Annotated in this window: 214 protein-coding genes, 4 tRNA genes, 1 other RNA gene, 2 pseudogenes and 1 other annotated feature (2 of these 222 cut by a window edge); of the genes and pseudogenes, 124 read left to right on the forward strand and 97 right to left on the reverse strand. The window is 59.9% G+C overall.

Features of this window, described 5'->3' with window-relative positions; genetic code table 11:
• From CYA_RS07580 to CYA_RS07630, 12 genes are all read left to right on the forward strand, one after another.
• Positions 1 to 46, forward strand: partial view of a hypothetical protein gene (locus tag CYA_RS07580; RefSeq protein WP_011430445.1) — the final stretch only. The gene continues 341 nt to the left of window position 1, outside the view; 46 of the gene's 387 nt are visible here — the last part of the coding sequence; the start codon falls outside the window, past its left edge; the stop codon is at positions 44 to 46.
• 54 nt (positions 47 to 100) lie between these two features.
• Entirely contained in the window at positions 101 to 319 is a 219-nt protein-coding gene (gene ndhO, locus CYA_RS07585; RefSeq protein ID WP_011430446.1) for an NAD(P)H-quinone oxidoreductase subunit O, read from the forward strand.
• A 42-nt stretch (positions 320 to 361) separates the two neighbouring features.
• Positions 362 to 1,201, forward strand: coding sequence for a cell division protein FtsQ/DivIB (locus CYA_RS07590; protein WP_011430447.1), 840 nt, complete (start codon positions 362 to 364; stop codon positions 1,199 to 1,201).
• A 21-nt stretch (positions 1,202 to 1,222) separates the two neighbouring features.
• The gene (locus CYA_RS07595; protein ID WP_011430448.1) at positions 1,223 to 1,948 is read left to right on the forward strand and encodes an energy-coupling factor ABC transporter ATP-binding protein; all 726 of its coding nucleotides are present in this window, start codon (positions 1,223 to 1,225) and stop codon (positions 1,946 to 1,948) included.
• Between the two features lie 531 nt (positions 1,949 to 2,479).
• Positions 2,480 to 2,788, forward strand: coding sequence for a carbon dioxide-concentrating mechanism protein CcmK (locus CYA_RS07600; RefSeq protein ID WP_011430450.1), 309 nt, complete (start codon positions 2,480 to 2,482; stop codon positions 2,786 to 2,788).
• A 91-nt stretch (positions 2,789 to 2,879) separates the two neighbouring features.
• The gene (locus CYA_RS07605; protein WP_011430451.1) at positions 2,880 to 3,221 is read left to right on the forward strand and encodes a carbon dioxide-concentrating mechanism protein CcmK; all 342 of its coding nucleotides are present in this window, start codon (positions 2,880 to 2,882) and stop codon (positions 3,219 to 3,221) included.
• Positions 3,222 to 3,521, forward strand: coding sequence for a EutN/CcmL family microcompartment protein (locus tag CYA_RS07610; RefSeq protein WP_011430452.1), 300 nt, complete (start codon positions 3,222 to 3,224; stop codon positions 3,519 to 3,521).
• 48 nt (positions 3,522 to 3,569) lie between these two features.
• Positions 3,570 to 5,534: a ribulose bisphosphate carboxylase small subunit gene (locus CYA_RS07615; protein ID WP_011430453.1), complete on the forward strand. Its 1,965-nt coding sequence runs from the start codon at positions 3,570 to 3,572 to the stop codon at positions 5,532 to 5,534.
• A 74-nt stretch (positions 5,535 to 5,608) separates the two neighbouring features.
• Entirely contained in the window at positions 5,609 to 6,304 is a 696-nt protein-coding gene (locus CYA_RS07620) for a hypothetical protein (RefSeq protein ID WP_228375217.1), read from the forward strand.
• A 31-nt stretch (positions 6,305 to 6,335) separates the two neighbouring features.
• Positions 6,336 to 7,052: a BMC domain-containing protein gene (locus CYA_RS07625; RefSeq protein WP_011430455.1), complete on the forward strand. Its 717-nt coding sequence runs from the start codon at positions 6,336 to 6,338 to the stop codon at positions 7,050 to 7,052.
• Between the two features lie 129 nt (positions 7,053 to 7,181).
• An RNA gene (gene ffs, locus CYA_RS14130) (signal recognition particle sRNA small type) lies at positions 7,182 to 7,279 on the forward strand.
• Positions 7,280 to 7,320: 41 nt separating this feature from the next.
• Positions 7,321 to 7,734 (forward strand): hypothetical protein, encoded by a 414-nt coding sequence (locus CYA_RS07630; protein WP_011430456.1) that lies wholly within the window; start codon positions 7,321 to 7,323, stop codon positions 7,732 to 7,734.
• A 261-nt stretch (positions 7,735 to 7,995) separates the two neighbouring features.
• On the opposite strand, the gene CYA_RS07635 is transcribed toward CYA_RS07630, so the two are convergent.
• Together CYA_RS07635 and rplS are read right to left on the reverse strand one after the other, a co-directional pair.
• A tRNA-Trp gene (locus CYA_RS07635) sits at positions 7,996 to 8,068 on the reverse strand.
• 62 nt (positions 8,069 to 8,130) lie between these two features.
• The gene (gene rplS / locus CYA_RS07640; protein WP_011430457.1) at positions 8,131 to 8,514 is read right to left on the reverse strand and encodes a 50S ribosomal protein L19; all 384 of its coding nucleotides are present in this window, start codon (positions 8,512 to 8,514) and stop codon (positions 8,131 to 8,133) included.
• Positions 8,515 to 8,685: 171 nt separating this feature from the next.
• Here rplS and CYA_RS07645 point away from each other — a divergent pair, with 171 nt between their 5' ends.
• From CYA_RS07645 to thrB, 3 genes are all read left to right on the forward strand, one after another.
• Positions 8,686 to 10,083 (forward strand): efflux RND transporter periplasmic adaptor subunit, encoded by a 1,398-nt coding sequence (locus tag CYA_RS07645; protein WP_011430458.1) that lies wholly within the window; start codon positions 8,686 to 8,688, stop codon positions 10,081 to 10,083.
• The gene (locus CYA_RS07650; protein ID WP_011430459.1) at positions 10,080 to 11,291 is read left to right on the forward strand and encodes an ABC transporter permease; all 1,212 of its coding nucleotides are present in this window, start codon (positions 10,080 to 10,082) and stop codon (positions 11,289 to 11,291) included. Before CYA_RS07645 ends, CYA_RS07650 begins: the two co-directional genes overlap by 4 nt.
• A gap of 72 nt (positions 11,292 to 11,363) precedes the next feature.
• A complete protein-coding gene (thrB, locus tag CYA_RS07655) occupies positions 11,364 to 12,284 on the forward strand; it encodes a homoserine kinase (RefSeq protein ID WP_011430460.1) in 921 nt (306 codons plus the stop codon).
• A 228-nt stretch (positions 12,285 to 12,512) separates the two neighbouring features.
• Here thrB and CYA_RS07660 read toward each other — a convergent pair whose 3' ends face one another.
• The 3 genes from CYA_RS07660 to CYA_RS07670 form a co-directional block, all read right to left on the reverse strand.
• Positions 12,513 to 13,055: a diacylglycerol kinase family protein gene (locus tag CYA_RS07660; RefSeq protein ID WP_099812054.1), complete on the reverse strand. Its 543-nt coding sequence runs from the start codon at positions 13,053 to 13,055 to the stop codon at positions 12,513 to 12,515.
• The gene (gene ybeY / locus CYA_RS07665; protein ID WP_041438372.1) at positions 13,039 to 13,530 is read right to left on the reverse strand and encodes an rRNA maturation RNase YbeY; all 492 of its coding nucleotides are present in this window, start codon (positions 13,528 to 13,530) and stop codon (positions 13,039 to 13,041) included. The genes CYA_RS07660 and ybeY overlap by 17 nt, the downstream gene beginning before the upstream one ends.
• Before the next feature lie 385 nt (positions 13,531 to 13,915).
• The gene (locus CYA_RS07670) at positions 13,916 to 14,656 is read right to left on the reverse strand and encodes a bifunctional 4-hydroxy-2-oxoglutarate aldolase/2-dehydro-3-deoxy-phosphogluconate aldolase (protein WP_011430463.1); all 741 of its coding nucleotides are present in this window, start codon (positions 14,654 to 14,656) and stop codon (positions 13,916 to 13,918) included.
• Between the two features lie 814 nt (positions 14,657 to 15,470).
• On the opposite strand from CYA_RS07670, the gene CYA_RS07675 reads away from it, so the two are divergent.
• Positions 15,471 to 16,604 (forward strand): murein hydrolase activator EnvC family protein, encoded by a 1,134-nt coding sequence (locus CYA_RS07675; RefSeq protein WP_071813517.1) that lies wholly within the window; start codon positions 15,471 to 15,473, stop codon positions 16,602 to 16,604.
• On the opposite strand, the gene CYA_RS07680 is transcribed toward CYA_RS07675, so the two are convergent.
• Both CYA_RS07680 and CYA_RS07685 read right to left on the reverse strand, forming a co-directional pair.
• Positions 16,595 to 17,245, reverse strand: coding sequence for an ABC transporter ATP-binding protein (locus CYA_RS07680; protein ID WP_011430465.1), 651 nt, complete (start codon positions 17,243 to 17,245; stop codon positions 16,595 to 16,597). The genes CYA_RS07675 and CYA_RS07680 overlap by 10 nt on opposite strands.
• A gap of 58 nt (positions 17,246 to 17,303) precedes the next feature.
• Positions 17,304 to 17,552: a hypothetical protein gene (locus tag CYA_RS07685; protein WP_011430466.1), complete on the reverse strand. Its 249-nt coding sequence runs from the start codon at positions 17,550 to 17,552 to the stop codon at positions 17,304 to 17,306.
• 151 nt (positions 17,553 to 17,703) lie between these two features.
• Between CYA_RS07685 and CYA_RS07690 the strand changes: the two genes are divergently transcribed.
• Entirely contained in the window at positions 17,704 to 18,204 is a 501-nt protein-coding gene (locus CYA_RS07690; protein ID WP_011430467.1) for a low molecular weight protein-tyrosine-phosphatase, read from the forward strand.
• A gap of 22 nt (positions 18,205 to 18,226) precedes the next feature.
• Here the strand turns inward: CYA_RS07690 and nuoK are convergent, their stop codons facing one another.
• From nuoK to CYA_RS07715, 5 genes are all read right to left on the reverse strand, one after another.
• Positions 18,227 to 18,532 carry an NADH-quinone oxidoreductase subunit NuoK gene (nuoK, locus tag CYA_RS07695; protein ID WP_041439067.1) on the reverse strand — a complete coding sequence of 102 codons (306 nt, stop codon included), beginning with the start codon at positions 18,530 to 18,532 and terminating at the stop codon, positions 18,227 to 18,229.
• A 79-nt stretch (positions 18,533 to 18,611) separates the two neighbouring features.
• Positions 18,612 to 19,220 (reverse strand): NADH-quinone oxidoreductase subunit J, encoded by a 609-nt coding sequence (locus CYA_RS07700; RefSeq protein ID WP_011430469.1) that lies wholly within the window; start codon positions 19,218 to 19,220, stop codon positions 18,612 to 18,614.
• A 119-nt stretch (positions 19,221 to 19,339) separates the two neighbouring features.
• Positions 19,340 to 20,689, reverse strand: coding sequence for a TPM domain-containing protein (locus CYA_RS13775; RefSeq protein ID WP_099834875.1), 1,350 nt, complete (start codon positions 20,687 to 20,689; stop codon positions 19,340 to 19,342).
• 145 nt (positions 20,690 to 20,834) lie between these two features.
• The gene (locus tag CYA_RS07710) at positions 20,835 to 21,566 is read right to left on the reverse strand and encodes a lipoyl protein ligase domain-containing protein (protein ID WP_011430471.1); all 732 of its coding nucleotides are present in this window, start codon (positions 21,564 to 21,566) and stop codon (positions 20,835 to 20,837) included.
• On the reverse strand, positions 21,566 to 22,033 hold the full coding sequence (locus CYA_RS07715; protein ID WP_011430472.1) for a YbjN domain-containing protein: 468 nt from the start codon (positions 22,031 to 22,033) through the stop codon (positions 21,566 to 21,568). Before CYA_RS07715 ends, CYA_RS07710 begins: the two co-directional genes overlap by 1 nt.
• A 292-nt stretch (positions 22,034 to 22,325) precedes the next feature.
• Here CYA_RS07715 and CYA_RS15745 point away from each other — a divergent pair, with 292 nt between their 5' ends.
• Both CYA_RS15745 and CYA_RS07725 read left to right on the forward strand, forming a co-directional pair.
• A complete protein-coding gene (locus tag CYA_RS15745; protein WP_346426259.1) occupies positions 22,326 to 22,505 on the forward strand; it encodes a hypothetical protein in 180 nt (59 codons plus the stop codon).
• A gap of 28 nt (positions 22,506 to 22,533) precedes the next feature.
• Positions 22,534 to 23,286 (forward strand): 5'-methylthioadenosine/adenosylhomocysteine nucleosidase, encoded by a 753-nt coding sequence (locus tag CYA_RS07725; RefSeq protein WP_011430473.1) that lies wholly within the window; start codon positions 22,534 to 22,536, stop codon positions 23,284 to 23,286.
• A gap of 439 nt (positions 23,287 to 23,725) precedes the next feature.
• On the opposite strand, the gene CYA_RS07730 is transcribed toward CYA_RS07725, so the two are convergent.
• Positions 23,726 to 23,799: transfer RNA gene (locus tag CYA_RS07730), tRNA-Pro, on the reverse strand.
• Positions 23,800 to 24,009: 210 nt separating this feature from the next.
• On the opposite strand from CYA_RS07730, the gene rpsB reads away from it, so the two are divergent.
• The 4 genes and pseudogenes from rpsB (at position 24,010) to queG (ending at position 28,508) form a co-directional block, all read left to right on the forward strand.
• Positions 24,010 to 24,813 (forward strand): 30S ribosomal protein S2, encoded by an 804-nt coding sequence (gene rpsB / locus CYA_RS07735; protein ID WP_011430474.1) that lies wholly within the window; start codon positions 24,010 to 24,012, stop codon positions 24,811 to 24,813.
• A gap of 175 nt (positions 24,814 to 24,988) precedes the next feature.
• Positions 24,989 to 25,633: pseudogene (gene tsf / locus CYA_RS07740) on the forward strand (translation elongation factor Ts); the annotation flags it as partial.
• Positions 25,634 to 26,043: 410 nt separating this feature from the next.
• Positions 26,044 to 27,456 (forward strand): amidohydrolase, encoded by a 1,413-nt coding sequence (locus CYA_RS07745; RefSeq protein ID WP_011430476.1) that lies wholly within the window; start codon positions 26,044 to 26,046, stop codon positions 27,454 to 27,456.
• Positions 27,457 to 27,479: 23 nt separating this feature from the next.
• Complete coding sequence (queG, locus tag CYA_RS07750) at positions 27,480 to 28,508, forward strand: tRNA epoxyqueuosine(34) reductase QueG (RefSeq protein ID WP_011430477.1); 1,029 nt, start codon at positions 27,480 to 27,482, stop codon at positions 28,506 to 28,508.
• 10 nt (positions 28,509 to 28,518) lie between these two features.
• Here the strand turns inward: queG and CYA_RS14135 are convergent, their stop codons facing one another.
• Positions 28,519 to 28,803 carry a zinc ribbon domain-containing protein gene (locus CYA_RS14135; RefSeq protein WP_206336883.1) on the reverse strand — a complete coding sequence of 95 codons (285 nt, stop codon included), beginning with the start codon at positions 28,801 to 28,803 and terminating at the stop codon, positions 28,519 to 28,521.
• Positions 28,804 to 29,206: 403 nt separating this feature from the next.
• Between CYA_RS14135 and CYA_RS15075 the strand changes: the two genes are divergently transcribed.
• From CYA_RS15075 to CYA_RS07765, 5 genes are all read left to right on the forward strand, one after another.
• Positions 29,207 to 29,350 (forward strand): hypothetical protein, encoded by a 144-nt coding sequence (locus tag CYA_RS15075; protein WP_168175288.1) that lies wholly within the window; start codon positions 29,207 to 29,209, stop codon positions 29,348 to 29,350.
• 222 nt (positions 29,351 to 29,572) lie between these two features.
• A complete protein-coding gene (locus CYA_RS13785; RefSeq protein WP_049749755.1) occupies positions 29,573 to 29,968 on the forward strand; it encodes an AAA family ATPase in 396 nt (131 codons plus the stop codon).
• Positions 29,953 to 30,570: an IS607-like element ISSoc2 family transposase gene (locus tag CYA_RS14140; RefSeq protein ID WP_011430480.1), complete on the forward strand. Its 618-nt coding sequence runs from the start codon at positions 29,953 to 29,955 to the stop codon at positions 30,568 to 30,570. The genes CYA_RS13785 and CYA_RS14140 overlap by 16 nt, the downstream gene beginning before the upstream one ends.
• Positions 30,458 to 31,705 (forward strand): RNA-guided endonuclease InsQ/TnpB family protein, encoded by a 1,248-nt coding sequence (locus CYA_RS07760; protein ID WP_148203191.1) that lies wholly within the window; start codon positions 30,458 to 30,460, stop codon positions 31,703 to 31,705. The genes CYA_RS14140 and CYA_RS07760 overlap by 113 nt, the downstream gene beginning before the upstream one ends.
• Before the next feature lie 22 nt (positions 31,706 to 31,727).
• Positions 31,728 to 31,913: a hypothetical protein gene (locus CYA_RS07765; RefSeq protein ID WP_041438376.1), complete on the forward strand. Its 186-nt coding sequence runs from the start codon at positions 31,728 to 31,730 to the stop codon at positions 31,911 to 31,913.
• Here CYA_RS07765 and dnaN read toward each other — a convergent pair.
• The 6 genes from dnaN to rnz all read right to left on the reverse strand — a co-directional run bounded on the left by dnaN (position 31,910) and on the right by rnz (position 37,584).
• Positions 31,910 to 33,274, reverse strand: coding sequence for a DNA polymerase III subunit beta (dnaN, locus tag CYA_RS07770; RefSeq protein ID WP_011430482.1), 1,365 nt, complete (start codon positions 33,272 to 33,274; stop codon positions 31,910 to 31,912). The genes CYA_RS07765 and dnaN overlap by 4 nt on opposite strands.
• 818 nt (positions 33,275 to 34,092) lie before the next feature.
• The gene (dusB, locus tag CYA_RS07780) at positions 34,093 to 35,169 is read right to left on the reverse strand and encodes a tRNA dihydrouridine synthase DusB (RefSeq protein WP_041438379.1); all 1,077 of its coding nucleotides are present in this window, start codon (positions 35,167 to 35,169) and stop codon (positions 34,093 to 34,095) included.
• Positions 35,170 to 35,196: 27 nt separating this feature from the next.
• The gene (gene rpsR, locus CYA_RS07785) at positions 35,197 to 35,412 is read right to left on the reverse strand and encodes a 30S ribosomal protein S18 (RefSeq protein ID WP_011430485.1); all 216 of its coding nucleotides are present in this window, start codon (positions 35,410 to 35,412) and stop codon (positions 35,197 to 35,199) included.
• 29 nt (positions 35,413 to 35,441) lie between these two features.
• Complete coding sequence (gene rpmG, locus CYA_RS07790) at positions 35,442 to 35,636, reverse strand: 50S ribosomal protein L33 (RefSeq protein ID WP_011430486.1); 195 nt, start codon at positions 35,634 to 35,636, stop codon at positions 35,442 to 35,444.
• A gap of 89 nt (positions 35,637 to 35,725) precedes the next feature.
• Positions 35,726 to 36,580 (reverse strand): RDD family protein, encoded by an 855-nt coding sequence (locus CYA_RS07795; protein WP_228375219.1) that lies wholly within the window; start codon positions 36,578 to 36,580, stop codon positions 35,726 to 35,728.
• Positions 36,581 to 36,627: 47 nt separating this feature from the next.
• Positions 36,628 to 37,584, reverse strand: a complete 957-nt coding sequence (gene rnz / locus CYA_RS07800) for a ribonuclease Z (RefSeq protein ID WP_041439069.1) — start codon at positions 37,582 to 37,584, stop codon at positions 36,628 to 36,630.
• Between the two features lie 140 nt (positions 37,585 to 37,724).
• Here rnz and CYA_RS07805 point away from each other — a divergent pair, with 140 nt between their 5' ends.
• Positions 37,725 to 38,081 carry a HesB/IscA family protein gene (locus CYA_RS07805; protein WP_011430489.1) on the forward strand — a complete coding sequence of 119 codons (357 nt, stop codon included), beginning with the start codon at positions 37,725 to 37,727 and terminating at the stop codon, positions 38,079 to 38,081.
• Here the strand turns inward: CYA_RS07805 and CYA_RS07810 are convergent, their stop codons facing one another.
• From CYA_RS07810 to CYA_RS07820, 3 genes are all read right to left on the reverse strand, one after another.
• Complete coding sequence (locus CYA_RS07810; RefSeq protein ID WP_011430490.1) at positions 38,082 to 39,311, reverse strand: hybrid sensor histidine kinase/response regulator; 1,230 nt, start codon at positions 39,309 to 39,311, stop codon at positions 38,082 to 38,084.
• On the reverse strand, positions 39,298 to 43,677 hold the full coding sequence (locus CYA_RS13790; RefSeq protein WP_011430491.1) for a PAS domain-containing hybrid sensor histidine kinase/response regulator: 4,380 nt from the start codon (positions 43,675 to 43,677) through the stop codon (positions 39,298 to 39,300). The genes CYA_RS07810 and CYA_RS13790 overlap by 14 nt, the downstream gene beginning before the upstream one ends.
• A 241-nt stretch (positions 43,678 to 43,918) precedes the next feature.
• Complete coding sequence (locus CYA_RS07820; RefSeq protein WP_011430492.1) at positions 43,919 to 46,675, reverse strand: cation-translocating P-type ATPase; 2,757 nt, start codon at positions 46,673 to 46,675, stop codon at positions 43,919 to 43,921.
• 124 nt (positions 46,676 to 46,799) lie between these two features.
• On the opposite strand from CYA_RS07820, the gene CYA_RS07825 reads away from it, so the two are divergent.
• The 12 genes from CYA_RS07825 (at position 46,800) to CYA_RS07885 (ending at position 58,871) form a co-directional block, all read left to right on the forward strand.
• Positions 46,800 to 48,578, forward strand: a complete 1,779-nt coding sequence (locus CYA_RS07825; protein ID WP_011430493.1) for a diflavin flavoprotein — start codon at positions 46,800 to 46,802, stop codon at positions 48,576 to 48,578.
• 34 nt (positions 48,579 to 48,612) lie between these two features.
• Complete coding sequence (locus tag CYA_RS07830; RefSeq protein ID WP_011430494.1) at positions 48,613 to 49,530, forward strand: DUF726 domain-containing protein; 918 nt, start codon at positions 48,613 to 48,615, stop codon at positions 49,528 to 49,530.
• A 38-nt stretch (positions 49,531 to 49,568) separates the two neighbouring features.
• A protein-coding gene (locus tag CYA_RS14440) for an IS630-like element ISSoc15 family transposase (protein ID WP_099834873.1) occupies positions 49,569 to 50,515 on the forward strand; the annotation gives its coding sequence in 2 pieces (ribosomal slippage) (positions 49,569 to 49,905 and positions 49,905 to 50,515; 948 coding nt in all).
• 361 nt (positions 50,516 to 50,876) lie between these two features.
• Complete coding sequence (locus CYA_RS07845) at positions 50,877 to 52,241, forward strand: histidine phosphatase family protein (RefSeq protein WP_011430495.1); 1,365 nt, start codon at positions 50,877 to 50,879, stop codon at positions 52,239 to 52,241.
• Between the two features lie 11 nt (positions 52,242 to 52,252).
• Positions 52,253 to 53,587 carry a dihydroorotase gene (locus CYA_RS07850; RefSeq protein ID WP_011430496.1) on the forward strand — a complete coding sequence of 445 codons (1,335 nt, stop codon included), beginning with the start codon at positions 52,253 to 52,255 and terminating at the stop codon, positions 53,585 to 53,587.
• An 88-nt stretch (positions 53,588 to 53,675) separates the two neighbouring features.
• Positions 53,676 to 54,695, forward strand: a complete 1,020-nt coding sequence (locus tag CYA_RS07855) for a YihY/virulence factor BrkB family protein (protein WP_049749756.1) — start codon at positions 53,676 to 53,678, stop codon at positions 54,693 to 54,695.
• Positions 54,664 to 55,764: an L-threonylcarbamoyladenylate synthase gene (locus CYA_RS07860; protein ID WP_011430498.1), complete on the forward strand. Its 1,101-nt coding sequence runs from the start codon at positions 54,664 to 54,666 to the stop codon at positions 55,762 to 55,764. Before CYA_RS07855 ends, CYA_RS07860 begins: the two co-directional genes overlap by 32 nt.
• Positions 55,734 to 56,264, forward strand: coding sequence for a 5-(carboxyamino)imidazole ribonucleotide mutase (purE, locus tag CYA_RS07865; RefSeq protein ID WP_011430499.1), 531 nt, complete (start codon positions 55,734 to 55,736; stop codon positions 56,262 to 56,264). Before CYA_RS07860 ends, purE begins: the two co-directional genes overlap by 31 nt.
• Positions 56,265 to 56,335: 71 nt before the next feature.
• The gene (locus CYA_RS07870; protein ID WP_071813555.1) at positions 56,336 to 57,115 is read left to right on the forward strand and encodes a hypothetical protein; all 780 of its coding nucleotides are present in this window, start codon (positions 56,336 to 56,338) and stop codon (positions 57,113 to 57,115) included.
• Between the two features lie 102 nt (positions 57,116 to 57,217).
• A complete protein-coding gene (locus tag CYA_RS07875; protein WP_041438383.1) occupies positions 57,218 to 58,240 on the forward strand; it encodes a CobW family GTP-binding protein in 1,023 nt (340 codons plus the stop codon).
• 80 nt (positions 58,241 to 58,320) lie between these two features.
• On the forward strand, positions 58,321 to 58,647 hold the full coding sequence (locus CYA_RS07880) for a hypothetical protein (protein ID WP_228375221.1): 327 nt from the start codon (positions 58,321 to 58,323) through the stop codon (positions 58,645 to 58,647).
• Positions 58,648 to 58,649: 2 nt separating this feature from the next.
• Complete coding sequence (locus tag CYA_RS07885; protein ID WP_011430503.1) at positions 58,650 to 58,871, forward strand: hypothetical protein; 222 nt, start codon at positions 58,650 to 58,652, stop codon at positions 58,869 to 58,871.
• A 52-nt stretch (positions 58,872 to 58,923) separates the two neighbouring features.
• Here CYA_RS07885 and guaA read toward each other — a convergent pair whose 3' ends face one another.
• Positions 58,924 to 60,474 carry a glutamine-hydrolyzing GMP synthase gene (gene guaA / locus CYA_RS07890; protein ID WP_099835001.1) on the reverse strand — a complete coding sequence of 517 codons (1,551 nt, stop codon included), beginning with the start codon at positions 60,472 to 60,474 and terminating at the stop codon, positions 58,924 to 58,926.
• Positions 60,475 to 60,848: 374 nt separating this feature from the next.
• Here guaA and CYA_RS07895 point away from each other — a divergent pair, with 374 nt between their 5' ends.
• The 3 genes from CYA_RS07895 to CYA_RS07905 all read left to right on the forward strand — a co-directional run bounded on the left by CYA_RS07895 (position 60,849) and on the right by CYA_RS07905 (position 63,117).
• The gene (locus CYA_RS07895; RefSeq protein ID WP_011430506.1) at positions 60,849 to 61,853 is read left to right on the forward strand and encodes a hypothetical protein; all 1,005 of its coding nucleotides are present in this window, start codon (positions 60,849 to 60,851) and stop codon (positions 61,851 to 61,853) included.
• Positions 61,850 to 62,632, forward strand: a complete 783-nt coding sequence (gene rsmG / locus CYA_RS07900) for a 16S rRNA (guanine(527)-N(7))-methyltransferase RsmG (RefSeq protein WP_011430507.1) — start codon at positions 61,850 to 61,852, stop codon at positions 62,630 to 62,632. Before CYA_RS07895 ends, rsmG begins: the two co-directional genes overlap by 4 nt.
• A gap of 194 nt (positions 62,633 to 62,826) precedes the next feature.
• Entirely contained in the window at positions 62,827 to 63,117 is a 291-nt protein-coding gene (locus tag CYA_RS07905) for an RNA recognition motif domain-containing protein (RefSeq protein ID WP_011430509.1), read from the forward strand.
• Between the two features lie 39 nt (positions 63,118 to 63,156).
• Here the strand turns inward: CYA_RS07905 and CYA_RS07910 are convergent, their stop codons facing one another.
• Both CYA_RS07910 and CYA_RS07915 read right to left on the reverse strand, forming a co-directional pair.
• Positions 63,157 to 63,990: a metal ABC transporter permease gene (locus tag CYA_RS07910; protein WP_011430510.1), complete on the reverse strand. Its 834-nt coding sequence runs from the start codon at positions 63,988 to 63,990 to the stop codon at positions 63,157 to 63,159.
• Between the two features lie 15 nt (positions 63,991 to 64,005).
• A complete protein-coding gene (locus CYA_RS07915) occupies positions 64,006 to 64,761 on the reverse strand; it encodes a metal ABC transporter ATP-binding protein (RefSeq protein ID WP_011430511.1) in 756 nt (251 codons plus the stop codon).
• Positions 64,762 to 64,823: 62 nt separating this feature from the next.
• Here CYA_RS07915 and CYA_RS07920 point away from each other — a divergent pair, with 62 nt between their 5' ends.
• The 4 genes from CYA_RS07920 to CYA_RS07935 all read left to right on the forward strand — a co-directional run bounded on the left by CYA_RS07920 (position 64,824) and on the right by CYA_RS07935 (position 69,631).
• Entirely contained in the window at positions 64,824 to 65,759 is a 936-nt protein-coding gene (locus CYA_RS07920; RefSeq protein WP_011430512.1) for a metal ABC transporter solute-binding protein, Zn/Mn family, read from the forward strand.
• Positions 65,760 to 65,831: 72 nt separating this feature from the next.
• On the forward strand, positions 65,832 to 67,637 hold the full coding sequence (gene aspS, locus CYA_RS07925; protein WP_011430513.1) for an aspartate--tRNA ligase: 1,806 nt from the start codon (positions 65,832 to 65,834) through the stop codon (positions 67,635 to 67,637).
• A 59-nt stretch (positions 67,638 to 67,696) separates the two neighbouring features.
• Positions 67,697 to 68,473 carry an enoyl-ACP reductase FabI gene (gene fabI / locus CYA_RS07930; RefSeq protein WP_011430514.1) on the forward strand — a complete coding sequence of 259 codons (777 nt, stop codon included), beginning with the start codon at positions 67,697 to 67,699 and terminating at the stop codon, positions 68,471 to 68,473.
• Between the two features lie 21 nt (positions 68,474 to 68,494).
• Positions 68,495 to 69,631: an AI-2E family transporter gene (locus CYA_RS07935; RefSeq protein ID WP_011430515.1), complete on the forward strand. Its 1,137-nt coding sequence runs from the start codon at positions 68,495 to 68,497 to the stop codon at positions 69,629 to 69,631.
• 80 nt (positions 69,632 to 69,711) lie between these two features.
• Here the strand turns inward: CYA_RS07935 and CYA_RS07940 are convergent, their stop codons facing one another.
• The 4 genes from CYA_RS07940 to psbV all read right to left on the reverse strand — a co-directional run bounded on the left by CYA_RS07940 (position 69,712) and on the right by psbV (position 72,227).
• Positions 69,712 to 70,608: a sulfatase-like hydrolase/transferase gene (locus CYA_RS07940; RefSeq protein ID WP_083759164.1), complete on the reverse strand. Its 897-nt coding sequence runs from the start codon at positions 70,606 to 70,608 to the stop codon at positions 69,712 to 69,714.
• Positions 70,596 to 71,096: a hypothetical protein gene (locus CYA_RS07945; RefSeq protein WP_011430517.1), complete on the reverse strand. Its 501-nt coding sequence runs from the start codon at positions 71,094 to 71,096 to the stop codon at positions 70,596 to 70,598. Before CYA_RS07945 ends, CYA_RS07940 begins: the two co-directional genes overlap by 13 nt.
• A 70-nt stretch (positions 71,097 to 71,166) precedes the next feature.
• Positions 71,167 to 71,691, reverse strand: a complete 525-nt coding sequence (gene psbV2, locus CYA_RS07950; protein ID WP_011430518.1) for a photosystem II cytochrome PsbV2 — start codon at positions 71,689 to 71,691, stop codon at positions 71,167 to 71,169.
• Complete coding sequence (psbV, locus tag CYA_RS07955; protein WP_011430519.1) at positions 71,691 to 72,227, reverse strand: photosystem II cytochrome c-550; 537 nt, start codon at positions 72,225 to 72,227, stop codon at positions 71,691 to 71,693. The genes psbV2 and psbV overlap by 1 nt, the downstream gene beginning before the upstream one ends.
• Before the next feature lie 391 nt (positions 72,228 to 72,618).
• Here psbV and CYA_RS07960 point away from each other — a divergent pair, with 391 nt between their 5' ends.
• From CYA_RS07960 to radC, 3 genes are read left to right on the forward strand one after another with little or no spacing between them, the layout of a single operon-like run.
• On the forward strand, positions 72,619 to 73,680 hold the full coding sequence (locus CYA_RS07960; RefSeq protein ID WP_011430520.1) for a CIA30 family protein: 1,062 nt from the start codon (positions 72,619 to 72,621) through the stop codon (positions 73,678 to 73,680).
• Positions 73,673 to 75,364 (forward strand): ArnT family glycosyltransferase, encoded by a 1,692-nt coding sequence (locus CYA_RS07965; protein ID WP_011430521.1) that lies wholly within the window; start codon positions 73,673 to 73,675, stop codon positions 75,362 to 75,364. The genes CYA_RS07960 and CYA_RS07965 overlap by 8 nt, the downstream gene beginning before the upstream one ends.
• Positions 75,365 to 75,371: 7 nt before the next feature.
• Positions 75,372 to 76,103 carry a RadC family protein gene (gene radC / locus CYA_RS07970; RefSeq protein ID WP_011430522.1) on the forward strand — a complete coding sequence of 244 codons (732 nt, stop codon included), beginning with the start codon at positions 75,372 to 75,374 and terminating at the stop codon, positions 76,101 to 76,103.
• Positions 76,104 to 76,187: 84 nt separating this feature from the next.
• On the opposite strand, the gene fmt is transcribed toward radC, so the two are convergent.
• The 4 genes from fmt to CYA_RS07990 all read right to left on the reverse strand — a co-directional run bounded on the left by fmt (position 76,188) and on the right by CYA_RS07990 (position 81,378).
• Positions 76,188 to 77,156 (reverse strand): methionyl-tRNA formyltransferase, encoded by a 969-nt coding sequence (gene fmt / locus CYA_RS07975; protein ID WP_011430523.1) that lies wholly within the window; start codon positions 77,154 to 77,156, stop codon positions 76,188 to 76,190.
• Positions 77,157 to 77,180: 24 nt separating this feature from the next.
• On the reverse strand, positions 77,181 to 77,888 hold the full coding sequence (locus CYA_RS13800) for a hypothetical protein (RefSeq protein ID WP_071813519.1): 708 nt from the start codon (positions 77,886 to 77,888) through the stop codon (positions 77,181 to 77,183).
• Between the two features lie 76 nt (positions 77,889 to 77,964).
• Complete coding sequence (gene mgtE, locus CYA_RS07985) at positions 77,965 to 79,365, reverse strand: magnesium transporter (RefSeq protein ID WP_011430525.1); 1,401 nt, start codon at positions 79,363 to 79,365, stop codon at positions 77,965 to 77,967.
• 288 nt (positions 79,366 to 79,653) lie between these two features.
• Entirely contained in the window at positions 79,654 to 81,378 is a 1,725-nt protein-coding gene (locus CYA_RS07990) for a 4Fe-4S dicluster domain-containing protein (RefSeq protein WP_011430526.1), read from the reverse strand.
• A gap of 369 nt (positions 81,379 to 81,747) precedes the next feature.
• Here CYA_RS07990 and CYA_RS07995 point away from each other — a divergent pair, with 369 nt between their 5' ends.
• Positions 81,748 to 83,118: a DUF2079 domain-containing protein gene (locus CYA_RS07995; protein WP_228375222.1), complete on the forward strand. Its 1,371-nt coding sequence runs from the start codon at positions 81,748 to 81,750 to the stop codon at positions 83,116 to 83,118.
• A 243-nt stretch (positions 83,119 to 83,361) separates the two neighbouring features.
• On the forward strand, positions 83,362 to 85,422 hold the full coding sequence (locus CYA_RS08000) for a PhoX family protein (protein ID WP_011430528.1): 2,061 nt from the start codon (positions 83,362 to 83,364) through the stop codon (positions 85,420 to 85,422).
• A gap of 123 nt (positions 85,423 to 85,545) precedes the next feature.
• Here CYA_RS08000 and ilvD read toward each other — a convergent pair whose 3' ends face one another.
• Complete coding sequence (ilvD, locus tag CYA_RS08005; protein WP_011430529.1) at positions 85,546 to 87,243, reverse strand: dihydroxy-acid dehydratase; 1,698 nt, start codon at positions 87,241 to 87,243, stop codon at positions 85,546 to 85,548.
• 256 nt (positions 87,244 to 87,499) lie between these two features.
• On the opposite strand from ilvD, the gene fbp reads away from it, so the two are divergent.
• The 3 genes from fbp to CYA_RS08020 all read left to right on the forward strand — a co-directional run bounded on the left by fbp (position 87,500) and on the right by CYA_RS08020 (position 91,181).
• Positions 87,500 to 88,498 carry a class 1 fructose-bisphosphatase gene (gene fbp / locus CYA_RS08010; RefSeq protein ID WP_011430530.1) on the forward strand — a complete coding sequence of 333 codons (999 nt, stop codon included), beginning with the start codon at positions 87,500 to 87,502 and terminating at the stop codon, positions 88,496 to 88,498.
• Between the two features lie 41 nt (positions 88,499 to 88,539).
• Positions 88,540 to 90,090, forward strand: a complete 1,551-nt coding sequence (gene zwf, locus CYA_RS08015; RefSeq protein WP_011430531.1) for a glucose-6-phosphate dehydrogenase — start codon at positions 88,540 to 88,542, stop codon at positions 90,088 to 90,090.
• A 176-nt stretch (positions 90,091 to 90,266) separates the two neighbouring features.
• Positions 90,267 to 91,181, forward strand: a complete 915-nt coding sequence (locus CYA_RS08020) for a tetratricopeptide repeat protein (RefSeq protein WP_228375223.1) — start codon at positions 90,267 to 90,269, stop codon at positions 91,179 to 91,181.
• 2 nt (positions 91,182 to 91,183) lie between these two features.
• On the opposite strand, the gene dxs is transcribed toward CYA_RS08020, so the two are convergent.
• Positions 91,184 to 93,133, reverse strand: coding sequence for a 1-deoxy-D-xylulose-5-phosphate synthase (dxs, locus tag CYA_RS08025; RefSeq protein ID WP_011430533.1), 1,950 nt, complete (start codon positions 93,131 to 93,133; stop codon positions 91,184 to 91,186).
• A 507-nt stretch (positions 93,134 to 93,640) separates the two neighbouring features.
• Between dxs and cysK the strand changes: the two genes are divergently transcribed.
• Entirely contained in the window at positions 93,641 to 94,621 is a 981-nt protein-coding gene (gene cysK / locus CYA_RS08035; RefSeq protein ID WP_011430534.1) for a cysteine synthase A, read from the forward strand.
• Between the two features lie 29 nt (positions 94,622 to 94,650).
• Here the strand turns inward: cysK and ileS are convergent, their stop codons facing one another.
• Entirely contained in the window at positions 94,651 to 97,416 is a 2,766-nt protein-coding gene (gene ileS / locus CYA_RS08040; protein ID WP_049749824.1) for an isoleucine--tRNA ligase, read from the reverse strand.
• Positions 97,417 to 97,980: 564 nt separating this feature from the next.
• Entirely contained in the window at positions 97,981 to 98,823 is an 843-nt protein-coding gene (locus tag CYA_RS08045) for a nuclear transport factor 2 family protein (RefSeq protein WP_099834998.1), read from the reverse strand.
• Positions 98,824 to 98,956: 133 nt separating this feature from the next.
• Here CYA_RS08045 and CYA_RS08050 point away from each other — a divergent pair, with 133 nt between their 5' ends.
• From CYA_RS08050 to CYA_RS08065, 4 genes are all read left to right on the forward strand, one after another.
• Positions 98,957 to 99,400, forward strand: coding sequence for a rhodanese-like domain-containing protein (locus CYA_RS08050; RefSeq protein WP_011430537.1), 444 nt, complete (start codon positions 98,957 to 98,959; stop codon positions 99,398 to 99,400).
• A 176-nt stretch (positions 99,401 to 99,576) separates the two neighbouring features.
• Positions 99,577 to 101,379, forward strand: a complete 1,803-nt coding sequence (locus tag CYA_RS08055) for an aminopeptidase P family protein (RefSeq protein ID WP_011430538.1) — start codon at positions 99,577 to 99,579, stop codon at positions 101,377 to 101,379.
• Positions 101,380 to 101,467: 88 nt separating this feature from the next.
• Complete coding sequence (locus CYA_RS08060) at positions 101,468 to 101,893, forward strand: TerB family tellurite resistance protein (protein ID WP_011430539.1); 426 nt, start codon at positions 101,468 to 101,470, stop codon at positions 101,891 to 101,893.
• 276 nt (positions 101,894 to 102,169) lie between these two features.
• Complete coding sequence (locus CYA_RS08065; protein WP_143597352.1) at positions 102,170 to 103,204, forward strand: TMEM43 family protein; 1,035 nt, start codon at positions 102,170 to 102,172, stop codon at positions 103,202 to 103,204.
• Positions 103,205 to 103,452: 248 nt separating this feature from the next.
• On the opposite strand, the gene CYA_RS15350 is transcribed toward CYA_RS08065, so the two are convergent.
• From CYA_RS15350 to CYA_RS08105, 9 genes are all read right to left on the reverse strand, one after another.
• On the reverse strand, positions 103,453 to 103,599 hold the full coding sequence (locus tag CYA_RS15350) for a hypothetical protein (RefSeq protein WP_206336951.1): 147 nt from the start codon (positions 103,597 to 103,599) through the stop codon (positions 103,453 to 103,455).
• Positions 103,600 to 103,626: 27 nt separating this feature from the next.
• Positions 103,627 to 104,658, reverse strand: a complete 1,032-nt coding sequence (locus CYA_RS08070) for a PLP-dependent aminotransferase family protein (protein WP_206336846.1) — start codon at positions 104,656 to 104,658, stop codon at positions 103,627 to 103,629.
• Positions 104,659 to 104,684: 26 nt separating this feature from the next.
• The gene (locus CYA_RS14745) at positions 104,685 to 105,782 is read right to left on the reverse strand and encodes a hypothetical protein (RefSeq protein WP_228375226.1); all 1,098 of its coding nucleotides are present in this window, start codon (positions 105,780 to 105,782) and stop codon (positions 104,685 to 104,687) included.
• On the reverse strand, positions 105,779 to 106,321 hold the full coding sequence (locus CYA_RS08080; protein WP_187147154.1) for a hypothetical protein: 543 nt from the start codon (positions 106,319 to 106,321) through the stop codon (positions 105,779 to 105,781). Before CYA_RS08080 ends, CYA_RS14745 begins: the two co-directional genes overlap by 4 nt.
• Positions 106,322 to 106,422: 101 nt before the next feature.
• Positions 106,423 to 107,121 carry an orotidine-5'-phosphate decarboxylase gene (gene pyrF / locus CYA_RS08085; protein ID WP_011430543.1) on the reverse strand — a complete coding sequence of 233 codons (699 nt, stop codon included), beginning with the start codon at positions 107,119 to 107,121 and terminating at the stop codon, positions 106,423 to 106,425.
• 20 nt (positions 107,122 to 107,141) lie between these two features.
• The gene (locus CYA_RS08090; protein ID WP_041438398.1) at positions 107,142 to 107,573 is read right to left on the reverse strand and encodes a DUF6464 family protein; all 432 of its coding nucleotides are present in this window, start codon (positions 107,571 to 107,573) and stop codon (positions 107,142 to 107,144) included.
• A gap of 55 nt (positions 107,574 to 107,628) precedes the next feature.
• A complete protein-coding gene (locus CYA_RS08095; RefSeq protein ID WP_011430545.1) occupies positions 107,629 to 107,970 on the reverse strand; it encodes a hypothetical protein in 342 nt (113 codons plus the stop codon).
• A 64-nt stretch (positions 107,971 to 108,034) separates the two neighbouring features.
• The gene (pgeF, locus tag CYA_RS08100; RefSeq protein ID WP_011430546.1) at positions 108,035 to 108,847 is read right to left on the reverse strand and encodes a peptidoglycan editing factor PgeF; all 813 of its coding nucleotides are present in this window, start codon (positions 108,845 to 108,847) and stop codon (positions 108,035 to 108,037) included.
• Positions 108,844 to 109,257, reverse strand: a complete 414-nt coding sequence (locus tag CYA_RS08105; RefSeq protein ID WP_011430547.1) for a DUF3119 family protein — start codon at positions 109,255 to 109,257, stop codon at positions 108,844 to 108,846. The genes pgeF and CYA_RS08105 overlap by 4 nt, the downstream gene beginning before the upstream one ends.
• A gap of 150 nt (positions 109,258 to 109,407) precedes the next feature.
• Between CYA_RS08105 and arsB the strand changes: the two genes are divergently transcribed.
• Positions 109,408 to 110,556 (forward strand): ACR3 family arsenite efflux transporter, encoded by a 1,149-nt coding sequence (gene arsB, locus CYA_RS08110; RefSeq protein ID WP_041439078.1) that lies wholly within the window; start codon positions 109,408 to 109,410, stop codon positions 110,554 to 110,556.
• A 16-nt stretch (positions 110,557 to 110,572) separates the two neighbouring features.
• Positions 110,573 to 110,989, forward strand: a complete 417-nt coding sequence (locus CYA_RS08115) for a YidH family protein (protein WP_011430549.1) — start codon at positions 110,573 to 110,575, stop codon at positions 110,987 to 110,989.
• Here CYA_RS08115 and CYA_RS08120 read toward each other — a convergent pair.
• Positions 110,956 to 111,363, reverse strand: coding sequence for an ArsR/SmtB family transcription factor (locus CYA_RS08120; protein ID WP_049749757.1), 408 nt, complete (start codon positions 111,361 to 111,363; stop codon positions 110,956 to 110,958). The two genes, CYA_RS08115 and CYA_RS08120, sit on opposite strands and share 34 nt — an antisense overlap.
• 112 nt (positions 111,364 to 111,475) lie before the next feature.
• Here CYA_RS08120 and CYA_RS08125 point away from each other — a divergent pair, with 112 nt between their 5' ends.
• From CYA_RS08125 to CYA_RS08140, 4 genes are all read left to right on the forward strand, one after another.
• A complete protein-coding gene (locus CYA_RS08125) occupies positions 111,476 to 112,192 on the forward strand; it encodes an MBL fold metallo-hydrolase (RefSeq protein WP_011430551.1) in 717 nt (238 codons plus the stop codon).
• A gap of 97 nt (positions 112,193 to 112,289) precedes the next feature.
• Positions 112,290 to 112,757 carry a DUF29 domain-containing protein gene (locus CYA_RS08130; protein ID WP_011430552.1) on the forward strand — a complete coding sequence of 156 codons (468 nt, stop codon included), beginning with the start codon at positions 112,290 to 112,292 and terminating at the stop codon, positions 112,755 to 112,757.
• 19 nt (positions 112,758 to 112,776) lie between these two features.
• The gene (locus CYA_RS08135) at positions 112,777 to 113,358 is read left to right on the forward strand and encodes a rhodanese-like domain-containing protein (RefSeq protein WP_011430553.1); all 582 of its coding nucleotides are present in this window, start codon (positions 112,777 to 112,779) and stop codon (positions 113,356 to 113,358) included.
• A gap of 59 nt (positions 113,359 to 113,417) precedes the next feature.
• The gene (locus CYA_RS08140) at positions 113,418 to 115,136 is read left to right on the forward strand and encodes a SulP family inorganic anion transporter (protein ID WP_228375228.1); all 1,719 of its coding nucleotides are present in this window, start codon (positions 113,418 to 113,420) and stop codon (positions 115,134 to 115,136) included.
• On the opposite strand, the gene CYA_RS08145 is transcribed toward CYA_RS08140, so the two are convergent.
• Complete coding sequence (locus CYA_RS08145; protein WP_228375229.1) at positions 115,111 to 116,367, reverse strand: coenzyme F420-0:L-glutamate ligase; 1,257 nt, start codon at positions 116,365 to 116,367, stop codon at positions 115,111 to 115,113. The genes CYA_RS08140 and CYA_RS08145 overlap by 26 nt on opposite strands.
• A 209-nt stretch (positions 116,368 to 116,576) precedes the next feature.
• Between CYA_RS08145 and trxA the strand changes: the two genes are divergently transcribed.
• On the forward strand, positions 116,577 to 116,909 hold the full coding sequence (gene trxA / locus CYA_RS08150) for a thioredoxin (RefSeq protein WP_011430556.1): 333 nt from the start codon (positions 116,577 to 116,579) through the stop codon (positions 116,907 to 116,909).
• Positions 116,910 to 116,922: 13 nt separating this feature from the next.
• Positions 116,923 to 117,705 carry a lipoyl(octanoyl) transferase LipB gene (lipB, locus tag CYA_RS08155; RefSeq protein ID WP_011430557.1) on the forward strand — a complete coding sequence of 261 codons (783 nt, stop codon included), beginning with the start codon at positions 116,923 to 116,925 and terminating at the stop codon, positions 117,703 to 117,705.
• On the opposite strand, the gene CYA_RS08160 is transcribed toward lipB, so the two are convergent.
• The gene (locus CYA_RS08160; protein WP_011430558.1) at positions 117,702 to 118,034 is read right to left on the reverse strand and encodes a tetratricopeptide repeat protein; all 333 of its coding nucleotides are present in this window, start codon (positions 118,032 to 118,034) and stop codon (positions 117,702 to 117,704) included. The genes lipB and CYA_RS08160 overlap by 4 nt on opposite strands.
• 96 nt (positions 118,035 to 118,130) lie before the next feature.
• A complete protein-coding gene (locus CYA_RS08165; protein WP_011430559.1) occupies positions 118,131 to 118,712 on the reverse strand; it encodes a Uma2 family endonuclease in 582 nt (193 codons plus the stop codon).
• A gap of 133 nt (positions 118,713 to 118,845) precedes the next feature.
• On the opposite strand from CYA_RS08165, the gene purB reads away from it, so the two are divergent.
• The 7 genes from purB (at position 118,846) to CYA_RS08200 (ending at position 127,122) form a co-directional block, all read left to right on the forward strand.
• Positions 118,846 to 120,141 carry an adenylosuccinate lyase gene (purB, locus tag CYA_RS08170; protein ID WP_011430560.1) on the forward strand — a complete coding sequence of 432 codons (1,296 nt, stop codon included), beginning with the start codon at positions 118,846 to 118,848 and terminating at the stop codon, positions 120,139 to 120,141.
• Positions 120,142 to 120,150: 9 nt separating this feature from the next.
• Positions 120,151 to 121,131 carry an aspartate carbamoyltransferase catalytic subunit gene (locus tag CYA_RS08175; protein WP_011430561.1) on the forward strand — a complete coding sequence of 327 codons (981 nt, stop codon included), beginning with the start codon at positions 120,151 to 120,153 and terminating at the stop codon, positions 121,129 to 121,131.
• 517 nt (positions 121,132 to 121,648) lie between these two features.
• Complete coding sequence (gene pstS, locus CYA_RS08180) at positions 121,649 to 122,710, forward strand: phosphate ABC transporter substrate-binding protein PstS (protein WP_011430563.1); 1,062 nt, start codon at positions 121,649 to 121,651, stop codon at positions 122,708 to 122,710.
• Between the two features lie 148 nt (positions 122,711 to 122,858).
• Entirely contained in the window at positions 122,859 to 123,842 is a 984-nt protein-coding gene (pstC, locus tag CYA_RS08185; protein ID WP_011430564.1) for a phosphate ABC transporter permease subunit PstC, read from the forward strand.
• Between the two features lie 38 nt (positions 123,843 to 123,880).
• On the forward strand, positions 123,881 to 124,774 hold the full coding sequence (pstA, locus tag CYA_RS08190; protein WP_011430565.1) for a phosphate ABC transporter permease PstA: 894 nt from the start codon (positions 123,881 to 123,883) through the stop codon (positions 124,772 to 124,774).
• Positions 124,775 to 124,844: 70 nt separating this feature from the next.
• Positions 124,845 to 125,642, forward strand: coding sequence for a phosphate ABC transporter ATP-binding protein PstB (gene pstB / locus CYA_RS08195; protein ID WP_011430566.1), 798 nt, complete (start codon positions 124,845 to 124,847; stop codon positions 125,640 to 125,642).
• Between the two features lie 112 nt (positions 125,643 to 125,754).
• The gene (locus tag CYA_RS08200; protein WP_011430567.1) at positions 125,755 to 127,122 is read left to right on the forward strand and encodes an FAD-binding oxidoreductase; all 1,368 of its coding nucleotides are present in this window, start codon (positions 125,755 to 125,757) and stop codon (positions 127,120 to 127,122) included.
• A 158-nt stretch (positions 127,123 to 127,280) separates the two neighbouring features.
• Here the strand turns inward: CYA_RS08200 and CYA_RS14145 are convergent, their stop codons facing one another.
• From CYA_RS14145 to CYA_RS08215, 4 genes are all read right to left on the reverse strand, one after another.
• A complete protein-coding gene (locus tag CYA_RS14145; protein ID WP_011430568.1) occupies positions 127,281 to 127,715 on the reverse strand; it encodes a DUF29 domain-containing protein in 435 nt (144 codons plus the stop codon).
• Between the two features lie 355 nt (positions 127,716 to 128,070).
• Complete coding sequence (locus tag CYA_RS08205; RefSeq protein WP_011430569.1) at positions 128,071 to 129,126, reverse strand: permease; 1,056 nt, start codon at positions 129,124 to 129,126, stop codon at positions 128,071 to 128,073.
• Positions 129,127 to 129,204: 78 nt separating this feature from the next.
• A complete protein-coding gene (locus CYA_RS08210; RefSeq protein WP_011430570.1) occupies positions 129,205 to 130,341 on the reverse strand; it encodes a citrate synthase in 1,137 nt (378 codons plus the stop codon).
• Between the two features lie 193 nt (positions 130,342 to 130,534).
• Positions 130,535 to 131,077: an NYN domain-containing protein gene (locus tag CYA_RS08215; RefSeq protein ID WP_011430571.1), complete on the reverse strand. Its 543-nt coding sequence runs from the start codon at positions 131,075 to 131,077 to the stop codon at positions 130,535 to 130,537.
• 362 nt (positions 131,078 to 131,439) lie between these two features.
• Here CYA_RS08215 and CYA_RS08220 point away from each other — a divergent pair, with 362 nt between their 5' ends.
• Entirely contained in the window at positions 131,440 to 133,332 is a 1,893-nt protein-coding gene (locus CYA_RS08220; RefSeq protein WP_206336844.1) for an ABC1 kinase family protein, read from the forward strand.
• Positions 133,333 to 133,574: 242 nt separating this feature from the next.
• Here the strand turns inward: CYA_RS08220 and CYA_RS08225 are convergent, their stop codons facing one another.
• Together CYA_RS08225 and CYA_RS08230 are read right to left on the reverse strand one after the other, a co-directional pair.
• Complete coding sequence (locus tag CYA_RS08225) at positions 133,575 to 133,958, reverse strand: hypothetical protein (protein ID WP_011430573.1); 384 nt, start codon at positions 133,956 to 133,958, stop codon at positions 133,575 to 133,577.
• Positions 133,959 to 134,329: 371 nt separating this feature from the next.
• Positions 134,330 to 134,869 carry an ATP synthase F0 subunit B gene (locus tag CYA_RS08230; RefSeq protein WP_228375231.1) on the reverse strand — a complete coding sequence of 180 codons (540 nt, stop codon included), beginning with the start codon at positions 134,867 to 134,869 and terminating at the stop codon, positions 134,330 to 134,332.
• A gap of 179 nt (positions 134,870 to 135,048) precedes the next feature.
• Between CYA_RS08230 and CYA_RS08235 the strand changes: the two genes are divergently transcribed.
• The 4 genes from CYA_RS08235 (at position 135,049) to CYA_RS08250 (ending at position 138,975) form a co-directional block, all read left to right on the forward strand.
• Positions 135,049 to 135,303 (forward strand): DUF751 family protein, encoded by a 255-nt coding sequence (locus CYA_RS08235; protein WP_041439081.1) that lies wholly within the window; start codon positions 135,049 to 135,051, stop codon positions 135,301 to 135,303.
• 11 nt (positions 135,304 to 135,314) lie between these two features.
• Entirely contained in the window at positions 135,315 to 135,485 is a 171-nt protein-coding gene (locus CYA_RS08240; protein WP_011430576.1) for a PCP reductase family protein, read from the forward strand.
• Positions 135,486 to 135,568: 83 nt separating this feature from the next.
• The gene (locus CYA_RS08245) at positions 135,569 to 137,104 is read left to right on the forward strand and encodes a site-2 protease family protein (RefSeq protein ID WP_011430577.1); all 1,536 of its coding nucleotides are present in this window, start codon (positions 135,569 to 135,571) and stop codon (positions 137,102 to 137,104) included.
• Between the two features lie 44 nt (positions 137,105 to 137,148).
• Entirely contained in the window at positions 137,149 to 138,975 is a 1,827-nt protein-coding gene (locus CYA_RS08250) for an aspartate kinase (protein WP_011430578.1), read from the forward strand.
• A 198-nt stretch (positions 138,976 to 139,173) separates the two neighbouring features.
• Here CYA_RS08250 and CYA_RS08255 read toward each other — a convergent pair whose 3' ends face one another.
• From CYA_RS08255 to CYA_RS08295, 9 genes are all read right to left on the reverse strand, one after another.
• Positions 139,174 to 140,232: a photosystem II protein D1 2 gene (locus CYA_RS08255; protein ID WP_011430579.1), complete on the reverse strand. Its 1,059-nt coding sequence runs from the start codon at positions 140,230 to 140,232 to the stop codon at positions 139,174 to 139,176.
• Between the two features lie 323 nt (positions 140,233 to 140,555).
• Positions 140,556 to 143,780 carry a carbamoyl-phosphate synthase large subunit gene (carB, locus tag CYA_RS08260; protein WP_011430580.1) on the reverse strand — a complete coding sequence of 1,075 codons (3,225 nt, stop codon included), beginning with the start codon at positions 143,778 to 143,780 and terminating at the stop codon, positions 140,556 to 140,558.
• Positions 143,781 to 144,189: 409 nt separating this feature from the next.
• The gene (locus tag CYA_RS08265; protein WP_011430581.1) at positions 144,190 to 144,849 is read right to left on the reverse strand and encodes a Na(+)/H(+) antiporter subunit B; all 660 of its coding nucleotides are present in this window, start codon (positions 144,847 to 144,849) and stop codon (positions 144,190 to 144,192) included.
• A complete protein-coding gene (locus CYA_RS08270; protein WP_011430582.1) occupies positions 144,846 to 145,367 on the reverse strand; it encodes a DUF4040 domain-containing protein in 522 nt (173 codons plus the stop codon). Before CYA_RS08270 ends, CYA_RS08265 begins: the two co-directional genes overlap by 4 nt.
• A gap of 9 nt (positions 145,368 to 145,376) precedes the next feature.
• Positions 145,377 to 145,658 (reverse strand): monovalent cation/H(+) antiporter subunit G, encoded by a 282-nt coding sequence (locus CYA_RS08275; RefSeq protein WP_011430583.1) that lies wholly within the window; start codon positions 145,656 to 145,658, stop codon positions 145,377 to 145,379.
• A gap of 11 nt (positions 145,659 to 145,669) precedes the next feature.
• Positions 145,670 to 145,921, reverse strand: a complete 252-nt coding sequence (locus tag CYA_RS08280) for a hypothetical protein (RefSeq protein ID WP_011430584.1) — start codon at positions 145,919 to 145,921, stop codon at positions 145,670 to 145,672.
• A complete protein-coding gene (locus CYA_RS08285) occupies positions 145,918 to 146,322 on the reverse strand; it encodes a Na+/H+ antiporter subunit E (protein ID WP_041438403.1) in 405 nt (134 codons plus the stop codon). The genes CYA_RS08280 and CYA_RS08285 overlap by 4 nt, the downstream gene beginning before the upstream one ends.
• The gene (locus CYA_RS08290; protein WP_011430586.1) at positions 146,306 to 147,796 is read right to left on the reverse strand and encodes a cation:proton antiporter; all 1,491 of its coding nucleotides are present in this window, start codon (positions 147,794 to 147,796) and stop codon (positions 146,306 to 146,308) included. Before CYA_RS08290 ends, CYA_RS08285 begins: the two co-directional genes overlap by 17 nt.
• Positions 147,789 to 148,127, reverse strand: a complete 339-nt coding sequence (locus tag CYA_RS08295; protein WP_011430587.1) for a cation:proton antiporter subunit C — start codon at positions 148,125 to 148,127, stop codon at positions 147,789 to 147,791. The genes CYA_RS08290 and CYA_RS08295 overlap by 8 nt, the downstream gene beginning before the upstream one ends.
• A gap of 169 nt (positions 148,128 to 148,296) precedes the next feature.
• Here CYA_RS08295 and CYA_RS08300 point away from each other — a divergent pair.
• Positions 148,297 to 149,236, forward strand: a pseudogene (locus tag CYA_RS08300) (RNA-guided endonuclease TnpB family protein); the annotation flags it as partial.
• A gap of 28 nt (positions 149,237 to 149,264) precedes the next feature.
• Here the strand turns inward: CYA_RS08300 and CYA_RS15080 are convergent.
• Entirely contained in the window at positions 149,265 to 149,498 is a 234-nt protein-coding gene (locus CYA_RS15080; protein ID WP_187147179.1) for a hypothetical protein, read from the reverse strand.
• Between the two features lie 203 nt (positions 149,499 to 149,701).
• Here CYA_RS15080 and CYA_RS08305 point away from each other — a divergent pair, with 203 nt between their 5' ends.
• Positions 149,702 to 150,223: a MarR family winged helix-turn-helix transcriptional regulator gene (locus tag CYA_RS08305; RefSeq protein ID WP_228375232.1), complete on the forward strand. Its 522-nt coding sequence runs from the start codon at positions 149,702 to 149,704 to the stop codon at positions 150,221 to 150,223.
• A 9-nt stretch (positions 150,224 to 150,232) separates the two neighbouring features.
• On the opposite strand, the gene CYA_RS08310 is transcribed toward CYA_RS08305, so the two are convergent.
• On the reverse strand, positions 150,233 to 150,508 hold the full coding sequence (locus tag CYA_RS08310) for a hypothetical protein (RefSeq protein ID WP_099813128.1): 276 nt from the start codon (positions 150,506 to 150,508) through the stop codon (positions 150,233 to 150,235).
• A 553-nt stretch (positions 150,509 to 151,061) separates the two neighbouring features.
• On the opposite strand from CYA_RS08310, the gene CYA_RS08315 reads away from it, so the two are divergent.
• Positions 151,062 to 151,547 (forward strand): NINE protein, encoded by a 486-nt coding sequence (locus CYA_RS08315; protein WP_228375234.1) that lies wholly within the window; start codon positions 151,062 to 151,064, stop codon positions 151,545 to 151,547.
• Between the two features lie 7 nt (positions 151,548 to 151,554).
• Here the strand turns inward: CYA_RS08315 and CYA_RS08320 are convergent, their stop codons facing one another.
• The 3 genes from CYA_RS08320 to mfd are packed head-to-tail and all read right to left on the reverse strand — an operon-like array spanning position 151,555 to position 156,843.
• Positions 151,555 to 152,337 (reverse strand): ABC transporter permease, encoded by a 783-nt coding sequence (locus tag CYA_RS08320; protein WP_011430591.1) that lies wholly within the window; start codon positions 152,335 to 152,337, stop codon positions 151,555 to 151,557.
• On the reverse strand, positions 152,334 to 153,326 hold the full coding sequence (locus tag CYA_RS08325) for an ABC transporter ATP-binding protein (protein ID WP_228375236.1): 993 nt from the start codon (positions 153,324 to 153,326) through the stop codon (positions 152,334 to 152,336). Before CYA_RS08325 ends, CYA_RS08320 begins: the two co-directional genes overlap by 4 nt.
• Before the next feature lie 46 nt (positions 153,327 to 153,372).
• Complete coding sequence (gene mfd / locus CYA_RS08330) at positions 153,373 to 156,843, reverse strand: transcription-repair coupling factor (protein WP_011430593.1); 3,471 nt, start codon at positions 156,841 to 156,843, stop codon at positions 153,373 to 153,375.
• A gap of 476 nt (positions 156,844 to 157,319) precedes the next feature.
• Here mfd and CYA_RS08335 point away from each other — a divergent pair, with 476 nt between their 5' ends.
• Together CYA_RS08335 and cydB are read left to right on the forward strand one after the other, a co-directional pair.
• On the forward strand, positions 157,320 to 158,753 hold the full coding sequence (locus CYA_RS08335; RefSeq protein WP_011430594.1) for a cytochrome ubiquinol oxidase subunit I: 1,434 nt from the start codon (positions 157,320 to 157,322) through the stop codon (positions 158,751 to 158,753).
• 81 nt (positions 158,754 to 158,834) lie between these two features.
• Positions 158,835 to 159,884 carry a cytochrome d ubiquinol oxidase subunit II gene (gene cydB, locus CYA_RS08340; RefSeq protein ID WP_011430595.1) on the forward strand — a complete coding sequence of 350 codons (1,050 nt, stop codon included), beginning with the start codon at positions 158,835 to 158,837 and terminating at the stop codon, positions 159,882 to 159,884.
• Between the two features lie 109 nt (positions 159,885 to 159,993).
• On the opposite strand, the gene CYA_RS08345 is transcribed toward cydB, so the two are convergent.
• From CYA_RS08345 to CYA_RS08360, 4 genes are all read right to left on the reverse strand, one after another.
• Positions 159,994 to 161,586, reverse strand: a complete 1,593-nt coding sequence (locus tag CYA_RS08345) for a mechanosensitive ion channel (protein ID WP_148203192.1) — start codon at positions 161,584 to 161,586, stop codon at positions 159,994 to 159,996.
• A 528-nt stretch (positions 161,587 to 162,114) separates the two neighbouring features.
• Positions 162,115 to 162,642, reverse strand: a complete 528-nt coding sequence (gene rimI, locus CYA_RS08350) for a ribosomal protein S18-alanine N-acetyltransferase (RefSeq protein WP_011430598.1) — start codon at positions 162,640 to 162,642, stop codon at positions 162,115 to 162,117.
• Between the two features lie 6 nt (positions 162,643 to 162,648).
• Entirely contained in the window at positions 162,649 to 163,074 is a 426-nt protein-coding gene (locus tag CYA_RS08355) for a hypothetical protein (protein WP_011430599.1), read from the reverse strand.
• Positions 163,071 to 164,243 (reverse strand): 5-(carboxyamino)imidazole ribonucleotide synthase, encoded by a 1,173-nt coding sequence (locus CYA_RS08360; RefSeq protein WP_041439083.1) that lies wholly within the window; start codon positions 164,241 to 164,243, stop codon positions 163,071 to 163,073. The genes CYA_RS08355 and CYA_RS08360 overlap by 4 nt, the downstream gene beginning before the upstream one ends.
• An 87-nt stretch (positions 164,244 to 164,330) precedes the next feature.
• Here CYA_RS08360 and CYA_RS15085 point away from each other — a divergent pair, with 87 nt between their 5' ends.
• The 16 genes from CYA_RS15085 to CYA_RS08430 all read left to right on the forward strand — a co-directional run bounded on the left by CYA_RS15085 (position 164,331) and on the right by CYA_RS08430 (position 175,461).
• The gene (locus CYA_RS15085; RefSeq protein ID WP_168173344.1) at positions 164,331 to 164,480 is read left to right on the forward strand and encodes a hypothetical protein; all 150 of its coding nucleotides are present in this window, start codon (positions 164,331 to 164,333) and stop codon (positions 164,478 to 164,480) included.
• Between the two features lie 54 nt (positions 164,481 to 164,534).
• The gene (locus tag CYA_RS14155) at positions 164,535 to 165,128 is read left to right on the forward strand and encodes an IS607 family transposase (RefSeq protein ID WP_011430602.1); all 594 of its coding nucleotides are present in this window, start codon (positions 164,535 to 164,537) and stop codon (positions 165,126 to 165,128) included.
• A complete protein-coding gene (locus CYA_RS08365; protein WP_148203193.1) occupies positions 165,016 to 166,263 on the forward strand; it encodes an RNA-guided endonuclease InsQ/TnpB family protein in 1,248 nt (415 codons plus the stop codon). Before CYA_RS14155 ends, CYA_RS08365 begins: the two co-directional genes overlap by 113 nt.
• Positions 166,264 to 166,420: 157 nt before the next feature.
• Positions 166,421 to 166,840 carry a hypothetical protein gene (locus CYA_RS08370; RefSeq protein ID WP_049749759.1) on the forward strand — a complete coding sequence of 140 codons (420 nt, stop codon included), beginning with the start codon at positions 166,421 to 166,423 and terminating at the stop codon, positions 166,838 to 166,840.
• Between the two features lie 5 nt (positions 166,841 to 166,845).
• A complete protein-coding gene (gene trmD, locus CYA_RS08375; protein ID WP_011430605.1) occupies positions 166,846 to 167,607 on the forward strand; it encodes a tRNA (guanosine(37)-N1)-methyltransferase TrmD in 762 nt (253 codons plus the stop codon).
• Positions 167,598 to 167,951 (forward strand): hypothetical protein, encoded by a 354-nt coding sequence (locus CYA_RS08380; RefSeq protein WP_011430606.1) that lies wholly within the window; start codon positions 167,598 to 167,600, stop codon positions 167,949 to 167,951. Before trmD ends, CYA_RS08380 begins: the two co-directional genes overlap by 10 nt.
• A 146-nt stretch (positions 167,952 to 168,097) precedes the next feature.
• Positions 168,098 to 168,319 (forward strand): preprotein translocase subunit SecE, encoded by a 222-nt coding sequence (secE, locus tag CYA_RS08385; protein WP_228375513.1) that lies wholly within the window; start codon positions 168,098 to 168,100, stop codon positions 168,317 to 168,319.
• A gap of 83 nt (positions 168,320 to 168,402) precedes the next feature.
• Positions 168,403 to 169,074 carry a transcription termination/antitermination protein NusG gene (gene nusG / locus CYA_RS08390; RefSeq protein WP_011430608.1) on the forward strand — a complete coding sequence of 224 codons (672 nt, stop codon included), beginning with the start codon at positions 168,403 to 168,405 and terminating at the stop codon, positions 169,072 to 169,074.
• A 9-nt stretch (positions 169,075 to 169,083) separates the two neighbouring features.
• Positions 169,084 to 169,509, forward strand: coding sequence for a 50S ribosomal protein L11 (gene rplK, locus CYA_RS08395; RefSeq protein WP_011430609.1), 426 nt, complete (start codon positions 169,084 to 169,086; stop codon positions 169,507 to 169,509).
• A 99-nt stretch (positions 169,510 to 169,608) separates the two neighbouring features.
• On the forward strand, positions 169,609 to 170,319 hold the full coding sequence (rplA, locus tag CYA_RS08400) for a 50S ribosomal protein L1 (protein WP_011430610.1): 711 nt from the start codon (positions 169,609 to 169,611) through the stop codon (positions 170,317 to 170,319).
• Positions 170,320 to 170,408: 89 nt separating this feature from the next.
• Positions 170,409 to 170,564 (forward strand) — a sequence feature (ribosomal protein L10 leader region).
• Between the two features lie 73 nt (positions 170,565 to 170,637).
• Positions 170,638 to 171,201, forward strand: a complete 564-nt coding sequence (rplJ, locus tag CYA_RS08405; protein WP_011430612.1) for a 50S ribosomal protein L10 — start codon at positions 170,638 to 170,640, stop codon at positions 171,199 to 171,201.
• A gap of 73 nt (positions 171,202 to 171,274) precedes the next feature.
• Positions 171,275 to 171,688, forward strand: coding sequence for a 50S ribosomal protein L7/L12 (gene rplL / locus CYA_RS08410; RefSeq protein WP_011430613.1), 414 nt, complete (start codon positions 171,275 to 171,277; stop codon positions 171,686 to 171,688).
• A gap of 329 nt (positions 171,689 to 172,017) precedes the next feature.
• Complete coding sequence (gene yidC / locus CYA_RS08415) at positions 172,018 to 173,196, forward strand: membrane protein insertase YidC (protein WP_011430615.1); 1,179 nt, start codon at positions 172,018 to 172,020, stop codon at positions 173,194 to 173,196.
• A 106-nt stretch (positions 173,197 to 173,302) separates the two neighbouring features.
• Positions 173,303 to 173,908 carry a protein jag gene (locus tag CYA_RS08420; RefSeq protein ID WP_228375238.1) on the forward strand — a complete coding sequence of 202 codons (606 nt, stop codon included), beginning with the start codon at positions 173,303 to 173,305 and terminating at the stop codon, positions 173,906 to 173,908.
• 85 nt (positions 173,909 to 173,993) lie between these two features.
• Positions 173,994 to 174,497 (forward strand): YceD family protein, encoded by a 504-nt coding sequence (locus tag CYA_RS08425; RefSeq protein ID WP_011430617.1) that lies wholly within the window; start codon positions 173,994 to 173,996, stop codon positions 174,495 to 174,497.
• A 52-nt stretch (positions 174,498 to 174,549) separates the two neighbouring features.
• Complete coding sequence (locus CYA_RS08430; RefSeq protein ID WP_011430618.1) at positions 174,550 to 175,461, forward strand: homogentisate phytyltransferase; 912 nt, start codon at positions 174,550 to 174,552, stop codon at positions 175,459 to 175,461.
• 58 nt (positions 175,462 to 175,519) lie between these two features.
• On the opposite strand, the gene CYA_RS08435 is transcribed toward CYA_RS08430, so the two are convergent.
• On the reverse strand, positions 175,520 to 176,308 hold the full coding sequence (locus CYA_RS08435) for a photosystem II S4 domain protein (RefSeq protein WP_011430619.1): 789 nt from the start codon (positions 176,306 to 176,308) through the stop codon (positions 175,520 to 175,522).
• Positions 176,309 to 176,377: 69 nt separating this feature from the next.
• On the opposite strand from CYA_RS08435, the gene CYA_RS08440 reads away from it, so the two are divergent.
• A tRNA-His gene (locus CYA_RS08440) sits at positions 176,378 to 176,450 on the forward strand.
• Positions 176,451 to 176,560: 110 nt separating this feature from the next.
• On the opposite strand, the gene CYA_RS08445 is transcribed toward CYA_RS08440, so the two are convergent.
• The 5 genes from CYA_RS08445 to CYA_RS08465 form a co-directional block, all read right to left on the reverse strand.
• Entirely contained in the window at positions 176,561 to 178,606 is a 2,046-nt protein-coding gene (locus tag CYA_RS08445) for a hydantoinase/oxoprolinase family protein (RefSeq protein WP_011430620.1), read from the reverse strand.
• Between the two features lie 37 nt (positions 178,607 to 178,643).
• A complete protein-coding gene (locus CYA_RS08450; protein WP_041438408.1) occupies positions 178,644 to 179,981 on the reverse strand; it encodes a hypothetical protein in 1,338 nt (445 codons plus the stop codon).
• Between the two features lie 182 nt (positions 179,982 to 180,163).
• The gene (locus tag CYA_RS08455; protein WP_228375239.1) at positions 180,164 to 180,685 is read right to left on the reverse strand and encodes a hypothetical protein; all 522 of its coding nucleotides are present in this window, start codon (positions 180,683 to 180,685) and stop codon (positions 180,164 to 180,166) included.
• Positions 180,686 to 180,697: 12 nt separating this feature from the next.
• A complete protein-coding gene (locus CYA_RS08460; protein ID WP_228375241.1) occupies positions 180,698 to 181,318 on the reverse strand; it encodes a phycobiliprotein lyase in 621 nt (206 codons plus the stop codon).
• 22 nt (positions 181,319 to 181,340) lie between these two features.
• Positions 181,341 to 182,654, reverse strand: a complete 1,314-nt coding sequence (locus tag CYA_RS08465; protein WP_011430624.1) for a S41 family peptidase — start codon at positions 182,652 to 182,654, stop codon at positions 181,341 to 181,343.
• Positions 182,655 to 182,859: 205 nt separating this feature from the next.
• Here CYA_RS08465 and petB point away from each other — a divergent pair, with 205 nt between their 5' ends.
• From petB to leuB, 3 genes are all read left to right on the forward strand, one after another.
• Entirely contained in the window at positions 182,860 to 183,507 is a 648-nt protein-coding gene (gene petB / locus CYA_RS08470; protein WP_011430625.1) for a cytochrome b6, read from the forward strand.
• Between the two features lie 77 nt (positions 183,508 to 183,584).
• Positions 183,585 to 184,097 (forward strand): cytochrome b6-f complex subunit IV, encoded by a 513-nt coding sequence (petD, locus tag CYA_RS08475; RefSeq protein ID WP_049749760.1) that lies wholly within the window; start codon positions 183,585 to 183,587, stop codon positions 184,095 to 184,097.
• A 142-nt stretch (positions 184,098 to 184,239) separates the two neighbouring features.
• Positions 184,240 to 185,385, forward strand: coding sequence for a 3-isopropylmalate dehydrogenase (gene leuB, locus CYA_RS08480; protein ID WP_011430627.1), 1,146 nt, complete (start codon positions 184,240 to 184,242; stop codon positions 185,383 to 185,385).
• Between the two features lie 115 nt (positions 185,386 to 185,500).
• Here leuB and ntcA read toward each other — a convergent pair whose 3' ends face one another.
• Entirely contained in the window at positions 185,501 to 186,175 is a 675-nt protein-coding gene (ntcA, locus tag CYA_RS08485) for a global nitrogen regulator NtcA (protein ID WP_011430628.1), read from the reverse strand.
• Between the two features lie 266 nt (positions 186,176 to 186,441).
• Between ntcA and CYA_RS08490 the strand changes: the two genes are divergently transcribed.
• Together CYA_RS08490 and CYA_RS08495 are read left to right on the forward strand one after the other, a co-directional pair.
• On the forward strand, positions 186,442 to 188,241 hold the full coding sequence (locus CYA_RS08490) for a M61 family metallopeptidase (protein WP_011430629.1): 1,800 nt from the start codon (positions 186,442 to 186,444) through the stop codon (positions 188,239 to 188,241).
• A gap of 81 nt (positions 188,242 to 188,322) precedes the next feature.
• Positions 188,323 to 189,447 carry a hypothetical protein gene (locus CYA_RS08495; RefSeq protein WP_011430630.1) on the forward strand — a complete coding sequence of 375 codons (1,125 nt, stop codon included), beginning with the start codon at positions 188,323 to 188,325 and terminating at the stop codon, positions 189,445 to 189,447.
• Positions 189,448 to 189,454: 7 nt separating this feature from the next.
• Here the strand turns inward: CYA_RS08495 and CYA_RS08500 are convergent, their stop codons facing one another.
• Entirely contained in the window at positions 189,455 to 190,342 is an 888-nt protein-coding gene (locus CYA_RS08500; RefSeq protein ID WP_011430631.1) for a hypothetical protein, read from the reverse strand.
• 329 nt (positions 190,343 to 190,671) lie between these two features.
• On the opposite strand from CYA_RS08500, the gene upp reads away from it, so the two are divergent.
• From upp to CYA_RS13805, 4 genes are all read left to right on the forward strand, one after another.
• Complete coding sequence (gene upp / locus CYA_RS08505; RefSeq protein ID WP_049749761.1) at positions 190,672 to 191,355, forward strand: uracil phosphoribosyltransferase; 684 nt, start codon at positions 190,672 to 190,674, stop codon at positions 191,353 to 191,355.
• A gap of 306 nt (positions 191,356 to 191,661) precedes the next feature.
• On the forward strand, positions 191,662 to 192,570 hold the full coding sequence (locus tag CYA_RS08510) for an HAD hydrolase family protein (RefSeq protein WP_011430633.1): 909 nt from the start codon (positions 191,662 to 191,664) through the stop codon (positions 192,568 to 192,570).
• Positions 192,563 to 193,264: a tetratricopeptide repeat protein gene (locus tag CYA_RS08515; RefSeq protein ID WP_228375243.1), complete on the forward strand. Its 702-nt coding sequence runs from the start codon at positions 192,563 to 192,565 to the stop codon at positions 193,262 to 193,264. Before CYA_RS08510 ends, CYA_RS08515 begins: the two co-directional genes overlap by 8 nt.
• 193 nt (positions 193,265 to 193,457) lie before the next feature.
• Positions 193,458 to 194,411 (forward strand): J domain-containing protein, encoded by a 954-nt coding sequence (locus CYA_RS13805; RefSeq protein ID WP_011430635.1) that lies wholly within the window; start codon positions 193,458 to 193,460, stop codon positions 194,409 to 194,411.
• A gap of 9 nt (positions 194,412 to 194,420) precedes the next feature.
• Here the strand turns inward: CYA_RS13805 and CYA_RS08525 are convergent, their stop codons facing one another.
• Positions 194,421 to 195,566 (reverse strand): hypothetical protein, encoded by a 1,146-nt coding sequence (locus tag CYA_RS08525; RefSeq protein WP_041438410.1) that lies wholly within the window; start codon positions 195,564 to 195,566, stop codon positions 194,421 to 194,423.
• A gap of 251 nt (positions 195,567 to 195,817) precedes the next feature.
• Here CYA_RS08525 and CYA_RS08530 point away from each other — a divergent pair, with 251 nt between their 5' ends.
• The 5 genes from CYA_RS08530 to ruvB all read left to right on the forward strand — a co-directional run bounded on the left by CYA_RS08530 (position 195,818) and on the right by ruvB (position 202,523).
• A complete protein-coding gene (locus CYA_RS08530; protein WP_011430637.1) occupies positions 195,818 to 196,105 on the forward strand; it encodes a DUF2103 domain-containing protein in 288 nt (95 codons plus the stop codon).
• A 42-nt stretch (positions 196,106 to 196,147) separates the two neighbouring features.
• Positions 196,148 to 197,518: a TIGR03279 family radical SAM protein gene (locus CYA_RS08535; protein ID WP_011430638.1), complete on the forward strand. Its 1,371-nt coding sequence runs from the start codon at positions 196,148 to 196,150 to the stop codon at positions 197,516 to 197,518.
• 4 nt (positions 197,519 to 197,522) lie between these two features.
• A complete protein-coding gene (locus tag CYA_RS08540) occupies positions 197,523 to 200,078 on the forward strand; it encodes a UPF0182 family membrane protein (protein ID WP_011430639.1) in 2,556 nt (851 codons plus the stop codon).
• Between the two features lie 104 nt (positions 200,079 to 200,182).
• On the forward strand, positions 200,183 to 201,247 hold the full coding sequence (psbA, locus tag CYA_RS08545; RefSeq protein ID WP_011430640.1) for a photosystem II q(b) protein: 1,065 nt from the start codon (positions 200,183 to 200,185) through the stop codon (positions 201,245 to 201,247).
• 139 nt (positions 201,248 to 201,386) lie between these two features.
• Complete coding sequence (ruvB, locus tag CYA_RS08550) at positions 201,387 to 202,523, forward strand: Holliday junction branch migration DNA helicase RuvB (protein WP_011430641.1); 1,137 nt, start codon at positions 201,387 to 201,389, stop codon at positions 202,521 to 202,523.
• A 320-nt stretch (positions 202,524 to 202,843) separates the two neighbouring features.
• On the opposite strand, the gene CYA_RS08555 is transcribed toward ruvB, so the two are convergent.
• Positions 202,844 to 205,540, reverse strand: coding sequence for a phycobilisome rod-core linker polypeptide (locus tag CYA_RS08555; protein ID WP_011430642.1), 2,697 nt, complete (start codon positions 205,538 to 205,540; stop codon positions 202,844 to 202,846).
• 193 nt (positions 205,541 to 205,733) lie between these two features.
• Here CYA_RS08555 and CYA_RS08560 point away from each other — a divergent pair, with 193 nt between their 5' ends.
• The gene (locus tag CYA_RS08560) at positions 205,734 to 207,932 is read left to right on the forward strand and encodes a glycosyltransferase 61 family protein (protein WP_228375245.1); all 2,199 of its coding nucleotides are present in this window, start codon (positions 205,734 to 205,736) and stop codon (positions 207,930 to 207,932) included.
• On the opposite strand, the gene CYA_RS08565 is transcribed toward CYA_RS08560, so the two are convergent.
• The 12 genes from CYA_RS08565 to nifB all read right to left on the reverse strand — a co-directional run bounded on the left by CYA_RS08565 (position 207,933) and on the right by nifB (position 219,866).
• Positions 207,933 to 208,016: transfer RNA gene (locus tag CYA_RS08565), tRNA-Leu, on the reverse strand.
• A gap of 156 nt (positions 208,017 to 208,172) precedes the next feature.
• Positions 208,173 to 209,375, reverse strand: a complete 1,203-nt coding sequence (locus CYA_RS08570; RefSeq protein WP_011430644.1) for an L-lactate MFS transporter — start codon at positions 209,373 to 209,375, stop codon at positions 208,173 to 208,175.
• Positions 209,376 to 209,527: 152 nt separating this feature from the next.
• On the reverse strand, positions 209,528 to 209,728 hold the full coding sequence (gene nifT, locus CYA_RS08575; protein ID WP_011430645.1) for a putative nitrogen fixation protein NifT: 201 nt from the start codon (positions 209,726 to 209,728) through the stop codon (positions 209,528 to 209,530).
• Positions 209,725 to 209,988 carry a nitrogen fixation protein NifZ gene (locus CYA_RS08580; protein WP_011430646.1) on the reverse strand — a complete coding sequence of 88 codons (264 nt, stop codon included), beginning with the start codon at positions 209,986 to 209,988 and terminating at the stop codon, positions 209,725 to 209,727. The genes nifT and CYA_RS08580 overlap by 4 nt, the downstream gene beginning before the upstream one ends.
• Positions 209,989 to 210,123: 135 nt before the next feature.
• Positions 210,124 to 211,311 carry a homocitrate synthase gene (gene nifV, locus CYA_RS08585; RefSeq protein WP_011430647.1) on the reverse strand — a complete coding sequence of 396 codons (1,188 nt, stop codon included), beginning with the start codon at positions 211,309 to 211,311 and terminating at the stop codon, positions 210,124 to 210,126.
• A 248-nt stretch (positions 211,312 to 211,559) separates the two neighbouring features.
• Positions 211,560 to 213,095, reverse strand: coding sequence for a nitrogenase molybdenum-iron protein subunit beta (nifK, locus tag CYA_RS08590; protein ID WP_011430649.1), 1,536 nt, complete (start codon positions 213,093 to 213,095; stop codon positions 211,560 to 211,562).
• A 65-nt stretch (positions 213,096 to 213,160) separates the two neighbouring features.
• Positions 213,161 to 214,624, reverse strand: a complete 1,464-nt coding sequence (nifD, locus tag CYA_RS08595) for a nitrogenase molybdenum-iron protein alpha chain (RefSeq protein WP_011430650.1) — start codon at positions 214,622 to 214,624, stop codon at positions 213,161 to 213,163.
• Positions 214,625 to 214,720: 96 nt separating this feature from the next.
• Positions 214,721 to 215,599 carry a nitrogenase iron protein gene (nifH, locus tag CYA_RS08600; RefSeq protein WP_011430651.1) on the reverse strand — a complete coding sequence of 293 codons (879 nt, stop codon included), beginning with the start codon at positions 215,597 to 215,599 and terminating at the stop codon, positions 214,721 to 214,723.
• Between the two features lie 277 nt (positions 215,600 to 215,876).
• Positions 215,877 to 216,815: a Fe-S cluster assembly protein NifU gene (nifU, locus tag CYA_RS08605; protein WP_011430652.1), complete on the reverse strand. Its 939-nt coding sequence runs from the start codon at positions 216,813 to 216,815 to the stop codon at positions 215,877 to 215,879.
• Between the two features lie 56 nt (positions 216,816 to 216,871).
• A complete protein-coding gene (gene nifS / locus CYA_RS08610; protein ID WP_041438416.1) occupies positions 216,872 to 218,071 on the reverse strand; it encodes a cysteine desulfurase NifS in 1,200 nt (399 codons plus the stop codon).
• Between the two features lie 39 nt (positions 218,072 to 218,110).
• Positions 218,111 to 218,404: a ferredoxin III, nif-specific gene (fdxB, locus tag CYA_RS08615; RefSeq protein WP_011430654.1), complete on the reverse strand. Its 294-nt coding sequence runs from the start codon at positions 218,402 to 218,404 to the stop codon at positions 218,111 to 218,113.
• Positions 218,405 to 218,429: 25 nt separating this feature from the next.
• Positions 218,430 to 219,866 (reverse strand): nitrogenase cofactor biosynthesis protein NifB, encoded by a 1,437-nt coding sequence (gene nifB, locus CYA_RS08620; RefSeq protein ID WP_011430655.1) that lies wholly within the window; start codon positions 219,864 to 219,866, stop codon positions 218,430 to 218,432.
• Positions 219,867 to 220,637: 771 nt separating this feature from the next.
• Between nifB and CYA_RS08625 the strand changes: the two genes are divergently transcribed.
• The 6 genes in view from CYA_RS08625 to nifN are tightly spaced (at most 54 nt apart) and all read left to right on the forward strand, a layout consistent with a single transcriptional unit that may run on beyond the window.
• Positions 220,638 to 220,931, forward strand: a complete 294-nt coding sequence (locus CYA_RS08625; protein ID WP_011430657.1) for an Asr1405/Asl0597 family protein — start codon at positions 220,638 to 220,640, stop codon at positions 220,929 to 220,931.
• 54 nt (positions 220,932 to 220,985) lie between these two features.
• Positions 220,986 to 221,531 carry a ferritin-like domain-containing protein gene (locus tag CYA_RS08630; protein WP_011430658.1) on the forward strand — a complete coding sequence of 182 codons (546 nt, stop codon included), beginning with the start codon at positions 220,986 to 220,988 and terminating at the stop codon, positions 221,529 to 221,531.
• Positions 221,532 to 221,573: 42 nt separating this feature from the next.
• Positions 221,574 to 221,798 (forward strand): DUF2949 domain-containing protein, encoded by a 225-nt coding sequence (locus CYA_RS08635; protein ID WP_011430659.1) that lies wholly within the window; start codon positions 221,574 to 221,576, stop codon positions 221,796 to 221,798.
• A gap of 3 nt (positions 221,799 to 221,801) precedes the next feature.
• Entirely contained in the window at positions 221,802 to 222,161 is a 360-nt protein-coding gene (locus tag CYA_RS08640) for a Mo-dependent nitrogenase C-terminal domain-containing protein (RefSeq protein ID WP_011430660.1), read from the forward strand.
• A complete protein-coding gene (gene nifE / locus CYA_RS08645; protein WP_011430661.1) occupies positions 222,152 to 223,558 on the forward strand; it encodes a nitrogenase iron-molybdenum cofactor biosynthesis protein NifE in 1,407 nt (468 codons plus the stop codon). The genes CYA_RS08640 and nifE overlap by 10 nt, the downstream gene beginning before the upstream one ends.
• Positions 223,546 to 224,098 carry the beginning of a nitrogenase iron-molybdenum cofactor biosynthesis protein NifN gene (gene nifN / locus CYA_RS08650; protein ID WP_011430662.1) on the forward strand. Its footprint extends 785 nt past the window's final position, so 553 of the gene's 1,338 nt are visible here — the first part of the coding sequence; its start codon is at positions 223,546 to 223,548; its stop codon lies beyond the right edge, outside the window. Before nifE ends, nifN begins: the two co-directional genes overlap by 13 nt.

Here is a 224,098-nt window from a genome sequence, read left to right on the forward strand (position 1 = left end):
CATGGACATGTTTCGCAACATGGCCCGCAGCCTGAAGCGCAAGTAGGCTGGACCCGGCTTATTGGCGGCACAGGATACAACGGCTATCGAAGGAGGGGCAATGGCGATTAAGCGAGGCACTTTGGTGCGGGCCATCCGCGAGAAACTGCAAGGCAGCCTGGAAGCCCAGGCCAGCGACCCTTTGATTCCCAACTACGTCTTCGAAACTCCTGGAGAAGTGGTGGATATCAAGGACGACTACCTCCAGATTAAGTTTGGGGCTGTTCCCACCCCTCCAATTTGGCTGCGGGCGGATCAGGTCGAGGAGATCGCGAGTTGAATAGGAGCATGGAATGCTCCCCTTTGGCTTGAGGGAGGGCTAATGGTACCTCTGGCTTCTCCCACGCGCGACCAACTTCTGCAACGCAGGCGACTTTTGCGTCAGCAACGGCGCAAGCGCTTTTGGCAGGGATCCTGGCGCTTGGCCAGCTCGATGGGCGTTCTGACGCTGCTGGTGTTGGGCCTGCAGCAGCCCTACTGGCAAATTCGCCGGCCGGAGCAAATTCAGGTAAAGGGCAGCTACTGGGTCGACCCCGACTGGATCCGGGAGCAACTGCCTCTGACCTATCCAATGAACCTCTGGCAGGTGCAGCCGGCTGTGTTGGAAAGAGCCTTGCTGGCATCCCCGGCCCGCCCTTCTCCCATCGAAAGCGTCCAGGTACAGCGGCGGCTGCTGCCGGTGGGGGTGATCGTCCAGGTGCGGGAACGGCAACTGGTCGCGCGCGCCCGTCGGGGCGACCAGACAGGCTGGGTGGATCGGCAAGGCCATTGGCTGCCCCCCGATCCCTTTCGACGCCACAGCGGATCCTCCCTTTCCTGGCCTGAGCTGGAGTTGCTGGGCTGGGAGAACCACGCGCCCGAGCAATGGGCCTTGTTGCTCGAAGCCCTGCAACAGGCTGAGATCCAGATCGAGACCGTAGATTGGCAGTCGGGAGAGGGAATCACGCTCCACACTGAGCTGGGCAACGTCTATCTGGGGCCGATTTCTGACCGCCTGCCTCTGCAAATTCAAACCCTCAACCAAATGCGGGATCTGCGCCGCCACTGCGAGTGTACACCCGACGAAATTCTCCAGATCGACCTGACCAGCCCCAGCGTACCCACCCTGCAGCTCACCCCTGCCGCCACCCAGAAGCGCTGGAAGCATTGGGAGCAGCGCTAGCCCTGGGATGAGCTTGCTGCCATGAACACAGCGCCGGCGGTGGAGGTCAAACAGTTGTGGGTCGCCTATCCCGGTTGTCCGCCGGTGCTGCAAGGGCTGGATCTACGGGTTGAGGCCGGGCAGCGCCTAGGAATCATTGGCCCCAATGGCGCCGGCAAAACCACCCTGTTCCTGGCCCTCGCTGGCCTGTTGCCCCCCTGTTCCGGCCAGATCACCTTGTTTGGGCAGCCGCTCCAGCCTGGCCAGTTTCGCCCTGAGGTGGGGCTGGTGTTTCAGGATCCCGACGATCAACTGTTTGCCGCCTCGGTGGCCGAGGATGTAGCCTTTGGGCCGCGCAACCTGGGACGTTCTGAGACAGAGGTCGCGGCTGTGGTCCAAGCAACCCTGGCGATGACCGGCACCCTGAATTTGGCCAACTGTCCCCCCCATCATCTCTCCGGCGGTGAAAAACGCATGGTCGCGATCGCCGGGATCCTGGCAATGCAGCCGCAGTTGGTACTCTACGATGAGCCGACTGCCAACCTGGATCTGCGCGCCCGTCGCCGGCTAATCGCCTTTTTGTTGCAAGCAACGCACACCTTTCTGCTCGCTTCCCACGATCTGGAACTGATCCTGGAAGTGTGCGATCGGGTGATCCTCTTAGATCAAGGCCGGATTTGCGCCCAGGGATCCCCGGCCCATCTGATGAGCCAACCCGACCTCATGGAAGCCCATGACTTGGAAGTGCCCCCCTCGCTGCGCCGATAACGGCAAAAGCTGAAAAGATGTCAAGAATTATTTTTGAGTTGATAACAATTTTGTCTCTCTTAATAAAAAGCTATCGTGCTAATTAAAAATATTGATTTTCGTCCAGGATTGAATGGGGATATCATTTTGTTGAGTCGGGGGATCCCTTCTCTGGGGCGTCCTCGTCGATTTTGTATGATCGATTTTGTGCAAGAAAGATGGGGACTTGGCCTGGAGTTGGCAGCTTTGCCCGCCTGAGCGACAGTTGTGGTTAACCCGGATGGCTCCCACAACCTTTTCTGGCCTCCGTCTGATTGAGTCTGAGGTCGGGGGTTGGGCACGGCCTTCTCTCCAGGGGGAGGTCTGTGGTGGCTGGAGTAGGTGTTGCCGAGAAGAGCTGTCCACTGAGGGTTGGGCAGAGGATCTCTTGGATGAGTTCGAGGGAAATTGCAGGATCGAACCCAATAGGCGAGATCAATTTGGAGATCGATTGGCCTTATTGCTGGGTTCGGCAACGTTCAGGAACTGAGTGTTCAAAAGTGGAGAGTTGATATGCCTATTGCAGTCGGAATGATCGAAACCCGCGGGTTCCCGGCAGTAGTGGAAGCTGCCGACGCCATGGTAAAGGCCGCGCGCGTCACCCTAGTGGGTTACGAAAAAATTGGCAGCGGGCGCGTCACCGTGATCGTACGGGGCGATGTCTCCGAGGTGCAGGCCTCGGTGGCCGCTGGCTTGGAGTCTGCCAAACGGGTGAGTGGGGGCGAGATCCTCTCCCACCACATCATCGCCCGTCCCCACGAAAACCTGGAGTTTGTGCTGCCCATCCGCTACACGGAGGCAGTGGAGCAGTTTCGTACCTAACTGAGTAGTTGCACTTAGCCTGGAATTGACCCGATCCAGAAAATCTGGACAGGTTCCAACCCCCTCCACAATTTCAGCGTAAGGAGTCCCTATGGCTATTGCAGTCGGAATGATCGAAACCCTGGGCTTCCCGGCAGTGGTGGAAGCTGCCGACGCCATGGTAAAGGCCGCGCGCGTCACCCTGGTGGGTTATGAAAAAATCAGCAGCGGGCGCGTCACCGTGATCGTACGGGGCGATGTCTCCGAGGTGCAGGCCTCGGTGGCCGCCGGGATCGAGTCGGTGAAGCGGGTCAATGGCGGCCAGTTGCTCTCCTGGCACATCATCGCCCGTCCCCACGAAAACCTAGAGTACGTGTTGCCCATTCGCTACACCGAGGATGTGGCTCAGTTCCGCGAAGGGGTCAACGCCATCCGTCCCTTCACCCGTCCCTAGATGCGTATCGCGATTGTGCGGGGCACTGTTACCAGCACCCAGAAGGATCCCAGCCTGACAGGCGTGAAGTTTCTGGTGGTGCAGTATGTCGATCTCGAGGGCCGACCGCAGCCCGACTACGCTGTAGCTGCCGATCCGGTGGGGGCCGGCGCCGAGGAGTGGGTGCTGGTCAGCCAGGGCAGCGCAGCTCGCCAGCCGCAGGGAAACGAAACCCGTCCGCTGGATGCAGTGGTGATGGCGATCATCGATACCGTCAGCATCGGCGGTCGCTCCCTCTACAACAAGCGCGACCAACGCTAGCTGGGATCCCTCCTTCCTCTCTCTGACGTGTTCTAGAGGCTCACGGTTATGCCTGCTCACACCTATGCTGCGCCGCCAACGCCCTGGTCTCGCCGCCTGGCGGAGCCGACCATCCATCCCTCTGCCTACGTGCATTCCTTTTCCAATCTCATCGGGGATGTGCGCGTGGGCGCCCAGGTGCTGATTGCCCCAGGAACTTCCATCCGTGCGGATGAGGGCTCTCCCTTTTACATTGGCGACGGCTCCAACGTCCAGGATGGGGTGGTAATCCACGGCCTGGAGCAAGGGCGGGTCATTGGGGAAGATGGCCAACCCTACTCCGTGTGGATTGGCAAGAACACCTCCATTGCCCACATGGCCTTGATCCACGGGCCAGCCTATGTGGGCAACAACTGCTTTATCGGCTTCCGCTCCACGGTGTTCAACGCGCGGGTGGGGGATGGCTGCATCGTCATGTTGCACTGCTTGATCCAGGATGTGGAGATCCCGCCGGGCAAGTATGTGCCCTCCGGCTCCATCATCACCACGCAAGCTGAGGCGGATCGGCTGCCCGATGTGCAGGATAGCGATGCCAAGTTTGCCCAACATGTGATCGGCATCAACCAGGCTCTGCTGGAAGGCTATCACTGCAGCGAAAACCTGGTCTGTATTGCTCCCATTCGCAACGAACTTCTGCGGTCGCGCACCTCTAACCCAACGGCTACGGAGACGGCATCCATGACTCATTCCTCCTCTCGCGCCGACGGCCGGAACGGCGGCGGATCCCTTCTCAAGCCGGAGGTGGTGGAGCAAGTTCGCGCCCTGTTGGCCCAAGGCTATCGGGTAGGGCTGGAATATGCCGATGCCCGCCGCTTCCGTACCTCTTCCTGGCAGAGCGAAAGCCCGATCACCAGCACCCGCGAGGCCGAGGTCATGCAATCGCTGGGGGCTATTTTGGCGGAGCACCGCGGCGAATACGTGCGCCTGTTGGGGATCGACCCCAAGGCGAAACGACGGGTGTTGGAGCAGATCATCCAAACCCCGGAGGGGCCGGCGACCGTTTCTGGATCCCCCAGCCACGTCTCGGTTACGGCCCCAGGTTCCGGCGCAGCCAATCCGCGCCCTGACGCCAGCTTGGAGGAGGAGATCCGGGCGCTATTGGCGCAGGGGTATCGCGTCGGCCTGGAGGTGGCCGATGTCCGCCGCTACCGCACCTCTTCCTGGCAGACTTTGGGCAATTGGAGCGGCTCGGCCCAAGAGATCCTGGCGGCTGTGCAGGCGGCCTTGGCCGAACATACGGGAGAGTATGTGCGCCTGCTGGGAATCGATCCCAAGGCCAAACGGCGGCTGCTGGAGAAGGTGATTCAAACGCCCCAGATGAGCAGCAGCGGCGGGACAGCCTCGCCCGCAGAGGGGGGCAAGCTGGGAGGGAGCGCTGCTGGCCTCGACCTGGAGTTACAGGAAGAGGTACATCGGCTGCTGGCCCAGGGCTATCGCATCGGCTACGAATATGCTGACGAGCGCCGCTTCAAAACCTCCTCTTGGCAGACCGGGCCGACCATTCGCGCCAGCCGCGGGCCGGAGGTGTTGGCCGAGCTGACGGCTGCTTTGGCGGAGCACCAAGGCCACTACGTGCGCCTGTTGGGGATCGATCCCAAGGGGAAAAAGCGGGTTTACGAGCGCGTCATTCAAACCCCCGGCGGCAAGTCGCCTGCCCCTGCAGCCCAGGGATCCCCGGCGGCTACTCCTGTTTCCACCGTTCCTGCCAGCACCCGACTCAGCAGCGAGGTGGTGGCACAGGTGCAGCAATTGCTCAGCCAGGGCTACCGCATCGGCACCGAACATGCGGACAAGCGGCGTTTTCGCACCTCCTCTTGGCAGAGCTGCAGCCCTATCGAGGCCAGCCAGCTGCCCCAGGTGGTGGCGGCTCTGGAAGCCTGCCTGGAGGAGCATCGCGGCGAGTATGTGCGCCTGCTGGGCATCGACCCCAAAGCCAAACGACGGGTGCTGGAGCAGATCATCCAAACCCCTTGAGGGATCCGCCTGTTCTCTGATCACTGTCGGTTCAAGGTTGGTTTTGATCCGACCTCCTAGCGATGAGGAGCACCTTGGCTTTGCCTCTGCCCACCTCTACAACGCTGCGCTCCTGGCCCAGCCAGAACGGCGAAACTCGCTACTATGTCAGTGGCGAGGTGCAGGTGGAGGCAGGGGCAGGCATTGCAGCGGGAGTGCTGTTGCGGGCCAACCCCGGCTGTCGCATCGAGATCGGGCGAGGCGTCTGTATTGGCATGGGATCCATCCTGCACGCCTGCGGGGGATCCCTCGTCGTGGAGGCGGGGGCCACCTTGGGAATGGGGGTGCTGGTGATCGGGCAGGGCACCATCGGCAAAAACGCCTGTATCGGCTCGGAAACCACGCTGCTCAACTGTTCAGTGCTCAGCCAGGCGGTGATCCCTCCCCGCTCGCTGGTCGGGGATCCCACCTATCCCAGCAGGCAAGAGGCGGAGGTGGGCATGGCTAGCGAGGCAGAGCCCGTGTCGGCGGCGGCCCCGCAAGAGCCGATAGAACCCCCTGAGGAAACCTTGCCTGAGCCGACCCCTCCCTCTCCCCCCGACTCGCCGCTGGCCCAGGTGGAAAAGCAAACCCGTCGTTGGCAGGAGGCGGCTGAGCAAACCCAAGAGAACTCGAGATCCCCTAAGACCCGCAAGCTAAATGGGATCCCGGGCTATTCGGAGCTGGATCGGCTGCTGGGCAAGATCTATCCTTACCGGCAGATCCTATCCTCTGGGGGTGGCCAGTCTTGAGGGCTACACTGGCATAAAGAAGTAGGGTGCTATGTCCACCTCTTTGGGCCTTATTCAGACACGCAGCTTTCCGGTCATTGTGCGCATTGCCGACGCCATGACCAAGTCGGCGGGGGTGGCGCTGATCGGCTTTGAGAAGATCTCAGGAGGCTACTGCACGGCAATCGTACGGGGAGGGATTGCCGATGTGCGCATTGCCATCGAGGAGGGGATCGAGGTGGCCCGCCAGTTTGAGCAAGAGGAGATCTCCAGTTTGGTCATTCCACGGCCTTTGCCTAACTTGGAGGCGGTGCTGCCCGTCAGCAGCAAGCTGTCTCAACTGGCACAAAACCGCGGCTACAGCCGCCTCAGCAACTTGGCCGTGGGCCTGCTGGAAACCCGCGGCTTTCCGGCTATGGTAGGGGCCGCCGACACAATGCTGAAAACGGCGGATGTGCAACTGGCCGCCTACGAGACCATTGGCGACGGCCTGTGTACGGCCATCATTCGGGGCACGGTGGCCAACGTGGCCATCGCCATCGATGCCGGCATGTACGAGGCAGAGCGCATCGGCGAGCTGAACGCGGTGGCTGTGATCCCGCGCCCTCTCGACGAACTGGAGCAGGCTCTGCCGGTGGCCAGTTGTTTCGTTGCCCAACCGGTTACCTTGCCGGTGGCTATTCCCCAAGCCCAGGGACAAGAGGTGCGGCGCAGCGATACCGTTGTGGAGCGGATCCCAGTTTATCTGGAGCCGCCGGAAACCCCTTAGGTTTACCTTGCAAGACGGGAAGGCTCGCGCTGTACTCTGCCCCCTCCCGCCGTCTACAGGGGGAGAAGATCTGAGATCACCTCCAGAAAGCCGAGCGGGGCAGAGAGGAAAAATGTTAGGCTACTGGAAGACCTGGGTCCGTGCAGCTCCGACGCCCAAACCGTGTCAGGATCGGAAGATAGCAGCACTACGGGATGCTCTGAGCAGGCGCGTCAACCCGGGTCGCCCTCTTCCAAGTTTTACCTCTGCCCTGGCAGCGCACACCTGTATGGCCGAGACAGACAACCCCCTCGCCAACTTTGCTCAGAAGGCTTTCTACTTCGGCATGGGTTTGGCCGCGGTGGTGGCAGACAATGCTGCAAAGGTGGCCGGGAGAGCCAACAGCCGTCTGCTGGAGCTGCGCAAGCAGGTCCAGGCTTTGGTGGATGAATTGGTGGAGCGGGGGGCGATGACCGCCGAAGAGGCGCGGGCCTACATGGACGCCATCGCTGCCAACGCCAACCGTAGGGGGGGGGAAAGGTCTGCTGGCGCCCCTCGCAAGATCAACATTGACGACATGGGCGACGCTGAAGACAAGACTGGCACTGCCCTTGAACTTTCGGAAGCTGCCCGTTTGCGCCAACAGATTGCTGAGCTACAGGCAGAGTTGGATCGCATCAAGAAGGAAGCGAGGAAGTCCTAGGTTTGGCCCGGGAAAAGTTGGGATCTCTATCTCTTTAATCCTCGTTCACGGGGAACTGGAAGACTCTCCGCAGCGCCCTCAGCCCGATTGCGAACGGCTGCCGCCGAAGTTCCTTGGCCGCAGCGGCGAGTCTAAACAGGCTCGTCCAATTTTTGTTGGAGCGGTTGGCTTGGATCCCTGACTTCTCTCTGAAAATTGGCAGCTCGGGGCGCTTAAGCTTGAGAATCTACCCCAAGCCACCTCAAAATGCCGAACCGCTGACGCGTCCTGGAGGACTCGAACCCCCGACATCCGGTTTTGGAGACCGACGTTCTACCAACTGAACTAAGGACGCAGGAGTAGTAAAGGGTCAGCCCCTTACCTAGTTTACCTAGTGTAGCAGGTATGCCCAAAGCCTTAGAGGGTTTCTTCTTTAGAATCCGTTTTGGCTTTGATGCGAGTGGCCTTGCCCACTCGGTTTCGCAGATAGAACAGCTTGGCCCGCCGCACCTTGCCACGCCGCAACACCTGGATTGAGTCGATGCGCGGCGAGTGAACTAGGAAGACCCGCTCCACTCCAATTCCCTGGAAAATCTTGCGCACCGTGATGGTGCGGTTGCATCCAGAGTGACGCATAGCAATGACCGTGCCTTCAAAGGCCTGCACCCGCTCTTTGCCGCCCTCTTGAATGCGCACCCCCACCCGTACCTGATCGCCAACATGGATCTCTGGCAGATCCGACTTCATGTGGGCCGCTTCGATGGAGCGGATGATCTCTTCGGCGTTGATGCGAGCGTTCATGGCTTTCCCGCGTTATCGGCAGCTAATCAGTGTAGCAATCCCCCCTTTTTTTGTACAGAGCTTGCCAGCCGTCCGAACCCAATGGCCATGCGGGAAACCGCGTTTGCACCCCCTCTCCTTTTTCAATAGGCTGGATACAGAGAAAGCCCTTGTTAAAGGCGAGAGACTTTTGTGATCCTGCGCACCAATGAGCCCCAGACGGGATCCCCAACCCCTGCCAAATCTGCTGACCAACCTCTGCCACAGACCGGATCCCACAACAGAGGACTGCCCATCGGCTGGATCCTTGTGGGGATATTGTTAGCCGGCTTGGGCGGCGGCATTCTCGTTCAGCGTCAGCTCCGGCAACAGACGGCCCAGCGCCTGGAGAGGCTAACGGTGCCCGTGCAGGTGACAGATCTCGCCCAACGCCTGCGGGTGAGCGGCCAGGTGCAGCCGATCCGGCAGGTGAATGTCAGCCCCCGCGAGTCCGGTCGTCTGGCAGAGCTGCTGGTGGATCAGGGAGATGAGGTAGTGGCAGGGCAAGTGTTGGCTCGGATGGATTACGGGGATTTAGCCAGCGGCATTCGCCAAGCCCAAGCCCGCATCCAAGAGCTACAGGCCCGCCTAGCGGAACTGCAAGCTGGCGAGCGACCCCAGGTGATCGCGGCGGCCCAGGCCAGGGTGGATGCGGCGCGGTCGCAAGTGAGGTTGGCCGAAAGGGAATTGGAGCGGATTCAGACCCTGGTGCAGCAGGGGGTGGTGGCCCGTAGCGAGCTGGATCAACGCCTGGCCCGCCTGGAACAGGCGCAGGCGGACTGGCAAGCGGCTCAACAGGAGCTGGAGCGATTGCGGTCAGGTAGCCGCCCAGAAACGCTGCAGCAGATCCAAGCTCAGATTGCCCAAGCGGAGGCAGAGCTGGCCCAGCGGCAATCTCGCCTGGCTGAGGCCGAGATCCGGGCGCCCTTTTCCGGCGTGGTTGTCCAGCGCTTTGCCGAGGTGGGATCCTTTGTAACTCCCACTACCGCAGCTTCCGATGCCACCGCCGCTTCTTCCAGCTCTATCTTGGCGCTGGCCCAGGGGATCGAGGTGCGAGCCGAGGTGCCGGAGGCGCAGATTGCCCAGGTGCGGGTGGGGCAGCCGGTGGAGATCCGCTCCCTGGCCTATCCGGATCGGGTGGTGCAGGGGCGGGTGAAGCGGATTGCCCCTGCCACGGTGGTGGTGCGGGAGGTCACCGTCTTTCGGGTCATGATCGAACCGGAGGCGGGGGCAGACTTTTTGCGCACCGGCATGAACGTCTCGGTGGATTTTATCGGGGAGCGGCAGCCTCAGGCGCTCACGGTGCCCTCGGTGGCCATCTTGCGGGAGCAGGGCCAAGAGGGAGTGATCCTGCTGGATCCGCGAACCCAGCGGCCCGTCTATCGACCGGTGGAAACAGGCCTCACCCAGGGCGGGATCACCCAAGTGCTCTCCGGCTTGCGGGCGGGGGATCGGGTCTTTACGGCGCTGCCGCCGGGGGTGAACCTGGAGACTTTGATCCGACAAGAGCAAAATCGCAGCGAAACCGCTCAAATCAAGCCACACCCATGAGCCTACCGATTGCAGCCCGAATGGCCTGGCAAATGGTGCGCCGCTACCGCCTGCGCACCGGTTTAAGCATGTTAGGGATCCTCATCGGCAACGCCGCCGTCGTGGCCATTGCCGGGTTTGGCCATGCTGCCCAGGAGCTGGCCGTGGATCAGTTCCGTTCTTTGGGCACCAACTTGCTCATTGTCTTTTCTTCCAGCTTGGGCCTGGCGGACGCCAGCAACACCCGTCCCATTACCCTCGACGATCTACGGGCAATTGCCGCGGAAGTGCCCGCTGTGTCGGCAGCCGTCCCCAGTCTTGTGGTCAATGTGCGCGCCGTGCGGGGGGGAGTGGATCGCCGCTATGAGGCCACAGGCACCTGGCCGGAGTATTTGTCGGTGCTGAATTTGGAGATCGAGGAGGGGCGCTTTCTCTTGCCAGCGGATATTGAGGAGCAGCGCCCGGTGGTGGTGCTGGGCAGCGAGGCCGCCCGCGAGCTGTTCGGCTTGGATCCCGCTGCCGCCATCGGGGAGACGGTGCTGCTGAACAACCTGCCCTTCGAGGTAATCGGCACGTTGCGTTCTAAGCCAACGGTGTTTGGCAACAGCGATGCCGGCCTGTTTTTGCCGGTGGATGTGGTGGCCAACCGGTTTGTGGGGCGGCGCTCCCCCTATGGCCTGGAACTGACGGCGATCTTCGTCTCGGCCCGCTCCGAAGCAGATCTGCCGGCTGCCGAGTTCCAGATCCGCAACTTGCTGCGGCAACGGCACCAACTGGTGGGGGAGGATGACTTCGTCGTCCGCAACCAAAAGGTGTTGCTGGACGGGGCGGCCAGGATCTTAACCTTGCTGCGGGTGCTGCTGACCGGCACGGCGGCCCTCTCGCTGCTGGTGGGCGGGGTGGGGATCATGAATGTGATGCTGATCTCGGTGTCGGAACGCACCTCCGAGATCGGGTTGCGCAAGGCGATCGGCGCCGATAGCCGGCAAATTTTGCAGCAGTTTGCCACCGAAGCTATTCTCATTGCCGTCAGCGGGGGCGTGGCCGGGATCCTCCTCAGCAGCGGCCTGCTGGTGGCGCTGCAAGTGTTCACCCCCCTGGCCACCCGCGTGGATGCAGTGGCGGTGGCGGTGTCCTTTTCCCTCTCGACGGGGATCGGGGTGGTTTTCGGCATTTTCCCGGCCCGCCAAGCGGCGCAACTAGATCCCATCGAGGCCCTGCGAGCCTGAGATCTCCCATTCGTAGGATAATGGGGGCTTACAGGTATTGAGTTGCCCGCCGTTCGCTAAGGAGCTTCCCCCTTGGTTAGAGAGCGAGTAGAGGTGATCGTCCCCGCCACCACCGCTAACTTGGGGCCGGGGTTCGATTGCATCGGTGCAGCCCTGGAGCTCTACAACCACTTCCAATTTCGCGAGATTCCCACCGGCCTCAGCATCCACTATCGCGGCAGCGATCACATCAGCCAGAGCAAGGACAACCTGGTGTACCGCGCTTTCTGCCGTGCTTTCGAGCTGCTAAGCAAGCCGGTGCCGGGGGTGGAGATTGAGATCACCCTCAACGTGCCCCTGGCGCGGGGCCTGGGCAGCTCTGCCACTGCCATTGTCGGCGGCCTGTTGGGGGCTAATGCTCTTGGATCGCTGAACCTGGCTCCTGAGACCCTCCTGCAGTTGGCCATTGCCCTTGAAGGCCATCCCGACAACGTGGTGCCCGCCCTCCAGGGCGGCTGTCAACTCTGTGTGCAGGGGCAGCAGGGGCAATGGGTATTTTGCCCGGTGGATTGGCACGAGCGCATCGGCCTAGTGGCAGCGGTGCCTAACTTTAAGCTGTCTACCCAGGCGGCCCGCGAGATCCTGCCCAAGTCCGTCAGCCTGGCGGATGCTGTCTTTTCCGTCAGTCACCTGGGGCTGCTTATCCGCAGCCTGCAGTCGGGGCGGGCGGACTGGCTGAAGGTGGCCTTGCAGGATCGACTGCACCAACCGGCGCGCATGGAGCTGATTACCGGCTTCAAAACCGTCCAGGCAGCGGCTCTGGCTGCCGGGGCCTATGGGGTGGTGATCAGCGGGGCTGGCCCCACGCTTTTAGCCTTCTGCGCCCCGGAGGAGCGAGAACGGGTGGGATGCGCCATGGTCGGCGCCTGGGAGCAACTGGATATCGAAGCAGAGGCCAAACCCCTGAATTTGGATCGACAGGGGGGACGGGTGGTGATCCATTCCCAAATATAGAGGAGGCCCTTGGGTCAAGCTGGTCACCCCGATTACAAAGGGGTCGTGCTTTTAGGCGTATAGGCCTTTCGCAGACTAGGACACCGCCCTCCCACTCAAGTTCCCGACCCTCCTTATCCCTCACCCCTTAACCCCTTTCCCTGCGGGAGAGGGGAGCCAGGAATCCACAGCACAAACCTGTTTGGGATGGGATCCCTTGAGAGGCTGGGCAAAACTTTTTCGGCGTCCCTACCCTGGCAGCAGCAGCAGCAAGGGGGGGAGAAACAGCCAAGCTGCCACAGCCAAAGCCGCCATCGCTGCCACTAACACCGCTCCAGCAGCGCAATCTTTGGCAATTTCTGCCAGCAGGTGATAGCGGCTGCCCAGGGTCAGATCCACCACTGCTTCCAGGGCAGTATTCACCAGCTCCAAGGCCATCACCATCCCGCTGGTCAAGCTGATCAGGGCCATTTCTACGGCGCTCAGCCGCAGGGCCAACCCTAAGACAAAGGCCACTACCGCCATAGCCAGGTGGATGCGAAAGTTGCGCTGGGTGCGGGCGGCGTACAGCAGGCCCTTTCCTGCATAGTAGAAGCTTTTACTTAGGCTAGTGGCCACCTGCCACGAGGGGGGGCGCTGCCAGGGATCCTGCGCCGCGAGGTCAGCCTCGGCTCCCGGGTCTGGTGCCTCGGAGGGATGGGCCGAATCGACCTGCGCTGAAGTGAAAGGGGCTCGCCGTCGCAATGCCGCCAAACGCAGCGGCTGGGGAAAACGGCTAGGGCTGCTGGCCATGGGTCACCTCCAGGTCTTCTTGGATGGCGGCAAGCAGGTGGTGCTGTTGCTGCAGCATGCGCTGTAGGGAAAGCTCATCGGGGTGATCCCATCCCAAGAGATGCAGCAGGCCGTGGCTGGCCAGCCAGGCCAATTCCCGCGACAGCCGCTGCCCCTGGGCTTTTGCCTGCGCGCAAGCGGTGGGTACCGAAATCACGATATCCCCCAGCAGGCGCACCCCTGTTATCTTCTGCAGCTCGACAGGGGTGGACGTCTCCTCGGCGGCAAAGGCCAGGACATCGGTGGGAGCGTCGATGTGGCGAAACTCGCGGTTGAGCTGGCGGATGTGCTCGTCGGAGGTGAGGCAAAGGCTGAGCTCGCAGGGATCCGTCACCCCCAGCTCCCGCAGCCACACCTCAAACCAACGGTGCCAAGTGGCTTCCTCAACTGGGCTGGGGACGTTTAGCTCCAGGTACAGATCCAGGAATCCCTCCATGCAGGCCTCACTCACACCCAAAATTGGCTCGCTGGCCCCATTGAGTACGGAGCGGAACGGCCACCCACGACTTGAGTCGCCTTTGCCAGTGGTACAAACCTTCAATGTACTGTAGCGCTAACATTGCTGGCTGTGCTAGGGTGCCGCTGCGATAGCCATAAAAGACGCCTCCCCAGGCAAATACGCTGCAAACCCTGGAAGGGGGAAGTCAAGGAACCCCATGTAAGGGGAGCGGCGGCCAAGGTGATAGGGAAATCAGACGCAACTCTCGGACTTTCTTTGTCTGAGGGATGTCGGGGGTGCGGCTGGGCAGCGCCCTCCAAAGTTTGCTGCCAGGGTGCTCGGCCATCTCCCCACTCAAGTGCGGGGAGCGTCAACGCGCCCCCTACTCTGGGGGTTCACCCGGAAGTTCGGGCCAGGCTGCGGCGACCCTCTGGCTGGCAAGCTGTTGTAGCGTTTGCCGCAGCCGATTTTCCAGCTCTTGCCGGCAACTGTCTGGATCAACCCCTTGCTGGGAAAGAAGCTCCGCCGGGAAGAGATCCCCGGCGATGCCGACAGCCCAGGCCCCTGCCTGCAGATATTCTGCTGCATTGGCCAAGGTAACCCCCCCAGTTGGGATCAAAGGCAGGGATCCCAGCACCGGTTGCAGATGGCGCAGGTAACGGGATCCGCCAAGGCTTTCTGCCGGAAACACCTTTACTGCCGTTGCCCCGGCCTGCCAGGCCCTCCAGATCTCGCCGGGGGTGAGGGCGCCGGGCACAATGGGCAGCCCTGCTTCCCGACCCCAGCGGATGATGCTCTCGTCCGCAAAGGGGCAAACATAGAATTGGGCTCCCGCCTGCCAAGCCTGCTCTGCCATCTGCCGATTTAAAACCGTGCCCACCCCTACCCAGCAATGCGGGTAGTCTTGCCGCAGTTGGGCAATCAACTCCAGATACCGGGGAACTTGGGGAGTGATCTCAATGTGGCGGATCCCGGCCCGGATGGCCAGGGTGGATCCCTCAAGGGCTTGGGCCGGGCTGGCCGAGAGGCGGATCACCGCGATCAGGGGCTGCTGCCACAAATGGAGTAGCCAGGGGTGCCGCCATCCCTCTCTGAAGCTCTGTTCAGAACCCTCAAACACCATCTGTGGAAAAGCCCTCTCTCATCGATTTCTACCTTGCTTGGGTTGATTTTAAGTTTAATTGCAATTAAAAATAACCAAACAGCCCGACGGTAAAACAATGACAAGCTATAACAAATTTCCTTTTGAGAAGAAGGCTAAAATAGAATAAAGAACAGGCAAAAGTGGTGTTTATAGGGGCAACTGTTTGCGGGTTTGTAGCACTCGTTGGAGCGCTTACTTTTCCCATCCTTTCATGGCGTCGCTGGTCTCTCATTTTAGTAGCTATCTGCAGCCTTGTTAGCTCCTTAACCAACATTGAACTCGGCAGAGGAGAGGAGGAAGCTCCCTCAGGGGAAAGGTGGCGCATGGTAGCCCATCTCTACGAGGTAACTTTCTGGTTGGCATTGATCGTTTTCATCTTACTGGCATGAGGTTTTGCCGGCAGGTGAGCGGCTAGTTTATCGCCATTGTCTGGATGTTGTGTCGAGGTTGCTCTGGCTTGCCGGTTGTTTAGGTTGGGCACCGATTAGACCTGTGGGATCTGGAGATCGATACGAACCTAGCCGCAGTGAGGATCCCTCGCCCCCAGCCCCTCTCTCAAAGGGAGGGGGAAGTCAGGAATTGAAGGAATGAACGGTTTTACTGGTATTGAAAATAACCCAGCCGTTTTGCTTGTATCTTGTAACGATTTGGAGTAACGACAGCGGGCAACAGCGCGATTGGGCTCGATCAGTCCTTGCGAATCTTTGTATTCTTAGGGTCGGTAGGTTGGTTGCCGAGGGTGTGGGGAGTGGTCAAGCTCAGTTGTGGGACACACAGCCTGAAGGCATGGGTGATGGTCGGGTTGCTCGCCCTCCTGGTGCTGGGGGGACTGTGGCGGGTTGCTCCATCTCAGGCGCAGAATCTCCACCAACTGCAACAGCGGCAGCAACAGATCCAGCAACAAATCCGGGGCACCCAGCGACGCCTGGGAGAGCTGCGCCAAGCGGAAGAAGAAGCCCGTCGCCGCATGGGATCCCTGCGGCAAAACATCCAACAGACAGAAGCTAGCCTTCGCGACAACCAATATCGTCTGGAACAGGCCCAGAGGGCGCTAGAGCAAGCGCAGAAGGAGCTCCAAGAGCTGGAAGACCGCCTGAGACGGCAGCAGCAGGGCACGGCCGCCCGCTTGCGCTACATGCAGCGGCAGGGGGCGGAACATTGGTGGGCTTTGCTGCTCACCAGCCGCGACCTCAACGAGTTTTTCGATCGCCGCCACCAGTTGCAATTGCTAATCGAAGCCGACCGGCAGTTGATCCGAGAGCTGCAGGTGATGGCCAAGGAGGTGGATCAGCAGCGGATCGCCCTGGAAGCGCAGCGCAACGAGATTTCTTTAATCTTGCAGGAGCTGGCAGCCCAGAAAAACCAACTGCAGCAGCAGGCTGCCGCCCAAGAGCAACTGGTGGGCCGCCTGGCCAACGAGCGCGCCGCCTATGAAGCAGCCCAACGGCGTTTGGAAGCCGATTCCCAACAGTTGACCATCCTCATCCAGCAACTGATCGCCCAGCAGGCTCAGCAGCGGGGGGGCAGAGATCCGGTTCAGGGGACAGGCCGGTTGATCCCACCAGTGCGCGGGCCAATCACCAGCGGCTTCGGCTGGCGGGTTCACCCCATCTACGGAAGCCGCCGCTTCCATGCGGGGATCGACTTCGGTGTGCCCACCGGCACGCCAGTTCGGGCATCAGACCGGGGCACCGTCATCTACGCCGGCTGGTATGGCGGCTACGGCTACACGGTGATTGTCAACCACGGCGGCGGCATCACCACCCTGTACGCCCACAACAGCCGCGTCGCCGTTGGGGTGGGTCAGCAGGTACAGCGGGGGCAGGCCATTGCCGCTTCCGGCTCCACCGGCCTCTCCACCGGCCCCCACGTTCACTTCGAGGTGCGGGTCAACGGCCAGCCGGTGGATCCCCGCCGCTACCTTTGAAGCAGCGCATCTGTCGGCAACGGCTGCAGGGATCCCGCCTGCAAGATCCACCGCACATCGGCAATGGAGGATAGCTCCTCTGGGTCGTGGGAAACCACCAACACCGTCCAGGTGGATTTCAGCCGGGCCAGCAGCTCGATCAACTGCCGCCGCACCGACCAGTCCAGCCCTGCCGTCGGCTCGTCCAGCAGCAGTAGCAGCGGGCCGCGAATAAGCTGTACCGCCAGGGCCAAGCGCCGTTGTTGTCCGCCACTGAGATGGTTGGGGGAGGTGCACAGAGGGATCCCTTCCAATCCCACCTGTTTGAGAACGTTTTCAATCTCCTTTTGTTGCAGCTCCGGGTGGCCGAAGCGCATTTCCTCTAGCACCGTCAAGCCACAAAAGTGACGCTCCGGGAACTGAAACACCAGCCCCGCCATGCTGCGCAACTGCTGGGGGGAGAGCTCTGTTCCTCCCCAGGCAATCCGCCCGCGCGTGGGCCGCGCCAAGCCGGCCAAAATTTCCAGCAGGGTGCTCTTGCCGGCCCCACTTTTGCCCACGATCAGCCCCAACTGATTCAGGCCCAGCTCAAAGGAGAGATCCCGGAGAATCGGCTGAGGGAGGGTTGCCGGGTGGTAGCAGAGATCCTGAACCTGCAACATGAGCGGCGCCCCTGGGAAAGTTGTCGTTATTTTGGCACTGGAAAGCTCTGCCGGACAGCTACAACCATTCTTCTAGGCGCCCCAACTGATCCCGAAAGCCATAGGTGAGTTCGCGGTACCACTCCCGCAGCTCCAGTTGATCTACAGCTCGCCGCAAAGCCTCTTGGGAGCGCTCGATGGGGCGCAGAGCCGCAGACGGGATCCCTTCTTGAGCAGCCCATTGTTCAAACAGAGCCAGCTCCGTTTGCAAGTAGAGAATGAGGTTGGCCACATCCTGCGGGTGGGGGTAGCGGGTGGCATCTGGCATAAGACATCTCACCAGGGGAACTAGCTCCATTCTGGCCAAGAATCTGTCCCGCTGCCGCCTGAGGGCCCTATCCCCTCTCGCCTGCTTCTGTACTCTGGGCCGCAAAACGCAGATAATGCGGTGGGAAATGTTCACTGCCGTCGAGGGATCCATGAGCCAAAAGCTGCTGTTTGTGTGCCTGGGCAACATCTGCCGTTCTCCCGCTGCCGAAGGGATCACCAACCACCTGCTGCAGAGCAGCGGCCATGAGGGGGACATCCTCTGCGATTCGGCAGGTACAGCCGCCTACCACCTCGGCAGTCCCCCAGATCGCCGCATGCGACAAGTTGCCCAGCGCTATGGACTGGAGCTGCACGGCCAAGCCCGGCAAATACATCCTTTGGATCTGCGGGAGTTCGACCTGATCCTGGCCATGGATCGGCAAAATTACCGCGATATCCTCAGCCTCGATCCCCAGAGAAGATATGCCGACAAGGTACGCCTAATCTGTAGCTACTGTCGTTCTCACACCGATGAAGAAGTTCCGGATCCCTACTACGGGGGCGAGGCAGGGTTTCACTACGTGATCGAGCTGCTCTGGGACGCCTGCAGCGGCCTGCTGGAATCCCTGATCCCTGGGATCCAATGCCCGCCGCTGCCCAGCCGCACCTGAAAGTCATCGATCAAGAAAACAACTACCACCTGAGCAGGTTAAAGCTCTCCATGTCGATGGTGGCGCGGTTGCGGTAGATCCCCAACACAATGGCCAAGCCCACTGCCGCCTCGGCAGCCGCCACGGTGATGACAAATACCGAAAACACTTGGCCGCGAATCAAGCCCGAGTCGACAAAGTTGGAGAAAGCCATAAAGTTCAGGTTGACGGCGTTGAGCATCAGCTCAATCGACATCAACACCCGAATGGCGTTGCGACTGACGATCAAGCCGTAGATGCCGATGCAGAAAAGAATTGCCGCGACCACCAAGAAAAACTGCAGTTGCAACATCACAAGAGGCTCCACTGGATACAGATGAGAGGGGCATCAGGAAAACGCTGGGCTGTATGGCCGAGAGCAGGCAGCTTCAACGCGTGCTCACCAGCTCTGCTGGGCGTTCCGACTCCGATTCAAGCTGTGGCCGGGCCCGCTCCAGCAAGCTGAGATCCCCTTCTTGGGCTTGGGGAACGACAAACTCTCGACGCGCCAGCACAATGGCCCCGATCAACGCCATCAGCAGCAAAACAGAAGCCAACTCGAACGGCAACAGATAGTCGCTAAAGAAATGCCCACCCATCACCAAAGCACTGCTCGTGGGCTGGATCGGCTCCAACTGCCAGGGGGTATTCAGGGCCATTGCCGTCAGGAGGGCAAACAGCCCCAAACACACCGCCGCCGTCACCCCATTGCGCAGCCAGCCCAACTTCAAAGGAGCGAAAGTATAGCGCCGGTTCACCAGCATGATGGCGAACAGGATCAGCACGTTGACGGCGCCGACGTAGATCAACACCTGAGCTGCAGCCACAAAATCGGCATTCAAGAGGAGGTACAGCCCGGCCATGCTCAAGAAAACGCCCCCCAATAGAAAGCCGGAATAGACGATGTTGGGGGCCCAAACCACTCCCAGGGCAAAGCCGATGGCCATCGCCGAGAGCACCCCAAAGGTAACCAGTTGCACGCCTTCTGCAAGGGTCATGGGATCTTCGTCCTTAACAAATCGCTATCGCTGCTCCCTTACCACTGTACTGCCCTGGCGGACTGAGGAAAAGCCCAACTCCCTTGTTCAATCCATAGAGAAATCCCTAGAGTCAGGTCTCACCAACTGCCGCCCGCTCCGCCACCTCCGCTGCTGCCGCCCCCGAAGTCTGAATCTCCACCTGAATCTCCACCGAAGTCTGAATCTGTGTCTGTGTCGCTGAGCTCGGGGATGACCACCTCTCGCTCGCTGCGGTACCCGCAGATAGGACAGCTCAGGATTTCCAGCTTCAAGCCGCTAGAGGAATAGGTGGCTTCCCTGAGAACCTGGGTGGTGAGGTCGAGGGTGAGAGCTTGACACCGGGGGCAATAGAGGTGGCGATAAAATCCATTCTCGCGAACAACCACAGCTGCCCCCTGACAGCTAGGGCAAAACCAGCCGTAGTAGCTGGCTCTGCCCCGGCTTTTGGCTAAGCGATCTCCCGGGGAGAGGCACGTATCGAGAACTTGCGCCTGGATGGGGCGCATGGGTCGACCGCAGCTTTGGCAGACCACGGGCTGAAAGGGGATCCCACGCTTCCGGCCCAAGGTGCCGTCAGTGGCCAAAGCAGCCACAACCGGCAAAGCCAACCCCAGCCAAGTGCCGCTGGACAATCCTAGGAACAGGCCAAGGCAGAGGGATCCCGAATAGAGGAAGAGACGAATGGGGTCGCTCTGAACCGAAGAGAGCACAGCACCTGTTCTTGGATCTCTGCGTGTCAGGGAGAGGACTTGTCTTCCCCCTCGCTCAGCCCTTAGAGAGACGGGCATGCGAGAGCGCTGCCACCCCAGTCCCAAAAGGATGATCCCCAGCAGCAGCAGGATCCCTTCCACCAGGGAAGAATCAATGCCCTGGGCCACTGCCCCAGAAGAAGTTGCAATCGTTGAGGTGGTAACTTCAGAAGCTGCCGCAGGAACATTGGCAACGGGCTGGCCCTGCAACACCGAGGTCAACTGCCGCACCCCCGCCAGAGTGCCGCCATCAAAATCCCCATTGCGAAACCGAGGCAGGATCTGCTGGTCGATAATCTGCTGGACTCGGCTGTCGGGGAGGATAGCGACCAGGCCCCTGCCCGTTTCGATTTCCACCCGCCGATCCCCTACCGAGATGAGAAACAAAACCCCGTTGTTTTGGCCTGCCTTGCCGATCCCCCAGTAGTTAAATAGCTGCGTGGTGAAGTCTTTTGGTGTTGCATATCCCTGAGTATTCGGCACGGTAACCACTGCCATCTCGGCACTGGTGCGCTGCTCAAGCTGAGTGATAAGACGGTTGAGCTCGTTTTCGGTGCTGCTGCTGAGGATGTTGGCGGTATCGGAAACCCACCCTCCATACTGACGGCGGGGGTTGGGCACTTGTTCAAGGGTAATGGCCCAAGCGGGCTGCGGCAGCAGGGATACAACTAGCAAAACTGCCGCCCAAACTTTCGGCATGGCTTACCTGGCTGAGCGCTGCCTAGGTTCTAGCACAGCTGTCTCGGCTAGACTGGCAGTCCTTTTCCCAGGGAGAGAGGGGAGTTGGGGAACGGTTGAGACAAGCCGCTTCTTGTTGCTAGTAATTGTTAACAGCAACCGGCCCTCAGTCCGGCCAAGGGAGCCAGGCTTCTTCTTGCCATTCCACCTCAAAGCACTCCTGGGCCATGCGGAGAAAATGCTCAATCAACTCAGGGATCCCTGGCGCCCTTGGGCAAAGGTCGTACACGCCAATCACCTGCGAGCCGGGCAGATACCGTTCCCACAGCTCTAGATTGGGCCGCAACAGGAGGGATCCCTGTTGCAGGATCCCCCAGGGTTGCCACAGTTGGGCGTTGCCCATCAGCTTTTTGCGCTGCCAGCTTAGATCGGCACGGGTACGGGCGGCAAAGCAACTGATTTTGTTGCGGTAGCCCCGATCCTGGCCACCTTGGCCGCGGACAGAAGCGGGAGCATCCACCTCAATGCCCAGCGCCGCCAGCCCCTCTACCCAAAAACGGCAGCAGAAGTCGTACACCTGGGCTCGCCGCAAATTGGGCAGCCGAGCTTGGAGGTAAGAGAGGGGCAACACCAAGCTGTAGGTCAGCTCTGCTGCATCTTCCGCCGCCTGGTGCAACACCGCCCGTCCTCCGGTGGGCCGGCGCACCATCGGGATCCCTGGCGGCAGATCTGGCCAGGCCTGGTGACGTCCCAGAGAGAGGGTAAGCCGATCCCAGCCGTAAAAGCGCAAACAGGGCCTGGGATCCTGGCGCAGCCGCTGCAAAAGCCAAAAGTCCTGCTCCATCTGCCAGCCGCCAGCGGCCACGCGATAGGGCAGCCAAGAGCCCTGGGATCCCATCAAGCTTTGGGAAACTCAGCCTGGAGCTGCTCATCGTACTCATCGGCCAAGCTGGCCACAAGGGTGATGGCGCGCGAGATCTCGCCAGCGCTGAGCCCTTCCAGAGTGCGGTGGTGGTTTAGCACCACTTGGTTGTTCCAGATGCAAAAACGGGCTTCCAGAGTTTCGCTCCAGTTTTTCTCCAGCAGCTTCTGCATGAGCTTAGCCGGCTCCGCCACCGGCAGAGAGAGCACGGGAGACCACACCAACAGGGTATCTTCGGGGGATTCGCCGCTCAGGTGGACGAACACTTCCACGCTGCCGTAGGTGAATTTCCAGGTGTGGCCCTGCTCGTGGTTCTCGTAGGCGGCATCTTCTTTGAGGCTGGAAACTACTGCTGAGACAACTTCAACGTAGCGAGGGGGCTCTTCCATCAGGCCTGGAAAACCTTCTGGAGAACGGTCGATGAGCGGCTCGCTGTAGACCATGGTCTTTCCCCTACTCCCTGTCTAACCACCTTAACTATACTGCCTAGCCCTCCCACCTACCTGCCATGCTGCCGGATCCGGCTCAGGCCAGAATAGAACTGTTCGCGGTTGGGAAGGTTACCTATGCCCCAGCCTGACGTTCAAGGACGCACCCTCGCTTATGAGGCGGGCGCCAACCTGCGCCAGGTGCTGCTGCAAGCCGGGATCCCGCTCTACAACCCGCCGGCTCCTATCCTCAACTGCCGCGGTCTGGGCACCTGTGCCGTACAAATCGTAAGGGGCTGTTTCCCCTATGGGCTGGCGAGAACGGGCCCGCCTGTCTTTGCCACCCCACCAACTCCCGTCCACGGCGGCGGCCCAGGACGGCAACGGGCTGCGCTTGGCCTGTCAGGTGCAGGTGCTGGGAGATCTCAAAGTCACCAAATGGCCAGGCCTGTGGGGACAGCGGATCCCGCCCGCCTCTCAAACCTGAGGATTCTCAAAAACCTAAGGGAAGCCCTATGGAAACTCCATCCCACCCCTCCCAAAAGGCTGTCGGCATTTTGGGGGCCCTGCCGGAAGAAGTGGCCATGCTCACCCAAGCAATGGAGATCAACTCTGTCCATACCCATCTGGGGCGGCAGTTCCATCAGGGATCCCTGGCCGGACAGCCGGTGGTGGTAGTTCAAGGGGGGGTGGGCAAGGTGCGAGCGGCAACTACGGCAGCCCTGTTGGTGGCCCACTTCCCTTTGCGGGGCATTATCTTTACCGGCGTGGCCGGCGCCTTGGCCGATCACCTGCAGATGGGGGATGTGGTGCTGGCCCATGCCGCCATCGAGCACGATTTCGGCACCGGACGGCCCGAAGGCTTTGTCTTGGGGATCGACTTTATCCCTGAGTTGCGCCATCCTCTAGCGGAGGCCGATAGTGCCCTTTACGACCTGATCGTGGCCCAAGGGGAGCGGATCCCTCTTCACCCGCTGCAGGGGCGGCAGCCGGTCATCCACCAAGGCCTGGTGGCCACGGGCGATGTATTTGTGGCCGACGCCAAGCTCCGGCATCAAATTCGCGAGCGCACCGGAGCCCTGGTCGTGGAAATGGAAGGAGCGGCGGTGGTACGGGTGGCGCAAGAAGCTGGGATCCCTTGTCTGCTGGTGCGATCGGTCAGCGATGTAGGAAGCGATACCGATTTTCTAACTTTTTTTCAGACAGCGGCTCTCAACTCGGCAGCGGTGGTTCACAGCGTTTTGCAAAGCTTGCCTCCTCCCCTCTGACTCTGGACAAAAGCGGACTTTTGCTCCAGGTTGAGGCTTTCTTCCCGCTCCTACTAGGCTTAGCTAATCCACATGAAGGCAGAAAGGTGCGTTGGCGAGGTTGCCCGGTGTGCCCCAAAGTGGCCTCCGGCCCGCTACGCGAACGGATGGAGTTCAAGTCGAGGACTAGAGGAAAGCCCTCATCAATCTAGCCGTGGGGAGGAAGCGCCGCCCGCTAACAGAAGTTACTAATCCTACTCCGGTGCAAGTGGCCAAGATAGAAGCCACCTAGTAGGCTTAAGAACCTCGCACCGCTAGCGCAAATGCTACTTTCTTCCCGGGAGCAGTTTCCCTGTTCGCGCCGGCGAGACGGAGCCCTTAACCTTTAGCCCTGGGGTAGCTTACCGCCAGAAAAAAGCTTTGGCCCCTGCCTTTAGACAGGGGCTCTCTCTAAGCTAAGTCGGAGCGAAAGGATTTGAACCTTCGACCCCCACTACCCCAAAGTGGTGCGCTACCAAGCTGCGCTACGCCCCGACGCACCTAAGCCAGAGAAAATCTCTGGAGGTGCTTTACCAGTTTAGCTTCTAGAACCGGATCCCGGCAAGTGCAAGGCCTTGGTTACCGGATCCTGTAGAACACATGCTAGCATAGCTGAGCTGTCAAAATACCACACGCCCGAACTACCGGGTGTCCTCAACGGGGATCCGTTCGGGCGGAGGCTAACCCGTAGGAGATAACCAACTCATGAGCGTAGTCAGTTTGCCTCAACTGCTGGAGGCAGGGGTACACTTCGGCCACAAGGCCAGCCGCTGGAACCCCAAGATGCGGCCCTACATTTTCGCCGAGCGCAACGGCATTCACATCATCGACCTGGTGCAGACGGCCCGTTACCTCAACGAAGCCTATGAATACGTGCGGGAGGGGGCCGAAAAGGGGTGGCGTTTCCTGTTTGTCGGCACCAAACGGCAAGCCGCCGGGATCATCGCCCATGAGGCCACTCGCTGTGGCAGCTACTACGTCAACCAGCGCTGGCTGGGGGGCATGCTCACCAACTGGGCCACCATCAAAACCCGCATCGACCGCCTCAAGGAAATCGAGGAGATGCAGAGCAGCGGCCTGCTGGATCGCCTGCCTAAGCAAGAAGCGGCCCGCCTAAAACGGGAATTGGCCAAGTTGGAGAAGTACTTGGGCGGCATCAAAACTATGCGCAAGCTCCCCGACGCGGTAATCATCGTCGATCAGCGGCGGGAGGCCAACGCCGTTCAGGAATGTATCAAGCTCAAGATTCCGATCATCTCGCTGCTGGATACCAACTGCGATCCTGACCTGAGCGATGTCTTCATCCCCTCTAACGACGACGCCATCCGAGCGATTAAGCTGATTGTAGGCAAGCTGGCCGATGCCATCTACGAAGGGCGACATGGGCAGCTCGACACAGTCGAAGAGGATGAGTACGACTACGAGGGGGCCATGGACATGGATCTAGAGGATGACATTCTGGAAGATGTGGAGGATGAAGAGGAGGGGGATCCCGAGCAGGGAGAGTAACCCTTGGGCCGAGGGTGGGGATCCTGGGTGGTTCGAGTTGCTCCCTGTCCATCCTTTCTCCAGAAGCCTGTATCCTTAAAATCCAGATTCATCCTTTGTTCTGCTCCTGCCTATCCTCTGCATCCGGTCACATCCTTTCTGCCTCTTTGTACGATGTGAGATTTGAGGAACCCTCATGAGTATTGATGCCAAATTGGTCAAAGAGCTGCGCGAAAAGACGGGCGCAGGCATGATGGACTGTAAAAAAGCCCTGGAAGAGTCCGGTGGCGATATGGAGAAAGCCATCACCTGGCTGCGGCAGAAAGGGTTGGCAGGGGCAGCCAAAAAGGCCAGTCGCGTGGCGGCTGAGGGGGTTGTCGATAGCTACATCCACTTCGGCAACCGGATCGGTGTGTTGGTGGAGGTGAACTGCGAGACGGATTTTGTGGCCCGCAACGAAGACTTTAAGAAGCTGGTGCAAGATATTGCCAAGCAGATTGCCGCCTGCCAAAGCGTGGAGTACGTCAGCATTGACCAGATCCCTCCCGAAGTGGTGGAGCGGGAAAGGGCCATCGAGATGGGCAAAGAGGATCTGGCCAGCAAGCCTGAAAACGTGCGGGAAAAGATCGTGCAGGGCCGCATCGAGAAGCGCCTGAAAGAGCTGTCCTTGATGGATCAGCCCTTTATTAAAGATTCCTCGATTACCGTAGAGGAATTGGTGAAGCAGCACATTGCCAAGCTAGGGGAAAACATCCGGGTGCGGCGGTTTGCCCGCTTCGTCTTGGGAGAAGGGATCGAGAAACAAGAAGCGGATTTTGCCGCTGAGGTGGCCGCTCAGGCCGGTCTCAAGCCAGCACAGCCAGCGCAAGTGGCAGAAGTTGCAGCCGCTCCTCCCGCAGAACCTGTGGCTGACCAACCTGCTGCCGAACCTCCAGCAGAGTCCGTTGCCCCAGAACCCGTCGTCGCAGAATCTGCTGACGCAGAGCCAGCGCCTGCTGCTGAGGGCAAGCCCTCCAAAAAGGGCTCCACCAAGAAGAAGAAATAAGCCCATTCCACGCTGCGGATGGATCCCTGAATTCACCCCGATTGGTGGAAGCAGCCTACTCGGTGGGCCTCTCCACCCTGAGGGGGGCTGGCTAGGTGGTGACTTCCTCACGGGAAGCGTCCTGGGAGGGTATTTGGGGCTTTCCTCCCTTTTTGCCTTGGCACGGCAAAGTGTGAACTGAAGAACAGCTCTTTTGATTGCTGGCCATGAGCTACCTTTTGCGCAATGTGCTGATTCCCACCGCCACCGGCTACGAGACTACAGATGTCCGCATTGAAGGGGAGCGGATCGCTGCCATCGGCAAAGAGCTGGCGGCAGTGGGCCCAGATGGCGTAGAGCTCGATGCCCACAACAAGCTTTTGTTGCCCGGCTTTGTCAACGCTCACACCCACTCTTCGGAGCTGTGGCAAAGAGGGATCATCCCGCCCTACCCGCTGGAGCTGTGGCTGGCACAACTGCACGAGTACGCGCCCCCGGATCCAGAAAAGATTTATCTCAGCGCCCTGGCGACAGCGGTGGAAACCTTGCTCAGTGGCGGCACGACCGTAGTGGATCACCTAATCCTCATCCCTGGCCAGGAGCTGGCCACCCTCGAGGCGGCGGTGCGGGCCTACCGAGAAGTCGGGATCCGCGCTTTCATCGGCCCCCTGCTCCAGGATCAAGCCCTCTCTCAGGGGTTGCCCAGCGGCTCCTTTTCGGATCGGGAGCTGGAAACCTATCCTCTCTCCACAGCGGAGGTGTTGGCCATTGTGGAAGAGGCAGTGCAGCGCTTTCACCGGCCAGAGGAGGGCATCACGCTGATGGTGGCCCCCACCGGCATCCAACTCTGTTCTGACAAGCTGTTTGAGGGCTGCGCGGAGTTGAGCCAGAAGTATGGCCTCCCCCGCCATGCCCACCTGCTGGAAACCCGCGCCCAGCAGAGATTGGCCCAGGAAAAGTACGGCTGCAGCGCAGTCGAGCACCTGGAGCGCTTGGGCTACCTAGACCGGAGAACCTCGCTGGCCCACTGCGTCTGGCTTACCGATGCCGATATCGAGATCTTGGCCCGCACCGGCTCTACGGTTGTCCACAACCCCTTGAGCAACCTGCGCCTGGGCAGCGGCATCGCCCCCATCCTCAAGTACCGGCAGGCGGGGGTGAACGTGGCCTTCGGCTGCGATGGGTCAGCCAGCAATGACTCCCAGGATCTCCTGGAGGCCATTAAAATCGGCACCATCCTGCACAACATTACGGATCCCGACTACCGCCACTGGATCTCGCCGCGGGAGAGCATCGAGATGGCCTCTCGCGGTGGGGCCATTGGTCTAGGGCTGGGAGAGGAGCTGGGATCCCTGGAGGTGGGCAAGCAGGCGGATCTGGTGCTTTACGACCTCACCCAACTATCGCTGTTGCCCCGCACGGATCCCATTGGTCTACTGGTGCTGGGCCGGCCCACCCAGGTGGTGCACAGCGTCTGGGTCAGGGGGAAGCGGGTGGTGGCCAACGGCGAGGTAACGACGGTGGATGTGGCCAAGCTGCGGCAGGAGCTGTTCGCTCACAGCACCTGGGATCCCTTCCGTCGCTCGCAGCAGGGAGCACTGGAGGCCCGCTACCGCCAGGTGATGGGTCTGCCAGAATAGCCCTAGAATTGTCGGGGCCGACCGTGGGAGCAGCAGCCGATTGGGCCAGAGCCACCGAGCAGGTGAAGCGGCAGGCGCTGGCGCTGGGCTTTGACAAAGTCGGCATTGCCAGCGCGGCGGATCCCCCTGACTTGACGAGCTTGCGGGCCTGGCTGGCCGCGGGCATGGCCGCCGACATGGCCTGGATGGCCGATCCCCGGCGAATGGATCCAGAGCGGGTGCTGCCGGGAGTACAATCTCTGGTCTGTGTGGCCCTCAACTACTACACCCCCACCTGCCACAGCCGGGATCCAGCTAAAGGCAAGATCTCCCGCTACGCGTGGGGGCGGGACTACCACCGCGTGTTGGGACGGCGGCTGAAGCAGCTCCACCTCTGGATGCAGGCCCAGTTTCCGGACTACCGCGGTCGATTCTACGTCGATACCGGCCCAGTGGCGGAAAAGCCCTGGGCCATGCAGGCGGGCTTGGGCTGGATCGGAAAAAACGGCCTCTTGCTTACCCGCGAATACGGCTCCTGGGTATTTCTGGGGGTAATCCTGACCACTCTCCCGTTGATCCCCGACCGGCCCCACACCGCCCACTGTGGCACCTGTAGCCGCTGTCTGGAGGCCTGCCCCACCCAGGCCATCGTCAGCCCAGGGGTGGTGGATTCCCGCCGCTGCATTGCCTACCACACCTTGGAAAGCCACGCCGAGCAGATCCCTGCCGAGATCGCCCAGAACCTACACAACTGGGTGGCCGGCTGCGACATCTGCCAAGAGGTCTGCCCTTGGAACCAGCGCTTTGCCCGGCCCAGCCGGATCCCCGATTTTCAGCCTTACCCTTGGAATGTTGCCCCCGATCTCCAAGAACTGGCGCGGATTGGCGACGAGGAGTTCGACCGCAGGTTTCCCGCCTCTGCCCTGCGCCGCCTCAAGGCCCACCGGCTGCGCCGCAACGCCAAAGCCGCTCTCAGCGGCCATTCGGGCTCCACAGCCCACAGCAACGATTTGGAAGCCCATACTCCCGTTCCTCACCCTGAAGCGCTCCGCGCCGCTGACGCGAACGGGTAGAGGGCGGGCTTCATGGCTTACGCCACGCTTCGCGAACAGGGATCCCTGCTATCGCAGCGGGCGTTTCCTGAGCTTTAAGAACGGGATGCCCCACCGCTCTGGATTTGATTCCCCTCGCCAAGTTGTGATCCCGTGACAGGCTTAGCCCGCAGTAGGGGCAATCGTGCCACCTTTCGTGGAGTTTTTTGGGAACCACCTGACCACACCCAGAACACTCTTGACTCATGCCGTTTGGATTCCCTGCAATCGTCAACAGCCCAGCTCTTTCAGTCGTCCACGCCCTAGCACCCCCTATTGGCTTCCCCTCTTCTCAGACCCTAACCCTGCCTGGATAACGATTACGAAGACTATTACCCCAGCTACCGGCACAACCTACTGCAATCCGGGTGGAAACCCCTGTACCGCCATTTCGATGCCGAGTATTCCTGTGCGGGATCCCTGGGCGTTGGCCGAAAAATTTTTGGAGATGTGTGCAGCGATATTGCCAATGCGGTAGGACGTAGAGAGTACAGCGCGCTTCTCAACTTTCAGAGAATACCTGTTACAAGATCGAAGGGTTTTGGAATAGCGTCACTCCACCTCTGCCCAGCCCCGACCATACAGTATTTCATGATCAGCTCTCCACGCAGACGCCGATTCAGCAGCAGGTGAGCCGGGATCAAGTTCCCATCGATGACGTTTTAAGGCGCCTGCAGGAAATGACCGTTCTCAGAGTTTTAGCGCATCTGGGGCGACTGGTGCAGTTGGCGCAATTCCATATGGAGCGCTACTTCTACCATCCAGTCGAGCGGTTCAGCAGTTGGGAGGAAATCAGCAGCCTGGGCACCACCTATGCCTTCTGACCGGAGCCGCAGATTTGGCTACAAGTTCAGGCCACCTATCACAACTGCCGCCGCTACACCCTGCTGGGCGTGGCTCTCAGGCCCTTGTTCGCAAGGTTACTTACAATCTGGCAGTGATGGTGAGCGGCTACCAAAGCCGGATCGGGCAAATCCACAGCCCCTATCCAATCAGTTCTTTTCCCACCGAAATTCAGGCCTTTGCAGCTTCTACAGCAGGAGCGATTGGCGGTCTTGGTGCACGGGATCCCGGGTACGGGCAAAACGGGATGGACGCAGGCAGTGACCCACGAGCTGCTGGGGCCCCTGCGCTATGCGGTGCTCATCTTGGATCACGAAGCCGTGCAGGAGTTCATCGCGCCCCCCTACCTGGAGGGGGTCTGCCTGATCATCAACGAAGCCGATCACCTCGCCCAAGACCGAGCCAGCGAGGTAGCCCAGCAGAGCACCAAAACCGAACGCATCCTCAGCCTGTTAGATGGCACCCTTCACCAAAGCGTGCTCGCTCCCGATTATCTCGACTGCGAGCAGAGCATGACTCTAGTCAATGATATGCTGGACTATACTGAAAATAATGTACAGTATGTTCAGTATGGCTGCTTGGCATGGCTAGATATGTAAAACCGAGAGAAGCGGCGGATTATTTTGGGGTGTGTCTCCACACCTTGAGGCGATGGGAACAGAAGGGCTGGATCCATGCAGTACGTACACCATCTGGTAGAGCGAGAAGGTATAACCTCGACAGCTACATTGGCCTCCGGCCCGCTGACGCGAACAGAGCACCCAAGAAGGACAAACGAGTCGTTTTGTACGCCCGAGTCAGCAGTCGAGGGCAGAAACCAGACTTGGAGAGACAGATTGCAAGACTGGTTAACCTCTATCCTGGAGCCGAAGTGGTCGGAGAGGTTGGCGGCGGTCTCAACTTCAAAAGACCAAAGTTCCTTGCCTTATTGGAACGAGTTCGTGCGGGAGATGTCGGAACAATTGTGGTCGCTCACCGGGATCGACTCTGCCGGTTTGGATTTGAGTTCGTTGAGTGGTACTGCCGTCAATACGGGTGCGAAATCTTGGTTCTCGATGACGATCACCTTTCTCCCCAACAGGAACTGGTTGAGGATATCCTCACCATCCTGCACTGCTTCAGCAGTCGGCTCTACGGACTCAGAAAATACCGGGCTGCAATCGAGAAAGATACGGATTTATCCGGAGCCAGCGCTGGCTAAAGTTTGGAAGCGGTGGCAAGCGGCGTGCCGGTACTGCTACAACCAAGCGATTGCCTATCAGCGTCAGCATGGTGCCCCAAAAACGGCCAGAAAGCTGCGGCACATCATCCTGCGCTCCGACCTGCCCGGGTGGGTGAAGGACGCCCCCTGCCACATCAAGCAGAACGCGGTCGTCGAGGCGTGGTTGGCGTTTCGCCGAAGCAAAGACGCGAGGTTTCGCAGTGTGCGGGACAGGTCGCATACGCTGCAATTCAACGCCGGCAACTTTCGCAATGGGACGTGGTATCCGAAACTCACCCGAGGTTTGGCGTTCCGTGCATCCGAGGAGATGCCCAGAGAATGGGCACGTGGAACTGAGCTAATGCGGGTGAAAGACAGATGGTATGCCATCTTTCCTGAGCCCGTGAACGAGCAGTGTTCGTTAGCAAAGGGGGTTGTTGCGCTTGACCCTGGAGTAAGAAGCTTCCTTACAGGGTTTGATGGGGCGGGCTTTGTAGATATCGCCAAGGGGGACTTTGGCAGGATCGTTCGGCTGTGCTACCACCTAGACGATCTGCAATCTAGGCTGAGTAAAGCACCGAGACCCAAGCGTAGGCGAATGCGGCAAGCGGCGTTTCGTCTGCGGGAGAGAATCAGGAACTTGGTGGACGAGTGCCATCGCAAGGTAGCGGCGTTCCTAACGGATAACTACCGATTGATATTCCTCCCCACTTTCGAGTCAGCCAAGATGGTTGCCAAGGCAGGGAGGAAGTTTGGTAGCAAGACAGCAAGGGCGATGCTCACCTGGGCGCACTATCGGTTCAAGCAGTTCCTGAAGTTTCAAGCCAAGAAGAAAAACGTGGTTGTCGTGGAAGTATCGGAAGCGTACACCAGCAAAACCTGTACCAAGTGCGGGCACATCCACACCAAGTTGGGTGGCGCAAAGGTGTTTAGATGCCCAAAGTGCAACCATAGGCTACCACGAGATTGGCAAGGCGCTCTGGGTGTTATGCTCAGGGCTTTGCGGGATACCGCCTTTCTGTTTGGACTCCGTCCGAGTAGCGCGGTCGCGTCAGCATCGCGTAGTAACAACGGAAACGGACAGAATGCTATCGCTTCACCGCTGAGCAGTAATGCTCAGCAGTGTTCAGCGTAAATGTATCAGGTTGGTGGTGTTAATGACCTGCAACACGACCGAGCGCCTGGAGCCGGCCGTTTTGCGCCAAGTGCGGGTGGACTTGGTGCAGGAGTTTACCCACCGGTTTGCTCGAGCTGCTATCGGCAGCCACCTGTTCTCCTCTCCGGACAGGTCAGGGGAGCAACTGAGGCCAATCTTCGATTTGGGTCAGGCTGGGGTGGGCTAGGTAGCCCGCAGTTGAACCGGCATGACCAAATAGCAGAGGCGCGTCGCTCCAATCGGCTTCCAGATGGCTGGCTGGGTAGCGCCGTTCAGCTCCAGGCTCACCTGCTGTGTATGAAACACCTTAAGGGCCTCCAGCAGGTAGCGCACATTAAAAGCCAGCTCCAGGTCAGGGCCGGACATCTGTACCGGCAGAGATTCCTCGCCGCTGCCCACATCGGGCGCCTCGGTGCTGATGCGTAGGGTTTGGGTTGCCTCAGAAAGGTTGAACTTGATGATCTCGTTCCGCTGGGCAGCAAACACCCCCACTCGCTCCAAGGACTCGATCAAAGGCCTACGCTCCAGGGTTACATGCCGCTCAAATTGCCGGGGGATCAGGCGGTTGTAGTCGGGGTACTGGCCCTCCAAAAGGCGGCTGGTAATCCGCTGCTGGCACTGAGCGCTGCCGGCGCCAGGGGGCAAAATAAATTGCACCTGCGACCGGTCAAACCGCAGTTCCACCGCGGAGGCGGCCGTCTGGGCGCCGAGGATGCGCTCCACCTCTCGTAGAGTCCGAGCGGGAATGGTGAAATCCAGCTTCGTCCCCCCAGCCGCCAAATCAACTGGGATCCCTTCCGCCTCCACCTGAACTATCGCCAGGCGATGTCCATCGGTGGCCGCAAACTCCAGCCGCGGCGGATCCCCGGTCAAGAGCTTGACATGTACACCCGTAAGCACTTGCTTGGTGTCATCACCGGAAGCGGCAAAGAGGGTTTGGCCAATCCCTTGCAGCAGGCTCTCGATGGGCAGCTCAAGGATCTGGGCGGCTAAGCTCTCCTCCTCAGCATCGGCATCGGCAGTACGGGGCGCTATCTCGGGCAAGGTGGGATACTCTTCCGCAGGCATGCCGCGTAGCTGGTACTGGCCGGCGGCCGATGTAAGGGTCACGGCAGCGCTCTCCGGCACTTGGCTGAGGCCGATCGGGCCGCTAGGCAAACGGCTGACGATGTCGCTGAGCAGCTTGGCCGGCAGAGTGGTGCGACCGGATCCCTTCACCTCGGCCTCGAACTCGCTGCGAATGCCCAAGTTCAAGTCAAAGGCCGTCAGGGCAACCCGCTGTGCCTCTGCACTTGCCTCTACCAGCACGTTGGCCAAAACTGGCAGGGCAGGACGGCTGGCAACGGCTCGGCTAACTGCAGCAAGGTGGTGGCTGAGCTCAGCTTGCTCACAGGTGAAGCAAAGACAACCGGCAGGTAGGTCGACAGCCTTGCCGAAGGACTCTGTCCTGTTGACGGGGAAGGGATCCCCAGACCTGCCGTCGCGCGGGGCAGACGCGGGCGATCCGGTTTCGACTTCCCAATCCGCAGGACGTTGAGCTTGCACCATCAGGGGACTTGCGAGCTGAATACGCCTATCCTACACCGCCTGCTTCCCACGGATCCCTCCCTGCCCAGACGAGTTTTGCAAAAAATTTTCCTCGCGCGCGCAGGATAAAGTTAAAAATCACGATCCCTACCCAATTTAATTTTTTAATCTAGTAGTAGTAGGGGCTGTGGAAACTGTGGAAATTGATCGGAAAAACCTTGCGCCACAAGCTTTTGATCGTATTCCCCACCTGTGGAAAAACTGTGGATAACTTGGCCAACTTTCCACAAGGTATAAATACTCTGTGGATAACTCGGGAGGTTTTTCCACAAGTTTTCCACAGATTTTTGAAGTTTTCCACAAGTTTTCCACAGGCTGAGGGGGATGAAAATGTTGCTATTCCCTGACAAATTTATAAAACTTAACGTACGACCAGTGTGGGATGCTCTAATCTAGTGGTTCGTTGCTCTAGATGTGGTCTGGGGATCCCATGAAGGCTGGGGGCGGCCTTCGGGGGATTTCCACAGGTTTTCCACAGGCTGCTCGGGAAAACCGTGGCAGCCTGCGGGAGGCTGGCCAGGCCCGCCAGACCAAAAGCTCGCATCGAGCTCAGGTGCGGCTGAAGCTGCTGACCGCGAGCTTCTGTTTGGCATGGTTACTGTCATTTCGGCCTCAGCCGGAGCAGTTTGCTTATGCTCAACTGCCCATAGCAAGTCAGGGTCGCTTCTCCAGAAGCGTGGATGCCTTGTTTCAAGATGAAAACGACCGTTTGCAAACGGCGGTCAAAGACCGATTGGCTACCGCCCAGCCGTCAGGGTAAAAGGATCCCCCACTCAATTTCAGGTAGTCTCTTCAAATTGCTCTTCGTTTGAGTCTTCAGTTACTTCTTCCGGTTGCAGCGGTGCCTCTTGGCAGCGCTCCATGGCCTGAAGCAGAAGGGCTTCCCCTTCTTGCAAGGTTTCGATGCGACAGAGAAGGGCGCGAAACTGAGAGGCGCCGGCAAAATCCTTGATGTACCAGGTCATGTGCTTGCGGGCCTGACGGATGCCACGTTCTCCCTTATACTCCCAGAGGCCCCGCAAGTGTTCTAAAGCCATTTGAATCCGATCCAGGGGGGTAGGAGCCGGCCTTTCTTGGCCGGTTTTCAGGAAGTGATCGATTTGCCCCACCAGGAAGGGGTAGCCCATCGTGCCGCGGGAGCACATCACCCCGTCGGCTCCGGTCTCCTCCAGACACTTTACCGCTGCATCAGTCGAGAAAATATCGCCGTTGGCGATCACCGGAATGCGTAAGTGCTCTTTGACCCGGCGGATCCAATCCCAGCGAGCCTTGCCGCTAAAGCCCTGGGCGCGTGTGCGGCCATGCAAAGTAAGCAGTTGCGCTCCAGCCTCCTGCAGCCGATGGGCAAAATCCAGAATGTTGATCTCCTGATCTGACCAGCCCAGGCGAGTTTTCACTGTAACAGGTACAGGTACAGCCTTGGCCACCGCTTCCACAATCCGGGCTGCCGTGTCCGGCTCCCGCAGCAGGGCAGAGCCGCCGCCGTTTCTGGTAATCTTGTTTACTGGGCAGCCCATGTTGATATCCACCAAGGTCGCCCCCTCATCCACGGCCATGCGAGCCGCTTCGGCCAAAAAGTGGGGCCGGCAGTCGAACAACTGGATGCCGATGGGCTGTTCTCCTTCACCCACTTCCATAATGCGGGGCAGCTCGCGGGCATAGTGCAACCCGGTGGCGTTCACCATCTCGGTGTAGACCAGGCTTTGCGGGCCAAAGCGGCGTACCAACCCCCGAAACACTTTGTCGGTTACGCCTGACAGGGGTGCCTGAAAGACACGACTAAAAACCTTTACCCCCCCAATCTCAAGGGGCTGGGCCATTCGAGCTTGCAATTGCGGCGAAAGCTGCAGGCTCATCGGGATCCGGAGAAAGCAGACAGCAACTTACCCTTCTTTGTTGACAAAGTAGAGAAGGCCTAGGATGCGCGCTTGTTTGATGGCTTTGGAGACTTGCCGCTGCTGCTTGGCAGTCAGCCCCGTGATGCGGCGGGGCAGGATCTTGCCGCGCTCGGTTACAAATTTCTTGAGCAGCTCAACATCGGTGTATTTGATCGGCTCTCCCGGTTTGATGGGAGACAGGCGGCGACGAGCGTAAACCATAGGTCAGGAGAACGGTAAAGCGTCTTGAACTATTTGATCTCTTTATGGACGGTGTGGCGGTTGCACTTGGGGCAGAATTTCTTCAGCTCCAAGCGGGCCGTGGTGTTACGGCGATTTTTGGTGGTGGTGTAGCGGTTTACCCCCGGAGAACGTTTGTTGACGTTGGTGCGGCACTCCGTACATTCCAGGGTAATGATGATGCGGGCACCCTTTGCTTTGGCCATAGTGGATCCCAAGATGGAGGTGAAAGTCGGCTCGAGATCCCCAAAACCCCAGCCAACGAGGTTGGAGATGGGCTACCTCGCAAGCGCGATCACCAATTATCCAACTTTTCTTTGACGGAATCAACCCAGTTTTTGACTTGCCTGCCGGTTTGTTGGCGGAGGGCGCGGGTGTTCCGATCCACGTCCCTGCTCAGGCGCTGCATCTGTCTGGAAAGATCGCGCACAGTTTCGTTGCGCTGAGCTTTGCGCAACAGGTCGCGAGCAGCGGACTTGACGTCTTCGGCGGCTTCTCCCTCCAGAATTTCCTGCAGCAGCCGCAGGGCTTTTTCATCCAGGTGGTAGCCTCGCTCCGATTCCACCACCAGGGTGCGTCCGGCGCGGTCGTGGATGCTCTGGCGTTTTTCTTTATCGAAAAGGGCGAACAGGCCATCGGCAGCCAAAGGCACCAGCAGGGCTTCCGTGAGGATAAACAGCGAGAGCACCCCTTCGCGGGCCAGGGAGCGCACCAGATGGGGTGAGGCCTCGGTTTCGGGATCCAGGGTTTTGAGGTTCAGCAGCCATTTGCCGAGGCTTTGGCCGGCGGGGCGGGATTGGAAGTAGCCGCGGTTCACCAACCAGGTGGCAAAAAAGGCGATGTAGCCGGTCATATCCACGGCGCCCGCATCGGCTCCCACCAGGGAAGCCAGGCCCTGCGCCAGGTAGGAGACCCCCAGCCCCAGCCCAAAATCCAGGGCAAAGGCTCCGATCCGTTTGCCCCAGGGGGCCAGTTTGGGCAGGGTTTCCTCAGCCTGGGGGACGCTGGCTGCTTGAGAAGCCGGTCGCTCGGCTTGCACAGGAGGCAGAGAGGTGGCGGGGGGCAAGGCGCTGAAGGCCTGCCACTCGCTGGCGTTTTGCTCCAGTTGCTCGGTTTTGGGCCGTTCGGGATAGGGTCTGGGATCCGTCATCGCAGGTTGAGGCTGTCGGTCCTATCATTCTAGCTAGCAAGGCAGGTCTAGACTCCCACCGGCAGGGGAGCGGGGCTGCGGCGCGGGATCTCGTAGGTCATCCGATCCCGGGCCAGGATGGTGTTGGGAAAAATGGCCCGGGCTTCGGCCAGCAGGTCTTCCAAAGTGATAGGGCCCTCTGAGGTGTAGCGGGGGCTGAAGTGGGTGAGGATGAGGGTCTGGGCCTTGGCTTCGGCGGCCACCCGCGCGGCCATGGCGGCGGTGGAGTGCTTGGCGCGCTCGGCTAGCTCCCGATCCGCTTCGGCGTAGGTGGCCTCGTGGATGACCAGATCGGCGGCGCGAGAGAGATCGACGGCGTTGCGGCAGAAGATGGTGTCGGTGCAGTAGGAGAACTTGCGCCCTGGGATCGGAGCCCCTACGTAATCTCGCCCGTGGAACCAGCGGCCTTGCCAGAGGATGGATTGGCCGGCCTTGAGCTGCCCGTAGAGAGGGCCGGGCGGGATCCCGTCTGCCTGGGCTTTGGCCACGTCGAAGGTGCCGGGCCGGTCTTGCTCCACCACGCGGTAGCCGAAGGCAGGCACCCGGTGATCCAGGGGGGCGCAGAAGACCCAGTACTCGGGATCCTGAAGAATGAGCCCTGTTTCGACGGTGTGAACCCGGAAGGAATAGGGAATTCGGCTCTCGCTGTAGCGCAGCACCGTCTTCAGGTACTCTTCCAGGCCGGGGGGGCCATAGATGTCGATGTGTTGGGGGGTGCTGCCCAGGCCGCAGGAGGCCAACAGCCCTGGCAGGCCGTAGATGTGATCCCCGTGCATGTGGGTGATGAAAATGCGGCGCAACTGGCTGGGGCGCAGCTCGTCTAGCCGCAGCAGTTGGTGTTGGGTGCCCTCGCCACAGTCAAACAGCCACCATTCTGACCGCTGCGGAAACTGCACCGCCACGCCCGAGACATTGCGCTGGCGGGTGGGCATGCCGGAGCTGGTGCCCAGAAAGGTAACACGAATGGCGTTGGGATCCGTCACAAGGGCAGAACGTTAGGCTTGAGGAAACGGGATCCCTAGCTTATCAACTGTTCCTGCCGCGCGAGGGGAAAAGGCGGCCCAAAACCCCTGTTAGGATAAAAGTAAGTGTCAGCTTTCCCGCCATGATCACCTTGACCGAGAGCGCCATCCAAGAGCTAAAGCGGCTGCGCAGCAAGTATGAGAAAGAGGGATCCCAACCCATCTTGCGCCTGGGGGTAAAGCCCAGCGGCTGCTCCGGCCTCTCCTACACCATGAACTTCGAGCCCCAGGCCAACCCTGACGACCATACCTTTGACTTTGGCGAGATTCGGGTGGCGGTGGATCCCTTGAGCATGACCTTTATTCAAGGGCTGACTGTCGATTTCTCCGAGGATCTGTTGGGGGGCGGCTTCCGCTTCAAGAACCCCAATGCGGTGGCTAGCTGCGGCTGCGGCACTTCCTTTGCCACTGCCGAAACCGCCGCTGCCGTCGGCCACTGATCACGTCCTGCCAGAGGGCTTTAGGCTGGGCAGGCGCAGCAGGAAACATGTCCACCCCGCCTCGCTGGTTACTCGAATGTGACCCTGGAGGCGCTCCACCCATTGCTTCACCAAGGCCAGCCCCAGGCCGCTGCCCGGCTGGGCCCAGGGATCCGCAGTGGGCACCCGATAAAAGCGCTCGAACAGGCGGGGCAACTGGTCGGGCGGGATCTGAGCGGTGTTGCCGATCCTGAACTCAACCCCTTCAGGGATTGGCTGAACCTCTAGACGAATCGTGCCACCTGGCTGGGTGAACTTGCAGGCGTTGTCCAGCAGCTCTTTGAGGATCTGGGTCAGGAGCTGCGGATGGCTGTAAAACCGCCAGGGGGAGGGGGGCAGATCCCCCACCTGCAGCGTGAGGGAGCGGGCCTGGGTGCATTGCTGCACCGACTCGATCAAGCTGTGCCAGAGGTGGGGCAGGTCAATAGCTGCAACGGCAGAGCCCAGGTCTTTCCCTTCCAGGCCCTGCAGATCCAATAGGCGGTTGATGAGCTGGATTTCGGCCTCGCACTCCTGCAGGGCAATGTCATGGTATTGCCGCTGCTTCTCGTTGAGGGGGGTGCGGCGCAGGAGTTCCAGGGCCAGCTTGATCTTGGTCAGGGGGGTGCACAGCTCGTGGGAGACGGTGGCCAAAAAGTGGTCTTTGAGGCGGTTGAGCTGCTCCAGATCTGCCACCTGGCAGGCCAGTTGGGCGGTGCGCTCCTGTACCTTGGCTTCCAGTTCCTGGTTAAGCTGCTGCAGACGGCGCTGGGCCTGGTTGGCTTGCAGCAAGTGGCGCAGCCGCCGCTTCAAAACCGACCAGTGGATGGGCTTGGGGATGTAGTCGCTGGCGCCGGCTGCAAAGGCCTCGTTGACAAAGGTTTCGTCTTCCAAAGCCGTGACGATTAAAATCGGCAAGTCCGGGTTTTGGGCGTGGAGGCGGCGGCAGCACTCAAACCCATCCAGATCCGGCATCACCGCATCGAGGAGCACCATGTCCGGCTGATAGCGGCTTGCAGCTTCTAGACACGCCAAGCCGCTGTCCGCTTCCACGAGTTGGTAGCCCTCCCGCTCCAGGGCGTAGCGAGTCAAAAGCCGCTGGCTGGGATCATCGTCGGCAATGAGGAGGAGAGGCCGCTTCTCTGCCGCAGCAGAGCTCGTTCCGGTCTGAGGAACGGATCCAGCCGAAAGGTTGCTCTCAAGCCTCTGCATGGGCCCCTGGAGAAGAAAGAAGCGGTCCTGGCGCGCTAGCCGATAATTCGAGGATAACCCGCTGGTACTCGGCTTCCAACCGCTGGAAGGCCTGCTCTATGGTATCCCAGTTTACAGAGTTGGCCGATGGCTTGCGAACGAGCTTTTCCAGCGCCTGGCAGCGTTGAGCTAAGAGCTTGGCCCCCAAGGTTCTGCTGCTGCCCTTGAGGCGGTGGGCCAGTTGGGCCACGGTTTGGACATCCCGGCTCTCCAGGGCCTGGCGCAGGGATCCCAGCAGGGCCTGGCTGTCTTGCCGGTAGGTTTGGATCATCTCCTGCCAGTCTTCCGGGGATCCCAGCATGCTCTGCAGGCTGGCCAGGGCAGCGGCATCCAGGGCCGGCTCTGGCTTTGGATCCCCGACAAAATCGAGAGCAGCTTCCTGGAGGGCCCGCTCCAGCACAGCCGGCTGCAGGGGCTTGGTCAGGTAGCCATCGACGCCGGCGGCTTCGGCAGCAGCGCGGCTTTCCAGGAAGGCATCGGCGGTGAGGGCGAGGATGCGCGGCTGGCGCTCTGGGGGAAGTTCGCTGCGGATGCGGCGGGTGGCGGCCAGGCCGTCCAGCTCCGGCATGTGCAGATCCATCAAGACCAGGTCGTAGGCGCGCAGTTGCAGCGCCTGCAGGGCTTCCAGGCCGTTGGCCACGATGTCCGGCTGATAGCCCAGCCGCTCCAGCATCAGGCGGATGACCTTTTGGTTGACGGGGTTGTCTTCGGCTACCAGGATGCGCAACGGGCAGCGGCTGGCCAGAGGGAGCTGGGGTTTCAAGTGGGAAGCAGCCGCAGGCACTTTTTCCTGGCCCAGCAGAGCCCGCAGTTGAGAAGCCCTGACCGGCTTACCTAAGGCAGGAAGAGAGCCAGCGCTTGCCAAAGCGGCTCTGCGATCCACCAGCAGCACAAGCCGCAGGGGGGGCTGCTCCTGTTGCAGAGCCCTGGCCAGGGCCAGTCCATCGCCGTCGGGCAGGCTGGTATCCACCAGGGCCAGCTCAAAAGTCTGGGCCTTGGCTATGGCTTGGGCTTCCGCCACCGTGCTGCAGGCTGTTACCTGCATCCCCCAGGACTGCAGTAGGCGCGCAAGAAGTTGCCGTTGGCTGGCGTTGTCTTCCACCAGCAAAACCCGCTGGCCGGCCAGAGCTGGGTCGGGGGTGGGGGTTGCCCAGAGGGCCGCATCCGGAAGCTTCAGGGGGATGCGGAAGCCAAAGGTGGATCCCTGACCCGGCTGGCTTTGCACCCAGATCGTTCCGCCCATGAGTTGACAGAGGCGCTGGCTGATGGCCAGCCCCAGGCCGGTGCCGCCGTACTGGCGGCTGATGGAGCTGTCCACCTGGCTGAAGGGCTTGAAGAGGCGATCCTGCTTTTCCGGCGGGATGCCGATGCCGGTGTCCTGCACCTGGAAGCTCACCCACTGCACCTGGGCCTGGGGATCTTGCTCTTGGGCCTCGACGGTCACCACCACCTCCCCTTGGGGGGTGAACTTGATGGCGTTGCTGAGGAGGTTGGCCAGGATCTGGCGCAGGCGGTTGGGATCCCCGACCAGGGTGGCCGGCAGGGCCGGATCCACCCAGGCCACCAGCTCCAGATCTTTGCTCTGGGCCTGGGCGGCCATGAGATCCAAGAGCTCCTCCATGAGCTGGGGCAAGGAGAAGGGCGTTTCCTCCAGCTCCAGCTTCTGGGACTCGATCTTGGAAAAATCCAAGATGTCGTTGATGAGGCTGAGCAGCACCTCGCTGCCGTAGCGGATGGTCTGCACCCAATCCCGCTGCTGGGCATCGAGAGAGGTATCCAGCAACAGGCCGGCCATGCCCATGATGGCGTTGATGGGCGTGCGGATCTCGTGGCTGATGGTGGCCAGGAACTCGCTCTTGGCGCGGTTGGCCGCCTCGGCAGCTTCCATAGCCGCCTTCATCTGCTCTTGGGCCTGCTTGGCCAGGGTGATGTCCCGCCCGGCGGCGTAGACCAGGGATCCGGCCAAAGAGGCTCGCCACTCGATGAAACGATAGCTGCCGTCCTGGGTGCGGTAGCGGTTGACGAAGTGATCCAGCCGTTTCTCTTCGACAAGCTGCTGCATGGCGGCCTGTGTGGCGGGGACATCTTCCGGGTGAACCCACTCCAAAAAGGGTCGGCTCTGGAGCTCCTGCAGGGAATAGCCCAGGGTGGTCTCCCAGGCGCGGTTGAGACGGCGAAAGTACCCTTGGGCATCGGCAATGCAAAGCAAATCCAGAGCCACCGAGAAAAACTGCTCCAGCTCCGCTTCTGCCGACTTGCGGGCAGTGATGTCCACCGCGGTAAACACCCAACACGGGATCCCGCGCAAGACAAGGGGCTGCACAAACACGTCTTCCCAGACAACTCGGCCATCCTGCCGCTGCCATTGCCACTCAAAGCGGGCGGATCCCTGCTGGCGGGCCTGCTCCAAGTAGGGCTGCAAGGCAAACTCCCTCCCCTGCAAAGCCCGGCGATAGGGAGACTGCTCGCAAGCGTCGAAGGCCCGCAGCTCCTCCAGGCTGGAAAACCCGTAGGCGGCAATGGCTTGGGAGTTGGCCTCCAGGATCTCGCCGGTCTCGGCATGACGGATGAGGATGGCCACAGCGGCATTCTCAAACAGAGCCCGGAACTTCTGCTCGCTTTCCTGGACGGCCTGCTGGGATCGCACCCTGTCGGTTACATCGCGGACGATCACCACCACCTCTTGGGGGTTGAGGGGCACAATGCGCACCTCTTCGTGGCGGGTCTCCCCTTCAATCTCGATGCTTTGGTCGTAGCGCTGCCGCGTCTGGGTAGCTATAGCCTGCTGAACAAAGAAAAGCCGCCGCTCGGCCAACTCCGGTGGCAAAAGCTCCTGCAGGGATCGGCCCACGTAGGTGTCGGGTGAGCCATAGAGAAGAACCTCGCCCCCCGAGATAAAGCTCAAGCAAATGCCCTGGCTATCAAGGCGGAAGATCAAGTCGGGAATGGCTTCTAGAATGGCTCGCTGCAGCTGTTCAGCGGCTTTCAAGGCCAGCTCTGCCTGCTTGGCTTCTGTAATATCCCGCACGATCACCAGGACTTCCTGGCTGTTCAGAGGCACAATGCGGGCTTCTTCGTGGCGTACCTCCCCTTGAACTTCAATGCTGTACTCGTAGCGCTGTTGGGTTTGGGTGGCCAGGGCTTGCTGAACATAGAAAAGCCGCTGCTCGGCCAGCGCTGGCGGCAGAATCTCCTGGAGGGATCGACCTAAGTGGCGCTCTGCTGGGCAGCAAAGATGGACATCGCCTCCGGGAATAGAGCTCAGGCAGATGCCCTGGCTATTCAGGCGAAGGATGAGGTCGGGGATGGCTTGGAGAATGGCCCGCTGGGTGGCTTCCATTTCTCTAAGGGCCAACTCCGCCTCTTTCCGCTTGGTGATATCCCGCACCAAAACGTAGACTCTATCTCTGCCATAGGCAACGACGCAAGCCTTCTGATAGCGGCGGATTGCCGGCTCAGACTCGTTTGCGGCAGCGGCGGGGAGCACCATTTCGTACTCCAGATACTGTGGCGTTTGAGTGGACAGGGCCCGCCCTGCTAAAAGCTGATACTGCTCTCCGAAAGAGCTGGGAAACACGTCTTGGGCGCGGCGACCCACACAAAACTCGGGCGGATGCTGGGTGGGGACGTAGGGAGAAGGCTTGCAGTTGAGAATCAGCCCCTCAGGGTCAATCTCGAAAATCAAATCCGGGATCGCCTCATAGAGGGCCCGGTAGCGCAACTCGCTTGCCTCCAGGGCTTGCTTGATCTGGACCTGCTCGCTGATGTCGCGGCTGGTGATGAGGATCCCGTCTCCCACCGGCACCACTTGGTGATGGATCCAGCTGGCCTTCAAGCCCGGCTGCCCCGAAATGGGGAACTCCTCTTCCAGAGGAATGCCGGTTTCCACCACTCGCTTGTATTTCTCAAAAAAGCCCCCCCAGCGGTTGATGGGCAGCAGCTCGCACAGCCGCTGGCCGATGATCTGCCGGCGCTGGAGAGAAATGAGCTCTTCCCCCTTGGCGTTGACATCCACAAAGACAAAGTCGAGGATCTCGCGGGTAACGGGATCCCGCACCGCCTCCAGCAGGTAAATAGCATCCAAGCTGGCTTCCAAGGCTGCCCGAAAACGAGCCTCTGGGCTGGGGGTGCCTCTAGGAGGTTGGAAGGGAAATCTTCGAGAAAGGGATCCCAGGATCCCTCTGAAGACAGAAAGCAGCTGACTTTCCCCCAGGCTGACGCCAAGCAGCAGGAGAGCCAAGAAGAGGGATCCCAGCAGCCAAAAGGCAAGGCCAGGGGGATCCACCAGGCCCACCGTTTTCCCTACCGCCCATAGCTCTCTGTGCATAGAACCCAGAGATTCCTACCCCCTTTCCACAGTATCCCAGCAAGTCTTTCCAGCTTATCTTGGAGGTCAAAAGAGGAAGCTCAGCTAACTTGCGGAAATGGCCTCTATGCAATGGGCAGGATTCCTCAAGAGTGGCTTTTTGGGGAAATGAGTCTTGGCTCAAAGCTTTGTTTCTGGATGCAGCAGGGAGAGAGACTCTTTATTGTGAAGATGCTTTATTGTGAAAAATAATTGTGAAGATTCAGCGGGATCCCTGGCGCCAGCGGCGGTAGAGTTTTTCCAGATCCACCCAGACCATCACCACCGTGCTAAAGCCCAGGCAAATGAGCAGTTCTGGAAGGGTCAACTCTTCTGTCCCGAAAAAGTTGCGCAGGAAGGGCACATAGAGCAGGGCCAACTGCAACAGCAAAGTGGCCAACACGGCCCCCAGCAGGTAGGGGTTGGAAAAGGGGTTCATCTCGAGGGTCAGCTTGTCGTTGGAGCGGGCTGCCAGGGCATGGCCCATCTGGGCAATGCACAGGGTGGTGAAGACCATCGTGCGCCAGTGGGGGATATAGGCTTCCACGATGGCCATCATCAGGATCGTGGAGATGGCAAAGACCACACCGATGCGCACCATGTAGGCACCGAGCCCTTGGGCAAAGATGCTCTCTTTGGGGTTGAAGGGGGGGCGCTGCATCACCCCTGGTTCTGCTGGCTCCATCGCCAAGGCCAGGGCGGGCAGGCCGTCGGTTACCAGGTTCATCCACAGGATCTGCAGGGGCGTCAGTGGCACGTCCTCTAGGCCCAAGATAGGGGCAGCAGCCACCGTCAACACCTCGCCGATGTTGCTGCCCAGGATGTATTTCACGAAACGGCGGATGTTGCTGTAGACCACCCGCCCTTCTTCAATGGCCGCCACGATGGTGGCGAAGTTGTCGTCCAGCAGCACCATGTCGCTGGCCTCTTTGCTGACGTCGGTGCCGGTGATGCCCATGGCAATGCCAATATCTGCCTGGCGCAGGGCAGGGGCGTCGTTGACCCCATCCCCGGTCATGGCTACAAACTGGTTTTGTTTTTGCAGAGCTTGGACGATGCGCAGCTTGTGTTCGGGGGCAACACGGGCATAGACGTTGACCCTTTGCACCGTCTGCAGCAGCTCCTCAAAGCTGAGCCGAGAGAGGGTGCGCCCGTCAATGGCTTGGCCCTCCGAGTCGAGAATGCCCAGCTCGCGGGCAATGGCCACAGCGGTCAATTGGTGATCGCCGGTAATCATCAGGGTGCGGATGCCGGCCTGGCGGCAGCGGGCTACTGCTTCCCGCGCTTCGGGCCGCGGCGGATCGTACATGCCCACCAGCCCCAGCCACACCAGGTTGCGCTCGATCTCCTCCAGGTTCTCCGGGATCCGCTGCAACTGCTGGGTGGCCACCCCCAAAACCCGGATGCCCTGGGCCGCCAGGCGGTTGTTGGCAGCCAGAATGGCTTGGCGCTCGGCTTCTGACAGCTCCTGCCAGGTTCCGCCTTTTTGGATCTGGGCGCACTGCTCCAGCACCAGCTCCGGGGATCCCTTGACGTAGACGCGGTAGCTGCCCTCCTCCTGCACCACCACGCTCATGCGCTTGCGTTCCGAGCTAAAGGGGATCTCCTGCGCGCGCGGGTGCTGCTCTTGAAGGGAAGCTTTCTGCAGGTTGGCCTTGGCAGCAGCCACCAGCAGGGCGGCCTCGGTGGGATCCCCTAGGATCGACCAGGTGGGGGCAGCGCCCCGTTGGGCTGGAAGACTGGCCTGCAACAGGGCATCGTTGCAGAAGACCACCGCCCTGAGAAGGGCCTGCAAATCCGGGGCGCTCTGGGGATCAATGGGCTGGCCGCGGCAGTAGAAGGATCCCTTGGGGATGTAGCCGCTGCCGCTGACCTGGTAGTGGCGCTCCGGCGTGAGGATGTCGGTAACCACCATCTTGTTCTCGGTGAGGGTGCCGGTTTTGTCGGAGCAGATGGTGGTGACGGATCCCAGGGTCTCTACAGCCGGCAGGCGGCGGATGAGGGCGTTGCGGCGCACCATGCGTTGGGTGCCGATGGCCAGGGTGACGGTGATCACGGCCGGCAGCCCCTCCGGCACCACGGCTACGGCCATACTGAGAGAGATTTCCAGCAGCGAGGTGAAAGGCGCCATGCTGCCGGCCTGCAGCAGCCCCACGATCACCACCAGCGCCACCAAGGCCAGGGATCCCGACACCAGCACGTTGCCCAGCTGGCTCATGCGCCGCTGCAGGGGGGTGGGCTCGTTTTCCACCGTTTGCAGCAGGGCGGCCACCTTGCCCAGCTCCGTGTTCATACCGGTGGCGGTAACCAAGAGGATCCCGCGCCCCTGCAACACCTCGGTGCCCATGAAGGCCATGTTGCGCCGTTCCCCCAGCTCCGTGTCTTCGGGGAGGACACAGTCAGCCTGCTTGCTAACCGGTACCGCCTCCCCTGTCAGGGCCGCCTCCCGCACCTGAAGGTTGACCGCTTCCGCCAAGCGCCCATCGGCCGGGATCTGCACCCCGGCTTCCAGGAGCACGCGATCCCCTGGCACCAATTGGTTGGCGGGGATCTCCTGCCACAGGCCGTCCCGCTGCACCCGCACGCTGGGGGAGGCCAGCTTTTTTAGGGCCGCCAGCGCTTTTTCCGCCCGGCTTTCTTGTAAGTAGCCCAGCAGACCGTTGAGGCCGACGATCAACAGAATGGCCAGAGCATCTTTGGGGAACTCGCCTTCCTGCAAGTCCAGAGTCGCTGAGATCGCCGCCACGGCGATCAGCATCAGCAGCATGACGTTGCGGAATTGGTCGAGGAAAAGCTGCCAGGCGCTGCGTCCAGGAGAGGAGATTAGCTCGTTGGGGCCGTATTCCCGCTGCCTCTGGATCACCTGCTGGGTAGTCAGGCCAGCATCGGGATCGGTCTGCAACTTCTGGATAACAGCAGGAAGAGGGAGGCTATGCCAGGCCGTAGCAGAAGCACCGGCGGATCCAGAAGCTTGGGCCATCGCAAACACTCCCAGGGAATGGACAAATTCTACGTTAGCTCTCGAAGCTTTCCATAGAGGAAAAGGGGTCCCCATTTCCCTAGTTTCGTGGCAAGGTGGGGACAGAGGCCCCCTGGAGACTGCTATGGCGAGCAAAACTCCCACTCGCGATGTTCAAGTGGCCGTCATTGGCCCGTCCACTCTGGTTTTGCGCTCCCGCACCTGGGATCGCCTCAAGTTTGAGCTGGAATATGCCCGGCAGCGGGGCACCACGGCCAACAGCTACCTCATCCAGGCCCGCCAAACCCTGCTCATCGATCCGCCGGGGGAGTCGTTTACGGACATCTTTCTGGAGGAGCTGGCCCAGCACCAATACCTGCAGCGGCTGGACTTTATCCTGCTCAGCCACGTCAACTTCAACCGCATCGCCACCCTCAAGGCGCTTCTGCCGCTGGCCCCCTACGCAGTGGTGCTCTGCTCTAAGCCAGGATCCCTTACCCTGCGGGCAGCTTTTGAAGGCAGGGAGTCCCCCCCTCCTGGCCGCGACGAAGAGGAGGCCGCCGATTTTGGCATTCCCTACGGCAGCAATCAGTCCTTTCGCCTGCGGGTCATCCGAGATGGGGATCGCCTGGATCTGGGAGAGGGCCATGAGCTGCACTTGCGCACGGTGCCCACGCCCCGCCACCCCGATGCCCTCTGCACCTACGATCCGGCCACCGGGATCCTCTTTACCGACAAGCTCTTTGGCGCCCATGTCTGCGACGAGCAGGTATTCGATGAACATTGGCGGCAACTGAGCGAGGATCGCCGCTACTACTTCGACTGTCTCCACCGCAACCAAGCGCCCCAGGTCAAGGCAGCCCTGGCCAAGCTGGAGGAATTCCCCGCCCAGATCTACGCTCCTGCCCACGGGCCCCTCGTGCGCCACAGCCTGCGGCGGCTGCGCTTGGACTACCAGCTCTGGTGCGAAGAGGATCCCTTGGAGCAGCGGGTGGCCCTCCTGTACACCTCCGCCTACGGCAACACCGGCTTGATGGCGGTAGCCATTGCCCAAGGCTTGGAGCGGGCGGGAGTTACGGTGGAGCGGATTAACTGCGAGTGGGCCACCCCTGAAGAGATCGCCCAGGCCTTGGAGCGCTGCCAGGGGTTCATCATCGGCTCGCCAACCCTGGCCGGCCATCCCCCGGTCCAGATCCAAACAGCCCTGGGCCTGATTCTCTCTTCCGTTCCCACCAGCAAGCTGGCCGGGGTCTTCGGCTCCTATGGCTGGAGCGGCGAGGCCGTGGATCTCATCGAGAGCAAGTTGCTCAATGCCGGCTTTACCTTGGGGTTTGAGACGATCCGCGCCAAGTTTAAGCCCACCGCCGAGATCTTGGAAGCTTGCCAAGAGGCGGGATCCCAATTTGCCCAAGCCCTGCGCAAGGCCAAGCGAGCTCGTGCCCCCCGCCAAGGCGGTGTTGAAACTCAGGCGGATCGGCTGGCGCAGGCCCTCAGCCGAGTGGTGGGATCCCTCTGTGTGGTGACCGCCTTGCAGGATGGGATCCCGCGCGGCTTTCTCACCTGGTCAGTGGCCCAGGCCAGCTTCAATCCCCCCGGCCTCACCCTCTCCGTGAGCAGGGAAAGCGAGGCAGAACTGCTCACCCATCCGCAAGCGGCCTTTGTGCTCAACATCCTGCGGGAGGGCAAAAGCAGCAGCCTGCAGCGACACTTTCAACGGCCTCAACGCCCTGGCGAAGACCGCTTTGCCGGCCTGGCCACGGCCACTGCCGAAAATGGCTGCCCGATCCTTTTGGATGCCCTGGCTTACCTGGAGTGCCGTGTCAAAAGTTGGATGGAGTGTGGCGATCGCTACCTCATCCATGCCGAGGTAGAGCGCGGCAAAGTGCTGGATCCCACGGGGGTTACCGCCATGCGGCGCGGGTAATACTGGTCTCAGCTCTCAGGGGGTGTCATTGACCATGCAAGACATTTTTGAGGCGGTCTTCAAAGCTCCTGCCCAGATTGGCGAAAAAGTTGTAGACGTAGTCTTCGATACAGGCAAGTTTGTCGGCCAGGTTAGCGGGGCCGTTGCGCAAACTGTCATTGGTACGGGTATCGAGACCACCCAAAAAGCCGCAGAAATTCTTGCTGAAACCGGCAAAGCCACTTTCCAAGTTGGCCAGAAGGTTACAGAAACTCTTGTTGAAGAAGTTGTCCACCATGAGCCTTATCTGATCCCTATTGAGCCCTCCCGGGGCTGGGACGAAGCCCTGGTTTTCATCAACGGTTTTCTCAGCGAAGGTGAAACCCAACCTTGGAAAAACAGACTGTTGTGGGAAACGCTCCGACGTGCCGGATGGCGGGGATCCCTGTACTACCTCTGGTGGGACGCTTCCAGTCCTGTAAACTTGACTTTATCTGCCCTGAAGCTAGGGGTAGGACTACTTGCCCATTGGGAAGCTCACAAAGCCAAGGCCAAGCAAGTGGGACTGGACTACGCCTACCCCCTGCTCTCTGCTCTGCCAGAAAAGCAAATTACCTTGATGGGGTTTTCTTTGGGAGCGAGGGTAGCCTACTACATCATGCGCGGTTGGCCACAGACTGCCGATCGACGTCTTAAAGATGTTATCTTGCTCAGCGGTGCCGTTAGAAGACAAGCCGATAAGAACTGGAGTTTACACGTAGAAAATATCACTGGAAAGTTAGTCAATATCTACAATGAAGACGATTTGGTTCTGGCCTACGTCTTCAAAGTACCTTCCCTCAACCGCAGCCCCTGTGGGATCAAGCCGATCAAAGAGTTCCACCCCAGAATTGAGAACCTCAATGCCACTCACTTAATCGGCTCTGGGGAGCGCAGCTATGAAGCCTATCTCCCTTACAGCCTTTTAATTTAAAATAGGGTACAGGTATTCAAGAGGAAGGAGAGAAAGGAATGCCGACTCATTCTTTGGATTTGCGGCAAAGAGTTGTAGCAGCCTATCAGGCAGGTAACACCTCCATCCGCCAGGTAGCTAAACGCTTCATGGTTACCAAAAGAACAGTACACCGCTGGGTGCGTCAGTACCAACAAACTCAAGATTTAGCTCCTAAGAAAGCAGGCACCAAGCGAGTGGGCATTTTGGAACAACATCGGCAGGAAGTGATGGCAATTATTACAGAACACCCAGACTTCTACCTGTGGCAGTATCAAGAACTGTTGCGCGAGCGCTTAGGAATCAATGTAAGCATCGTCACGATACATAATTTCTTGAAAAAGCAAGGAATGACTCTAAAAAAAAGACCTACCGCAGTGCAAAAGTCAAAGAAGAGGAGGTGCAAAGGGAACGACTAGCTTATAGTCAAGAAGTCAAGAATATTCCAGCGGAGGATTTGATTGCCCTCGACCAGACAGGGGTCTGGGAGGGAATGGAGCGGGGAGTATCTCGGAGTTTACGTGGTCAACGGGCTTATCATTACCGTCAGAGATACAAGGGTGAAAAGTATACGGTTATTGGAGCTATTTCCTTGAGAGGTGTAGTTGGCTGTCGTGTCATCAAGGGTGGGATGAAGAAAGGAGACTTTTTGGAGTTTTTGAGAAGCGAGCTATGTCCGAAGCTAGATACGAGGAAGGTTGTGATTATGGACAATTTAAATATCCACAAGAGTCGGGAAGTTGAGGAATTGATTAGGGAGACAGGAGCACGAATCCTATACCTGCCTGTGTATGCGCCGGAGTTGAATCCCATTGAGATGATGTGGTCGGTATTGAAGCATTTTATTCGGCAGCTTTGCAGAATTGGGAAATATAGCATGGAGCAGATAGTGAAGACTTCTTTACTACTGATCAATCCATCCTCCTTCCGAAGTTGGTTTGCTAAGTGCTGCTATTGTACCCCTTGAGTCCTTAACAGGCTGTATCTGGAGTTTCTTCTGGATCAGAAGCTGGACTGGAAAAGCCGCAGTGGCCGCCTGAACTAGCCTATGCCAAGCCAGAGGGTTCCTGCCCCAGCCGCAAGGGGGGATATAGGGGGGCTAGCTGGCTTGCTCTTTGTTCGCGTCTTCCCGCTCCTGAAGAGCTGGCAGAGTTTTCTCAGTGGCTTGGGCGGCTCATCCCAATTGAAAACTTGACTGCCCGATCTGTTGAGGCCAGAATCCGGGACCCAACCCCTAGAAAGAACCCCACTGGCAGGGCAAGCCCAGCCCAACAGCGATACTCTAGGCGATACTCTAGAAGGTGTTCTTGAGTAAGTCCGTGCAAACAATGGCTCAGCCTGCCCTGCGCATCCTGCTCGTGCGCCACGGTGAGAGCACCTTCAACGTCGAAAATCGCATCCAAGGCCGCTCCGATCTCTCTCGCCTCACCCCCGGTGGAGAAGCGCAGGCACAGCGGGTAGCTGAGGTTCTGGCCGGGATCCCCTTGGATTATGCCTACTGCAGCCCTCTCTCCCGTGCCCTCGACACCGCCCGTATCATTCTCAAGGAGCGAGCGGGGATCCCTTTGTTTATCAGCGAGTACCTGCGGGAGATCGACCTGACAGCTTGGGAGGGCTTGACCTTTGCCGAGGTGAAGGAGAAATACCCAGAAGATTACCACCTATGGCGGCACCGTCCCGACGAGCTGGAGCTGGAGGGGCGCTTTCCGGTGCGGGATCTCTGGCAGCAGGCGCAGGAGTTTTGGCAACTGCTGGCCGAGCAAGTGAAGTCAGTGCCCCCCGCCTCCTCTGATCGGAGAACCGATCCAAGGCATCCCCTCACCGTTCTCGTTGTCGGACACAGCGGCATTAACCGCGCCCTGGTCAGCACCGCCATTGGCTTGGGGCCGGTTCACTACCACCGTCTTGGGCAAGATAACTGCGCCATCAGCGTTCTCAACTTTCCCCAGGGCCTGGGGGCGCTGCCGCAACTGGAATCTTTGAATATCACTGCCCATCTGGGCCAGCCTCTGCCCAAACGCAAGCAGGGGATGCGTATCCTGCTGGTGCGGCACGGCGAGACGCAATGGAACCGGGAGCAGCGCTTTCAGGGGCAGCGCGATATTCCTCTCAACGCCACTGGCGAGGAGCAGGCAGCTAGGGTGGCGGAGTTTCTGGCCGACCAGCCGCTGAACCTGGCTTTTTCCAGCCCGCTGAAGCGCCCCTGGGCTACGGCGGACGCCATCTGCAGCAACCACCCCAACCTGATCCTACGCCCGATGCCGGAGCTGCAGGAGATCTGCCACGGCGACTGGGAGGGCAAGCTCCAGAGCGAGGTGGAAGCCGAATACCCCGGCGAGCTGGAGCGCTGGCAGCGGGATCCGGCCGCGGTGCAAATGCCCAACGGGGAAAATCTGTACCAAGTGTGGGATCGCACGCGCTCGGCCTGGGAAGAGATTTTGGCCATCACCGCCGCCCAATTTCCCGAAGGCACGGCCGTGGTGGTGGCCCACGACGCCATCAACAAGGCGATCATCTGCCAGTTGTTCGGCCTTTCCCCCCACGCCTTTTGGATCTTCAAGCAGGGCAATGGCGGCATTACCGTTATCGACTACCCGGAAGGAAAGGACGGCACCCCTGTTCTCAAGGTGTTGAACCTCACCACTCACCTGTCCGGCCAGATTTTCGACTGCACCACAGCGGGTGCGCTTTAGGGAGGTGGAAGATGGGATCCACCCTCCCTGCCGACCTGAGCCTGCTCAATCTCTGCCTCCGTGGGGTGCGCCTGTTGGATCCCTGGCAACAGCGGGATGAGGTGACCGACGTGTGGCTGCAGCAGGGCCGCCTCCGGGCCACCGAGCCGGCGGGGATCCCTGCCGACATCCCCCGCCTGGAGGCTGCTGGCTGGGTGCTGGGGCCGGGCTTGATCGATCTGTACGCCCACAGTGGCGAGATCGCTGATCAAGAGCTCTCCCCCTGCCGCGAAACCCTCGCCTCTCTGGGGGCAGCAGCTCTGGCAGGGGGGTTTACCCAAGTGGGTCTTCTCCCTGCCCCCCTGCCCGGAACGGCAACTTTCCCGGTGCTGGACGAGCCGGAGCAGGTGGGCCGCTACCGCCGCCGAGCGGGGGATTCCCGCTGGCTGCCCTGGGCTGCTTTGAGCTTGGGTGACCGGGAAAAAGCTCCCAGCCTCTGGGGAGAGCTGGCCCGCGCCGGCGCCATTGGCTTTGTGGCCCGGACTGAAGGATCAGAGCCGCTGCGGTCGTTGGCCCTACTGCGGCGGGCGCTGGAGTATTTGCGGCCTTGGAATAAGCCGCTGCTGGTGTGGGCCTGGGATCCCAGCCTGGCTGGCTCGGGCAGCCTCTACGAGGGGGTGTGGGCGCTGCGCTTGGGGCTGAAGGGGATCCCAACCAGTGCCGAAACCGCGGCCTTGGCCCGTCTCCTGGAAGTAGTGCGCAGCGTTCCTTCGCCGGCGCCGGTGCATGTGATGCGCCTCAGCCAAGCCCGCAGCCTGGAGCTTGTCCAGCAGGCCCAAGCAGAGGGGCTGCCGGTTAGCGCCAGCACCACCTGGATGCACCTGCTCTTGGCGGAGGAAGCCGTCTTGGAGCACGGCTACGATCCCCACCTGCGCCTCTTGCCTCCTCTCCCCCGCAGCAGCGACCGCGAGGCCCTCATCGCCGGCATCCGCAGCGGCAGCCTGGGTATTGCCACCGACCACGCCCCCTACACCTACGAGGAGAAAACCCTGCCCTTTGCCGAAGCCCCTCCTGGGGCCATAGGCCTGGAGCTGGCGCTGCCCCTGCTGTGGCAGAACCTGGTAGAGACGGGATCCCTGACGGCGCTCCAGCTCTGGTCGGCCCTCAGCCTCTACCCGGCCCGCTGCCTGGGGTTGGAGCCGCCCAGCCTAGCTCCCGGAAGTGACTGGGTGCTGTTCGATCCGGGCCATACCTGGACGGTCTCGGCAGCCACCCTTTGCTCGCGATCCCTGGCCACTCCCTGGCTGGGCAGGACCCTGCGCGGCAAGGTGTTGCACACCCATGTTGAAGAAGGAAGCCAGCCCTGAACCTGAGACCGGCAAAACCCCTTCTCTGTGCCAAGAGGCGCAGGGCCTTGAATTATCCTGGGAGCTAGGCTCAAGGGGGTAGGGGCCCATGAAGCTAGGGAAGCGGCTGGGGACGCTGCCGAGCTTCCGGCAGTTGCAAGGGATCCGCTGGGCATGGGGAGAGTGGAGTCGCCAAGGGGAGCTGGCCTGGCGTACACTACGGCTGGCCTGGGAAAACGCGATGCGCTACCGGCTGTTTGGCCTAGCCTCCGAGATGGCCTACAGCTCGATGTTGGCCCTATTTCCCTTTATCCTCACCCTCTTGACCGGGATTGGGCTGTTTGTCGGCTCCTCTGAGCAAGCTTTTCAGCGCCTGATGGAGCAATTGGGGCAGATTGCCCCCCAAGAAGCCCTGGTGCTTCTGGAACGGTATGCGCGAGAGCTCCGCTTTGGGGAAAACCGAGGCTTGCTCTCCCTCAGCTTCTTAGGAACCCTGTGGGCTGCCTCTGGGGCCTTGGGAGCAGTGATGACGGCTTTGGATCTCAGCCACGAGATCCCCCAGGAGATGCGCCGCCCCTTTTGGAGACGCAAGCTGATCTCGATGGTTTGGATGCTAGCTACCCTGGGGTTAACCGGTTTGGCCAGCTTGATCTTCTTGTTCAGTGCCAGCTTTTTCCGCTTCTTGTCCGCCCAAGCGAAATCCCTAGCGGAGGGGGTTGCCGGGCCGGATCAGTTGGATCCCTGGCGGGAGCTGGCGCTGAAGTTGTGGGAAGCGCTCACCTGGCCTATCTCGTTGGGGATGATCGTCGTCTCCTGTTGGGTGCTGTACCGATTCGGCCCCAGCTTGCGCCGGCCCCAAATGCCGATTTGGCCAGGAGCGATTGTGGCCAGCCTGCTTTGGGTTGGGGTGTCGTGGGGGCTGCGGGTTTATGTGGAGCACTTCGGCCAGCTCAACCAAGTCTACGGAGCCGTGGGGGCAGTTATTGTCTTATTGCTGTGGGTTTGGCTCACTTCCTTGGCGCTGCTGTTTGGGGATCAGATTAACATTGCCCTCTACCAGGCCCGACAATGGATTCGGGACTGCTCCCCCACCCCTCATGCAAACGCAGATCCTCCCCCCCACCCCTGAGCACATTGCCTTGGCGGCTGAAGCGCTGCGGCGGGGCCAGTTGGTGGCCATACCTACAGAGACGGTGTACGGCCTGGCGGGCCACGGCCTCAACGAACAGGCGGTGGCAGAGATCTTTGCCGCCAAGGAGCGCCCCCGTTTCAATCCCCTGATCCTGCATCTGCCGGCTGGGCTGGATCTAGAGACACTGCAGGGCTGGCTGGTGGATCTGGAGGCTTTTACTCCCGCCGCTCGCGCTCGCCTGGGATCCCTTGTCGACACCTTTTGGCCGGGGCCGCTGACGCTGGTGCTGCCCAAGGGATCCCGGGTGCCGGATCTCGTCACCAGTGGCTTGCCCACGGTGGCGCTGCGGATGCCCGCCCACCCCGTGGCCCAGGCTTTGCTGCGGGCAGTTCAGGTGCCTTTGGCTGCCCCCAGCGCCAACCGCTTTGGCCGCCTCAGCCCTACCTCGGCCCAGGCCGTCTATGCCGAGTTGGCGGGGCGGATCCCTTACATTTTGGACGGGGGAGAGTGCAGCGTGGGCCTGGAATCGACAGTGCTCAAGCTCAGCCCCGACGGCACGCCCACCCTGTTGCGCCCTGGCGGGATCCCGCGGGAAGTTTTGGAATCCCACCTCAATTTGCCCCTAAGCTCTCCCCCTGCCCCAGACGGCAAGGAGAGTCCAGAGGCTCCCGGCCAACTGAGCAGCCACTACGCTCCCGGTAAGCCCATCTGGCTTTTGCCCACTGCCTTTGCCCAGCTTCAGCCTGAGGATTGGCAACAGTTGCGGCGCTTGGCCACTGGCCACTCGCACCTAGGCATTCTCAGTTTCGCCGCCAAACCAGAAGCGCTGGCAGAAAGCCTCTCCCGCCACTGTCCTGAGGTCACCTTTACCCTAGAATGTCTGGGCCCGGATCCCAACTCGGCGGCCCACGCCTTCTTTGCTAGCCTGCGCCGCCTGGATGAGGGAGCGGCCACCTTGCTGTTGGCTGAACCGCCACCAGTTGTCACTGGCCTAGGTTATGCGATCATGGATCGGCTACGACGGGCCAGCCGCTCATGGAAGTCTCCCCTCTCGTCGCCATCCTAATGGGCAGCGATTCCGATCTGCCCACCCTGGCACCCGCTGCCCAGGTGTGTGAGGAGTTTGGGATCCCCTACCAACTGCAGATCCTCAGCGCCCACCGCACCCCGGAGGCGATGGTGGACTTTGCCCGCCGCGCCCATATCCAAGGGATCCGCGTCATTATCGCCGGCGCCGGCGGGGCGGCCCATCTGCCGGGGATGGTAGCCTCCCTTACCCCTCTGCCGGTCATCGGGGTGCCGGTGTTCAGCCAATCTCTGCAGGGGCTGGACTCCCTATATTCGATCGTGCAAATGCCCAAGGGGATCCCGGTGGCTACTGTAGCCATCGGCAATGGCTACAACGCTGGACTCTTGGCCGTGCAGATCTTGGCCAGCGGCGATCCCGCCCTGCAACAACGGGTGCTGGCCTACCGGGAAAGCCTCAAGCAAGCGGTGCAAGAGAAAAACGCCCAGTTGCAAACTCAGGGGTGGAAAGCCTATCTCAGCTCCGCCGGCAGAGCATAATTATTGAGTGAGAGAGCGTTGGCCTGTCTTGACAGGGATCAGATGGGACGAAGTTGGGGGAGTTGCCAGCGGTGAAGGATGGATCGGGTCGCCCCTCTTCCGGACAGGGATCCTGGCGGGAATATCTGCAGCGAGTTCAGAAAGGGGCAGTGGAGAGGGGATCCCAGGTGGCCCTGTGGCTACTCTCGGGGCCGCAATGGCGGGTTTTGGCCCTGTCGGGCTTGGCCTTGGCGGGGCTGGCTTTTTGGCACTGGCGGCTAGCTCTTTCTCTAGCTGTGGGCAGTGGGGCAATGCTGGGGCTGTATGCTGCGCGCAGCCCTGAGTTCAGCCGCCGCTGGCAGGAGTTGCAAGCCTGGTTTCGCCAAGCCGATCGCTCCCTGCTGCTTGCTGTTGTCGGGGGGGCAGGCGCCGCTCTGGGCACCTACATCGTGGTTTCCATCTGGGCAGAATCCAGCCAGCGCTGGCTGGCCACGGGCGCCATTTTGCAGGGGCTAGCCACCTTTGCCTTGTTGGCGCTGCTGTTTTGGGAGTGGCTTAGCCGCCGCCAAGAGCGGCAGCGTTCCCAACTGGAGCGAGATCTCAGCGACATCGCTTCCCCCGACTCCTACCGACGGCTGCTGGGCGTGCGTCGGCTGCAGAGCTTGATGCCATACCTGGATGCCGAGCAGACGCGGCTAGCGGTGGACTACCTCCGCCTCGCCCTTGACCAAGAAACCGTGGCTGTCGTCCGGGAAGCCCTGCTGGAAGCTCTGCAGGGGTGGGGGATCCTGCGTCGCCTCAACGATTTGGCCGACCTCAAACGCCCCGAAAGCAGCGGGGATCCCTCTTCAGGTCGGAACCACAGCGTCTAGATGGCTGCCTCAACATCTCCGCTGGGTCAGCGAGTCTTCAAAGAGCGTCATTACAATGAGGATAAAGTGGAAGGGTCCTCTTTAGCAGATTGCGGTTCCTCCATGACCACCACCATTGAAGTGCCCAAGCGAGGCTTGCCTGTCACCATCATCACTGGCTTTCTGGGGAGCGGGAAAACCACTCTGCTCAACCACATCCTCCGCAACCAGAAAGGGATGCGCACAGCGGTGCTGGTCAACGAATTTGGGGAGATTGGCATCGACGGCGAGCTGATTGTCTCCAGCGAAGAAGACCTCGTAGAGCTCAACAACGGCTGCATCTGCTGCACCATCCGCGACGACATTGTCGAGAGTGTGCTGCGCCTGATGGAGCGCTCCGACAAAATCGACTACCTGGTGGTGGAGACCACAGGACTGGCGGATCCCTTGCCGGTTGCCCTCACCTTTTTGGGGCCAGAACTGCGGGATCTGACACGGCTGGATTCGATCATCACCCTGGTGGATGCCAGCAACTTCGCTCCTGATCTGTTCAACAGTGACGTGGCCTACAGCCAAATTGCCTATGGGGATGTCATTCTCCTCAACAAAACCGACCTGGTTGAGCCGGCGGAGATCGAGCGCCTGGAAAAACGCATTCGCGAGATCAAGGAAGATGCCCGCATTTTGCGCACGGTCAACAGCGCAGTGCCCCTAGAGCTGATCCTGGATACAGACCTGTTTCAGTCCAGCTCTCTGCCCCAGGAGGAGGCTCCCGACGCTGAGCATGACCATGAGCATGACCACGAACACGGCCATGATCACGGCCACTCGCACCGCAGCCACATCGAGGTCGATGGTTTTAACTCCCTGGCCTTTGAGAGCGATCGCCCCTTCTCTCTAGACGCTTTCCAGAACTTTCTCAACGAGTTGCCCGATGCAGTCTTTCGGGCCAAAGGGATCCTGTGGTTTGAGGAAAGCCCAGAGCGACATATCTTCCACCTCAGCGGTCGGCGCTACACCCTCAGCAGCGACGCCTGGCCTCGCCAGCCCAAAAACCAGTTGGTGCTCATCGGCCAGCACCTCGATACGGCCAAGCTGCGGCAAAAGTTGGAAGCCTGTCTTGTCCCGGCGCCCGTCCAGGGCTAAGAACTGGGTGGCGGCTTAGAATCGTCGGGCCCTGTTCCGGCAGCCTCGCGAGGGGAGCCTTGAGAGAGGGCATCCCAGCTATGTCCGACATCTTTGTGATGATCCGCAACCAGGCCAACAACGCCCTCACTTCCATCGACGGGATCCCTTTTGTCGCCTTTCTGGAGCGGGAGGGGCAACTGATTGCCGAAGAAACCATCGAGTTAATCTACGCCGACGCCGGCTTTGATGACCTGCCGATTGGAGAATACACTGTGGGGGTACGGCATGAACGGGTGGAACCGCAAAAAGCCACCTGCCCGGTTGCGATTAGGGGTGCCAACGAAGTTGTTTTGGTAACATTTGTTTACCTCGAGCCGGAGCGGGTTCTGCTGAACGCTCAGATTGCTGTGGAAAAAAGGTTGTAACCATGACCGTCAAAGTGATCCCATCGCACTCCATCAAAGCTTTTCGCTATCGAGTGTTTTGTCTGGGACAAGATCTCTGGAATGCCCGGGATCCGATTAGCCGTGCCAACCTAGCCCTACAACTGGCCGACGCGGCCACAACCCTGGCCCGTATGGAAGTGCAAGCCGCTCAGCCTTTCAGCTCAAGCCCTTCCTATTCCCTGCCGGAAGCAGGCCATAGGTAATCGCTCCAGTCCGGCCTTGAGGCCAGAGGCAAGGGATCCCGCCCGACCAGCATCACTCCCACTCGATGGTGCCGGGGGGCTTGGAGGTGATGTCGTAGACTACGCGGTTGACGCCCGGCACCTCGTTGACGATGCGGTTGGAGATGGTGGCCAAGAGGTCGTAGGGCACCCTAGCCCAGTCCGCCGTCATGCCGTCTTCGCTGGTGACCAGTCGCACCACCACCGGGCAGGCATAGGTGCGCTTATCCCCCATCACCCCCACCGAGCGCACTTCCGGCAGCAACACGGCAAAGGCTTGCCACAGCTTGGGATAGTAGCCGGAGCGGTTGATCTCCTGGCGGACAATCATGTCGGCCTCGCGCAGGATCTCCAGCCGCTCTTTGGTGACCTCGCCCACAATGCGGATGGCCAGGCCCGGCCCCGGGAAAGGATGGCGGCCAACAATTTCTTCCGGCAAGCCCAACGAACGGGCCAGTTGCCGTACCTCATCTTTGAAGAGCTTGCGCAGAGGTTCTACCAGCTTAAAGCGCAGATTCTCCGGCAAGCCGCCGACGTTGTGGTGGCTTTTGATCTTGACGGCAATGCGCTCTCCGGTAACCGGATCCACATTGGTGTTGGCCGACTCGATCACATCGGGGTAAAGGGTGCCCTGGGCCAGGTACTCGAAGGGGCCCAGCCGCTGCGACTCCTCCTCAAACACGCGAATAAACTCTGCCCCGATGCGTTTGCGCTTCTCCTCGGGATCGGTGACCCCCTGCAACTGGCGGAGAAAGCGCTCTTGTCCGTCCACGTAGTGGACAGGGATGTGAAATTGCTCTTGGAAAAGGCGCAGCAGCCGCTGCGGCTCATCTTTGCGCATGAACCCCTGGTCGATGAACACGCAGGTGAGCTGATCCCCAATGGCCTTGTGTAGCAGAAAAGCCAAAGTAGAGCTGTCCACCCCCCCCGAAAGGGCCAACAGCACCCTCTTGTCGCCCACGCGGGCACGGACTTCCCGAATGGCCTCCTCCAGAAAAGCTTCCGTTGTCCAGGTGGGCTCGCAGCCGCAGATGTGATAGACAAAATTGCGAATGAGAAAGGTACCGGCCTCCGAGTGGGCCACCTCTGGGTGAAATTGCACCCCGTAGAGACGGCGCGCCGGATCGGCAATGGCGGCAAAGGGGGTGTTGTCAGTGTAAGCCAGCGAATGAAAGCCCGGGGGCAACTCGGTCACCGAGTCTCCGTGGCTCATCCACATGATGCTGCTTTCTGGCAGGTTGGTGAGCAGATCGGTGGGATCCAAAATGTGCAGGGCGGCACGGCCGTATTCCCCCTTCTGGGCCGGCTCCACCTTGCCCCCCAACTGCTGCACCATAAGCTGCATACCGTAGCACACGCCCAGGATGGGGATCCCCAAGTTCCAGATCTCCAGGTCACAAGCGGGAGCGCCCGGCTCATAGACCGAGTTGGGGCCGCCGGAGAGGATGATGCCCTGGGGCCGCAGTTGCCGCAGTTGCTCGGCAGTGGTGCGGTAGGAAAGGATTTCCGAATAGACGTGGGTTTCGCGAATACGCCGGGCAATGAGCTCAGAGTACTGGGATCCAAAATCGAGAATAACAATCATCTGGCGCTGCACCTTGAGGGAGGAAGGAAAAAGGCCGGGAGGGAGGGGAGAGGTAGAAGAGTTCACAAAACCTCGCAAGTGCAGAATGAGAAAGCCGGGCCTAGCGACTAACTCGGCTGTGGATAAGAAACATTAAGGGCTCTTCCATCGTAACAGGGATGGAGGCGCTTGCTTGCAGTTGCCTGTCCTGGAGAGTCCCTATCGGGTGGGAAGAGAGTTTTCGCTAAAAAACCGCTCACTGGCTAGGCAATGATTCCCAGCAACCATCGCAACGGGGAACCCAGATGACCAGGTAAAGGCAAGACTTATGATCGAAAAAAGAAGCCATCCAGACCGGTGGAGATACTGGCAAAGATCCGCAGTGCCATCGTTTTATGTCCGTTGTTGCTGAGTCCTTTCAAACGTATCTTCGTCGTCGCCGTCGTCTGCTGGCTCGCCGTCTCAAGCGGCAGCAAGGGTGGGGTGTGGTTTTGGCTTTGTTGGCCTTGTACTTGCTCAGTTGGGATGCGCTGAGCGAGGGTGGGTCGTTGCTGCACTTGGGGAGAGGGCAACCCCTATGGCTGGTGGTGATCCCGCTGTTGGGGGGAGGACTCTACAGCTTGGGCGCTGGGATGGTCTGGATGCTGCGCCAGCGCTGCTCTGCCCAGCTTTTGGCCGAGATGATCAGCTTGCCCCACTTGGCTTTGGCCGCCCTGCTCTGGCTGGGTCTGGCCATCTGGGGAGAGCAGCTTTCGCCTTTCCTGTTACGACAAAAAAACCAGTTATTGGCGGGCCTGGTGATGAGTTGGCTGTTGGCTCAGGGGTGGAGTTTTCTTCGCTCCCACTGGATCGTGGAGGTGGGGCAGCTGTGGAGGGATTATCTGCAGGAGCTGCGAGCCTCGGTGTTACAGCCCTGCTACCGGCGCCTGGAAAGCTGCCGCCATTCGCTGCGCCTCTATCAGGCCATTTGGCAAGACCTACAACTGGAAGAGCTGGAAGCCCAGCACCTGATCCAGGTGCTCTCTGAATCGCTGTTGCCGCTGACCTTGCCGCTCAAGGTCTATGCCCAGCGGGTTCACCACTACTGCCAACAGTTGGCAGCCCTGCTGGCGCAGATGCAAGAGCAGGTGGAGCGACTGGAGCAGGTGCTTCTGGATGTGGAGCTGGAGTTGGCCTCCCGTCAATCCTTCCAGGCCCAGCCACAGCCGATTAACCTGCTGGTGGAAGAGGGGATCCACTGTCAGGAGCTGGATTTGCAGGAGTTGGTTTGCCTGAACCAGGAGCTGCTGGGGGCCGATCGCTCTTTGCAGGGCTTGGCCGAAGAGCTCAAGGGCTGGGCCGACAAAGCCATCCCCGCCGGCTTAAAACTGGGATTGCCATGGCTGCGATCCCTGGGATGAAGAAGGCTGACCCGCCTGCTTCTGAGCCCCCAGAACTGGAGGCCCTGTGGTCAAGCTGGCTGGTGGATCTGGGCTGGCAGCCTTCTGAGCCGCAGCAGCAGCAACTGCAACAGCTCTATTCCCTGGTGATGGCCGGAAACCGCACCCAAAACCTCACCCGCATCACCGATCCCATCGATTTTTGGGAGAAACACCTGTGGGACTCGCTGCGGGGCCTGCGCCTGCTGGGATCCTGGGATGAAATCCAAGCTCAGCCCTGGCGCGGGATCGACATCGGCACCGGGGCAGGGTTTCCAGGGATCCCGGCCCAGATCGCCCTGCCCCAGGCCCACTTCACCCTCCTAGACAGCAGCCAACGCAAGATCGCCTTTGTGCAAGAAGTTTTGCAGCAGCTTTCCCTCGCCCAGGCGCGGGCGGTGGCCCAACGGGCAGAGATCTGGGGGCAAGACCCGCAGGAACGCGGCAGCTACGATCTGGCCTTGGCCAGAGCCGTGGCAGCGGCGGAGATCTGCGCCGAGTATTGCCTGCCCCTGCTCAAGGTGGGGGGACGCGCCATTCTCTACCGCGGCCATTGGACCGAGGCAGAAGCCCAAACCCTGAAGCGGGCCCTTTCTCTTTTGGGGGGGAAGCTGATCCATGTCGAAGCCTTCACTACCCCCCACAGCCACGGGATGCGGCATTGCCTGCTGTTGGAGAAAGTCGCCCCTACACCAGCTTGCTATCCCCGTCCTCCCGGCATTCCCAAACGCCAACCTCTGGGACAGGACAAGCGCCGCTAAAAGTTGGGATCCTTAATTTCCTAGTTCAAAAAAGCTTCTGCACATTCCTGGAGAAAGATCTTGGACAGGTAGTTTGCAAATGCCGTCGGGGAGACTAAGATGTGGATGGCATCAGGTTCGGATTGAGCCAATGGTCTAACCAGGTGAGCTTCCGAACTGAGCGCTAAAGGTTAAGGTTCGGAGTTCGCTACGTTATGACCATTTTTGTGGGCAATCTGTCCTTCAAGGCCAGTGAAGAAGACCTACGGCTTGTGTTTTCCGAGTACGGCACCGTCAAGCAAATCAAGCTGCCGGTGGATCGGGAGACGGGCCGCAAGCGCGGCTTTGCTTTTGTGGAACTGGAAAACGAGGCCGACGAGCAAAAAGCCATCGATGAGTTGGATGGCGCCACCTGGATGGGCCGGGATCTGAGGGTTAACAAGGCCATGCCGCGTCAGGCCGGCGCAGGCGGCGGCAGGCGGGATAGCCGTTCTTCCCGCTTCTAATCCGATAGGCTCTGGGCCGGGGATCCCTCTCCCCGGCCTTTAGCTTTGGCCGAAGATGACTTTGGCCAGAAAGGCCAAGCCAAACCAGGTGGAGGCCACCAGGACAATAGCCGGGCCAGAAGCGACGTTGAGGTAGTAGCTGGCGTACATCCCCAGCAAGCTAGCGCTGACGCCAAACAGGGATCCCAGCAGCATCACCTGCTGCAGGCGAGGCACCAACAGGTAGGCTGTTGCTGCCGGCGTGATGAGCATGGCCAGCACCAGCAGCACCCCCACCGCCTTCATGCTGGCCACCAAAGTTAGGGAGGTGAGCGCCATCAGCCCCCAGCCCAGTCCCTCGGTGGGCAGGCCGGCTGCCTTGGCTCCCAGGGGATCGAAACTGTAAAAAGTCAGCTCTTTAAAAAAGAGGGCCACCAATCCCAGCACCAGAGCGGTGATGCCCACCACCGTCAACACGTCGGCAGCACTTACCCCCAGCAGGTTGCCGAAGAGGAAGTGGTTGAGATCGATGCGGGCCCGCCGTTGGATCAGGGTGATCAACAGGATCCCCAAAGCAAAGAAAGCAGAAAAGACGATCCCCATGGCCGCATCGGGCTTGAGGGGAGTGGCGGAGCGGATCCACTGGATGAGCAGAGCGCTCAGCAACCCCGCCACGAAGGCGCCGACAAAAAGGTTTAGGCCCAGCATGTAGGCAATGGCCAGGCCCGGCAGCAGCGAATGGCTGAGGGCATCTCCCAGCAGGGCCAAGCTTTGCACCAGCAGATAGCTGCCCACCACGGCGCAGAGCATGCCGATGGCCACGGCCACCAACAGGGCCCGCTGCATGAAGGCAAAGCGCAAGGGATCCGCCAGGGTGTGCCAGAGCCCTTCCATACCACCTCTCACCCCCTAGGCAGCCGAGTCCAAGGGCAGGATACGGCCATAGGCCCGCTGCAACACCTGCGGCTGCAACACCTGCTGCGGGGATCCCTGGGCAATCAGCACGCGGTTGAGGAGCAGCACCTCGTCAAAGTAGGCCAGCGCCTGCCCCAGGTCGTGGTGCACCACCATCACGATATGGCCGGCGTCGGCCAGCTCCCGCAACACCTGAAACACAATGGCCTCGCTGGGCTGGTCGATCCCGGCCAGCGGCTCGTCCAGGGCGTAGATCTCCGCTTCCTGCGCTAGAGCCCGCGCCAAAAACACCCGCTGCTGCTGTCCCCCTGATAGCCGACCAATGGGCCGATCCCGATAGGCTCCCATCCCCACCCGCTCCAGGGCTTGCGCGGCCCGCTCCCGACCTTCTGGCCCGATGCGGCGCAACCAGCCGGCAGCTCTTACCTGTCCCATCAGCACCACATCCCACACCGTGGCCGGAAAGCTCCAGTCGATGGCCGACCGCTGCGGCACATAGGCCACTTGCTCCCCCCGCAGCACCTGGCCGCCGTAGCGCACCTCGCCCCCCTCTTTGGGCACCAACCCCAACAGCGCCTTGAGCAATGTACTCTTGCCGGCCCCGTTGGGCCCCAGGATGCCCGTGATGCGCCCCGGCCGGATCTCGGCGCCGATCCTCTCCAACGCCAGCAACTTGCCGTAGCGCACCGTCAGATCCCGCACCACCAGGGAGGCCGGACGAAGCGGGAGAGAAACCGCTGGTTTTTTCATTTTCCTTTCATTTTCATCAAGACCAGTGTAACCTAGGGGGGTACATGAATCATGAAACGATTATGAAAATAAAAGCTTTGTTTTTTGCTGGGCGCCGCTTGGCGGTGGGATTTGGCCTGGTGATCGGGGGTTGGCTGTCCCTGGCTGGCTTGGCTGTGGCGCGTCCCCGCGTCGTGGTCACCACCACCTTGATTGCCGATTGGGTAGGGCAGGTGGGGCAGGATCGCATCCAGCTCAGCAGCCTGCTGCAGCCGGGCGTGGATCCCCACGTCTATGAGCCGACGCCGGCCGATGCCGCGGCCCTGGAGCAAGCGGATCTGGTGTTTTACAACGGCTACAACCTGGAGCCGGGGTTAATTCGTCTTATCGAGGCCACGGCCCAAGGAGCGCGGCGGGTTGCCCTGGCCGAGATCCTTGAGCCCATCGTCGCCGATGAAGACGGGATCCCGACGCCGGATCCCCACGTGTGGGGCAATGTGGAAAACGTCATCCTCATGGTGGAGCACATTGCCCAGGAGCTGACGGAGCAAGTCCCCAACGAAGCCGCTTTTTTCCAGGCCAATGCCGCCGCCTATCGGGCGGAGCTGGAGGAGCTCCACACCTGGATCGGGGAACAGATTCCGACCATTCCCCCCGCCAACCGGGTTCTGGTGACCACCCACGATGCCTTTGCCTACTACACCCAAGCCTACGGCCTGAAGATGGGGGGATCCCTCCTGGGGATCAGCACCGAGGAACAGCCCAGCGCCCAGACGGTGGCCCAGTTGGTGGAGGAGATCCGCGCCCTGGGGGTGCCGGCGGTCTTTGCCGAGACCACCCTTAACCCCGCTCTCATCCAGACGGTGGCCGCCGAAGCCGGGGTGCAGGTAGCCGAACAGGAACTGTACTCGGACTCTTTGGGGGAAGCAGGCAGCGGCGCCGAAACCTACGTCGCCATGATGCGCCTCAACACCTGCACCATCGTGGCGGCCTTGGGCGGATCCCCTGACTGTCCTTGAGGGGCAGCATCGAGACGGTGGGGCTGAGTTTTGTATGATAGGGGCTCAGACCCTCGTTATCTCACCGCGTCCATGCCTGCTGCCATCCGTCGCCCGCCTCGTTCCCTCTACTGTGGCCAAGTGCGCCCGGCCCACATCGGCCAGACCGTCACCCTCTACGGCTGGATCGACCGCCGCCGCGACCACGGCGGTGTGATCTTCTTGGATCTGCGGGATCGCTCCGGCATCGTGCAACTGGTGGCCGATCCCCAGAAAACCCCCCTCTCCTACGAGCTGGCGGGGCAGGTGCGCAGCGAATATGTGGTGCGGGTAACGGGAACGGTTCACCAAAGACCTAGTGACTCCTTTAATCCCCGCCTGGCCACCGGCGAGGTGGAGGTCTACGCGGAAGAGTTGGAAATTCTCAGCCGGGTGGGCAAGCAGCTTCCCTTCAGCGTCTCGGGGGAGGAAGGGGAAGAGGTGCGGGAGGAGATCCGCCTGCGCTACCGCTACTTGGACTTGAGGCGAGAGCGCCTGTCCCGCAACCTGCAGCTGCGTCACCAGGTCATCAAGGCCATCCGCCGCTTCCTGGAGGACGAAGAAGGCTTTATCGAGGTGGAAACCCCCATCCTCACCCGCTCTACCCCCGAAGGTGCCAGAGATTACCTGGTGCCGAGCCGCGTCAACCCCGGGGAGTGGTTTGCCCTGCCGCAGTCGCCCCAGCTTTTTAAGCAGTTGCTGATGGTGGCCGGCGTGGATCGCTACTACCAAATTGCCCGCTGCTTTCGGGATGAGGATCTGCGGGCGGATCGCCAGCCGGAGTTTACCCAGCTGGACATGGAGATGAGCTTTATGGATCAGGAGGCGATCCTGGAACTCAACGAGCGGCTCCTCTGCCATATCTTCAAAACCGTCAAAGGCATCGACCTGCCCCGCCCTTTCCCGCGGCTGACCTATGCCGAGGCCATGGCCCGCTACGGCTCCGACAAGCCCGACACCCGCTTTGGGCTGGAATTGGTGGATGTTTCGCCGCTGTTTCAGGGATCCGGCTTCAAGGTCTTCGCCAAGGCCTTGCAAGAGGGCGGTGTGATCAAAGTTCTGCCGGTGCCGGGCGGCGACGAAAAGATCTCCAACACCCGCATCAAGCCGGGCGGGGATCTGTTCAAGCTGGTCACCCAGTACGGGGCGGGTGGCCTGGCCTTCATCCGGGTGCGGCCCGGCAGCCTCGACACCATCGGCGCCCTCAAAGAAAGCCTCAGCCCCGAGCAGGAACAGCAGTTGCTGCAGCTTACCAACGCCAAGCCGGGGGATCTGCTGCTGTTTGGAGCAGGGCCGGCTGCCGTGGTCAACGAGTCGCTGGGCCGCCTGCGGCTGCACCTGGGCCAGGAGCTGGGCTTGATCCCGGAGAACGCCTTGAATCTCCTCTGGATCACCGATTTTCCCCTGTTTGAATTCAATGCCGAGGAAAACCGCCTGGAAGCCCTGCACCACCCCTTTACCGCCCCCCACCCCGACGACTTGGCCGACCTGAAAACGGCGCGGGCCCAGGCCTACGACCTGGTCTGGAACGGCGTGGAAGTGGGCGGGGGATCCCTGCGCATCTACCAGCGCGAGATCCAGGAGCAGGTTTTCCAGACCATTGGCCTTACCCCTGAGCAGGCGCGGGACAAGTTTGGCTTTTTGCTGGAAGCCTTCGAGTACGGCACCCCGCCCCACGGCGGCATCGCCTATGGCCTAGACCGGCTGGTGATGCTCTTGGCGGGGGAAGATTCCATCCGCGATGTCATCGCCTTTCCCAAAACCCAGCAGGCCAGGTGTTTGCTCACCGGTGCCCCTTCCGGCGTCGAGGCCAAGCAGCTCAAAGAACTGCACGTGGCCTCCACCTATCAGCCCGGCTGAACAGGATCCCCTGTTCCGGACTGTGGAAGGATAGAGAAGAACCTACCCCACCTTTCCGTATGCTAGACCTGACCGGAAAAAAAGCCTTGGTAACCGGCATTGCCAACGAGCGCTCCATCGCCTGGGGCATTGCCCAGCAACTGCACAAAGCGGGGGCGACGTTGGGGGTTACCTATCTGCCGGACGAGCGGGATCGCTTCAAGACCAAAGTCCAGCAGCTCACCGAGCCCCTGCAGCCGGATTTTCTCCTCCCTTGCGACGTGCAAAGCGACCAGCAGATTGACGAGCTGTTTCAGGCAATAGCCCAGAAATGGGGTCAGGTCGATATCTTGGTTCACTGCCTGGCTTTCGTCAAAAAAGAAGAGCTGAGCGGCAACTTTAGCGATATCTCGCGGGAAGGGTTTGCCCTGGCCATGGATGTGAGCACCTACTCCCTGATTGCCCTCTGCCGGGCCGCCAAGCCTCTCTTGAGATCCGGCAGCAGCATCCTCACCCTCACCTATTTGGGGGGGGTGCGGGTGGTGCCCAACTACAACATGGCCGCTGTCACCAAAGCGGGCCTGGAAACCTGCGTTCGCTACCTGGCGGCCGAGCTGGGCCCCGCCGGGATCCGGGTGAATGCCATCTCCGCTGGACCCATTCGCACCTTGGCTTCTTCGGCCATTGCTGATTTCCATGCCATGCTGCACGCGGTCGAGGAGAAAGCTCCGCTGCGGCGCAATATCACCCAGCTCGAGGTGGGCAATGTGGCAGCTTTTCTGGCCAGCGACCTGGCCAGCGGCATTACCGGCCAGGTGATCTATGTGGATAGTGGATATAGCATCCTGGGTTTTTAGGCTCTTGGGGATCCCCCTGGCATGAATCGCTTCTCGCCTTTGCAGCGGCTGCTGCTCACCTGGATTTTGATCGTCATCAGCGGCTGGCTGGCCCTACAGGTGGGCCGGCTGTTTGGCCATCTGCTCACCACCATCCTGACGGCGGCGGTGCTGGCTTTTTTGCTCAACTATCCGGTGCAGGTGCTGCGGCGCTATCGGGTAAGCCGCGGTTTGGCAGTCACCCTGGTTTTTGCCCTGTCGGTGGTGCTGCTGGCCTTGGTGGGGATCGCTGTGGTGCCCATCCTGGCCAAGCAGGTGGTGCAGTTGGGGGCGCGGATCCCGGAGTGGGTGGATACCTTACAAAGCTGGCTGGATCAAATCAGCCTGTGGGCGGCAGAGCGCAACATCAACCTCGGCCAGACAGAGCTGGTGAACACCCTCCTCAACCGCCTGCAGGCCAGCGCCGAAAAAATTGCCGGCCAATCCCTGGACATCCTCCTGGGCACCTTCAATCAGGTGATCGATCTGGTGTTGGTGTTGGTGCTGGCCCTCTACATGCTGCTCTACGGGGGGCAGTTCTGGCAGGGGTTGCTCAGCCTCTTCCCCAAGCCCTGGGGACCGCGCATCGGCGAAGCCCTGGCTCTGAGTTTCCAGAACTTTCTCATCAGCCAGTTGGTGTTGGGGTTCATCATGGCCCTGATGCTGGTGCCAATTTTTGGGTTTTTGCGCGTGCCCTTCGGGCTTTTGTTTGGCCTGTTGATCGGCCTGCTGGAGGTGATCCCACTGGTGGGGGGCTTTATTGGCATCGGCGCGGCAGCGGTGCTGCTGGCCTTTCAGGATATCTGGCTCAGCCTCAAGGTGGTGCTGGTCTCCCTAATTGTGCAGCAGGTTAAGGATCGGGTCATCGCCCCCCGCCTGATGGGGGAACTGATCGGCCTCAACCCGGTGTGGATCTTGATCGCCCTGTTGGTGGGGGCGCAACTGGGGGGCATCCTGGGCGTCATCGTCGCGATTCCCCTAACCAGTGTGGTGAAAAGCCTCTACGAGATCGCGCGTTCCGCCGACTTGGCCGCCGAAGAGGGCTTGGACTCGACCACGAGAGTGACCTCTCTGGGCGAAAGTCGCAGAGAAACTCGCCGGGATCCCACCTTGCCCAAACCGGAGACCCAACAGGTTTAGCGTGCTGACGTTCCAAGCGGAGCCGAACCCGAATCCGTATCTCCCCTCTCCCTTTGGGAGAGGGGCCGGGGGTGAGGGCCTCAGCGAATTTTTCCCTCGATAAAAGGCACCTCCAGCACCTTTTCGTGGTGGATGGGGCCATGGCCAAAATAGCCCCCTTCCCCGAACAATTCGCCGTGGTCGGCGGTAACGGTGATGTAGGTGTTTTTGGGAACCAGATCGAACAATTGTTCAAAAACCCCATCTAGGTAGCGCACCGCCTCGATCTGCCGCTGGCGCAGCTCCTCCAACTGGGCGGCGCTGAAAAAGGGGATCCCGGCCTCTTCCCCTTCATCCAGGCGCTTTAACACGCCATTCACCCCAGAGATGCGGGGCCACAGGCTGGGATCCTCATCGGGCAGGGCGTAGGGATAGTGAGTTTCGCCCACATTCAACAGGTAAAAGCTGGGGCGATCCGGATCAAAGCGCAACTGCTCCACCATGGCTGCCATGTCGTTGTGGCGCGGCATGAGGCGGTAGGAATCGAAGTCGCGGTTGAGCAGGGTGCTGGGGTTGAGCACCGGCAGGGAGACCATGGCGTGGGTGGTGTAGCCCAGTTGGTGCTTCAGTAGCGTCGGCAAATAGAGGTGGGGCAGCAGATGCTTGAACTCGATCGGCTGCCGGGTACCGAGGCGCTCGTTGTAGCGCAAATATTCCTGCTTGTAGTGTTCAGACGCGAAAACCTGGGTGGGGCTGGTGTGGGGCAGCAGGCCCATGAGCAGGTTGTAGTGGGCGGGAGCCGTCCAGGAAGCGTAGCTCCAGCGCTTTTCCAGGGATCCCAGCTTGAGCAGATGCTTGGGGTTGGCGGCCAGCAGGCTGTCGAAACGGCAACTGTCGAGAACGATCAGCAGATAGTTATTCTGTCCCTGGGGTTCCGGTCGAGGGTCGGACTCAGACGAGGGAGCCGCAGAAGATCGCCACCAGTTCAAGAGTCCCATTCCTCTTCCTCCTGGGCAGAATAGGGCCGTCGGACGATCCGCCAGTTGGGGGCTGTGGCCGCGTCGTCTTCCTCCTCAAGTTCTTCCTCAGGATTGGCAGATTTAGGAGCCGGGTCGCGAATGCGTTCCGGCGGGATATTGGAGTAGGAATAGCGGCCTGCCTGGGGATCCGGCAGATCCTGAGGCAAATAGTGGTCGGGGGGAATCATCTGCGCTTCCAAAAAGCGCACTCGCTCGATGAGCTGGTTTAACTTGCGGATTGCCTGTCGCTGGAATACCCGGTCGTGCAGCCGCCAAGCGCCCACATACAGAAACCCCAAGCCCACTCCTACCCCATAGGCCGTCAAGAGCGTCAGCGACAAAGGAATCGCAGCGCCAGCTTGCCCGGCTACGACTACGGCTGCCGCAGATCCCCAGTTTTGGACAAGGAAAACGAGCAGGGTCAGTATCCACAGGCCCAGGAGTATGGAGCGGATATTCTGGAGCATGGCCGCCACCTTCCCTCTTCACCAGGCTACCACCACCCCTGCAAGGAGCGGCGGAGGAAACCCCGACTCCTCAGCCACCTCCGATTGCGTTGGATCCCCAGCCCGGAGCCACTTGAGCCGCCCTGAGGATAAAGGCAGCCAGGTTGCGCAGCGCTTCATCATCCATCCAGGAGGGGGGCACGGGGCGGCAGCCATAGCTAACCTCGGTGCCATCGTAGCTGCGGGGATCCCGTTGGTACTCCACCAAGGCTTGAATGGTGTCGCGGGGTGGGGTGGCGCCGCGCAAGTCCTTGAGCGACAGGGAAATGTTGGGGGCCGGTAGGGTAGAGCCACCCACGTGGCAGTTCAGACAGGCGGACTGAAAGCGATTTTTCCCGTCGGTAAGTTGCTCTGGAGTAAAGGTGAGCATGTGCCCTTCCGCATCCCAGGGCAGCTCTATCGGCTCAGTGGTTCGCAGATAGTGGCTCACGTAAGGATCAATGCGGCCTGCTGCTGGGCTAGCTAGCCCTAGCCATACCAGAAGCAGGATCCCGGCCCACCTCCAGCCACGGCCCGGGACCCGCCACCGCTTTGCCCCTTGAGTTTGCCCAGGCATCAGAGATAGGCCGAAAGGTCACTGTGGGATTCGCTCTTGGTGCCGCCCCAGCCGGGCACGGTCTTAGCCTGCACTAGGATGTAGCCGGCAATTAACTTCAGATCCTCATCGGTGAGGTTGCGCAGGCGAGGATACTCACTTAGAAGCTGGGTGTTGGGATGATATTCCACCAGGGACTCTACCCCGTCATAGGTGACCGGGTTCTTGATGTAGTCCACGATCGCCAACACATTATCGCGGGGAGGTGTTGCCCCCTCCAGATCCGAGAGCTTCAAGGTAACATCCGGATTGGGATAGGTCTGTCCACCCACATGACACTGGGCACAGGCCCTGTTGAATAACTGCTTTCCTCTGGCCAGTTGCGCTTCCGTGAAAGTGATGGACTCGGTTGGCGACAAGGCTACAGGAGGAATCTGCCTGGCCGCCAAGGCCGGCCCCCAGGCATACCCGGCCATCCCCAAAACCAAGATCAGGATCAGTAACCGACGACGCGCCGCCGCGAACGCTTTCTGAAGAGAAAAAAATTTGCTAAACATGGTTCTCCGTAGTTCGATCTTAGAAAAGGGGTCAGCTCTGCTCCAGCGACAAACCCGACAACAGGATCAAGAATAGACCATTGCGAGATCATTTGCAGATGGGATCCGGGATCCGTTTTGCAAGGCGTTCTCTTCGACCTTGGTGTTAAGTTTGATTGCGAATTCAGGGCCCCTTCAACGGTCGGGTTATTGCCCCCACCCTGCCGAGATCGGCAATGCGATACACAAAAGCAAACTCGGAGAAGGGATCTCTTTCCTCCTGGAGAGGACAGCAGAGGTTGGGACAGATAGGGTTGAGGAGTCCTCAAAGGCGGTTCAATTGCCAGGGATCCCCTGGCTGGGGCTATCCTGTAAGCATCTCTCCTGCGTGCGTTCTCTAAGTGGGTAGGCAATGCCTTGGGACCTGGGGCGGTTTTGGAACACGCTGACCTACTACGAAGCGCTGCCCTTTGCCGACCTATGGCGCTGGGTTCAGAATGGGTTCCAAGCAGCAGCGGTTGACTTCATGCCTCCTTCCCTGGCGACTTCAGCTCCTCTTCCCGTGATCTTCTTGGGCGATGGCCTACCAGTGGGGCTGGCGGAGGCGCTGCAACAGCAGGGGGCGGAAGTCCAGGAGAGAGGGGATGAGGTGACAGCCAGGGTCATCCTGGGTCTGGAGAACCGGGAGGAAGCTAAGGCCCACCTGGAGCGGCTGCGCCGCAGCGGCCAGACGGAACAGATGCTCTTTGACTTTCGCCGGCCTGACCCCCAGGTGAACCAGTTCTGGGGCATCCTAGACGATGTGGTGATGGGCGGGGTGAGCCAAAGCCAACTGCTCTGGGGCGAGGGCGAGCTGCTGTTTACGGGGCAGGTTTCCACGGCCAACTTCGGCGGCTTTGTTTCCACGCGCACCCGCAACTGGCAGCCTCCCTTGGATGTGTCGGGGTTTGCCGGCCTGGAGCTGCGGCTGCGGGGGGATGGGCAGCGCTACAAGGTTCTGCTGCGGGATCAAGGGGGTTGGGACAGCCCGGCCTACGGCTATGCCTTCGACACCACCCCAGGGGAAGAGCAGACCGTCCAGGTGCCTTTTGCCGAGATGGTGCCTACCTTTCGCGCCCGCCGGGTTGCTGCTCCCCCTTTGAATACCCGCCAGATCTATTCCCTGCAACTGATGCTGAGCAAGTTTGAGGCGGACGGCAGCCCCAACCCCCGCTTTCGGCCTGGGCCCTTCCAACTGGGCCTGCGCTGGATCGGGCTCTACCGCCGCGATCCGCTGCCGCAACTGATGGGGGTGGCGCGGGGATCCCTAACTCCCGATTGGGTGGCGGCCTTGCGGGAGAGCTCCAGCCGCTGGTGTGGGGTGGAGATTCCTGCAGAGATCGAGGGATCCGCTCTGGCAGCCCAGTTGCTGCGGCTATTGCACTCGCCCGAGAGTGTGGGCCGGGTGGTGCCTCTAGAAGCTGTCCATGGCTAAGCTTCTGGGCCGCCTCAAGGGATCCCTGGGGCTTTTGGCCGGCCTATGGCTGTGGGCGGGCCAGGGGATCCCTTACCTGTTTGACTGGGACGAGCTCATTTACGCCAGCTTGGCGCGGCAGATGCTGGCCAGCGGCGATCCCCTGGCTTTGCAAATTAACGGCGAGCCTTTTTTCGAAAAGCCCCCCCTCTTTTTTTGGCTGCAGGCCCTGGCGATGGCGGCCCTGGGGGTCAACGAAGGGGCGGCGCGGCTGCCCAATGCCTGGGTTGGCGGGATCACCGTAGCCCTTTTGGTGGCGTGGGGAGGGCGGCTGCGCGGGGCGGGGTTTGGCTGCCTCTGGGGGATCCTGCTCCTGACGGGCTACCTGCCCCTGTTTTTCTACAAAACCGGCCTCATCGACCCGCTGCTGAATTTGGGTATGGGCGTGGGGCTGGGATCCCTTTGGGCTGCTGAGGAGGCGCGTCGGGCCGGGCGCTCCGGTCAGGGGTGGAGAGCTCTGGGCGCGCTGGCTTTGGGCCTGGCGGTGTTGGCCAAGGGGCCGGTGGGGCTGGTGTTGCCGCTAGCCATCTGGATCCTCTACAAGCTCTGGCAGCGGGATCCGCCAATGGGGTGGGGGGAGATGGTGATCTTTTTGGGCCTGGCGGCGGCTGTTCCCCTGGCCTGGCTGGTGCTGGAAGTGACAGCGCGGGGGCTGCAGTGGCTGGCGGCGTTTTGGCACTACCAGTGGGGTCTGGTGAGTACCCCCAGCGGCCATCCGGGCCCGGTCTACCTGCATCTTTTGGCCTTTGCCTGGGGGTGCTTTCCCTGGGGGGCTTTGGCCCTGGCCGGGATCCTGGAGAGGATCCCCAGGAGTATTGACTCGGCGGCTGCGGATTTAACTCAGCGGGCAGAACGCCTGCTCTTGGTGGCCTTTGGGGTGGTGCTGGCCCTGTTTTCGCTCCTGGTGCAAACCAAGTTGATCCACTACACCTCGCTGCTTTACCCCATCGGCGCCTACTTTGCCGCCCTGCGCCTGCAAGGCCTGGTTGCCGAGAAAAGGGGGCCCAGCTTTGGGGAAACTGCCTGGATCCTGCTCAGCGGCCTGGGTTGGCTGGCCCTGTGGCTGCTATTGCCGTGGCTGGGATCCCAGGATCCGGCTTTGCGGGCCCAAGTGGGGGCCGCCTTGGGGATCCCCGACAGCCTAACCGGCCGTTTGGCCCTGGGATACCTACAGGCCGAGGTGGAATGGCCCTTCTTCACCTATGGCCCTGCTTTGCTCCTGGTGCTGGGGGGACTGGCCTGGATCAGGGCGCGGCAGAGCGTTCGGGGATGGGCCATCTTGCTCTTGGCCACTGGACTCAGCGCCCAGTTGGCCTGGAGCTGCATCTTCCCAAGGGTGTTGCAGCATACCCAGGGGGGATCCGTCTACTTTTTCCGCCAGTTTGCCGGCCCAGAACCGGCTCTTTCGGGAAGGGTTGGCCTCTACGGGCTCCGCTCGTTTGTACCCTATTTTTATGGTCCGCTGCGGGTGCCCTATGCCGCCAAGCTGGAGGAGCTGGCTGCCTGGCAAGCCCAAGGCCAGGTGCCCGACTATCTGGTGACCTGGGATCCCTTTGTAGCTGAGCTAACGGAGCCAGGGATCCCAGCGGCAGCTTGGCAGGCCGTGGAGCGCCGCAGCCCCTTTTGGCTGTTGAAGAAAACCTAGGGAAGATATGGGCCAGTACGTGTTGCGGATCAGCGACCTTCCCCTTCAGGATCGCCCGCGCGAGCGGCTGCTCAGCCAAGGGGCCAAAAGCCTCTCCCACGCCGAGCTGCTGGCCATTTTGCTCAATACCGGCCAGGGGCCGGGCAAGCTCTCGGCTGTGGGCCTGGCCCAGTTGCTCTTGAAAACATTGGAAGCCCAAGGGGATCCCCTGGCCCAACTGCGCCAGGTGGAAGCCGGAGAGCTGCTGCAAATTGAGGGCATTGGCCCAGCCAAAGCAGCAACAGTGTTGGCCGCCATCGAGCTGGGGCGGCGGATCTTTTTGGCCCGACCCCCCGAGCGGACGGTGATTGAATCGCCGGAACAGGCGGCCATGGCCCTAAGCGGCGACCTGATGTGGGAGCCCCAGGAGCATTTTGCCGTCCTGCACCTGGACATCAAACACCGCCTCATCGGCCAGCAGATCGTAACCCGGGGAACCGCCACGGAAACCCTCACCCACCCGCGGGAAACCTTCCGCAGCGCCATTAGGCAAGGGGCCAGCCGCATCCTGGTGGCCCACAACCACCCCTCCGGCAGCTTGGATCCCAGCCCGGAAGATCTTGCTCTCACCCGGCAACTCTTGCAGGCGGGGCAACTGCTGCAGATCCCGGTTTTGGATCACCTCATCCTCGGCGGCGGGCAGTTCCTCAGCCTGCGCCAACACACCCGCCTGTGGGAGGAATTTCCCCAGCCCGAGTAGTTCCAAGCGCTCCGCGCCGCTAACGCGACCACCCCCGCCCCCCTACATCCCCCCGCAGGCGGGGGGACAAGAGGGGGGCCGGGGCTAGGGATCCGGCAGCACCTCAAAGCGCATGCCCACCCTGAGTTGGCCGCCGTTGACCAGATCACAGGCCGACTGTTCCTTCCTGCCGGGCAGTTGGGCCCGCCGGATGAGGAGGGATCCCTCCCCTGTGGCCACATACACCCCTTCTCCCCTGGCCAGTCCCACCACTTCTCCGGGGCTGCCCGGGGGAAGCTCGGCAGGTGGCGGGTGCAACTGGGGAGCGGCGGAGCGGACAATCTTAATCCGCTGCCCCTGCAAGCCGGTAAAACAGTCCGGGGAAAAGGCGCGGATTTGGTTGTGCAAGGCCTGGGCCGGGCGCTGCCAGTCGAGCTGGAAGTCCTGTTTTTTAAGCAGGGGGGCATAGGTTGCCCGCGAGTCATCCTGGGGAATGGGGGTCAGCTCTCCTTTTTCCAGTTTCACCAGGGTTTCCACCAGCAGCTCTGCCCCCCGTTGGGCCAGTTGGGAGGCCAGCTCCAAGCCGGTCTGCTCCGGCTCGATGGGCAGCTTGGCCTGCAGCAAGATGGCCCCCGTATCCATGCCTTCGTCCATGAGCATGGTGGTGACGCCGGTCTCGGTCTCGCCGTTGGCAATGGCCCACTGGATGGGGGCGGCGCCGCGATAGGCCGGCAGGAGGGAAGCGTGGACATTGATGCAGCCCAGCTTGGGCATCTGCAGCACCGCCGGCGGCAAGATCTGGCCGTAGGCCACCACCACAAACACATCGGCAGCCAGCGCCTCTAGCGCCGCCAGCACCTCTGGATCCCGCCGCAGCCGGCCAGGCTGCCACACCGGGATCCCGTGGGCTTGGGCGAGGATCTTGGTGGGCGGGGGGAGCACCTTCTGTCCTCGCCCCTGCGGCCGATCCGGCTGGCAGACCAATCCCACCACTTCAAAGGGAGACTGCGGCTGCAACAAGATCTGCAGTGAGGGCAGAGCAAACTCCGGCGTGCCAAAGAAAACAACCCGCATGGCCGACCCCCTGAGCCCTGCCCTTTAGTCTAGAGCGGCCGGGGAAGGTGGAGAGGGCTCGCCCTCGGCGGCGTCGGCTGCTGGAGAAGGAAAGGGAGAAAGCCTGGTCGGGGAAGCCTGCCAAAAGGCGGGCTGTTTGAGATCGAACTCTTGGCTCCAGGCCGGCAAGAAGGAGCCCAGCTTTTGCCCGGAAAGCCGCAGCCGCTGCACAAAGGTCCATTCCAGACGGGTCAAGGCCCGCCGCACAAAGTCCTTGGCCCAAGCCGGATCCGGAACTTCCGCTGCCTGCAAGTTCACCTGTAAGAGGCCCAGCTTGGGGTGCAGATGGACGCGGGCCTGGATCCCCTGCGGGCGCAGCAGGTAGTCGAGCACATACTGGATGGCTTCTCCATCCCCGCGTTGGGCGCGATACAAGGGGCTGTTGGGGTTGGGCGGCGGCTGGTAGCGCCACTCGCGGTGCCACTCCGGGATCCCTTCGTTGGGGGGAAAGCCAAACAGCTCCACCTGGCGCTGCCGGTAGCTCAACGCTATTTCCTCTAGGGTTGGCAAGAGGCCCTGCAGCAGCCGATCCGCATCCGGGAGGGGATCCCCTTCCAGGCGCAGCAACAGGCGGTGTCCGGAAAGACGCGCCTGCACCTGCAGATGTCCCAGCCCCTGGGATCCCAGGGCTGCTTGCAAGCGAGCCACGATCTCCGGGAGAGCCGCCTGGACCTCCACAGAATGGTCAGACATCGGCAGGGATCCGCAACAAGACCAGATCCAACCTAGCCCAAGTTCGGCAAGGGCTTGGAGGGGTTGCCAGCCGGGGCTAGATTCCCAGGATTAAGCGGGCAACGGAGAAGTAGATCAACACCCCTAGCACATCCACAATCGTGGTGATGAAGGAGGTAGCCATCAAAGCGGGATCGAAGCCGAAGGAGCGGAACAAAAAGGGCAGCCCCGCCCCCGACACCGAAGAGAGAACAGAAATCCCAAATAGGCTCAGCCCGACGCTGATCGCCACCAAGAGATCCCGCTGCAGGGCATAGGCCCAGCCGATGGTGATCAAGCTGAGCATGATCCCCAGCATGGCTCCCACCGCCGCTTCCCGGGCCAGCACCCCAAACCCGTCCTTGAGGCGCACCGTCGCCGTGCTCAGGCCGCGAATCACCACCGTCGAAGACTGGGAGCCGACGTTGCCGCCGCTATCCACCAACAGGGGGATAAAAGCCGCCAGGGCAATCACCTGGCTTAAGACTTCTTCCTGACCGGCAATAATCGTGCTGGTAAAGGTGTTGGTAAACAGCAAAATCAGCAGCCACACCACCCGCTTGCGGGCCGCCTGCCAAAAGCTGAGGTCGAAATAGTCCTCTTCTCCAGACTGCAACCCCCCCAAGGAGTAGATGTCTTCGGTGGCCTCTTGCTCCAGGATGTCCAGTACATCATCTACCGTAACGATCCCCACCAGTCGCCGCTCGGCATCCACCACCGGCACCGCCAACAGGTCGTACCGCTGGATGACCCGCGCCACTTCTTCTTGGTCGGTGTGGGTGCTGACAAACACCACCTCCCGGTTCATCACCTCCTCCAGCCGCTGGGCCGGGTCGGCCATCACCAACTCCCGCAAGGACAGGGTTCCCGTCAGGTGTCGCTCTTGGTCGGTGACGTAGAGGTAGTAGATGGTCTCGGTTTCGCGGGCCAAGAGGCGCACCCGCTCCAGCGCCTCGGCTGCGGTCAGGTTCTCTCGCAGGGAAATGTATTCCGGAGTCATGATCCGCCCCGCGGTGTTGGGGGCATAGCCCAGCAGCAAGGCTGTGGCTTCCCGCTCTTCGGGGCTGAGCTGCGGCAGCAGTTCGGCAACCACCTTGGCCGGCAGTTCGTCGAAGAGGCGGGCCCGGTCGTCCGGCGACATCTTGTCCAGGATGTCCTGGATCTCTTGGCTTCTGAACTCGCGCAGCAGCGTCTGTTGCAGCTCTATGTCCAGGTGTTCGTAAACGCGGATAGCCAGATCCTTGGGCAGCAAGCGAAAGGCCAGAGCCTGCTGCGCCTCCGGCAACTCCCCAATGACCTCGGCAATGTCCACCGGCTGCACCGGCAGCAGGAGAGATTTGGCCTGTTCCAAGTTGTTTTCCTTTAAGGCCAAGCTGAGCTGGCCGCGCAAGAGCTCACAAGATTGCTCGCGGCTCAACTCAGGACTGGGGGCGGGTGGGATCAGCGGGGCGGAATTCAACGGCCTTGCTCCCTGCAACTCTAGCTGTAACCAAAGGTCGGGCGGCGCAAGCCCCGGACTTTAGCCCTGGGGATAAGCCGCCTTATCTCGACTTTATGATGATGTCACGAGCGCCTGCGGATTTCGATCCACGGTATTGGTTCGAGCAATATCCGACGCAAGTATCTCGGCTTGGCCCAGTAGTTGGGGTTATGGCGTCCTCCCCAACCCCCCGTCTACGGGGGGCCCTGGAGAGAACGTCAATAATGCCAGCAAGGCTGAGCCCCTATTTCGCTGGCCACAGCTCGGCTAGAGCCCATAAAAGTCGGGGCCGGATCCCTCGTAGCTGGGGTTAACCCGCAGGTTTAAGTGGGGGCAGACGATCTCGCAGGTGCGGCACTGGATGCAGTTTTCCAAAGCCATGGCGTGGGAGCGGATGCCGTTTTGCTCGCGGATGTGGTGGACTTCCGCGGTGCAATCGGCCACGCAGGGGGTGGGGCGGTTGAGCTTGTCGTAGGTGGCAATGCACTGGCGGCAGATCTCGGCGCTGAACTCGAGGATGTGCCGGTTGCCTTCGGGGTAGCGGGGATCCGCAAAAAAGACGGCATCGGATCGCGAGAAATAGCCCGCTCGCGTGGTCAATGTTTCGGGATCCACAACGCTGGGGGCCACAAAGTCCGCCTGGATGGCGGCATGGGGGGCCACATATCCCCGTGGGGGTGGCTCGCTGGCGCTGACCCGTCCCGTCAGCAGGGTATAGGCACGCAGGAGTTCCCTGCCGCGACGCACGGGATCCTGGAGGCCCCAGCGCAGGGATCCCAGCCAAGGGTGGCCGGCATCCACGCTGCGGCAGATCTGGGGCAGGTACGCTTCCAGCAGACGGGAGTTTTCCAAAAAGGCCTCCCGGAAGTAGCGGCTACGGTAGAGATCTTGGCCAACGGAGCTCTCCATCACCGCCTTTTGGTAGGCCTCTTGGATCCGCAGATCTCCTTTCAAGAAGCCGTCGTGAATGAGGCCCGCTGCTAGGTAGCCGGTCTCCATGGCGTTGTTGATCCCGGCCAGGCTGCCCACATCCAGCACCCCCAGGGCATCGCCCAAAAGCAAAGCCCCTTCGACGCCAAAGCGGCTGGGCAAGCTGTAGTAGCCCCCCTCAGGAATGACGGCAGCCCCATATTTGAGCAACTTGCCGCCGGCAATGAGGGACTGGATCCAGGGGTGGGCCTTGAACTCCTGCAGGCGCTGCTGCGGGTTGAGGTTGGGGTTTTTGCTGTCGAGGCCGATGATCAAGCCCAGGGCCAGGCGGTTATCTTTGAGGCCGTAGACAAAGCCGCCGCTGAAGCTGCCATCCAAAACCGGGTAGCCCAGGGTATGCCACACCTGCCCCTGCAGTGAGCCAGGAATCTGCCACAGCTCCTTGACCCCCACTGACCACAGTTGCGGGCGGGGGCGCAGGTGAAATCTTTCGATCAGGTCCTTAGAGATAAACCCCTTGTCGCCAAAACAAGTGAGCTCGGCAAAGACACAGTCTTCATAAACCTGGCCGGAGTCGCTCACCCGCACCCCAATGACTCGCTCCCCCTCATAGAGGATCTCATGGGCGGCAAAGCCAGGGAATACGTCCAGGGTGACGTTGGGGATCCCTTTAGCCTTTTCTTGTAGGGTTTCGGCTAGCCAGCGAATGACATGGCTGAGGGTGAGGATGAGCTGCCCCTGTTTGCGCAACCCCTTTGGGATCACTGCCTCTGGCAAGTCCCACCGTTCCTGGGATCCCAATATGCTCAGGTGGCTCACCTCCACCCGCCCCTCGTGGGGAAATCCTTGGCTCTCAAAATCCGGGAAAAGCCTGGCGATTACCTGGGGATTGCAGATGGCACCACTGATGATGTGCCCGCCGAATTGCCGGGCTTTTTCCAAAAGGGCGATGGAGAGCTTGAGCCCCGAGAGCTTGGCCAGATCCAAAAGGCGATGGGCCAGGATCAGGTTGGAGGAGCTCCCCCCCACCAAAAGCAGGTCGTAGCGGATGGCGTCACTCATGCAAAATTCCCCACCCAGTGGCTCTGGAGAGTCTGCCCGTATCCTAGAAAGGAAAAGTGGAAAGATCCCAAAACTTTAGACCTTCTCAAGGCTTTGGGCGTTCTCCCCGCGGGGGCCCACCCCCAGCCTCTTGCCTTGCTTGGGTAGGGATCCCTCCTTCCTGCAATTTTTCCAGCTAGCCGGATTCGAGCCTCTCTTGCCAGAGAAAAAGGGGCTGTCTTTGAGCTGGCTTGCGGTCTTACTGCTAGCTGGCAGAGCTTGGATTCTACGCTAAACAAGTTGTAGGCGGCAATGAAGGAACATCCTCTGTCCAAGTCTTTCTTGGCAACGCTGGTTGGAGCCTTCTTTGTTCTTTTAGGCTGCAGCGTTGTGCGGCACCACTTGTTTCAGTCGGGAGGGTATGATCTCGGTATTTTCGACCAAGCTGTTTATTTAATCAGCCGTGGCGAGGTTCCTTTTTCTACTATTCGCGGGATCCACATTCTTGGGGATCACGCAGCTTTTATCTTGTATCCTCTCAGTCTCTTGTATCGCATTGTTCCCTCTGTATATTGGCTGTTTGGCATCCAAGCTCTGGCACTAACGCTGGGAGCGCTGGCCGTTTACCATCTGGCGCTCCAGGCCGAGATTGATTCTGGCAGGGCGAGAACAATTGCCGCCGCCTATCTTCTCTACCCAGCCATCTTCAACGCCAACCTTTTTGATTTTCATCCAGAAGTGTTGGCCGTTCCCCTTTTTTTGGCCGCTATACTCTGTGTTCGCTCTGGCAAGCTGTGGGGGTTTTTGCTGTGCCTAGGCGGCATCCTCGGCTGTAAGGCGGCATTGTCTCTCAATGTCGCTGCCCTGGGAGTTTGGCTTTTGATCTGGGAAAGCCGGCGGATTGACAAGCGCTGGCAACGGCGCTGCCAAGTGGCCGGCTGGCTTGCCATAGCGGCAGGGTCGGCTTGGTTTGGCGTGGCTACTTTTTGGATTATTCCTCACTTCAGTGGCAGCGAGCCGGCAGCCGTTTCTCACTATAGCTATTTGGGCAGTTGTGTTCCTGAAATTATCCAAAACTTGGTTCTCAAGCCAACATTAGTCCTGGGCAAGGTCTTCTCTCTCGACACCCTATTCTATGGATTTTTGTTAGTCATCCCTGTGGCTTGGGGCCTCTCTTGGCGCCACTGGGATCCCTGGATCCCTGCCCTGCCAACTTTGGGGCTGAATATCCTTTCTAGCAATCCTGCTTATCGGGACCTGGTGCACCAGTACGCGCTGCCTGTTGTTCCTTTTCTATTTCTAGCTGTTATCGAAAACGGGAAGACGACCAACCCTCCCGCCTCTTCTGCGAAAGTAAACAAAACAGCCCTGATCTGGTCTTTGCTGGCTTTTTTGGCTTTGGCCAAGTATACCTTTTTCGGCTCCCTCTATCTCCAGTCTCTCGACACTTGGCAGGCCACTCGTGAGGCCCTTGCCCAGATCGCCACCTCAGGGGGCGTTCTCACCACCCATGAGATCAGCCCCCACCTCACCCATCGGCGGGTTATTTACTTTACCGACGAGAGCCGCTTTAAGGGATCCCCTCCCGACCAATGGGATCCCTTTGATTATGTCTTGCTCAACAGCCGCCATCCGGGGTGGCGCAGCAGCCCAGAGTTCTCCCAGACCCTGATTGCCGCTTTACAAAACGAAACCTCATTTCGACTTCTCTACCATCGCGATGGGGTGTATCTGTTCTCCAGGCTACGAGAAAGATCCTGACAGGCAGCCGCAGCAATGCCCTGCCTCATCGCAACAAATCGTTAAAAAAAATTGTTACGTCGATCTAAAGAAATTCTCCAAATCGGCAAGGCTTAACCTGGGCTTGGTCTCTCCTTAACTTCGAGCCACTAGTTTTGTAGTGCCTATCCTTATGCGTGAAAACAGTCACGCGGGGAATAGATGTTTTTTGTAAAACATCTAGCTTCTAGAAGACCGACAAGACAAGAGAAGAGGAGAACCAAAGTGAATAGCAATCCGCATGGCCCCCGGCTCCGTCATGGGGACGAGCCTCTGTGCAATCATTCGCCCAACCCTACCTTCAGCAGCATTCTGGAAACCCGCCTGCAGCGGCGCCAAGTGCTGCAGGGCGGCATTGCGGCGGCAGTGGCCACCTTTTTCGGCCTGCCGGCGCTAAACGGCGCTTCCAAATCTGCCAAAGCGGCCAGCGGCAGCTCCTTGCTGGGCTTCAAGGCGATCCCCGTGAGTGCAGAAGACAAAGTGGTGGTGCCCGAAGGCTACACGGCTCGACCGCTGCTGGCCTGGGGTACCCCCATCACCGGCACCTACCCACAGTTCAAGCTGGAAAACACCGGCGCCGAGCAAGGGATGCAGGTGGGCAGCCACCACGACGGCATGCACTTCTTCCCCATTGATGGGAAGGATCCCTGGCAGGGCCGCTCTGATGAGGGCTTGTTGGTGTTCAACCACGAGTATGTGGAGCCGCGCTTCATGCACGCTGCCGCCAAGGGGCAAAAGTTTGACGACGAGGACTATCCGGTCAATCCCGACGGCAGCCGCGATCCCGATCAAGTACTCAAAGAGCTGAACGCCCACGGGGTGAGCATTGTCCACATCAAGCAGCAGGGGGACGGCAACTGGACTGTGGTGCGGGATCGCCTCAACCGCCGCATTACCGGCCTCACCCTCATGGAGATCCACGGGCCTGTGCGGGGATCTGACTTCGTCAAGACCAAGTTCAGCCCCGATGGCACGATGACGCGGGGCACCTTGAACAACTGCGCCCACGGCGTTACCCCCTGGAACACCTACCTCACCTGCGAAGAAAACTGGGCCGGCTACTTCACCAACACCAGCAAAGGGCCGGATCAAAAGCCCAACCTGCCCCGCGAGCACAAGCGCTACGGCGTGAGCACCGAGACCTCCCGCTACGGCTGGGAGCTGGCCAGCAACAAAGCCGACGAGTTCATCCGCTTCAACGCCACCCCCACGGGCGCCGATCCCACCCAGGACTACCGCAACGAGCCCAACACCTTCGGCTGGGTGGTGGAGATCGATCCCTTTGATCCCAGCAGCACGCCCAAGAAGCGCACGGCTCTGGGCCGCTTTGCCCACGAGGGCGTGGTGTTCCAGCCGCCGGTGGAAGGGCAGCCGATTGTGCTCTACATGGGGGACGATGCCCGCTTCGAGTACATCTACAAGTACGTCTCTGCCGAGCCCTACCGCAAGGAGACGGCAGGTGGCCACCTGTTGGATAAAGGCACCCTCTACGTGGCCAAGTTCAACGAAGACGGCACAGGGGAGTGGATCCCGCTGGTGTTTGGGCAAAACGGCCTCACGCCCGAGAATGGCTTCACCAGCCAGGCGGACGTGTTGGTGAACACCCGCACGGCGGCGGATTTCGTCGGCGCCACCAAGATGGATCGGCCCGAATGGGGAGCGGTGGATCCGCAAACCCGCATGGTCTACTTCACCCTGACCAACAACAGCCGTCGGGAACAAGACCAGGTGAACGCTGCCAACCCCCGTCCCAAAAACAAGTGGGGCCACATCATCCGCTGGAAGGAAGCCAACGACCGGCCTCAAGCCACCCGCTTTGAGTGGGATCTCTTTGTCTTGGCCGGGCCGCCTGAAGATAGCCGCACCCTATCAGGTCAACCCCTCAATGCAGATAACATCTTCAACTCTCCCGATGGGCTGTGGTTCGATGCCAGCCGTCGCCTCTGGATCCAGACCGACACCAGCGAAAGCAATCTCAACCAAGGGGATTTTGCTCCTTTTGGCAATAACCAAATGTTGGCTGCCGATCCGGATACAGGGGAAATTCGCCGCTTCTTGGTAGGGCCGATTGGACAGGAGATTACCGGTGTGGTCACCACTCCCGATCAGCGCACCATGTTCATCAACGTGCAGCACCCCGGCTCCACCACCAGTGACGAGGACTTTGCCGCCGGCAAGGTCGATTCCCGCTGGCCAGACTACGACCCCAATCTCTACCCCCGCTCGGCGGTGGTGGTGATCACCAAAAATGACGGCAAAAATGACGGCGGGATCATCGGCACTTAATCGGCGCTGAATCCTCATTATCAACCGCATCACGCAATCAGGCGGCAGGGATCCTTCATCTCTGCCGCTTTCTTGCACTCATAGTCGCTTCAGGTTAGGTTGAGACGCCAGGGCTACGAGGAATTAATCCCACAGGTTTAAATCCGTCACTGCCCCCAGGCTGCTGCTGGAGACCAGCTTGGCGTACTTGGCCAGAACACCCCGTTTGTAGCGGGGCTCGGGCGGAGCCCAGCGGGCGCGGCGGCGGGCCAGCTCTTCCTCACTAACATGCAGGTGCAACAGGCGAGCGGGGGCATCGATGGTAATGAGATCCCCTTCCTCCACCAGGGCAATGGGGCCGCCTACGTAGGCCTCAGGGGCCACATGGCCCACCACCATGCCGTAGGTGCCGCCGGAGAAGCGGCCATCGGTAATCAGGCCCACGCTGTCCCCCAGGCCGGCGCCGATGATGGCCGAAGTGGGGGAGAGCATCTCCCGCATGCCGGGGCCGCCCTTGGGGCCCTCGTAGCGGATCACCACTACGTCCCCCGGTCGAATTTGGCCGGCGAGGATGGCCTGCAGGCAGGATTCTTCTGAGTTGAAGACTCGCGCCGGCCCCGCGATCTTGGGAGTCTTGACGCCGCTGATCTTGGCCACCGCCCCTTCGGGCGCGAGGTTGCCTTTGAGGATAGCGATGTGCCCTTGGGGGTAAAGGGGGCTGTGCCAGGGGCGGATGACCTCTTGGTCGGGGCTGGGCTCGTCGGGCACGTCCCGCAAAACCTCGGCAATCGTCTGGCCGGAGATGGTGAGGCAGTCGCCGTGCAGCAGGCCGTGGTTGAGCAAGATCTTCATTACTTGGGGGATCCCGCCGGCCCGGTGCAGATCGGTGGCAACAAACCGGCCTGAAGGCTTGAGGTCGCAGAGGACGGGCACGCGGGCGCGGATGGTCTCGAAGTCATCCAGCGTCAGGGGCACTTCTGCTGCGTGGGCAATGGCCAAAAAGTGGAGCACGGCGTTGGTGGATCCCCCTACCGCCATGATGACCGAGATGGCGTTCTCAATGCTCTGGCGGGTGATGATGTCCCGGGGTCGGATATTGGCTTGGATGGCCTCAGCCAAGACCTTGGCCGATTGGGCAGCGCTTTCGGCTTTCTCTTCGTCCTCTGCCGCCATCGTGGAAGAGTAGGGCAGGCTCATGCCCATGGCCTCAAAGGCGCTGGACATGGTGTTGGCCGTGTACATGCCGCCGCAGGATCCAGCACCGGGACAAGCATGGCGCTCGACTGCCAGCAGCTCGTCCTCGGAGATGCGGCCAGCGCTGTACTCCCCTACGGCTTCAAAGGCGCTGACGATGGTGAGGTCGCGGCCGTTGTAATGCCCCGGCTTGATGGTGCCGCCGTAGACGAAGATGGCGGGCACGTTGAGACGGGCCATGGCGATCATCGCCCCCGGCATGTTTTTGTCGCAGCCGCCGATGGCCAAGAGACCATCCATGCTCTGGCCGTTGACCACCGTCTCGATAGAATCGGCGATCACCTCCCGCGACACCAAGGAGTATTTCATCCCCTCCGTACCCATGGAAATGCCGTCGCTGATGGTGATGGTGCCGAAGACCTGAGGCATGCAGCCGGCGGCCCTGAGGGCAGCTTCGGCGCGCTCGGCCAGGGTTTGGATGCCGATGTTGCAGGGAGTGATGGTGCTGTGGGCGTTGGCAATGCCGACGATGGGCTTGCCGAAGTCCTCATCACGGAAGCCCACGGCCCTGAGCATGGCGCGGTTGGGAGAGCGCTGCACCCCCTGGGTGACCACTTGGCTGCGCAGCGGAAAAGGAGGGTTGGCCATCATAGGTAAAGAGCGGGACAATAAGCCCGCGCTGGGATCCAATTCAAAAAAAACAAGTAGAACCTATCCTACTCGGTTTTTCGCCAGGCAAGCCGAACGAGAACCCTGCCGGCAGGCCAAATCTAAAGCAACCCTGTAAGTTCTCGGCTCTCGCTGTCGGGATTGGCCAGCCTAGCTAGTAAGAATCCTGAGGAAGCCTGCGATTATGGTGGTCAGTTCTTCTCCGCCCGTAGTGCCCAGCAGCGCCGAGCGCGAGATGGCGCGGGATGTGCTTACCCTCTCCCGGCATGTGCTGCAGCAGTTTAGCGGCTTTACCCCTGAGGCCCAAGACTTCAGCGCCCTGATGAACCGCATTGCTCTGGCCGGCAAGATGATCGCCCGCCGCCTCAGCCAGGCAGGGCTGATCGAGGGGACGCTGGGGGTAACCGGCAGCGTCAATGTGCAGGGGGAAGAGCAGCAGCGGATGGACGACTACGCCAACCGGGCCTTCATCCGCGCTTTGGAGCAGACCGGCCTGGTGTGCCGGCTGGTATCAGAAGAGCTGAAAACGCCGGCCCGCCTGCCGGAAAACTGCTCCCTCAGCCGCTTGGCCCTGCTGATCGATCCCTTGGATGGATCCTCCAACATTGACGCCAACCTCAGCGTCGGCTCTATCTTCTCCGTTCTTCACCCCCTTGAGGATCGTCCGGAAGCAGACAACCAAGATCTCCTCCAGCCAGGCCGTCGCCAACTGGCCGCCGGCTACATCCTCTACGGCCCCAGCACGCAACTGGTCTATTCCGTCGGCAAGGGAGTACACAGTTTTACCCTGGATCCCAGCTTGGGCGAGTTCATCCTCTCCAAGAGCGACCTTCGCATTCCCGAACGCGGCTCCGTCTACAGCCTTAACGAGGGCTACTTCTGTCAGTGGAGCGAAGGGATCCAGAACTATGTCCGCTATGTCCACCGCCGCGATGGCTACACCGCCCGCTACAGCGGCGCTCTGGTGGCGGATTTTCACCGCATCCTGTTGCAGGGAGGAGTGTATCTCTACCCTGGCACCCGGCAAAAACCAGAGGGCAAGCTGCGGCTGATGTACGAGGCCAACCCGCTGGCGTTTTTGGCTGAGCAGGCGGGAGGCGTAGCCACCACCGGCACCGAGGCCATCCTGGACATCGTGCCCCAATCCCTGCACCAACGAGTGCCTTTGATTATCGGCAGCCGCAAGAATGTGGAAGAAGTGTTGCGCTGCCTGGAAGGGTCGTTGACCCCCTAGCCACCCTTCCCAACCCCGCCCACCCAAGCTGAGCCGACCCTATGGCAACCCTGACTGAAAACCCCTTGCGCGTTGGCCTCAACCAAGAGCGCATTCCGGATCCTTGTATTTTGGTGCAGTTTGGTGCTTCCGGAGATCTGGCCGCCCGCAAGCTGATCCCGGCCTACTACCGGCTATTCGTGCAGCGACGGCTGCCGCCGGAGTTTACCCTGGTGGGGGTGGCCCGGCGCGACTGGAGCCACGAGGTCTATCGGGACAAGATGCGGGCGGCCCTGGAAGAATTTGCCCCCCAAGATCTGGGGCCAGAAGCCCTCTGGCAGGACTTCGCCAGCCGCCTGTTTTACTGTCGCCTGGATATTGGCGATGCCGAGGGCTACCTGCGCCTCAAGCAATTCCTCAGCGAATTGGACGAAGAGCGGGGCACCCGCGGCAACCGCGTGTTTTACCTGGCGGTGGCGCCGGACTTCTATGCCCAGGCCCTCCAGCAGTTGGGGGCAGCGGGGATGCTGGCGGATCCAACCAGGACGCGGGTGGTGATTGAAAAGCCCTTCGGCCACGACCTCACCTCGGCCCAGGAGCTGAACCGCCTTGTGCAGCGCATCTGTCAGGAAGAGCAGGTCTACCGCATCGACCACTACCTGGGCAAAGAGACGGTGCAAAACCTGCTGGTCTTTCGCTTTGCCAACGCCATCTTTGAGCCTCTCTGGAACCGCAACTACATCGACCACGTGCAGATTACGGTAGCGGAAACGGTGGGGGTGGAGGACCGGGCCGGCTACTACGACGCTGCCGGCGCTCTGCGGGACATGGTGCAAAACCACCTGATGCAGATCTATTGCCTGACTGCCATGGAGCCGCCCGTCTCCTTGCGCAGCGACGGCGTGCGCAACGAAAAGACTAAGGTGCTGCAGGCCACCCGCCTGGCGGACACTCGCAATGTAGCTGCGGCAGCAGTGCGGGCCCAGTACGGCCCTGGTTGGATTGGCGGCAAGCCGGTGCCAGGCTATCGCCAAGAGCCCAATGTTAACCCCAACTCGCAAACCCCCACCTACGTTGCCCTGAAACTGGAATGCGACACCTGGCGGTGGCAGGGGGTGCCCTTTTACCTGCGCACCGGCAAGCGCCTAGCCAAGAAGGTCTCCGAGGTGGCCATCTACTTTAAGCAGGTGCCGCTATCTCTTTTTCCTTCGGCAGCGCGGGAGGTGAGCCCCAACATCCTGGTGCTGCGCATACAGCCCAACGAGGGCATCTCCTTGCGCTTTGAGGCCAAGATGCCGGGGCCGGAGATCCGCACCCGCTCGGTGGAAATGGATTTTCGCTACGGGACAGCCTTTGGGTCAACCACGCCAGATGCCTACGAGCGCCTACTGTTGGACTGCCTGCTGGGGGATCCCACCCTGTTCACCCGCGCTGACGAGGTGGAAGCCGCCTGGCGGGTGGTGACGCCGGTTTTATCGGCCTGGGAAGCCCAGCCCGGCGGCAATGGCAGCAGCGTTGCGCCGCCGCTGTACACCTACGAAGCCGGCACCTGGGGGCCGAAGGCCGCCGAAGACCTGCTGGCCCAGTCGGGGCGGCGGTGGCGACGCCTCTAGTTTGTTTCAATCGCTGCCTTTACCCCCAGCCCCTCTTCCTCAGGGAGGGGGGAGTTGGAGGCCGCCGACACGTTCGCGACAGCGTTGGATAGCAATATGGTTGAAACCAGTCCTGGCAGGAAGGATCCCCGCTTGCTGCAGCTAACATGGGCATGGCCTGTTTTTGCGTGGGTGTCATGCCGCCACTGTTATTCCGGTTGTCTGTCCGGTTTTTGCTAACCTTGCCGCTGGGCCTCGCCATGGTGTTGGGGAGAGGGAAATGGGATCCCGCTCGAGCCCAGGTGTTGCTGCGTGTTCCCCTGCCCAATGGGGAGTTGATGCGGGCGCAGGGGCTGCAACTGGCCACGGACGCGCTGCGGCTGGCCCAGTTTGGCCAGACGGAAGAGGCGCTGCGCCGCCTGCAACTGGCGGTGGCCATGGTGCCCACCTCTTCCGAGCTGCTCTACGTTTTGGGCAACGTCTATCTGGAGCTGGGGAACTCTGCCCAGGCCGTGCAGGTGCTGCAAAGGGCCCGCGCTCTGGCTCCCCAGGATGGGGATGTCCTCTACTCCCTGGGAGTGGCTTACTTGCGGCAGGGCAGCTATTTTGCCGCCGCTGAAACCCTGGAACGGGCTGTTGCCTTGCAGCCAGATAGCCCCAACGCCCGCTTTCAACTGGGCAATGCCTACCTCATGCTCGACCAATGGGATCGCGCCCGGCAGGAGTATGAGAAAACCTTGGAGTTGGATCCCGCCTATTGGCCGGCCATGAACAACATCGGCCTGGTGGACTATGAACAAGGGGATCTGGAGGCGGCCATCGAGCGCTGGGAACGCACCATCGAGATGAACGACGCGGTGGCAGAGCCCTACCTAGCCCTGGCTACGGCCCTCTACGTTCGCGGCGAAACCGAACGGGCGGAAGAACTGGGGGCCAAGGCCATGCGCCTGGATCCCAGCTATGCCCGGCTAGAGGTGCTGCGGGAGAACCTGTGGCGGGAGAACCTGCTGCGGGATGTGCAAATCCTCCTGCGCACCCGTCCTGTTGCAGAGGCTCTGCAGCAAGCCGCCATCGAGCAGTTCAACCAGCAGATGGGCCTTGGGAAAGAGTAGGCTCAGGAGCTGCCCAGAATAGCTTGAGCCTGCGAGGCCCTCTGTCCCTGAAGGGCCTCGACCTTGGCCCGGATGCGCTCGGCAATGCCGACGCTGTTCAGGCCCAGTTCCGCCAGCGATTCTTCAGGAGTGGCGTGCTCCACCCACACATCCGGCACCCCCAGGCGCAACAGCGGCACTCGGATATCGGCATCCAGGAGAGCTTCCCCCACTGCCGAGCCAAACCCGCCCATGAGGCAGCCTTCTTCCACCGTCACCACCAGGCGGCTCTGTTGGGCCAGGGGCAGGATCAGCTCGGTATCCAGAGGCTTGGCAAAGCGGGCATTGACTACCGTCGTGGAGATGCCGTGTTCCTTGAGGATCTCCGCTGCCTGCAAACTGGGATGCACCATCGACCCATAGGCTAGGATCAGGACCTCGCCGCCGCTGCGCAGCACCTCTGCTTTGCCGATGGGAATGGGCTCCCACCCCTCTTCGGCCAGAGGCACCCCCACGCCAGCTCCGCGCGGGTAACGCATGGCGATGGGGCCCTTTGTGTACTGGATCCCGGTCACCACCATGCGCTGCAGCTCCGCCTCGTCTTTGGGGGCCATCAGCACCATCTCGGGAATGCAGCGCAGATAGGCAATGTCGTACATGCCCTGGTGGGTGGGGCCGTCCGCTCCCACCACCCCTGCCCGATCCAAGCAGAAAAAGACCGGCAGCTTTTGAATGCAGACATCGTGGATGATCTGGTCGTAGGCCCGCTGCAGGAAGGTGGAATAGATGGCCACCACCGGTCGCATCCCCTCGCAGGCCATGCCAGCAGCCAAAGTAACAGCGTGCTGCTCGGCAATCCCCACATCCACGAACTGATCCGGCAGTTTTTCTTTGAGCTTGTCTAGGCCGGTGCCGGTGTCCATAGCCGCCGTGATGCCAATGATGCGGGGATCCCGCTCCGCCAGTTTACAAAGAGTGTGGCCGAAGACCTTGCTATAGCTAGGGGGAGTGGGTTTGGTAGGAGGATAGGGTTTGCCGGTGGCTAGGTCGAAGCGGGATTGGGCGTGATAGCTTACCTGCTCAGCCTCTGCCGGTGGGTAGCCCTTGCCCTTGACCGTAGCCACGTGCACCAGCACCGGCCCAGAGATGCCGTGGGCCAGCTCAAAAGCATCCAACAATTCCGCCAGGTTGTGCCCGTCCACCGGCCCTACGTAGGTAAAGCCCAGCTCCTCAAAGATGATGCCGGCCTTGTTGTTCTGCACGGCAGTAACCAGCTTCACCGTCTCCTTGAGACGGTCGATTTCCGGGCTGAGGCTGGAGCCAACTAGAGGTAGGTTCTTTAGCTGCTCCTCCAGGCTGTCGGCCAAAAACTGCACCGGTGGGCTGAGGCGCAGGCGGTTTAAATAGCGCGGGATGGCCCCCACATTGGGGGAAATCGACATGCCGTTGTCGTTGAGAATCACCATCAAGTTGGTCTTGGGCAGGTGCCCGGCGTGGTTGATGGCTTCATAGGCCATGCCCCCAGTCAGGGCGCCATCCCCGATGATGGCCACCACCTTGAAGTTTTCTCCCCGCCGATCCCGAGCGATGGCCATGCCCAGGGCTGCCGAGATGCTGGTGGAGGCGTGCCCGGCCCCAAAGTGGTCGAAGCGGCTCTCACTCCGCTTGAGGTAGCCGGAAATCCCTCCTTTCTGGCGAATGGTATGGAAGTTGTGGTAGCGGCCAGTAAGCATTTTGTGGGCATAGGCTTGGTGGCCCACATCCCAAATCACCTTGTCGCGATCCAGGTCGAGGGTTTTGTAGAGCGCCAAGGTCAGCTCCACCACGCCCAGCCCCGGCCCCAGGTGACAGCCGACTGGAGAGTTGGCAGCCGTTTGCAAGTGCTTTTCGCGAATCTGGCGGGCTAGGCTGCGCAACTGGCTGAGGCTGAGGTTGCGGAGCTGGTTGGGGTGAGTGATCTCACTCAGGTGCATAGGGGACTTGTCCTTCCGGTGTAATCTCACTGTGACATACTCCCGCACTCATGCTGACGTATAGAGTGCGGGCTTCTCGCTTCGTCGGGGAGCTTCTGCAAGAACCCTCTGCGTTCGGCTTTGCCGTGCCGTTAGGGATGCAGACATGGAATGCCCTACCGCGTAGTTGCACCAGGTTCCGGCAACGCCGTTTTCTACAACTAGATCCATTTTATTGTTGCGAGTCTGCGACGGGGGTATCTGGCACTGACTGCCTCTCGACAGTACAGTGCGGGGCTGATCTACCCCCGAACCCCCTTCAGCTAAATCATTTTCTGGGCGGGTTTTGTTGCCATCCCCTGCGGAACTTCGGAAAACATCGGGATCCCCTGGTCCAAGGGCAGTGAGATCCTGAGAGGGAGCACCAAGGAGCTCATGCAGGGGTTAGCATCGCACAAGGCCCTCGGCTGCTCTGGACTTGAGGCCGACGGCCTGCTGTCGCGATCGGTTTCTGCCTTTTTGTGAACCATGAAAATTGCCGCCAACATCACTCAGCTCATCGGTCGTACCCCTCTTGTGCGGCTAAACCGGATCCCTCAATCCGAAGGGTGTCTGGCTGAGATCGTCGTGAAATTGGAGAGCTTTAACCCTGCCGCCTCGGTGAAAGATCGCATTGCCGTGAGCATGATCGAGGCTGCCGAACGAGCTGGCTTGATCACCCCCGGCAAGACCATCTTGGTGGAGCCCACCTCTGGCAATACCGGCATTGGCCTGGCCATGGCTGCTGCTGCCAAGGGTTACCGGCTGATCATCGTTATGCCTGAGAGCATGAGCCTGGAGCGGCGGCGGCTGCTGAAGGCTTACGGAGCAGAGGTGCACCTGGCCAGCAGCGCCGGCGGCATGGGGGAGGCCATCTGGAAGGCCGAAGAGATCGTGCGCCGCACCCCCAATGCCTATATGCTGGGCCAATTCACCAATCCGGCCAACCCTCAAATCCACGCCCGCACCACTGGCCCGGAGATCTGGGAGGATACCGATGGCCAGGTGGACATCTTGGTGGCGGGGGTGGGTACCGGCGGCACCATCACAGGGGCAGGCGGCTTCCTCAAAAGCCAAAAACCCTCCATTCGACTGGTGGCCGTCGAGCCCAAGGCCAGTGCTGTTTTAAGTGGAGGGCGGCCCGGTTTTCACCGCATCGAGGGCATCGGGGCGGGGTTTGTGCCGGAGGTGTTGCGGCGCGACCTGCTGGACGAGGTAATTGCGGTAGATGACGAGGAGAGCATGGTCTACAGCCGCCGCCTGGCCAAAGAAGAAGGGATCCTCTCCGGCATCTCCACCGGGGCAGCCCTGGCTGCCGCTATCCAGGTGGGGCGGCGACCGGAAAACGCCGGCAAGCTGATCGTGATGATCCAGCCCAGCTTTGGCGAGCGCTACCTGAGCACGCCCCTCTTCCGCAACCTGGAGCGGGAGGAGGCCGACGCCGGGATCCTGCAGGCCAACCCAACCTAGGCCAACAATTCCGACAATCCATCCGACGTTCAAAATTCGCCGGCCAGGGCTGCCACACAGCGCTCGCACAGCTCTGGGTGTTCGGCAAACTCGCCCACCCGGGTGGAATAGTTCCAGCAGCGCACGCATTTTTTCCCCTCCGCTGGCTGAACGGCAACCTGTAGATCCTCCTCTCCAGGGCCGGCCTTGACCAACTCGACTTGGGAAGTGATAAACAGGTAGCGCAGCTCGGCTGCCCGCTCCTCCAGCAGGGCATGTAGGTGGGGATCCGCCACCTTGAGGATGAGTTTGGCCTCGGTGGAAGCGCCGATGACCTTGTCGGTGCGGGCCTGCTCCAGGGCCTTGTTCACCTCCTGCCGCACCGCCCGCAGCTTTTCCCAGGTGGCGGCCAACTGGGGATCCCGCCACTGCTCCGGCAGCCGCATCCAGCCCCCTTCGAACACCGAGCGGGTGGGCTTGGGGTAGGGCAGGTAGCTCCAGATCTCTTCGGCTAGGTGGGAGAGCACGGGGGCAATGGCCTTGGCCAAGTTCTCCAGCACCAGCGACAGCACCGTCTGGCACTGCCGCCGCCGCAGGCTGCGGGCGTGGCTGATGTAGAGGCGATCCTTGCCGATATCCAAGTAGAAATTGGAGAGATCCACGACACAGAAGTTTTGAACCGCTTGGAAAAAGCGGTAGAACTGGTAGTTTTCAAACGATTCGGTGATCTCCGCTCCCACCTCCTGCAGGCGGTGCAGGATGTAGCGATCCAACTCCGTCAACGCTTCAAAAGGAACAGCATCCTGCGCCGGGTTGAAGTCGTAGAGGTTGCTCAGCAAAAAGCGGGCCGTGTTGCGGATCTTGCGGTAGACATCCGCCATCTGCCCCAGAATGGTCTTGCCTATCGGCACATCGCCGGAGTAGTCGACGCTGGAGACCCACAGCCGCAGCACATCGGCCCCGTAGGCGGGATCCGTCTGCGGATTGCTGCCGCCGTTGATGAGCAGCAGGGGATCGATGACGTTGCCCAGGGACTTGCTCATCTTCTGGCCCTTTTCGTCCAGCACAAAGCCGTGGGTGAGCACCGCCTTGTAAGGGGCCTGGCCGTTGACGGCCACGGAAGTCAGCAAGCTGGACTGGAACCAACCCCGGTGCTGGTCGGAACCCTCCAGGTAGAGATCCACGGGGTAGCCCAACCCGCGTGCCCGGGCCACCGCCGCCCAGGAGGAGCCGGAGTCAAACCAGACATCCATGGTGTCTGTGCCCTTGCGGTAGGTGCGGCCATGGCGGCGGTACTGCTCCGGCAGCAGCTCTTCCACCGGGCGCTTCCACCAGGCGTCGGATCCCTCTTGGGCGAAGATGGCCTTGATGTGGTCGATAGTTTCGGCTGTGAGCAGCACCTCGCCGGTCTCCTCGTCGTAAAAGACGGGGATGGGCACGCCCCAGGCCCGCTGGCGGGAGATACACCAGTCGGAGCGCTCCTTGACCATGGCGGTGATGCGGTTTTCCCCTTCCGGCGGGATCCACTTCACGGTTTTGATGGCCTGCAGAGCCAGCTCCCGGAAGCCGGCTACAGAGGCAAACCACTGCTCGGTGGCCCGGAAGATGGTTGGTTCTTTGGTGCGCCAGTCGTAGGGGTATTTGTGGTTGTAGGGTTCTTCCTTGAGCAGGGCGCCGACAGCCCGCAAAGCCTTAATGACAGCTAGGTTGCCACTGGTTTCTGGTTCTTTGGAGAGCACATCTAGCCCGACAAACTGGGATCCGGCCTCGGCGGTGAATCTCCCCTGCTCATCCACAGGGCTGAGGATGGGCAGGCCGTATTTTTGGCCGGTCTTGAAGTCCTCTTCCCCATGCCCCGGCGCCGTGTGGACAATGCCGGTGCCGGACTCGGTGGTAACATAGTCCCCCAGCACACAGAGGCTGCTGCGGTCGAAGAGGGGGTGGCGTCCCTGGCAGTACTCCAGGGCGGATCCCGGCAGGGTGGCCTTGACCTCTAACGGGGTCTCCAGGACTTTCTCCAGCCGCTGCCGCAAATCGGCGGCAATCAGTAGTAGGCCGAAGCGGGGAGACTCCACCACCGCATAGGTAAGCTTGGGATTGAAACAGAGAGCCAAGTTGGCCGGGATCGTCCACGGGGTAGTCGTCCAGATGGCCGCCCGCAGGCCTGGCAAGAAGGGCTCCAAAATCGGCTGCGCCGCCGGGCTGAGGCTCTGCAGAGGAAAAGCTACGTAGATGCTGGGGGAGATGTGGTTGTCGGGATATTCCAGCTCCGCTTCCGCCAGGGCTGTCTGGGAGCTGGGGCTCCAGTGGACGGGCTTGAGGCCGCGGTAGATGTAGCCTTTAAGGGCCATCTGGCCAAACACCTCGATCTGGGCCGCCTCGTACTCCGGCGATAGGGTCAGGTAGGGCCGATCCCAATCTCCCCATACCCCCAGCCGCTGAAAACTGGCCCGCTGCACGTTGACGTAGTGCAAGGCGTACTCTCTGGCCTTTTGCCGCAGTTGTAGGGGGGTGAGGCTCTGCCGCTCCTGGGGGGAGAGGCTTTGCAACACCTTCAGCTCGATGGGCAGACCGTGGCAATCCCAGCCGGGCACATAGCGCACCTTGCGCCCCTGCAGGAGGTGGTACTTGTTGATGATGTCCTTGAGGATCTTGTTGAGGGTGGTGCCCATGTGGATGTCGCCATTGGCATAGGGCGGCCCATCGTGCAGCACAAAGGGATCCCCAGGATTGTTCTCCGACAGACGCTGATAGATTTGCTCTTCCTGCCAAAAGGCTTGGATGGCGGGCTCCCTCTTGGCAGCCTCCGCCCGCATGGGAAACTGGGTTTGCGGCAGGTTGAGGGTACTTTTGTAGTCCACGGCAACTTGAGCAGGCTAAAGGGCGTCCTTCTATCCTACGCCGTTGCCTCGTTCTCAGTCTCCTTGGCCTGAGGGGAAGGGATCCGGCCCGCCACCTTGGTAAAGATTTGTGCTAGCCTCAGGATGTCGTTGAGTAAGGGAGGTTCCAGCGGATGCCAGATAGTAGTTGTTGTAAGGGTCGTCAAGTTGGGTTCAGCCGGCTGTGCGCCGGGGCTGTTCTCTAACGGCCTGAACTCAGATCCTTAGCTTGCTGAGGAGTCTTCGCGTTCTGGCTCGCTTGGAGTTCCTCCCGGCAGTCAGGTTCCAGTTGAAGGCCCGCTAGACCGCTCTCTCCTGGACCGCCTGTTTTGCCTGGGTGGTGGGGGAGAGCGGATAGTTTTTCTGCAAGTTTTCGACGACCGCCGGGGCTTGGAGTCGAGCAGAAATCTTCCGAGGGCTTCCAGACCTCTCAAATCTCAGCTTCGCCCAAAAGATCTCAACAACTACCCAGGTCAAGAGTCCTTAAGGGCTGTCGATCCCTCAGGGTTGAATGACGAGGCGCCGGCTTTCGACAACAAGGCCACTCTGGTTGACTAGCATCACCGAGAGCCAGCGGGCGCCAGCTTCTGGCGGCGCATCTGCCTGCAGGAAGAGCCCGCCCGCCTGCAGAGGTTCAAGGGCAAACGAAGTTAGATCTAAGTAGCCGGCCGCAGCCACGGGCTGCTCCTCGACGGCGCCCAACAGCAAAGATTGGGCAAGGGGCTCGGCCACAATGGCCTGCAGCGAGTAGGGGGATCCCGGCTTGACCACCTCCGGCAACCTGAAGGTGACGGTGGGGGGCGCCGAGCCGGAGGTGAGGGTGCTGGCCTCCCGCAGCACTTCCTGCTCCACCAACAGCAGTTGCTCCGGCTTGGCCGCATTCGGGCGGTAGCGGTTGCGCACCAGGGCAGAGGCCTGCACCTGAAACTCCCCCCGCCCTGAAGATTGGGATCCCTGCACTTGGCTGGCGATCTCGGCCACGATCTCAGGGCCTAGCCGCCGCCAAGAGAGAATTTCCGCTGCGTAGGTCAGCTGGGGATGGGCCTCCCACAGCTTGCGAATGGCCCTTTCCACCCCCTGCCGATCCAGGCCGTCGCGGTGGCGGAAGTCGGGGCTATAGCCGGCCATCACCTCCTCCAGATCCCGCCGGTTGGCGGCCTCTATTTGCTCTTGCAGCCACTTCACCAAGGGAGCCGGTGCCGGGGCGGAGACCTGTTTTTGGATCCCGCTTTCCAGAGGCAAGGGGGCAGCCTGGGCCGCTGCCTTGCTGGGCAAAGGGATCCCCCAGCTCAAAGTCAGAGCAAGGAACCCAAGCAGTTGGGAAAGGGTGGATTGGAAGCTCAAACTGGGGGCCTCCGGCGGCAAATCTGCCTTTCTTTAGTTTAGCTTGCTGAGGATCGAGGTTTTGAGGTTTGGCGTTGCCTCACTGGAGTGGGCCTGGGTTTATCCTGGGAGCTGGGTTCTCGGCGAGGTGTGCATGGCGTCCCACCACTCCCCTGCTTTCTTAGCTTTGGTCAACGAGGCCAAAAGCCGCATCCAAGAGCTGACAGTCGAGCAAGTCAGGCAGAAACAACTGCAAGGGGATCCCTTTTATTTGGTCGACGTGCGGGAAGAGTCGGAGTGGCAGGCCGGCCACATCGTCGGCGCCATTCACCTCAGCAAAGGCATTATCGAGCGGGACATCGAGAAGGTGATCCCAGACAAAGAAGCCGAGATTGTCCTCTATTGTGGCGGCGGCTTTCGTTCGGCGCTGGCAGCCGATAACCTGCAAAAGATGGGCTACCGCCGCGTGATCTCCATGGACGGCGGGATCCGCGCTTGGCGAGAGGCCGGCTTTCCCGAATCTCAGCCCTCACCCCCAGCCCCTCTCCCAGAAGCGCCCTCACCCCCAGCCCCTCTCCCAGAGGGAGAGGGGAGTTAGAGCGGTGCGTTCGCAACCGCGTCGCCTAGCAATAACGCAGAAGCCCTTGGCTACTGCTTCGCAGTTGACCAGCGGCCTAGGTAGCCGGTTCCTCTCTTCCCATCTGCTTTCCCAAGGTAAAGAGAACTATATTGGTCTCTAAGGTCATCAGCCCAGATCTCCCTCTCATCCCCACCATGCTCCAAACCCTGCCCCGCCTGGATATTGCCACTCGTTTGCAGCAGTTGCGCCAGCTTTTGCAGGAACAAAATCTCGATGGCTTTTGGGTGCCTTCGGCTGATGAGCACCTCAATGAGTATTTGCTGGAATATCGCAAGCGGCGGCAGTGGATCACGGGCTTTACCGGCTCGGTGGGCGATGCCCTAATCAGCCAAGACCGCGCCTGGCTGTGGGTGGATCCCCGCTACCACGAGCAGGCGGAGCGGGAGGTGGATCCCAACCTGTTTACGGTGATCAAAGGCGGCCTGCCGGATCAGCCCAGCCTGATGGAGATCGTGGAAGAGCTGGGATCCGGCTTTCGCCTGGGGGTGGATCCTTTTACGGTGTCGGTGGCCACCTACCGCCAGTTGCAAGCCCACGCCCAAGCCGGAGGAGTGCTGTTGGTGCCGGTTAGCGAAAACCCACTGGACAAGCTGGCCAAGGAATCTAGCCAAGCCCTCTTGGAGCAACCCATCTACCCTGTCCCTGCCCAGCTCTGCGGAGCCCCCCCCAGCGACAAGCTGGCCCAGGTGCGCCAGGAGATGCGCCGCAAGCGGGTGGGACTGTTGTCCCTAACCAAACTGGATCAGGTAGCTTGGCTGTTTAACCTGCGCGGCTCCGACATTCCCTACAACCCGGTCTTCCGCGCCTATGCGCTAGTTGCCCTGGAGAGGGTTGCCCTGTTTACTGATCTGGAGCGCCTCACTCCCTCCGCAAAGCAAGTGCTGGCTGAGGCAGGGGTAGAGCTCTGGCCCTACGAGGCCTACCGGGAACAACTGCCCCAGTGGGCCGAGCGCTACGGGCCAGTGGGAGTAGATCCCAAGCAGACTACCCAGGGCACGCAAGAGCTGCTGCGGGGGGCAACCTGTCGCGAGTTGGATCACCCCGTGGATCTCCTCAAGGCGGTCAAAAACCCCACCGAGCTGGAGCAGATGCGCCTGGCCAACCGCAAAGCCAGCCGGGCCAAGATCCGCACCCTGGCCTGGATTGACCGGCAAATCCAAGCAGGGATCCCCATCAGCGAAGCCGATGTGGCCGCTGTTATGGAGGCCCACTACCGCGAGGAAGGGGATTGGGTGGGCCTGAGCTTCAACACCATTGCTGGGGCCGGCGCCAACAGCTCCATCGTCCACTACGGCACCCCCGATCCCCAGAAGTTCTTGCAGACAGGCGAGTTGTTTCTGTTGGATTCCGGATCCCACTACCTGGGGGGCACGACCGACGCTACCCGCACCCTCTGGATTGGCCCGCAACCGGCGGATCCCCTGTGCCGGCGGCGCTACACCGAGGTGCTCAAAGCCCACATTCACTGCGCCCGTCAGATCTTCCCCCCCGATACCTACGGCGTCTCCTTGGATGGCATTGCCCGTTCCAGCCTTTGGCAAGCGGGGCTGGACTACGGCCACGGTACCGGCCACGGTGTCGGCGCCTTTTTGAACGTCCACGAGGGGCCCAACGGGATCCACCGCCGCGCCAGCACCCCCCTCAAGGTAGGCATGATCACCAGTATCGAGCCGGGCTACTACCAGCCGGGCTGGGGTGGAATTCGCCTAGAGAACCTCTACGAAGTGATTGCAATTCCGGAGCCAGAGGGCTGGATGGGCTTTCGCTCCCTGACTTGGATCCCTTTCGATAGGCGGCTGATCGATTGGGATCTCTTGGACGAGGCACAGCGGGCTTGGCTTGAGGAGTATCACCGCCAGGTCTACGCCATTCACCACGCCACCTTGTCAGAACAAGATGCCGCCTGGTTAAAACGCGCCTGCGGCCTCGCCGAGTGAGACTGCCCCTGGCCAGCCCCTTCCCAGCTCGCTCAGGGCCCCAGAACCCCGACCGCCAGCGGCACCTCTAGCGACAAGGGATCCCGCCATGAACCCGACAACCCAACATCGGCTCATCCTCAAAATTGTGGCCGGCTCCGCCTGGGCCGATGGGCACCTAGAGCCGCAGGAGTTGGCCTATCTGAGATCCCTGCTGCGCCGCTATGGTTTGGAGCACGATGCCGAGCTGCGAGAGCTGATCCAAGAGCCCATTCCGATGGCGCAAACGGAGCGCTGGATGGCCGATTATCTCGCCCAGGCCACCGAAACCGAGCGCCTACAACTTCTGGGGGCAATCGGCAACCTGATGATGGCCGACAACGCCGTTTCTCCGGAAGAGCACGACCTTTTGGATGACTACTACACCCTAATGGCAGGGATCCCGCCTCGCCCAGAATCGGCACCCCATCTGGTGAAGGGCGTGGGGCAGTTTTTCCGGCGCCTGGTCAAGGCTGTAAGGGGGGACATTGCTTAATCAATTCTTAGCTGAAAAATAGGGTTCTCATAACCTGTACGAGGTGCAATCTACTTCTGGAATAGACATAAGTTTGGAAAAGTTAAAAACTTGCTCTGAATTCTATAATTCTATAAAACGGCTAGATTTCATGGATAAATAGAAGGGGCTGTGCTAGACTGAAGCCATCGCTGGGGACAGGGCTATGGCTGAGCGTTATAGACAGGTAGAGCGGGTTGGGTTTGGCTCGCGGCTGGCCAGTTCTTTTGTATCAGTGTTTGTTGGATTGATTTATTTTTGGGATCGTTCTGGCTTTTGTTTTGGAATGAGGGGCGGGTCAACCTTGCCCAAGTGGCAACTGGGGCCATTGAAATCAGTCCATTGGGCTCGCCCTCTGCGCCTCTTGGAAGCTTAGTATCGCTCACAGGCCCAATTACCAGCAATGAGCTTTTGGGCGATAATCTCTTCCTGCGGCCAGGGCCGTATATTGCCGTCAGGCGCAAGGCGGAAATGTATGCTTGGGAAGAGGAAAAAGAAACTCGCACTCAAGAGGAGTTTGGCGGATCGGAAGTCAGAGAGACAATCTATACTTACACCAAAGTCTGGACGGAAAACCCCGAAGATTCAAGCCGGTTTTATCGCAGCAGTGAGCACGTCAACCCACCGATGGCTTTTTCCAGCCAACTCTTTCGAGTCAGCCAGGCTCAAATTGGGAATTACCGAATTGGAATGCAAGATTTGCAGATCGAAACTCCCTACGCTGTTCCTCTGGAGCCCCAAACGTTGATCCCGGGGATCCCAGCTAGGGTGGAAGGCTCTTATGTTTTCAAGGGGCGGGGAACCCTGGCCAATCCACAAATTGGCGATATGCGAACTTCGTACACTGCCTTGTACAGCGGAACTCAAGTAACTGTCTTTGGTCGTTTGGCCACCCCTAACAGCCTAGAGAGCTACCTGGGGCCGCGCAGCATTCGATTTTATCGGCTATTTGCCAGCGATCGATTTGCAGCCATTGAGCGTCTTGCTGCCGAACACAATGCCCTGACTTGGATCCTGCGCTTTGTGGGATTCTTGATGATGTGGATCGGGGCCGACTCTTTCTTCGTCCCCCTTCATACGATGCTCAGCATCTTTCCTTTTCTAAGCGGCCTGGGGCGATCTATGACGAGAGTGGTCACCTTTTTCATAGCCTTGGTTTTAATAGGGACGACTATTTTAGTCTCATCGATAGTGCATAATCCGGTGGCGCTGCTCCTCTGTTTGGGTGTGGCGGGAGTTTTCATCCTCAACGTGCTGGGGCGACGTCCCAGACGGCAAGTGGCAGGTTTTTAAGAGTTCCTCTGCCGGCACAGCAAAGAGCTTGCAGCGCTGCTGCATCCATTCAAATATGGCTGCTCCGAAGAGCAGCGAAATAGCTTGTCTCGATTCCTCTTACTTTCCCCTCACCCCCAACTTCTCTCCCGAAGGACAAAAGGAGCTGGGGATCAAGGCAAACGGTTTCAACGCAATTTGGAGCGACCAACCTACTAATCCCCGAAGGTTAAGAGCCGCTTTGTGGCTGCCCTAGCAGATTCTTTTTCCTATATTGATCGTTGGCCCATGAGTTTGTACAGTTGCTCTCCGAGGATCTGGATGCCGCTGAGGATGCGCTCTTCCGGTTGGTAGCTGAAGGCGAGGCGCAGGGCGTGATCCCCTTGGCCATCAGCAAAGCAGTGGGTACCCGGCAAGAAAGTTACCCCCAGCGCTCGGGTGGCCTACAGCAAGGTGTTGGCACTCAGGGGAGGGGGCAGCTCGCACCAGATAAAGAATCCACCCCCAGGGGCCTCCACCTTGACTTCAGGGGGAAAACATTGAGCGATGGCCTCCAACATCAGGTGGCACTTTTCTCGGTAACGGCGGATCAAAAGCTGAATGTGGCTCTCTAGGCGGCCTTCCCCGCAGTATCGGGCCACCACCCGGCCCAAAAAAGGCCCCAGGGATCCCTCGCTGCGAAACATCTCCAAGCGGCGGATGATCTCGGGATGGCCACAGGCCCAGCCCACCCGCACCCCCGGCGCCACAATCTTGGAAAAGGTGCCCACGTGCAGAACCCAGCCCTCTTTATCCAGCGCGGCCAAACTGGGCAAGGGATCCCCGACAAAGCGCAGGTCGTAGTAGGCCTCGTCCTCCACCACCACCACGCCGTATTCAGCCGCCAACTGCAGCAGCTTCTGCCGCCGCGGCCAAGAGAGGGTGCAGCCCCTAGGGTTGTGAAAGGTGGGAATGGTGTAGATAAAGCGGGGTGGGATCCCTTGGCGGGCTAGCTCGCGCAACACCTCTTCCAGGCGATCCACCACCATGCCCTCCCCATCCACCGGGATCGAGATCAGACGCGCCCCTGCCGCCGCAAAACGGCTGACCGCCCCCATGAAGGTGGGCCCCTCCACGATCACCACATCCCCCGGCTCCACAAAGACCTGGGGCAAGAGGCCAAGGATCTGCCCAGAGCCATAGCCGATCAAGAGGTTTTCCGGCTGCGCCTCCACCCCTCTGGCCCGCATCAACTGCTGCACCACCTCGATCAACCCGGCAAAGGTGCCGCCGTAATTGAGGGCAGCATCCCCATCTTCCGCCAACACCTCCGCTGTCGCCCGCGCCAGGTCGGCCTTGGGAAACAACCGCGGATCCGCCAGGCCAAAGGTAAAACTGGTTACTACCGGCACCGCCCCAGCGATCTCCGCGCCAACAGGAGGCGGGATCACCGCCTGGGCCCGCCGGGCGAACAGGGTCTCTAAGAGGGGCCGCATCCGAATCTTCAAGGCAGGAGAAGAACTCAGGCCAACGCTTGCCACGATAACAAGAACGAGCTGGCTAAGAGCAGGGATCCCAAAAACTGTCGCCAGCCCCGGCAGGGGATCTCCGCCAAGACGCCACCGGCACTCAGGCACAAAAAGGGCAGGGCCACCAGGCCCCAACGGGCGCTTTGCTGCAACAGGTTCATCTGGGGATCCCAAAGCCAAGCTGCTAGCACCCCCATCCACAGGACATGGCCCAAACCAGCCAAGCTGAGCAGGGTTTGTTGGCGTTCCGCCCAGGGCCAACCCAGCCGCACCAAGGCCAGCCCCAAGGGCAACATCAAGGTGGCCAGAACAGCCAGGCCGCTTTGGCTGGTGAGCGAATAGGACACCGTCGCCGTAGGAAAGCGCTCTGTCCCGGTGAAGGGATCGGCGGGCAGCTCGACCCGCAGCAACCAGGAGAGGCCAATCACCAGCAGCAGCCAGAGTAGCCCTTGCAACCGCTGCCGCGGCCAGTGTTGGCTAGTCCATAGCGCCCCCCAGAGCAGGGCCAAGAGCCAAACTTTGTAGCTCAAGGCACAGGCCAGCGCCAAACCCCCCCAGCGCAGGCGGGATCCCGGTCCAACACCGCTGCTGACCAACAAGACCAGGCTGGCCAAGATCTCGTTGCCCGGCTCCAAACCCTGGGTCAGCACCCAGGGGCTGAGTCCCCACAGGCCAGCGCTCCAGAAATTGCCCCAGCTCCAGCACAACAGCAGGATTACCAGGCAGGCCAGGGCCGAGACAGCTCGCAGGATCCCTTCGGGGGGGATCCCGGTTCCCTCAGCCAGCCAGGGCAGTAGCCCGTTTGCAATTGAATGGTAGAGAGGCAGTTCCGCTTGGACAGGGGGCAGGGATCCCTCAGGGCCACTGATGGGCACAGCGCGCCACCACAGCATCTGAGCCGGTTGCCCCACAAAGCGGAGCCGCTGACCCAGCAGCAACCCCATCCCTCCCCACAGCAGCCAGTGGCTCACCCAACTGAGCCCGTCTGGGCGGTGGTGCCGACGTTTGTCCGCCCTGGACAGGCTCAGTTGAGGAAAAGAGGGACGAGACAGCCGTTTGCCCTGAGGAGGCATGGCGGGGGGAAACTTCATAGGGTAGGCCTAGTCAACTCTAGATCGCCCGTCAAGGGACACCCAGCCTCCTGCCAGCGACGAATGGCTTGGGCGGTCAGTCCTTCGGTGACGTCGCGGACAGGAACACCGGCGCCGGTAACCTGCAGGCGCACCAGTTGCCAGGGATCCCCAGGTGTAGCCCGCAGCACATAAGCTTCATAAGCCAGTTGCAGGGTTTCGCTGCGCCGACCGGCTAGGGGGTTATCCTCCCGCTCGGGCTGCTGGGGCAGAACCAAGCGGCGCTCCAGCGTGGTGAAATACAAGCGAAAGCCTTGGGAAGCCGAGGCGGCTGGGCTATCCGGCAGAAGCTGGGCCAGCTCCTCGGCAGAGAGGAGTTCGGCCTCTGGCCGGCCCACCAACACCACCTGAAAGTCTGAGCGGGCGCGGCTCAAGGCCAAATTGAGAAACAAGGGCAACTGCTCTGTCAGGGCTTCAGCCCAGGTTTGCGGATCGGCAGCACAAACTTCTCCTCTGGCTGCTGTGGCAGTAAGGCAGCACAACCCCAAAGCCGCCGACAAACCTATCCGCCACCCCCCTCGGGCGGGGTGGGGGAAAAGATACCCGCCCGCTTGTCTTCTTCGCCGGCTACACCAGCCTAGGAACGGCATTGCCCCAATCCTCAGCCGATCGCTTCCTCTACAGCTTGAAAGCGTTGCCAGGCCGAAACGGGATCCGCAGCCGCCGTGATGGGGCGGCCCACCACCAAATAATCGGCCCCCGCCCGCAGCGCTGCCGCGGGGGTGCAGACCCGCCGCTGGTCGTCCTCCGCTTCTGGATCCCCAAGGCGGATCCCTGGGGTTACCAGCAGCACCTCCGGCCCCAAAGCCTGCCGTAGCCGTCCCACTTCCTGGGGGGAGCAGACCAGCCCGCTCACGCCTTGATCCAGAGCTAGCCGCGCCAACTGCAACACATAGTCGCCGGGATCTCGTTCAACGCCCAACTCCTGCCGCACCTGGTCGGGGCCAAGGCTGGTGAGAAGAGTAACTGCCAACAGCCGGCAAGAACTGCCCTGGGTGGCGGCCACTGCTGCCCGCAACATGGCACTGCCGCCAGCGGCATGAACGGTGAGCAGATCCACCCCATAACCAACGGCCACCTGAGCGGCCCGCCCCACTGTGTGGGGAATGTCGTGCAGCTTTAAATCGAGAAAAATGCGCTTGCCCCGTTCCTTAAGGGCCTGCAAAATCTGAGGGCCAACAGCCGTAAACAGCTCCAGGCCCACCTTCCACCACAGCACCTGGGGCAGGCGATCCACCCACTTCAGGGCCTGCTCCCAAGAAGCGGTATCTAGAGCAACAATGAGGCGGCTACCCTGCATGGCGAAAGCCCTCAGGCCGGCTAACGCGAAGGGCTCCGCTCTCGCGGCTCATAGTGGGAGCAGCCTTCACAGGGGCCATAGGGGTTGACGGCACAGCGCAACTCCGGGGAAAGCGCATTGTAGCGACAGGTGGGATCCCCAATCCAGCCAGGCGGCGAAGCGACATAAGTATAAACAACTACACCCCCGAACCCCAGTGGGCTGACGAAGAAACGGCTGGTGCTGAAGGACTCCCCCCCAGCAGGGTTGAACGTTTCCTCATCGAGCTCTGAACCGGGCTGCGGCTCCTCCTCCAGGCTCCAGAAGGCTTCCCACTGCCGAAGGGTTTCTTGGAGAGGCGCGGCCAGGTGTTCCGCCAACTCCGTCAGGGCGGCTTCCAAAGCGGTGAGGCTTTCTTCCGCCGCCTGGGTGAAGGCTGCCACCCATTCCTCCAAGAGCTTCTCAAAATCCATGCAGCAGCAACCTGAGAGCTTTCTTTTCACCTTACCGCTTGCCTGGGCAAGCCGGCTAACTTCCCCCTTGACAAACGGCATCTACTAACTCTTGGTTGACCAAGGGAAACAGCTCCGCCAATTCTTCGGCAGATAGGTTGCCGGTACAAACATTGGCGCGGATATGCCACTCTGCCCACATCAGCGCCGAGGGAACGGTGGGATCCTGGCCTTGCTCGGAGCCGGAACCCTTTGCGGGCCCTGGAGCCAGGCGGCGTCCGGGCCCGATGTTCAGTTGCAGTACGTTGTCGCGGTTGATGCCCGTCAGAGAGGTCTGGGCAGGGGCTTCTCCGACAAAGGCAAAAGGGAAAGACAAAGCCACCCAAACCAACCCCCGAAGGGCAAGCCGGCAAAGCATGGGATCCCTCCCCCGCGAGATAGGGTTGAGTTTTGAGGGCAATTATAGCTGCTATTTTTGGCAGCTAGGATTTGTCAAAAGCCGCCTTTGGCAGGCCAATCGCCGACCACTGCACGCAACGACGGCCCTGGTCATCCTCTAAGGCCCCCTCGCGGCGATAGGAAAAGAAATCCTGAGGCTGGCCAAAGGTGCAATGAGGACTGATGGCGATGTGCTCCGGCGGGATCCCCTGAGCTTCGGCCTGGGCGCGGTTGATCCAGCGCAGATCCAGGCGCACCTTACCCGGCAGAGGATCTGGCCAGAGGGCAGGTTGTGGGTCTACCCCTGAAGGCAGCGACTGCAGCACCTGCTCGGCCACTTCCTGAGAAACCTGGTAGGCTGGCCCGGAGATGGCCGGCCCCAGGGCAATGCGGATTTGGCTGGCAGGGATCCCCCCCTGGAGAAAGGCCTGCAGCACCTTAGTCAGGATACCGGCAGCCGTCCCCCTCCAGCCGGCGTGAACTGCGGCCACCCAGTGGGGGCTGGCCACCAAAATGGGCACACAGTCGGCAGTGCAAACCCAGGCCGAGTCCCCTGGGCGACGGGCGATCACGGCATCTGCTTCGGGACGGGCGAAACTCCCTTCCCCGACGTGAGAACCTGAAGCCCTCCCCTGGGAGAAGACAACTGCATCCGCCCACGTCCAGCGACAGCCATGCACCTGGTGGCCCCACGCAGCTCGTTCTGGGAGGAGTTGCAACTGGTCGGCCATATCGGCTGGTTGATAGGGGGAAGCTTGACGACAGCCAAAAGCATGGGGCCACCCCGCCAGCAGTTGACACTGCAGCCAACGCCATCTCCCTGCCTCTTGCCAAACCCAGCCCCCGGAACCGCTCATCGGCCTGATGGGTGGAAAGGGGATCCCTGCCGTCGGGCGTGCAGGTGGCCTAGCCGCTCCTCCAGGCAGATGCGCAGCTCGACCGGGTTGAAGAGCATCGGCAAAAAGTGAATGCTCCGGCTTTCTCGGAAGAAAAACAAAATCGGCACCGGCCGCCAGAAGATCTGCCAGTCCTGCCACTCGCTGTAGGGGAACTCGCGGATGCGCCGGGAGCCGCTGTAGACCTGCAGCGCCGTGCGGGTAAAGGCCAGCCCGATCAGACAGGTCTGTACCAGCAAAAACAGGCCAAACAACCCCACTCCCAACCCTAGCCAAAACGAGAGCCACAACAGCGGCACCGCCAAAGCCAGCACTGCCAAGCTGAGGCGGAAGTCGGGGGTCAACAGATGGGCAGAGTGGGGTTTGATCACTTTTTGCTTCTCCTCCGCTTGCCAGCTCCATTTTACGCCGCTGCCACTACCTTTCTCCGGAGGGATCCCGACTCTGGGTAAGTTGGGGGCATACCAAACAAGTTGTTTTGATGTATCCTGACAGAGCACACAGGAACGCGGCTTTTGATCATGGCCCTAACCGCATCTGACCCCAAAGCTCTCCCCAGCGGCGGCTCCCTGAGCTTTTTTGAGCGCTATCTCACCCTTTGGGTGGCCCTGTGTGTTGTTGCCGGGATCCTCCTGGGGCGATGGTTTCCGGGCGTGGCCGAGGCTTTGGATGCCTTGAGCCTCTATCAGGTCTCCCTTCCCATTGCCGTCTGCCTGTTTTTCATGATGTATCCCATCATGGTGAAAATTGACTTCGGCCAGGCAGCCTATGCTTTGAAATCTCCCAAGCCAGTGCTGTTGACCCTGGCCGTGAACTGGCTGGTGAAGCCCTTTACCATGGTGGTGATCGCCCAGTTTTTTTTGGGGTGGCTGTTTGCCCCTTGGATAACCGGCACGGAAATCATCCGCGGCACAGAGATTAGCCTCAGCAGCTCCTACATTGCCGGGGCCATTTTGTTGGGCATTGCTCCTTGTACAGCCATGGTGCTGATGTGGGGCTATCTCAGCTATGGCAACCAGGGCCACACCCTGGTGATGGTGGCGGTGAACTCTTTAACCATGCTCTTCCTCTACGCACCGCTGGGCCGCTGGCTGCTGGCCATGAGCGATTTAACGGTGCCCTGGCAAACCATTTTGCTGTCGGTGGCCGTCTATGTGGGCCTACCGTTAGTTGCAGGAGCAGCCTCCCGCTATTGGATTCTCAAAACCAAGGGCCGGGAATGGTTTGAAAAAGCTTTTTTGCGCTACCTCAACCCCATTGCCATCGCCGCCTTGCTGGTGACGTTGGTGCTTCTTTTTGCTTTTAAAGGGGATCTCATTGTGGAAAATCCCTTCCACATTTTGTTGATCGCAGTGCCTCTTTTCGTTCAAACCAACCTCATTTTCGGCATCACCTATGTGGCAGCCCAGAAACTGGGCTTGTGCTATGAGGATGCGGCTCCGGCAGCTTTAATCGGCGCCAGCAACCACTTTGAGGTGGCCATTGCAACGGCGGTGGTGCTGTTTGGCTTGAACTCAGGGGCCGCCCTGGCCACCGTCGTAGGGGTGTTGATCGAGGTGCCGGTGATGTTGATGTTGGTGGAGATCTGCCGGCGTACCGCCTTTTATTTCCCCCGCCAGCCGGAAAAGGCCAGCTTGCCCGATCCCCGCTGCCTTAAAATTAGCCCCTGAGGGATCCCTTCAGCCCATGAACCTGCCCCCGGATCGCCAACGGGAACACCAGGCCAACGAGCGCACCTTTCTGGCTTGGCTGCGCACCTCTGTGGCTCTCATTGCCTTTGGTTTTGCCCTCACCCGCTTCAGCCTCTTTCTGCAGCAGATCGAAGCTTCCAGCTCCCCCGAGCAGCCCTCCCCGAGCCACGGCCTCTTGAGTACCCAGAACCTGGGCCTCCTGTTGGTGATCTTTGGGATCCTGACAATTGGCCTTTCAACCTGGCGCTACAACCAGGTGATGCGGCAAATCGAGGCGGGCAACTTTCGCCCCAGCCGTTTTCTCGTCTGGATCATGGCTGCGGTGGTGGCCCTGTTTGGGCTGCTGAGCCTTCCCCTGATGCTGCGCCGCCCCCGCCCTCAGGAGCCTTCCCGGCTCAGCCTGCCGGAGTGAAGGGCTGCCAGCGGCTGCAATTGCCGGGCTTGCTGCTTGAGCCGCTCGATCAACTGCTTGCACACCACCTCGCACAGCTCAAAGCAGATGGGATCGGCAATTTGGTAGTAGACGCTCACGCCCCTGGGCTCGCGGCTGACGATCCCTGCCTGCGCCAAGATCTTGAGATGTTTGGAAACATTGGCCTGGCCCATGCCGGTGGCCTCTAAGATCTGGGTGACGTTCTTGGGTCCCGAGCGCAACTGACACAGGATCTGCAGCCGGCTGGGCTCCGCCAAAACCTTGAAGTAATCCGCTACGCTGGTCAGCACTTCCGGCGTCAGAGTCAACTGGCACTCGTCTTTGCCACCTTTCACGAGCTCGTCCCAATCCATAGCCTGTCTTGAGGGATGCGCTGGCTTGATTTTAACACTAAATAGTTATACAGTAGATCTAGAGGCCCGAATTGGATCGCGTTCGGGTTTTGCCAACAGACAGGAGGGCAGCATGCTATTTCGCCAACTGTTCGACACCGAGACGAGCACCTACACCTATTTAATCGCAGACCCAGACACCCGCGAGGCAGCTCTGGTGGATCCCGTTTTGGAGCAGGTGGAGCGGGACTTGAAGTTAATTCGAGAGCTGGGTCTGACCTTGAAGTACTGCTTGGAAACCCACGTCCACGCCGATCACATCACCGGCACTGGCAAGCTGCGCGAGCTGACCGGCTGCCAAGGGGTGGTGCCGGTTCAGGCCAAGGCGCAATGTGCGGATCGCTTTATCGGCCATGGGGAAACGCTGCAGGTGGGATCCATTGTCATCGAGGCCATCGCCACCCTGGGCCACACCGACAGCCACATGACCTATCGCGTCAATGGGGATCGCGTTCTTACCGGCGATGCCCTGCTCATTCGCGGCTGTGGGCGCACGGATTTCCAAAGTGGGGATCCCGGCCTGATGTACGACCACGTTACGCAGCACCTGTTTACCCTGCCAGACGAGACGCTGGTCTATCCCGGCCACGACTACCGTGGGCACACCGTCTCCACCATTGGCGAAGAGAAGCGCTGGAACCCCCGCTTTGTGGATCTACAGACGGGCAAGCTGCGTTCGCGGGAGAGCTTCATCGCCCTGATGAACAGCCTCAACCTGCCTCAGCCCAAAAAGATCCAGGAAGCAGTGCCCGCCAACGAGCAGTGCGGCCAAGTGGCAGCCGCGGTTTAGTGGGGCAAACCCTCTTGGGTGGGAGAGCCTGGCTGTAAAGCCTGCGGGGCTAGCTAGACTTCTCTGAGCCGGCGGGTCAGAAATGGGAGGGTTGAGAGTGGATCCAGAAAGTCTCTATGAGAAGGATTTCTATGCTTGGACTCAGCAACAAGCTCAATTTCTGCGGGAGCGGGCCTGGGAGAAGCTAGACCTGCCCCATTTGATTGAGGAGATGGAATCGTTGGGCAGGCAACAGCGGCAAGAGCTGCGCAACCGGCTAGGGGTTTTGGTGGGGCACCTTCTGAAATGGGAGTATCAGCCGCAGGCTAGATCTGTAAGCTGGCTTCTTACCCTACAGGTGCAGCGACAGGAAGTTCTGGATCTATTGGAAGAAAACCCCAGCTTGAGGCCCTATTTGCCGGAGGCCATCTCCAAGTCTTACTTGAGGGCGCTGCAGCTGGCCCTGGAAGAGACAAAGCTGCCCAGAAAGACTTTTCCCAAGACCTGTCCTTATTCTCCCGAGCAAATCCTGGATAGCCAGTTTTACCCCGGCGAGCCCAGCAGGTTGCTTGAGGAAGAAGGTTAGTTACCCGAGGAGGAAACCAATGACTGTAGCCCGACAAAATCCTACGCCTTCCGCTCAGCAGGAACGGGATCCCCGTCTTAAGGAGATCGACACCCTGACCTTAAAGCAGTGGCTGGATCAAGGGCGGGTACAGCTCATCGACGTGCGGGAGCCGGGAGAATATGCCGATGAGCGGATCCCAGGGGCGATCAACATGCCTCTGTCTAGCTTTGATCCGGCCAGGGTGCCGGCCTCGACGCCGGAAAAACCGGTGGTGTTGCAGTGTCGCATGGGCAGTCGCTCCATCCGCGCTGCCTGTCAGTTGCTAGACCACGGCTGGCCGGAGGTGCTTAGTCTAAAAGGCGGGATTGAGGCTTGGAAGGCTGCCAAGCTGCCCACCACCCGCACCCGCAACGCGCCCATTTCGCTAATGCGGCAGGTGCAGATTGCGGCGGGATCCCTGGTGCTCACCGGAACCCTTCTGGGGGCCTTTGTCAACCCCTGGTGGCTGCTGCTGAGTGGCTTTGTGGGCGCCGGGCTGGTGTTTGCGGGTGTAACCAACACCTGTGGCATGGCTCTGCTCTTGGCTCGCATGCCCTGGAACCGAGGTCAGGCCCTATGAGCGGGATCCCTTCCCCCCAGAGAATCCCGGCGCGCTACCTGCCCTTTACCAGGGATTCCTTGTGGTGGCTTCGGTATCGACCAGAGGATCTGCCAGGGGATCTCATTGCCGGACTGGTTACAGCCCTTCTCCTAGTGCCCCAGAGCATGGCCTATGCGCTGCTGGCCGGGCTGCCTCCCCAGACAGGTCTCTACGCCTCTATCCTGCCGGTCATCGCCTACGGCTTTCTAGGATCCAGCCGGGCTTTGTCGGTGGGGCCGGTGGCCATCATCTCCTTGCTGGTGGCCGCGGGCTTGGAGCCGCTGGCTGAGCCGAGCAGCCCGGAGTATGGCCGGTTGGCGCTGGGCTTGGCTCTAGAAGCGGGCCTGATCCAGGTAGGGGTAGGGCTACTGCGGCTGGGGTTTTTGGCCAATTTCTTGAGCCGCTCGGTGGTAACGGCCTTTGGCAGCGCCGCAGCCCTAATCATCGCCTTCAGCCAGCTCCGCCATCTGTTGGGGGTGAAGATCGCCAACACCGAGTCCTTCTGGCTGCTGCTGCAACGGCTTTGGCAGAGCCTGGAGGGGGTAAACTGGGTCACCCTGGGGCTGGGGCTGTTGGCCATCACCCTCTTGGTGTACGCCCAGCAGAAGCTCCCCGCTCAACTGCGCCGCTGGGGGATCCCACCCCTCTGGGGCCTACTTCTCACCAAGGGCGCGCCGCTGGGAGCCGTCTTCGTGACCACGCTGCTGGTGTGGGGGTTGAACCTCTCGGAAAGAGCAGGAGTGGCGGTGGTGGGATCCATTCCGGCGGGTTTGCCCCCCCTGACCTTCCCTTGGCTGAGCTGGCCAGAGTGGCGAGCTTTGCTGCCCACAGCCTTGGCCATTAGCTTGGTGGGCTTTACAGAAAGCTATGCGGTAGGTCAGTCGCTGGCCAGCCAGCGGCGGCAGAAAGTGGATCCCAACCAGGATCTAGTGGCCCTGGGGGTGGCCAACCTGGCCGCAGCCACAAGTGGTGGCTACCCCGTAACCGGCGGGATCAGCCGCTCAGTAGTTAACTTTCAGGCCGGGGCCAACAGCGGCCTGGCCTCGGTGGTCACGGGATCCCTGATAGCCCTGGCCGTGATCTGGCTGATGCCCCTGTTTACCTTCCTGCCCCAGACGACCTTGGCAGCTATTGTTTTGGTAGCCGTGTTGGGGTTGGTGGATTTTCACCCCTTGCTGCAGAGCTGGCGCTACGACCGCGGCGATGCCTTGGTTTGGCTGGTCACCTTTGCCAGCGTGCTGGGGATCGGGGTGGAGCCGGGGATTGGGCTGGGAGTGCTGGTGTCTATCCTCCTCTTCCTCTGGCGGGCCAGCCGTCCCCACATCGCCATTGTTGGCCAGGTGCCGGGCACCGAGCACTACCGCAACGTGCTGCGCCATGAGGTGATTACCGATCCGCGCATCTTGGCGGTGCGGGTGGATGAAAGCCTGTTTTTTGCCAACGCGGCCTACCTGCAGGAGTCCATCCTGCAGGAGGTAGCAGCGCGGCCAGCAGTGGAACAGGTGCTGCTGGTGGCCAGCGCCATTAACTTCGTCGACGGCAGCGCTTTGGAGGCCCTGGCCCAGTTGGTAGAACGTCTGCAGCAAATGGGGGTGGGCTTTGCCCTGGCCGAGGTGAAGGGGCCGGTGATGGATCGCCTCAAAAGGGCTGGGTTTGTGGAGAAAGTGGGCGCCGAGCGCTTCTTCTTGTCGACCCACCAGGCGATGCAGGTTCTCAAGTCTCAGACGAACTCTATGCCGGCAGCCGCTTCCGGATGAGCACAATCGGCGTTTGCTCTGCCGCATTGCCCGCCGGGTTCTTGCGCAGAGCCTGCTCCACCAGCTCCCGCTCCACACCTGGGCTGGCCGCCAAGACGTTGACTTCGCCCAGGTCGTTGGCATCCACAATGGCCACCTCGTAGCCGGTCTGGGCGTGGAGCTCGGCCACCAGCTTGGCTGGATCCCGCGGCCCCAAGACGATGAACTGGTCGTAGGGGGGCAAAGTGCCGGTGACATCGTCGATCAAGGCCGCCTGCTCCCCCGCCAGGGCGTAGAAGGCTCCGCGGATCCCCAGCAATTTGGCCAGGGATCCGACGACAAAAGCCCCCAACACCCGCCAGGCCCCCGAACAGTCGATCAACGTCTGCATCCCATAGCAGCTTGAGAGACTGGTTTTGGAAGGGAAGAAGTAGCAGAGGGTGCGGGCCAGCCAGCCGGGCTGCACCTGCAGGGGATGGCGAAAGTTGCCCTGGACGATGGCCGCCGCGCTTTCCGAGATGGCCACAATATCGCCGGGCTGGATATGGGGGCCTACGTAGTGCCGCAGCACCTCGGCTAGGTCGTCGCTGGGGGTAAGCAGATGGGTGGGAACAGGAGCCCAACTCACCAGCCCCTGCTGCTGCCAGGCCAGCTCCGGCAAGGGCTCCACTTCCTGCAAGGGCAGGATCAGGTGGCTGGTCTTCAGGGTGCGCCGTTGCCGCCCGTACTGGATGTAGTCCAACTCCAGCCAGGCCGAGCGCAAATCTGCCAGCCCTTCCCCCTCTAGCTCGATCTCGACTTCTAAGCCGGTCTGGCTTTGGGGGGAGATGATGTAGGCCTGCCAGTAGTTGTCTGGGCGGGGGGGCAGATCCGGATGGCGGGAGCGCAGGCGGATCCTACTTTGGATCCCTTCGAGGGAGCCGGCGCTGAGCAGATGCAGCCGCGGCTGCACCTGGGCCAAGGTGACCTCAAAAAGGGGGTTGAGGTTGCGGGCCACAAACTCGGCCTGGATAAGCCAGCGATGAGGGCTGAGGCGGCTGAGGCGCCAGCTCTGGGGCTCCACCAGCAGACAGTCGGCGGGGCGGGTCTTCAGCCAGTACAGCAACGTCGCCACACTTAGGAGCAGCCCGGCCACCACCTGGATCCAGGCCGAGGGATCCCAAAGCCAGCGCCCGATCCCCCAGAGGCTCAAGACCATGCCAGCCAATACGCCAGCCACCACACCTCGGCTCACCATCCGAATGGTTGCCATTGGGATCCCACTCCTTAAACCCTGCTCAAGTCTGCCCCTTCCTTCAGGCCTGCACCCTAGACTACAGGTACGCTCCCCAGCCCTAGCCATCCTACCGGGAAACCGCCAGCACCCTGTAGCGGGATCCCTATCTACACCTTCATCTCAAACAGTTAGACTAAAAATAGATTGCACCCTAAGTTTTCTGCCGCATCCTTTGGAGGTTGCCCATGGCCCAAAAACAGCAGTTCAAGAGCTTTGACGACATGATCCAGGGATCCAAAACTCCCATTCTGGTGGACTTTTACGCTACCTGGTGTGGTCCCTGTCAGGTGATGGCTCAGGTGTTGGAGCAGGTGAAGCCGCAGGTGGGGGATGCTATTTCCTTCGTGAAGGTGGATATAGATAAATACCCCAACATTGCTGCCCGCTGGGGGATCTACGCTGTGCCGACTCTCATCCTGTTCAAAGACGGGAAGCCGGTTGACCGCATCGAGGGGCTGTTGCAGCCTCGCGCCCTGGTGGAGCGGTTGCGGGCGCAGATCGGCCTGCCGGTCAGCTAAGGGCAGATAGACCTTGAGGGCGTTTTGGCAGGAGCTTGAGGCGGGGCCGGTTCTCCAAGTTCACCAGGCGGGAGAGGTGCCCTACCGCAGGGCGTGGGCTTGGCAGCAAGTCAGGTTGGCCCAGATGATCCGCGATCCCCAGGTGCCAGATGGGCTTTTGTTGCTCACCCACCCGCCGGTCTACACCCTGGGGGCGGGGGCCGATCCCAAGTTTCTCAAAAGCCTGGCTGGACAGATAGGATCTCCAGACACTCAGCCAGAGTCCCCTGTTACTGAGGGGCCGGAGATCCTGCGGGTGGAGCGGGGCGGCGAAGTGACCTACCACGGGCCGGGCCAGTGGGTGGGTTATGCCCTGCTCAACCTAAAGCGCCATAGGACTGTCTACGGCTCCCACGGCCAGCCGGATCTGCATCGCTACCTGCGCCACCTAGAAGAGGTGCTCATCCAGACTGTGGCCCACTTCGGCCTGCAGGGGGAGCGGATCCCTGGCCTAACAGGGGTTTGGGTGCAAGGCCACAAGGTGGCGGCCATCGGCATCAAGGTCTCCCGCTGGGTGACCTACCACGGCTTTGCCCTCAACGTTTGTCCGGATCTAGCTGCCTTCCAAGCCATCGTGCCCTGTGGGATCCCTGACCGGCCCGTGGGATCCCTGGTGCACTTTTGTCCAGAGGTAACGATGGCTGCCGTAGCTCCGGTGCTGGTGAAGTCCTTTTGTCAGGTCTTTGGGCTGCAAGCTCAGGAAGTTTCCTTATCAGAGTGGTTGGGAGAACGCAAGTCTCTAAAGACTCAAGGCTAATCCACCCCCAACTGGCGCAGCAGTTGCTGCAGGATGGCCTGGTTGGCAAAGTTGCCGCTCTTGGAGAAGAGAGCCAACGCCTGGCGAAAGTCGGCCATCGCCGCTTCTCGATCCCCCAACTGAAGATAGGCCACGCCGCGGCTGAAGTAGGCTTCTGGAATTCGCGGATCCAACTGAATGGCCCGCTCCGCATCGGCCAGAGCTTCTTCCGGCTGGCGCAACTGGTTGTAGACGTAGCTGCGGTTCACATAGGCCGGCGCATAGCTGGGATCCAACTGCACCGCCCGATCCAGATCCGCCAGGGCAGCTACGGGATCCCCGCGCAGCAACTTGAGGGATCCCTGCCAGTTGAACTCGGAAGCGGTGTTTGGGGCCGAGGTCTTCTCAGGAGGAGGTCTATTGGCTAGAGTGAGGGCGGGGGGATGTTACAAGGAAAGCTTCTGGAATAGATGAGCCACCGGCAGGGCAAATCCTGGAATAACCTCTTCACCTTCTAGAAGATCAACCGATTTCAGGAGGCGGTCAGGCTCTTGAGAGCTGCGATACACCAGGACGTAGTGCTCGCTGGGGTGAACCAGCCAAACCAGGCGGCTGCCATTTTCAAAGTACTCCACCAGCTTGTCATGAATTTCTTCAACCGTATTGCGGGGGGAAAGCACTTCAACAGCCAGATCTGGAGCGCCTTCCAAAAATCCTGTGGGCAGTTCAGCCATGCCCTGCAAGCGTTCTTTAGCAAAAAAAGAGATGTCAGGGGAGCGCCAATTTCCACTCTTCATCTTAAAAGCAGTGCTGGAATCTAAAACGATCCCCAGCTTGTTGGACAAAACGTAGGGGGTCAAAGCTGCCAATAGGAGGCTGCAGACATAACCATGGAGTGCCCCCGCGCTTCCCATATCAATTGGCTTCCCATCAACAATCTCGTAGCGATGTCCCTCCCTGGACAACGCCATGAATTCTTCGGCTGTCCAAGCTCTTTTTCCCTGAGTTGGCACAGCTCCGACGGTCATCTGCAAACTCCTTGCTGCTCCTTCGACACCGCAAGCCAAGCCCGCAGGGATCCCCCAGCGGCTTTTCCTCGAGGGGGGACGCCAAAGGCTAAAATGGCTTAGATCATCCTACTGTACCGACGGAAAAGGCACCTTGATCGAGCGCTACACTCTGCCCGAAATGGGCCAGATTTGGTCCACTGCCCACAAGCTCCAGACCTGGCTGCAGGTGGAGCTGGCTGTCTGTGAAGCGCAAGCGGAGCTGGGGCGGATCCCGCAAGAAGCCCTGCAGGAGATCAGAGCCAAAGCCGCCTTTGACCCGGCGCGGGTTTTGGAAATTGAGGCGGAAGTGAAGCACGATGTTATTGCCTTCTTAACCAACCTCAACGAGCACGTGGGCGAGGCAGGGCGCTACATCCACCTGGGCCTGACCAGCTCGGATGTGTTGGATACCGCTCTGGCCCTGCAGCTTGTGGCCTCGGTGGAGATCTTGCAAGCCCGCCTGGCCGACCTCATCGCTGCTATCCGCGACCAAGCTCGGCAGCACCGCTACACCCTCATGATCGGCCGCACCCACGGTGTTCACGCCGAGCCGATTACCTTTGGCTTTAAGCTGGCAGGGTGGCTGGCCGAGTGCCTGCGCCATCAGGAGCGGCTGGAACGCCTGCAAGAGGTGGTGGCAGTGGGCAAGATCTCGGGGGCAGTGGGCACCTACGCCAACGTGCCTCCCCAGGTGGAGCAGTTGGCCTGCGCTCGCCTGGGCCTGAAGCCCGATACAGCCTCGACACAGGTAATCTCGCGGGATCGCCACGCTGAATACGTGCAAACCTTGGCTTTGATTGGCTCTTCCCTAGAGCGCTTTGCTACTGAAATCCGCCACCTGCAGCGAACAGAGGTACTGGAGGCTGAGGAGTACTTTGCCCCCGGCCAAAAGGGATCCTCTGCTATGCCCCACAAGCGCAACCCCATCAAATCTGAACAGCTAACCGGGATTTCCCGCCTCCTGCGGGGGTATGCCCTTCCGGCTCTGGAAAACATCCCCCTTTGGCATGAGCGGGACATCTCCCACAGCTCGGTGGAGCGGGTTATCCTGCCCGATGCCTCCATTCTCTGCCACTACCTGCTGGTGAACATGGCCGACCTGGTGCGCCACCTGCAGGTTCACACCGGCAACATGGAGCGCAACCTCAACATCTATGGCGGCGTCATCTTCAGCCAGCAGGTGCTTCTAGCCTTGGTGGAGAAGGGCTTGAGCCGGGAGGAAGCTTACCGCCTGGTGCAGGAAAATGCTCATCGCGCCTGGAACCAGCCGCAGGGGGACTTTCGCGCCAATCTGCTGGCGGATCCCCGGGTGATGGCCCACCTGAGCGAGGCAGAACTGCAGGACTGCTTTGATCCCCAGCGCCACCTAACTCACCTAGACGAGATCTTTGCCCGCCTGGGCATTTGAGGATCCCCTATGGTTTGGCAGCGGCAGCACGTCTTGGGCTTGGCGGATTTTACTCCCGAAGAATACCAGATGGTTTTGCAGACCAGCGCCAGTTTCCAGGAGGTGTTGACGCGGCGGTTGCCCAAGGTGCCCACCCTGCAGGGGAAGGTGGTGGTGACGCTGTTCTTCGAGCCTTCCACCCGCACCCGTTCCAGTTTTGAGCTGGCGGCCAAGCGCCTTTCGGCCGATGTGCTCAACTTTTCCCCAGGCACCTCTTCCTTGAGCAAAGGGGAGACGCTCTTGGATACGGCCCGCACCTTTCTGGCCATGGGATCCGATCTCTTAATCGTTCGCCATGCCCAGGCAGGAGTGCCCCAACAATTAGCTGCCGAGATCGACCGCCGTGGATCCCCTGTGGGCGTTCTCAATGCCGGGGATGGACTGCACGAACATCCCACCCAAGGTTTGCTGGATTTGTTTACCCTCTGCAGCCATCTGGATCCCCGGCGTCCCCGCCTGGAGTTGCTGCAAGGGATCAAAATCGCCATTGTCGGCGATATTCTCCACTCGCGAGTGGCCCGCTCCGATATCTACGCCCTGGTGGCCGCCGGAGCTGAGGTTCACTTAGCCGGCCCTCCCACCCTGTTGCCCAAAGATTTTGCCCATTTTGTGCCCGGCCACACGCTCCCTGTCCATTGGCAGCTGGAGCCTGCCCTCGAAGGGGCGCGTTTTGTTATCACCCTACGCCTGCAGCAGGAGCGCATGGGCGAGTTCCTTCTCCCCAGCCTGCAGGAGTACCATCACTTCTTCGGCCTCACGCGGCAACGACTGCGCCTGTGCCACCCGGATGTCAAGCTTCTGCACCCCGGCCCGGTCAATCGCGGTGTGGAACTCAGCTCCGAGGTGATGGAGGATCCCGGCTTGAACCTGATTGAGCAGCAGGTCACCCACGGCGTGGCGGTGCGCATGGCCCTGCTGTACCTCATGGGGGGCGGGCGGATCCCAGCTTAGAGCCCAGATCTTTCTCTGCTCGGGGAACATGTAGAGCTGCCCCACGTCTGGAGTGTTGAAGTCCATCTCCTAGCTAATTCTCTCTGTCAAAACTGTCAAAAGTCGGAAGAAGCTCTGGCCAGAGCTTTTCCCGCCCTGCTGAAATCATGTCCAAGCTTGCCGAGAGGGGGGTAACATCTTTGTATCAAATTTTACACATCTTGGATCTGGATCGAGTTTTTTTGCAGCCGTCTAAGCTTAGCTCTTATTCAAGTTGTGTCCGTTTGATTGGTTGTCAAATGAGATAGAAGTTCAGCAGCATAAGCCTTTTCGCGGATCCTGGGCTCCAGGATCCTGATTTTGCTGAAATCCAAACTGGCCAAGACCACCAGATGGAAAATCGAGGTTTGGAAACGAGCCAGCACACTCAAAAATATCGATTTTTCTCTTGACTTAACCCAAAGTTAACCTTTAGATATCCTTCTGTTAACTTTGAGGTTATAGGGTTGAAGGTGTTGATTCGCCACAGATATTACCCATGCGAACCCTGCTTTCTGCTTTCTCCCTCACCGCTCTAACAGTAGGATTTCTAACAGCGACCTCGGCTCAAGCCCAAACCGTGCAAATCTCCGGGGCGGGCGCGACCTTTGCGGCTCCTTTGCTGCAACGTTGGTTTGACGCCTACAACCGCACCGTAGACCCCACTGTGCAAGTCAGCTATCAGTCTGTCGGTAGTGGTGCTGGCCTAGAGCAGGTGATCAATGGCACTGTGGACTTCGGCGCTTCCGAGGCGCCTTTCTCCGGTGCTCGCCTGGAAAGCTTCCGAGCTAAATACGGCTATGATCCCCTACAGTTGCCTCTGGCGGGAGGGGCCATCGAGTTTGCCTATAACCTGCCCGGCATTGAAGACGGAGAGCTCATCCTGAAGCGGAAAACCTACTGCGGCATCGTGACCGGCGAGATCACTCGCTGGGACGACATTCGCATCAAGGCCGAGAACCCAGGTATAGCAAACAAGCTGCCACCCCTGGACATCACCTGGGTACACCGCTCTGATGGTTCTGGGACTACCTTTGTGTTCACCAACCACATCAGAACTGTCTGCCCTAATTGGACAGCCGGTGCTGGTACTTCTGTCGAGTGGCCTGTTGGTATTGGAGCCCAAGGGAATGAGGGCGTAGCCGCCACCATCAAGCAGGAGCCAGGGGCGATTGGCTACGTGAACCAGTCCTATGCCAAGCTGGAAAAGATGGCCACTGCTCGCTTGGAAAACAAAGCGGGCAACATTGTTGAGTTCTCGACTGAGGCAGCTACCTCGGCGCTGGATGCTCCCATTCCTGATGACTTTGCGCTGTTGGTGCCCGACCCTGAAGGGCCAAATGACTACCCAATCGTGGGCTTGTTCTGGGTGATGCTGTACCGCGAGTATCCCGATCAGCAGAAGCTGACCAAGCTGGTGGAGGCTCTGAAGTGGACCCAGGGGCCAGAGGGTCAAGCCATCACCAAGGAGCTGGACTACATCCCTATGCCTGAGGCGGTTATCCAGCGGATCTTTGCAGAGCTGGATTCCATCACCGTTAACCCCAATGCGGTGCGATGACTGGGTTGCAGCCTGAACTCCACTAGAGTGGAGCTGGTGGCCGGCTGAGGAGGCAGATGAGGCTTTCTCGGTCGGCTGCTGGGGTTACCTTGCACGGTGGGATTTTTAGGAAAGATTTTGAACCGAAGATGATCATGGGAGAGAGGCTATGACTTCAGCGGCTACGGGTTATGGTTCACCGCCAAACCCGGATATCGATGTTGACATTGAGAAAAAGGCGAGCCTGTCTCGGGCTGTTGATGTGGGCTTTGTCCGCCTGACGCTGGCCTTGGCAGGGTTTGCCGGCATTATCCTCATCTGGGTGATTCTTCAAACCACCGAAGCGGCTCTGCCGGCGATTCAGCAGTTTGGCTTGGGCTTCCTGGTTACTACCCGCTGGAACCCGGTGGAAAACATCTACGGGGTGCTACCACAGATTTATGGCAGTTTGGTAACCTCTCTGGTGGCTTTGATTTTTGCCATCCCTCTGGGCATTGGCACTGCCATTTTTTTGACGGAAGGTTTTGCCCCCAAGTGGGTAACGGCGCCGATTGGCTTTGCCGTTGAGCTGATCGTGGCCATTCCCAGTGTGGTGCTGGGGCTATGGGGGATCTTTGTGCTGATTCCAGCAGTGCGGCCCATCTTTCGAGCCATTAACCAGACGCTGGGTTGGATCCCTTTCTTGGGTGGCCCGGCTCCGCGGGGGCCCAGCTTGTTGATAGTGGCTGTGGTGCTGGGGATCATGATCTCTCCCATCATCATCTCCATTACCCGCAGTACCTTTGAATCTCTACCACGCAGCCTAAAAGAGGGCGCTTTGGCTCTGGGGGCAACCCGCTGGGAGACCCTCTTAACGGTGATGATCCCTGCCGGCCTGTCGGGCATTGTCAGCTCGATCATGCTGGCGCTGGGACGGGCCCTGGGAGAGACCATGGTAGCGGCCATGCTTTCCGGCAACGCCAACCGCATCAATATCTCCCTAATGCAGCCGGGATCCACCATTACTGGCTTGATTGCCTCTCAGTTTGGCGAGGCAGGACGCTTGCAGGTTTCGGCTCTCATGTATGCCGGCGTGGTGCTGATGGTGCTGACGTTATTGGTCAACATTGTTGCCGAGATCATCATCCGCAAGTTTCAAAACTTGGAGCAGTAACTTGGGAAGCAGAAAGAAGATAAAGGAGCACTGTTATCATGTCCGACTCAGCACAGCTTGCCCCTGAGAAGGTTGACATCGACATTACTCGTGCCGCCATTGCCCCTGTCCGCAATTACACAGGCATTGTCCTAACCCTGCTGAGTGGCCTCTCTGTGGCGGTGATCATAGCTTCCCTATCTTGGGTGCTGTGGGATGTGGGCAAGGAAGGCATCCAGCGGATAAATTGGGATGTCCTCACCCAGACCCGCTACCCTGCCCCTGGCCTGGCGGAAGGGGGCTTTGGTCACGCAATTGTCGGCAATTTAATGGTGCTGGCTACGGGGGCGGCTTTGAGCTTTCCCTTCGGCATCTTGGCGGCAGTGTACTTGTCTGAATTCGGTCGCGGCACCCGCTTGGCTTATCTGGTTAAGTTTTCCTGCAATGTGCTCACGGGGGTACCGGCCATTCTCTGCGGCCTGTTTGCCTATGCTGTGGTGGTGAGGGGATCCGGCTTTTCGGCTTTCTCGGGAGGGGTGGCTTTTGGCGTGCTGATGCTGCCGATTGTCCTCCGCTCCACCGAGGAGGCGTTGCTGCTGGTTTCGCCCGACATGCGCTTGGCTTCCCTTGGCCTGGGCTCAACTCGCTTTCAGACCACAATGCGCGTTGTTTTGCCGGCAGCGGCACCGGCCATCGTAACCGGGCTAATCCTGGCTTTGGCCCGAGCGGCAGGCGAGGCTGCACCTCTGCTCTTTACCGCCTTTAACAACAATTTCTGGTCTACTGATCTCTTTGGCCCGGTGGCTACCTTGCCGGTGATGGTCTACTTTTTCTCCATCATTCCCTACAGGGTGCAGCAGCAGCTGGCTTGGGCGGGCGCTTTGGTTTTGTTAGCCACTGTTTTGGCGGCCAGCTTGATCGCTCGCTTTTTGGTGTACAAGACCAGGAAATAGCCTGAGGATTCTCAACAAAGTCTTGAATCGAACTCTTCGTCGAACTCTAGCTCTTTCTGTGAGTGCTGCCATGCAAACTCAATCTCTTAACCAGACCTCTTACGTTTTCAGGACCGAGAACCTGAATGTCTACTATGGCTCCAATCTGGCTGTAAAAAATGTTACTCTGGACATCCCAGCCCGACAGATTACTGCGTTTATCGGCCCTTCCGGCTGTGGCAAAAGCACGATCCTACGTTGCTTCAACCGCACCAACGATTTGATCCCCGGTGCTCGTGTAGAGGGCAAGCTCACCTACCACGGCAAGGATCTCTACGCCAAAGAGGTCGATCCGGTGGCGGTGCGGCGGCGTATCGGCATGGTCTTCCAAAAGCCCAATCCCTTCCCCAAAAGCATTTACGACAACGTGGCCTACGGCCCGCGGGTGCTGGGGATGAAGGTAGACTTGGACGAGGTGGTGGAAACCTCGCTGAAACGGGCTGCCCTCTGGGATGAAGTCAAAGACAAGTTGAAAGAAAATGGTCAGTCGCTGTCGGGAGGGCAGCAGCAGCGCTTGTGTATTGCCCGCGCTCTGGCGGTGCAGCCGGATGTGATTTTGATGGATGAGCCCTGTTCGGCACTGGATCCCATTTCCACCCGCCGCATTGAGGAGCTGATGAAGGAGCTGGTACAGGACTACACCATCATCATTGTCACCCACAACCTGCAGCAGGCCGGCCGCGTCTCGGATATGACGGCTTTCTTCAGCGTGGAGCTGGTGGGATCCAACCGTGTGGGCGAGCTGATTGAATTTGACAGAACTGAAGTCATCTTCAACAGCCCCACCAAGCAAGCCACAAGAGATTATGTGGAGGGCCGCTTCGGCTAATCGACCTGGCCGGACAGGGATCCTTCCCATACTGTTCTCTGCAAACCCTTTTGCAGGCAATTTCTGCCGATGATGGAGTCTGAAGAACCGTTGCACCCAAATACGGATACCTATGATCGTTGCCGCTCCTGACAAGCTGCAGGCTTTGCGTTCTGACTTAGAGGGTATTGAGATCATCACTGATCCGGCTCAGGTGGCCAAGTTGTCGTTGGATTTTTACCACTACAGCCCCGTGCTGAGCCGACAACTGAGCGACAAGCGGGGAGATTTGGTGGTGCGCCCCGCCGATGAGGCCGAGGTGATGCGGGTGGCAGCGGCCTGTGCCAGGCTGCGGATCCCGGTTACGGTGCGCGGTGCCGGTACCGGTAATTACGGCCAATGTATCCCGCTGGCCGGGGGTGTGATCCTGGACATGGGCAAGCTCAACCAGGTGCTTTGGGCAAAGCCGGGCTTGGCGCGGGTGCAGGCGGGGGCCAAGTTGATGGCCATCGACAAACACACCCGGGAGATGGGCTGGGAGATCCGCATGGCTCCTTCCACCTATCGCACGGCCACCATCGGGGGGTTCATTGCCGGCGGCAGCGGCGGCATTGGCTCTGTGACCTACGGCCAATTGCTGGATCGGGGCAACATCTTGGGGCTGCGGGTGATCACAGTCGAAGAGGAGCCGCGGGCCCTGGAGCTGCGGGGAGACGACGTGTTTAAAGTCAGCCATGCCTGGGGCCTCAATGGGATCATCACCGAGGTGGAGATTCCGCTGGCGCCTGCTTATCCTTGGGCGGAGCTGGTGGTGGCCTTTCCCCCTGAAGTGGGCTTTATGCCCTGTGCCCATTTTGGCCAAGCCCTGGGCGATGCCGATGGGATCCTCAAGAAATTGGTCAGCCTGCACGCTTGGCCGATCCCCAGCTACTTTGCACCGCTGCGGGGTCATTTGCCAGAAGGATCCGCTGTGGCCCTGTTGATGGTGGCCGAATGCAGTGTGGAGCCGCTGTTGGAGCTGATCCGGGAACATGGGGGCCAAGTGGTTTACAACAAAACGGCCCAGGAGGCCAGCAAGGGGATCTCGCTGGGGGAATTTTCTTGGAACCACACCACCTTGCACTGCCGCAGCGTGGATCCCAGCCTGACTTATTTACAATCGGCTTTTCCCGCCGATCGGGAGCTGAAGCTGGTGCAGCACATGTACGAGTATTTTGGCGACGAAGTGCTGATGCACCTGGAGTGGATTCGCATCAACGGGCAAGCTACCCCTGTCGGCCTGCAAATTGTCCGCTTTACCACCGAAGAGCGCCTGAACGAGATCATGCGCTACCACGAAGAGCAGGGAGTATTTATTGCCAACCCCCACACTTTCATCATCGAAGACGGCGGGCGCAAAGTGATGGATCCGCGCCAGATTCGTTTTAAAGAAGAAGTGGATCCCTATGGGTTGCTTAATCCGGGCAAGATGCGCACCTGGCAGGAGCGCGCCTCTGCTTGAGGAATAGCAACAGTAGCACAGCAATTGGCCTTGGTCTATCTATGTTGCCGGTATTTAATGCATAATCGATTGCCTGTGTGAGACAAGACCAGGCCAGAACTGTGGGGTCAGTACTGTGGGAATGCTGTCCACCGTTAAATGCTTTGTGGTGTGGACTGTCAAACTTCCGGCAGCCAATCTTCTGCAAGCACCAACTCTGGAGAGTAGGGACAGACATCTGGAAATGTCGAGATTTCTATCCCCGTTTGCCTGGCTGCTTGGCGGCGCGCCCGTTGATAACTCTCTTCAAGTTGCTCTATCAGATAACCTTTTAGGCTGGGGCTATCTTCTATGGCCAATCCGATTTGGGTTCGCGCATCTGTAATGGAATCTAGCCAGCTATCTGAACGGCGCTGAGGTTGATATTGCCACTTGAGTAGATGCAGCAGAAGGCGAGTTAATTGACTGGTAATCCCTCGTCGTTCGCTCTTGCCCAAATTCTCAACCTCTTCAATTAAGTGTGTTAGGTCAATTTCATGCCAGCGCCTTTCCCGCAATAGCCGGGTTGTTCGGTCAATCCACAAGTTAAAGTCTGTCGAGTATAGATTGCTCATAGCTTTGTCCTGCTGAAAAATAGGGTCGCGATAATTATGAAATCCAGACTACGTCCTTCTTGAGTTTACTACAATAAAACCTGTAACACCTGAGTTCTCAACCGTCTGGGAGCAGAGTCCTCTGGTGATAAACCTTATCCAGGCAACTCTTTCTATAGTCATTTCGATTTAAAGCAGGACACTGCACCCACACTTAAAGTGCACCGAGCCGGAAGGCTTTTCAAGGACTCCGTCCCGCTGGCGCGATCAGGAGCCCAGGCGTCTTACCCTAAACTGAAGCAACTATATTTGACGAATATTTGACGGAGAGTGGATGGAGAGGGTGTCCCTGTGGAGAAAGGTTCAAACAAACGCTTTAACTGCCATAGTAGTTGATGGCTAAAGCTCCCACCAGAGTAAGCTGAAAGACCAAGATCACGAAGTAGAAAATGGCGCGGGGCTTGAACAGAGTGAGCATCAAGCCTATGGCTTTCAAGTCTACTATCGGCCCAAACACCATAAAAGCCAACAGGGATCCCGGCGTGAAGGTGGCGGCAAAGGAGAGGGCGAAAAAGGCATCCACCGTCGAGCAGATGGAGATGATCCCGGCCAGGGCCATCATGATCAGGATTGAGAGCAATGCATCTTGGCCATAATCCAGCACAAACGAACGCGGGATCACCGTTTGAATCAGGGCCGCCATCGCCGAGCCCAAGATGAGCACGGATCCCAATTCGCGGATCTCCCTGGCCCAGGTCTGCAGCAGGAGAACTCCTTTTTGTCCCCTGGAGGGAGAAGGCGCAGCGGCCAGAGCAGAGCGATACACATCTTCAGCCGTTTGTAAAGTGGCCAGGGATCCGCCAGAGGCCCCTTGAGCAGGGCTCTGGGATCCAATCCAGAAGGTGCCCCCCTGCAACAACGGCGAGCGGGAGATGTTCTTCGGATCAGCTTCTTGGGAGCAATTGCGCTGCAGCTCCCGCCAGACTGACGGCTGCAACAGAGGCTGGAAATCCTTTTGCAGGCTGAAGATCAAGCCGACGACAACCGCAATGCCGAAGGAAAAGAGAACTCGGTAGATCACCAGCTCCGGCATGGAGCGAAAGGCAATCCAAGTGGAAAAGATCACCACCGGGTTAAACACCGGCGCCGCCAACAGAAAGGCCACCGCCACGTGGGGTGGGATCCCTTTGATCACCAGTTGACGGGCCACCGGCAGGTTGCCACACTCGCACACCGGGAAAAAGAATCCTAAAGCGCCACCGGCCACCGCGCTGCCGATTTTGCCTTTGGGCAGGAAACGGGCCAACTGGGATCCCTCCACAAACACCGCCATCAGCCCCGAAAGGAACACCCCCAAGAGCAAAAAGGGCATGGCCTGCACCACGATGCTCAAAAAGAGGGTGAACCCATCGCGCCAGAGAGGAGAATCCAAAAGGCTCAACGCACCACCTCACACCAATTTGGGCTCTATTGAGTTGGGATCCCGGCCCAGCGCCCTGTCAAACGGCTCTCAACCCCGCTCTTCTATAGGGATGTAGCGTTGCTGGCGTTCGCCTGTGTACACCTGGGTGGGTCGGAAAAGCCGATTATCGGACAACTGCTCCCGCCAATGGGCCAGCCAACCCGCCGCTCGGGCAATGGCAAACACCGGTGTAAACAAATCTTCTGGGATCCCCAGCTTGGCGTAGACCAACCCTGAGTAGAAGTCCACATTCGGGTAGATCCCCTTCGGCCCCAGCAACTCCTCACACACCCGCTCCACCTCCAGGGCAATGTCGTAGTACTTGTCGTGGCCGTAGCGCTCGAACAGCTCCTCTGCCAGCCGCTGCAGGATGGTGGCCCGCGGATCCTTCACCTTGTAAACGCGATGGCCCATGCCCATGATGCGCTCTTTTTTGGCCAGCTTCTCTTCGATAAACGAGCGCACATTTTCCACCGAGCCGATTTGTCGCAACAGCCTCATCACCTGTTGGTTGGCCCCGCCGTGCAACAGCCCCGAAAGGGTACCCACCGCCGTGGCCAGGCTGCTATAGGGGCTGGCCAGGGTAGAGGCGCTCACCAGCAGGGCAAAAGTAGAGGCATTGACTGTGTGTTCGGCGTGCAAGATCAGGCAGGTATCGAAGATGCGGGCCAGCCAGGGATCCGGCTTCTTGCCGGAGAGCATGTAGAGGAAATTGGCGGCATGATCCAGGCTGTCGTCGGGGGGGATGGGATCGTTGCCCTGGCGCATCTGGTGAAACATCGCCACCATCGTCGGCAGCTTGGAGAGCAACCGGGTGACGGTGCCGAACACATAGTCGGGATCCGCCTCTCGCACCGGATAGAACATCCCCAGACTGGCAACACAGGTTTGCAGGGCATCCATGGGGTGGCCCGACTCGGGAAACGACTTGATCATGTCGCGGATGCGGTATTTCACCCGCCGATGGCTGCGGACGGCCTGATCGAAGTTGTCCAGCTCGGCTTGCGTCGGCAGCTTGCCGAAGATCAGCAGATAGGCCGTCTCCAGAAAGGTGCTCTGGGCCGTCAGTTCCTCGATGGGAATGCCCCGATACTCCAGGATCCCTGCCTGGCCATCGACAAAACTAATGTTAGAGCGCGTGGCCGGAACGCCTTCTAGCCCCGGCCTGTATTCGCCATCCGCCATAGTCGGATCCCTGAAATGAGCCCCCCAAGGAGAGAACAGGGGCGTCACTACATTCGCTACATTAAAGCAGATCTGGATCTCTGAAGCCAGATCCCGCCTTTGCCTACCCTGAGAAGGGCTTTGGCAACCCATATCAGCCAGGGTGAGAAAGACCCTGCTCCGGTATCAGGTTTGCCTCGGAGCACCTCGCCAGTTAATGTACGGGATCCCGACCGGAGAGTCGCCAGCGGTTGAGGCGAGAGAAGGTCTCCGGGTTCAAATAGAAATCAATGCCCCGCCTGCTCGGCAGCCGCTTGGGCTGGATGCGCCGGATCTGCTCTTGAGCCTGCTGCACTTCTGCCCACAGTTGTTCTGCCGAGAGCCATTCTGCGTTGTAGCCGCCGATCACCCACTGCTGGACGCGATCTGAGGTGGCCACCCGTACCCGATAAGCCTTTGCCTGCAACTGAGCACAGAGCCGTTCGATGCAGGCGTCGGCAGTTTCCCCGTAAGCAGTGTAGAAAATCTCGATGCCGGAGGGAGAACGCTCCTGTCGGGCAGGAGTGGGCTGGGTATAGGCGTCGTACACCACAGTCGCCCGGTAGCCGCGGAAAGCCACGTAGCTGGCCAAAGATTCCACCAAGCGCAGACGCGCCAAGTCCAGCAGGGAGCGACGTGCCAACTTCTTTAGGGTGGGCCAAGCTCCGATGATGTTGTAGCCGTCAACCAATAAAACTGTGGGGGAGGAAGCTGTCATGCATAGTGGCGGATCCCTTGCCCAGGATCGCACCAATTTGTATCAGTTTGCACCCTTATCCTAATCCTTATCAAAGAGCGCCGTAAAGACCCTTTTGAGGCTGGCCCACTCACAGTCTTGGGCTTGCAAGTGAACCAGGAGAGGAAGACTGCCTCAAAGACGCCCCCCAGGGGTTGCAAGTCCTCAAGGAAAGCAGTCGTAAGGGGTCTGCCTCAGGCCCAAAGCTTTTTTCTACGCGACTTCCCTTGAGCGGTTGGGTGTTACTTTTCGCCTGAGTTCGCCCGCAGGTTTGTCGAGAAGACCATTTTTACCGCACCCGAGCTAGCAAGTTAAGATGTGTTACGAGATCCGTCGGGACTTCTATGGGCGCAATACCGTCAACAGCAGCAGTAACCAAACCAGTGGCAACCCAGCCTCGACCGGCTTCGGCAGCGGCGGGGGCTGAGGTTACCCTGTCGCAGCCAGCCCTGCGCTACGATCCGGAGCAATTGGCCGAGCAATACCGGGGGCGCTGGGATCTGGTGCTGGGGCGTCTATTCCAGTTGATCACCCCCTTTTTGGGTCTGTTGGCCTGGGTGTTTTGGGATCGCTGGCGAGGGGTGGAGCTGAAAAATCGGCCCAAGCACGCGGCGCGGCTGCGGGAGATCCTCACGGAATTGGGGCCGACAGCTATCAAAATTGGCCAGGCTCTCTCCACCCGTCCTGACCTGGTCTCGCCTCTTTTTTTAGAAGAACTGGCCAAGCTTCAGGATGAGCTGCCCCCCTTCGACAATGCCACCGCCTTTGCCCTTATCCAGTCGGAGATCGGCCAATCGGTAGAGCAGATCTTTCGCGAGATCGGCCCGGAACCGGTTGCCGCTGCCAGCCTGGGGCAGGTTTACCAGGCCTATCTGCACACAGGGGAGAAAGTTGCCGTCAAGGTGCAGCGGCCCGATTTGATCGGGCGCATCTCCCTGGACATGTACATCATCCGCAGCCTGGCCGCCTGGGCCAAGCGCACCTTCCGCCGCATCCGCAGCGACTTGGTGGGCATTGTGGATGAGTTTGCCGGGCGGCTTTACGAGGAGATGGACTACACCCAAGAGGGCCGCAACGCTGAGCGCTTCCTGGAGCTGTACCGCCACCCCTCCATCTACGCCCCGAAAATCTATTGGCAGTACACCCGCACCAAGGTGCTGACGATGGAGTGGATCGACGGCATCAAGCTGACCCAACTCGACAAAATTGCCGCTGCAGGGCTAGATGGACGGCACCTGATCGAGATTGGGGTTAACTGCTCCCTTAAGCAGCTTTTGGAGCATGGCTTTTTCCATGCTGACCCCCATCCGGGCAACCTCTTGGCCATGCACGACGGGCGGCTGGCCTACATCGACTTTGGCATGATGAGCACCATCCAGCCCCACCAGCGCTACGGCCTGATCAAGGCCATCGTCCACTTGGTGAACCGGGATTTTGTTGCCTTGGCGCAGGACTACGTGGATCTGGAGTTCCTGGATCCCGATACGGATCTCACCCCCATCATTCCCGCTTTGGAAGCTGTCTTTGCCGAGGCCCTGGGCAGCTCCGTGGCCGAGCTGAACTTCAAAAGCATCACGGATAAGCTCTCGGGGGTGATGTACGATTTTCCCTTCCGCGTGCCTGCCTACTACGCCCTGATCATCCGCTCTTTGCTCACCCTGGAGGGGATCGCCATCAGTTTGGATCCCAATTTTAAGGTGTTGAGCGTGGCCTATCCCTATGTGGCCCAGCGGCTGCTCACCGACCCGGCTCCAGAGCTACGCGCCGCCCTGCGGGAGCTGCTGTTTAACCAGGGGCAATTCCGCTGGAACCGCCTGGAGAACCTGCTGCGCAACGCCGCCAACAGCGAAGACTTTGACCTGCAGGGATCCCTGGAAAAGGCCGTCGATTTTATCTTTTCCGAGCGGGGGGCTTTCTTGCGGGAGCGGCTGGTGGATGTGCTGTTCTCCAGCTCGGGGAACGGCACCTCAGACGGCTTGGCTCATTTGCAACGTCTGTGGGAACTCCTCAGCCGCAACCCGACCTTTCAGCCGCTGCAGCTTCTGCCCATCGTCGCCAAGATAGCCACCAAGCCGGAAGCCCAGCAACTGGGCCGGCAATTGGCCTCCCGCTGGTTGCAACGCTCGGCAGCCCGGCTTATCCGCGACCTATTGTTGTCGGAGGATGAGAAAAAGCCCGTAAACGGGCACAACGGGAGCCCTGGGCCGATGAAAGCTGCAAAACCTGCTGCTGCCTGACCTTCCCCTTGCGCTGAACAGACCAGAACCTTTCTGCTCTGCGGGGCAACAAGACCAGCCTCCGGGAAAAAGCTTTGGGTTGCCCCGCGAGTGTCGGCCACTAACTAAGAAGAGCAAGCCGGGAAAATCCCAACGACATCCTTATGTTGAGAGAAGCAGGCAGAAGGAACTTTCCCGGCTGAACCCAATGGCGCAGTCTCTTCAGCGTAGTTCAGGTCTGCCCCGACGAGAGTCTACCTCTCCTAGCTGGCGCTCTCGTCTTTGGGGCTGACGGCATTGAGGGCTAGCGTCATCCACTCAGAAAATTCATCGCGGCGGAAAACCTGGGGGCAGGAGCGCGGGCCAAAACGCAGCAGGCTGGGCATGCCGTACTCCTTGAGGCGGTTCTGCAGCCAGGTGCCAACGCCGGTTTTGCCGTCGTTGGGCATTTCGGTTTGGAAGTCGCTGTACATCAGCAACAACTGGCTGCGAGATTGGAGCACAGCATTCTCTTGGATCAACTTCGGCAGGGAGAGGCTGGCGGCTGGATTGGCCCCTTTGATCCCTTTGGCCGATTCACGGCGACGGCTGCGGGAACGGGAGTTGGCATTTTCGCGGTTCTTACGGGCTTTCGGTTCAATGGTCATAGAATCTCCTAGACGACTGAGTGGTTCCCCAAAAGGGGTAAAAGCCGGAACTCGCAGGCTGAGGACAGAGCCCGCCGCGGAAGGTAGCTCGATGAGTCCAATGTTGGGGCAATCGCTGAGAAGAGGAACACACGCTCTCAGTTAAGCGAAGGGAGAACTGCGCCAGCTTGCCACAAAAGCTCGAGGTTCCTTGCCTGCAGCAGCAATCTACAGCGCGTCGAGTTCCTGGCCGCCCATCCGAGACTTGTCTTCGTCTTTCCTGGCGGAGGTTAGTTTGGTTACCACAGATCCGCAGGGTAAAGAAGCCCGGATGCTACCTTTTATATTGGCCTAAAACTGAACCGATGAACACTCTCTGGTCGAGCACAAATTTAGGTCTGAAGGTTTTGTCGCCCGTTGCGGATCACCCGCAGAGACTCCAACAGCCGCAGCTCTAGGTCTTGCAAAACCTGATCCACGTAATGATGGGCCTCCCGTTGTAGGCGCTCCGACTCCTGCAGCGTCTGTCGCCGCACCTCCTCGCTCTGTTGGTAGGTTTGTCGCAGCAACTGTTCTGCCTGCGCTTGAGCCTGGCGTAGGATGGTCGATTCGCTGACGAGCTGCTCGGCGCGGCGCTGGGCCACGGCCACGATCTCCTGGGCGTAACGATGGGCCTCGGCCAAAATCTGATCCCGCTGGCGCAGCACCTCCTCGGCTTCCTCCAAGGCTGTGGGCAGGTTGAGGCGGATGAAGTCCAACTGCTCCAGGATCTTCTCTTCGTCGATAAGGGTGCGAGACCAGAACAGACGAGGACTGCTGAGAATGGCTGCCTCCAGTTGATCCAAAGCCTCCTGGACGCGCATCAGCGCCAGGGTCTGTTCCCCAAGCAGGTCACCGGCGCGATTGAGGGCATCGGGGGGCAATTCTCGCATCAGGCCAGAGAGTGGGTGGCTGGGCTGAGCTAAGCAGGCAGGATAACGCCTACCATATCAGGTTCTCGCGGTTCTGAGCCTGGGCGGCTTCCCCCTGGTTCCTATCCCTCTTCAGCCGGGGGGACAGAAACCGGTCTCTGTGGCAAACTGAGGGGAAGTTGTTGGATTGCGATCTGCCCATGCCACAGCCGCAGCCTCCTCGTCGACTGGAAGATCAATTTGTGGAGAATGTCTCCCGCTACCCTACCTACTTCATTACCGTCTTGCTGGGGGGGATCTGGGCTGGCTTACAGCCTTTTGTTAACCTGTACCGCAAAAGTCCGACCTCGGCAGCCCTGGTTGTGCTGGGATCCCTGCTGTTGCTGCTGTTTGTCTATTTCACCCTGCGAGGCATGACAGGGCACACTCTCCTGCCGGCGTGGATGTTGCGTTGAGGGCAGGGGGGATGGACGAAGCGATAGAGTGGACGCCAGAAGCAGAGGCGCGCCTTAAAGAAATCCCCTTCTTTGTGCGTCCGGCTGCCCGTAAGAAGATTGAACAGTTTGCCCGCGAAGCCGGGATCCAGAAGATCACAGTGGCAGTTTACGAGCAGGCCAAGCAAAAGTTTGGCTCTTGAGGGATCCCCCCTGCTGGCCATAGCAGGGAGATTGGGTTTGCCGCTAGCTTGGTAGAGGTGTTCTCCTCTGTTTTTTGCAACTCATGGCAGATTGGATCCTGTTGGCACTGGTGGGTTCTGCAACCTACCTGCTGCTGCAAAAAAGTGTGGCCCGCCTCTCCAAGGTGCCCTGGCGGATCCTGTGGCTGGTGATGATGATGCCCCCTTTGATCTGGGTGCTGGGGCGTCAGGTGTTTCAGTACGAAATGCCCCCCCTGCTCATGTTGGGGCTGTTTCTGGCTTCCTATTTTACCAGCATGACTTTGGTACGCCGGGGGCGCCTCCGACCTCCAACGGCAGGCTCTCAACCGGGGGCGGAAAACACCTCGCCGGTTGCGGGATCGGATCGCGAGTCTTTGCTTGAAGCAGAGGAAGAAAAGGAGGACAGTGCTGCAGATCTGGCCTCGGCGACTCTTGTCCACACCCCCATCTCGGAGGTGCCGCGAGAAAAGCTCAACCACTGCTTCCCCTGGAATGTTTTTTATTTGCAAAGCGTGGAGTACCGTCCCCAGGCCATCATCTGCCGCGGCAATTTGCGGGCGGATCCCACGGAAGCCTATGAGCGGGTGCAGCGCAATGTAGAAAACACTTTTGGCAAACGCTTCTTGGTGGTGCTGCAGGAGGGGTTTGCCGGCAAGCCTTTTTTTGCCTTGGTGCCCAACCCGGCGGCACGGCGCTCCCTAACCCGTCAGCAGGAGTGGCCTCTGCTGGCGCTGGGGCTGCTGCTGTTTACCTTTTGGACGACTCTCACTGCCGGGGCCCAGGCGGCTGGGGTCGGCCCTGACCGGCTGCTGCATCTCCCGTCTCTGCTGAAGGGGTTGCCCTACGCAGTTGGGATCCTGGCCATTCTGGGATCCCATGAAGGGATCCGCTACTGGGTGGCCCGCCGCCACGGCATCAAAACCTCGCTCCCCTATTTCATCCCGGTGCCTTTTGTGTTGGGAACCTTCGGGGCTTTCATCGAGCTGAAAGAGCCGGTGCCCAACCGCAAGGTACTGTTTGACATCGCCGTTGCCGGGCCGCTGGCGGGCAGCCTGGTGGCGTTGACAATGTTGCTGGTGGGGCTGGTCTTTTCGACGCCCGGGGATCCTCCGGCAGGGCCAGAGGGGCAGCCGACCCCGATTAGCTTCCATCGCATTGACCCGCGCCTCTCGGTGCTGCTGGCCATTCTGGCGCGCCTGGTGCTGGGGGATCAGTTGCAGCCGGGGCAGGTGATCGATCTGCACCCCCTGGCCTTTGCCGGCTGGCTGGGTCTAGTGGTGGTTGCCTTTAACCTGGTGCCGGTGGGCCAACTGGATGGGGGCCACATTGTCCACGCCATCTATGGCCAGCAGATGGGGGCCAATGTGGGGCGAGTGACTCGCTGGCTGGTGCTGCTGCTGGCTTTGACGGTGCAGCCCTGGCTGTTATTGTGGGCGCTGCTTTTGTTTGTGATCACCAGTGCCGACGAGCCAGCCCTCAACGATGTCGCCGAGCTGGATGAGGGCCGGGAGCTGCTGGGGCTGGCAATCTTGAGCTGGCTTGTGCTGATCCTGCTGCCGGTGCCACCCTTTTTGCAAAGCTGGCTTGGCCTGGCCTAGTTCGGGATAGGATCCAAACCACGTCAACCAGCTCAGCCCTGGCTATGCAAGCGGGTTTAATTGTCCAAAAGTACGGCGGCACCTCCGTCGGCTCCATCGAGCGCATCCAGGCCGTAGCCCAGCGGGTAGCCCACACGGTGGAGCAGGGGAAGCGGGTGGTGGTGGTGGTCTCGGCAATGGGAGAAGAAACGGATCGCTTGGTGGAACTGGGGGAACAGATCCTCCAGGGATCCCCGACCACGCCGGCCGAGTGGCGGGAGTGGGACATGCTCCTGTCTACGGGTGAGCAGGTCAGCATTGCCCTGCTGGCGTTGGCGCTGCAGCGCTTGGGCTACCCTGCCCTCTCCTTGACGGCGGCCCAGGTGGGCATCGTCACCACCCGGGATCACGGGCGGGCCCGCATTCTGCACATCCACACCGACCGCCTTTGGCAACACCTAGAGCGGGGAGAGGTGGTGGTGGTGGCCGGCTTTCAGGGCATCACCAGCCTAACTGAGCTGGAGATCACCACCCTGGGGCGGGGGGGATCGGACACCACAGCGGTGGCCTTGGCAGTGGCCCTGGGAGCCGAGCTGTGTGAGATCTACACCGATGTGCCCGGGATCTTTACTGCCGATCCGCGCAAGGTGCCCGAGGCCAGGTTGTTGCCAGAGATTACCGCCGACGAGATGCTGGAGCTAGCCAGCCTAGGAGCGCAGGTACTGCACCCCCGCTCGGTAGAAATTGCTCGCAACTACGGTGTCAAGCTGCGGGTGCGCTCCAGCCTGGAGCCGCTGCAAGCCGGATCAGAAGGCACCCTCATTGTCTCTCCCCCTGCTCGCGTCCGCTCCCCTGATAGCAGCATTGAGCTAGGGCGGGCGGTCGATACCGTGGAGCTGGATGGAGAGCAGGCCAAGTTGGTGTTGGTGGGAGTGCCGGATCGCCCGGGCATTGCCGCGCAACTGTTCCAGGAGATTGCTGCAACGGGGATCAATGTCGACTTAATTCTGCAGTCGCTCCACCTCAGTGCGGCGGAGGGATCCCCTACCAACGACATTGCCTTCACCGTCAGCCGTGCCCAGGCGGCTCAGGCAGCAGCCGTGGCCCGCAAGGTTGGCCAGGAGCTGGGGTGTAGGGAAGTCCTTGTCGATGAGGCGGTAGCCAAGGTCAGCATTGCCGGGGTGGGGATGATGGGTCGCCCGGGCATTGCCGCCGAGATGTTTCGCGTGCTGGCGGAAGCGGGGATCAACTTGCAGATGATCTCCATGTCGGAGATCAAGGTCAGCTGCGTGGTGGCAGCCGAGCGGGCTGGGGAGGCCGCCCTGGCGCTGGGGGAAGCGTTTCAGGTGATTCCCCAGCTGCATCGAGTCAAGGCAGCGCCTTGCGGGGATCCCCTTCTGCGCCACCACCCGGTGCGGGGCGTTGCCCTGGATCTGAAGCAATCGCGGCTAGGCCTGCGCAAGGTGCCGGATCGGCCGGGGACGGCTGCCCATCTGTTTGGGCGCTTGGCAGAGGCTGGCGTTATCGTCGACACCATCATCCAGAGCCAGCGGAGCTACCACAACGGCCTTCCCAGTAACGACATTGCCTTTACCGTGCCTCAGGATCAGGCCAGGGCGGCTGAGGCCGTGTGCTGTCAGGTGGCCGAGGAGCTGCAGGCAGCTGGGGTTGAAACCGACCACGACATTGCCAAAGTCAGCATCGTCGGCGCCGGCATGGAAACGTATCCCGGCGTGGCGGCGCGCTTTTTTGCTGCCTTGGCCGACGCCGGGATCAACATTGAGATGATCGGCACCTCAGAGATTAAGGTAAGCTGCGTGGTGCGACGGGAGCAGGGGATCCGGGCTCTCCAAGCTGTCCACCGTGCCTTTGAACTCGACCGGCCGCTCTGAAAGACTCATACAACGCTGGACAAAAGCGGACTTTTGCTCCAGGTTGACGCTTTCTTCCTGCTTCCACGACCCGTGGCTAGTGGCAGAGTTTACCTCTACTACCCCGCCAGAGGGATCTCCACAGGCGTGACTTCCCCGCGAGCTGCAGGTAGTTGCTCCTTGCTATACCGGGCACACCGGCTAAAGACGGAGCCAACCCTAGTCCGCTTTGGCCGCCAGCAACAGGGGGAAGTGGTGGGCATTGGGGGCGTGCATGGCCTGGATCCCCAAGTTGGCGCGGTTGAGGAGATCGGCGTAGGTAGGGATGAACCGGCCTTGGCTGTCCAGGATGGACTGGTTGAAGTTAAAGCCATTGAGGTTAAAGGCCATGAGGCCGATGCCGATTGCCGCCGCCCAGATCCCTAAGGTAGGCAGGGCCGCCATCCAGAAGTGGACAGAGCGGCTGTTGCGCCAGCCAAGGCTGGGGATCCCCAACCGCCCCAAGAAGGCGTAGTGGCCGGCCAGGAAGTTGTAGGTGACCTCCTGCTGGCCAAAGCGGTAGCCGGCATTTTGTGACTCTTCTTCCGAGGTCTCGCGGATTAGGCTGGAGATCACCAGGGAGCCGTGCAGGGAGGCCAGCAGAGCGCCGCCAAAGACGCCGGCCACCCCCAGCCAGCTAGCAGGGTGCATGAGGATATTGTGCTCCGCCTGGAAAGCCAGCATGAAGTAGAAGGTGCCGGCAATCCCTAGCGGCAGCCCCTCTGAGAAACTGCCCTGGCCAATGGGGTAGACCAGGAGCACTGCCGTAGCCGCCGCCGCCGGAGCGGAAAACGCCACCGCAATCCAGGGACGCATGCCCAAGCGATAGCTCAGCTCCCACTGCCGGCCCAGGTAGCACCACACCCCGATGAGGAAGTGAAACACGATGAGCTGGTAGGGGCCGCCGTTGTAGAGCCACTCCTCCAAAGAGGCAGCTTCCCAGATGGGGTAGAAGTGCAAGGCGATGGCGGCTGAGGTGGGCACCACCGCCGCAGAAATGAGGTTGTTGCCACCCAGCAGGGAGCCAATCACCGGCTCGCGGATCCCGTCCACATCCACCGGTGGCGCAGCAATGAAGGCAATCACAAAACAAAAGGTTGCCGCCAACAAGGTCGGGATCATCAATACGCCAAACCAGCCGATGTAAAGCCGATTTTCGGTGCTAGTGATCCATTGACAAAAACTTTCCCAGCTCCATAGCCGCCGTGCGGCAGCGGAGCGCCGAACAACCACACTCATAGGCCAACTCCTAGAAAATTTGAAGAGAGCTTTCTTCCACTTGCGCTTGGCAGAGTGACCTCAGGAAATGACTCAGCCTTGTCCTGGGGATTCTTCTCCTTCCACGCTAGACAGTCTCAAGAAAACTGCCAAGGATACCTAACGTCTGCAGCCAAAATGTGAAATAAATTGATTTATCGATACAAACATGCAGATTAGTATTGCAGTTTATATTCCACCCCTTTTCCCAGGCCTCAAGAGCCAGTTTTTGCAGTCGAGAACTTCAGGATTTCTTAAGGTGGAGGTCTTAAGGATTTCTTCAGAAAAGCAACCCCGGCAGGCTCCTATCGCCCAATTTCGGCGTGAAACTCCTGCAGGGACTTCACCCCCAGGGATCCTGACTGCAGAGCGCGGATGGCAGCAGCAGTAGCCTTGGCTCCAGCCAGAGTAGTGACCAAAGGGATCTTGTAGGCCAGGGCGGTGCGGCGGATCTTCTGCGCATCCTGTTGGGCTTCGCCGCCAGAAGGGGTGTTGACGATAAGCTGAATCTGGCCGTTCTTGATGGTGTCGATGACGTGGGGCCGGCCCTCGTGCAGCTTGAGCACCTTCTCGACGGGGATCCCGTGCTCGGCCAAAACTTTCTGGGTTCCGGCAGTGGCCAGCAGGCGAAAGCCTAGCCTGACCAACTCCTGGGCCACTGGGATCACCGCCTGCTTGTCGCGGTCGCTAACGCTGATGAACACGGTGCCCCCTAGGGGCAGGTTTTGGCCAGCAGCCAGTTGCGCTTTGGCAAAGGCGCGGCCAAAGTCGGTGTCAATGCCCATCACCTCCCCAGTAGAGCGCATCTCCGGCCCCAGCAGCGTGTCGGTGCCGGGGAACTTGTGAAACGGCAGCACCACTTCCTTAACAGCCACGTAGGGCGGGATCACCTCCTGGGTAAAGCCCAGCTCTGCCAGGGTTTTGCCGCTCATCACCTGGGCAGCGTAGCCGGCCAGGGGGTGGCCAATGGCTTTGCTGACAAACGGCACGGTGCGGGAAGCGCGCGGGTTGGCTTCCAGAACGTAAACCTGCTCTTTCTGGACGGCGTATTGGACGTTAATGAGCCCCACCACCTGGAGAGCTTGGGCCAACTTCACCGTCCAGTCGCGGATCACCTGCAGCACAGCAGGGCTGAGAGTGCGGCTGGGCAAGACACAGGCGGAGTCGCCCGAGTGGATCCCGGCCTGCTCAATGTGCTCCAGGATGCCGCCGATGGTTACAGCCCCGGTGTGGTCGGCGATGGCGTCCACATCTACCTCCACGGCATCCTCCAAGAACTGATCCACCAGCACGGGACGGTTGGGATCCACCGCCACCGCTAGCTGCATGTAGCGCCGCAGATCTTGATCCGAATAGACAATCTCCATGGCCCGCCCCCCCAGCACATAGCTGGGCCGCACCACCACGGGGTAGCCAATGCGCCGGGCAATCTCCAGGCTCTCCTCCACGCTGCGGGCAAGGCCGTGGGCTGGCTGGCGGATCCCCAATTCCTCGAGCAGGCGCCCAAACCGGCCGCGATCTTCGGCTATGTCGATGGAGTCAGGAGCAGCACCCCAGATAGGCGCTTGGGCTGCGGCTAGCCCCTGGGCCAGCTTCAGGGGGGTCTGGCCGCCAAACTGCAGGATTAGACCTAGCGGCTGCTCGGCCTCGACGAGGTTCATCACCTCTTCGTAGGTCAGGGGCTCAAAGTAGAGGCGATCAGCGGTGTCGTAGTCGGTGGAAACGGTCTCGGGGTTGGAGTTGACCATGATGGTCTCATAGCCAAGGCGTCTGAGAGCAAAGACGGCATGACAGCAGCAGTAGTCGAACTCGATCCCCTGGCCGATGCGGTTGGGACCGCCCCCCAGGATCATCACCTTTGGCTTGGCGGTGGGGAAGGTCTCGGATTCGCTCTCGTAGGTGGAGTACTGGTAAGGGGTGGCCGCCTCGAACTCGGCAGCGCAGGTGTCCACGGTTTTGTAGGTGGGGATCACCCCCAGGGCCTTGCGGCGATCCCGCACCTGGGCTTCCGTGCAGCCGGTCAGGTGGGCAATTTGTCGGTCGCTAAAGCCCATCTGCTTGAGATGGCGCAGGTCTTCGGCCGTTAGGGATCCCAACTCCCGCCCTTTAAGGGCTTGCTCCACCTCCACCAACTCCTTCAGCTTGTCGATAAACCAGGGATCGATGTGGGTAAGCTGGGCAATTTCCTGGACCGAGAAACCCATGAGCAGGGCCGTGCGGATGGTCAACAGGCGGAAGGGGTTGGGGGTGCGCAGGTTGGCCCGCACTTCCTCTGGGGTTGGGAAGACTTCCGGCCTGTCGCTGCCAAAGCCAGGGCGGTCGATCTCCAAAGACCGCCATGCCTTCTGGATGGACTCCTGGAAGGTGCGGCCAATGGCCATCGCCTCCCCCACCGACTTCATCTGCGTGGTCAAAACCGGCTCCGAGCCGGGAAACTTCTCAAAGGCAAAGCGGGGGATCTTGGTGACCACATAGTCAAGGGTGGGCTCGAAGCTGGCCGGGGTTTTGCGGGTGATGTCGTTGGGGAGCTCCGGCAGCGTGTAGCCTACGGCCAGCTTGGCGGCGATCTTGGCAATGGGAAACCCAGTGGCCTTGCTGGCCAAAGCAGAAGAGCGGGAAACCCGCGGGTTCATCTCGATCACCCGCACCTCGCCGTTGGCGGGGTTGACGGCAAACTGCACGTTGGATCCCCCGGTTTCCACCCCAATCTCGCGCATGATGGCGATGGCGTAGTCGCGCAGCCGCTGGTACTCCTTGTCGGTGAGGGTCTGGGCCGGGGCCACGGTGATGGAGTCGCCAGTGTGAACCCCCATGGGGTCGATGTTTTCAATCGAGCAGATGATCACCACGTTGTCCGCCAGATCCCGCATCACCTCCAACTCAAACTCCTTCCAGCCGATCACCGACTCCTCCACCAGGATCTGAGAGACCGGGCTGGCCTCCAGGCCGGCGGCGCAGATCTCTTCAAATTCTTCTTGGTTGTAGGCCACCCCCCCCCCTGTGCCCCCCAGGGTATAGGCGGGGCGGATGATGAGGGGATAGCCGATCTCGTGAGCGATCTGCTTGGCTTCGGCCAGGCTGCGGGCCAGCCCCGAGCGCGGCACCGCCAGGCCAAGCCGCTGCATCGCCTGCTTAAACAGCTCCCGATCCTCGGCTTTTTCGATGGCCTCCCGCTTGGCCCCGATCAGCTCCACCCCGTACTGGTCCAAGATCCCGCGCCGGGCCAGCTCCACCGCTACATTGAGGGCCGTCTGTCCCCCCATGGTGGGCAGCAGGGCATCGGGGCGCTCCCGCTCGATGATCTGGGCCACGAAGTCCGCCGTCACCGGCTCGATGTAGACGCGATCCGCCATACTGGGATCCGTCATGATGGTGGCCGGGTTGGAGTTGACCAAGATCACCTCGTAGCCCTCTTCTCGCAGGGCTTTGCAGGCTTGGGTGCCGGAGTAGTCGAACTCGCAGGCTTGGCCAATGACGATCGGCCCCGCTCCGATGAGCAAGATCTTGTGAATGTCGGTACGGCGCGGCATAGGGATCCCAGGGGTGGCAGGGTCAGCCTTCTATTGTAGAGGTCGCCTGCAGGTCAAGTTGCTCAACGGACAGGGAAACGTCCTGCTGTCAACGCTATCTTTGCGGCAAAGCCATCCATGGATCTGCCGATCGAGGAGACGCTCTACGGCCACTCCAATTGTTCGCAACGTTGATGGGGCCATTGTCAAAGTTCTGAAAGAAAGGGCTAGGCCTGACGGTGGGAGTGCAGAAGCCGAACATCGCAAAATCCTCAAGCAAGTCTTACTCCAACTTGCAAAAAAGTCCTTTGCCAAGTGCTCGGATCGATCCCAAACATTGGTGAAGATTCGGACTTCGAGCGGATGCAAGAAGATAACACCGCCCACGATGTATTGGCTTGACACGAGCGTTATCAACCCGTTCGAGCCTTCATAACAAGCCGCGGTAGCGAATAAAAATTAAAATCGCCGCCCAGGATCCCAGCGCCACCTTGATGGCCACCAAAATGTTGAGGATTGGGATCCAGCCGCCGCTAAAAAGTGCCCCCAGCTCGCCCTTGGGTAGTTCCCAACCGGCCAGGGCGATTACAGCCACCCCGATAAACGTCACCACCGACAGCTTCTCCCACATCGCGGCTTGCCACCGCTTGTAGATGGCCTCCATCCAGGTCGAAGAGGCGGTGATCGCCACCAAGCCAATCGCCGTTCCTCCCGCCACGCCGGCAGCAAACCCCCCGCCCGGCGTCAGGTGACCCCGAATGGCCAGCTCCACCCCAATCAGAGCGGAGATGGTGGCCCCCACCCGCGCCAACACAATTGAGGGAATATCGGTAAACTGAGCTACATTGGCCGTCGGTCGCTCATCCGCCAGCAGGTACTGCGCGCCCAGAATGGCCGTAGAAAACACGACGACTTCAAAGACGGTGTCGTAAAGGCGGTTGCGCAGGATCAAGCCCGTCACCGTATTGGGCACGCCGCTTTCTCCGGCCAGAACCGCCACAGGCTCAAAGGCAGGAGAAACAGCTCCCGCGTCGGCAACCATGAGCTGCAAGGCTGCCAGCAGCGCCGCCACCCCGTACAACCACCTCATGGCAGGAGGACCTCAGAAAGCAGGGCTTGTTGCGTCAAGATGGCCTGCAGGCGGGGCACGCGCGTTACCAAGCGATACTCTGCCACCTCCTCATCGGGCTCAAGGGCAATGGTGTGCACCTCCCGGCTGTGAAGGGCAGCCAACAACGCCTCTGCACTTCCATAGACGGCCAACTCCAGACGCATGTGGTACTGCTGTAGCCCTTGGCGCATCTGCTGTAACAACTGCTGTGCTGCTGAGGTCCTGGCCGCCAACAGAGGACTGTCTTCGAGAACGCCCAAGCGCATACTCAACGAGGAACGCACCGCGATGGCATAGAGCGTAATGGACAGCATGGTGCCCACCAGCGCCTCAGTAAGCGCCACATCCGCCGCCCCAAACAAGGCATAGATCAGAGCAGCGATGGATCCCAGAATGCCGCGCATCACCAAGGCATGATAGGGATTGGTCTGGGTCACCACCAAGGCAGCCGTCAAGGGCAACAGCAGGGCGATCACCAGCAACAAAGTCTCTTCCATCCTGTCCTCCTATAGGGACTTGCGCTGCGAGCAAAAGGCCAGCACATAGCCCAAGATGGTGTTCCAAATGGCCAAGGAAATCAGGGCCAACACCAGCAGAGGCCACTCCCTTGGGATCCGCAGCAACAGCCCCAGCATGATGCTCATGGATCCCAGCGTGTCCGACACCGAAAGGCCGTGCAGCTTAAACAAAATCGAGCGATCCCCAAGGAGCGGCGCTGTTCCCCACAGCCAAAACAGCACCCCGATCCCAAACAGAAGATAGCTGAGAGCCTCCACCAAAACTTCCATGTTGATTCCCCTTAAAGCATTTCCAAGCGCTTGAGCACGTGGGCCAGCAGCATTAGGGCTGCATTGCCCACCGACAAAATCAAGACCCCCACAATCCCGATCATCCAGTCATCCCGCACCACAGATACCACCAAAACCAGGATGGCCGTCTTGGTCGATAAGCTGGCAAAAGCCAGCATCGTCTGCCAAATATCCTCCTTCAGCCAGGCGGCATACAGCGGCAGGCATAGGGTCAAAGTCAGCAGAAACAGCAGTAGATTCACGCCTCCTCCCGCGGCTTGAGCAGATGCACCTCGTAGGTGCCTTGGGCATCGCAATTGAGCACAATGGTTTTGGGCGTAAAAGTAATCAAAAAGATGTCGAGAAACACTAGTCCCGCCGAACGATTGGGGAGAGTTTGTTTGTATACAACCTCCTCTACGGTGTGGGGTCTGAGGATCATCTCAAAGGCCTCCCAGTAAGCTTTCGGAACGGCGAAAACGATCTCCCTGAGCACCCGCCCCCAATCCCGCCACCGCACCGGCGCAGAGGCCTGCCGAGGCAGCAGCAGCGTCGCCGCCACCCCGATGGCCACATTGTCCCAACTCAGATTACCCGTCAGCAAAAACCAAATCAAAAGCCGCAGGCCAATTTCCAGCAAGCCCAACTCAGGGTAGCGCCACATGGTTCACTCCACTTAGCAGAATCCAGGCCAGCACCAACACCACGCTCAAGCCGCCCACCACTGCCTCTAGCCCTTCATCCAGACGCCATCCCTTCACAGGAATTCGCTCCCAAAACCAGCCCAGCGGGATCCCGAGGCCCAAGCTAAGGAACGCCTTGATGAGATTATCGACGTCATAGGCCGCTGGCAGCCAGAACCAGAGCAAGCCCCCGCCCCAAAGGACTAGGGCCACCTTGTCTGGCCAACCGGCTGCCGGGGTAGTGTCCCCGTTTGTTTGAGAAGGAAAAGCTCGCAGCACCCGCACGGCTATGCAGGTGGTGCCGACAGTAACCCCCACCAGCAGCCACTCGTGCCAGGGATCCAGAGCTGACAAGCTAAGGGCCTTGGCTGCATAGCCCAAAGTGCCGGGCACCCCCGCCAGCGAGGCCGTCCCCAAGATCAGCAGCGACCAGCGCCAGCGATTGGTTATCGCAGCCCCGACAAACAACAAGGGCTTCGCCAGCCCATGGGCCAGGCCGTACAAACCCGCCCACTGGGGTGCAGCGATGACAAATCCCATCTGCGACACCGAGCTCCAGGCCAAAAGGCGCTGGGGCGTGCTGGCCATCAAAGCCAGAAGGATCCCAAAGACCGCCGCGCCTGCGCTGAAGTAGGGCAGCCCCTGCGCCAAGACGGGCGAGAACTCGCTGCAGCGCACAAGGGCCATGGCGCCTGCTTTTGTAGTAAAACCGCTGAGCACCGCCGCAATGACAGGATCGGCAGTGGCGTAGGTGAGGGGCAGCCACAGGCCGGCGACGAAGACTGCCCCCTTGGCCAGAAGGCCAACGGCAATCAAGGCAAGAGCCGTGGGGTCGGCCAGGGCCAAGCCGCTCATCGCCAGGGATCCGGTGCGCACATAGACCAGCATGGATCCCACCAGGTAGAGGAGCATGGCCACATTGCTCATGAACAGGTAGCGCAGCCCCACCCAGAGCTGACGGTCGCGAGAGCGGTGCGGGGCGCTTTCCCCCAGGATCGGCTGGGACTCTGCTCGGCGACTGTAGGTGAGCAGCAAAAACACGCCGATGCTGAGCACCTCCAGGGCCACATAGACGCTGATCAGGTCAGCGCTGATGACGACGGCGTTGGCGCTGCCGTGGACGATCAGCAACTGCATGGCCAGAAAGCGGCTGCCCACAAAGCGCCGATCCAAATACAGGGCCACCCCAAGGGTGACCAGGCCATGGGCCAGGAGCATGGCCGCGGCGTTGCCATCGATCCGCAACGTCACCCCGAAGTGATCCAGCAACTGGAGCTCCAACGGCGCAGCAGTTGCCCCTGGCAGGCCTCCCTGCTGCACTGCGTAGGCTATCGTCAGTCCAGCCATGATGACCAGGCTGGGACGGGTCAAAGCCGGCAGCAAGTAGGTGGCAAAGGCCAGCCAAAAGGGCAGTGCCACCCAGACCAACGTCAGTTCGGTCGTCAGCTCAGTCATCAGCTACCGCCTGCTCAATACTCTCCACTTCCAAGGTGGGATGATCGCGGGACAGCTTCATCACCCCCACCAACATCAGGGCTTGTACCGACAGGCCGATGACGATGGCCGTGAGGATGATTCCTTGCGGAACCGGGTCGGCATAGTCCACCTGGCGCCAGGGCTTGTAGATGGGAGTGAACACGCCGGTGCGGGCGGCCCAAATGACAAAAAAGGCGATGACCCCGGTGCTCATCACATCCATGGCCAAGATTTTCATGATCAGATTGCGCTTGACCACCACTCCCCAAAAGCCCAGCAGGATCGTAAGGATAATTGCAGCGTGTGCCATGGGTACCTTGCCGTTTGAGCCTCGATGGTGATTTTCCATTCAGCTAGAAGCCGCAGGAGCCCTGCTCCGTACCCCCCTATATCCCCCCCGTATACGGGGGGACTGGGGGGCCGGGGGCCGGGCCGGTCAGTGACGGGAGAAATGCGGTCTGTTGATGTACCATCACAGCATGACTCAAGTCCTGACCATCTCCTGCAAGCTCAAGGTATCTAATTCCCAAGCCGCCAAGCTGGATGCGACTCTGGACGCCTTTGTGCAGGCCTTGAACTGGGTCAACCAAAACACGCCGGAGAAGATCCTCAACGCCCTTAAGCTCCAATCTCTGGGTTACCGCGACATCCGTGCCCGCTTTGGCCTATCCAGCAACCTGGCACAACAGGTATGCAGATGGGTGGTATCTGCCCGCAAGACTGCCAGCCAGAAAAAACCGTCCGGTCAAAGCCTTCAAGGCGGGCTTCGTGACCTACGCTGCCCGCATCTTCTCCTTCCGAGCGAAAGACTGGACAGTATCGCTCACCACCGTTGAGGGGCGGGAACGGTTGGAGCTGTCCATCGGCAACTATCAACGAGGGATGCTGGCCGGCACCAATCCCCAATCGGCCACGGTGGTCAAACGCAAAGAGGGTTCTTACTCCATCCAGATTTGTGTGGAGCATGACCTGCCGGAGCCGCAAAACACCGCCAAGGTCATGGGGGTGGACTTGGGTAGAAAAGACATTGCACACACCTCAGAGGGGGATAACTGGCATGGACAGCCGTTGAACCAGGTCAGAGACCACTACTTCTGGTTGAGAGCGATCCTCCAACAAAAAGCCAGTCAGGGCAGACGCAGTTCACGGCGGAGATGTCGGGAACTGCTGCAACGGCTGTCTGGTCAGGAGAGACGCTTGCAAACCTGGGTCAATCCCTGCATCTCCAAGGCTATTGTTTCCAGGGCAAAGGCGACCGATAGCACGATTGCCTGGGCAGACCTCACTGGAATCAGAGAGCGTGTCAACTCACAGCCGCGCAACAAAACCGAGCGTCGGCGGTCCAATAGTTGGGCGTTCTATCAACTGAGGCAGTTTGTGTACTACAAGGCGCTGCGGGCTGGGGTGAAGGTTGTGGTGGGACGCAGACTACAACGGAGCGTTAGCATCAGCGAAGCGTAGCGCCTATGTCATTGCACTTTTGGGGGCTGCTGTAAACCAGCCGCCCTACATCCCCCCGTATACGGGGGGAAGGGGGGCGGTCGGAGTCGGGTAGTTTACTATCCAACTTCCGCAGCCGCAGCAGCCAGATGGCGACATCTCGTCCGAGGGATCCGCCCAGACGCAGCCGGGATCCCCAGGGCTGAGGCTCGAGGTCGCTGAAAATAAGCTGGAAACACACTGGGCCGTTTCCGGTCTTCGCCCCGCTTCCCTAAGCCCCCTCTGGATATGGAGAGAGCTCTTGTACGCTGCCTTGGGATGGAATAGCTTCATGGAGTTGGCGTAATGGCCGTCAATTTGCATTAGGACTATATTGCAGTCGGCTATCATGAAGCCAAAACTGTTCTTGTCGGATGGATTAGTCTCGTTCGACGATCTGCAGTGATGCCCAGTTCTGCTGAGTCTCTGTCCTCTCCGCTTCCCCAAGGCGAGGCCCTCAAGCCCTCGGTGGTGGCGGCGCGGGAGCCTTTTTTGGGGCTGCTGAGGGATCTGGCACGGGCTTACCAAGCCTTTGAAAATTACGCCGGCGCTCACATTCGGCAGATGGGGCTGACTGCCCCCCAATTTGACGTGTTGGTAACCCTCGGCAACACCCCCGGCCTGACGATGAATGTCCTGGCCCAGAAGACACTGGTTACCAAGGGGACGCTGACCGGGATCGTGGATCGCCTGGAGCAGAAGGGGTTGGTGCGCCGCGAGGTACCCCCAGAAAACCGCCGCTGCTTCAAGATCGTGCTTACCGAAGAGGGGGAAAAACTGTTTGAGCAGGTTTTCCCGGCCCATGTGGCCTACCTAAAGGAGCGCTTTCAGAAGTTGGATCCAGAAGAGATGGCCCAGATCCAGGCTTGCCTGAAAAAGCTGCAGTCTATTTTCCATCTCCCTCGGGGGCAGACCCAGGATTGTTGAGGAGGCCTCTTACCCCAAGACCCAGAGCATCAAGACGACGCCCAGGGTAACGGCGGCAAAGAGGGCGTAGCTAATCCGGCGCAGCGGCTGCAGTTGCATGGCATGTAGATCCTTAAGCCAGCCCAGCCCCAGCGATTCCACAAAGCGATCCAGCACGGCCTGCATGGGGTAGGCGTAAACGGATCCCTGTTCTTTGAAGTTCACCAGCAGGACCAGCAGCGTGGCGTAGCCCCAGAGGAGGCCCCAGAGCACAGCACTCAACCCGATCAAGATGGGCTCAAGCATCGAGCTTCCTTGGCCTTCGGTAGGCGTGACCCCCGCTTCCTCAGTGTGACGAAGTTTTGCAAGATGGAAGGGTTGGATCCCATTTTCAGGCTCTTTTCTGCTTGAAGCCACATCCAGGCCTGCTTTTTAGGACAGGGGAAGGAGGGTTGTCCAACGCAAAAGATGGCAGACTAGGGTTACCTGCCCCACCTCTTCTGGACGAGTCCCTATGAGCTCTCGCTACCTGCTGCTCCCCGCCGAGCCCAAATCGGTCGGTATTGCCTATCTGATACATTTACACTGAACACTGCTGAACATCACTGTTCAACTATGCAGCGATAGCATTCTGCTTGTTTCCATTCGCGTTAGCGGGACGGAGTCCAAACAGAATGGCGGTATCCCGCAAAGCTTTGAGTAGAATACCCAAAGCGCAGTTTCCGTGTCGTCTTACTACCAATTTTCTGCTTTGCTTTGGCTACCATGTTGGCAGACTCGAAAGTAAACAGAAAGATCAACTGGTAGTAATCCGTACTGAACATATTATACATTATTTTCAGTATAGTTGAGCTTATTATTGACTAGAGTCATGCTCCTCTGGGCGCTGGGCATATTCGGCATCTGCGGTGTCCATCGCCTCTACTTGGGCAAGACTGTGACGGGCCTTCTCTGGCTTTTGACCTTTGGGCTCTTGGGCTTTGGCCAGTTGATCGACCTGTTTCTGATCCCAGGCATGGTGGACGACCACAACTTCAAGCTGGCCGTCTTGCAGGGGATCCGCCCCTCTCCGGCTCCCGCCAAGGGGGTCTCGGCGCCGCCTCAGCCTTTGAAGGGTCAGGCTTTGATGCGGGAGATCCTGCGGCTGGCGCAGCAGCGGCAGGGGATCCTCACCCTCTCGGAGATCGCCATCGAACTGCCTGCTGATTTTGACGAGATTGAAAAGGCGCTGCGAGAGCTGAGCCGCCGGGGCATCGCCTCCCCCGAGAACAACCTAACCACCGGCGCCGTGGAGTACCACTTCCCTCACCTGTTGCGCTCCCCTGGCGACCGACGCTCCCTCTGACAACGTCCTACTGGGATCCCAGGATGCCGCGCTGTTTGGCTAGCTGCATCGCCCGGCGAAAGGCCAGCAGCCCCAAGGCGAAGTAGAACACGCCGCTGGCCAGAGCCATGAGCAGCCGCAAGGGATCCAAACCCGCCTCCCGCACCATCACATCTCGCAGCAAGCCGGCCCCCGCCGTCATGGGCAGCATCTGTCCCAGCCACTTCAGGGATCCCGACCACTCCTCCGTGGGGGTAGCCAGGAGAAAGAGGAGGCCAAACTGGCTCAGGATCAGCAGCTGTTGAATGCGCTTCCAGATTAAGGCGGCGGATCCCAGCAAAAACGAGAAGCCATAGGCCCCCAGCACCACGCTCGCCAACGGCAACAACAGGGTGGGGGGAAAGTGCAGCCGGCTGCCGGTAAGCAACAGGATGATCCCCAAGATAACGACAACGGTTGAAAAGCGCAGCACCAAGCTGGCGCAGGCCCGCGCCAAAAACAGGGTGGCCGCCGAAAAGGGCGAGAGCAACACCTGCTCCAAGGTGCCTGTCTGGGCTTCCACCTGCAGGTTGAGGGCAATGTCGTTGACCACAAAAATGACCAGCGTCCAGAGCACATAGCCAATCACCACCGCATCCAGCCGTTGTCCAAACTGCGAGGCCGGCCCCGCCACATACTGAGCGCCGGCAAAGAGGGCATAGAAGAAAAAAGTGGTGATCAGGATCCCGCCCAGGGCTTCTGCCGGATAGCGGATGTACTGGATCCAGGCCCGCTTCAGCTCGGCCCAAAATAGGTACAGCAGTGGCCTCATCCCTGCTCCCTTCTCCTTTTCAACAGCTTGAGGAAAATGTGGGTGAGATCCGCTTCCTCGCGCTTGATCCTGAGCAAGGGCAAGGGCTTGAGGATCTCCAGCACCTGATACAAAGTCTCCGAGGAGCCGCTGAAGCGCAGCTGATGGGATCCCAGGATCTCCACCCCTTGCTGGGCCAGGCGTTCCGCCCGGCTGGGATCCAGCTTCTGCTCCAACTCAATCCGGTAAGAGCCGGCGGCGCCGGCAAACTGCCGGATCATCTCCTGCGTGGGAGCTTGGGCAATAATTATCCCCCGCTCGATCACAGCCACTTGGTCTGAGAGCGCCTCGGCTATATCCAGTTGGTGGGTGGTGAGGAGAATGGCCCGACCTGAAGCGGCAATTTGGCGGATCAAGGATTTCACCGCTTGGGCGGCTTCTACATCCAACCCCAAGGTAGGCTCATCCAGCAACAGCAGAGCCGGCTGGTGCAGAAGGGCAACAGCAATGGCCACCTTCTGCTGCATACCCCGCGAAAGGGTTTGCACGGCAACATCCCGCTTCTCCCCCAGGCCAAAGGTCTCCAGCAGCTCTGCCCCCCGTTGGCGAGCCGTTCTGGGGGATAACCCCCGCAGCACGCCAAAGTACTCCAGGTTTTGCAAGGGGGTAAGCCGCCAGTAGAGGTTGCGATTGCCTTCCAGCACCGCTCCCACCTGGGCCAGCGCACCCGGATCGGCGTGGGGATCCCGCCCCAGGATGCGCACGCTGCCGGCATCGGGCTGGATCAGCCCGGCGATCATCTTGATGGTGGTGGTCTTGCCGGCCCCGTTGGGCCCCAGAAAAGCCAGGATCTCCCCTGCCGCAATCGCCAGGGAGACATCCACCACTGCCCGAACCTCCTTGCCCCCCTGCCGGTAGGTTTTCTGAAGGTGGTGGGCTTCTAGAACCTTCATGGGGCAAACACGAGGCAAAAGGGAGTGCAAAAGTTCCACCCGAGAAGGGCCGGCCATCCATCCCAGTTTCTCACGGCAGAGCCCAGCCCCCCCGCAGCCAGGACTAGGTGGCTGTTGGGATCCGGGCTTCCATCAGGGCCAAGCTCATTTTGTCCAGCCACTGCAAAAGGTTCTCCAGTTGCTGGGCCGCAGGCACCATTCCCAGGCCCCGCACCGTCACCTTGCCCGGCTGATAGACAAAGCGAGACTGCAAATGGGCCGGCAGGGCTTCCTTGAGGCGGTTCCAGGCCGGCTCCTCCATGGGGGTTTCCAAAAGCACATGCTCCTTGGCCGGCCTAATGCGGGAAAAGCCCAGCGTGCGGGCCAAAATCTTCAGCTCCATCACCCGCAGCAGCTCCTGGGTGGGCTTGGGCAAGGGGCCAAAGCGATCCTGCCATTCCTGGGCAATTTGCAACAGTTCGACCCGAGAGCCGGCAGCCGCCAATTGGCGATAGGCCTGCATCTTTTGATCTTCGTCAGGGATATAGCTCTGCGGGATCATGGCCGTTATATTGAGGTCAATTTGCGTGTCTTCCACCTGCGGGATCTCTTGGCCGCGAATTTCTCGAATCGCCTCTTGCAACATCTCCAAGTAGAGATCAAAGCCCACCGCGTTGAGTTGTCCGGATTGCTGAGTTCCCAAGAGGTTGCCAATGCCGCGAATTTCCATGTCCCGCAGCGCCAACTGATAGCCGGATCCCAGTTGGGTAAATTCCTGAATGGCCTGCAGGCGCTTGCGGGCCTCTTCGGTGAGGATGCCATCTTCTCGGTAGAACAGCCAAGCATGAGCTTGGATCCCGGCCCGGCCCACCCGTCCTCGCAATTGGTAAAGCTGAGCCAGACCAAACTCCTGGGCATTTTCGATCAAAATAGTGTTGACACGGGGAATATCTAAACCGGATTCAATAATGGTGGTGCAGACCAAGATATCGATTTCTCCGTTGTTAAAAGCCAGCATGGTCGCTTCCAGCTCCCCTTCCGGCATCTGCCCATGGGCAATGGCAATGCGGGCACCGGGCACCCATTCCCGCAATTTGGCGCTGGTCTCTTCGATCCCTTCAATGCGGTTGACCACATAAAAGACTTGCCCGCCGCGATCCAACTCTTGGCGGATAGCCGTGCGAATGACCTCAGGATTGTAGGGAGAAAGGTGAGTTTTAATCGGGCGCCGCGAGGGCGGGGGAGTCTGGATCAGGCTCATTTCCCTCAACCCCGACAAAGCCATGTACAGCGTGCGGGGAATGGGGGTAGCCGTAAGGGTGAGCACATCCACCTGGGTTTTGAGGAGTTTAATTTTCTCTTTTTGGTTGACGCCAAAGCGCTGTTCTTCGTCAATGACCAGAAGACCCAAATCGCGAAACTGCACATCCTTGCCCAAAAGTTGGTGGGTGCCCACAATGACATCGAGTTCGCCACTTTTGAGGCGGGCCAGGATCTCTTTTTTCTCTTCGGGAGTGCGGAAGCGGTTGAGCAGGCCCACTTGAATGGGGTAGGGGGCAAAGCGCTCTTTGAGGGTGTGGTAGTGCTGCTGAGTGAGAATGGTGGTTGGCGCTAGAAGAGCTACCTGCTTGCCGGCGGTTACGGCCTTAAAGATGGCGCGGATGGCCACCTCCGTTTTGCCAAAGCCCACATCGCCACACAGCAGTCTATCCATGGGGCGAGGGGACTCCATATCCCGCTTGATTTCCTGGACAGCGCGAATTTGGTCCGGCGTCAGGGGGTAGGGAAAAGACTCCTCAAACTCCTGCTGCCAAGGGGAATCCGGGGGGAAGGCGTAGCCCTCCTGCTCGGCCCGTTTGGCGTAGAGCTGCAGGAGATCAAAGGCCACTTTTTTCAGACTCTTTTTGACTTTTTGTTTGGTCTTTTCCCAGGTGCTGCCGGACATTTTGTGCAGGGCAGGTGGCCCATCGCTGCTAGCCCGGTAGCGCGAGAGGGAGTTGACCTGGTCGGCAGCCACCCGCAACAAGCCATCGCTGTATTGAATGACCAGGTATTCTCGGGTTTCGCCGCCAATGGTGAGGCTTTCCAGCCGTAAGAACTGGCCGATGCCATGGGCCTTGTGGACAACAAAATCCCCCGGCTTGAGCAGGTTGGGATCCACCTGGCGGGAGCTGGCCTGGCGGCGCTTGCGCACATAGGTGGGGGTGGCCAGGCTGTGCTGGCCGAAAAACTCCCGGTCGGTGAGCACCACCCACCCCAGCGTGGGCAGGAGAAACCCCTCCAGATCTGCCAAGCTGGAGTACTTCAGGGCCACCGGCGTGTAGGACTGGAGCTGGCGCTCGATGGCGGGGAAGTCTTTGGGGTTGGGCACATACTGGGCCGGGCAGTCGTGTTCCTGCAGCAGGGCCACGGTGCGGGAGGGCTGGGCAGAGAGGATCCACACCTGCAACTGCTGCTTGCGGTACTCGCGCAGGGTTTTGGCCAGGGATCCAAACTGGTGGGGGATGGCGGGAACGGCCCGGCTTTTCAGGTCAAGGGCAGCTTCGGCTTCGCCAGCAGGGGCAAAGGTGCGGGCCAACAGGCAGGGGAAGGGATCCCAGTCGGGAGCATGGAGATCGAAGGGGCGGTGAAAGGGCTGCAGAGCCGGCTCCGCAACCTGGGCCTGTTTCCACTGTTCTTGGGCGTGGTAGAGCCACTGCTGGCTGTGGGCCTGGCACTGCTCCGGCTCGTCGATCAGGATGAGGGTGGTGGGATCCAGATAGCTGAGCAGATTGGCGGGAGGGGTGTAGAGCAGGCCGAGAAAACGGCGCAAGCCCTCCGGGGGGGTGGGCGACTGCTCCAACTGCTGCCGTAGGCCCTGGGAGAGCTGATCGGCTTTTTCCTGCAGAGCCGGCCAGAGGATGGGTCCGTAGCCAGTGGGGGTCAGCCAGACGTAGGGGATCCCGTCTTGAGAGCGCTGGCTCACCGGGTCAAACTCCCGCAGCCGCTCCAGCTCGTTGCCAAACCACTCCAGGCGCACCGGCCACTCGCAGGCCACCGGGAAAACGTCGAGAATATCGCCTCTCTGGCTCCACTCCCCTTCGCTTTCCACCAGGCTTACCCGCCGATAGCCCAGACGAGCCAACTGCTGCCCCAACTGCTGCGGCGACATCTCCAGGCCGGGTTCCAGCTTGAGGCAAAAGGCCCGAAACACCTCTGGAGGGGGAAGGTGGGGTTGGAGGGCCCGCTCCGTGGCCACAATGGCCATGCCCTTCTTCCCCTGGAGACCATCGGCCAGCACCTGAAACTGACCCCACACCAGCTCCGGCTCCAGGTCAAACGGCTCGTAAGGGGAAGCCTCGGAGGTGGGATAAAGCTGCACGCTCTCCCAGCCCATGCCCTCCAGTTGCGCCGTCCAGCGGCCCGCCTCTTCCAAAGTGGCAGTCACCACCAGCAGGGATCTTCCCTCCTGCTGGGCCAAAGCCGAGGCGATCAACCCCTTCGGGATCCGCCCTGCCCCCTGCAGATCTGCCTGTCGCTGCGATCTCAACCGGGCGGCCAGCTCTTGCATCAAGCCAGATTGGGCCAGAAAGCGCACCAGCGGGATAAACGACATCTTCCACCCCACACTGCAAACTGGGATCCCAATTCTGGCAAGCTCCAGGGACGATCAGCAGCCGTCTGCCGCCACTGTAGACCGGCAGTCGTCCCTTGCCGGGAAGCGCTCCTGGATCTATACAACAAGACAACAGTTTTGTTGTTTAAAGACGAAAAAGACCAAAATCCTATACTAGCGGCCTGCCAGGCTTTGGCCGCTAGGTTCGCAGTGCGCTCTTTGTCTTGTAGTCTAAATTACAAAAAAGGGTTCACACTTCCAGAATCCTAAAATTAACCTTTAGAGTCGGACGGCCTGTCAATTGTCTTAGCCAAGATTCGATGTTAGAAGGAACAAAAATCAGGGCTTTCCCGGCCTCATCCAATGTCTGCTAGGGAGCAAGATGTTTTTCATGCAAGAGGTGTAGCTGCGTCAACTGCAGAGGATGTTGTCGGAAAAAGCTGTATTGGCCAATTCATCTAAGCTTGGTACAAATCATGTTTCTAGATACCGTTGCCCTTTCTCGTCTACAGTTTGCCCTCACGGCCATTTTTCACATGTTGTGGCCGGTTTTAACAACGGGGATGGCCATTTATCTCGTTGTGATTGAGGGGCTTTGGCTAAAAACCCGCAACTTAGATTACTATCGTCACGCTCGTTTCTGGTCAAAACTCTATGTGTTGAACTTTGGCATTGGCGTGGCCTCAGGCTTGCCGATGGCCTTTCAGTTTGGCATGAACTGGGCGCCCTTCTCCGAAGCAGTGGGAGATTTTTTCGGCACCATCCTGGGGTTTGAAGGCACGATGGCTTTTATGCTGGAGGCCAGCTTTCTGGGGATCATGCTGTTCGGCTGGGAGCGTGTCCCGCCGGTGATTCACTGGATCTCGACAATCCTGGTGGCCTTTGGCGCCAACTTATCCACCTTTTGGATCCTGACGGCCAACTCTTGGCTGCAGACGCCGGCAGGTGGGGTATTTGTCGATGGAAAATTTGTGGTGCGCGACTACCTGCAGGCCATTTTTAATCCCTTTATGCTCAACAGCTTTCTCCACATGTTCTTTGCCACCCTGGAGACTTCTTTGTTTGTGGTTGGTGGCATCAGTGCCTGGTACATCCTCAAGGGGCGGCATGGCGAGTTTTTTTCCCGTTCCCTCAAAGTGGTCCTGGCGATGGCTCTGGTGGTGGCCCCCTTGCAGGTGTTTATCGGCCACTTGAGCGCGGAGCAAGTGTATCGTTATCAACCGGCCAAGCTGGCGGCCATGGAGGCGCAGTGGGAGACGATCCCCGCCGGCGAGCGGGCGGATTGGAGCCTGTTGGCCTTGCCCAACGACCGAGAGGAGCGCAACGAGTGGGAGGTGAAGATCCCTGGCGCGCTGGGCTATCTGCTGGAGTTTAAGCCCAGGCTGGATCGACCGGTTTATGGTTTGAAGGCTTGGGAGCCGCAAAATCGTCCTCACCTGATTGGCCTGATCTACTACTCCTTTAGGACGATGGTGGCCATTGGCCTCTTTCTGGCCGGGCTTATGGGGGTTACCTTAATCCAGTGGCTGAGGGGCAAGCTGTCGGCGGAGGCCCTCTCCCAGCAGAAGTGGCTGATGTGGGCCTGGGTCTTCGCTGGCCCGCTGGGCTACATTGCCGTGGAGACCGGTTGGATCGTCCGCTGTGTGGGCCGGCAGCCCTGGATTGTGTACGAGCAACTGCGCACGGCGGAATCGGTTTCGCCGCTGCCGCCAGGAGAGGTGCTGTTTTCTTTGGTCGGCCTGAGCGCCTTGTACACGGTGTTTTTCGTGGCCGCTCTTTACTTTGGCAGCCGCATCATCCGCAAAGGGCCTAATCTGGAGCTGCCTGCCCCCGTTCCGGCAACCCAGCCGGTGATCGTGATCGAGCCTGCTCGCCACGAGCCGGATCGCCGTCCGGCGGAAGCTCGGTAGCGCCGCTGCCCAGGCGACATCGCAGTTGGGAACTGTCTCGAACTAGCCTGGCTAGAAATACCTAAAGCGGAGGGAAGGACCATGGAATCCTTCGAGCCTTTACAGCAGTTTTTGCCGCAAGTCTGGTTTTTTATCCTCGGTCTATTCCTATTCCTTTATGTCTTGCTGGATGGATTTGACTTGGGAGTGGGCATCCTCTCCCTGACGGCTTCCAGCGAGACGCGCCGCAGCATTCTCATGACCAGCTTGGGCAATGTTTGGGATGCCAACGAGACGTGGCTGGTACTCATGGGGGGATCCCTATTTGGAGCCTTTCCCCTCGCCTACGCCACCATCCTCAATGCCCTCTACATTCCGCTGGTGATCATGGTGGTGGGCCTGATCTTGCGGGCCGTTTCCTTCGAGTTTCGGGAAAACGCCGACAACAAGCTGGTCTGGAACCTGGCCTTTGGGGTGGGTAGCTTTTTGGCGGCGCTGGGCCAGGGGTTTGCCCTGGGCAGCGTCTTCGAAGGGATCCGCGTTGATGAAGCCGGCCACTTTGCCGGCAGCCCCTGGGATTGGCTGACCTGGCGGACAGTGTTGGTGGCCCTCACCCTGATTCAGGGCTATGTCTTAGTTGGCTCGGCCTACTTAATTGTGAAGACCACGGGGGAACTCCAGAAAACCTACTACAAAACGGCAACCATCGCCACCTGGACAACGTTGCTGGGGGCAGTGTTTATCACCATCAGCACCCCCATCATGTCGGAGCAAGCGCGCTCCCAACTTTTCTCGCCTCCTCTTTTCTATATCTTTGCTGCCATCCCCGTTTTGGGGCTTTTGTTGGTGGCTCTGTTGCTGCGCAGCCTGCGCCGGCGAGAAGAAACTAGCGTGTTGGTTTATACCTTTCTCATCTTTGCCCTTTCTTTTATTGGCCTGGGGTTTATGGTTTTCCCCAACATTATTCCTCCCAGCGTCACCATCTACGAGGCAGCAGCTTCTCCCAGTTCGCTGGTGTTTATGCTTACCTTTATTGGCTTTTTGATCCCGGTTATCTTGTCCTACAACATCTACAACTACGTGGTGTTCCGCGGCAAAATTGTGGTGCAGGAAGCAGCAGCAGAAGAGGCCAAAGTTCCGGAAGCAGCTTAAAAGGTCTCAGCGCAATCCAATTGAAACCCCGCCGGACGTTTTGCCAGGCGGGGCAGGCTTTTATCTTGCAGCTCTGGGAAGCTAGACAGGGTTAACCGTCTCCAAGACTTCACTCCCGCTTAAGCCACTGCCGGATTTGCTCGGCAGCCACATCGCGACCTCCCAAGCCAAAAGCCAAGGCCACCGCGACGGCAATCGCGCCCAGCACCAAGCCAAAGGCCAGCACCACGATATCGGTGGCCACGCCCATCTGCTGCAAGGCCATGGCGCCGACAAAGACCAGGATGGCCGCCCGCGCCGCCTGGGCCAGCACCCCTGAGGAGGGGTTGCCCAAGCTCTTGATCATGGAATGGGCCAAATTGGCCAGGTAAAGGCCGATCCCGAACACCAGGGCGCCGATGAGCACCCGACCGGAAATCAGCAACAGCCCCTGGACGATGTCGGTCAAAGCGGCAAACTGCAGCAACTCCACCGCCGGCACCGCCCCGAACAAGACCACGCCCACCCAGACCACCAAGCCGGCAATCTCAGAGGGGGTGCGCCGCTTCGCCAACGCCGAGGGATCCCCTTCGGCGGCGGGAGCTTCAGGAGCAGGGGCCGAGGGCAAACCAAGGCCGGCAGCCAAGCGGTCGAAACCGATTGCCTGCAGCAACTGGGTCACCAAGCCAGCCAAAAACTGCCCCAGCCAGTAGAACACGGCCAGGATGAGAGCAGATCCTGCAATTCGGGGAATGGCCCGCAACACCTGCTCCAGCATCGCCACCGCTGGATCGGAGATGGCCCGGATTTCCAGGGCCTTGAGGGCGGCAATCACTGCCGGGATCAACACCAAGACGTAGGCCACTGTGCCCACCGTTTGGGCCAGCTGGGGAATGCCAAAGCGTGCCCCCAAGCGGTTAAACAAATTGGAATTGGAAACGATCCCACGCACGATGCGAGCTAGAAACCAGCCCCCCACACCGATGATGAGCGCTCCCAAAATGCGGGGTACCATCGACAGGATTTGATCCAGCAGGTTTTGCACTGGCTGCAGCGGCCCCTGTAGGTTCAGGGTATCCAGGATGATCGGCAGAAAGAACAGCAGAATCAGCCAGTAAAGGGCATTGCCCAAGGTTTCATTCAGTAGGAAAGGGGTGACCTCTGTACCTCCCTCTTGGCCGGTCGGGGTTCCTTCTACGCCTGCCTCACCGGCAGCGCTTTCCTGCTGTAGAGGCCGGGCCAACTGCTCATCGAGGTTGAAACGCCGCAGCCCCTGGATGACTGCCAGCCGGGCAACTGTAGCCACCGCCCAGCCCACAGCCAGCAGCACCAGCGCCCCACCCACCCGTGGCAGATAAACGAAGATTTCCCCCAAAAACCTGTTGAGCGGATCGGAGACAGCTTGAAGCTGCAGGGCATTCAGTACCGCCACCAACACAAAAGCAAGAATCACCCAGTAGACGGCAGCGGCCACCCAGCGCTCCGTTTGGGGCAGCTTCTCGCCGGGCTTTTGGCCCAAAACCCAAGCAGCCAAGCGATTGCCCAGTTGCGTCCTTTTGAGCAGTCCTCTAACGCCGAAGGCTACTGCCATGGCCACTATCCAACCCAGAATTAAGATGACAATCGCCGCAAGGAGATTGGGCATAAAGTCGATAAGCCTAGACCAAAGACTCACGAAAAAAGAGATGGTCTCATCCCCAATGGTGTTTCTCGAGGTGTCCATGACTGTCCTCACAGCTTGCAAATGCTCAGGATGCACAAATGATAAGAGTAGGTTAGCCTGAAGCGCTTTTTCAGGCAAGCTGGCCCGACAGGGGGGGGGGGGGGAAAGCACGAATTTAAGCAGGAGTGCTGAATCTCGATGTAAAACTTTACGTTTATTCACATCAGCCTAGGAAATTGGCCGAGGCTCCAGGGGTGCCACTGAACAGGGGGGTCTGCTTAGGTTGTAGTATGTCTTGGCCTATCGTCAGATTGTCCGCAGCCATTTATCTAATTGCAATCTTAAATCGCAAAAGATGCTCCTAATTGGCTGTAGCCAAATTTTGCCTAAAAAAGTTACATCTGGCAGCTTGCGTCCAGGAGAAGAGGAAATCTGAATGATCTACAAAACCTACAAAATAACGACAAGTTCAGCCGGGCAGTTAAAGCTCTGTCGATATTGATCTTCTGTAGGATTGCCAGACTTGGCTGCCGGTTTGTCTAGGGATCTGGTTGCGAACTTCCACAAATTTTCAGTGTTGTTGCTTTTCTAGATTGGCTTTTTCCAATAGACCAGCGCATCTTCTCCGCTGTAATAGCCCTTGCGGCGTCCCAGCAATTGAAACCCTGCCGATTCGTAGAGGTGGATGGCGGCGTGGTTAGAGGCTCTGACCTCGAGCGTGGCCCAGCGACAGCCTGCGGCTCGAGCGTGATTGAACAGCTCCTCCAGGATCCTGCGGCCCAAGCCGCGCCGCCGATGGTCGGGATCCACCGCCAACGAGATAATGTGGGCTTCTTCTTCGATGCGCCAGAGGATGCCAAAGCCCACGAGCGCTTGGGTCGTTTGCGTCGCGAGGTCTGGAGAGGGAGGGGGGAACTCCGTTCGGCCCAAGCCACAGGAAGCGCCAGCGGCAGCCGGTTCCGCCACAACCCCGATCACCGTGCTGCTGGGTCTTTCCAGCTCCGCGCGATAGCCCTGTTCTCCCCAGTATCCGCCGTAGCAGCGGCGATCCAGCTCCAGCAATTGGGGCAGGGCGGTGAGGTCGAGCACCTGCAGCCGATAACTCGTACCGCTCATGGTGGTCTAGTCCCGCAATTCGCAGAACTCGGCCAGCAACAACTGCCCAAAGGGATCGTCATCGGGGGCGGCATAGGGCAGGGCTCGGCGGCTAAGGCTTAAGATCTGACCCCCCGATTGGGGATGGGGCTTGAGCTCGTAATCGATCCCTTCTTGGAAGCCGGCCTCTTGCAGGTAATCTTGGGCGGCTTTGAGGATCCCTTCTCGCAGTTGCGCTTTGACGGCAGGGGCCATGAGGTGGCGAACAAACCACTGGGCGCTGGCGGGATCCACCCCAGCGAGGTATCGAAGGGCAGGGGTCAACACGGCGGGGCGCTCTTGAGGGGAGAGGCCGTTGACCTGCTGAGCTACCGCGGGCACATCCCGCCGTTGCATCGCCTGGATCAGGGCTTGAATGTCTGGGGAGAAGGAGGGATCCTGCGCTTGGCTCATGGCTGGGGGTACCAGAGGGATTCGAGGGTGCGAACAAGGGCTGCTGCTTCGAAAGGAGAGGGAGCAGTCGGCAGACAGACGGTTACATGGCCCAGTTTTCGCCCTGGGCGGGCGGGGGTTTTGTGGTACCAATGCACCGTGGCATTGGGGAGCTGGGCCAGGCGCTGCCGCTTCTCGGCATAGTCGCTGGTGGAGTGCTCATAGCCCAAGAGGTTCACCATCACTGCCCCCCCACACTTGAGGGAGGGATCCCCCAAGGGCAGGCCGAGGATGGCCCGCAGGTGTTGCTCGAATTGTGAGGTGTGGCAGGCTTCCAGGGTGTAGTGGCCGGAATTGTGGACCCGCGGCGAGATTTCGTTGATCCAGATCCCGGCCTTGGGGTGGGGCGGCGGCACCCAGAACAGCTCGATGGCAAACACGCCCACCGCATCCAATTTTTCCATCACCTTGACCGCCAAATCCCGGATCTCGGCCTCAACAGAGGAAGGGATGCGGGCGGGCACCAAGACGTGGCGACAGACTTGGTTAACTTGAACCGTCTCCACCACGGGGTAGATCTGGATTTCTCCCGTCAGCCCTCGCGCCACCATCACCGCCAGCTCCCGCTCAAACGGGATCCACTCTTCAACCAGCAGCGGGATCCCGGCATACTCAGCCAGAGCCTGTTGCAAGGTTGCTGGGTCGGGCAGGATGCGGGTGCCCTGCCCATCGTAGCCCTGCCGCCGCCGCTTGAGCACCAAGGGAAAGCTCAGGCTAGATAGATCTGCCGTCTCTGCCGGCCAAAAAGCCGGCACCGGCAACCCCAGCTCTGCCAGAAACTGCCGTTGGTGCAACTTGTCCAGCAGCGGCTCTAGCGTGCTCAGGCGAGGACGAAAGCGGGATCCCTGCGGATCCAGTTTTTGCAGCTCCGCCAGCGGGATGAACTCGTTCTCAAAAGTTACCACCGGGCAGCGTTGCAGCAACTGGGCTGTGGCCTGGGTGTCGGTCACGGCACCCCAGACCACGCCGTCGGCCACGGCCACCGCCGGATCGGTAGGAGCGGCAGCCTGAACAATCAGCGGGATCCCCAATGGGCGAGCCGCCAAAGCCAACATCTGCGCCAACTGCCCACCGCCGATCACCCCCACCGGTTGGAAGCTCTGGTTTTTTGGGGATACCTGGGGTTCCACCACTGTCTCGCTATACTGACGGGTGTGCCTGCTTGGATCCAAAACCCATTATGGGATCCCTTGCCCTCTAGCGCTAGGAGAAAAACGGTGGAACCCCCTCAACCTTCTGAGCTCAGAGCTTTGATCGACCGGGCTTTGGCAGATAAGGTCTTAACCCGCGCTGAACAACAGCAGATCCTCAATGCCGTCGCAGCCGATCAAGAGGTTTCCCCAGAAGAGCATGACTCTAGTCAATGATATGCTGGACTATACTGAAAATAATGTACAGTATGTTCAGTATGGCTGCTTGGCATGGCTAGGTATGTAAAACCGAGAGAAGCGGCGGATTATTTTGGGGTGTGTCTCCACACCTTGAGGCGATGGGAACAGAAAGGCTGGATCAAAGCAATACGTACTCCATCTGGTAGGGCAAGAAGGTATGACCTCGACAGCTACATCAGAACGCCAAAGAAAGCCAAACGAGTCGTTTTGTACGCCCGAGTCAGCAGTCGAGGGCAGAAACCAGACTTGGAGAGACAGATTGCAAGACTGGTTGACCTCTATCCTAGAGCCGAGGTGGTCGGAGAGATTGGCGGCGGTCTCGACTTCAAAAGACCAAAGTTCCTTGCCTTATTGGAACGAGTTCGTGCGGGAGATGTCGGAACAATTGTGGTCGCTCACAGGGATCGACTCTGCCGGTTTGGATTTGAGTTCGTTGAGTGGTACTGCCGTCAATACGGGTGCGAAATCTTGGTTCTCGATGACGATCACCTTTCTCCCCAACAGGAACTGGTTGAGGATATCCTCACCATCCTGCACTGCTTCAGCAGTCGGCTCTACGGACTCAGAAAATACCGGGCTGCAATCGAGAAAGATACGGATTTATCCGGAGCCAGCGCTGGCTAAAGTTTGGAAGCGGTGGCAAGCGGCGTGCCGGTACTGCTACAACCAAGCGATTGCCTATCAGCGCCAGCATGGTGCCCCAAAAACGGCCAGAAAGCTGCGGGACATCATCCTGCGCTCCGACCTGCCCGGGTGGGTGAAGGACGCCCCCTGCCACATCAAGCAGAACGCGGTCGTCGAGGCGTGGTTGGCGTTTCGCCGAAGCAAAGACGCGAGGTTTCGCAGTGTGCGGGACAGGTCGCATACGCTGCAATTCAACGCCGGCAACTTTCGCAATGGGACGTGGTATCCGAAACTCACCCGAGGTTTGGCGTTCCGTGCATCCGAGGAGATGCCCAGAGAATGGGCACGTGGAACTGAGCTAATGCGGGTGAAAGACAGATGGTATGCCATCTTTCCTGAGCCCGTGAACGAGCAGTGTTCGTTAGCAAAGGGGGTGATCGCACTTGATCCTGGAGTAAGAAGTTTCCTTACAGGGTTTGATGGGGCGGGCTTTGTAGATATCGCCAAGGGAGACTTTGGCAGGATCGTTCGGCTGTGCTACCACCTAGACGATCTGCAATCCAGCCTGAGTAAAGCGCCGAGACCCAAGCGTAGGCGAATGCGGCAAGCGGCGTTTCGTCTGCGGGAGAGAATCAGGAACTTGGTGGACGAGTGCCATCGCAAGGTAGCGGCGTTCCTAACGGATAACTACCGATTGATATTCCTCCCCACTTTCGAGTCAGCCCAGATGGTTGCCAAGGCAGGGAGGAAGTTTGGTAGCAAGACAGCAAGGGCGATGCTCACCTGGGCGCACTATCGGTTCAAGCAGTTCCTGAAGTTTCAAGCCAAGAAGAAAAACGTGGTTGTCGTGGAAGTATCGGAAGCGTACACCAGCAAAACCTGTACCAAGTGCGGGCACATCCACACCAAGTTGGGTGGCGCAAAGGTGTTTAGATGCCCGAAGTGCAACCATAGGCTACCACGAGATTGGCAAGGCGCTCTGGGTGTTATGCTCAGAGCTTTGCGGGATACCGCCTTTCTGTTTGGACTCCGTCCGAGTAGCGCGGTCGCGTCAGCGTCGCGTAGTGACAACGGAAACGGACAGAATGCTATCGCTTCACCGCTGAACAGTAATGCTCAGCAGTGTTCAGCGTAAATGTATCAGCACGAGCTGCTGGAATTGGTTGTGGAGCGGCTCAACAGCGGCGAGATTCGCGCCGTGGATTGAGCCCGTTCTCATATTCCAAGCGCCTCAAGCAATACCCGCCAGGCATTGCCTAGAATGGAGATCCCCACCCCCTTTGACTGCTGCCATGAGTTCTCGCTCTTCTGACTGGTTCACGCGGGCTCGCCACATCTTTTACGGCACGGCCACTGCCCTGGTGGAGATCCTCCAAGACCCGGAAAAGCGGGCCGAAAACCTCAACCGCCTCTCGATGGACTTGGCACAACTGGCAGCAGAACTGGAGCAAAAGGGGGAGCTGATCGAACAGGAGGCTGTCCGCTACGTTGAAAGTCTCAGGGATCCAGCCGCCAACGCCCCCGCCACAGTTCCAGACAGCGAGAGGCCCGCTCCTGCTGAGAGTACCCCCCCGACCACGGCTTCCCCTGCCGGCTCTGCCCCTATCTCCAAAGAAGAGATGGCCGAGCTGATGGAACTGATCCACCAGATCGAGTCTTTGCGCCTGGATCTAGAGCGGCTGCGCACAGAACCTCCCTCTGCCTCCTCCTAAGTCTTGTGCGGTTCGACGTCATCACCCTCTTCCCGGAGTTTTTTGCAACGCCGCTGCGCATCGGGCTGGTGGGCAAGGCCCTAGAGCAGGGGATTGCCGAGGTTCACTGCACCAACCCGCGGGACTTTGCCACCGACAAGCACCGCCGGGTCGATGATGAGCCCTACGGGGGCGGGGTGGGCATGGTGCTCAAGCCAGAGCCTTTCTTTGCAGCCGTCGCCTCCCTGCCCCGCCTGGATCCCTGCGAGATCATCTTGCTCACGCCCCAGGGGCAACCGCTGAACCAGGCGCTGCTGCAAGAACTTGCCCAAAAGGCGCAGCTCATCCTGCTCTGTGGCCAGTACGAAGGCTTTGACGAGCGGATCCGCCAACACCTGGCCACCCGCGAGGTGTCGCTGGGCGATTTTGTCCTGACAGGGGGGGAGATCCCGGCGCTGGCCTTGATCAACGGCGTGGTGCGGCTCTTGCCGGGCACAGTTGGTAAGATAGATTCGCTGAGGAGCGAAAGTTTCGAGACGGGGCTACTGGAGTATCCTCAGTACACCCGTCCACCGGAGTTCCAAGGGCACAAGGTGCCGCCGGTGCTTCTCTCAGGCGACCACCGAGCCATCGCCCGTTGGCGTCTGCAACAGCAGTTGGTTCGCACCTGGCGAAGGCGACCAGACCTGTTGGCCAAACGCCCCCTCACGCCTGAAGAACAACAGTTGCTGGCAGAGGGACTGGCCGAGCAGCACACCGATGTGGAGGAACAGGATCGATGTTTGTAAACCGTCTCCGCTCCCCTTTCACCCCTGTTGGCCGGCTTGGGATCCCTGCAGCGCTGGGTCTGCTTCTGCTGGGGATCCTGGCCAGCTCCGAAGTTGCCCTGGCCCAAAGGGGAGATGTCAACGAGGCCATCCGCCGCGACCGCAACGTCCAGTTGTTCGACGGCACCAGCATTGACATGAACGACCTCCTGCGGGCCGCCGAGTTTCTCTCCCGGCAAAATGCCGCCTCGCGTTGGGACAGCAAAGCCGGGATCGACGCAGCGGTAGAGCAATTCAACTGCTCCCGCCGCCCTTTGGTGCTCTCCCCCAGAGCGCTGACGCCTGAGTCCACTCCCGACCCTTGAGAGGGATCCCACCCTCAACAGATCTGTTAAGATCGCTAAGCCGATCTTGCGTGCGCTAAAAGGTGGCGCACCGTTTTCGGGATCCATCAGGAGATACCACCGTGGTTAAAAGCACCTCTTCTAGCAAAGCCGATACGGAACAGCGTTTGGATCCCGCCAGCCGGGGCCACTCCAGTTCCACTGAGTCTAAAGGGATCCCAGGCTTTCTCCAAGAGACCCGTGCGGAGTTGGCCAAAATTGTTTGGCCGAGCCGCCAGCAACTGATTAGCGAATCGGTGGGAGTTTTACTGATTGTGTTGGCCTTCGCCTCGTTCATCTACCTGGTCGATCAACTGTTCGGCTGGCTGGCCACTCAACTGTTCTCGTGAGGTTTTTCCCCAGATGGCCCCTGCCAAGGACTTGGGGAGAGGAGGCCCATGCACACAGACAGATACAGAGAGGAGGTGAGGTGATGAGCCCAGAGCCAGAGCAGCGGCGGAGAGGCCGGGGGGGCCGCCTCGAGCCCCTAGAGCCTGCGGGCACGGCGGCGGAGGGGGAAGAAAGCGAAAGTCAAGGTCGCCGCAACCTGCGCTGGTACGCCGTGCAGGTGGCTTCAGGCTGCGAAAACAAAGTCAAAAGCACCCTGATGCAGCGGGCGGCGGCTCTGGATGTGGCAGATCAGATTGTCGAGGTGGTGATCCCGAAGCGGACGGGCTTCAAGCTCGATCGATCCGGCAAGCGCCAGGAACAAGAGGAAAAGATTTTTCCCGGCTATGTGCTGGTGCGCATGGATCTCAACGACGACACCTGGATGGTGGTGAAAACCACCCCCAACGTGATCAACTTCGTCGGCACGGAAGAGAGAAGGGCCTACGGTCGTGGTCGCGGCCATGTGACGCCACGGCCCCTTAGCCCCAGCGAAGTCCAGCGCATCTTCAGCAGCGTCGAGGTGGAAGAAGTGCCCCTCAAGATCGACATGGCACCTGGGGATCGCATCGAGGTGCTCTCTGGCCCCTTCCAGGGATTTTACGGCGAGGTGGTGGATGTCAGCCCAGAGCGGGGCAAGCTCAAGGCTTTGATCTCGATTTTCGGGCGCGATACTCCGGTAGAATTAGAGTTTGGTCAAGTGCGCAAAGAGGTGTAACCGCGTTTCATGGCTAAGAAACTGGTGGCAGTGGTCAAGCTGGCCATCCAAGCGGGCAAAGCCACCCCCGCTCCCCCCATCGGCCCGGCTCTGGGCCAGCACGGGGTTAACATCATGGCCTTCTGCAAGGAATATAACGCCAAAACGGCCGATCAAGCCGGGATGGTGGTGCCAGTCGAGATCTCGATTTACGAGGATCGCAGCTTCACCTTCGTCCTCAAGACGCCGCCGGCTTCGGTGTTGATCAAAAAAGCCCTCGGCATTGAGTCGGGATCCAGTGAGCCCCACAAAGTCAAGGTAGGATCCCTGACGCGGGCGCAACTGCGCCAGATTGCCGAGCAGAAGCTGCCCGATTTGAATGCCCGTGACGTGGAGGCGGCCATGAAGATCATCGCCGGCACCGCCCGCAGCATGGGGGTGACAATAGTTGATTGATTGTCGATCGACTTAAGGATCTCTAGTCTTTGTTGTCTGGAAGTTTTGGCAGACCATTATGGGGGAGAGAAGTTCTCGCCAGCACCCCGAGGAGAAACTATGGCTCGAAAACTGTCCAAACGTATGCAAGCTTTGCGGGAGAAAGTCAAGCCCATTGCCTATCCCCCCGCAGAAGCCCTGGCCCTGATGAAGGAGACGGCCACTGCCAAATTTGACGAGGCGGCGGAGGTTCACATCCGCCTGGGGATCGATCCCAAGTACGCCGACCAGCAGTTGCGCACCACCGTCGTCTTGCCCCGCGGCACCGGGCAGGAGATTCGCGTGGCGGTGATTGCCCGCGGCGAGAAGGTTACGGAAGCCCAGAACGCAGGGGCCGACCGGGTGGGCTTTGAAGACCTGATCGAGGAGATCGGCAAGGGCGTGATCGACTTCGACCTGCTGATTGCCACCCCCGATGTGATGCCCCAGGTTGCTAAGCTGGGGCGGCTATTGGGGCCGCGCGGCCTCATGCCCTCTCCCAAGGGCGGGACGGTCACCATGGATTTGGCCCAAGCCATCAAGGAGTTCAAAGCCGGCAAGCTGGAGTACCGGGCGGACAAAACCGGCATTGTGCATTTGATCTTCGGCAAGTGCAAGTTTCCCGTCGAAGCTCTGCTGGAAAACCTGAAAGCCGTGCAGGAGTCCATTGATCGCAACCGTCCCCCTGGAGCCAAGGGCAAGTATTGGCGAGCTCTACATGTTTGTGCTACAATGGGTCCCTCGATTGAGGTTGACATCAATGCTCTGCGAGAGCTGAAGTTGGTTGCTTAAGCCTGCTTCGGCGCTGCAAAGGGGCAAAGGCAGTTGCTTGCCGTTTGAATTGGCCATTTTTCCGGAGGATCTGGGCAGAGAAGAGCTTTCCACAGTCGAATAGCGAGCCGAAGACAGCAGGGGCCAAGGGGCTTAATGTCCTGCCGAGGTTTGAGCGGAGTGCTAAGGGATCCCGTTGTGGACTGCTAGGTTACGCTTGTCTCAATGCGTCTCGGCTATGGCTGAGGCGCATTCTCTTTGGCGGCTCCAGATACCCCCTTCCGACGGCAACACCTGTTCGGCTCTCAGTGAGCCAGTGACCACAAAGGAGGTGAGCGTATGGGCAAGCAACCTTTAGCGAAAAAAGCGGAGATGGTCGATGAAGTTCGCTCCCTGTTGCAAGCCAGCCAAATGGTGCTGGTAATCGACTACAGGGGGCTGACCGTTTCCGAGATGAACCAACTGCGGGCGGAGCTGCGCAAGGCGGATGCTGTCTGCATGGTTGTTAAAAATACCTTGATGCGGCGGGCTGTCGCCGACCAAAAGGCTTGGGCAGGAATTCTTCCCTTCCTGTCAGGGCCGACGGCCTTTATCATGATCCGGGGCGATATTCCGGCAGCCCTGAAGGCGTATCAAGATTTCGCCAAGCAAACCAAGAAAACCGAGTTCCGCGGCGCCGCTGCCGAGGGGCTATCTCTGACCTTGGATCAGGCCAAGGCCATCGCCGAGCTGCCGCCCAAGGAGGTGCTCATGGCCCAGGTGGCGGGCAGCCTCAAGTCGGTAGCCACTCGACTGGCGGTTGGGCTCAATGCCGTGCCTACGCAGGTGGCCCGCGGTATCCAAGAAATCCCGGCCTCCCTGGCAAGGGCCATCCGGGCTATTGCCGACAAGGAGGCGGCCTGACGGGCTCGGCCTGTCTTGGGTTCATCGACCCGATTCCACCCTATCCACTTCGTTACCCTGAGGAGACAAGACCATGGCTTCGGAGCGTGTTCAAAAGATCCTGGAAGAGTTGAAAGCGTTGAGCTTGTTGGAAGCTTCCGAGTTGGTGAAAGCCATCGAAGAAGCCTTTGGCGTCAGTGCGGCTGCCCCGGCAGGTGGCATGGTCATGGCTGCTCCCGTGGCAGCAGCAGCGGCGCCGGCGCCGGCAGCGGCGCCTGAACCCGTGGAAGAGCAGACGGCCTTTGATGTCATTCTCGAGGCTGTCCCCGCGGATAAGAAGATCGCCGTCCTCAAGGTGGTGCGCGAGTTGACCGGCTTGGGCCTGAAAGATGCCAAAGATCTTGTGGAGGCTGCTCCCAAACCGGTCAAGGAAGGGATCCCCAAAGAGGAAGCCAACGAGATCAAGAAGAAGCTAGAGGAAGCTGGCGCCACGGTCAAGGTCAAGTAGTCCCGTCGGCAGGGGAAAGGGATCCTCATCCAGAGCGCCTCTTGCTTCCAGAAAAGGGGTGCTGCCAGAGCCACAAGTTTAACCAGAACGATGAGGGAGGGGCAAAGCAGCCCCTCCTTTTTCACTGATATGCCGCCGCGCCCTGCCCCTCTCCCTCGGCAAGGCAGGGAAATCGTTTGGCTAGTCTCCCCTGGGAGAAGGGGAGGGTTGGCGAGGCCGGCAAGTGCCCAGGTCTCTCTTGCTGATTGGAGCGCTTCAACTCTGAAAACGCCCTCGTCAGCCGGTCGGAAACCCTTACAATGGGTTACGGACGTTCGCCAGCACCCCCCATGGACTTCGGAGTCGGATTTCTCTCCAACAACGTCATGCTGCCGATCCTGGATTTTTTCTACGGGATCGTGCCCAGCTATGGACTGGCCATCATCTTCCTGACGTTGGTGATCCGCTTTGCCCTCTACCCCCTCAACGTCGGATCCATCCGCAACATGCGGCGCATGAAGGTGATCAACCCCCTGATGCAGCGGCGGATGCGAGAGATCCAGGAAAAGTACCGGGATGACCCGCAAAAGCTGCGCGAGGCCCAGGCCAAACTGTACAGCGAGCTGGGGGTCAACCCGCTGGGGGGTTGTCTGCCGCTCTTGATTCAAATGCCGGTGCTGTTTGCTCTGTTTGCCACGCTGCGGGGATCCCCCTTTGCGGCGGTTACCTACGATGTCAACCTGCAGATCCTGCCAGCAGAGGTGGCGGCAGAGGTGGTGCCCACCCCCTACGTCAGCCCCAGCAAGAACATCTTCGTCACCGACTCGGTACACAAGCCGGTGGTGCTGGTGGCGCCCAAGGGCACCAAGATTGCCGTAGGGGAGCAGGTGCAGTTTAGGCTGCAGGGGCCGGGGGGCAAGCCCTTTGAGCAGTTGGTGGCAGAGGCGGGCGGGGATCCCACCCTGTTGCGGCCCACCTGGAAGATCACCAAAGGAGAAGAGCGGGCCCAGATCCAGCCGGATGGCACCTTGCTGGCCCTGCAGCCGGGGGAAGTGACGGTGGAGGTTGCGATCCCGGGCTTGGCCTCTGACACGGGCTTTCTGTTTATCGACAAGTTAGGCCGCGTCGGCGCCTTTGATCCGGATGGCACCATTCACTGGGACATCATCGGCATGATCGTCCTTTTCGGTGTCTCCATTTACCTGAACCAATCCCTGACCAACGCCGGCCAGGAGGATCCCAGCCAGAGCTCGATGGCCCGCATCACCCCTGTGCTGTTCTCGGCGATGTTCCTGTTCTTCCCCTTGCCGGCTGGGGTCTTGCTCTATATTCTTGTCTCCAACATCTTCCAAACCGTGCAAACCTTCTTGCTCTCGCGGGAGCCGTTGCCTGAGAACTTGCAGCAGTTGGTGGAAGAGGAGCGCCGTCGCGCTGCCCAGGCGAGCACAGGGGAAGCCAAGGAGGTTGACCGACCAGCCAAGCCAAAGGCAGCCGGGGGAGGGCGCGAATCCCTGCCCTTTGAGCCCTAGCAAGTCCTTGCTGCTTGGCTTGGGGCGGGCTTAGGTCGAGTGCTTGATACCTCTTCAGAATTGGAAGCTGCCCAGGATGAGCCGCCCTGAGTCCTCTACGGGATCTGTGAAGAGATCCGCCGCCAAAAAATCGCATCAGAAGTCTGAGGGAACCGCTGCGCCTTCCCAGGGCAAGCTTTCTCCTGCCGAACATCGAGAACGGGCCAGGCAGTGGTTGCAGCAGGTGCTGGCGGCGATGGGAATCCCGGCGGTGGTGCGAGTGGTGGGGGAGATAATCGAAATCGAGGCCGATTCTCTAACGCCGGCTCAGAAGCAAATGTTGCTCTCAAAAGCGCCTGCATCGCCCTTGCCGCCGTCCAAAGAAGCCGGCCCCGAGGAAGAGCGCTCCCCGGTGGTTTTGGATGCGTTGCAGTATTTGGCCAACACCCTTCTCAACCTCAACCAGCCAGAAGACCAACAGCAGCCCTATATCCTGGATCTGGATGGCTATCGTCAGCGCCGTTTGCAGGAGCTCAAAGCCTTGGTTGCTGTCGCGGTGGAAAAGGTGAGAACCAGTGGTCGGGAATACGAGTTTCCCGATCTCTCTGCTGCCGAGCGGCGGCAGATCCACACGCTCCTGAAAGACCCTGCCTACGCCGATCTGGAAACTTTCAGCCGTGGCAAGGAGCCTGACCGTCGCCTGGTGATCCGGCGGGCCTCTTCTCGACCCTGACCTGGAGGCGCTGGCTGTGCGGCTCTCTTGCCGATAGGGGCGATTCCGGGATCCCTGCTACCCAAGACGTATAAAGGGGGATGTCATGCTGAGGCCAATTCGTCTATCCGACCTGCGGCAGATGCCTGGTCAAACCCAAGAGGTTCACTTTAGGCAGTTTTTCCCAGGTTTTGAGAGCTTGACCCCTGTGGAGGGATCCCTGCAGGCCAGCCACCGGGGGCATTTCCTGGAGGTGAGCGCCGAGGCCCGCACCATCGTCACCCTCACCTGTCACCGCTGCCTGCAGCAGTTTAACCACCGGCTGCATCTGCAGGTTGAGGAGATCATCCTGATTCGGGAGCCCAGTCCTGAACCCCCGCCCCTGGAGTTGGAATTGCGGGACGAAGAGGATCTGCTGGAGAGCCTGCCGCCCAACGGCGAGCTGGATATCGAAGACTGGATGTACCAACACCTGCATTTGGAGATGCCCCACCAGTTGCCCTGTCGCCCCGATTGCCCGGGCATTGTGGTGGAAGCGGCTGCGCCGCCGCCGGTGGATCCCCGCTGGTCGGCCCTGGCTGCCCTCCTTAAAGACTCTCCCCATCCCTAGCCACTCTCCGCGAGAGGGCTTCGGGCCATGAGCTGTATCGCTGCTGGCTAGAATGACCCCAAATTGGCAGGTTCTTTGGCGTTTTGCTCGGCCCCACACCGTCTACGGCACCAGTGCCAGTCTACTGGGCCTCTACTTGCTGGCCGGGTTCGTGGCCGCTGAACCAACGGCCCTGCTAGCTGTCCTTCCCCAGTTGGGCGTGGCTTGGGTGGCTTGTCTGGCGGCCAATGTCTACATTGTCGGCCTCAACCAGCTCACGGATATCGAGATCGACCGCATCAACAAACCCCATCTGCCCTTGGCCGCCGGCTCCCTGAGTTGGCGACAGGGGGTGGGGATCGTCGCCGCCTGCGGGGTGGCATCCATCCTATTGGCCCTGACAGGGATCCCGTACCTGTTGTTGACGGTGCTGTTGAGCAACGGGATCGGCACGGCCTACTCCCTGCCCCCCCTGCGGTTGAAGCGGTTTCCGCTGGCGGCCTCGGCTTGTATCTATTGTGTGCGGGGGTTGATCGTCAATCTGGGCCTGTACAGCCATTTTCAGCAGTTGATGCAGGGGGGAGTCGAGCTTTCTGCTCCCATTGTTTTTCTGACAGGGTTTATGTCTATTTTTGGGCTGGTGATCGCCCTTTTCAAGGATATTCCCGACATGGAGGGGGATCGCCGGTTTGCCATTGCCACCTTTTCGTTGCGCTTTGGCCAGGAGCGGATCTCAAAGTTTTGCATCGGCATTTTGGCCGCTTGTTACCTAGCCTTTATCGCTTTGGGAAGCTATTTTCTCCTCATGGGCCGGGGCGCCTGGATGCTGTTAGGACATGGGCTGGGGTTGGGGATCCTTTTGGGCTATGGTGTTCGCCTGGATCTGGGTTGCCGCGACGCGATTGTCACCTATTATCAACTGATCTGGAAGTTGTTTTACCTGGAGTATTTGCTCTATCCTTGGGCCTTCTTCCCTTTTTCCTAACATTTGCCAGGAGCCGCGATCTTGCCCCGGCTCAGGCGGGCAGCCGATCTCCAAAAACCTAGAGATACCGCTTCATCTGGATGCGAAAGCGGCCCTTTTTCGTCTCGGCCACCTCTTCAATTTGCAGCCGACCGCGACCGCGAATGGCAATCCAATCCTGGGGGCCGACGGTGTAGCTGGCTTGGGTAATCGGCTTCCAATTAACCCGCACCTCTCCCCGCTGGATCTCTTCCACCATCTTGCTGCGAGACAGGCCAAATCCTGCCGAGGCCACTGCATCCAGGCGCAAAGAGGCTTCCACGCTGGTGATGGACTTCACCCGCGGCGGTTGAACCTTCAACTGGCTGAGAGGGATCCGGCTGACCTTGACGGGCACGCTGCGCACCTGGGTTAGGTTGAGGCTGAGATAGTCCACCAGCTCCGGCACAACGATGGCCTGGGCCCCGAATTCGCCCACCACGAGGATGTCTCCCACCTTCTCGCGGGCAATTCCCGTCGCCAAAAGGGCTCCCAAAAAGTCGCGGTGGGTGGCCGGGTCGAAAAGAAAGTTTCCTTGGATTTGAACGGCGGCCAAGGGGATCCCTTCTGCGCCTTCCACCTCCAGGCTGACCTCAGGGCGGGCCAGGGCTAGGCGTTGCCGCTCTGCCTGGGCATAGCCTCCCCAGGCCATCACCTGCAGTTCGGCCAAGTTGTGCAACCGGCTTTGTACCTCGGCTACTTCTGCCGGGGAGAGAAAGTCACTCCAGACCACTTGCCAGGTTTTGAGGGCTTGCTCCCCCAGATCCAGAATGCGCGCCAAGGTTTCTCGATACTCCGCTCCTTTCAGTAGTTCGGTTCTGGGCAGCATGTTGGGGCGCTTCAATCTTTGCGGTTCTGTTCTGTTTGTCCCATGCTAAGCTAGATCCCCAGGATCCTGGCGGGCGTAGCCAAGCGGTTAAGGCAGAGGATTGTGGTTCCTCCATTCGTGGGTTCGAGTCCCATCGTCCGCCCTGCCGCAATAACCTGGGCCCTGCCAATTTAGAGAAAACCTCAAAACCTTGCAAAACTGCTGGCAACCAAGCTGAGGAAGGGTTCCCGAGGGCCGCACCTGGCAACGGAATCACCCGCAGCTCAGGATTAGGGTTCCCACGGCGTCGATATTGCCCGTCCAACCGGCTTCGATCACCACGGTAGCCTCCGGCATCTCCACAATCGCTGGCCCGCCCAGTTGAAACCCCACCCCCATGCGCCGCCGATCGTAGACTGGGACCGGTCGCATCCGGCCGCCCGTCCAGGCCTGGCGCTCCCCCTTGAAGGGATCCCCTGGCAGGGGGGGCGGCGCCTTTAAAGGCACAGGGGGCAAAGCTTGTACCGCCCGCAGACGCAGCTGGATCACCTCCACCTCTTGGTCGGGATCCTGCCAGCCGTAGCGCTGGCGGTGGGCCTGGTGAAACCGCTGCTCCAAGAGAGAAACCGGATCCGACAACTGGGCCGGGATCTCCAGCTCAAAAGACTGGCCGCGGTAGCGCAGGTCGAGGCTGAAGGAGAGCCCCGGCTCCTGCAGGTCGGCTTGCGCCTGGCGGATGAGGGGCGCCGCCCACTGGGCCAAAAGGGATCCTCCCCCTTCCCCCTCCAACTGTTGCAGCGGCTGCAGGATGGCCCGCCGGTAGTCCCGCCGCAGATCGGCCAAAGCCATACCCAGAGCCGAGAGGACACCGGCAAAGGCTGGGACGAGGACGCGGCGGATCCCCAGCTCTTCCGCCAGGGCACAGGCGTGCATGGGCCCGGCTCCGCCAAAGGCCAACAGGGCAAAATCGGCAGGATCCAAGCCCCGCTCCACGCTGATGACCCGCAAAGCCCGCGCCATGGCCACATTGGCCAGGGTGCGAATGCCAACAGCCGTCTCCTCCAAAGTCAAACCCAAGGGCTCCGCCAGCGTTCCGATGGCCTGGCCGGCCAAGTCCCGCCGTAGGCAAACGGCATCCCCCAGCCAGCCCCCATCCGGCAGGTAGCCCAGCCAGAGGTTGGCATCGGTTACCGTGGGAGCCGTTCCCCCCCGACCGTAGCAGGCCGGCCCAGGGTTGGAGCCGGCACTTTCCGGCCCCACCTGCAGCCCCCCGCCCGGCAACAGCGAGGCCAGGGATCCGCCCCCGGCGCTGACGGTATGGATGTCGATCTGGGGCTGTTGCACCGGCAGGCCGCACACCACCGCTGACGGGGTAACCTGAGGGAGGCCGTCTTGAATGAGGGCCACATCGGTACTGGTTCCCCCCATATCGAAGCTGAGCAGATGGGAATAGCCGCTCAGCCAGCCCAGGTAGGCCGCCCCGTAAACGCCGCCCGCTGGCCCCGAAAGCAGCGCCACCGAGGCATGAGCCGCTGCCTGGGCAATGGAAGTGACGCCGCCGGAGGATTGCATGATCAGGGGTTCGGGGATCCCTCGCTGCCGGCAGCCCTGCGCCAAGCGGTGCAGGTAGCCCGCCAGCACCGGGCTGAGGTAGGCATCAATGGCCGTGGTGCTAAAGCGCTCGTATTCCCGAAACTCCGGCGCCACTTCGCAGGAGAGGGAAACATGCAAGTCGGGGAAAGCCTCTCTCAGGGCCGCCCCCAGGCGCTGCTCGTGCTCCGGGTAGAGGAAAGAAAACAAGAATCCCACCCCCACGGCACGGATCCCATCCCGCTCTACCCGCTCGCCCACTTCCCGGAGGACGCGCTGGATTTCCTCTTCCGTCAGCGGCTCGACCACGCCGCCGGCGCTGCAGCGCTCCTTCACCTCCAGGCAGTGGTGGCGGGGCACCACCGGCTCTGGCTTGGGCTGGGTGAGGTCGTAAAGGGAAGGGCGGTTTTGGCGACCAATGGCCAGCACATCCCGGAAGCCCGCCGTGGTCAGAAACAGGGTGGGGGATCCCTTGCGCTCCAAGAGGGCGTTGGTGGCCACCGTCATGCCGTGGCAGAACACGTCCACCTCAACTGGGCCCAGCTTGTCCAGGGCGCCAAAGACCCCCGCTTCTGGGCTGGGGGTGGAGAGCACCTTGGCTGTCCGGATCTGGCCTTCCTGGAGGAGCACCAGATCCGTGAAGGTGCCTCCCACGTCGATCCCCAGGCGGACCAGGCCCCCCTGCCTCCCATCCTGTTGCTTGCCTTGCGCGCTACTGGCATTGGCCATGGCTCGATAAGACCCTTGGGCAGGCCTCAACCCCTCGCTAGAGACGAGGCCGGGGCACCTCTTCCGACTTGCTTTCCAGGGGTTGCTCCTGCTGCAAAAGCTGGCGAAAGGCCGGCTCGTCCAGCCGGTAGTCCCGCTGCTCGATCAGATCCCGCTCCGTAGAGTAGATGGTGTCCGACTCCCGCACCACTTCTTGGCGGCGGAAGCGGCGGGCAAAGTCGAGCTTGCGCAGCAGCGCCTCGGAGGGACGCTTCAGCCGCTCTTGCCAGAACCGCCGGATGCGATTGCGGCGCTCCACCCCCTGGTTGCGGAACTGCAACGTCAGCCACCGCACTGCAGGCACTGCCAAAAACAGCGTGCCGTAGAGAAAGAGGAATCCAATCAGCGGGTAGATAAACGCCAAAAAGGCGTTGCTGCCAGCGGCGGCTGCCACCTCCTCCCGCGCCCCGTAGAGAATGGCCGCCAAGAGGAAATTGAGCACACCCAAGCCAGCAGCTAGGGTCAGTTGCTCAGGGGTGGCGCGGCTAAACACCCAGGGTTTTTCTTGCAACACCTCCGGGATCTTCTTGGAGCGGCGCTCTGAGGCGGCCACCTGTAGCTCTGGGAAGCGATAGACGATATCGCCGTCCTCGCTTACCTCCGGCTGGCCGTCGAACTTGAGCAGAATGGGCAGCATATAGTCTTCGTATTCTAGGGCCGGGGATCCCGGCTCCACATCCAGGTAGGGCAGCACCTGCTCGGCGGCGATCACCCCCCCGTTGGCGCGGATCACTTGGCCGATCAAGGCATAGCGCTCCTCTTCCAGGTTGGCGTTGGGATCCCCGTCCCCAAACAGGAAGCTGTACACCGCCTCCAAAAAGTTCATCTCCGATTTTTCCCGGCGGGGCTGCGCCCGACCGGAATAGCCCCCGTAGTAGGGGTAGGGACTCCAGAAGGGGTTGCCCACCCAAAGGTTGGGGAAGTAGAAGAACCCCACCTCGCGCGAGCGACTGCGACTGCCGCTGCCCTCTTCACGACTGCTGGCCATCTGCAGAGCTATCAACGCCAGGGTGATGAGGATAATCGACACCACCAACAGGATGCCGAAGGAGATGCGCAGCCCGTAGAGAAAGCCGCCCCACAGCTTGCGTCGCAAGGCTGCCAGCCGATCCTGCTGCTCCCTGCGCTTGAGAATGTCGCGAAAGTCGGGCGGGAAAACGTAGGCAATCTCCCCCTGCCGCGAAACCTGGAGATGCCCCCCAGCCTTTTGGGCTAACTTCAGCAACTCCTGTTTGGCCTCCTCTAGGGCCAGGCCTGTGCTGGAGGCAATATCTCCCAGAGTGACCCGCAAGCCCAACTGCTCTACTGCATCGATGACCAATGTCTGTGTAGCCACTCTCAACCTCCGCTGGTTACCTACTGTTGCCCGGGATCCAACTGGGACGCTCGCCCAGCATCTGCAGCCAAGGGTTACAGCCATCCCTATTCCCAGTATCTCTCTTCAACTCGGGGGCGACGAGGGCGGCTGTTGCTGCTTTTGGGTCAGGCAGCCTGTCTCTGCGCCGACCCAGGGCTGGGCTAGGGCAGCCAGGCCATCACCGCTAGCAGGGCGAAAAGGATCCCGATCAACACCCACGTCAGCCGTTGGGTATTCAAGGGGGGAGCAGCCTCGCGGCGGATGGGATCGGCGACTTTTGGCAGGGAAGCTGGGCGGCGGGGGCGCTCATAGACCAGACGGCGTTCCCCTGGCTCGGCCTCTTCCAGATGGCTGAGATCTGGGATTTCGAGCAACCACTCTGCTGGTCGCCGCAGACGCGGAGCCTGCCAGATGCCCAACACGTAGCGGGCCTGTTGAGCCACTTCCGGATCCGGGTTGCCCAGCAAGGTTTGCGCCAAGCGGATCGCCTCCTGGGTCTCTCCAAGGGCCTCCTCGGCCAGGGCCTGCCAGAGCCGCAGCTTGCCCGCTTGCGGGTAGCGGCTTTGGGCCTGTTTCACCTGTTCCAGAACCCGACGGTATTGTCCCCGCTCAAAGCTGGCCTCAATCCGGGCCAGATGCTGGGGCAGGCGCAAGTCTTCGGGAGGGATCAACTCCGGATCCACCGATAAACCCCCCTAGGTAAGCTTTTGTTCTACCCCAAACCCCACCAGCAGCAGCTCCTCCAAGGGCTGACCGTGAGGGGGTCGTTGGTAGGTGAGGATCTGGCGCAGGCGCAGGCGTGGGTTAAGCAAGGTGATGGTATCCACAGCAACGACGCGGGTGTAGGTGGTGGTCATCACCAGTTGCAGGGATCCGGGATCGAAGCGGAAGCTGGCCACTATGGGGCGGTCTTCCTCATAGGCCCGATCCCGCAAGTAGTCGCCCTCCAGCCCACGGGGCCCTTCTCGCCGGGGCACGAAGAGCATGTTTAGCTCTTGCCCAGCCTCCTCCCCTTTTTCGGAAACCGTCTCAAACGCCAGGTGGAAGCCCAAAAACCCGTCCACACCGTGGTTGGGGTAGTTGTTGTCGGCCAGGACCTTCTCCTTGAGCTCAGGGGTGAGGGTGCGAATGGTGAAGTCGGTGCGCGAACGCTCCACCTCCCCTCGATCCAAATAGTGGTAGGTGCGCTCGGTGTGCCAGGCGCCAATGCAGCAGTTGAAGAAGTGGTGAAATTTTTGCAGGGCATTCATGCCAGAGGGATCGAGAGCAGGGCCAAGTGGACGGCTAAACCCGATCCTAAAACGAATCGCAGACAAACAGGCACTCCCCTTCTCCCCCTCAGGTGTTAGCTGCCGCTGGGATCCCCTGGGCCACCGACAAAGTCGCCCCCAACACTTCCAAAGCCCGCTGCAACTGCCCATCCTCAGGGCCGCCCAGGCTTTCTGCCGTCAGGGGAACAGGGCCCGCGGCCACCTCCACATCGGGCTGGATCCCTTGGCGATGAATGTCGTGGCCGTTGGGGGTGAGGTATTTGGCAGTGGTCACGGCCAGCCCCGAGCCGTCCGCCAGCTCCAGCAGGGATTGGATCAGCCCCTTGCCGAAGGTGCGCGTTCCCACCAGTTGCGCCCGTCCGCTGTCCTGCAACGCCCCCGCCAAGACTTCGCTGGCGCTGGCACTGCCCTGGTTCACTAAGACGACCAAGGGGGCTGCCGTGAGGACTTCGCCGGTGGCGGGAATGCCGTCCTGAATGCCGTAGCGATCCGTCACTCGCACGATGTCGCCTTTGGGGATCCAAAAGCGAGCAATCTCAATGGCCGCCTGCAGTAACCCTCCGGGGTTGTTGCGCAGATCGAGGATGTAGCCCCGCACTCCTCGCGCTTCTGCGGCCTGGATGGCCTGACGCACTTGAGCGGCGGCATTGCCGTTAAACTGGCTGAGGCGGATGTAGGCTACCTCCCCCTGGGGCAGCTTGAAAAAACCGGTGCGCACCGGGTTGATCAGGATGGACTGCCGCACCAGCTCCACCTCCCAGATGCGCTCCTGCCGCCTTAGCCGTAGGCTAACGGTTGTGCCGCTGGGGCCGCGCATGCGTTCTGCCACCTCATCCAAGCTCAGCCCTGCCACTGGCACCTGATCCACCGCCAGGATCTCATCTTGAGGTTGGATCCCGGCCCGCTCGGCAGGAGTCCCCTCCATTGGGGCGATGACCCGTACTGCCCCCTGCCCGTCGATGGCAATCTGGAGGCCGACGCCGCTCAACTCGCCAGCAGTGGAAGTCTGCAGGCTGAGGTAGTGCTCCCTGTCCAAAAAGCGGGTGTAGGGATCCCCCAGAGTTGCCAGCATCTCCTCGATGGCCCGGTAGGTCTCTTGCCGATCCTTCAGGGGCCGAGAGAGAAAGCGCTGGCGCACCTGCCACCAGTTCTGTCCGTTGAAACCCGGATCCACGTAGGCCCGATCCACATAGGCCCACGCCTGCGCCAGCAGTTGCTGCTCTTCCCCCCAGCGGCTGGCCTGCACCTGACAGGCGCCAATGCCCAAACTCGCCCAGAGCAGGCACCCTAGCAACAAAACTCGGACAGCCTGGCGTAACCCCCATCCGATCCCCAACCCTCTGCAACTGCTTTCCCCAGATCTCGGCTTCTGCGCAATCATCGGATCCCAAACTGAAGAAGAAGCTAAGAAATACTAAGAAACGTGAACAAGATGAGACATCAGCAGGCGTTTGGGCTGTTGGTGTAGGGATCCCTGTCTCAAAGCTGAGCCCGACTTCATGATCGTGTTAACGAATTGTGTTACAGTGCTATAGGGAGTGGGCCCGCCCCGCCCTGGATATCCAACTCTAAAAATTGCAGGCATCATGAGCAAAGTTTACGACTGGCTAGACGAGCGGCTGGAGATCACGCCTTTCGTCGATGACGCAACCGGAAAATTCATTCCGCCCCACGTTAATATCTTCTACTGCCTCGGCGGCATCACGCTGGTGTGCTTCCTCATTCAGTTTGCCACCGGCTTTGCCATGACTTTTTACTACCGTCCAACGGTGGCCGAGGCTTTTGAATCGGTCAACTACATCATGACCCAGGTCAACTTCGGCTGGCTGCTGCGCTCCATCCACCGCTGGAGTGCTTCCATGATGGTGTTGATGATGATTCTACACACCTTCCGGGTTTACCTGACGGGGGGGTTCAAGAAGCCGCGCGAGCTGACCTGGGTAACCGGCGTGATCTTGGCGGTACTGACGGTTTCCTTTGGGGTTACCGGTTACTCCCTGCCTTGGGATCAGGTGGGCTATTGGGCAGTCAAGATCGTCTCCGGGGTGCCCAGTGCCATTCCGGTGGTGGGGGATGCCCTGGTCCAGCTTATCCGCGGCGGCGAGGCAGTTGGCCAAGCCACCCTCACCCGTTTCTACAGCCTGCACACCTTTGTGTTGCCTTGGCTGACGGCGGTCTTCATGACGATGCACTTTCTGATGATCCGCCGCCAGGGCATCTCCGGGCCTTTGTGATCCCAAACCGGTTCTTGTGAGCCGGGCACCCTGGATGCATCTTTTCAGAACTTTTGCCCTAGACAAGGAGAATGGCTATGCCGGTCTCAAAGCAAGTGATAGCAACCGAGGCGATTACCCGCAAAGTTGACCTAGACAATCCCAAAGTTTTGGCCAAGCTGAAGAAGAACATGGGCCACATGACCTACGGGGAGCCCGCTTGGCCCAACGATTTGCTCTTTATGTTCCCGGTGGTGATCCTGGGCACTATTGGGGTGATTGTCGGCCTAGCGGTCATGGATCCGGCGGGTGTCGGCGAGCCGGCGGATCCCTTTGCCACGCCGCTGGAAATTCTGCCGGAGTGGTATCTCTACCCCGCGTTTCACATTTTGCGCATTGCTCCCAACAAGCTCTTGGGCATTGCCCTGATGTCGGCCATTCCGGTCGGCCTTCTGTTTGTGCCTTTCATCGAAAACGTCAACAAGTTTCAGAATCCGCTGCGCCGCCCCGTGGCGACGACGGTGTTTTTGATCGGCACCTTGGTCACCCTCTATTTGGGCATTGGCGCCACCTTGCCTCTGGATAAGTGGGTCACCCTGGGCCTGTTCTAGAGGGCAGAATATCGGCTTGATAACTCTGAGTGCAGCAGGCCGGTGGCCGGGCTGCACTTTTTTTGGACGTGGGGGACTTTTCGGCAAACCTGGGGGCCAAGGGATGGTAATATCGCTACGCATTCTTTTGCTGTGACCGCCCATGAGCGTTCCTTCCTCTGCTGTCCGAACCTATCGGATTACAGCCCTGGCCGGAGATGGGATCGGTCCTGAAATCATGCAGGTGGGGCGGGCGGTTTTGGATGCGGTTGCCGCTCAGGTGGGGTTTTCCCTCCAGTGGCAGGAGGGCTTGATTGGCGGGGCCGCCTACGAAGCCACGGGGGATCCCTTGCCGCCAGAGACCTTGAAAATGGCCCAGGAGAGCGATGCTGTTTACTTGGCGGCAGTTGGCGACTTTAAGTACGACACCCTGCCGCGGGAGAAGCGCCCTGAGCGGGCTTTGTTGGGCTTGCGGGCGGGCCTGGGGCTGTTTGCCAACTTGCGCCCGGTGAAGATCTTTCCGCAACTGGTGCAGGCCTCTTCCCTCAAGCCGGAGGTGGTTGCCGGGATCGACCTGGTGGTGGTGCGGGAGCTCACCGGCGGCATCTACTTCGGCCAACCCAAAGGGATCTTCACAGATGCCAAGGGATCCCGGCGGGGTGTGAACACCATGGCCTACAGCGAGGCGGAGGTGGATCGCATTGCCCGTGTGGCTTTTGAACTGGCCCGCAAACGCCGGCGCAAGCTCTGCTCGGTGGATAAAGCCAATGTCCTGGAAGTGTCACAACTGTGGCGGGAGCGGGTTACCGCCATTGCGGCTGAGTACCCCGACGTGGAGCTGTCCCACCTGTACGTCGATAATGCTGCCATGCAGTTGGTGCGCTGGCCCAAGCAGTTTGACGTCATTCTCACGGAGAACCTCTTCGGGGATATCCTCTCCGACGAGGCGGCGATGCTGACCGGGTCCATCGGCATGTTGCCCTCTGCCTCTTTGGGATCCTCTGGCCCTGGGGTGTACGAACCCGTACACGGGTCAGCCCCGGATATTGCCGGACAAGACAAGGCCAACCCCATTGCCCAGGTGCTCTCCGGGGCAATGCTGCTGCGCTACTCCTTGGATCAGCCCCAGGCTGCCGACCGCATCGAACAGGCCGTCGAGGCGGTTTTGGCCCAGGGCTACCGCACTGCCGACATCTACTCTGAGGGGATGACCCTCGTCGGCTGTCGGGAAATGGGGGAAAAGATCTTGGCTGCTCTGGCCCAGCAGCAAGCCTCCCCCCAAGGATCGCTCTCAGCCCCTGGTGGTTGAGGGGAGGTTCCCTCGTCGCTGCCCTGCCCTGGTGGCACGGCTACTCCTCTCCCAGAGGGAGGGATTGTCCCGACTGGTAAATTCCTGGAAACGGCCCTAGGGGCAGCTTCTCCCCCTAGGCAAAGCGATGGCCAAGCTGCATTGGGTCGTGGACGGTGATCTTTTTCTTGTGGATGGAAATGTAGTTCTTCTTGCGCAGCTCCCCCAACAGACGAGTGATGGTGACGCGAGTGGAGCCGATCGCTTCCGCAATGGCCTGGTGGGATAGCTTGAGATCGATGGTGACTCCATTGGGGCCGGGCACCCCGAAGTCGCGGCAGAGGATCAGTAGAAAGCTGACCAGACGGGATCCCATGTCGCGGTGGGCCAGCGTCTCGATCATCATCTCCGTCTGCAAGATGCGGGAAGACAGGCTCTTGAGGAGCAACATGGAGAGCTCAGCGTTCTCCCGCAAGGATTTTTCCACCTGTTCGATGGGCAGAGAGAGCAGCTCGACGCGGGTAAAGGCCACCGCGTGATAGAAGCGGTCGGAGCGCTGCCCCGTGATGAAGGAGAGCACCCCAAAGATGCTGTTTTCCCGCAGGAGAGCGACGGTAATTTCTTCCCCCATTTCGTAGACCCGCGAGAGCTTGACAGCTCCTTTCACCAAAAAGTAAACCCGCTCCGCCGGATCCCCAGGAAAGAAGATGGTCTTACCGCGCTCAAACGTTTCGATAACCGGAGGATGGTGAGGCCCTCCCAACTGTTTGAAGGCTGCAACCAGAGATTTTTCTGCAATGGCCACTGCCATATTCTTCAACCTTTTAAGGTCAGTTTATCCCTTAGAATCAACCCAACAAGATCAGCCAGGAGTGCCGGGGTTGAGCTGCCCGCTATTGACCCAAGCCACCCTTGACTCAAAAATGACCTCGGCGGCAAGATTATCCTAAGCTAAAAGACTCTGCTTGGATATCTTTGTAGCAGGAGCTACATCTTTGAAGTCTTGTCTCCTGTCCAAGATATGCCTCTAGCGCACTGTTTTGGGACGGTGCAGGCGGGAGGTGCGAGGAAAGTTATATGGGGATCGCGCAGGGTGGGGTTGCCGCCCCTTCTCAGCTAAGCCGTCAGCATTTCACGGTGCGGATGCCGGAGCCGGCCAATCACCTTTTGGAGGTGGAACTACAGATCCAAGAGGTGGATCCAGAAGTACCTCTGCAACTGCGGCTGCCGGTGTGGACGCCGGGATCCTACCTGGTGCGGGAATATGCCCGCCATGTGCAAGAGTTTCAGGCAGCAACGGAGCAAGGGATCCCTTTGGCCTGGCGGAAGGTAGATAAGCACACTTGGGAGATCGAGCCGCCCCGCTGTTCGGCTGTCGCGATCCGCTATCGGGTCTACGCCTACGAGCTGACGGTGCGCACCAACCATTTGGATCTCACCCACGCCTACTTCAACGGGGCGGCGCTCTTTCTCTACGTGCCCGGTCGCGAGCGGGAGCCCTACACCTTGACGATAATCCCTCCCAAACCCGACTGGCACGTCGCCATCAGTTTGCGACCTTTGAGGTCTTCTTCTGAGGATGCTGCTTCCGGCCAGTCTTTTGTGGCGGCAGACTACGACGAGCTGGTGGATAGCCCGGTGGAGGTGGGCCTGCACCAGTTGCGGTCGTTTGCGGTGGAAGGGATCCCTCACTACTTCGTGGTCTGGGGAGCGGGCACCCTAAATTTGGAGCAAGCGGTGGCCGATGCCGAGAAAATTGTCCGGGCCACGGCGGCGTTTTTTGGCGAGCTGCCCTACGACCGCTACTGGTTTATTGTGCATTTGTCAGCCGGGGGATTTGGCGGCCTGGAGCACAAGTACAGTGCCACCCTCAATTATTCTGGACTGGAGCTGCATCAGCCTCAGTCCTACCGTCGCTTTTTGGCGCTGCTGGCCCATGAGCTTTTCCATGCTTGGAACGTCAAGCGGCTGCGCCCTCTAGCTTTGGAGAAAATTGACTACAACCAAGAAAACTATGTGGACTGCCTCTGGTTCTGCGAAGGGGCAACCAGCTACTACGAAAATGTTATCTTGCTGCGAGCAGGGATCCTCAGTGCCAAAGAGTTTCTGCAGATCCTATCTGAGCAAATTAGCCGGCTACAGCGCACGCCAGGTCGAGCTGTACAGTCACTGCAGGAGGCCAGTTTCGACGCCTGGATCAAGCTCTACCGTCCCCACGAAAATAGCCTCAACAGCCAGGTTTCCTATTACCTAAAGGGCGCTTTGGTCTGCTGGCTGCTAGATCTGCACATTCGCCACCTCTCAGGGGGGCAGGGATCCCTGGACACGGCCCTGCGGGATCTGTGGCAGCGCTTTGGTCGGACAGAGAAAGGCTACAGCAACCAAGACTTGCAAGAGGCGTTTGAGCGGGCAGCCGGCGCCGATCTCAGCCCCTTTTTCGCCGCCTATGTGGACGGCACGGAAGAGCTAGACTACAACGCCTACCTCCACCCCTTTGGCCTCACCCTCAAGGTTCACTTCAGCCGACCCAACCCTCCCCCCTACCTGGGCCTCAACTTCAACGGCGAAGGCAATCGCATCAGCGCCGTCGAGATGGGATCCCCCGCTCAAAAAGCCGGCATCTGGGCTGGCGATGAGTTGGTGGCCTTGGATGGCTTCCGGGTAAGCGCTGCCAACTTGCCAGAACGCTTGGCGGCCTACCAGCCCCACCAGGCCATCTGCCTGAGCGTCTTTCAGGGCGATCAGTTGAAGCACTTCTGGATCCCCTTAGATCCACCTCGCCCGGATGTGTACACCCTCGAAGCCCTGCCTGAGCTCACTCCCGCCCAGAAAGCGCTCCAGCAGGGCTGGCTGGGATCCCTTCTGGCTCAAGAGTAAGCAGGAGGTAGCAATGCTTTAAAATCTTCCTAGCTGTTCACAACTCCTGAGTTAGGTTAAAGAAAATAGGATCAAGGGAAGATGACTCTGCTTTTAGGTCTTCTAATTGGATTGGCTATTGGTTTCTGCCTGGGCGTTTATACCTGTAGGCTCACTCAAAGAGCTGATAGTCAGTTACTGGATGAGATTCTAAGAAAGTTACAAGCTGATCTTGAGGGCTTCAAACTTCATATCTCAGAAAGTCTGTCCGAAAGTTACCAAAACTTCCTTCAGCATTTAGCTGAGTACAGAAGTCAGCTAGTTAAGAACATAAGTAACCAGCAGAATATCCTGAGCAGGCTATTAGAAAGTACAGAAAAAATTTCCCAGAATCTAAGCTCAAGTTCTAGCCTTCAAAAGACGAAGGAAACTAACGAGCGAACTGCTGGCGCGCGACTCAAGAGTTTGCCGCCAGGGACGATTAGCCTTGAACAGGTGAAAATAGGGGTATTTCTGTGGTCTAGGGACATAAGGATGAAGAACCTGATCCCATCTAGTAAAAAAGCCGATGCAGAAGGAGAACTCGATAACAAGCTGAACTGGATATCAAACCTTATGGGTCAGAGGTACTCGCTGATCGAGAAGCTTTACAAAGAAATTAAATCTGGCATTGGAGAAGAAAAGGCCTTAACTCTTTGCTTAAAAGGCAACTCCCCGGAAGTGATAAGTTATAGCTGCCAACTTGCTTCCACTCTACATAAGGTTAATTTCTTAGAGGAATATAACTACTCAAAATCCTCCAAAAACCTGAGGGTAAAGCTAAGCAAGTCTACAGAGGCAATCAAGTTCCTATCTGGAGATTGGCTGGAGAGATATGTCAAACAGCAACTGATCAAGTTTGCTAGAGAGCAGGGACAGAAGATCGATTTTTCCTACATCGCAAATGAGGAAGTTACTTTGCCCGACGGTAGCGACTTTGAGATCGATCTCTTCTTCCACATTAACAACCGATTCTACTGGATAGAGTCGAAGACCGGCAGCTATAGAGACTGTATAGAGAAGTACTCTTGGCTCGCCTCCGAAATGGGTCTCGGCCCAGATCAAGTCTTTCTGGTCTTGGCAGATGTTGATCAAGAGACGAGAAGTAGGATCTACTCCTCCTATAATCTTTCAGCTATTAGTGTCGAGGAGGTTGAGTCTCTGCTGTACAGAATTGTGAGGAGGTAGGCCCAGTCTAAGCTACCACCTTGACAGCCTGCTCCATACACCACCAGGGATCCTCGGCAAAAGCTGGCATGGGCGTGCTGCCCGCCTTGCCCAGAATGGCCAGCCTGACTTCTCTATCCAGACGGGATCCGGAGCCATAGGGATCGTCAGAGGGGGGCTCCAGCCTTTGTCCTAGAGGGGGCATTGCCATAATGCCCGGCTGCATGCCGGTACTGGTGACCCAGATTTTGAAGCGATCCACCGCCGTTTCTGTGTCTTCGGGCAGTTGCATCTGGAGCAGATAGCGAGGGCCAGAGCCAACTAATACGCTTTCGCTGGGGCGCAGGCGGGCAGGAGAGTCCGGCTGGTAGGGATAGACTAAACCGACGCTGCACTGCCGTTCGTCAAAGACTGTTACATAGACGTGCACCGGCGTAAGGGCCCTGTTGCGCAGGGCGATGGCGAGGTTGCGGCCTGCTTGAATTTGCACCTGGCCTTGGGGATCCCGCGGCAAAGGGCTAACTTCAGCAGGGCTAGAGCCACTGGCCGGCGTTTCCAGTTGCAGAAACTCTACTTCCAGAACACTGCTCAGAGCATCGCTGGCAGGTTGCAGGTTGAGGAGGTTGTCGAAGGCGGCCACATGTTCCAGCAGCCGCACCAGCTTGCGGGGCAGAGCCTGTGGCTTTTTTACCGGGATCCGAAAGGCTGCCAGCGCCACCTCTTCCTCCCGTCGGTAGAAGTGGTAGATGGCATCTGGCAGCATCTCTACCCGCAAGTCCGCTGCTTCTGGGTCGGTGTAGGCTAGAAGCGGCGAGGCCGGCAGAGCCGCCAGCAACTCGGCAACAGGCATTTGCGCTTGGCTGGGATCCGCACAGGTGAAGGCCACCCGCAACGGCTGAAACCGGACGGCAGACATGGGCGATCCTCAGAAAAAATCTCGTGATCCAGATCTACCGGATCCGCAGACCCAGCTCCAGCTTTGCCCTGTGCTGTAACGGCAAAGCATGGCAACGCATCCTGAACCAATCGGGCGTTCGCTTCAGCAGCGCGGAGCGCCTACGCTTGGGGAGAGATGCCTCACTGCCGGCATGGTGAATTAGGGACTAGCCACTGGCTAGCTAAGTGCGCTCGTAGAACCCAAAACTAGGAATCCCTACCCTTTAAGGCAGGGGGCAGGTCAACCAATTCTGAAGGGGTACCCATTACCTCGAGGGAAGTGCTTGCTTTCTGCCAAAGCAACCCGCTATGCTACCGCCCAGATTGAGGCATCCTTCTGTGGCAAGTCAGCAGCTTCGAGTCTATGTCCCCTCTCACCCGCTCATTAAGCACTGGTTAGCTGTGGCTCGCGACGTGGAAACCCCCACGCCCTTGTTTCGCAGTGCTCTATCGGAGCTGGGCCGCTGGCTGACCTATGAGGCGATGCGGGATTGGATCCCAACTCAGGCGGTGCAGGTGCAAACTCCTCTGGAACCTGCTGCAGCAGAAGTTATCGCCCCCAACACGCCGCTGGCCATCGTGCCTATTTTGCGGGCTGGGCTGGCCCTGCTGGAAGGCTGTCAGTCCCTCTTGCCCCAGGCACGGATTTTTCATGTGGGCCTGGTGCGGGACGAAAAGACGCTGCAGGTGAGTTGTTACCTCAATCGCCTGCCGGAGCGGATCCCGGAGCAGATGCGCATTCTCATCCCTGAGCCGATGTTGGCTACTGGCGGCACCTTGCTCTGGATCTTGGACGAGCTGAAAAAACGGGGAGCGGATCCCAGCTTAGTGAGAATTGTGAGCGTCTTGGCTGCTCCGCCGGGGCTGCAGCGGCTGGGATCCCATTACCCGATGGTGCAAATTTTCTGCGCCATGATCGACGAGCGGCTAAATGACCGGGGGTTTATCCTGCCCGGGCTGGGGGATGCTGGGGATCGCGCTTTCGGCACCTGATCCCTCAAAGGAATCGCGAGTCAAGAGGCTTGCTCTGCCGCTAGTATCGGCTGGGCACGGCAGCAGAGTGTAACATTTGGCATCAATTGCCCCAATGCCGCTCTGGGTGCTTCACTCCTCCAGAAGGTGGCCAAGAAGGGCACGTTGAATTAAACCTCTTCACTTCTGTCAAGGCTGTTGGATGATGGGAATGCTGGCCGCTTGAGCCCCAAGCCCGCCTCAGGGATCCGGCTTGCGCTCCTCGGGCTAGAGGCCGTTTGATCTGGCTAATTGACTGCTGCCAGCGCCTTTTCCTTTCCTGGGCTTATGCGACTTGTCCTCAGCAGTTTGGATGGCAGCCTCTTAGATCCCCAGTCCAACAGCTATGGCGCTGCCCGACAAGCTTTGGCGGCTTTGGAGCGCCGCTCCATTCCCTTAGTGCTCTACAGCCTGCGTACCCGCACCCAACTGGAACATCTGTGTCGACAACTGCGCCTGGAGCATCCCTTCATCTGCGAGGACGGCTCCGCTATTTACGTTCCCGAACATTACTTTCCCGCAGGCATTTTGGACGAGCGCTGGCAACACCGCCCTCCCTACTACGTGTGTGCCCTGGGATTGCCCTACCCCTGCTTGCGCCACATTTTGCAACAGGTGCGCCAAGATTACCACTTGGATCTCATCGGGTTCGGGGATTGGACAGCCTCGGAGCTAGCTGCCGCCACTGGGATCCCTTTGGAGGAAGCAGAACGGGTGCAAAAGCGGGAATATAGCGAGATTTTCAGCTATTCCGGGGATCCAGCAAGGCTGCGAGAAGCCCTTGCCCAACAAGAGGCCACCCTCACCCAGCACTTGTTACGGCTGCACCAGCTCCACTTCTCCGACCCCTCGCGGTGGTATTTGACCGGCTGGAGGCGGACAACCTTAACCTCAGAGCCCAGTTCCCTACCGGGAGAACAGGCGGTGCGGCTGCTCCTGGATTGCTACCAGCGGCATTTGGGCCCTGTCAGGGCCTTGGGCATCGGCTGCTCCCCCCCAGATTTGGCTTTTTTGCGGTGGGTGGAGCGGAAAGTAGTGCTTCCCAGCCCAATTGCGGATAGCCTCTGGAAGGAGGCCGTTCGCCTCGGCGGGCCAGAGGTTCAGACCCAGTGGCAACTGGCCCGGCTCCCCGGTCCTGAGGGGTGGAACGAAGTGGTGTTGAGGTGGCTGGAGGAAACCGATCATGGGGATGAATAAGCAACAAACCGGTGGACGGACTGCTCCCTTGGGCCTGCGTGTGGTGGGATGCCTGCTGAGTTTGGCGCTAGGACTGCCTGCCTCTGCCCAGCCGCCTATGAATCTGCTCACCGGGGAGCCGACAGTGGCCCAACTCAAGGAAGATGCAGCCCGCTACCTGCAGATGGGCTTTCACACCCTAGCCATCAACGCCTACCGGGCCGCCCTTGAGCTGGAAGACAAAACCAAAGTTCTCCCCAGCGAGCGGGATCCCGACGTGCCTTTTAACCTTGGCCTGATCTACGCCCGCCAGGGCAACCTCCCAGAGGCGCGAGCTGCCTTCCAACGTGCCGTAGAAGTGGATCCCACTAGCTTTAAGGCACGCTACCAATTGGCTCTGGTGGATCTTAAGTTAGGGAACCTGGTAGCGGCCAAGGAGCAGCTTACCCTCTTGGCCCATGCTGCCCGCAGCAATCCCGAAACCTACAGCCACATCCAGTCCCTGCTGGCCCCCCTGGAGTCGGTGCCCTTGCCCAACCAGCAGGCCAGCAACCCGCCTCGCCCTCCAGCCGCTGAGCCAGAAGCAGCCAAGCCTGCGCTCGAGCCCGAAAGGGACAAGACAACCACTCCACGGGCAGCCGCCTCGAAAAAGCAGCCAGAAGAGGAGAAGCCTCTCTCGGCCTTGCAACGGCTACGTCGGCGGGAGTTGGACTAGTCCAAACCGGGCCCAGACAGCTACAGCTTAGGAAGGAGAGCTAACCCCCCCCGAGAGCTACTGGGAGTGGAGCTTTCCCCAGCGCGCTTGACACTTAGGGCATAAAAAAAGGCTGGTATTAAACAGCACTTTTCAAGCTTGCAGGAGCAGCAGTAGAATCCTGCTAGCAAGGCAGCAGAGGCGGGATCCCTTCATGAAAGATTTCTATAGCGAGCTGGAGGTAAAGCCCGACGCGACCTCTGAAGAAATCAAAGAGAGCTACAGGCGGCTTGCCAAAGAGTATCATCCCGATCGGCTTCCTCCCGGCACACCGGAAAAGGCCCGACGGTACATCGAAGAAAAATTTAAGTCCCTTCAAGAAGCCTATTCAGTGCTGAGTGATCCCGTAAAGCGGAAAGCCTACGATTCCCAGAGGCTTTCCCAAACGAAAGGAAACGAACGTGATCTAGGTCTAAAAGCCAAACCAAGCTACAGCACACAAGACGGCAGCACTTGGCCGTTTGACCCTGACAAGATACAGAAAGCTGCCGAGGAGATAGAGCTGCGGAGGCGAAGGATTGAAACCAACTATAACCAGAAAATAGAGCAAGTGAAGTCAGAGGTAAAGAGAAACCTTATTTTAATCGGCATTAAGGAAGAGGATGCCAGAGTTGACTATACCTTCCTTACTAGAGACGAAAACATACAGAGCTGCTTTGTCTTTTTGTTTTTGGGCTTGTTGGCTTTCTTAGGAGGCTGGGGATGGATTGGTGCTATACTCGTACTCATTGCTTTGGTATCCGCTTGGTCGGCATTTTTTGAATCTGGGTATAGTAAAGAGCAAGTGGAAAAAGCCAAAAGTCTCCAAGAAAGGGCAAAGTCAGAAATAGAACTGCGCGAGAAAGAAAAAAGCTCAGAGCTCTCTCAACTGACGCTTTACTGCAGGAGCAGGATCGACTACTTTAAGAGTCTCCCCCTTGAGTCTTTATCCCCTGAGTTTATAAGCGGGCTTAGCGGAGAGGATCAACTCTTCCTGTTGACAGCGATAAAGGAAAGAGCCGACGCTGAAAAGCTAAAGGAGGATCTGAAACTAGCAGCTGGGATCGCTGTCGGTATTGGCATATTAGCCGTCTTGTTTGGTTTGGGCGGCGGATTCTACCCCCATTGATCCTGCTTCCTAAGCCGGCAGGAGCAGTAAAACTTTGGGGCCTGGATCCTCAGACGAGTTTTTTGGCGGCAAAACCAGACTTTGCCACTCTTGGTAGCTGAGGCCAAGCCGAGTCATTTCAGTGATTTCGTATCTGTAGCCTTCCAGTCTCCTGTCCAATTCGATCATGGACTGGGCAGCCGCTATAACCTGATTTGCTCGACTGATGATAGCTTCTCTCCGAGGAGGATCCCAAACTATGCCATCCAAGACTGTCCACCAGCTTGGATCAATCAAACGTGGGGCAATGAGGGCAAGGATAGCATTCTTAGATCTTGTCGGCATACTATCAAAATAGGATTCAATGCTTTGTGCGCTGAAAATATCTGGTCGTATATATTTGTCAAACAGCTTATCCACATCCGATTCACTCTTTACATACTTGAGAATCTCCACGACGCTTGATAGGCTAACTCCTTCTTGGTAAGCCTTGTGAAGATATACTGAAGGTTTCGTGGTCAACAAAAGCTCGACATACTTTCTAATACGAGGTCTTAGAATCTCCTTTGCCTCCGCCAGGCGTTTCAGAGCTATCTCATGCTCCTCCATCTCCAGGTAGCATTCAATCTCTGTAACATAGACTAAAGATAGGATTAAGATGTACTCGCAAGCCAAAATGCCGTCGTTCTTGTTCCAATTGGAATCCCACGCAGCTAGATAATAGTGCTCAGCCTCAAGCAGAGGCTGAATGACCTCGGTTACCAATCGCTTCCTGTTGGTCGAAGAAGACATCTTCAAAGCTATTTCTGCAACGTCGATAGCAGACTTAGCTTTGGCAAGAAGCGATCTATCTATGGATTCTCGAAGACTTTCTACGGATGCTTGAAGACTTTGGATTCGAGAATCGATTTGATTGAGTTTAGAGGTAACGACTGCAAAGTCTACGGCAGACAAACCCAAGTTAGTTAGACCAATAGCAGCATTGAATTTGGTTAAGCCTAAGACAGTGTTTAGTTTACCTCTAGTGTCAATTAGTCTTAGGTTGATCTGCCTCAACTGAATGTTGGCAATAATCCCGTTGACTATGTCCACTGCCGGGATGCAATTGCTAATGCTATCTGCGAGTGTCAAGCCTCCAGTTTCTCTCAGCCAGGCCACCACCCGCTTAGAGGCCACTTCTCGCACCACGCCGCCTACGCCTCGTAGGTTCCATTCTGCAGGCCTTTCAGGATGGCTTCGGGGATCTCGAGGATGACTTGCTCGGCAACCATGAGTCAGGAGCTCCCTGCGTTTGCTGCCGTCAAACTAGCACAGAGAAAACCTTCTGAAAATACTTGTACTTGGAGAGTTCGCCAAGGTTTATTCTCAGTTACAGGGGCAAGAGCCTAGCATAGAGATCTAGCCCTCCTCGCTGTTGCGTTGCCGCCATGTCTGAGCCTGCCGGTCGTCTGGTTTGGAACCACTCCACCCACATTTCCGGGCTGATCCCTGTTCTGGAGCGCCTGACTCGACAACCTGGCATTAAAACCGTAACGCCAGGTGCTCTGTCTTGCAGTCGCGGGCGGATCCCGCAGTTGCAGTTGCGGGTTTCCGTGCCCATTCGAGGGGGCTACAAGTTGGTGGCCCGCAAGGGCAGCAGCGTGCAAGAGGTCTTCGTGGTTACCGACCTCAGCCAGTTGGAGCTGGAAGCAGCGATTCGCCGCTGCTTGGAGTAGATTGGGGTTTTCTTGGCAACGCAGTCCTGCTTTGGGCGCGCCATGTCCCGTGCTAGCCTCAAGCCCGCCCGCATTAGCGCTGTGGTGCCCGGATCCCTGGCGGCAAAGGTGGGCATTCGGCCAGGGGAGGCCCTGGTGAGCATCAACGGCGAGAAGCCCCGCGATCTCATTGACTATCGCTTCTTGTGTGCCGATGAATATCTCTGCCTGGAGATCCTGGACAGCCAAGGGATCCGGCGCATCGTCGAGCTGGAAAAAGACATCGATGAAGATCTGGGGCTGGAGTTTGAGACGGCTTTGTTCGATGGCCTCATCCAATGCACCAACGCCTGCCCCTTTTGCTTCATCGACCAACAGCCCCCTGAAATGCGGGCAACGCTGCACCTTAAAGACGACGACTACCGCCTCAGCTTTCTCTACGGCAGCTACCTCACCCTTACCAACTTGACCGCTGCCGAATGGGATCGCATCGCCCGCCTGCGCCTTTCCCCCCTCTATGTCTCGGTTCATGCCACGGAGCCGGAGCTGCGCAGCCGCCTGCTCAAAAACCCGCGCGCCGGTCTGATCCTGGAGCAGTTGGCCTGGTTTCGCCAACACCGCCTGCAAGTGCATGCCCAGGTGGTGGTCTGCCCGGGCTGGAACGATGGAGAGCACCTCACCCGCACGCTCTTGGATCTGGCCGCTTTTCGCCAACCTGTCGAAGGGATCCCAACCGTCCTCTCGGTGGCGGTGGTACCGGTGGGGCTGACCCGCTTCCGCCCCCCCAATGACGAGCTGATCCCGGTGGATGCCGCCAAGGCGGCGGAGGTGATTGCGCAGGTAGAAGCGCTGCAGGCGCAGTTTCGGCAAGAATTGGGGTCCACCTTTGCCTGGCTGGCCGACGAGTGGTACTTGCTGGCAAATCGAGAATTGCCGCCGGCAGAGCACTATGAAGATTACCCCCAACTGGGGAATGGAGTGGGATCCCTGCGCCTGTTCTTGAGCGAGTTTGAGCAGGTGCGGCTGCCGACTGGGATCCCTTCTCCTCTCAAAGTTCTCTGGGTGGTGGGCAACGCAGTGGAGCGAGCCTTCCAGCCGGTGGTGGAGCGGATGAACAGCATCCCCAGGTTGCAGTTGCATCTTCTGCCCATTGCCAGCCAATTCTGGGGACAAACCCTGACGGTAACCGGACTGTTGACGGGGCAAGACATTCTGGGCGCTTTGAAATCGGTTGAAAACTTGGCAAGTTACGACGGCCTGCTTTTGCCCCAGATCGCCCTCAAGGATGGGGAGCGCTTTTTGGACGATCTCACCTGGCAAGAGTTGCAGGCCCAAGTGGGGATCCCGGTGATGCGGGTGGATGGGGGCCCGGCGGGCTTGCTGCAGGCGGTGCAGCGGCTAGGATCAAGGGCGACCTCGAGCGGGACGCTGTGAGGCTATGCAGCGGCTACAGCGAGGGTTGGTTCTCTTGCTTTGGGCGGGGCTGGGGATCCTGGCCATCACAGCTTTGGCCTCTTTCTATGTCGATCTGGCCTGGTTTGCCGAGCTGAATGCCCTGCCGGTGCTCTGGACGCGGGTGCTGGCTCGCTGGGGGCTGGGCCTGGGCGCCTTTGCCTTTGCCCTGGCGGTGGTGGGATCCAACATCCGCGCCTGCTGGCGGGGGGCAAGCACAGCCGGGGCCTGGGCCATTGCCCTGGGGTTGAGCGGCGGCTTGGCCTGGTCTCTTTCTCAGCACTGGTTCGCGCTGCTGCTCTGGTTGCACCAAGTCCCTGTCGGCGAGTCCGATCCAATCTTCGGTCGCGACCTGGGCTTTTTTCTTTTCGGCCTGCCCTTCTGGGAGACGCTGCAGCAGTGGTGCTTCAACCTAGTGCTGCTCACTTTGATCACGGTGGCGCTTATTTACCTAGTGGAGCTGGGGCTATCGGAGCAGCGGCTGACGCTGGCTCTGTCTTTATTTGCCCAACGGCACCTGCTGATCTTGGGGGGAGCTCTGTTTTTGCTTCGTGCCTGGGGCCATTGGCTGGAGCGCTACGAGCTGCTCTATTCCACCCGCGGCGTCGTCTTTGGCGCCGGCTTTGCCGATGTGCACGCCACTTTGCCAGCTACCACGTTGATGAGCGGGGTGGCTTTCCTGACAGCAGTTGGCTTCTGGGCTTTGGCCCGCCAGGGGATCCGATTCAACCTTCCCTTGTTCAAGTCTTGGTGCCCTGCCTGGGCCAGTTCCCTGCTGGCGCCGGCCCTGCTCTGGGGGGCCTACCTGGGGTTTGGGCTGCTGACCACCCGGCTTTACCCGCAACTGCTGCAAACCCTTTTGGTCACGCCCAACGAGCTGGAGCTGGAGCGCCCCTACATCGAGCACAACATCCGTTTTACTCGCGCCGGCTTTGGCCTGGCCGAGGTGGAGGTCAAGCCCTTCCCAGAAGAGGGATCCCTGACCTGGGAGATCCTGCAGCAAAATCAATCCACCCTGCGCAACGTGCGTCTTTGGGATACAGAACCCCTCTTGGCCACCTATCGCCAACTGCAGGAGATCCGCCCTTACTACCAATTTCCCTATGTGGATGTGGATCGCTACCGCATCGGGGGAGAGCTGCGCCAAGTGATGCATGCAGCGCGCGAGCTGGACTTTGCCCAGGTACCACCGGCTGCCCAAACTTGGGTTAACCGGCGCTTTTTCTACACCCACGGCTATGGCCTCACCCTCAGCCCAGTCAACGTGGTTACTGCTGAGGGGCTGCCGGACTTTTTCCTATCGGATATCCCACCGCGGGTTTCCCCCCGCTATCCAGAGGTGGCGCAGGTGCTGCGGGTGGAGCAGCCGGCCCTCTACTACAGCGAGCTGACCACCACCGACGTGTTCGTGGGGGCCGAGGCGCGTGAGCTGGACTATCCCGCTGCCGATCGCTATGTCTACAGCAGCTACCGCGGCACGGGCGGCGTGCCCATCCCCCACCTCTGGCAACGGCTTCTCTACGCCTGGCACTTCCGGGATCTGCGCATCCTTCTCAGCCGCGAGCTCTCCCCCAGCACCCGCTTCCTCTATCGCCGCCAAATCCGGGAACGGGTGCGCCAGGTGATGCCCTTTTTGCTCTACGACCAGGATCCCTACCTGGTAATTCAAGGGGGCAGGCTCTACTGGTTTTTCGATGCCTACACCACCAGCAGCCGCTACCCCTACTCGGAGCATCTGCCCGGCTTCCCCTTCAACTACATCCGCAACTCTGTCAAGGCGGTGCTGGACGCCTACAACGGCAGCATCGACTGGTACATTGCCGACCCTCGGGATCCCCTCATCCAAGCCTACGCCCGCATCTACCCCACCCTGTTCAAGCCGCTAGAGGCCATGCCGGAGCCGCTGCGGCAGCACATCCGCTACCCCCAAGATCTCTTCCGGGTGCAGGTGCAGCAATTTGCCACTTACCACATGACGGATCCCCGTGTTTTCTACAACCGGGAAGACCAGTGGCAGATCCCCAACCAGTTCCGCAAGCGGCGGCGCCTGCCCATGCAGCCCCAGTACCTCATCCTCACCTTGCCAGAGGATCCCCAAAAGGGATCCCCAAACCAGCCCGAGTTTGTCTTGCTTTCTCCCTTCACCCCCCTCAACAAACAAAACATGGTGGCCTGGATGGCGGCCCGCTGCGATGGGGAAAACTACGGCAAGCTGCTGGTGTACGAGTTTTCCAAGCAGCGCCTCATCTACGGCCCAGAGCAAGTAGAGGCGCGGGTCAACCAGGATCCGGCCATTTCCGAGCAAATCGCCCTCTGGAACGAACACGGGTCGCGGGTGAACCTGGGCACCCTGCTGGTCATCCCCATCGAGACCTCGCTTCTCTACATCCAGCCCCTCTACCTGGAGGCAGAACAGGGCCGCCTGCCCCAGCTCACCCGGGTCATCGCTGCCTACGAAGACCGGGTGGTGATGGAGCCCACCCTCAGCCAGGCTCTGGAAGCCCTCTTCTCCCCCACCGGCAGCCGCCGCTCCAACCGCTGAGGCCGGGATCCCTTCTCAGATTTCTAAGGGTAGTTGACAGAACTTAACGGATGATTTAAGGTTAGGTTGTCAATCTTCGCGCTTCCTCAGGGAAGTTTGCCATCATGACCACTGTTATCCAACGTCGCTCAACCAGCAACGTGTGGGAGCAGTTTTGCGAGTGGGTCACCTCCACCGACAACCGCCTCTACATCGGTTGGTTCGGGGTGCTGATGATCCCCACCCTGCTGACTGCCACCACCTGCTTCATCATTGCCTTCATTGGTGCTCCCCCGGTGGACATCGACGGGATTCGCGAGCCAGTTTCGGGTTCGTTGCTGTATGGCAACAACATCATCACCGGCGCGGTGGTGCCTTCTTCGGCTGCGATTGGCCTGCACTTTTACCCGATTTGGGAAGCCGCTTCTTTGGACGAGTGGCTGTACAACGGCGGCCCCTACCAGCTGATTGTGCTGCACTTTTTGATTGGGGTGTTCTGCTACATGGGCCGGGAGTGGGAGCTGAGCTACCGCTTGGGGATGCGTCCCTGGATTGCGGTGGCTTACTCGGCGCCGGTGGCGGCGGCGACGGCCGTGTTTTTGATTTACCCGATTGGGCAAGGCTCGTTTTCGGACGGGATGCCGCTGGGGATTTCGGGGACGTTCAACTTCATGTTGGTGTTCCAAGCGGAGCACAACATTTTGATGCACCCGTTCCACCAGCTGGGCGTGGCCGGCGTGTTTGGGGGTGCGCTGTTTAGTGCGATGCACGGGTCGTTGGTGACCTCGAGCCTGATTCGTGAGACTTCGGAGGAGGAGTCGCAGAACTTGGGTTACAAGTTTGGGCAAGAGGAAGAGACCTACAACATCGTGGCGGCGCACGGGTATTTTGGCCGGTTGATTTTCCAATATGCGTCGTTCAACAACAGCCGGAGCCTGCACTTTTTCCTGGCGGCGTGGCCGGTGATTGGGATTTGGTTTACGGCGCTGGGGATCAGCATCATGGCGTTCAACCTGAACGGGTTCAACTTCAACCAGTCGATTGTGGACAGCAACGGTCGCGTGGTTGGGACGTGGGCGGATGTGCTCAACCGTGCCAACCTGGGGATGGAAGTGATGCACGAGCGGAATGCGCACAACTTCCCGCTGGACCTGGCGGCGGTGGAGGTAGCGCCTGCGGTGCGTGGCTGATGGCCTGACCTGACGCTTCAACAGCATTGGTGGATCCCCCGGCTTGGTCTGGGGGATTTTTTGTTCTCTTTGCTGGGGTGATCTTTCCCAGAGCTTTTCCAGAGTTAAATTGGGGCCATTGCCTCTGTGACTTAGGGATATGGCAATCATTTCTTCTCGGGATACAGGCCAGAACGCTGAGGGCCCCAAGCGGCGGCAGCAAAAGTCTTCAGCCTGGAGAAAAGAAGGCAGAGAGTTGAGCTTTGCTGGGGAAAGGGGAGCGGATCCCTCTGCCCTGTTGCAGCCGCAAGCCCACCCTGGCGAAGCCCAGGAAGAATCCCTGCGCCCGCGCACCCTAGCGGAATATATTGGCCAGACGGAACTTAAAGAAGTGCTCTCCATTGCCATTGCGGCGGCCCGCGCTCGCCAAGAGCCTCTGGATCACCTGCTGTTCTACGGCCCGCCTGGTCTAGGCAAAACCACGGTGGCAGCAGTGCTGGCGGCAGAAATGGGATCCCAGTTCTACATGACCACCGCGCCGGCTTTGGAGAGCCCCCGCGACATTGCCGGGTATTTGGTGCGCTTGAAGCGGGGGGATGTGTTGTTTATTGACGAGATCCACCGCCTGCCCAAGGTTACAGAAGAATTGCTCTATCCGGCGATGGAGGATTTTCGTCTTGATATCACCATTGGCAAAGGTCGCTCTGCTCGCATCACCTCTCTGCCCTTGGAACGCTTTACCCTCATCGGGGCCACAACCCGCATTGGCGCCCTCACTTCTCCGCTGCGGGATCGCTTTGGCCACGTGCAACGGCTGCGCTTTTACGAGCCTCACGAGCTGGTGCAGATCGTGCTGCGCACAGCTCGCCTCTTAAATGTCTCCACCGATCCAGAAGGGGCTGCAGAGATCGCCCGCCGTTCTCGGGGCACGCCCCGCATTGCCAACCGCCTGTTCAAGCGGGTGCGAGATTACGCCCAGGTGCGAGGGGATGGCCACATTAGCCAAGAAGTGGCAGCAGCCGCTCTGGAGCTGTTCCAGGTGGATCCCATGGGTTTGGATTGGATCGATCGCAAGCTGCTGACGGTGCTGGTGGAGCAGTTCGGTGGAGGGCCAGTGGGCTTGGAGACGATGGCCGCGGTGACGGGTGAGGATCCCCAGACAATTGAGGAGGTGTACGAGCCCTACCTGCTGCAGATTGGCTACCTGCAGCGCACGCCCCGGGGTCGAGTGGTTACCCCTGCTGCGCTACGGCATCTGGGCTATGAAGCCCAGTCTCCTCTGCCTTTGTGGAGCTAATTTGTTTTTTCCCTCTCCCACAAAAGGAGAGAAGGGGTTGAGAGCATGCCTCTAACCCCCAAAACCCTGAACTTTGCTGAATTTACTGAGCTTTAGGCGGTTTGGCAAAAGTCATTGAGAGGGATATAGTAGACCAAGTTTCCCCCTGATCCTTGAGTCCACCGCAACGGTTGCCGGGAAGTGAAGGGGGAAAGCGCTCGGGGGGTATTCCTCAGGGCTTTGCGGGATACCGCCTTCCTGCTCAGAGATAGGCAGGATGCGATCGCTTCTTTCCTGAACCATGTTCAGGAGAGTTCAGCGTGAATGTATCAGCTCCATATCTAGCTGCGGTCATTGCCCACAGGGCTGAAGCTGGGCACTACCAGCTCGTGGTTTTGCTTGGTAAGGCGACCGTACAGCTCCTGCGTGTTGGGGAAGTTGGCCGCCGGCAGGGTGGGGAAGCGGCGATAGGGCACCGTGTCCTCGCCGAAGAGATCGCGATACTCCTGGGTGTTCAGCAGGGCGCGCACAAAGGCTTTCACCCCCTGGGTGGCCAAGATCTGGTTGTACTTGCGGATCTCCTGCTGGTTGAGAGGAGCACGGCCCAGGAAGTGCTTGGTGCCCAGCTCGATCACCTTGGTGTTGGGATAGGGGGCATAGAACTCGGAGCGGTACAGCTCGGAACACCCCAGGGCCTCGATGAACTCCTTGACGGTGATCTCGCCGTTGCGCAGCTTGGACTCGGCAGAACTGAGCTCGGCGCTGATGTTGTAGATGTCCATATCCCGCTCGAAGACCTGCCGGTAGGCGGCGCGGATGAGGTTGTTGACTTCCGCTTTGTTGGCCAGGCTGGTGAGCTTGAAGACAGGGATCTCTTGGCGTACCTTGGGCACCCCCTGCTGGGCCCGCCGCTGGATTTCCAGCTCGCCGGAAGGCATATCCCGAGGCTGACCCAACTTGACAAACAGCGGAATGTCCTCGTCGGTGCGAATGGGCTTGGTTGCAACAGCCATGTCGGTGGAGCCGGGGCGCATCCGCCGCAGCGCCAGGCCGCCGGGGGTGAGGTAGCGCTCATAGGGCACGATATCTTCCCCGAAGACCTGCTGGTACTCCTCGCTGTCGAGGATGGCGTCCACGACGGCGTAGAACCCTTGCTTGGAGGCGATGTCAAATAGGCGGTTCATCTCCTGGCGCCCGTAGGTGGGTCGGCCCAGCAGCTTGCGGTGGATAAACTCGATGGCTTTGCAGACATACAAGCTGGACCAGTACTTGTTGCGGAAGAGATCCGACTTGGCCAGTTGGCGAATAAACTCTTTGACAGGAATTTCCCCCGACTCCAGCTTGATCTCCCAACGGGTTAGCCGTTGGCCTTCGTAGGGCATGTAACCGTACACCTGCTGGTAGCAGGCGCGGATCACCGCTTGCGTCGAGACTTCGCTGCCAACAATCCCCGCCCGCACCCCTAGCCGCCGGCTGCGATCGCCAGGGGTTTGGGTGAGCTTGAAGACTTTGGGACCAAGGCTACCGGGATCCCCCACTGCCTTGGGATTGGTGCGGGCGTTGGTGAGGGCAAAGCCGCGCCGGATGAGGATGCGCTTGACATCCTTGTTGAAGGGGGCGGGGCGGGCGCTGAGGGAACGGGTTTCCTTGGGGAAGATGGCCCCAAATTGGATCTCCAGCGGGTCGTTGCCGGAGCCATAGGCATGCTGATCCGGCAGAGGCCGGTTGTAGCGGGCAAAGAGGGTAATGAACTGGGGCACCTTGCGGCGCGGGGCAGCGTAGGTGTAGAGGTCGAACTTGGCTCCCCAGTTGGCGCTGGTTTGGGCTTCTATCCCCAGCTTGCGCAGGTAGGGCACCGTCTCCTCGCCGAAGTAGTCCCCGTACTCGCGGCTGTCCACCAGGGCGTCCACCAGGCCGGCCAGGCCCTTGCTGGAGACGATGGAGAAGTAGGTCTGCACTTCCTCGCGGGTTTCAGGGGCCCGGCCCAGGAAGTGGCGGAAGGCCAGCTCGACAACGCGGCTGTTAATGTAAGGCTCGTAAAACTGCTTGCGGTAGAGCTCCGATTTGCCCAGGCGGCGAATGAACTCCTTCATGGAGATCTCGCCGTTTTTCACCTTCGACTCCAGGTTGGAAAGCTTGAGGCCGTAGGCGCGGCGGATGTCCCGCTCAAACACCTGCCGGTAGGCGGCCTTGATGACTTCTTCCTTCTCGGCGTTGGACAGCCCCGGCTTCATGGCAAAAACGGGAACTTTCTCGGCAGCCAAGTTGTAAACCTGGGGTAGCTGCAGCCCCTGCAGGGGCAGGCCGTCGGCGGTGCTGGCATTGCGCTGCCGCAGCTTGTCGGAAGGGGCGGGGGCGATGAACTCGCTCAGCAAAACATCGAAATATTGGTTGATGATGGCAACTGCTTCGGCATCTTTGCGGAAGTAGCCAGCCGCCGCCCGTTTCATCTCTTGAATGGCGACAATGGTGGCCTCGGCGGAGCAGGCGTTTTCGATGATCTCCCGCAGGCCGCGGGTGTTGACGGCGATGATACTGGGATCCCCGGCCACCAAAGCGTAGGTGACGTAGCGCAAAAACCAGCTCAGATCCCGCAGCGATTTGCGCATGTTGGCAGCCCCGTAGCGGGAGATGTTGATGGGGCGGAAATTGGGGGGAATCTCCACACCGCTGGCGCTAAAGATGTTGCGGATGGCCTCAATGAATCCGCCGGTGGATTCCACGTAGAAGGCAGTACCCAGCTTGAAGGCTTCTTTCTCGTCTTGGGTCGCTTCTGGCCGCTCCAGATAGGCCATGGGCGAGCCCCCTGTGAAGATGCGGTTGGCTGCCCGGCTGACGATGATTTCCGAATTGGCCGCAATGACCTCGGCAATCTCTAGCCGTTTCAGGCCGCTGGAGAAAAAGTCCTCGAGGCGATCCAGCTCGGTGCGTCCCAGATAGCGATCCTGCTGTTCCGCCTGGGAGATGGTCGATACAGGCACGGTTTGGTAGAGACGGGGGTTGGAAACGACTGCGCCAGCGGATACGTTGATACCCATCGATCTCTTAAACTCCGTTTTGATCGAAAAAACTGCCGACAAAGGCCGAGGACAGTGCCATCGAAGGGGATGAAGAGGCTGACCCGCGACCGGACAAGTATCCCTCTTTGAGCTGAGAAGGATCGCTGTCCGATCCCTGAATGGGAGGCCAAGCCTAGAATACTAGGGGCATGGGCCCAGAGGGGGAGGATTGTTGCAGTTTGTAACACTGTTTCTCATCCACAAAGACATGGCTCCCAACCCAGCTCTACCCCCCCATCTGTTGTCTTCTGCTTTTCTCCTTGAGGATTGGGAGCAGGGGCATTACGAGCACGTCATTCAGGTCTTGCAGCAGGGGCTCGAGCAGGGATCCCTGTCTCCAGAGCTGTATTGGGATCTGGGATCTGCCTATCTCCTGCTGGGTCGGGAACTGGAGGGGCAGCTTGCGTGGCAAGAGGGCTTGGCAATGCTGCATGCAGAGGGCGTGGCCGAATCCGAGGCCGCTTACCACCTGCTGAGGGGCTTGCAGGCTTTGGCGGAAAGGCTGTGGGAGAAGGGCCATTGGCCGCAGGCAGCAGCTCTGTATCGCCAGCTTCTGGAGGTGGGGGATGGGCTTTCTGGGCTGGAGCCGTCTTCTGGCCAGGCTTTGGCTGCCCACCGCATTGGCCTGACCCAAGAGCGGAGCCGGCTGTGGAGCTCGGCAGCGGAGTGGTTTGAGCGGGCTTGCCAACGGGATCCGGCGGCAGCAGAGAGTTTTTGGCGCTGGGGCTTGGCCCTGATGAAGCTGGGCCGTTTGCGAGAGGCGATTTCCCCTCTACAGGAGGCTGCGCGGCTGCGCCCTGAGTGGGGGGATCCCTGGGTACAGATGGGCTTGGCGTGGCTGGATCTGCGGGATCCAGTTCAGGCTGTGCGGTGTTTCCAGGCGGCTGAGGCGCGGGGCACCGGGACGGCGCAACTCTACAGCTACTGGGCGGAAGCGGAAGTGCGGTTGGCTCACCCTGAGGCCGCTTGGGAGAAGGTTTGCCGAGCGGTGGCAGCGGAACGGAATTGGGTGCAGGCGTGGTGCGAGGGCAGCGGCGGGGAAAGCCCTCTGCGATCTGGACTGGAGCAGGCATGCAGGGGAGAGGGATCTGCGAGGATCCCCGATTTCCTGTATTCGGCTTGGCGGCAGCGTTGGGCTCCAGAAGGCGTTGCCCCTCCAGCAGACTCCTTTTCCCAGAGCACTCCCCCTACAACCGACTTCTGGCCGGTGCCAACCCAAGGCTACCTCACCACCCGACAGTGGCATCAGGCCACGGGCGAAGGGGACTACCAACTGCTGGATCCAGGGGGGGTTCTCTGTCTAAAAGCGCCCCCTGCCGCTGATCCCGACATTTTGCAAAAGTTGCGCCCGCAGCGCATCCCCTTGGCAGAGACCTTTGTCGCCCAGATCCCCCGAGGATCCGTCCACGTGGGCCACTATCCCCGCCACCTCTACGCCAGCTTCGCCAGTGGGGTGCTCACCCGCCGGGGAGAATTGCTCGCCGATCTGTCCCTGAGCTTGCCGCCGCCGGAGTTCCTCGACTGGGACTACAGGCCAGATCACCTGCAGCACCACCCCCTGCTGGGCTTGCCCCATCTCCCCCCACCGATCCCACTGGATGGCCCCGTTGCCCTTTTGCCCTTGGGGGCAGTTAATTACTTTCACTGGATGGTGGATATTCTGCCGGCCCTCGATATCCTGCAGCGGTCGGGCGCCCTGGAAAAGGACATCCCCATCTTGATCCACGGGTATCAGGGAAAACCCTTCCAGGTGCAGAGCTTGGCTGCTTTGGGGATCCCAGTCGAGCGCATCCTCAGCTTTGAGCAGTTGGGGGGATCCCATCTGCAAGCCCAGAACCTGATCGTGCCCTCAGCAGGCGCTCCGGTGGGGTGCTTGACGCCTAGGGGATTGGAGGTGCTGCGGCAACTGGCCCAGCCGAGTTTCTCCATTGACCCCTTACAACCGCGGCGAATTTACATCAGCCGTCGGTCTGCCCGCTGGCGGCGGGTGATCAACGAAGCGGAGGTGCTGGCCTGTTTGCACCCTTGGGGATTTGTACCGGTGCAGATGGAAACCCTCTCTCTTCAAGAGCAAATAGCCCTGATGCAGGGGGCAGAGGCGGTGATCGGGATCCACGGGGCGGGCCTAACCAACCTCGCCTTTTGTCAACCCGGCACCACCGTCATCGAGATCTTGCCCAGCAATGCAGTGCTTCCCTATTTTTGGAGTATTGCTCAGGTGGCAGGGTTAAGGTATTTCCCCTTGGTGGCGCCTGTTTGCGATCCGGCTTTGGTGGCTCTTCTTTCCAGCCCCGATTTGGATCGAGAAGATGCCTGGGTTCGGATCCCGGACTTGCTGAATGTGCTGGAACAGACAGGGATCAAGGGATGATGGGATCGGAGGGACTCGAACCCTCACGTTCTTGAGGAACAACGGATTTTAAGTCCGTAGCGTCTACCATTCCGCCACGATCCCAATCTGTCGGCAATAGCCGTACTACTCTACCAAACTGCTTGCCTTGGGGGGGCAAGTCTTTAAGTTGGTTCACCCAGCCCTGCAGTGGAGGGTATGAAGTAGGGGATTGCTGCCCCTGCTGATGGGATCCCTGCTGTGCCCGCTGGCTTGAAGCTCCTACAACTTCTCTTTCAAAAAAACGTTGGCCACCCAGATCCCCACCACCGCCAAGGCGGCCATCCCATAAAAGGTATAGCTATAGCTGCCCAGCCTATCGCGAATTTGCCCCGCGATCATCGTTCCCACCAAGGCCCCAACTCCATAGGCGGTAAACACAATGCCGTAGTTCTGGGCGTAGCGTTCGGGATCAAACAAGCGCAGGGTCAGGGCGGGAGCCATGGCCAGCCACCCCCCCAGGCAAAACCAAAGCAAGGAAAAGGCTACCCAATAGCCCAGAAGGGATCCCTGGGGAGGCAGGAGCATTAGCCCACAGGCCAGCAGGATCAGCCCATAGGAGCCCGTAGTGACCTGATGGGGATGTAAGCGATCGGCCAACCAGCCAAACAGAGGACGGCTGATCCCGTTGAAAATGGCGAAGAGAGCCACGCTGTTGGCAGCCGCAGTGGGATCCAGGCCGATCAGCTCTTCCCCCACAGGACCAGAAATCCCAATGGCGCTTAAACCGATCAGAGTGCCGATGGCATAGCAGATCCACAGGCCATAGAAGGAGGGGTTCCTCAGCAGAGGGAGAGAGCGCCGAGAAGTCAACGGAGAGCGATCTGGGCCATTCGTGGATTTTCTTGGAAAAGGTGAGGAAAGGATCCAATCGGGAGGAGGAAATCTCAGTTGGGTTGCGATCCCCAGGATCACTGCCGCGAAGAGGATCCCCAAAATCAGCAGCGTAGGTCGAACCCCCAGCGCCTCGATCAAGCGGTTGGCTAGAGGAGCGGTAAGCAGGGGGGATAGGCCAAAGCCGACAATGGTGGATCCCACCGCCAATCCCTTGCGATCCGGGAACCAACGGGCTGCCACGGCCATTGGCACTCCATAGGCTATTCCCACACCGCTGCCGGCAATCACCCCATAGCAGAGGGTGATCCACCCAATAGAAGGGGCGAAGCTGGCCAGCCCATAGCCCAAACCCACCAAGCTGCCCCCCAGAGCCAGTACTCGGCGGGATCCCCAGCGGGGGATGACAAACCCTGTGATGGGCATGAGGGTAGCGTAAAACACGAGGGCAACGGTGTAGGGCAGCAGGCTCTCACTGGCCCCAATCCCCAGCTCTGTTTCCAGGGGCTTGCGGAAAATGCTCCAGGAATAGACGGTTCCCAGGCAAAGAAGAACCAGGAGCCCCTGGAGGATAAAAAGCCATCTCCCCATATGGGCCGGTTGTCCATACAAAGTAACGGGGAATCCAACCCTTTTCATGGGTATCTAGAGCTTGTTGGAGCTGAGTTCAACCCATTCTCTCAGCCCTTTCGGGGATGAGCCGATAGGAATAGAATTGCTTGAATTGTTCAGCCAACCGTTGGCTAGAGGCGTTTGGCCTCTACCGTCTTGGGCAGAGATAAAGGCTCCGGCAGCTCCGGGATGGACAATTCCCAACCGTTGCTCAAGGTGAAAATGGTTTCCCCGGCCTCTGAACGGGTGGCCACAACCGATTCTTCCAGATCTTTTTTGGGAACGTAGACCATCAAATGCCCGTAGGCACTTTCGTGCAGGATGACTTTCATAGCCCTTTCTCCACAAGTTCCAGCTCTTGGGCACGGCACCCCACCACCAAGCCTTTGGCCAAGCAGTGGACGGCATAGACGTAAAACCGTTGTAGAAAGGTGCCAATGGAAATCACGTAACCTTCGTCGCCCGGAACGGCCAAGATTTTCCCCACCGGCTGGCCGAAGAAGGTGCCATCGTTGCGGATGACCTTACGGATGCGGACTTTGTCGCCCAGCTCAAATTGGGGAGGGCGATCCAGCTCCAGTTCGTCGCTCATGGGGTACCTCCTGTGATTTCTGCCAGCACCTGACAAAGCTCTTGGCGGGTTAGGCTGCGGCCTACTTGGCGCGCCCGTCGAGACACGGCTGCCAAAATGGCCTGAGATTTGGAAGTTTCCTTTCCGGACAAGCGGTTAGACAACATCGGGATGGCTTTCCTCTGGGATGGGTTCTGGAGTGTGTTGCGCCCATTGCGTCAGCGTTGCGCGGCAATAACGGGCCAGTTCCGCCGGTGGGATCGGATGCTTGCAATGGGTGACGTGCTGCCGCACCTGTTCCAGGAGCTTTTCCAGTTGGCCAGGTGGGATCTGCTCGACAGGGATCCCGTGTTCCTTGAGGATCTGGAGCAGCAAATGCCGGCCGGAGTGTTTGCCCAACACCAGCCGCCGCTGGCTGCCTACCGCCTCTGGTGGGAAAGGCTCATAGGTCTGGGGATCCCGTAGCACCCCTGCAGCGTGAATGCCCGACTCGTGGGCAAAGGCGTTGTCGCCAACGATGGCCTTCCAGGGGGGGAGGGGAGCACCGCTGGCCCGTGCCACCTGTTGAGACAGCTCCCGCAAACGGCGGGTATCCACCCCAACATCGATCCCCAAGGTGCAGCGCAAAGCCATCACCACCTCTTCCAAGGGGGCATTGCCGGCCCGTTCCCCCAAGCCGTTGACGGTGGTGTTCACCGACTGAGCGCCGGCGCGGATCCCGGCTAAGGCATTGGCAGTGGCCATGCCCAGGTCGTCGTGGGTATGCATCTCCACAGGGATATCGATGGCCCGCACCAGGCGGCGAATCTGCTTGTAGGTGCTAAAAGGATCCAAAACGCCCACCGTATCGCAGTAGCGGAAGCGCCGACAGCCCCAGCTTTGGGCCATTTGGGCCAGCTCGATGACCTGCTCCAGGGAGGTGCGGCTGGCATCTTCTGCCCCCACCGAGACCCACAGCCCCTGCTCCAAGGCCATCTCCACGCATTGGCGCAACTGTCGCAGCAGCCGAGGGCGATCCCCTTGGAACTTGGCAGCGATTTGCCGATCCGAGACCGGCACGGAGATGTGGATCCGCTTGAGGCCGCAACGAATAGAGGCGAGGATATCGCTGGGCACAGCCCGGTTCCACCCCAGCAGGTGGGCCCGCAGCCCCAGGCTGAGCATGGCGCGAATGGCTTCCGTTTCCACGGCGCCCATGGCCGGGATCCCCACCTCAATTTCGGGTACGCCAATGGCATCCAAGAGGGCAGCAATGGAGATTTTCTCGGGGATTTGGAAGGCTACCCCTGCCGCTTGCTCCCCATCGCGTAGGGTGGTGTCGTTGATGGTGATAGAGGAATTCATGGGATCCATCCTCCAAGACCTACGGCCCGCCTAGGCAATCGGTAACCGTCGATGGTGCTCCGCACCGCTGGCGCGACCCCGGTTGCGTCAGGGCAATCATGTCCAGGGTAGAAAGCTCAACCGAAGTTCTGGCAGAATTCATCAGATTCCTGTAAGGCTTGGCTGTTCCTCTTAGCGGGGTGGAGTCTTTGGAGCAGGGGATCCTTGACAAGATCTATCTAGCCTCTGGGATCCCCCTACTCCGGAAGCTAACGAATTAAGTCGAAGGAAAAATCGGTTTTGCCGGGGATGATGCTGCGCCGATCTGCCTCATCCAGAATGGTGTTGACAATCCAGTTAAGGAGGTTGAGCGCCCCCACATAGCCATAGGTGGGATAGCGATGCAGATGGTGGCGGTCGAAGATGGGGTAGCCGATGCGCACCAAAGGCGTGCCCGTATCCCGCCACAGGTATTTGCCGTAGGAATTGCCGATCAGCAGATCCACCGGCTCGGTGAACATCAGAGAGCGCAGATGCCAGAGATCCTTGCCCCCCCAGACGGTTGCCCCCTGTCCATAGGGACTGGAGGCCAGCAGTGCCCGCGCCTCGGCTTCGAACTCCTCGTTGCTGTTGGTCACCACCACATGGATCGGCTCCGCTCCCAGCTCCAGCAACAGGCTGAGCAAGCCCATCACCAGATCCGGATCCCCATACAGGGCTACCCGCTTGCCGTGGATCCACGCTTGGGAGTCCGTGAAAGCATCCACCGCCCGGCCCCGTTCGATCTCCAGCTCGGCGGGAATGGGCTTGCCCGTTAACTGGGATAGCTGCATCAAAAACTCATCCGTGCCCCGAATACCCACTGGCCGCGCCGTCAGGGTGGGCCGACCCGAGGCCTCTGCTAGAAACTCCAGGGTCTTGGGCGTGGTGTAGCGCTGGAAGGAAAAAGTAGCCTCGGCGTTGAGGCATTGGGCAGCCGCCTCCAAAGGGGTTCCTCCGGGATACATGTGGAAAGTGCCGTCGTTGGGCGAATCCAAATAGTCGGAGTTGTCCGCCAGCAGGGTCAGCGGGATCCCGAATAAGCCGAAGATGCGCTTGATCTCCCGCAAGTTGCCCATGTAGGTATCGAAGCCAGGGATGACGTTGATGTAGCCATTGCTACCCGTGCGGCCCACCGGCTCGGTGAGGGTGCTGAGAATGGCCTTGAGCATGTTGTCGTAGCCGGTGATGTGGGATCCCACAAAGCTTGGCGTGTGGGCATAGGGCACCGGGAAGTCGCGGGAAATCACTCCCTCATTTCTGGCCGTGGTGATGAAGGCCCCCAGGTCATCCCCGATCACCTCCGCCATGCAGGTGGTGCACACGGCGATCATCTTGGGCTTGTAGAGGGCGTAGGCATTTTCCAGTCCCTCGATTAGGTTTTTGAGGCCGCCAAACACCGCCGCATCTTCCGTCATCGAGGTGGAGACCGCCGAAAAGGGCTCCTTAAAGTGGCGGGTGAGATGGGTGCGAAAATAGGCCACACACCCCTGGGATCCATGGACGAAGGGCAAAGTTCCCTCGAAGCCGACAGCGGCGAAGATGGCCCCTAAGGGCTGGCAAGCCTTGGCAGGGTTTATCGTCAAAGCTTCCCGCTGAAAGTTTTTCTCCCGGTATTCCCAAGATTTTGTCCATTCGGCCACCCGGGCCACTTCTTCCGGGGAAGGGAGATCTTCAAAGGTTTGCTTGCACTGCAGAAGCGCCTGATATTCCGGATCTTGAAACAGGCGGGCGTGATCTTTGATGTCTTGGATATCTTGCGGCATGGTCGGTCTCCTAATGAGGGGCAGGGGAAGGAAGGGCCGTTGGCGTCTGGGATCCCGGCGGCAAGCTAAGACTTCCAGGGGGCTTTGACCAGATCCCAGGTGGGGCTATTCAAGGCCAGATCCATATCGCGGGCGAACACGGCAAAGCCGTCGTAGCCGTGGTAGGGGCCGGAGTAGTCCCAAGAGTGCATCTGGCGGAAGGGCAAAGCCATCTTTTGAAAGACGTACTTCTCCTTGATGCCGGAGGCGATGAGATCTGGCTTCAACCTCTTGGCAAATTCTTCAAACTCGTAGCCGGACACGTCATCGTAGATGAGGGTGCCGTCGTCGATGTACTGGGTGGTGCGCTTGTAGTCGTCGCCGTGGCCGAATTCGTAGCCGGTGGCAATCACCTCCATGCCCAGCTCCCGGAAGGCCGGGATGACGTGGCGGGGTCGCAGTCCGCCCACCATCAGCATCACCCGTTTGCCCTCGAGGCGGGGACGATACTTGGCAATGACAGCCTCGCTCTGGGGCTGGTACTTGGCGATCACCTGCTCCGCCTTGGCCTGAATGGTCTCGTCGAACCGCTGGGCGATGGCCCGCAGCGACTTGGCAATTTGGGTGGGGCCAAAGAAGTTGAACTCCAGCCAGGGGATCCCGTAGGCTTCCTCCATGTGGCGGCAGATGTAGTTCATGGAGCGGTAGCAGTGGATGAGATTCAGCTTCACCCGAGGGGCAAGCAGCATCTCGTTCCAGGTGCCATCGCCGGAAAACTGGGTCACTACCCGCAGGCCCATCTCCTCCAGCAAAATCCGGGAAGACCAAGCGTCGCCGCCGATGTTGTAGTCCCCAATCAGGGCCACATCGTAGGGGCCGGGCTCAAAGTTGAGGGATCCCTCCTTCGCTTTCTTGTCAGCAATGGGCAAAACCCAGTCCCGCACCGTATCGTTGGCGATGTGGTGGCCCAGGGACTGGGAGACCCCCCGAAAGCCTTCGCAGCGCACCGGTACCACCGGCTTGCCAATTTCTTTGGAAACTCTCTTGGCCACTGCCTCGATGTCATCCCCGATCAAGCCGACGGGGCATTCGGACTGGATGGTAATGCCTTTGGCCAAGGGGAAGAGTTCGCTGGCTTCCACCAAGAGTTTGGCCAGTTTTTTGTCCCCCCCGAACACCACATCTCGCTCCTGAAAATCGGAGGTGAACTGCATGGTAACGAAGGTATCTACCCCGGTTGTGCCGACGTAGTAATTGCGCCTTCCCGACCAGGAGTAGTAGCCGCAGCCCACGGGGCCATGGCTGAGGTGGATCATGTCTTTGACCGGCCCCCACACCACCCCCTTGGAACCGGCATAGGCACAGCCGCGAGTGGTCATGACGCCGGGGATCGACTTGATGTTGGACTTTACTCCGCAATCCGTTTTGCCCTCGTCATAGACGTTGAGGTGTTTGGCTCGCTTTTGCTTGGCCTTTTCCGGATAGGTTTCCAGAACTTCTGCAATAACTTTTCGGTTTTCCTCTTTGAGGGCGCTTTTTGGAGTAGTCATGGGAAGAGCCTCATCTACTGGATTTTTTTGAGAAAGAAACTAGGGGGAACCGAGGGCCGAGGGAGGAAGGGATCCACCCCCAGCCCATCTTTAAGTTCACACTGGGGCCAACTCTTTTTCGGTTTTGCCGATGAGGTGGGCGATTTTCTGGTCGTCGTCCAAAACGCCGAACTCTATCAACAACTGCTCCAGCTCATCCATAGAGATGGGGGTGGGGATCCTCAGATCCGTGTTGTTGATGATCTTTTTGGCCAAGGCCCGATACTCGTCAGCTTGGTTGCAGTCGGGGGAGTACTCGATCACCGTCATGCGGCGCAATTCTGCGTGCTGAACCACATTGTCGCGGGGGATGAAATGCAGCATCTTGGTGTTCAGCTTTTCGGCCAGAGCTTCGATCAGCTCGATCTCGCGATCCACTTTGCGGCTGTTGCAGATCAAGCCACCCAAGCGCACGCCGCCAGAGTAGGCGTATTTCAGCACGCCGCGGGCGATGTTGTTGGCCGCATACATGGCCATCATTTCGCCGGAGCAAACAATGTAGATCTCTTGGGCCTTGCCCTCCCGAATGGGCATGGCAAAACCGCCGCAGACCACGTCCCCCAGCACGTCGTAGCAGACAAAGTCCAGATCCTCGTAGGCACCGTTTTCTTCCAAGAAATTGATGGCGGTGATGATGCCTCGTCCGGCACAGCCAACACCAGGCTCGGGGCCACCGGATTCCACGCAGCGCACCCCTCGGTAGCCGGTGAGCACCACTTCTTCCAGCTCCACGTCTTCTACGGATCCCCGCTCAGCCGCCAGGTGAAGGACGGTGGTCTGGGCTTTGCAGTGCAACATGAGGCGGGTGGAATCGGCCTTCGGGTCGCAGCCGACGATCATGATCCGCTGCCCCAATTCGGCCATACCGGCAACGGTATTCTGACAGGTGGTGGATTTGCCGATACCGCCTTTGCCGTAGAATGCAATTTGTCTCATGGTTCAGTTCTCCTAATGAAGACTTGAGGAAAAACTTGAGGGCGACTTAAGGGTTAGAAATCTCTTGCCAATGGGCGCAACTGGTCGCATTAGCGAGACGGGATCCTTACTGCAAAGGATTTCAGCTCGCGGGAAGGCAGCCTTGGATCCCTTGGAATCCAAAAGCAAACCGGTCGAGCGGTGGGGCTCTCCCGAATCGAGGCAGGAGATGGGGGAAGCGACGGGGAGTAACAGTGGGGCAGATCATAGGGCTCTCAGGCTTATCGAGAATGGGCAACTAGAGGGCATGCACGGTTAAGGTGGGCCACACCTGTTCTTGCAGGCGGGTTTCGATGAGCAACCGCAGGGTGTTTTGCTGGCTGGGGCAGGTGGTGCAGGATCCCTTGAGGCGTACCCACACCTGATCCCCTTCCAGGTCGTACAGCTCCACATCGCCGCCATCGGCCAACAGCAGCGGGCGAACTTCCTCCTCCAGGACGGCCTGAATGCGGGCGATCTTTTGCAAGGTGGTGAGGGGAGGGGGTGTCGCTGTTGCCGAGACAGGAGAGGGAGCAGCGGGAGAGGGCTCTGTCTGGTTTTGGGAGTTCCCTTTTGAATTTCTTGAATCTTCTGAAGGGGTTGCGTCAGTCTCGGCCAGAACGGCGGCGATCAGGTCTTCAATCTGGGCCAGGCAGGAGCCACAACCGCCGCCCGCTTTGCTGTAGGCTGTTACTTCCTCAGCGGAGGTGAGGTGGTTTTCCCGGATCAGGCGGCGGATCTTTTGCTCGCTGACGCCAAAGCAGGAGCAGACCAAAGCGCTGTCATCATCCGTGTGGTCAGGCAGAGGAAGGCCGCGATAGCTGTAGATGGCTGCCTCCAGAGCCTCTTGCCCCATCACCGAGCAGTGCATCTTGGCGGGGGGCAAGCCGCCCAGGTAATCGGCGATTTGGCGGTTGTCGATCCGCAGGGCTTCATCCAGAGTGAGGCCGGTGATTAGCTCCGTCAGGGCCGAGGAAGAGGCAATGGCGCTGGTGCAGCCGAAGGTTTGGAAGCTGGCAGCCAAGATGCGCTCGCTAGCCTCGTCCACCTTTAAGTAGAGCCGCAGGGCATCGCCACAGGTGATGCTGCCCACTTCTCCCACCACCACCCGAACACCAGGCTCGGAGCTGGGATCCATCGCCCCTTGGTTTTTGGGGTGGTAGAAGAGTTCCAAAACTTTTTCGCTGTAGTCCCACATGGCTGGATCCTGAGTTGAGGATGCTAACGGTCGAGGGAAGATGAGTTTGAGGGGGGTCAGCGGCGAGCCAGTTCCCGTTCCTGCTGTTGCAGCCAGTCTTCCGCCTCGTGGCTGAAGGGGGAGATGGCCCGCAAATGCTCAATGATCCCCGGCAAAACCTCCAGCACCCGCTCCACCTCTGCCGGCTGGGTAAAGCGGGAGAGGCTGAAGCGGATTGAGCCGTGCAAAACGGTGTAGGGCAGGCGCATGGCCCGCAGCACATGGGAGGGTTCCAGGGATCCGGAAGTGCAGGCGGAGCCGGAGGAGGCGCAGATGCCGTATTTGTTCAGCCAGAAGAGGATCGCTTCCCCTTCCACGAACTTGAAGCCCAAGTTGGTGGTGTTGGGCAGCCGCTGAGTGGGGTGGCCGTTAACCTGGACATCCGGGATCCGCTGTAGCAAGCCCTGCTCCAAGCGATCCCGCAGCAGCCGCTCATGGGGATCCCCGAGGTGGGCTTGGGCCAGCTCCGCTGCCTTGCCCAGGGCGATGATGCCCGGCACATTTTCCGTCCCGGCGCGGCGGCCTCGCTCCTGATGCCCTCCCAGCAGCAACGGACGGAAGCGCAAGCCCCGCCGCACATAGAGAGCGCCGATCCCCTTGGGGGCATGCAGCTTGTGCCCGGAAAGGGTGAGGAGATCCACCGGCAGGCGCTGCAGATCGAGAGGGATCTTGCCCACCGCCTGCACTGCGTCCACATGGACAACAGCCCCATAGCTGCGAGCCAGGGATCCCACCGCCTCGATGGGGAAAAGCACGCCCGTCTCGTTGTTGGCGGCCATGCAGCTCACCAGGGCAGTATCGCCGGTCAGGGCTGCTTCCAACTCCAGCAAGTCCAGGCAGCCTTGCTCATCCACCGAGAGGTAGGTGACGCGGTAGCCTTGCTTTTCCAGGTGCTTGCAGACGTTGAGCACCGAGGCGTGCTCTACCTGCGTGGTGATGATGTGGCGCTTCTGGGGTTGGGCTGCCAAGGCTGCATAAATGGCCGTGGTGTTGCCTTCGGTGCCGCCACTGGTGAAGACAATCTCCGTCGGGTCGGCTCCCAGAAGGGCTGCCACCTGTTCGCGGGCTTGGTTAAGGGCACGCCCCACCTGGCCGCCAAAACTGTGCATCGAGGAGGGGTTGCCGTAGAAGGTCTGCAAATAGGGCAGCATCGCCTCCAGAACCAGGGGATCCACGGCGGTGGTGGCGTTGTTGTCCAGGTAGATCACGGGGTTCATACAGGCTCCGAATCGATACAAGGTAGGGGTTGGGCAACGTTAAACGGCTTGCGGAGCGTGGGAATGGCACTGCTTTGGGCAAATGCGGGCGCAAGCCTGACAGCCGATGCAGAGGGCGGCATTGAGGATGGTCATCACTTTGCGCTCACTTTCTTCTTCCTCTTCGTTGTCGACAAACTCGCCGTCTTCGTTGAGGGCTCTGAGGGCAAACACACCACGGCCACAGACTTTGAGGCAACGGCTACAGCCGAGGCAGCGGCTGATATCCAGGCTTTCGATAAACTGTGGGATCCAGGGCAGTCCGCCTTTGGTGAGAGCAGTTGCAGTAGCCATGGCCGCGTCTCCAAAAGATGAGGTCTCAAGATCGGGAAGATTTGCTGTCCAGGGCCTGGTTGACCAACCAGGTGCGGTAAAACTTGAGGGCCACCGTTTCGATGAGGTCGTAGTCTTCCACCACTTCGATGCCGGCCTCGCGAATACGCTTCATGGGGCAATCGCCGATCTTGGAGACCAGCACGGCTCGGCAATCCCTGATGAGATCCAGGATTTGCTCTAGGTTGTTGTCCTCCCCGGATCCCCCGTGGCAGTACTGCGGAACCTTGCGGTGGCCGACAAACTGCGCCCCACGGGCGTTGACCTCGTAGATCAAAAACTCCCGCGCATGGCCGAAGTGGCGATTGACCAGGCCGCCGCCTTTGCTGGCTACGGCCACCAGGATGGAGGGGCTGTCGGGAGGCAGGTCGGCTGTCCAGTGGGTTGGGGTTGACTGCTGCTGAGCTTGCAGTTGGGCAATGCTTGCCTGGACCTGGCGGCGTTTTTCGGGGTCGTATTCGGGGGTCATCTGCATAAAGCGCTCCTTGGTAAACTCTTGGCTGCGGTCTTCCCCCAGCAGGCCCACCGCGTCCGCCCGACACTGGCGACAGTGGCGCATCATCCGCATGTTGCCGGAGCACCGATCTTGCAGGGCTTTCAACTCCTGAGGGGTGGGGCCCCGCTGGCCGATAAGGCCGAAGTAGGTGCCGTGTTCAGGCGCCGAGATCAGGGGCATGATGTTGTGCAAGAAAGCCCCTTTCTCCTGGATCACCCGGTTCACTTCCAGCAGGTGGGTGTCGTTGATGCCGGGAATGAGAACGGAGTTGACTTTGCAGAGGATGTCTGCCTCCCGCAACAGATCCAGGCTTTCCATCTGCCGCTCGTGCAGGATGCGGGCTGCCTCCACCCCCCGAATGCGCTTGCGCCGCCAGCGGATCCAGGGGTAGATCCTGGCCCCGATCTCTGGATCCACCATGTTGATGGTCAGGGTGACGTGGTCGATGTTCAGCCGTTTGATCTCGTCGATGTAGTCCGGCAACATCAGGCCGTTGGTGGAAAGGCAGAGCTTGAGATCCGGAGCTTTCTCGGCAATGCGGGCAAAGGTCTCGAAGGTTTGCTTGGGGTTGGCCAAGGGATCCCCAGGCCCAGCAATGCCCACCACCGTCAGTTGCGGGATCTTGCCGGCAATCACCAGCACTTTGTGGGCGGCTTCCGCCGGGGTCAGCAGCTCGCTGACCACACCGGGCCGGCTCTCGTTGGCACAGTCGAACTTGCGGTTGCAGTAGTTGCACTGGATGTTGCAGGCGGGGGCTACCGCCACGTGCATGCGGGCGTAGTGATGGTGAGCTGCTTCGCTGTAGCAGGGATGGGTGGCGATGCGTTGCTGCAGATGAGGGGGGAGAGCCTGGCGGGGGCTGCTGCTGCAAGCGCAGGCCGATGGGAAGGGGGATCCCTGGCGGGGCGGAGTTGAAAGGGGCGGCATAGTGGGGTCAACCAGGGGATAGAACGTTACTGGCGGTTATATCAACCGCCCTCTGCCCGCTCCGTTGCACTCAGCCCGGTAGAACTGATCGAGTTTATTGGCTTTGTACTCAAGACCTGCAAAGCCTGATGGCAGGCCAAATCCAACTTTTTTTAGGGGTCAAGGGTCTGGTTTTTCAAGGCCGGGGATGCCGTATTTTGACCCAAAGGGGCGGGGGATCCGGCTGTGGGGAGGATCCCCGGAATCCCTGATTCGACAAGGGCTTGGGGCAATGCTTAGGAAATACTAAAAATCTGCTCAGATGCACTCAAGCGCCGCAGCCTCGGCTGCGTTTTGCATCAATTGCTACGATTTAATATCGTATCAGCCCAAAAGTGTATTGAAAATAGCCGTTTGAGTTTGAGGAAAGATCCCCCTGGGGCAAAGTCCTCGCCAAGGAAGTGAAGACTATTGCGGCGGCAGGCCGTCGGACTTTCTTGTTGTGACAGGGGGGATGTACTCGCTCAAATACCCATACCCTTCCCCAAAAATACCGGATCCCTGCGGGCAAAAGACTCAACCCCCTGCCCTCAGAAAAACTTTTTTTGCCCTCTGGGCCAAGCTTCCAGGGTTTGAGTACATCGGCAATAACTCAATCAATCCTGATCGCCCGCTGCCAAGCCTGAGCCCCTGCAGCCGCTTGCTATAAGCGGGGGATATAAGCGGGGGAACAGAAACCCAACGGTTCTGCCCTCTGCTGAGACTCCCTCCTGCTTCCCAACCGGTGAGCTTATGTCCCCCCTTGTTTCTCCCCCACCGAAAACGGCTGAAGTGCTGCAGGTGCCCCGTTGCGATCGCTGGCGGATTCTCTACCGTCTGCAGGAGCTGGATTTGACCTGTGGCTGTACCCCGACCGGCCAACTGTGGGTGATGATTCGCACCCCCACCGAAGCCCTCCTCGTCCACAGTGTGCTCCGCCTTTTCGCCCTTGACCGCTCTGGCTGGCTGAATTGGTTGGATCGCTGCTGGTCTCTCCAAACCTGGGATCCCCCTGAGAGATCTGCAGGAGGGGATGACCACCCCTGAACCTCTGCCGTTTGCCTCCTTGCTTCTCCTGTTCACCTCGTTTTGGTAGCGCCAATGAGCACTCCATCCCCCTCGACTCGCTCCTTCCAACAAGTCCGAGACAACCCCGTTCACCTGGGACGGGAGATCACGGTTCCCATCTGCGAGGGCCTCAACCTAGTTTGGGCCAGTCTTCAGGGGCTGTATTTGCAGTATCTGAAGCACCATCTGGTTGTGGAAGGAGCAGAGTTCTACTCAATTCACCAATTTTTCAACGAAAGTCTACAGGAAGTTCAGAACCACGCCCATGAGGTGGGGGAGCGCCTGAACGGCCTGGGTGGGATCCCGGCCTCCAGCTTTGCCAAGCTGGCGGAGCTGTGCTGCTTCAGCCCGGAAGGGGACGATGCATTGGCCGTGCGGCCCATGCTGGAAGCGGATTTGCGGGCCGAGCAAAGCCTAATCGATCTGCTGCGTCGCCAGGCGGCTCTGGCGGAAAGTGTTGGGGATCGCGCCACCCGTCACCTCTACGAGCAGATTTTGCTGCGGACGGAAGAACGGGCCTTTCACCTGGCCCACTTTCTGGCTGCCGACAGCTTGGTTTTGGGCTTGTCCCCATCCTAGCTTGCCCATCTACGCCCACCCCTCGTTTTGGGAGACTCTGCCATGCTTACCCCCGATCGGGCGCCGCTGCTCCAGTTTTTGCAAGTCGAGCTTGGGATCCCGGAATCCGCCCTCACCTTCGCCCTGAAACGGCATGGGTGTGAACAGGGCCCCCTGCCGATGATCCTCTGGCATTACGGGCTGATTTCCTTGGAGCAACTGGAGCAGATTTTTGAATGGTGTGCTCCCCCTCCTCTTGTTACCAATTCTACCCATTCGGAGGTTTAAGCCATGACTTATCCCTACCCTTCTCTTCCCTTTCCCAGAGTCGGCAACCCTTTGGGATGGCTCGGCCTGGTTTTGAACTCAATTTTCAGATCCGCCCTGAAGTGGCCGCGCCGCTGGCTCAACAGCATTGAAATTCGGGGATCCCGGCAGGCCCGTTGGATTTGTCGTTTGATCCCGGCTTCCTGTCCCTTTGAGCGGGATATCCGGCTGGGATCCCGCACCGTCCACATTCCGGCCCTCTGTCGCATCAACCCCCTCTACGAGGAGATCATTGCCCTGCGGCTACGGGCGGCGGCTTATCTGGCCGAAGCTGCGGCTCAACCCCAGCCCCCCTCTTCTCAGGAGATCCCATCATGCCCTTGATCAGCCGGACTAAAGTGGCGGAGCTGCTCAACGAGACCGCCTGCGAGCACAACCACAAGAAAGACGGCAAAGGCAAAAACAAAGTCTGTGCCGAGCAAGCCAAGCCAGGAGGAGCGCAGGGAGGCTGTGCCTTTGACGGGGCTTCGATTGCCCTGGTGCCGATCGCCGATGCCGCCCATCTAGTACATGGGCCAATCGCCTGCAGCGGCAACTCTTGGGGGACGCGGGGCAGCCTCTCTTCTGGCCCCCAGCTTTATCGGGTGGGCTTCACCACCGATCTGAGCGAGAACGAGATCATCTTCGGGGGGGAGGAAAAGCTGTTCCAGGCCATCCTTGACTTGCAGGCCAAATACCAGCCTGCCGCCATTTTTGTCTATCTCACTTGTGTAACTGCCCTCATTGGCGACGATGTGGAGGCCGTGTGTCAGCGGGCCAGCCGCCAGCTTGGGATCCCGGTCATTCCGGTGAATGCGCCCGGCTTTGTGGGCAGCAAAAACCTAGGCAACCGTCTGGCCGGAGAAGCCCTGCTGGACTATGTGATCGGCACCGCCTCCCCGGAGTACACCACTCCCCGCGACATTAACCTCATCGGCGAGTACAACATTGCCGGCGAGCTGTGGGATGTCTTGCCTCTGTTTGACGAGCTGGGGATCCGCATCTTGGCCAAGATCACCGGCGATGGCCGCTACCGCGAGATCTGTACCGCCCACCGGGCCAAGCTGAACGTCCTCATCTGCGCCAAAGCCCTGCTCAATGTGGGCCGCAAGATGCAGGAGCGCTATGGGATCCCCTACATTGAGGCTTCCTTTTACGGGCTGCAGGAGATGAACCACTGCCTACGGGCCATTGCCCAAGGGCTGAAGGATCCCGAACTGCAGGAGCGTACCGAGGCCCTCATCGAGCGGGAAACTCGCGCCACCGAGGCGGCTTTGGCCCCCTACCGGCAGCGGCTGGCGGGCAAACGAGTTGTCCTTTATACCGGCGGGGTGAAAAGTTGGTCGATCATCTCCGCCGCTCGAGATCTGGGGATGCAGGTAACGGCCACCAGCACCCGCAAAAGCACCGAAGAAGACAAAGCCCGCATCCGCGAGCTGCTTGGCCAGGATGGCATTCTCTTGGACAAGGGCAGCCCGCAAGAGCTGCTCAAGGTGGTGGAGCGCACGAAAGCGGACTTGCTCATCGCCGGCGGACGCAACCAGTACACCGCCCTCAAGGCCCGCATCCCCTTTCTGGACATCAACCAGGAGCGGCACCATGCCTATGCCGGCTATCGCGGCCTGGTGAACTTGGCGCGGGAGATCGATGCCGCCCTCCACAGTCCCATTTGGGAGCAGTTGCGACGGCCTGCCCCCTGGGAGACCTCAGCAGCAAAGGAGGTGGGAGGATGGCCCAGTTGATTCAAGAACGCAAGCCCCTCAGCGTCAACCCCCTCAAACTCAGCGCTCCGCTGGGAGCGGCCCTGGCCTTTCTGGGGATCAAGGGCTGTCTGCCGCTCTTCCACGGTTCCCAAGGCTGTACGGCCTTTGCCAAAGCGCTGCTGGTACGTCATTTCCGCGAGGCCATTCCCATGTCCACCACTGCCATGTCCGAAGTGGACACCATCTTGGGAGGCGAGGAGAATGTCGAAGCTGCCATCCTCACCTTGGTGGAGAAGGCCCAGCCGGAGCTGATTGGTCTTCTGACCACCGGCCTCACGGAAACCCGCGGGGACGATATGCCGCGCATCCTGCGGGAGCTGCGCCGACGCCAGCCGCAATTGCAGGATCTGCCCATCGTCTTGGCCTCCACGCCTGACTTTAAGGGATCCCTGCAAGACGGCTATGCCATCGCCGTCAACAGCTTGGTCAGCACCCTGCCGGAATCGCCGTCGGGATCCGTCCGCCCTGCCCAGGTAACGGTGCTGTGCGGGCCTGCCCTCACCCCTGCCGACGCCCAGG

The sequence above is a fragment of the Synechococcus sp. JA-3-3Ab genome, from assembly GCF_000013205.1.
GTDB lineage: Bacteria > Cyanobacteriota > Cyanobacteriia > Thermostichales > Thermostichaceae > Thermostichus.

Excerpts from the sequence above, each read along its gene's own strand:
- ndhO (WP_011430446.1), top strand. The coding sequence starts at position 101 with ATGGCGATTAAGCGAGGCACTTTGGTGCGGGCCATCCGCGAGAAACTG.
- CYA_RS07590 (WP_011430447.1), top strand. The coding sequence starts at position 362 with ATGGTACCTCTGGCTTCTCCCACGCGCGACCAACTTCTGCAACGCAGG.
- CYA_RS07595 (WP_011430448.1), top strand. The coding sequence starts at position 1,223 with ATGAACACAGCGCCGGCGGTGGAGGTCAAACAGTTGTGGGTCGCCTAT.
- CYA_RS07600 (WP_011430450.1), top strand. The coding sequence starts at position 2,480 with ATGCCTATTGCAGTCGGAATGATCGAAACCCGCGGGTTCCCGGCAGTA.
- CYA_RS07605 (WP_011430451.1), top strand. The coding sequence starts at position 2,880 with ATGGCTATTGCAGTCGGAATGATCGAAACCCTGGGCTTCCCGGCAGTG.
- CYA_RS07610 (WP_011430452.1), top strand. The coding sequence starts at position 3,222 with ATGCGTATCGCGATTGTGCGGGGCACTGTTACCAGCACCCAGAAGGAT.
- CYA_RS07615 (WP_011430453.1), top strand. The coding sequence starts at position 3,570 with ATGCCTGCTCACACCTATGCTGCGCCGCCAACGCCCTGGTCTCGCCGC.
- CYA_RS07625 (WP_011430455.1), top strand. The coding sequence starts at position 6,336 with ATGTCCACCTCTTTGGGCCTTATTCAGACACGCAGCTTTCCGGTCATT.
- CYA_RS07630 (WP_011430456.1), top strand. The coding sequence starts at position 7,321 with ATGGCCGAGACAGACAACCCCCTCGCCAACTTTGCTCAGAAGGCTTTC.
- rplS (WP_011430457.1), bottom strand. The coding sequence starts at position 8,514 with ATGAACGCTCGCATCAACGCCGAAGAGATCATCCGCTCCATCGAAGCG.
- CYA_RS07650 (WP_011430459.1), top strand. The coding sequence starts at position 10,080 with ATGAGCCTACCGATTGCAGCCCGAATGGCCTGGCAAATGGTGCGCCGC.
- CYA_RS07660 (WP_099812054.1), bottom strand. The coding sequence starts at position 13,055 with ATGGCCAGCAGCCCTAGCCGTTTTCCCCAGCCGCTGCGTTTGGCGGCA.
- ybeY (WP_041438372.1), bottom strand. The coding sequence starts at position 13,530 with ATGGAGGGATTCCTGGATCTGTACCTGGAGCTAAACGTCCCCAGCCCA.
- CYA_RS07670 (WP_011430463.1), bottom strand. The coding sequence starts at position 14,656 with ATGGTGTTTGAGGGTTCTGAACAGAGCTTCAGAGAGGGATGGCGGCAC.
- CYA_RS07675 (WP_071813517.1), top strand. The coding sequence starts at position 15,471 with ATGGTCGGGTTGCTCGCCCTCCTGGTGCTGGGGGGACTGTGGCGGGTT.
- CYA_RS07680 (WP_011430465.1), bottom strand. The coding sequence starts at position 17,245 with ATGTTGCAGGTTCAGGATCTCTGCTACCACCCGGCAACCCTCCCTCAG.
- CYA_RS07685 (WP_011430466.1), bottom strand. The coding sequence starts at position 17,552 with ATGCCAGATGCCACCCGCTACCCCCACCCGCAGGATGTGGCCAACCTC.
- CYA_RS07690 (WP_011430467.1), top strand. The coding sequence starts at position 17,704 with ATGAGCCAAAAGCTGCTGTTTGTGTGCCTGGGCAACATCTGCCGTTCT.
- CYA_RS07700 (WP_011430469.1), bottom strand. The coding sequence starts at position 19,220 with ATGACCCTTGCAGAAGGCGTGCAACTGGTTACCTTTGGGGTGCTCTCG.
- CYA_RS13775 (WP_099834875.1), bottom strand. The coding sequence starts at position 20,689 with ATGCCGAAAGTTTGGGCGGCAGTTTTGCTAGTTGTATCCCTGCTGCCG.
- CYA_RS07710 (WP_011430471.1), bottom strand. The coding sequence starts at position 21,566 with ATGGGATCCCAGGGCTCTTGGCTGCCCTATCGCGTGGCCGCTGGCGGC.
- CYA_RS07715 (WP_011430472.1), bottom strand. The coding sequence starts at position 22,033 with ATGGTCTACAGCGAGCCGCTCATCGACCGTTCTCCAGAAGGTTTTCCA.
- CYA_RS15745 (WP_346426259.1), top strand. The coding sequence starts at position 22,326 with ATGGGCTGGCGAGAACGGGCCCGCCTGTCTTTGCCACCCCACCAACTC.
- CYA_RS07725 (WP_011430473.1), top strand. The coding sequence starts at position 22,534 with ATGGAAACTCCATCCCACCCCTCCCAAAAGGCTGTCGGCATTTTGGGG.
- rpsB (WP_011430474.1), top strand. The coding sequence starts at position 24,010 with ATGAGCGTAGTCAGTTTGCCTCAACTGCTGGAGGCAGGGGTACACTTC.
- CYA_RS07745 (WP_011430476.1), top strand. The coding sequence starts at position 26,044 with ATGAGCTACCTTTTGCGCAATGTGCTGATTCCCACCGCCACCGGCTAC.
- CYA_RS15075 (WP_168175288.1), top strand. The coding sequence starts at position 29,207 with ATGACCGTTCTCAGAGTTTTAGCGCATCTGGGGCGACTGGTGCAGTTG.
- CYA_RS14140 (WP_011430480.1), top strand. The coding sequence starts at position 29,953 with ATGGCTAGATATGTAAAACCGAGAGAAGCGGCGGATTATTTTGGGGTG.
- CYA_RS07765 (WP_041438376.1), top strand. The coding sequence starts at position 31,728 with ATGACCTGCAACACGACCGAGCGCCTGGAGCCGGCCGTTTTGCGCCAA.
- dnaN (WP_011430482.1), bottom strand. The coding sequence starts at position 33,274 with ATGGTGCAAGCTCAACGTCCTGCGGATTGGGAAGTCGAAACCGGATCG.
- dusB (WP_041438379.1), bottom strand. The coding sequence starts at position 35,169 with ATGAGCCTGCAGCTTTCGCCGCAATTGCAAGCTCGAATGGCCCAGCCC.
- rpsR (WP_011430485.1), bottom strand. The coding sequence starts at position 35,412 with ATGGTTTACGCTCGTCGCCGCCTGTCTCCCATCAAACCGGGAGAGCCG.
- rpmG (WP_011430486.1), bottom strand. The coding sequence starts at position 35,636 with ATGGCCAAAGCAAAGGGTGCCCGCATCATCATTACCCTGGAATGTACG.
- CYA_RS07795 (WP_228375219.1), bottom strand. The coding sequence starts at position 36,580 with ATGACGGATCCCAGACCCTATCCCGAACGGCCCAAAACCGAGCAACTG.
- CYA_RS07805 (WP_011430489.1), top strand. The coding sequence starts at position 37,725 with ATGATCACCTTGACCGAGAGCGCCATCCAAGAGCTAAAGCGGCTGCGC.
- CYA_RS07810 (WP_011430490.1), bottom strand. The coding sequence starts at position 39,311 with ATGCAGAGGCTTGAGAGCAACCTTTCGGCTGGATCCGTTCCTCAGACC.
- CYA_RS13790 (WP_011430491.1), bottom strand. The coding sequence starts at position 43,677 with ATGCACAGAGAGCTATGGGCGGTAGGGAAAACGGTGGGCCTGGTGGAT.
- CYA_RS07820 (WP_011430492.1), bottom strand. The coding sequence starts at position 46,675 with ATGGCCCAAGCTTCTGGATCCGCCGGTGCTTCTGCTACGGCCTGGCAT.
- CYA_RS07825 (WP_011430493.1), top strand. The coding sequence starts at position 46,800 with ATGGCGAGCAAAACTCCCACTCGCGATGTTCAAGTGGCCGTCATTGGC.
- CYA_RS07830 (WP_011430494.1), top strand. The coding sequence starts at position 48,613 with ATGCAAGACATTTTTGAGGCGGTCTTCAAAGCTCCTGCCCAGATTGGC.
- CYA_RS07845 (WP_011430495.1), top strand. The coding sequence starts at position 50,877 with ATGGCTCAGCCTGCCCTGCGCATCCTGCTCGTGCGCCACGGTGAGAGC.
- CYA_RS07850 (WP_011430496.1), top strand. The coding sequence starts at position 52,253 with ATGGGATCCACCCTCCCTGCCGACCTGAGCCTGCTCAATCTCTGCCTC.
- CYA_RS07855 (WP_049749756.1), top strand. The coding sequence starts at position 53,676 with ATGAAGCTAGGGAAGCGGCTGGGGACGCTGCCGAGCTTCCGGCAGTTG.
- CYA_RS07860 (WP_011430498.1), top strand. The coding sequence starts at position 54,664 with ATGCAAACGCAGATCCTCCCCCCCACCCCTGAGCACATTGCCTTGGCG.
- purE (WP_011430499.1), top strand. The coding sequence starts at position 55,734 with ATGGAAGTCTCCCCTCTCGTCGCCATCCTAATGGGCAGCGATTCCGAT.
- CYA_RS07875 (WP_041438383.1), top strand. The coding sequence starts at position 57,218 with ATGACCACCACCATTGAAGTGCCCAAGCGAGGCTTGCCTGTCACCATC.
- CYA_RS07880 (WP_228375221.1), top strand. The coding sequence starts at position 58,321 with ATGTCCGACATCTTTGTGATGATCCGCAACCAGGCCAACAACGCCCTC.
- CYA_RS07885 (WP_011430503.1), top strand. The coding sequence starts at position 58,650 with ATGACCGTCAAAGTGATCCCATCGCACTCCATCAAAGCTTTTCGCTAT.
- guaA (WP_099835001.1), bottom strand. The coding sequence starts at position 60,474 with ATGATTGTTATTCTCGATTTTGGATCCCAGTACTCTGAGCTCATTGCC.
- CYA_RS07895 (WP_011430506.1), top strand. The coding sequence starts at position 60,849 with ATGTCCGTTGTTGCTGAGTCCTTTCAAACGTATCTTCGTCGTCGCCGT.
- rsmG (WP_011430507.1), top strand. The coding sequence starts at position 61,850 with ATGAAGAAGGCTGACCCGCCTGCTTCTGAGCCCCCAGAACTGGAGGCC.
- CYA_RS07905 (WP_011430509.1), top strand. The coding sequence starts at position 62,827 with ATGACCATTTTTGTGGGCAATCTGTCCTTCAAGGCCAGTGAAGAAGAC.
- CYA_RS07910 (WP_011430510.1), bottom strand. The coding sequence starts at position 63,990 with ATGGAAGGGCTCTGGCACACCCTGGCGGATCCCTTGCGCTTTGCCTTC.
- CYA_RS07915 (WP_011430511.1), bottom strand. The coding sequence starts at position 64,761 with ATGAAAAAACCAGCGGTTTCTCTCCCGCTTCGTCCGGCCTCCCTGGTG.
- CYA_RS07920 (WP_011430512.1), top strand. The coding sequence starts at position 64,824 with ATGAAAATAAAAGCTTTGTTTTTTGCTGGGCGCCGCTTGGCGGTGGGA.
- aspS (WP_011430513.1), top strand. The coding sequence starts at position 65,832 with ATGCCTGCTGCCATCCGTCGCCCGCCTCGTTCCCTCTACTGTGGCCAA.
- fabI (WP_011430514.1), top strand. The coding sequence starts at position 67,697 with ATGCTAGACCTGACCGGAAAAAAAGCCTTGGTAACCGGCATTGCCAAC.
- CYA_RS07935 (WP_011430515.1), top strand. The coding sequence starts at position 68,495 with ATGAATCGCTTCTCGCCTTTGCAGCGGCTGCTGCTCACCTGGATTTTG.
- CYA_RS07940 (WP_083759164.1), bottom strand. The coding sequence starts at position 70,608 with ATGGGACTCTTGAACTGGTGGCGATCTTCTGCGGCTCCCTCGTCTGAG.
- CYA_RS07945 (WP_011430517.1), bottom strand. The coding sequence starts at position 71,096 with ATGCTCCAGAATATCCGCTCCATACTCCTGGGCCTGTGGATACTGACC.
- psbV2 (WP_011430518.1), bottom strand. The coding sequence starts at position 71,691 with ATGCCTGGGCAAACTCAAGGGGCAAAGCGGTGGCGGGTCCCGGGCCGT.
- psbV (WP_011430519.1), bottom strand. The coding sequence starts at position 72,227 with ATGTTTAGCAAATTTTTTTCTCTTCAGAAAGCGTTCGCGGCGGCGCGT.
- CYA_RS07960 (WP_011430520.1), top strand. The coding sequence starts at position 72,619 with ATGCCTTGGGACCTGGGGCGGTTTTGGAACACGCTGACCTACTACGAA.
- CYA_RS07965 (WP_011430521.1), top strand. The coding sequence starts at position 73,673 with ATGGCTAAGCTTCTGGGCCGCCTCAAGGGATCCCTGGGGCTTTTGGCC.
- radC (WP_011430522.1), top strand. The coding sequence starts at position 75,372 with ATGGGCCAGTACGTGTTGCGGATCAGCGACCTTCCCCTTCAGGATCGC.
- fmt (WP_011430523.1), bottom strand. The coding sequence starts at position 77,156 with ATGCGGGTTGTTTTCTTTGGCACGCCGGAGTTTGCTCTGCCCTCACTG.
- CYA_RS13800 (WP_071813519.1), bottom strand. The coding sequence starts at position 77,888 with ATGTCTGACCATTCTGTGGAGGTCCAGGCGGCTCTCCCGGAGATCGTG.
- CYA_RS07990 (WP_011430526.1), bottom strand. The coding sequence starts at position 81,378 with ATGAGTGACGCCATCCGCTACGACCTGCTTTTGGTGGGGGGGAGCTCC.
- ilvD (WP_011430529.1), bottom strand. The coding sequence starts at position 87,243 with ATGGCCAACCCTCCTTTTCCGCTGCGCAGCCAAGTGGTCACCCAGGGG.
- fbp (WP_011430530.1), top strand. The coding sequence starts at position 87,500 with ATGGCGCGGGATGTGCTTACCCTCTCCCGGCATGTGCTGCAGCAGTTT.
- zwf (WP_011430531.1), top strand. The coding sequence starts at position 88,540 with ATGGCAACCCTGACTGAAAACCCCTTGCGCGTTGGCCTCAACCAAGAG.
- CYA_RS08020 (WP_228375223.1), top strand. The coding sequence starts at position 90,267 with ATGCCGCCACTGTTATTCCGGTTGTCTGTCCGGTTTTTGCTAACCTTG.
- dxs (WP_011430533.1), bottom strand. The coding sequence starts at position 93,133 with ATGCACCTGAGTGAGATCACTCACCCCAACCAGCTCCGCAACCTCAGC.
- cysK (WP_011430534.1), top strand. The coding sequence starts at position 93,641 with ATGAAAATTGCCGCCAACATCACTCAGCTCATCGGTCGTACCCCTCTT.
- ileS (WP_049749824.1), bottom strand. The coding sequence starts at position 97,416 with ATGCGGGCGGAGGCTGCCAAGAGGGAGCCCGCCATCCAAGCCTTTTGG.
- CYA_RS08050 (WP_011430537.1), top strand. The coding sequence starts at position 98,957 with ATGGCGTCCCACCACTCCCCTGCTTTCTTAGCTTTGGTCAACGAGGCC.
- CYA_RS08055 (WP_011430538.1), top strand. The coding sequence starts at position 99,577 with ATGCTCCAAACCCTGCCCCGCCTGGATATTGCCACTCGTTTGCAGCAG.
- CYA_RS08060 (WP_011430539.1), top strand. The coding sequence starts at position 101,468 with ATGAACCCGACAACCCAACATCGGCTCATCCTCAAAATTGTGGCCGGC.
- CYA_RS08070 (WP_206336846.1), bottom strand. The coding sequence starts at position 104,658 with ATGCGGCCCCTCTTAGAGACCCTGTTCGCCCGGCGGGCCCAGGCGGTG.
- CYA_RS14745 (WP_228375226.1), bottom strand. The coding sequence starts at position 105,782 with ATGAAGTTTCCCCCCGCCATGCCTCCTCAGGGCAAACGGCTGTCTCGT.
- pyrF (WP_011430543.1), bottom strand. The coding sequence starts at position 107,121 with ATGCAGGGTAGCCGCCTCATTGTTGCTCTAGATACCGCTTCTTGGGAG.
- CYA_RS08090 (WP_041438398.1), bottom strand. The coding sequence starts at position 107,573 with ATGGATTTTGAGAAGCTCTTGGAGGAATGGGTGGCAGCCTTCACCCAG.
- CYA_RS08095 (WP_011430545.1), bottom strand. The coding sequence starts at position 107,970 with ATGCTTTGCCGGCTTGCCCTTCGGGGGTTGGTTTGGGTGGCTTTGTCT.
- pgeF (WP_011430546.1), bottom strand. The coding sequence starts at position 108,847 with ATGAGCGGTTCCGGGGGCTGGGTTTGGCAAGAGGCAGGGAGATGGCGT.
- arsB (WP_041439078.1), top strand. The coding sequence starts at position 109,408 with ATGGCCCTAACCGCATCTGACCCCAAAGCTCTCCCCAGCGGCGGCTCC.
- CYA_RS08115 (WP_011430549.1), top strand. The coding sequence starts at position 110,573 with ATGAACCTGCCCCCGGATCGCCAACGGGAACACCAGGCCAACGAGCGC.
- CYA_RS08120 (WP_049749757.1), bottom strand. The coding sequence starts at position 111,363 with ATGGATTGGGACGAGCTCGTGAAAGGTGGCAAAGACGAGTGCCAGTTG.
- CYA_RS08125 (WP_011430551.1), top strand. The coding sequence starts at position 111,476 with ATGCTATTTCGCCAACTGTTCGACACCGAGACGAGCACCTACACCTAT.
- CYA_RS08135 (WP_011430553.1), top strand. The coding sequence starts at position 112,777 with ATGACTGTAGCCCGACAAAATCCTACGCCTTCCGCTCAGCAGGAACGG.
- CYA_RS08145 (WP_228375229.1), bottom strand. The coding sequence starts at position 116,367 with ATGGCAACCATTCGGATGGTGAGCCGAGGTGTGGTGGCTGGCGTATTG.
- trxA (WP_011430556.1), top strand. The coding sequence starts at position 116,577 with ATGGCCCAAAAACAGCAGTTCAAGAGCTTTGACGACATGATCCAGGGA.
- CYA_RS08165 (WP_011430559.1), bottom strand. The coding sequence starts at position 118,712 with ATGACCGTCGGAGCTGTGCCAACTCAGGGAAAAAGAGCTTGGACAGCC.
- CYA_RS08175 (WP_011430561.1), top strand. The coding sequence starts at position 120,151 with ATGGTTTGGCAGCGGCAGCACGTCTTGGGCTTGGCGGATTTTACTCCC.
- pstS (WP_011430563.1), top strand. The coding sequence starts at position 121,649 with ATGCGAACCCTGCTTTCTGCTTTCTCCCTCACCGCTCTAACAGTAGGA.
- pstC (WP_011430564.1), top strand. The coding sequence starts at position 122,859 with ATGACTTCAGCGGCTACGGGTTATGGTTCACCGCCAAACCCGGATATC.
- pstA (WP_011430565.1), top strand. The coding sequence starts at position 123,881 with ATGTCCGACTCAGCACAGCTTGCCCCTGAGAAGGTTGACATCGACATT.
- pstB (WP_011430566.1), top strand. The coding sequence starts at position 124,845 with ATGCAAACTCAATCTCTTAACCAGACCTCTTACGTTTTCAGGACCGAG.
- CYA_RS08200 (WP_011430567.1), top strand. The coding sequence starts at position 125,755 with ATGATCGTTGCCGCTCCTGACAAGCTGCAGGCTTTGCGTTCTGACTTA.
- CYA_RS14145 (WP_011430568.1), bottom strand. The coding sequence starts at position 127,715 with ATGAGCAATCTATACTCGACAGACTTTAACTTGTGGATTGACCGAACA.
- CYA_RS08210 (WP_011430570.1), bottom strand. The coding sequence starts at position 130,341 with ATGGCGGATGGCGAATACAGGCCGGGGCTAGAAGGCGTTCCGGCCACG.
- CYA_RS08215 (WP_011430571.1), bottom strand. The coding sequence starts at position 131,077 with ATGACAGCTTCCTCCCCCACAGTTTTATTGGTTGACGGCTACAACATC.
- CYA_RS08220 (WP_206336844.1), top strand. The coding sequence starts at position 131,440 with ATGGGCGCAATACCGTCAACAGCAGCAGTAACCAAACCAGTGGCAACC.
- CYA_RS08225 (WP_011430573.1), bottom strand. The coding sequence starts at position 133,958 with ATGACCATTGAACCGAAAGCCCGTAAGAACCGCGAAAATGCCAACTCC.
- CYA_RS08230 (WP_228375231.1), bottom strand. The coding sequence starts at position 134,869 with ATGCGAGAATTGCCCCCCGATGCCCTCAATCGCGCCGGTGACCTGCTT.
- CYA_RS08235 (WP_041439081.1), top strand. The coding sequence starts at position 135,049 with ATGCCACAGCCGCAGCCTCCTCGTCGACTGGAAGATCAATTTGTGGAG.
- CYA_RS08240 (WP_011430576.1), top strand. The coding sequence starts at position 135,315 with ATGGACGAAGCGATAGAGTGGACGCCAGAAGCAGAGGCGCGCCTTAAA.
- CYA_RS08245 (WP_011430577.1), top strand. The coding sequence starts at position 135,569 with ATGGCAGATTGGATCCTGTTGGCACTGGTGGGTTCTGCAACCTACCTG.
- CYA_RS08250 (WP_011430578.1), top strand. The coding sequence starts at position 137,149 with ATGCAAGCGGGTTTAATTGTCCAAAAGTACGGCGGCACCTCCGTCGGC.
- CYA_RS08255 (WP_011430579.1), bottom strand. The coding sequence starts at position 140,232 with ATGAGTGTGGTTGTTCGGCGCTCCGCTGCCGCACGGCGGCTATGGAGC.
- carB (WP_011430580.1), bottom strand. The coding sequence starts at position 143,780 with ATGCCGCGCCGTACCGACATTCACAAGATCTTGCTCATCGGAGCGGGG.
- CYA_RS08265 (WP_011430581.1), bottom strand. The coding sequence starts at position 144,849 with ATGAGGTGGTTGTACGGGGTGGCGGCGCTGCTGGCAGCCTTGCAGCTC.
- CYA_RS08270 (WP_011430582.1), bottom strand. The coding sequence starts at position 145,367 with ATGGAAGAGACTTTGTTGCTGGTGATCGCCCTGCTGTTGCCCTTGACG.
- CYA_RS08275 (WP_011430583.1), bottom strand. The coding sequence starts at position 145,658 with ATGGAAGTTTTGGTGGAGGCTCTCAGCTATCTTCTGTTTGGGATCGGG.
- CYA_RS08285 (WP_041438403.1), bottom strand. The coding sequence starts at position 146,322 with ATGTGGCGCTACCCTGAGTTGGGCTTGCTGGAAATTGGCCTGCGGCTT.
- CYA_RS08290 (WP_011430586.1), bottom strand. The coding sequence starts at position 147,796 with ATGACTGAGCTGACGACCGAACTGACGTTGGTCTGGGTGGCACTGCCC.
- CYA_RS08295 (WP_011430587.1), bottom strand. The coding sequence starts at position 148,127 with ATGGCACACGCTGCAATTATCCTTACGATCCTGCTGGGCTTTTGGGGA.
- CYA_RS08305 (WP_228375232.1), top strand. The coding sequence starts at position 149,702 with ATGCCCAGTTCTGCTGAGTCTCTGTCCTCTCCGCTTCCCCAAGGCGAG.
- CYA_RS08310 (WP_099813128.1), bottom strand. The coding sequence starts at position 150,508 with ATGCTTGAGCCCATCTTGATCGGGTTGAGTGCTGTGCTCTGGGGCCTC.
- CYA_RS08320 (WP_011430591.1), bottom strand. The coding sequence starts at position 152,337 with ATGAGGCCACTGCTGTACCTATTTTGGGCCGAGCTGAAGCGGGCCTGG.
- CYA_RS08325 (WP_228375236.1), bottom strand. The coding sequence starts at position 153,326 with ATGGCCGGCCCTTCTCGGGTGGAACTTTTGCACTCCCTTTTGCCTCGT.
- mfd (WP_011430593.1), bottom strand. The coding sequence starts at position 156,843 with ATGTCGTTTATCCCGCTGGTGCGCTTTCTGGCCCAATCTGGCTTGATG.
- CYA_RS08335 (WP_011430594.1), top strand. The coding sequence starts at position 157,320 with ATGTTTCTAGATACCGTTGCCCTTTCTCGTCTACAGTTTGCCCTCACG.
- cydB (WP_011430595.1), top strand. The coding sequence starts at position 158,835 with ATGGAATCCTTCGAGCCTTTACAGCAGTTTTTGCCGCAAGTCTGGTTT.
- CYA_RS08345 (WP_148203192.1), bottom strand. The coding sequence starts at position 161,586 with ATGGACACCTCGAGAAACACCATTGGGGATGAGACCATCTCTTTTTTC.
- rimI (WP_011430598.1), bottom strand. The coding sequence starts at position 162,642 with ATGAGCGGTACGAGTTATCGGCTGCAGGTGCTCGACCTCACCGCCCTG.
- CYA_RS08355 (WP_011430599.1), bottom strand. The coding sequence starts at position 163,074 with ATGAGCCAAGCGCAGGATCCCTCCTTCTCCCCAGACATTCAAGCCCTG.
- CYA_RS14155 (WP_011430602.1), top strand. The coding sequence starts at position 164,535 with ATGGCTAGGTATGTAAAACCGAGAGAAGCGGCGGATTATTTTGGGGTG.
- CYA_RS08370 (WP_049749759.1), top strand. The coding sequence starts at position 166,421 with ATGAGTTCTCGCTCTTCTGACTGGTTCACGCGGGCTCGCCACATCTTT.
- CYA_RS08380 (WP_011430606.1), top strand. The coding sequence starts at position 167,598 with ATGTTTGTAAACCGTCTCCGCTCCCCTTTCACCCCTGTTGGCCGGCTT.
- nusG (WP_011430608.1), top strand. The coding sequence starts at position 168,403 with ATGAGCCCAGAGCCAGAGCAGCGGCGGAGAGGCCGGGGGGGCCGCCTC.
- rplK (WP_011430609.1), top strand. The coding sequence starts at position 169,084 with ATGGCTAAGAAACTGGTGGCAGTGGTCAAGCTGGCCATCCAAGCGGGC.
- rplA (WP_011430610.1), top strand. The coding sequence starts at position 169,609 with ATGGCTCGAAAACTGTCCAAACGTATGCAAGCTTTGCGGGAGAAAGTC.
- rplJ (WP_011430612.1), top strand. The coding sequence starts at position 170,638 with ATGGGCAAGCAACCTTTAGCGAAAAAAGCGGAGATGGTCGATGAAGTT.
- rplL (WP_011430613.1), top strand. The coding sequence starts at position 171,275 with ATGGCTTCGGAGCGTGTTCAAAAGATCCTGGAAGAGTTGAAAGCGTTG.
- yidC (WP_011430615.1), top strand. The coding sequence starts at position 172,018 with ATGGACTTCGGAGTCGGATTTCTCTCCAACAACGTCATGCTGCCGATC.
- CYA_RS08425 (WP_011430617.1), top strand. The coding sequence starts at position 173,994 with ATGCTGAGGCCAATTCGTCTATCCGACCTGCGGCAGATGCCTGGTCAA.
- CYA_RS08430 (WP_011430618.1), top strand. The coding sequence starts at position 174,550 with ATGACCCCAAATTGGCAGGTTCTTTGGCGTTTTGCTCGGCCCCACACC.
- CYA_RS08435 (WP_011430619.1), bottom strand. The coding sequence starts at position 176,308 with ATGCTGCCCAGAACCGAACTACTGAAAGGAGCGGAGTATCGAGAAACC.
- CYA_RS08445 (WP_011430620.1), bottom strand. The coding sequence starts at position 178,606 with ATGGCCAATGCCAGTAGCGCGCAAGGCAAGCAACAGGATGGGAGGCAG.
- CYA_RS08465 (WP_011430624.1), bottom strand. The coding sequence starts at position 182,654 with ATGATTGCGCAGAAGCCGAGATCTGGGGAAAGCAGTTGCAGAGGGTTG.
- petB (WP_011430625.1), top strand. The coding sequence starts at position 182,860 with ATGAGCAAAGTTTACGACTGGCTAGACGAGCGGCTGGAGATCACGCCT.
- petD (WP_049749760.1), top strand. The coding sequence starts at position 183,585 with ATGCCGGTCTCAAAGCAAGTGATAGCAACCGAGGCGATTACCCGCAAA.
- leuB (WP_011430627.1), top strand. The coding sequence starts at position 184,240 with ATGAGCGTTCCTTCCTCTGCTGTCCGAACCTATCGGATTACAGCCCTG.
- ntcA (WP_011430628.1), bottom strand. The coding sequence starts at position 186,175 with ATGGCAGTGGCCATTGCAGAAAAATCTCTGGTTGCAGCCTTCAAACAG.
- CYA_RS08490 (WP_011430629.1), top strand. The coding sequence starts at position 186,442 with ATGGGGATCGCGCAGGGTGGGGTTGCCGCCCCTTCTCAGCTAAGCCGT.
- CYA_RS08495 (WP_011430630.1), top strand. The coding sequence starts at position 188,323 with ATGACTCTGCTTTTAGGTCTTCTAATTGGATTGGCTATTGGTTTCTGC.
- CYA_RS08500 (WP_011430631.1), bottom strand. The coding sequence starts at position 190,342 with ATGTCTGCCGTCCGGTTTCAGCCGTTGCGGGTGGCCTTCACCTGTGCG.
- upp (WP_049749761.1), top strand. The coding sequence starts at position 190,672 with ATGCTACCGCCCAGATTGAGGCATCCTTCTGTGGCAAGTCAGCAGCTT.
- CYA_RS08510 (WP_011430633.1), top strand. The coding sequence starts at position 191,662 with ATGCGACTTGTCCTCAGCAGTTTGGATGGCAGCCTCTTAGATCCCCAG.
- CYA_RS08515 (WP_228375243.1), top strand. The coding sequence starts at position 192,563 with ATGAATAAGCAACAAACCGGTGGACGGACTGCTCCCTTGGGCCTGCGT.
- CYA_RS13805 (WP_011430635.1), top strand. The coding sequence starts at position 193,458 with ATGAAAGATTTCTATAGCGAGCTGGAGGTAAAGCCCGACGCGACCTCT.
- CYA_RS08530 (WP_011430637.1), top strand. The coding sequence starts at position 195,818 with ATGTCTGAGCCTGCCGGTCGTCTGGTTTGGAACCACTCCACCCACATT.
- CYA_RS08535 (WP_011430638.1), top strand. The coding sequence starts at position 196,148 with ATGTCCCGTGCTAGCCTCAAGCCCGCCCGCATTAGCGCTGTGGTGCCC.
- CYA_RS08540 (WP_011430639.1), top strand. The coding sequence starts at position 197,523 with ATGCAGCGGCTACAGCGAGGGTTGGTTCTCTTGCTTTGGGCGGGGCTG.
- psbA (WP_011430640.1), top strand. The coding sequence starts at position 200,183 with ATGACCACTGTTATCCAACGTCGCTCAACCAGCAACGTGTGGGAGCAG.
- ruvB (WP_011430641.1), top strand. The coding sequence starts at position 201,387 with ATGGCAATCATTTCTTCTCGGGATACAGGCCAGAACGCTGAGGGCCCC.
- CYA_RS08555 (WP_011430642.1), bottom strand. The coding sequence starts at position 205,540 with ATGGGTATCAACGTATCCGCTGGCGCAGTCGTTTCCAACCCCCGTCTC.
- CYA_RS08570 (WP_011430644.1), bottom strand. The coding sequence starts at position 209,375 with ATGGGGAGATGGCTTTTTATCCTCCAGGGGCTCCTGGTTCTTCTTTGC.
- nifT (WP_011430645.1), bottom strand. The coding sequence starts at position 209,728 with ATGAAAGTCATCCTGCACGAAAGTGCCTACGGGCATTTGATGGTCTAC.
- CYA_RS08580 (WP_011430646.1), bottom strand. The coding sequence starts at position 209,988 with ATGAGCGACGAACTGGAGCTGGATCGCCCTCCCCAATTTGAGCTGGGC.
- nifV (WP_011430647.1), bottom strand. The coding sequence starts at position 211,311 with ATGAATTCCTCTATCACCATCAACGACACCACCCTACGCGATGGGGAG.
- nifK (WP_011430649.1), bottom strand. The coding sequence starts at position 213,095 with ATGCCGCAAGATATCCAAGACATCAAAGATCACGCCCGCCTGTTTCAA.
- nifD (WP_011430650.1), bottom strand. The coding sequence starts at position 214,624 with ATGACTACTCCAAAAAGCGCCCTCAAAGAGGAAAACCGAAAAGTTATT.
- nifH (WP_011430651.1), bottom strand. The coding sequence starts at position 215,599 with ATGAGACAAATTGCATTCTACGGCAAAGGCGGTATCGGCAAATCCACC.
- nifU (WP_011430652.1), bottom strand. The coding sequence starts at position 216,815 with ATGTGGGACTACAGCGAAAAAGTTTTGGAACTCTTCTACCACCCCAAA.
- nifS (WP_041438416.1), bottom strand. The coding sequence starts at position 218,071 with ATGAACCCCGTGATCTACCTGGACAACAACGCCACCACCGCCGTGGAT.
- fdxB (WP_011430654.1), bottom strand. The coding sequence starts at position 218,404 with ATGGCTACTGCAACTGCTCTCACCAAAGGCGGACTGCCCTGGATCCCA.
- nifB (WP_011430655.1), bottom strand. The coding sequence starts at position 219,866 with ATGCCGCCCCTTTCAACTCCGCCCCGCCAGGGATCCCCCTTCCCATCG.
- CYA_RS08625 (WP_011430657.1), top strand. The coding sequence starts at position 220,638 with ATGTCCCCCCTTGTTTCTCCCCCACCGAAAACGGCTGAAGTGCTGCAG.
- CYA_RS08630 (WP_011430658.1), top strand. The coding sequence starts at position 220,986 with ATGAGCACTCCATCCCCCTCGACTCGCTCCTTCCAACAAGTCCGAGAC.
- CYA_RS08635 (WP_011430659.1), top strand. The coding sequence starts at position 221,574 with ATGCTTACCCCCGATCGGGCGCCGCTGCTCCAGTTTTTGCAAGTCGAG.
- CYA_RS08640 (WP_011430660.1), top strand. The coding sequence starts at position 221,802 with ATGACTTATCCCTACCCTTCTCTTCCCTTTCCCAGAGTCGGCAACCCT.
- nifE (WP_011430661.1), top strand. The coding sequence starts at position 222,152 with ATGCCCTTGATCAGCCGGACTAAAGTGGCGGAGCTGCTCAACGAGACC.